Source organism: Vibrio sp. ED004 (genome assembly GCF_023206395.1).
In the GTDB taxonomy this organism is placed as follows: Bacteria; Pseudomonadota; Gammaproteobacteria; order Enterobacterales; family Vibrionaceae; genus Vibrio.
In genome coordinates this window covers 3,344,767-3,575,452 of sequence record NZ_CP066149.1, presented here as the reverse complement: position 1 = coordinate 3,575,452, position 230,686 = coordinate 3,344,767, and the positions used below count along the sequence as shown (strand labels likewise).

168 protein-coding genes, 1 tRNA gene and 72 pseudogenes (2 of these 241 running past the window's edge) are annotated in these 230,686 nt (G+C 43.8%); 69 read left to right on the top strand and 172 right to left on the bottom strand.

Going from position 1 to position 230,686, the window contains the following annotated elements; translation table 11 throughout:
- The 4 genes from ITG10_RS16290 to ITG10_RS16275 all read right to left on the bottom strand — a co-directional run.
- Window positions 1–1,004: the 5' portion of an efflux transporter outer membrane subunit gene (locus ITG10_RS16290; RefSeq protein WP_017631868.1), read on the bottom strand. The gene continues 490 nt to the left of window position 1, outside the view; the window shows 1,004 of its 1,494 coding nt (coding positions 1–1,004); it begins with the start codon at window positions 1,002–1,004; its stop codon lies beyond the left edge, outside the window.
- 2 nt (window positions 1,005–1,006) lie between these two features.
- On the bottom strand, window positions 1,007–4,126 hold the full coding sequence (locus ITG10_RS16285) for an efflux RND transporter permease subunit (RefSeq protein WP_248386533.1): 3,120 nt from the start codon (window positions 4,124–4,126) through the stop codon (window positions 1,007–1,009).
- A 9-nt stretch (window positions 4,127–4,135) separates the two neighbouring features.
- Window positions 4,136–5,245: an efflux RND transporter periplasmic adaptor subunit gene (locus ITG10_RS16280; RefSeq protein ID WP_017631866.1), complete on the bottom strand. Its 1,110-nt coding sequence runs from the start codon at window positions 5,243–5,245 to the stop codon at window positions 4,136–4,138.
- A gap of 99 nt (window positions 5,246–5,344) precedes the next feature.
- Window positions 5,345–6,223, bottom strand: a complete 879-nt coding sequence (locus ITG10_RS16275; protein WP_213865072.1) for a LysR family transcriptional regulator — start codon at window positions 6,221–6,223, stop codon at window positions 5,345–5,347.
- 563 nt (window positions 6,224–6,786) lie between these two features.
- Between ITG10_RS16275 and ITG10_RS16270 the strand changes: the two genes are divergently transcribed.
- The 7 genes and pseudogenes from ITG10_RS16270 (at window position 6,787) to ITG10_RS16245 (ending at window position 14,508) form a co-directional block, all read left to right on the top strand.
- Window positions 6,787–7,224 (top strand): curli assembly protein CsgF, encoded by a 438-nt coding sequence (locus ITG10_RS16270; RefSeq protein WP_248371457.1) that lies wholly within the window; start codon window positions 6,787–6,789, stop codon window positions 7,222–7,224.
- A gap of 2 nt (window positions 7,225–7,226) precedes the next feature.
- Window positions 7,227–7,973, top strand: a complete 747-nt coding sequence (locus ITG10_RS16265) for a CsgG/HfaB family protein (RefSeq protein WP_248386532.1) — start codon at window positions 7,227–7,229, stop codon at window positions 7,971–7,973.
- A gap of 117 nt (window positions 7,974–8,090) precedes the next feature.
- Window positions 8,091–8,680, top strand: a pseudogene (locus tag ITG10_RS16260) (substrate binding domain-containing protein); the annotation flags it as partial.
- 99 nt (window positions 8,681–8,779) lie between these two features.
- Window positions 8,780–9,889 (top strand): annotated as a pseudogene (locus ITG10_RS16255) (efflux RND transporter periplasmic adaptor subunit).
- Between the two features lie 9 nt (window positions 9,890–9,898).
- Window positions 9,899–10,405, top strand: a complete 507-nt coding sequence (locus tag ITG10_RS26505) for an efflux RND transporter permease subunit (RefSeq protein ID WP_348983558.1) — start codon at window positions 9,899–9,901, stop codon at window positions 10,403–10,405.
- A gap of 103 nt (window positions 10,406–10,508) precedes the next feature.
- Window positions 10,509–13,015, top strand: a pseudogene (locus ITG10_RS16250) (efflux RND transporter permease subunit).
- 2 nt (window positions 13,016–13,017) lie between these two features.
- Window positions 13,018–14,508: pseudogene (locus tag ITG10_RS16245) on the top strand (efflux transporter outer membrane subunit).
- 124 nt (window positions 14,509–14,632) lie between these two features.
- On the opposite strand, the gene ITG10_RS16240 reads toward ITG10_RS16245, so the two are convergent.
- The 9 genes and pseudogenes from ITG10_RS16240 to ITG10_RS16200 all read right to left on the bottom strand — a co-directional run bounded on the left by ITG10_RS16240 (window position 14,633) and on the right by ITG10_RS16200 (window position 18,416).
- Entirely contained in the window at window positions 14,633–14,848 is a 216-nt protein-coding gene (locus tag ITG10_RS16240) for a DUF6434 domain-containing protein (protein WP_017631869.1), read from the bottom strand.
- A 34-nt stretch (window positions 14,849–14,882) separates the two neighbouring features.
- Window positions 14,883–15,213 (bottom strand): annotated as a pseudogene (locus ITG10_RS16235) (YnfA family protein).
- A gap of 144 nt (window positions 15,214–15,357) precedes the next feature.
- A complete protein-coding gene (locus tag ITG10_RS16230) occupies window positions 15,358–15,789 on the bottom strand; it encodes a DUF3291 domain-containing protein (protein WP_017631870.1) in 432 nt (143 codons plus the stop codon).
- Between the two features lie 70 nt (window positions 15,790–15,859).
- Window positions 15,860–16,133 (bottom strand): annotated as a pseudogene (locus tag ITG10_RS16225) (hypothetical protein); the annotation flags it as partial.
- Window positions 16,134–16,192: 59 nt separating this feature from the next.
- Window positions 16,193–16,524, bottom strand: a pseudogene (locus tag ITG10_RS16220) (hypothetical protein).
- 120 nt (window positions 16,525–16,644) lie between these two features.
- Window positions 16,645–17,085 carry a hypothetical protein gene (locus tag ITG10_RS16215; RefSeq protein WP_248386840.1) on the bottom strand — a complete coding sequence of 147 codons (441 nt, stop codon included), beginning with the start codon at window positions 17,083–17,085 and terminating at the stop codon, window positions 16,645–16,647.
- A gap of 16 nt (window positions 17,086–17,101) precedes the next feature.
- The gene (locus ITG10_RS16210; protein WP_017631874.1) at window positions 17,102–17,524 is read right to left on the bottom strand and encodes a hypothetical protein; all 423 of its coding nucleotides are present in this window, start codon (window positions 17,522–17,524) and stop codon (window positions 17,102–17,104) included.
- A 208-nt stretch (window positions 17,525–17,732) separates the two neighbouring features.
- Window positions 17,733–18,214: pseudogene (locus ITG10_RS16205) on the bottom strand (ATP-binding protein).
- Window positions 18,211–18,416: pseudogene (locus tag ITG10_RS16200) on the bottom strand (hypothetical protein). The pseudogenes ITG10_RS16205 and ITG10_RS16200 overlap by 4 nt, the downstream one beginning before the upstream one ends.
- Before the next feature lie 66 nt (window positions 18,417–18,482).
- On the opposite strand from ITG10_RS16200, the pseudogene ITG10_RS16195 reads away from it, so the two are divergent.
- Window positions 18,483–18,672, top strand: a pseudogene (locus ITG10_RS16195) (IS110 family transposase); the annotation flags it as partial.
- Between the two features lie 207 nt (window positions 18,673–18,879).
- On the opposite strand, the gene ITG10_RS16190 reads toward ITG10_RS16195, so the two are convergent.
- Window positions 18,880–19,125, bottom strand: a complete 246-nt coding sequence (locus ITG10_RS16190; protein WP_248386530.1) for a hypothetical protein — start codon at window positions 19,123–19,125, stop codon at window positions 18,880–18,882.
- A 399-nt stretch (window positions 19,126–19,524) separates the two neighbouring features.
- On the opposite strand from ITG10_RS16190, the pseudogene ITG10_RS16185 reads away from it, so the two are divergent.
- A pseudogene (locus ITG10_RS16185) lies at window positions 19,525–20,549 on the top strand (IS110 family transposase).
- 592 nt (window positions 20,550–21,141) lie between these two features.
- Here the strand turns inward: ITG10_RS16185 and ITG10_RS16180 are convergent.
- The 5 genes and pseudogenes from ITG10_RS16180 to artP all read right to left on the bottom strand — a co-directional run bounded on the left by ITG10_RS16180 (window position 21,142) and on the right by artP (window position 24,941).
- Window positions 21,142–21,690 carry a hypothetical protein gene (locus tag ITG10_RS16180; protein ID WP_248386528.1) on the bottom strand — a complete coding sequence of 183 codons (549 nt, stop codon included), beginning with the start codon at window positions 21,688–21,690 and terminating at the stop codon, window positions 21,142–21,144.
- A gap of 319 nt (window positions 21,691–22,009) precedes the next feature.
- A pseudogene (gene artM / locus ITG10_RS16175) lies at window positions 22,010–22,677 on the bottom strand (arginine ABC transporter permease ArtM).
- Window positions 22,674–23,359: pseudogene (artQ, locus tag ITG10_RS16170) on the bottom strand (arginine ABC transporter permease ArtQ). Before artQ ends, artM begins: the two co-directional pseudogenes overlap by 4 nt.
- A gap of 3 nt (window positions 23,360–23,362) precedes the next feature.
- Window positions 23,363–24,093 (bottom strand): annotated as a pseudogene (locus tag ITG10_RS16165) (lysine/arginine/ornithine ABC transporter substrate-binding protein).
- Window positions 24,094–24,212: 119 nt separating this feature from the next.
- Window positions 24,213–24,941 (bottom strand): arginine ABC transporter ATP-binding protein ArtP, encoded by a 729-nt coding sequence (gene artP, locus ITG10_RS16160; protein WP_128644398.1) that lies wholly within the window; start codon window positions 24,939–24,941, stop codon window positions 24,213–24,215.
- 548 nt (window positions 24,942–25,489) lie between these two features.
- Here artP and ITG10_RS16155 point away from each other — a divergent pair.
- Window positions 25,490–27,313: an ABC transporter ATP-binding protein/permease gene (locus tag ITG10_RS16155; RefSeq protein ID WP_017631884.1), complete on the top strand. Its 1,824-nt coding sequence runs from the start codon at window positions 25,490–25,492 to the stop codon at window positions 27,311–27,313.
- Between the two features lie 161 nt (window positions 27,314–27,474).
- Window positions 27,475–27,938 (top strand): annotated as a pseudogene (locus ITG10_RS16150) (acyl-CoA thioesterase).
- 147 nt (window positions 27,939–28,085) lie between these two features.
- On the opposite strand, the pseudogene ITG10_RS16145 reads toward ITG10_RS16150, so the two are convergent.
- Window positions 28,086–30,343, bottom strand: a pseudogene (locus ITG10_RS16145) (peptidase U32 family protein).
- Window positions 30,344–30,515: 172 nt separating this feature from the next.
- Here ITG10_RS16145 and ITG10_RS16140 point away from each other — a divergent pair.
- A pseudogene (locus tag ITG10_RS16140) lies at window positions 30,516–31,109 on the top strand (glutathione S-transferase).
- A 158-nt stretch (window positions 31,110–31,267) separates the two neighbouring features.
- On the opposite strand, the gene ITG10_RS16135 reads toward ITG10_RS16140, so the two are convergent.
- The 3 genes and pseudogenes from ITG10_RS16135 to ITG10_RS16125 form a co-directional block, all read right to left on the bottom strand.
- Window positions 31,268–31,717, bottom strand: coding sequence for a GyrI-like domain-containing protein (locus tag ITG10_RS16135; RefSeq protein ID WP_017631887.1), 450 nt, complete (start codon window positions 31,715–31,717; stop codon window positions 31,268–31,270).
- 47 nt (window positions 31,718–31,764) lie between these two features.
- A pseudogene (locus tag ITG10_RS16130) lies at window positions 31,765–32,000 on the bottom strand (hypothetical protein).
- 8 nt (window positions 32,001–32,008) lie between these two features.
- Window positions 32,009–32,260 (bottom strand): Rho-binding antiterminator, encoded by a 252-nt coding sequence (locus tag ITG10_RS16125; RefSeq protein WP_017631889.1) that lies wholly within the window; start codon window positions 32,258–32,260, stop codon window positions 32,009–32,011.
- A gap of 212 nt (window positions 32,261–32,472) precedes the next feature.
- Between ITG10_RS16125 and ITG10_RS16120 the strand changes: the two genes are divergently transcribed.
- Complete coding sequence (locus ITG10_RS16120; protein WP_017631890.1) at window positions 32,473–32,838, top strand: cytochrome c; 366 nt, start codon at window positions 32,473–32,475, stop codon at window positions 32,836–32,838.
- Window positions 32,839–32,956: 118 nt separating this feature from the next.
- Window positions 32,957–34,135 (top strand): annotated as a pseudogene (locus tag ITG10_RS16115) (BamA/TamA family outer membrane protein).
- A 34-nt stretch (window positions 34,136–34,169) separates the two neighbouring features.
- Here ITG10_RS16115 and catB read toward each other — a convergent pair.
- From catB to ITG10_RS16095, 4 genes and pseudogenes are all read right to left on the bottom strand, one after another.
- Window positions 34,170–34,768: pseudogene (gene catB, locus ITG10_RS16110) on the bottom strand (type B chloramphenicol O-acetyltransferase).
- Between the two features lie 120 nt (window positions 34,769–34,888).
- Window positions 34,889–35,621, bottom strand: a pseudogene (locus ITG10_RS16105) (SDR family oxidoreductase).
- Window positions 35,622–35,724: 103 nt separating this feature from the next.
- Window positions 35,725–36,078, bottom strand: a complete 354-nt coding sequence (locus ITG10_RS16100) for a nuclear transport factor 2 family protein (protein WP_248386527.1) — start codon at window positions 36,076–36,078, stop codon at window positions 35,725–35,727.
- 74 nt (window positions 36,079–36,152) lie between these two features.
- The gene (locus ITG10_RS16095; protein WP_017631894.1) at window positions 36,153–36,869 is read right to left on the bottom strand and encodes an HAD family hydrolase; all 717 of its coding nucleotides are present in this window, start codon (window positions 36,867–36,869) and stop codon (window positions 36,153–36,155) included.
- Between the two features lie 266 nt (window positions 36,870–37,135).
- Between ITG10_RS16095 and ITG10_RS16090 the strand changes: the two genes are divergently transcribed.
- Entirely contained in the window at window positions 37,136–37,468 is a 333-nt protein-coding gene (locus tag ITG10_RS16090) for a PBPRA1643 family SWIM/SEC-C metal-binding motif protein (protein WP_017631895.1), read from the top strand.
- A gap of 92 nt (window positions 37,469–37,560) precedes the next feature.
- Here ITG10_RS16090 and ITG10_RS16085 read toward each other — a convergent pair whose 3' ends face one another.
- From ITG10_RS16085 to ITG10_RS16055, 8 genes and pseudogenes are all read right to left on the bottom strand, one after another.
- Window positions 37,561–38,112: a DUF1349 domain-containing protein gene (locus ITG10_RS16085; RefSeq protein WP_017631896.1), complete on the bottom strand. Its 552-nt coding sequence runs from the start codon at window positions 38,110–38,112 to the stop codon at window positions 37,561–37,563.
- A 17-nt stretch (window positions 38,113–38,129) separates the two neighbouring features.
- Complete coding sequence (locus ITG10_RS16080; protein ID WP_248386525.1) at window positions 38,130–38,465, bottom strand: hypothetical protein; 336 nt, start codon at window positions 38,463–38,465, stop codon at window positions 38,130–38,132.
- Window positions 38,441–38,692: a hypothetical protein gene (locus ITG10_RS16075; RefSeq protein ID WP_248386523.1), complete on the bottom strand. Its 252-nt coding sequence runs from the start codon at window positions 38,690–38,692 to the stop codon at window positions 38,441–38,443. The genes ITG10_RS16080 and ITG10_RS16075 overlap by 25 nt, the downstream gene beginning before the upstream one ends.
- A complete protein-coding gene (locus tag ITG10_RS16070) occupies window positions 38,689–39,156 on the bottom strand; it encodes a radical SAM protein (RefSeq protein ID WP_248386522.1) in 468 nt (155 codons plus the stop codon). Before ITG10_RS16070 ends, ITG10_RS16075 begins: the two co-directional genes overlap by 4 nt.
- Window positions 39,157–39,325: 169 nt before the next feature.
- A pseudogene (locus tag ITG10_RS26500) lies at window positions 39,326–39,551 on the bottom strand (hypothetical protein).
- A gap of 128 nt (window positions 39,552–39,679) precedes the next feature.
- On the bottom strand, window positions 39,680–40,198 hold the full coding sequence (locus ITG10_RS16065) for an adenylate kinase (RefSeq protein WP_017631898.1): 519 nt from the start codon (window positions 40,196–40,198) through the stop codon (window positions 39,680–39,682).
- Window positions 40,199–40,396: 198 nt separating this feature from the next.
- Complete coding sequence (locus ITG10_RS16060) at window positions 40,397–40,819, bottom strand: nuclear transport factor 2 family protein (RefSeq protein WP_248386521.1); 423 nt, start codon at window positions 40,817–40,819, stop codon at window positions 40,397–40,399.
- Window positions 40,820–41,013: 194 nt separating this feature from the next.
- Window positions 41,014–41,922 (bottom strand): LysR family transcriptional regulator, encoded by a 909-nt coding sequence (locus ITG10_RS16055; protein WP_017631900.1) that lies wholly within the window; start codon window positions 41,920–41,922, stop codon window positions 41,014–41,016.
- A 190-nt stretch (window positions 41,923–42,112) separates the two neighbouring features.
- Between ITG10_RS16055 and ITG10_RS16050 the strand changes: the two genes are divergently transcribed.
- Window positions 42,113–42,439: an NAD(P)H-dependent oxidoreductase gene (locus tag ITG10_RS16050; protein WP_248386520.1), complete on the top strand. Its 327-nt coding sequence runs from the start codon at window positions 42,113–42,115 to the stop codon at window positions 42,437–42,439.
- Window positions 42,440–42,459: 20 nt separating this feature from the next.
- Window positions 42,460–43,071, top strand: a pseudogene (locus ITG10_RS16045) (flavodoxin family protein); the annotation flags it as partial.
- Window positions 43,072–43,184: 113 nt separating this feature from the next.
- On the opposite strand, the gene ITG10_RS16040 reads toward ITG10_RS16045, so the two are convergent.
- The 29 genes and pseudogenes from ITG10_RS16040 to ITG10_RS15895 form a co-directional block, all read right to left on the bottom strand.
- Window positions 43,185–43,595: a DUF6653 family protein gene (locus tag ITG10_RS16040; RefSeq protein WP_348983557.1), complete on the bottom strand. Its 411-nt coding sequence runs from the start codon at window positions 43,593–43,595 to the stop codon at window positions 43,185–43,187.
- Between the two features lie 114 nt (window positions 43,596–43,709).
- On the bottom strand, window positions 43,710–44,165 hold the full coding sequence (locus ITG10_RS16035; RefSeq protein WP_248386518.1) for a DUF302 domain-containing protein: 456 nt from the start codon (window positions 44,163–44,165) through the stop codon (window positions 43,710–43,712).
- Between the two features lie 192 nt (window positions 44,166–44,357).
- Window positions 44,358–45,361: pseudogene (locus tag ITG10_RS16030) on the bottom strand (S66 peptidase family protein).
- 89 nt (window positions 45,362–45,450) lie between these two features.
- A complete protein-coding gene (locus ITG10_RS16025; protein ID WP_017629719.1) occupies window positions 45,451–45,897 on the bottom strand; it encodes a GNAT family N-acetyltransferase in 447 nt (148 codons plus the stop codon).
- 117 nt (window positions 45,898–46,014) lie between these two features.
- The gene (locus ITG10_RS16020; RefSeq protein ID WP_017629718.1) at window positions 46,015–46,272 is read right to left on the bottom strand and encodes a hypothetical protein; all 258 of its coding nucleotides are present in this window, start codon (window positions 46,270–46,272) and stop codon (window positions 46,015–46,017) included.
- A 208-nt stretch (window positions 46,273–46,480) separates the two neighbouring features.
- A complete protein-coding gene (locus ITG10_RS16015; RefSeq protein ID WP_248386517.1) occupies window positions 46,481–46,867 on the bottom strand; it encodes an OsmC family protein in 387 nt (128 codons plus the stop codon).
- A gap of 22 nt (window positions 46,868–46,889) precedes the next feature.
- Window positions 46,890–47,304, bottom strand: a pseudogene (locus ITG10_RS16010) (GNAT family N-acetyltransferase).
- A gap of 162 nt (window positions 47,305–47,466) precedes the next feature.
- Entirely contained in the window at window positions 47,467–48,045 is a 579-nt protein-coding gene (locus tag ITG10_RS16005) for an HD domain-containing protein (RefSeq protein WP_248386516.1), read from the bottom strand.
- Between the two features lie 68 nt (window positions 48,046–48,113).
- A pseudogene (locus ITG10_RS16000) lies at window positions 48,114–48,522 on the bottom strand (GNAT family N-acetyltransferase).
- A 35-nt stretch (window positions 48,523–48,557) separates the two neighbouring features.
- Window positions 48,558–48,987, bottom strand: a pseudogene (locus ITG10_RS15995) (GNAT family N-acetyltransferase).
- Window positions 48,988–49,045: 58 nt separating this feature from the next.
- The gene (locus ITG10_RS15990; protein ID WP_017629712.1) at window positions 49,046–49,390 is read right to left on the bottom strand and encodes a hypothetical protein; all 345 of its coding nucleotides are present in this window, start codon (window positions 49,388–49,390) and stop codon (window positions 49,046–49,048) included.
- Between the two features lie 38 nt (window positions 49,391–49,428).
- A pseudogene (locus ITG10_RS15985) lies at window positions 49,429–49,906 on the bottom strand (GNAT family N-acetyltransferase).
- A 36-nt stretch (window positions 49,907–49,942) separates the two neighbouring features.
- Window positions 49,943–50,307: pseudogene (locus ITG10_RS15980) on the bottom strand (VOC family protein).
- 150 nt (window positions 50,308–50,457) lie between these two features.
- Window positions 50,458–50,718 (bottom strand): hypothetical protein, encoded by a 261-nt coding sequence (locus tag ITG10_RS15975; RefSeq protein ID WP_248386515.1) that lies wholly within the window; start codon window positions 50,716–50,718, stop codon window positions 50,458–50,460.
- A 181-nt stretch (window positions 50,719–50,899) separates the two neighbouring features.
- Window positions 50,900–51,256, bottom strand: a complete 357-nt coding sequence (locus tag ITG10_RS15970; RefSeq protein ID WP_017629708.1) for a hypothetical protein — start codon at window positions 51,254–51,256, stop codon at window positions 50,900–50,902.
- Between the two features lie 67 nt (window positions 51,257–51,323).
- Window positions 51,324–51,659 (bottom strand): 5-carboxymethyl-2-hydroxymuconate Delta-isomerase, encoded by a 336-nt coding sequence (locus ITG10_RS15965; protein ID WP_017629707.1) that lies wholly within the window; start codon window positions 51,657–51,659, stop codon window positions 51,324–51,326.
- Window positions 51,660–51,719: 60 nt separating this feature from the next.
- A complete protein-coding gene (locus tag ITG10_RS15960) occupies window positions 51,720–52,154 on the bottom strand; it encodes a GNAT family N-acetyltransferase (RefSeq protein WP_017629706.1) in 435 nt (144 codons plus the stop codon).
- Window positions 52,155–52,247: 93 nt separating this feature from the next.
- Window positions 52,248–52,664: a GNAT family N-acetyltransferase gene (locus ITG10_RS15955; protein ID WP_017629705.1), complete on the bottom strand. Its 417-nt coding sequence runs from the start codon at window positions 52,662–52,664 to the stop codon at window positions 52,248–52,250.
- Window positions 52,665–52,709: 45 nt separating this feature from the next.
- A pseudogene (locus ITG10_RS15950) lies at window positions 52,710–53,141 on the bottom strand (DUF2000 domain-containing protein).
- Between the two features lie 74 nt (window positions 53,142–53,215).
- A complete protein-coding gene (locus ITG10_RS15945) occupies window positions 53,216–53,665 on the bottom strand; it encodes a DUF3291 domain-containing protein (RefSeq protein ID WP_248386514.1) in 450 nt (149 codons plus the stop codon).
- Window positions 53,666–53,750: 85 nt separating this feature from the next.
- Complete coding sequence (locus tag ITG10_RS15940) at window positions 53,751–54,209, bottom strand: GNAT family N-acetyltransferase (protein WP_017629703.1); 459 nt, start codon at window positions 54,207–54,209, stop codon at window positions 53,751–53,753.
- 109 nt (window positions 54,210–54,318) lie between these two features.
- Entirely contained in the window at window positions 54,319–54,672 is a 354-nt protein-coding gene (locus tag ITG10_RS15935) for a tRNA-binding protein (protein WP_017629702.1), read from the bottom strand.
- A 166-nt stretch (window positions 54,673–54,838) separates the two neighbouring features.
- Window positions 54,839–55,243, bottom strand: a complete 405-nt coding sequence (locus ITG10_RS15930; protein WP_017629701.1) for a DUF1801 domain-containing protein — start codon at window positions 55,241–55,243, stop codon at window positions 54,839–54,841.
- Between the two features lie 76 nt (window positions 55,244–55,319).
- Complete coding sequence (locus ITG10_RS15925) at window positions 55,320–55,808, bottom strand: ATP-binding protein (RefSeq protein WP_017629700.1); 489 nt, start codon at window positions 55,806–55,808, stop codon at window positions 55,320–55,322.
- Window positions 55,809–55,873: 65 nt separating this feature from the next.
- Entirely contained in the window at window positions 55,874–56,407 is a 534-nt protein-coding gene (locus ITG10_RS15920; RefSeq protein WP_248386513.1) for an HD domain-containing protein, read from the bottom strand.
- A gap of 72 nt (window positions 56,408–56,479) precedes the next feature.
- Window positions 56,480–56,817: pseudogene (locus ITG10_RS15915) on the bottom strand (GNAT family N-acetyltransferase).
- Window positions 56,818–56,957: 140 nt separating this feature from the next.
- Window positions 56,958–57,296, bottom strand: a pseudogene (locus ITG10_RS15910) (aldehyde-activating protein).
- 187 nt (window positions 57,297–57,483) lie between these two features.
- Window positions 57,484–57,699 carry a hypothetical protein gene (locus ITG10_RS15900; RefSeq protein WP_248386511.1) on the bottom strand — a complete coding sequence of 72 codons (216 nt, stop codon included), beginning with the start codon at window positions 57,697–57,699 and terminating at the stop codon, window positions 57,484–57,486.
- Window positions 57,692–58,132, bottom strand: a complete 441-nt coding sequence (locus ITG10_RS15895; protein WP_248386510.1) for a hypothetical protein — start codon at window positions 58,130–58,132, stop codon at window positions 57,692–57,694. Before ITG10_RS15895 ends, ITG10_RS15900 begins: the two co-directional genes overlap by 8 nt.
- A 199-nt stretch (window positions 58,133–58,331) precedes the next feature.
- Here ITG10_RS15895 and ITG10_RS26345 point away from each other — a divergent pair.
- Window positions 58,332–59,215, top strand: a pseudogene (locus ITG10_RS26345) (site-specific integrase).
- A pseudogene (locus ITG10_RS15875) lies at window positions 59,212–60,263 on the top strand (transposase). Before ITG10_RS26345 ends, ITG10_RS15875 begins: the two co-directional pseudogenes overlap by 4 nt.
- Before the next feature lie 260 nt (window positions 60,264–60,523).
- Here ITG10_RS15875 and ITG10_RS15870 read toward each other — a convergent pair.
- The 9 genes and pseudogenes from ITG10_RS15870 to ITG10_RS15830 form a co-directional block, all read right to left on the bottom strand.
- Window positions 60,524–61,249 (bottom strand): hypothetical protein, encoded by a 726-nt coding sequence (locus ITG10_RS15870; protein WP_248386507.1) that lies wholly within the window; start codon window positions 61,247–61,249, stop codon window positions 60,524–60,526.
- A 59-nt stretch (window positions 61,250–61,308) separates the two neighbouring features.
- On the bottom strand, window positions 61,309–61,458 hold the full coding sequence (locus ITG10_RS15865) for a hypothetical protein (protein WP_248386506.1): 150 nt from the start codon (window positions 61,456–61,458) through the stop codon (window positions 61,309–61,311).
- Window positions 61,459–62,019: 561 nt separating this feature from the next.
- A complete protein-coding gene (locus tag ITG10_RS15860; protein WP_248386505.1) occupies window positions 62,020–63,042 on the bottom strand; it encodes a transposase in 1,023 nt (340 codons plus the stop codon).
- Entirely contained in the window at window positions 63,039–63,755 is a 717-nt protein-coding gene (locus ITG10_RS15855) for a tyrosine-type recombinase/integrase (RefSeq protein WP_248386838.1), read from the bottom strand. The genes ITG10_RS15860 and ITG10_RS15855 overlap by 4 nt, the downstream gene beginning before the upstream one ends.
- Complete coding sequence (locus ITG10_RS15850) at window positions 63,713–63,898, bottom strand: hypothetical protein (protein ID WP_248386504.1); 186 nt, start codon at window positions 63,896–63,898, stop codon at window positions 63,713–63,715. The genes ITG10_RS15855 and ITG10_RS15850 overlap by 43 nt, the downstream gene beginning before the upstream one ends.
- 284 nt (window positions 63,899–64,182) lie before the next feature.
- Window positions 64,183–64,789, bottom strand: a pseudogene (locus ITG10_RS15845) (sugar O-acetyltransferase).
- A gap of 95 nt (window positions 64,790–64,884) precedes the next feature.
- Complete coding sequence (locus ITG10_RS15840) at window positions 64,885–65,259, bottom strand: VOC family protein (RefSeq protein WP_017630822.1); 375 nt, start codon at window positions 65,257–65,259, stop codon at window positions 64,885–64,887.
- Window positions 65,260–65,326: 67 nt separating this feature from the next.
- Window positions 65,327–66,033: pseudogene (locus tag ITG10_RS15835) on the bottom strand (pseudouridine synthase).
- A complete protein-coding gene (locus ITG10_RS15830; protein WP_008224207.1) occupies window positions 66,015–66,176 on the bottom strand; it encodes a hypothetical protein in 162 nt (53 codons plus the stop codon). Before ITG10_RS15830 ends, ITG10_RS15835 begins: the two are co-directional and overlap by 19 nt.
- 185 nt (window positions 66,177–66,361) lie before the next feature.
- Between ITG10_RS15830 and ITG10_RS15825 the strand changes: the two are divergent.
- Window positions 66,362–66,774, top strand: a pseudogene (locus tag ITG10_RS15825) (YkgJ family cysteine cluster protein).
- Window positions 66,775–66,804: 30 nt separating this feature from the next.
- Here the strand turns inward: ITG10_RS15825 and ITG10_RS15820 are convergent.
- From ITG10_RS15820 to ITG10_RS15670, 29 genes and pseudogenes are all read right to left on the bottom strand, one after another.
- Window positions 66,805–67,207, bottom strand: a pseudogene (locus ITG10_RS15820) (NUDIX domain-containing protein).
- A 191-nt stretch (window positions 67,208–67,398) separates the two neighbouring features.
- A complete protein-coding gene (locus tag ITG10_RS15815) occupies window positions 67,399–67,779 on the bottom strand; it encodes an STAS/SEC14 domain-containing protein (RefSeq protein ID WP_017630826.1) in 381 nt (126 codons plus the stop codon).
- A gap of 105 nt (window positions 67,780–67,884) precedes the next feature.
- A pseudogene (locus ITG10_RS15810) lies at window positions 67,885–68,440 on the bottom strand (class I SAM-dependent methyltransferase).
- 40 nt (window positions 68,441–68,480) lie between these two features.
- Entirely contained in the window at window positions 68,481–69,002 is a 522-nt protein-coding gene (locus ITG10_RS15805; RefSeq protein WP_248386503.1) for an HAD family hydrolase, read from the bottom strand.
- A 42-nt stretch (window positions 69,003–69,044) separates the two neighbouring features.
- Window positions 69,045–69,546 (bottom strand): annotated as a pseudogene (locus tag ITG10_RS15800) (GNAT family N-acetyltransferase).
- A gap of 31 nt (window positions 69,547–69,577) precedes the next feature.
- A pseudogene (locus ITG10_RS15795) lies at window positions 69,578–70,529 on the bottom strand (D-2-hydroxyacid dehydrogenase family protein).
- Between the two features lie 96 nt (window positions 70,530–70,625).
- On the bottom strand, window positions 70,626–71,090 hold the full coding sequence (locus tag ITG10_RS15790; protein ID WP_017632919.1) for an ASCH domain-containing protein: 465 nt from the start codon (window positions 71,088–71,090) through the stop codon (window positions 70,626–70,628).
- Between the two features lie 218 nt (window positions 71,091–71,308).
- Window positions 71,309–72,364 carry a glycerophosphodiester phosphodiesterase gene (gene glpQ, locus ITG10_RS15785; protein ID WP_017632920.1) on the bottom strand — a complete coding sequence of 352 codons (1,056 nt, stop codon included), beginning with the start codon at window positions 72,362–72,364 and terminating at the stop codon, window positions 71,309–71,311.
- Between the two features lie 108 nt (window positions 72,365–72,472).
- Window positions 72,473–73,840 (bottom strand): annotated as a pseudogene (gene glpT, locus ITG10_RS15775) (glycerol-3-phosphate transporter).
- Window positions 73,841–74,309: 469 nt separating this feature from the next.
- Window positions 74,310–74,591: pseudogene (locus ITG10_RS15770) on the bottom strand (DUF3297 family protein).
- A 348-nt stretch (window positions 74,592–74,939) separates the two neighbouring features.
- Window positions 74,940–76,228: pseudogene (locus ITG10_RS15765) on the bottom strand (lysine N(6)-hydroxylase/L-ornithine N(5)-oxygenase family protein).
- A 73-nt stretch (window positions 76,229–76,301) separates the two neighbouring features.
- The gene (locus ITG10_RS15760) at window positions 76,302–77,279 is read right to left on the bottom strand and encodes a GNAT family N-acetyltransferase (protein ID WP_017632923.1); all 978 of its coding nucleotides are present in this window, start codon (window positions 77,277–77,279) and stop codon (window positions 76,302–76,304) included.
- Window positions 77,269–79,448 (bottom strand): annotated as a pseudogene (locus tag ITG10_RS15755) (TonB-dependent siderophore receptor). Before ITG10_RS15755 ends, ITG10_RS15760 begins: the two are co-directional and overlap by 11 nt.
- 160 nt (window positions 79,449–79,608) lie before the next feature.
- Window positions 79,609–85,185: pseudogene (locus ITG10_RS15750) on the bottom strand (amino acid adenylation domain-containing protein).
- A 94-nt stretch (window positions 85,186–85,279) separates the two neighbouring features.
- Window positions 85,280–85,558, bottom strand: coding sequence for a phosphopantetheine-binding protein (locus ITG10_RS15745; protein WP_248386501.1), 279 nt, complete (start codon window positions 85,556–85,558; stop codon window positions 85,280–85,282).
- Between the two features lie 65 nt (window positions 85,559–85,623).
- Window positions 85,624–86,924 (bottom strand): annotated as a pseudogene (locus ITG10_RS15740) (amino acid adenylation domain-containing protein).
- Window positions 86,819–87,430 (bottom strand): condensation domain-containing protein, encoded by a 612-nt coding sequence (locus tag ITG10_RS26340; RefSeq protein ID WP_282575740.1) that lies wholly within the window; start codon window positions 87,428–87,430, stop codon window positions 86,819–86,821. Before ITG10_RS26340 ends, ITG10_RS15740 begins: the two are co-directional and overlap by 106 nt.
- Complete coding sequence (locus ITG10_RS15735) at window positions 87,381–90,224, bottom strand: amino acid adenylation domain-containing protein (protein WP_282575739.1); 2,844 nt, start codon at window positions 90,222–90,224, stop codon at window positions 87,381–87,383. Before ITG10_RS15735 ends, ITG10_RS26340 begins: the two co-directional genes overlap by 50 nt.
- Window positions 90,221–90,433: a hypothetical protein gene (locus tag ITG10_RS15730; protein WP_248386500.1), complete on the bottom strand. Its 213-nt coding sequence runs from the start codon at window positions 90,431–90,433 to the stop codon at window positions 90,221–90,223. The genes ITG10_RS15735 and ITG10_RS15730 overlap by 4 nt, the downstream gene beginning before the upstream one ends.
- Before the next feature lie 71 nt (window positions 90,434–90,504).
- Window positions 90,505–91,662, bottom strand: a pseudogene (locus ITG10_RS15725) (condensation domain-containing protein).
- Between the two features lie 26 nt (window positions 91,663–91,688).
- Window positions 91,689–92,312: a hypothetical protein gene (locus ITG10_RS15720; protein WP_248386499.1), complete on the bottom strand. Its 624-nt coding sequence runs from the start codon at window positions 92,310–92,312 to the stop codon at window positions 91,689–91,691.
- Window positions 92,275–93,348 (bottom strand): condensation domain-containing protein, encoded by a 1,074-nt coding sequence (locus ITG10_RS15715; RefSeq protein ID WP_248386498.1) that lies wholly within the window; start codon window positions 93,346–93,348, stop codon window positions 92,275–92,277. Before ITG10_RS15715 ends, ITG10_RS15720 begins: the two co-directional genes overlap by 38 nt.
- 81 nt (window positions 93,349–93,429) lie before the next feature.
- Window positions 93,430–94,824 (bottom strand): annotated as a pseudogene (locus tag ITG10_RS26495) (amino acid adenylation domain-containing protein); the annotation flags it as partial.
- 98 nt (window positions 94,825–94,922) lie between these two features.
- A complete protein-coding gene (locus ITG10_RS15695; protein ID WP_248386494.1) occupies window positions 94,923–96,167 on the bottom strand; it encodes a condensation domain-containing protein in 1,245 nt (414 codons plus the stop codon).
- 92 nt (window positions 96,168–96,259) lie between these two features.
- A complete protein-coding gene (locus ITG10_RS15690; RefSeq protein WP_017632929.1) occupies window positions 96,260–96,472 on the bottom strand; it encodes an MbtH family NRPS accessory protein in 213 nt (70 codons plus the stop codon).
- A gap of 59 nt (window positions 96,473–96,531) precedes the next feature.
- Window positions 96,532–98,186 (bottom strand): annotated as a pseudogene (locus tag ITG10_RS15685) (multidrug ABC transporter permease/ATP-binding protein).
- A 168-nt stretch (window positions 98,187–98,354) separates the two neighbouring features.
- On the bottom strand, window positions 98,355–100,331 hold the full coding sequence (gene fhuB / locus ITG10_RS15680) for a Fe(3+)-hydroxamate ABC transporter permease FhuB (RefSeq protein ID WP_248386493.1): 1,977 nt from the start codon (window positions 100,329–100,331) through the stop codon (window positions 98,355–98,357).
- Window positions 100,328–101,264: pseudogene (locus ITG10_RS15675) on the bottom strand (ABC transporter substrate-binding protein). The gene fhuB and the pseudogene ITG10_RS15675 overlap by 4 nt, the downstream one beginning before the upstream one ends.
- Complete coding sequence (locus tag ITG10_RS15670; protein WP_026084455.1) at window positions 101,261–102,040, bottom strand: ATP-binding cassette domain-containing protein; 780 nt, start codon at window positions 102,038–102,040, stop codon at window positions 101,261–101,263. Before ITG10_RS15670 ends, ITG10_RS15675 begins: the two are co-directional and overlap by 4 nt.
- Before the next feature lie 468 nt (window positions 102,041–102,508).
- Between ITG10_RS15670 and ITG10_RS15665 the strand changes: the two genes are divergently transcribed.
- On the top strand, window positions 102,509–103,063 hold the full coding sequence (locus ITG10_RS15665) for a 4'-phosphopantetheinyl transferase superfamily protein (RefSeq protein WP_248386492.1): 555 nt from the start codon (window positions 102,509–102,511) through the stop codon (window positions 103,061–103,063).
- A gap of 21 nt (window positions 103,064–103,084) precedes the next feature.
- Here the strand turns inward: ITG10_RS15665 and ITG10_RS15660 are convergent.
- The 3 genes and pseudogenes from ITG10_RS15660 to ITG10_RS15650 form a co-directional block, all read right to left on the bottom strand.
- A pseudogene (locus ITG10_RS15660) lies at window positions 103,085–103,551 on the bottom strand (GNAT family N-acetyltransferase).
- 78 nt (window positions 103,552–103,629) lie between these two features.
- Window positions 103,630–103,767, bottom strand: a complete 138-nt coding sequence (locus ITG10_RS15655; RefSeq protein WP_017632936.1) for a hypothetical protein — start codon at window positions 103,765–103,767, stop codon at window positions 103,630–103,632.
- A 31-nt stretch (window positions 103,768–103,798) separates the two neighbouring features.
- Window positions 103,799–104,938: pseudogene (locus ITG10_RS15650) on the bottom strand (PcfJ domain-containing protein).
- Between the two features lie 235 nt (window positions 104,939–105,173).
- Between ITG10_RS15650 and ITG10_RS15645 the strand changes: the two are divergent.
- The 4 pseudogenes from ITG10_RS15645 (at window position 105,174) to ITG10_RS15630 (ending at window position 109,439) form a co-directional block, all read left to right on the top strand.
- A pseudogene (locus tag ITG10_RS15645) lies at window positions 105,174–105,595 on the top strand (universal stress protein).
- 192 nt (window positions 105,596–105,787) lie between these two features.
- Window positions 105,788–107,147, top strand: a pseudogene (locus ITG10_RS15640) (DASH family cryptochrome).
- Window positions 107,144–108,702, top strand: a pseudogene (locus tag ITG10_RS15635) (cryptochrome/photolyase family protein). Before ITG10_RS15640 ends, ITG10_RS15635 begins: the two co-directional pseudogenes overlap by 4 nt.
- Window positions 108,702–109,439: pseudogene (locus tag ITG10_RS15630) on the top strand (SDR family oxidoreductase). The pseudogenes ITG10_RS15635 and ITG10_RS15630 overlap by 1 nt, the downstream one beginning before the upstream one ends.
- A gap of 93 nt (window positions 109,440–109,532) precedes the next feature.
- Here ITG10_RS15630 and ITG10_RS15625 read toward each other — a convergent pair.
- Window positions 109,533–110,418 (bottom strand): annotated as a pseudogene (locus ITG10_RS15625) (PA4780 family RIO1-like protein kinase).
- 148 nt (window positions 110,419–110,566) lie between these two features.
- Window positions 110,567–110,709, bottom strand: a pseudogene (locus ITG10_RS15620) (DUF2256 domain-containing protein).
- 202 nt (window positions 110,710–110,911) lie between these two features.
- Here ITG10_RS15620 and ITG10_RS15615 point away from each other — a divergent pair.
- The 3 genes from ITG10_RS15615 (at window position 110,912) to ITG10_RS15605 (ending at window position 111,934) form a co-directional block, all read left to right on the top strand.
- Window positions 110,912–111,067 carry a hypothetical protein gene (locus ITG10_RS15615; protein WP_248386491.1) on the top strand — a complete coding sequence of 52 codons (156 nt, stop codon included), beginning with the start codon at window positions 110,912–110,914 and terminating at the stop codon, window positions 111,065–111,067.
- A 202-nt stretch (window positions 111,068–111,269) separates the two neighbouring features.
- Window positions 111,270–111,608, top strand: coding sequence for a hypothetical protein (locus ITG10_RS15610; protein WP_248386490.1), 339 nt, complete (start codon window positions 111,270–111,272; stop codon window positions 111,606–111,608).
- Entirely contained in the window at window positions 111,542–111,934 is a 393-nt protein-coding gene (locus ITG10_RS15605; protein ID WP_348983555.1) for a transposase, read from the top strand. Before ITG10_RS15610 ends, ITG10_RS15605 begins: the two co-directional genes overlap by 67 nt.
- A gap of 662 nt (window positions 111,935–112,596) precedes the next feature.
- Here the strand turns inward: ITG10_RS15605 and ITG10_RS15600 are convergent.
- From ITG10_RS15600 to ITG10_RS15575, 6 genes and pseudogenes are all read right to left on the bottom strand, one after another.
- A pseudogene (locus ITG10_RS15600) lies at window positions 112,597–116,311 on the bottom strand (AAA family ATPase).
- Window positions 116,312–116,316: 5 nt separating this feature from the next.
- Window positions 116,317–117,568: pseudogene (gene sbcD / locus ITG10_RS15595) on the bottom strand (exonuclease subunit SbcD).
- 195 nt (window positions 117,569–117,763) lie between these two features.
- The gene (locus tag ITG10_RS15590) at window positions 117,764–118,177 is read right to left on the bottom strand and encodes a VOC family protein (RefSeq protein WP_017629818.1); all 414 of its coding nucleotides are present in this window, start codon (window positions 118,175–118,177) and stop codon (window positions 117,764–117,766) included.
- A gap of 155 nt (window positions 118,178–118,332) precedes the next feature.
- Window positions 118,333–118,905 (bottom strand): porin family protein, encoded by a 573-nt coding sequence (locus tag ITG10_RS15585; RefSeq protein ID WP_017629819.1) that lies wholly within the window; start codon window positions 118,903–118,905, stop codon window positions 118,333–118,335.
- A gap of 485 nt (window positions 118,906–119,390) precedes the next feature.
- Window positions 119,391–120,044, bottom strand: a pseudogene (locus ITG10_RS15580) (glutathione S-transferase family protein).
- Window positions 120,045–120,174: 130 nt separating this feature from the next.
- Window positions 120,175–120,771 (bottom strand): annotated as a pseudogene (locus ITG10_RS15575) (LysE/ArgO family amino acid transporter).
- A gap of 515 nt (window positions 120,772–121,286) precedes the next feature.
- Here ITG10_RS15575 and ITG10_RS15570 point away from each other — a divergent pair.
- Window positions 121,287–123,004, top strand: a pseudogene (locus ITG10_RS15570) (S8 family peptidase).
- A gap of 86 nt (window positions 123,005–123,090) precedes the next feature.
- Here the strand turns inward: ITG10_RS15570 and ITG10_RS15565 are convergent.
- Window positions 123,091–123,549, bottom strand: a complete 459-nt coding sequence (locus ITG10_RS15565; RefSeq protein ID WP_248386489.1) for a GNAT family N-acetyltransferase — start codon at window positions 123,547–123,549, stop codon at window positions 123,091–123,093.
- A gap of 226 nt (window positions 123,550–123,775) precedes the next feature.
- Between ITG10_RS15565 and ITG10_RS15560 the strand changes: the two genes are divergently transcribed.
- The 4 genes and pseudogenes from ITG10_RS15560 to ITG10_RS15545 form a co-directional block, all read left to right on the top strand.
- Window positions 123,776–124,570: a PAS domain-containing protein gene (locus ITG10_RS15560; RefSeq protein WP_248386488.1), complete on the top strand. Its 795-nt coding sequence runs from the start codon at window positions 123,776–123,778 to the stop codon at window positions 124,568–124,570.
- The gene (locus ITG10_RS15555; RefSeq protein ID WP_248386487.1) at window positions 124,543–124,713 is read left to right on the top strand and encodes a diguanylate cyclase; all 171 of its coding nucleotides are present in this window, start codon (window positions 124,543–124,545) and stop codon (window positions 124,711–124,713) included. The genes ITG10_RS15560 and ITG10_RS15555 overlap by 28 nt, the downstream gene beginning before the upstream one ends.
- Window positions 124,674–125,015: a diguanylate cyclase gene (locus ITG10_RS15550; protein WP_348983571.1), complete on the top strand. Its 342-nt coding sequence runs from the start codon at window positions 124,674–124,676 to the stop codon at window positions 125,013–125,015. The genes ITG10_RS15555 and ITG10_RS15550 overlap by 40 nt, the downstream gene beginning before the upstream one ends.
- A gap of 207 nt (window positions 125,016–125,222) precedes the next feature.
- Window positions 125,223–125,960 (top strand): annotated as a pseudogene (locus ITG10_RS15545) (class I SAM-dependent methyltransferase); the annotation flags it as partial.
- A gap of 122 nt (window positions 125,961–126,082) precedes the next feature.
- Here the strand turns inward: ITG10_RS15545 and ITG10_RS15540 are convergent.
- The 4 pseudogenes from ITG10_RS15540 to ITG10_RS15525 all read right to left on the bottom strand — a co-directional run bounded on the left by ITG10_RS15540 (window position 126,083) and on the right by ITG10_RS15525 (window position 133,145).
- Window positions 126,083–128,111: pseudogene (locus ITG10_RS15540) on the bottom strand (TonB-dependent receptor).
- A 186-nt stretch (window positions 128,112–128,297) separates the two neighbouring features.
- Window positions 128,298–129,218 (bottom strand): annotated as a pseudogene (locus ITG10_RS15535) (LysR family transcriptional regulator).
- A 255-nt stretch (window positions 129,219–129,473) separates the two neighbouring features.
- Window positions 129,474–131,661: pseudogene (locus tag ITG10_RS15530) on the bottom strand (immunoglobulin-like domain-containing protein).
- A gap of 491 nt (window positions 131,662–132,152) precedes the next feature.
- Window positions 132,153–133,145, bottom strand: a pseudogene (locus ITG10_RS15525) (DHH family phosphoesterase).
- 240 nt (window positions 133,146–133,385) lie between these two features.
- Between ITG10_RS15525 and ITG10_RS15520 the strand changes: the two are divergent.
- A complete protein-coding gene (locus ITG10_RS15520) occupies window positions 133,386–133,625 on the top strand; it encodes a PAS factor family protein (protein ID WP_004733935.1) in 240 nt (79 codons plus the stop codon).
- A 141-nt stretch (window positions 133,626–133,766) separates the two neighbouring features.
- Here the strand turns inward: ITG10_RS15520 and ITG10_RS26335 are convergent.
- The 3 genes and pseudogenes from ITG10_RS26335 to dmeF form a co-directional block, all read right to left on the bottom strand.
- Window positions 133,767–135,492 (bottom strand): annotated as a pseudogene (locus tag ITG10_RS26335) (methyl-accepting chemotaxis protein).
- Window positions 135,493–136,106: 614 nt separating this feature from the next.
- Window positions 136,107–136,523 carry a MarR family transcriptional regulator gene (locus tag ITG10_RS15495; RefSeq protein ID WP_017629832.1) on the bottom strand — a complete coding sequence of 139 codons (417 nt, stop codon included), beginning with the start codon at window positions 136,521–136,523 and terminating at the stop codon, window positions 136,107–136,109.
- A complete protein-coding gene (gene dmeF / locus ITG10_RS15490; protein ID WP_017629833.1) occupies window positions 136,501–137,436 on the bottom strand; it encodes a CDF family Co(II)/Ni(II) efflux transporter DmeF in 936 nt (311 codons plus the stop codon). Before dmeF ends, ITG10_RS15495 begins: the two co-directional genes overlap by 23 nt.
- A 681-nt stretch (window positions 137,437–138,117) precedes the next feature.
- On the opposite strand from dmeF, the gene ITG10_RS15485 reads away from it, so the two are divergent.
- Window positions 138,118–139,377 carry an adenylosuccinate synthase gene (locus ITG10_RS15485; protein ID WP_017629834.1) on the top strand — a complete coding sequence of 420 codons (1,260 nt, stop codon included), beginning with the start codon at window positions 138,118–138,120 and terminating at the stop codon, window positions 139,375–139,377.
- A gap of 130 nt (window positions 139,378–139,507) precedes the next feature.
- Here the strand turns inward: ITG10_RS15485 and ITG10_RS15480 are convergent, their stop codons facing one another.
- Genes ITG10_RS15480 through ITG10_RS15465 form a run of 4 tightly spaced genes read right to left on the bottom strand, consistent with a single transcriptional unit; the run spans window position 139,508 to window position 145,196 of the window.
- Window positions 139,508–140,071, bottom strand: coding sequence for a hypothetical protein (locus ITG10_RS15480; protein ID WP_017629835.1), 564 nt, complete (start codon window positions 140,069–140,071; stop codon window positions 139,508–139,510).
- Window positions 140,068–141,480: a hypothetical protein gene (locus tag ITG10_RS15475; RefSeq protein ID WP_248386483.1), complete on the bottom strand. Its 1,413-nt coding sequence runs from the start codon at window positions 141,478–141,480 to the stop codon at window positions 140,068–140,070. Before ITG10_RS15475 ends, ITG10_RS15480 begins: the two co-directional genes overlap by 4 nt.
- Window positions 141,473–144,412: a hypothetical protein gene (locus ITG10_RS15470; protein ID WP_248386482.1), complete on the bottom strand. Its 2,940-nt coding sequence runs from the start codon at window positions 144,410–144,412 to the stop codon at window positions 141,473–141,475. The genes ITG10_RS15475 and ITG10_RS15470 overlap by 8 nt, the downstream gene beginning before the upstream one ends.
- Window positions 144,405–145,196 carry a hypothetical protein gene (locus ITG10_RS15465; protein ID WP_248386481.1) on the bottom strand — a complete coding sequence of 264 codons (792 nt, stop codon included), beginning with the start codon at window positions 145,194–145,196 and terminating at the stop codon, window positions 144,405–144,407. The genes ITG10_RS15470 and ITG10_RS15465 overlap by 8 nt, the downstream gene beginning before the upstream one ends.
- Window positions 145,197–145,316: 120 nt before the next feature.
- Here ITG10_RS15465 and ITG10_RS15460 point away from each other — a divergent pair, with 120 nt between their 5' ends.
- Window positions 145,317–146,177: a WYL domain-containing protein gene (locus tag ITG10_RS15460; RefSeq protein WP_017631166.1), complete on the top strand. Its 861-nt coding sequence runs from the start codon at window positions 145,317–145,319 to the stop codon at window positions 146,175–146,177.
- A 649-nt stretch (window positions 146,178–146,826) separates the two neighbouring features.
- On the opposite strand, the gene ITG10_RS15455 is transcribed toward ITG10_RS15460, so the two are convergent.
- The 3 genes from ITG10_RS15455 to ITG10_RS15445 all read right to left on the bottom strand — a co-directional run bounded on the left by ITG10_RS15455 (window position 146,827) and on the right by ITG10_RS15445 (window position 149,259).
- Window positions 146,827–147,801 (bottom strand): hypothetical protein, encoded by a 975-nt coding sequence (locus ITG10_RS15455; protein WP_128815190.1) that lies wholly within the window; start codon window positions 147,799–147,801, stop codon window positions 146,827–146,829.
- A gap of 447 nt (window positions 147,802–148,248) precedes the next feature.
- Window positions 148,249–148,325 (bottom strand) — tRNA-Val (locus tag ITG10_RS15450).
- Window positions 148,326–148,590: 265 nt separating this feature from the next.
- A complete protein-coding gene (locus ITG10_RS15445) occupies window positions 148,591–149,259 on the bottom strand; it encodes a DUF2726 domain-containing protein (protein WP_017630504.1) in 669 nt (222 codons plus the stop codon).
- 273 nt (window positions 149,260–149,532) lie between these two features.
- On the opposite strand from ITG10_RS15445, the gene ITG10_RS15440 reads away from it, so the two are divergent.
- Window positions 149,533–149,718, top strand: a complete 186-nt coding sequence (locus tag ITG10_RS15440; protein ID WP_017059179.1) for a hypothetical protein — start codon at window positions 149,533–149,535, stop codon at window positions 149,716–149,718.
- A 135-nt stretch (window positions 149,719–149,853) separates the two neighbouring features.
- On the opposite strand, the gene ITG10_RS15435 is transcribed toward ITG10_RS15440, so the two are convergent.
- Window positions 149,854–151,812 (bottom strand): GGDEF domain-containing protein, encoded by a 1,959-nt coding sequence (locus ITG10_RS15435; RefSeq protein ID WP_248386480.1) that lies wholly within the window; start codon window positions 151,810–151,812, stop codon window positions 149,854–149,856.
- A gap of 259 nt (window positions 151,813–152,071) precedes the next feature.
- Here ITG10_RS15435 and ITG10_RS15430 point away from each other — a divergent pair, with 259 nt between their 5' ends.
- Window positions 152,072–153,178 (top strand): M20/M25/M40 family metallo-hydrolase, encoded by a 1,107-nt coding sequence (locus ITG10_RS15430; RefSeq protein ID WP_016788721.1) that lies wholly within the window; start codon window positions 152,072–152,074, stop codon window positions 153,176–153,178.
- A gap of 105 nt (window positions 153,179–153,283) precedes the next feature.
- On the opposite strand, the gene ITG10_RS15425 is transcribed toward ITG10_RS15430, so the two are convergent.
- Entirely contained in the window at window positions 153,284–153,706 is a 423-nt protein-coding gene (locus ITG10_RS15425; protein ID WP_016788722.1) for a DUF3859 domain-containing protein, read from the bottom strand.
- Between the two features lie 74 nt (window positions 153,707–153,780).
- Window positions 153,781–154,149 carry an ATP-binding protein gene (locus ITG10_RS15420; RefSeq protein WP_017630505.1) on the bottom strand — a complete coding sequence of 123 codons (369 nt, stop codon included), beginning with the start codon at window positions 154,147–154,149 and terminating at the stop codon, window positions 153,781–153,783.
- Between the two features lie 275 nt (window positions 154,150–154,424).
- Between ITG10_RS15420 and metA the strand changes: the two genes are divergently transcribed.
- Together metA and pilW are read left to right on the top strand one after the other, a co-directional pair.
- On the top strand, window positions 154,425–155,366 hold the full coding sequence (gene metA, locus ITG10_RS15415; protein WP_016798585.1) for a homoserine O-succinyltransferase: 942 nt from the start codon (window positions 154,425–154,427) through the stop codon (window positions 155,364–155,366).
- 169 nt (window positions 155,367–155,535) lie between these two features.
- The gene (gene pilW, locus ITG10_RS15410; RefSeq protein ID WP_017630506.1) at window positions 155,536–156,303 is read left to right on the top strand and encodes a type IV pilus biogenesis/stability protein PilW; all 768 of its coding nucleotides are present in this window, start codon (window positions 155,536–155,538) and stop codon (window positions 156,301–156,303) included.
- An 88-nt stretch (window positions 156,304–156,391) separates the two neighbouring features.
- On the opposite strand, the gene rlmF is transcribed toward pilW, so the two are convergent.
- Complete coding sequence (rlmF, locus tag ITG10_RS15405; protein WP_017630507.1) at window positions 156,392–157,714, bottom strand: 23S rRNA (adenine(1618)-N(6))-methyltransferase RlmF; 1,323 nt, start codon at window positions 157,712–157,714, stop codon at window positions 156,392–156,394.
- Window positions 157,715–157,718: 4 nt separating this feature from the next.
- Window positions 157,719–158,216, bottom strand: coding sequence for a M48 family metallopeptidase (locus ITG10_RS15400; RefSeq protein ID WP_248386479.1), 498 nt, complete (start codon window positions 158,214–158,216; stop codon window positions 157,719–157,721).
- Window positions 158,217–158,369: 153 nt separating this feature from the next.
- Here ITG10_RS15400 and ITG10_RS15395 point away from each other — a divergent pair, with 153 nt between their 5' ends.
- Window positions 158,370–158,606 (top strand): glutaredoxin family protein, encoded by a 237-nt coding sequence (locus ITG10_RS15395; protein ID WP_016786183.1) that lies wholly within the window; start codon window positions 158,370–158,372, stop codon window positions 158,604–158,606.
- 809 nt (window positions 158,607–159,415) lie between these two features.
- Here ITG10_RS15395 and ITG10_RS15390 read toward each other — a convergent pair.
- Window positions 159,416–160,288 carry a LysR substrate-binding domain-containing protein gene (locus tag ITG10_RS15390; protein WP_016798589.1) on the bottom strand — a complete coding sequence of 291 codons (873 nt, stop codon included), beginning with the start codon at window positions 160,286–160,288 and terminating at the stop codon, window positions 159,416–159,418.
- Between the two features lie 110 nt (window positions 160,289–160,398).
- Here ITG10_RS15390 and ITG10_RS15385 point away from each other — a divergent pair, with 110 nt between their 5' ends.
- Window positions 160,399–161,598, top strand: coding sequence for an MFS transporter (locus ITG10_RS15385; RefSeq protein WP_017630508.1), 1,200 nt, complete (start codon window positions 160,399–160,401; stop codon window positions 161,596–161,598).
- 85 nt (window positions 161,599–161,683) lie between these two features.
- On the top strand, window positions 161,684–162,250 hold the full coding sequence (locus ITG10_RS15380) for a DUF1415 domain-containing protein (protein WP_017630509.1): 567 nt from the start codon (window positions 161,684–161,686) through the stop codon (window positions 162,248–162,250).
- A gap of 16 nt (window positions 162,251–162,266) precedes the next feature.
- Here the strand turns inward: ITG10_RS15380 and ITG10_RS15375 are convergent, their stop codons facing one another.
- Window positions 162,267–163,337, bottom strand: a complete 1,071-nt coding sequence (locus tag ITG10_RS15375) for a diguanylate cyclase (RefSeq protein ID WP_017630510.1) — start codon at window positions 163,335–163,337, stop codon at window positions 162,267–162,269.
- 213 nt (window positions 163,338–163,550) lie between these two features.
- Here ITG10_RS15375 and ITG10_RS15370 point away from each other — a divergent pair, with 213 nt between their 5' ends.
- Window positions 163,551–164,126 (top strand): nucleoside triphosphate pyrophosphohydrolase family protein, encoded by a 576-nt coding sequence (locus ITG10_RS15370; RefSeq protein ID WP_017059167.1) that lies wholly within the window; start codon window positions 163,551–163,553, stop codon window positions 164,124–164,126.
- A 189-nt stretch (window positions 164,127–164,315) separates the two neighbouring features.
- Here the strand turns inward: ITG10_RS15370 and ITG10_RS15365 are convergent, their stop codons facing one another.
- From ITG10_RS15365 to ITG10_RS15275, 19 genes and pseudogenes are all read right to left on the bottom strand, one after another.
- Entirely contained in the window at window positions 164,316–164,804 is a 489-nt protein-coding gene (locus ITG10_RS15365) for a GNAT family N-acetyltransferase (protein ID WP_017630511.1), read from the bottom strand.
- A 249-nt stretch (window positions 164,805–165,053) separates the two neighbouring features.
- Window positions 165,054–165,605, bottom strand: a complete 552-nt coding sequence (locus ITG10_RS15360) for an MAPEG family protein (RefSeq protein ID WP_017630512.1) — start codon at window positions 165,603–165,605, stop codon at window positions 165,054–165,056.
- A gap of 180 nt (window positions 165,606–165,785) precedes the next feature.
- On the bottom strand, window positions 165,786–167,258 hold the full coding sequence (locus ITG10_RS15355; RefSeq protein ID WP_206598103.1) for a lytic polysaccharide monooxygenase: 1,473 nt from the start codon (window positions 167,256–167,258) through the stop codon (window positions 165,786–165,788).
- A 488-nt stretch (window positions 167,259–167,746) separates the two neighbouring features.
- Window positions 167,747–168,529, bottom strand: coding sequence for a dipeptide/oligopeptide/nickel ABC transporter ATP-binding protein (locus ITG10_RS15350; protein WP_017630514.1), 783 nt, complete (start codon window positions 168,527–168,529; stop codon window positions 167,747–167,749).
- A complete protein-coding gene (locus ITG10_RS15345) occupies window positions 168,529–169,335 on the bottom strand; it encodes an ABC transporter ATP-binding protein (protein WP_017630515.1) in 807 nt (268 codons plus the stop codon). The genes ITG10_RS15350 and ITG10_RS15345 overlap by 1 nt, the downstream gene beginning before the upstream one ends.
- 2 nt (window positions 169,336–169,337) lie before the next feature.
- Complete coding sequence (gene opp1C, locus ITG10_RS15340; protein ID WP_017630516.1) at window positions 169,338–170,117, bottom strand: nickel/cobalt ABC transporter permease; 780 nt, start codon at window positions 170,115–170,117, stop codon at window positions 169,338–169,340.
- Window positions 170,118–170,151: 34 nt separating this feature from the next.
- Window positions 170,152–171,096 (bottom strand): nickel/cobalt ABC transporter permease, encoded by a 945-nt coding sequence (gene opp1B / locus ITG10_RS15335; RefSeq protein ID WP_017630517.1) that lies wholly within the window; start codon window positions 171,094–171,096, stop codon window positions 170,152–170,154.
- A gap of 110 nt (window positions 171,097–171,206) precedes the next feature.
- Window positions 171,207–172,547, bottom strand: a pseudogene (gene nikA / locus ITG10_RS15330) (nickel ABC transporter substrate-binding protein); the annotation flags it as partial.
- 15 nt (window positions 172,548–172,562) lie between these two features.
- Window positions 172,563–172,793 carry a hypothetical protein gene (locus ITG10_RS15325; RefSeq protein WP_206598102.1) on the bottom strand — a complete coding sequence of 77 codons (231 nt, stop codon included), beginning with the start codon at window positions 172,791–172,793 and terminating at the stop codon, window positions 172,563–172,565.
- A gap of 306 nt (window positions 172,794–173,099) precedes the next feature.
- Window positions 173,100–173,387 carry a DUF2607 family protein gene (locus ITG10_RS15320; protein WP_277619146.1) on the bottom strand — a complete coding sequence of 96 codons (288 nt, stop codon included), beginning with the start codon at window positions 173,385–173,387 and terminating at the stop codon, window positions 173,100–173,102.
- Between the two features lie 211 nt (window positions 173,388–173,598).
- Window positions 173,599–174,357: a vitamin B12 ABC transporter ATP-binding protein BtuD gene (gene btuD / locus ITG10_RS15315; protein ID WP_026084208.1), complete on the bottom strand. Its 759-nt coding sequence runs from the start codon at window positions 174,355–174,357 to the stop codon at window positions 173,599–173,601.
- Entirely contained in the window at window positions 174,344–175,339 is a 996-nt protein-coding gene (gene btuC / locus ITG10_RS15310) for a vitamin B12 ABC transporter permease BtuC (RefSeq protein ID WP_248386478.1), read from the bottom strand. Before btuC ends, btuD begins: the two co-directional genes overlap by 14 nt.
- A gap of 133 nt (window positions 175,340–175,472) precedes the next feature.
- Window positions 175,473–176,501: a succinylglutamate desuccinylase gene (locus ITG10_RS15305; protein ID WP_017059157.1), complete on the bottom strand. Its 1,029-nt coding sequence runs from the start codon at window positions 176,499–176,501 to the stop codon at window positions 175,473–175,475.
- 277 nt (window positions 176,502–176,778) lie between these two features.
- Window positions 176,779–178,575 carry a M3 family oligoendopeptidase gene (locus ITG10_RS15300; protein WP_017630519.1) on the bottom strand — a complete coding sequence of 599 codons (1,797 nt, stop codon included), beginning with the start codon at window positions 178,573–178,575 and terminating at the stop codon, window positions 176,779–176,781.
- A 133-nt stretch (window positions 178,576–178,708) separates the two neighbouring features.
- Window positions 178,709–179,326: an alpha-ribazole phosphatase family protein gene (gene cobC, locus ITG10_RS15295; RefSeq protein WP_017630520.1), complete on the bottom strand. Its 618-nt coding sequence runs from the start codon at window positions 179,324–179,326 to the stop codon at window positions 178,709–178,711.
- Between the two features lie 9 nt (window positions 179,327–179,335).
- The gene (cobU, locus tag ITG10_RS15290) at window positions 179,336–179,929 is read right to left on the bottom strand and encodes a bifunctional adenosylcobinamide kinase/adenosylcobinamide-phosphate guanylyltransferase (RefSeq protein ID WP_017630521.1); all 594 of its coding nucleotides are present in this window, start codon (window positions 179,927–179,929) and stop codon (window positions 179,336–179,338) included.
- 26 nt (window positions 179,930–179,955) lie between these two features.
- A complete protein-coding gene (locus ITG10_RS15285; protein WP_017630522.1) occupies window positions 179,956–180,762 on the bottom strand; it encodes an adenosylcobinamide-GDP ribazoletransferase in 807 nt (268 codons plus the stop codon).
- Entirely contained in the window at window positions 180,762–181,790 is a 1,029-nt protein-coding gene (gene cobT / locus ITG10_RS15280; RefSeq protein ID WP_017630523.1) for a nicotinate-nucleotide--dimethylbenzimidazole phosphoribosyltransferase, read from the bottom strand. Before cobT ends, ITG10_RS15285 begins: the two co-directional genes overlap by 1 nt.
- A gap of 70 nt (window positions 181,791–181,860) precedes the next feature.
- Complete coding sequence (locus ITG10_RS15275; protein ID WP_017630524.1) at window positions 181,861–182,472, bottom strand: flavin reductase family protein; 612 nt, start codon at window positions 182,470–182,472, stop codon at window positions 181,861–181,863.
- 686 nt (window positions 182,473–183,158) lie between these two features.
- On the opposite strand from ITG10_RS15275, the gene ITG10_RS15270 reads away from it, so the two are divergent.
- Together ITG10_RS15270 and ITG10_RS15265 are read left to right on the top strand one after the other, a co-directional pair.
- On the top strand, window positions 183,159–183,854 hold the full coding sequence (locus tag ITG10_RS15270; RefSeq protein WP_017630525.1) for an NAD-dependent epimerase/dehydratase family protein: 696 nt from the start codon (window positions 183,159–183,161) through the stop codon (window positions 183,852–183,854).
- A gap of 185 nt (window positions 183,855–184,039) precedes the next feature.
- Window positions 184,040–185,413: an L-cystine transporter gene (locus tag ITG10_RS15265; protein WP_248386477.1), complete on the top strand. Its 1,374-nt coding sequence runs from the start codon at window positions 184,040–184,042 to the stop codon at window positions 185,411–185,413.
- Between the two features lie 97 nt (window positions 185,414–185,510).
- Here ITG10_RS15265 and ITG10_RS15260 read toward each other — a convergent pair whose 3' ends face one another.
- Complete coding sequence (locus ITG10_RS15260) at window positions 185,511–185,903, bottom strand: heme-binding protein (protein WP_017629759.1); 393 nt, start codon at window positions 185,901–185,903, stop codon at window positions 185,511–185,513.
- A gap of 9 nt (window positions 185,904–185,912) precedes the next feature.
- Window positions 185,913–186,923: an aldo/keto reductase gene (locus ITG10_RS15255; RefSeq protein WP_017629758.1), complete on the bottom strand. Its 1,011-nt coding sequence runs from the start codon at window positions 186,921–186,923 to the stop codon at window positions 185,913–185,915.
- 142 nt (window positions 186,924–187,065) lie between these two features.
- Between ITG10_RS15255 and ITG10_RS15250 the strand changes: the two genes are divergently transcribed.
- The 4 genes from ITG10_RS15250 to ITG10_RS15235 all read left to right on the top strand — a co-directional run bounded on the left by ITG10_RS15250 (window position 187,066) and on the right by ITG10_RS15235 (window position 191,302).
- Window positions 187,066–187,950 (top strand): LysR family transcriptional regulator, encoded by an 885-nt coding sequence (locus ITG10_RS15250; RefSeq protein WP_017629757.1) that lies wholly within the window; start codon window positions 187,066–187,068, stop codon window positions 187,948–187,950.
- 287 nt (window positions 187,951–188,237) lie between these two features.
- Entirely contained in the window at window positions 188,238–188,999 is a 762-nt protein-coding gene (locus ITG10_RS15245) for a YdcF family protein (protein WP_026084129.1), read from the top strand.
- A 482-nt stretch (window positions 189,000–189,481) separates the two neighbouring features.
- Window positions 189,482–190,954, top strand: coding sequence for an aerolysin family beta-barrel pore-forming toxin (locus ITG10_RS15240; RefSeq protein WP_017629755.1), 1,473 nt, complete (start codon window positions 189,482–189,484; stop codon window positions 190,952–190,954).
- A 165-nt stretch (window positions 190,955–191,119) separates the two neighbouring features.
- Entirely contained in the window at window positions 191,120–191,302 is a 183-nt protein-coding gene (locus ITG10_RS15235) for a hypothetical protein (RefSeq protein ID WP_017629754.1), read from the top strand.
- A 162-nt stretch (window positions 191,303–191,464) separates the two neighbouring features.
- On the opposite strand, the gene ITG10_RS15230 is transcribed toward ITG10_RS15235, so the two are convergent.
- Entirely contained in the window at window positions 191,465–191,986 is a 522-nt protein-coding gene (locus tag ITG10_RS15230) for a DUF2058 domain-containing protein (RefSeq protein WP_017629753.1), read from the bottom strand.
- A gap of 401 nt (window positions 191,987–192,387) precedes the next feature.
- Here ITG10_RS15230 and ITG10_RS15225 point away from each other — a divergent pair, with 401 nt between their 5' ends.
- Both ITG10_RS15225 and ITG10_RS15220 read left to right on the top strand, forming a co-directional pair.
- A complete protein-coding gene (locus tag ITG10_RS15225; protein WP_017629752.1) occupies window positions 192,388–193,722 on the top strand; it encodes a sphingomyelin phosphodiesterase in 1,335 nt (444 codons plus the stop codon).
- 39 nt (window positions 193,723–193,761) lie between these two features.
- Window positions 193,762–194,709 (top strand): hypothetical protein, encoded by a 948-nt coding sequence (locus tag ITG10_RS15220; protein ID WP_026084128.1) that lies wholly within the window; start codon window positions 193,762–193,764, stop codon window positions 194,707–194,709.
- Window positions 194,710–194,729: 20 nt separating this feature from the next.
- On the opposite strand, the gene ITG10_RS15215 is transcribed toward ITG10_RS15220, so the two are convergent.
- Window positions 194,730–195,764, bottom strand: coding sequence for an AraC family transcriptional regulator (locus ITG10_RS15215; RefSeq protein WP_017629750.1), 1,035 nt, complete (start codon window positions 195,762–195,764; stop codon window positions 194,730–194,732).
- 170 nt (window positions 195,765–195,934) lie between these two features.
- Between ITG10_RS15215 and ITG10_RS15210 the strand changes: the two genes are divergently transcribed.
- Window positions 195,935–196,948, top strand: a complete 1,014-nt coding sequence (locus ITG10_RS15210; protein WP_017629749.1) for a DUF2804 domain-containing protein — start codon at window positions 195,935–195,937, stop codon at window positions 196,946–196,948.
- Between the two features lie 102 nt (window positions 196,949–197,050).
- Window positions 197,051–197,899, top strand: coding sequence for a sterol desaturase family protein (locus ITG10_RS15205; protein WP_017629748.1), 849 nt, complete (start codon window positions 197,051–197,053; stop codon window positions 197,897–197,899).
- A gap of 29 nt (window positions 197,900–197,928) precedes the next feature.
- Here ITG10_RS15205 and ITG10_RS15200 read toward each other — a convergent pair whose 3' ends face one another.
- Genes ITG10_RS15200 through ITG10_RS15185 form a run of 4 tightly spaced genes read right to left on the bottom strand, consistent with a single transcriptional unit; the run spans window position 197,929 to window position 202,053 of the window.
- Window positions 197,929–200,379: a carboxypeptidase-like regulatory domain-containing protein gene (locus ITG10_RS15200; protein ID WP_017629747.1), complete on the bottom strand. Its 2,451-nt coding sequence runs from the start codon at window positions 200,377–200,379 to the stop codon at window positions 197,929–197,931.
- Window positions 200,380–200,421: 42 nt separating this feature from the next.
- Entirely contained in the window at window positions 200,422–201,132 is a 711-nt protein-coding gene (locus tag ITG10_RS15195) for a molecular chaperone (protein ID WP_017629746.1), read from the bottom strand.
- The gene (locus ITG10_RS15190; RefSeq protein ID WP_017629745.1) at window positions 201,129–201,566 is read right to left on the bottom strand and encodes a DUF4402 domain-containing protein; all 438 of its coding nucleotides are present in this window, start codon (window positions 201,564–201,566) and stop codon (window positions 201,129–201,131) included. The genes ITG10_RS15195 and ITG10_RS15190 overlap by 4 nt, the downstream gene beginning before the upstream one ends.
- Before the next feature lie 52 nt (window positions 201,567–201,618).
- The gene (locus ITG10_RS15185) at window positions 201,619–202,053 is read right to left on the bottom strand and encodes a DUF4402 domain-containing protein (protein ID WP_017629744.1); all 435 of its coding nucleotides are present in this window, start codon (window positions 202,051–202,053) and stop codon (window positions 201,619–201,621) included.
- Between the two features lie 899 nt (window positions 202,054–202,952).
- Here ITG10_RS15185 and sbcB point away from each other — a divergent pair.
- The 5 genes from sbcB (at window position 202,953) to purT (ending at window position 207,970) form a co-directional block, all read left to right on the top strand.
- Window positions 202,953–204,377: an exodeoxyribonuclease I gene (gene sbcB, locus ITG10_RS15180; RefSeq protein ID WP_017629974.1), complete on the top strand. Its 1,425-nt coding sequence runs from the start codon at window positions 202,953–202,955 to the stop codon at window positions 204,375–204,377.
- A gap of 24 nt (window positions 204,378–204,401) precedes the next feature.
- Complete coding sequence (locus tag ITG10_RS15175) at window positions 204,402–204,773, top strand: CidA/LrgA family protein (RefSeq protein WP_017080643.1); 372 nt, start codon at window positions 204,402–204,404, stop codon at window positions 204,771–204,773.
- Window positions 204,774–204,775: 2 nt separating this feature from the next.
- Complete coding sequence (locus tag ITG10_RS15170) at window positions 204,776–205,453, top strand: LrgB family protein (protein ID WP_017629975.1); 678 nt, start codon at window positions 204,776–204,778, stop codon at window positions 205,451–205,453.
- Window positions 205,454–205,739: 286 nt separating this feature from the next.
- The gene (cdd, locus tag ITG10_RS15165; protein ID WP_017629976.1) at window positions 205,740–206,627 is read left to right on the top strand and encodes a cytidine deaminase; all 888 of its coding nucleotides are present in this window, start codon (window positions 205,740–205,742) and stop codon (window positions 206,625–206,627) included.
- A gap of 167 nt (window positions 206,628–206,794) precedes the next feature.
- A complete protein-coding gene (purT, locus tag ITG10_RS15160) occupies window positions 206,795–207,970 on the top strand; it encodes a formate-dependent phosphoribosylglycinamide formyltransferase (protein ID WP_248386476.1) in 1,176 nt (391 codons plus the stop codon).
- Between the two features lie 130 nt (window positions 207,971–208,100).
- Here the strand turns inward: purT and ITG10_RS15155 are convergent, their stop codons facing one another.
- Complete coding sequence (locus ITG10_RS15155) at window positions 208,101–208,754, bottom strand: thiopurine S-methyltransferase (protein WP_017629977.1); 654 nt, start codon at window positions 208,752–208,754, stop codon at window positions 208,101–208,103.
- A 324-nt stretch (window positions 208,755–209,078) separates the two neighbouring features.
- Between ITG10_RS15155 and ITG10_RS15150 the strand changes: the two genes are divergently transcribed.
- On the top strand, window positions 209,079–209,855 hold the full coding sequence (locus ITG10_RS15150) for a RelA/SpoT domain-containing protein (protein ID WP_010441238.1): 777 nt from the start codon (window positions 209,079–209,081) through the stop codon (window positions 209,853–209,855).
- Window positions 209,856–210,008: 153 nt separating this feature from the next.
- On the opposite strand, the gene tnpA is transcribed toward ITG10_RS15150, so the two are convergent.
- Window positions 210,009–210,443, bottom strand: coding sequence for an IS200/IS605 family transposase (gene tnpA, locus ITG10_RS15145; protein WP_017633274.1), 435 nt, complete (start codon window positions 210,441–210,443; stop codon window positions 210,009–210,011).
- Window positions 210,444–210,627: 184 nt separating this feature from the next.
- Here tnpA and ITG10_RS15140 point away from each other — a divergent pair.
- Window positions 210,628–211,794: pseudogene (locus ITG10_RS15140) on the top strand (ISL3 family transposase); the annotation flags it as partial.
- Window positions 211,795–211,943: 149 nt separating this feature from the next.
- Here the strand turns inward: ITG10_RS15140 and ihfA are convergent.
- Complete coding sequence (gene ihfA, locus ITG10_RS15135; protein ID WP_004734853.1) at window positions 211,944–212,240, bottom strand: integration host factor subunit alpha; 297 nt, start codon at window positions 212,238–212,240, stop codon at window positions 211,944–211,946.
- Window positions 212,241–212,902: 662 nt separating this feature from the next.
- Here ihfA and ITG10_RS15130 point away from each other — a divergent pair.
- The 4 genes from ITG10_RS15130 (at window position 212,903) to ITG10_RS15115 (ending at window position 216,410) form a co-directional block, all read left to right on the top strand.
- Window positions 212,903–213,358 carry a transcriptional repressor gene (locus ITG10_RS15130; RefSeq protein ID WP_017630357.1) on the top strand — a complete coding sequence of 152 codons (456 nt, stop codon included), beginning with the start codon at window positions 212,903–212,905 and terminating at the stop codon, window positions 213,356–213,358.
- Between the two features lie 84 nt (window positions 213,359–213,442).
- On the top strand, window positions 213,443–214,825 hold the full coding sequence (locus tag ITG10_RS15125) for a dihydroorotase (protein ID WP_017630358.1): 1,383 nt from the start codon (window positions 213,443–213,445) through the stop codon (window positions 214,823–214,825).
- 36 nt (window positions 214,826–214,861) lie between these two features.
- Window positions 214,862–215,422 carry a carbonate dehydratase gene (locus tag ITG10_RS15120; RefSeq protein ID WP_017630359.1) on the top strand — a complete coding sequence of 187 codons (561 nt, stop codon included), beginning with the start codon at window positions 214,862–214,864 and terminating at the stop codon, window positions 215,420–215,422.
- Window positions 215,412–216,410 (top strand): GTP-binding protein, encoded by a 999-nt coding sequence (locus ITG10_RS15115; RefSeq protein ID WP_017630360.1) that lies wholly within the window; start codon window positions 215,412–215,414, stop codon window positions 216,408–216,410. Before ITG10_RS15120 ends, ITG10_RS15115 begins: the two co-directional genes overlap by 11 nt.
- Window positions 216,411–216,506: 96 nt before the next feature.
- Here the strand turns inward: ITG10_RS15115 and ITG10_RS15110 are convergent, their stop codons facing one another.
- The gene (locus ITG10_RS15110; protein WP_017630361.1) at window positions 216,507–217,379 is read right to left on the bottom strand and encodes an aspartoacylase; all 873 of its coding nucleotides are present in this window, start codon (window positions 217,377–217,379) and stop codon (window positions 216,507–216,509) included.
- Window positions 217,380–217,645: 266 nt separating this feature from the next.
- Window positions 217,646–218,560: an EamA family transporter gene (locus tag ITG10_RS15105; RefSeq protein ID WP_017630362.1), complete on the bottom strand. Its 915-nt coding sequence runs from the start codon at window positions 218,558–218,560 to the stop codon at window positions 217,646–217,648.
- A gap of 103 nt (window positions 218,561–218,663) precedes the next feature.
- Here ITG10_RS15105 and ITG10_RS15100 point away from each other — a divergent pair, with 103 nt between their 5' ends.
- Together ITG10_RS15100 and cqsA are read left to right on the top strand one after the other, a co-directional pair.
- On the top strand, window positions 218,664–220,052 hold the full coding sequence (locus ITG10_RS15100) for a PLP-dependent aminotransferase family protein (protein WP_017630363.1): 1,389 nt from the start codon (window positions 218,664–218,666) through the stop codon (window positions 220,050–220,052).
- A gap of 258 nt (window positions 220,053–220,310) precedes the next feature.
- Entirely contained in the window at window positions 220,311–221,492 is a 1,182-nt protein-coding gene (gene cqsA, locus ITG10_RS15095) for an alpha-hydroxyketone-type quorum-sensing autoinducer synthase (RefSeq protein WP_017630364.1), read from the top strand.
- Window positions 221,493–221,643: 151 nt separating this feature from the next.
- Here cqsA and ITG10_RS15090 read toward each other — a convergent pair whose 3' ends face one another.
- From ITG10_RS15090 to ITG10_RS15070, 5 genes are all read right to left on the bottom strand, one after another.
- Window positions 221,644–223,692, bottom strand: a complete 2,049-nt coding sequence (locus ITG10_RS15090; RefSeq protein ID WP_248386475.1) for a hybrid sensor histidine kinase/response regulator — start codon at window positions 223,690–223,692, stop codon at window positions 221,644–221,646.
- Window positions 223,693–223,935: 243 nt separating this feature from the next.
- Window positions 223,936–224,799, bottom strand: a complete 864-nt coding sequence (locus ITG10_RS15085; protein ID WP_017630365.1) for an AraC family transcriptional regulator — start codon at window positions 224,797–224,799, stop codon at window positions 223,936–223,938.
- Window positions 224,800–225,091: 292 nt separating this feature from the next.
- Window positions 225,092–226,858 carry an ABC-F family ATP-binding cassette domain-containing protein gene (locus ITG10_RS15080; RefSeq protein WP_248386474.1) on the bottom strand — a complete coding sequence of 589 codons (1,767 nt, stop codon included), beginning with the start codon at window positions 226,856–226,858 and terminating at the stop codon, window positions 225,092–225,094.
- A gap of 323 nt (window positions 226,859–227,181) precedes the next feature.
- On the bottom strand, window positions 227,182–227,997 hold the full coding sequence (locus ITG10_RS15075) for a TauD/TfdA family dioxygenase (RefSeq protein WP_026084448.1): 816 nt from the start codon (window positions 227,995–227,997) through the stop codon (window positions 227,182–227,184).
- Window positions 227,998–228,278: 281 nt separating this feature from the next.
- Window positions 228,279–229,181: a Vmh family MBL fold metallo-hydrolase gene (locus ITG10_RS15070; protein WP_017632863.1), complete on the bottom strand. Its 903-nt coding sequence runs from the start codon at window positions 229,179–229,181 to the stop codon at window positions 228,279–228,281.
- 177 nt (window positions 229,182–229,358) lie between these two features.
- On the opposite strand from ITG10_RS15070, the gene ITG10_RS15065 reads away from it, so the two are divergent.
- Both ITG10_RS15065 and ITG10_RS15060 read left to right on the top strand, forming a co-directional pair.
- On the top strand, window positions 229,359–230,252 hold the full coding sequence (locus ITG10_RS15065; RefSeq protein ID WP_017632864.1) for a LysR family transcriptional regulator: 894 nt from the start codon (window positions 229,359–229,361) through the stop codon (window positions 230,250–230,252).
- A 132-nt stretch (window positions 230,253–230,384) separates the two neighbouring features.
- Window positions 230,385–230,686 carry the 5' portion of an ACT domain-containing protein gene (locus ITG10_RS15060; protein ID WP_017632865.1) on the top strand. It continues 100 nt past the right edge of the window, so only the first 302 of its 402 coding nucleotides appear in the window; its start codon is at window positions 230,385–230,387; its stop codon lies beyond the right edge, outside the window.

The window sequence follows — 230,686 nt, the reverse complement described above, 5'->3', positions numbered from 1 at the left end:
GTTAGGAAGAACTTTGGATAGCGATTGGCAATGCTTGCGCCGAGTTCTTCGTTAATGGCTGCCATTTCTCGTTCTGCAATACGGATGTCTGGGCGTTGTTCTAACAAGTCAGAAGGTAAGCCTGTCGGAATAACATCGTTCATTCGCGGCAAGGTAAATTCACCTGCTAAACGTTGGTTCACGCTCGTAAGTGATTCGCCTAACAACACTGCCATGCGATTTTTGTGTACTTGCTCTGCGATTTCAAGTTGAGGAACAATGGATTCAGTCGCAGCAAGCATGGCTTTGGCTTGAGCAAGATCTAACTCCGAGCCATAGCCGCTGCGAACCACTTTGGTGACCAGTTCTAAAGTCTGCTTTTGGTCGGAAATGTTCTCTAGTGCGATCGCTTTTCGCTCTTGAGCGCCACGATATTGCAGGTAGTTGTGAATGACATCGGCAGTGATCAAGGTATTCAAACCCGATTGGAATATCTCGGCTTGTTCAACTCGAATCGTCGCCGCGTTGGATTGCTTATCGATACGTCCAAACAAGTCCATTTCCCATGCGATGCTTGCACCTAAGAACCCGCCATCGTGTTGCGCTTCCAGCAACGACATGCCCGTTGCTGATTCAACTGCATCAGAGGCGCCAAATACCGGGCCGAGTAGGGAGTCGTTCTCACTCAGCTGGTAGTTGTAATAACCACCACCAACATTCACAGTCGGGACTTTGAATGATTCGACTACGCTTTTGTACGAGTTGGCCATGGTGATACGCTCGGCGGCCAATTTAAGTGGGATGTTCTGGCTTTGGACATCGGCCACTAACTGATTGAGCGTTGGATCACTGAACTGTGTCCACCAATGATTGTGCTGTTGGTTTTGGCTCACACCGTCTTGACTATATAGAAACGTTTCAGCCATGGTCGTTTGTGGTTCTACGTAATCAGGGCCAACCGCACAACCTGTCAACAACAAGGCGAGAGCAATAGGAGCCACTTTAAACTTTGTTAATGGATACATGTTTATTGCTCCTTGTTGAATGAGGTTGTAGTGCCGCTGTTTGTAGATTGAGGCGTTGCATCAAGCACGATCACTGCGTCTTTGATGGCTTCCTCTACTGTCTTTTTTTCTTCAGTTCGATAGAAAAGCTTGTACAGCGCAGGCATTACAAACAGAGACAACACGGTTGCCGCAGCCAAACCACCGATAATGGTTGCTGCCATCTGGTCAAACAGTAGATCGCTTAGCAATGGGATCATACCAAGTGCCGTGGTGAGTGCGCCCATTGAGATCGCCATCGTACGGTTCACTGTCGCTTCTTTGATTGCGTCAGACAGTGAGCGACCGTTCTTACGTTCGAGCTCGATTTGGTCCATCAACACGATGCCGTTCTTGATGATCATACCTGTTAATGTTACAGCGCCAATCAGAGCCATGAAGCCGAATGGTTTATCCAACAACAATAAACTGAATGTTGCACCCGTCGCCGCAAGCGGTAGGGTGGTGAAGATGATCACTGGCTGTTTGAAGCCGTTAAACATCGCCACTAAGATAATTACCATCAACAACATTGCTTTAGGCAGTTGCTTAAGAATATCGCTGACCGCTTTATGCTCGTCGTAATATTCGCCACCCCATTCCAAGTGGTAACCATCTGGAAGGTGGATTGATTCAATTTGCTCTTTAACGGAGTTTCTTACTGCTGCGGGTGTGGTGTAACGACCAACGCCAGCTTGTGCAGTGATGGTTTTCACTCGGTCACGACGCCAAATCATGGTCTCTTCACTGGTTAGCTCAAACCCATCGATGACTTGGCCGAGTGGAACGCTGTGTATGCCCAATAGAGAGCGAACCGGCAGAGTTTCAAGTGATTGAATTGAGCTTTCTGTCCCGCGAAGTTGAATCGTGACCAACTCATCGTTCAACTTCATACGACCCAACGGCATACCTTCTGACGCGCGCTTTATCGCGAATGCAATGTCTGCGCGGTTAATACCTGCAAGGCGCATCTTGTCTTGGTTAATGATAGGTTCTAACACTTTGGTCTTTTGACGCCAGTCGTCACGAACGTATTTGGTGTCTGGATGTTGAGCAAATATAGCTTTCGCTTGCTTTGATAGTCCGTGAAGCACCTCGACATCCGGGCCGGAGAAACGCGCTTCAACACTGAATTTATCTGAGGTCGCCAGTTTTAAACCTCGGAATCGCGGATCAGCGTCAGGAAACTCTTTTGCTAGCCACTTGTCACCACGAGCAATTAGTGTGTTGAGTGATGGATAATCAACAGCGTTAATCAAGATCTGGCCATAAGCAGGATCGAACGGTTCAGGCTCAATGGTTACTGAGAAACGCGGTGCGCCAGCGCCCACATAGGTTGAAATATTGGTCACTTCTGGCTGTTCAAGTAACCATGCTTCAATGCGTTCCATGTCTTGTGAGGTTTGCTCTATCTTCGCACCATTCGGAAGCCAGTAATCAACGAACAAGATAGGGCGATCCGCTTGCGGGATAAAGTTAATCGCTATGTTCGGAATTGCCAACGCGGTGACCAAAATAAGCGGGACGAGGGCAGTCAACGCTTTGATTGGATTATCGACCGTCCAGTTGACGCTTTTACGGTATAAGCTCACTTTAGTGTCGGTTTTTTGTTTGGTTGGTTTGATGAACATCCAGCACATTAGAGCGGTGAAGGTCATTGCTACGAACCAAGACAACAGTAGCGAAGACGCAATGATTAAGAATACTGAACTGGCAAATTCAGCGGCATCGGTCTTAGAGAAGATAACCGGACTCGCACCCATAATCGCAATCACTGTTGCACCAAACAAGGGTGTCGCGGTCTCTTTAACAGAATCAACTGCTGCTGCAGTTCGGTCGATACCTTTGTTGATCTTCACGATCATCATATCGGTAATTACAATCGCATTATCAACTAACATGCCAAGCGCAAGGATAAACGTACCCAAAGACACACGGTGCAAATCGATCGCCGCAATGTTCATGTAGATAAGCGTGAGTAGAATCGTCAATAGCAAGCTTGAACCAACAATCGTTGCACTCTTTAAGCCCATGAAGATCGACAGTACAACAAACACAATCGCGACACTTTCAAGCAGGTTGCTTACAAAGTTATCTATCGATTTCTGAACTTCTTCAGGCTGGTTTGCAACGGTTGCGACTTCAACACCCAAGGGCAGTGATGCTTGGAACTCGTCAACCACTCGATTGATATCGTCACCCAGAGATACCACGTTCACGCCAGAGACAGGGCTCATTGCAAGAGTGACGGCTGGTACGCCGTTGTAACGGTTTTCCGTCATCATTGGTTCTTGGTAACCCATGGTCACATCAGCAATGTCACCAAGTCGAATTAGCCCTGTCCCAAAATCACTGACACCACCTTTGATCATCAGGTTGTTAATATCAGCGAGTGAGGTGAACTGGCTAGATTGCTGAACACGAATGCGCTCACCGCCTGCCGCAAATTTACCCGCATCAAACGTCGCGTTTTGTGTGTTGAGCTGACTCCAAACCTGAGCCATCGATAAACCATACTGCGCTAAACGTTCGTCTGGAATATCAATATGTACTACGCGAGGTTGAACGCCATGCAGTTCTACTTTTTTTATACCGTCTACGGTTTTAATGCGACGTTGTAACTCTTCTGCATAAGTACGTAGTTCTGAAGGAGAAGCGTCTTCACCGTACACAGAGAAAAGCATGCCATACACTTCAGAAAACTCGTCTTGCACAATGCTGATCTGTGCTGTGCTCGGCAGCAGCATTTTCATGTCTGATACTTTACGACGCAGTAAATCCCAATCTTGTGGCAGTTCTTTTGAATTCAAAGACTCTTTCAAATCGACAAATACCATCGACATGCCCGGACGAGACAAAGAGCGCAGGCGGTTTAAGTTCGCCATCTCTTGAAGCTTTGTTTCTACCGTATCTGTTACCTGTTGTTCCACTTCTTCGGCTGAGGCTCCGGGGTAGAGCGTAACAACAACGGCCGTTTTGACTGTGAAGCTAGGGTCTTCGAGCTTACCGAGGTCAAAATAGGAGTACAGGCCAGCGATGACACTCAACACAGTGAAGAATAGGACGAAGGTTCGTTGCTTTATAGCAAAGTCAGCTAAGTTCATGGTGCGTACCTACAGATCTTTTACTTGGATTGATGAGAAATGTTGACCTTCTTGCACGTACTGCGCGCCACTCACTACCACATAGTCGCCATTGTGAAGTTCTGATTCGACACACGCGGTATTCTTACCGAATGACGCCACATTGACAGGCACAGAGATGGCTTGCGAGTTTTTGATGGTGAATACCTGTTCGTTGCCTGACTGGTTAACGATGGATGAATAAGGCAGGCAGAAATTGTCGCTGCTTTCACCCAGTTGCGTGGTGAGGGTAACCGCTTTACCTGGTAACAAACTGAGTGTGTCACCATGTTCTAAATCGTCTAGACGGTAGGTGACCGAATAGGTTTGTTTGATAGGGTGAGGGAGTGTAGAAATCTCAGTCGCATGACCAGTAATAGACTTCTTTGCGTGATACCAACTGATGGTGGCTTGTTGTTCGGCTTTGAATTGATGAATCAGGTTTTCAGGCACATCAATGGTCACCTCAAGCTGCTCTGGCTTGTGGATAGTGAAAACCGAAACACCTGGTAGCACTTGTTCGTATTGGTCGAAATTAGAAGAGGCAACCACACCATCGAATGGGGCAAGCAGGCGAGTGTAGCGAATCGAGTCTTTTGCTCGGCGTATGTTTTGTTCAACCACTTTTACGGCGGCTTCGCTGCGTTCATAGCCGCTGATCGCTCGGTCTAAGTTCACGTCCGCAATTGCATTGTCATCAATCGCTTGTTTTACGCGAGCTAATTCGGCTTTTGCGAGTTTATGTGCTGATTTGGCTTCTAGCGCGCGAGCTTGTAATTCTTCTAACGCCACTTGGTAATCGTGTGGATCTAACTGAGCAATCGCTTGACCCTTTCTCACGCTATCGCCAGTTTTGACTAACAATTCTTGAATGGTGCCGGGAACACGAAAAGCCACACCTGCCGTTTCAACCGATTGAAGTTTGCCTGTGAAGGTTTTGCTGGCTTGTTGAGGTTTCGATTCAAGTTGTACAACTTGAATTGGACGCTCTTCCGTTACTTTGGCTGAATCGGCAGCTGATTCTGTAGAAACAGACTGATTGCAACCGATAAGAGGGAGAAGAGTGGCTGCGAGTAGAGAGTAGCGATAGATGGACATCATGAATTGCTCCTAAATATTGATGGAGCAATTCTATCGAGATGAAGTCTAGAGATAATCAGTGCTAACGGTATAACACTGTCACACTATTCATGACAATAATTAGAGATTTGGTAATTCTTGTAATAAGAAATCAATCAATAATTGGCTGGCGTGGCTGAGTGCTTTGCGTTGTGGATACAACAACCAAGCTTCTTCTTGTTGCATGGTGTGATCAGGGAAAAGATTGATCAGTGAGCCTTCTTTAAGTTCTTGTCTCACCATCAATTGAGGCAATAACGCGATACCTCGATGACGGGCAGACGCACCTTTCACAAAACCGATACTGTCACTAACAATCGACGGTTCTACCTTTACAACTTGGCCTGATATTTCCCATTCCTTATCAACATCACCACTTGGCCAACGGAAACAGACAAACGGAAATTTAGACAGCTCTTCAAGCGTTGTAGGTTTACCTGATTTAGCAATGTATTCAGGGCTAGCAACGAAAATACGCTGCAAATCCATTACCTTACGCGCGACAACATTAGAGTCACTCAGACGACCGCCATGCATTGCAAGGTCTAACCCTTGTCGATACATGTCGATAAAACCGTTACTGATGCTGCGAATATCAAGTTCAATCTCTGGGTAAAGGTCTTGGAATTTGAATAGGGTAGCTTGAACGATGTCACCGGTTTCAGGTAGCAAACCTATCTTGACTCGACCATGTGGTACTTCCAACAAGTTAGAAGCCATGTGATTGGCCTTTTCAAGTGCACTTAAGGCTTTCAATAGCTCGTTGTAATAGAGTTCCCCCGATTTAGTGACTGACAAACTGCGTGTAGTACGAAAGAACAGTTGAATGTTTAAAGACTTCTCTAAGTCATTGATACGGCGACTAACGTTCGCTCTTGGCAGGTCTAATGCATTCGCAGCAGCGGTAAAGCTACCCAGCTCAACCACGGTGGTGAACAATTTAAGATCTTCGATTTTCATAACAACAGCATTGAATCGTTTTTAGAACAGTATGTTGGGCATCGTATACCAATTGGTATACAAAACCTAAATATTCATCTGAATAAATAACTTTTTTGAAGGCGGTTCTTTTGATAAAAATTACAACTCGTAATGATTGTATTTAACGAAACCCTATGGTGTAAATACAAATGCAGACTAAAAAATAATTTCTATATATGGTGCTATGAACGCTGATTTATAATTAAGCCGACACTACTAGTAGATATACAAAGTGATATAAATCTCTGTAAGTAAGTTTACTATTATGTTCGGAGTGTATTCTGGAACACAGTTTCTTCCCGTATTTTATAACATATCATCAAATAATCACTATTAATCACCTATTGTAATAACCTAACAATGTCATTTCATGATGATTTTTATCAAATAAATTCTCAATTTGAGAATTTATTTGATAAAAATCATAAGGGTAGCAACTTAATTGTAAAGATTTGTTTAAAAACAACAACTTAAAAATATATAATAGTTGGCATTACGTTTGCTAGTGTTAATTACCTGATTTTATTGTTAATGGATTAAAAATGAAATTACCATATATAATACTAATTTTTTCTTTTGGCGTTAACTCAGCACAAGTTACTTACAGCCTCACAAACCCAGTCTTTGGCGGTTACAACCCTGGTTTTGTAAACGCATCAAAAGAAAGAATATCAATTGTTGAAAAAAACAAATCACAAAAAGAAAGAATATTGAAAGAGATAGCAAGACAAGAAGCCAGCGAAGACAGAAATAGCCCTTCTAAACAATTAGAACGAACTCTTGTTAACTATATTAATTCTCAAGTTTCAGAAAAAATAGCACGTTCAATTTTCGATGATAACCAAGATAGCGGTAGTATAAATGTGTCAGATGGCTTAAACCTAGATTATGAAAAAAATGGTGATATTTTAACAATAAACATATCGGGTGAGAATGGAGACCAAAACATTGAACTATCAGTTCCAGGGATTGGAGATTAAAAATGAGAATTATAATTATTATTTTATCTTTTGTTTTAAATATAGGGTGCTCTTCCATAGAAAAAAACATAGTCGAAAAACCATATACGGAAAATAATGTTAAATTTGATAGTGAAATTATCTATCCAGAACATTCTAAACCCATGAATGTAACTGTCTATCGTTTTTCCGACTTTTCAGGACAAAGAAAACAAGGCTTATTATATCAAGAAGCTTCTACTGCTGTTCCTCAAGGTCTTGATTCTATGTTAATGCACTCGCTTTCTGGGTTAAATGATGGGAAGCTTTATAAAGTTATTGACAGAACGTTTCTTGCCCAAATGTTAGATGAAAGACAATTAGCTTCGGTATCGGTCAGCCCAAAGAGTTTAGGAGTTTTGAAAGTACCAAGTATTGTATTCACTGGGGGAGTAATAGCTTATGACCACAATAACAAACAGGCTGCTGGTGGTTTTTTCTTTAATGATTTTTCGCTGTCTAGCGAGTATTCGGTAGACACCGTGACCGTATCTTTAAGAGCTGTATCAGTTAAAACAGGCGAGATATTACTCAGTAGTATCTCTAAGAAAACAATAATATCCATGTCTGCGGGAATAAACTCATACAAAATTTTCGATGACAATTTAATGCAATTAGAGATGGGAGGGTCATATAACGAACCAGTAAGTGTTGCAACTCGACTAGCAATCGAACAGTCTATTCTAGATATAACGGAGAAAGCGTTAGAACTAGGGTGGTGGAATATATGAAGAAGGAATTTAATATGAAAAGTTATATTTATACAACGACTACTTTAGCTGTAATGGTATCACTAAATGTCAATGCAAATGAAGTTAGAATTCAGCAATCTGATAATGGTGAACTATTTGCTACCTGAAACCGGTGACATCGTTCAAGCTACCTATTCAAATTCCAAGACCTTTTACCCAGAGATTGAACTTGATATTCGCAGCATCAGTAACGGTTTTATCGACATGTATCGACAAGGGTTAGACCTTGCAATGCATGGCGGTCGTCTGAGTGACTCTAATGTTGTCGCGCGTAAGGTAATGGATTTGCAGCGTATTTTCGTTGCTAGCCCTGAATACATTGCTAAATCAGGTAAACCTACAACGCTTGAAGAGCTGTCTAAATTTCCGTTTGTCTGTTTCCGTTGGCCAAGTGGTGATGTTGATAAGGAATGGGAAATATCAGGCCAAGTTGTAAAGGTAGAACCGTCGATTGTTAGTGACAGTATCGGTTTTGTGAAAGGTGCGTCTGCCCGTCATCGAGGTATCGCGTTATTGCCTCAATTGATGGTGAGACAAGAACTTAAAGAAGGCTCACTGATCAATCTTTCCCTGATCACACCATGCAACAAGAAGAAGCTTGGTTGTTGTATCCACAACGCAAAGCACTCAGCCACGCCAGCCAATTATTGATTGATTTCTTATTACAAGAATTACCAAATCTCTAATTATTGTCATGAATAGTGTGACAGTGTTATACCGTTAGCACTGATTATCTCTAGACTTCATCTCGATAGAATTGCTCCATCAATATTTAGGAGCAATTCATGATGTCCATCTATCGCTACTCTCTACTCGCAGCCACTCTTCTCCCTCTTATCGGTTGCAATCAGTCTGTTTCTACAGAATCAGCTGCCGATTCAGCCAAAGTAACGGAAGAGCGTCCAATTCAAGTTGTACAACTTGAATCGAAACCTCAACAAGCCAGCAAAACCTTCACAGGCAAACTTCAATCGGTTGAAACGGCAGGTGTGGCTTTTTCGTGTTCCCGGCACCATTCAAGAATTGTTAGTCAAAACTGGCGATAGCGTGAGAAAGGGTCAAGCGATTGCTCAGTTAGATCCACACGATTACCAAGTGGCGTTAGAAGAATTACAAGCTCGCGCGCTAGAAGCCAAATCAGCACATAAACTCGCAAAAGCCGAATTAGCTCGCGTAAAACAAGCGATTGATGACAATGCAATTGCGGACGTGAACTTAGACCGAGCGATCAGCGGCTATGAACGCAGCGAAGCCGCCGTAAAAGTGGTTGAACAAAACATACGCCGAGCAAAAGACTCGATTCGCTACACTCGCCTGCTTGCCCCATTCGATGGTGTGGTTGCCTCTTCTAATTTCGACCAATACGAACAAGTGCTACCAGGTGTTTCGGTTTCACTATCCACAAGCCAGAGCAGCTTGAGGTGACCATTGATGTGCCTGAAAACCTGATTCATCAATTCAAAGCCGAACAACAAGCCACCATCAGTTGGTATCACGCAAAGAAGTCTATTACTGGTCATGCGACTGAGATTTCTACACTCCCTCACCCTATCAAACAAACCTATTCGGTCACCTACCGTCTAGACGATTTAGAACATGGTGACACACTCAGTTTGTTACCAGGTAAAGCGGTTACCCTCACCACGCAACTGGGTGAAAGCAGCGACAATTTCTGCCTGCCTTATTCATCCATCGTTAACCAGTCAGGCAACGAACAGGTATTCACCATCAAAAACTCGCAAGCCATCTCTGTGCCTGTCAATGTGGCGTCATTCGGTAAGAATACCGCGTGTGTCGAATCAGAACTTCACAATGGCGACTATGTGGTAGTGAGTGGCGCGCAGTACGTGCAAGAAGGTCAACATTTCTCATCAATCCAAGTAAAAGATCTGTAGGTACGCACCATGAACTTAGCTGACTTTGCTATAAAGCAACGAACCTTCGTCCTATTCTTCACTGTGTTGAGTGTCATCGCTGGCCTGTACTCCTATTTTGACCTCGGTAAGCTCGAAGACCCTAGCTTCACAGTCAAAACGGCCGTTGTTGTTACGCTCTACCCCGGAGCCTCAGCCGAAGAAGTGGAACAACAGGTAACAGATACGGTAGAAACAAAGCTTCAAGAGATGGCGAACTTAAACCGCCTGCGCTCTTTGTCTCGTCCGGGCATGTCGATGGTATTTGTCGATTTGAAAGAGTCTTTGAATTCAAAAGAACTGCCACAAGATTGGGATTTACTGCGTCGTAAAGTATCAGACATGAAAATGCTGCTGCGAGCACAGCACAGATCAGCATTGTGCAAGACGAGTTTTCTGAAGTGTATGGCATGCTTTTCTCTGTGTACGGTGAAGACGCTTCTCCTTCAGAACTACGTACTTATGCAGAAGAGTTACAACGTCGCATTAAAACCGTAGACGGTATAAAAAAAGTAGAACTGCATGGCGTTCAACCTCGCGTAGTACATATTGATATTCCAGACGAACGTTTAGCGCAGTATGGTTTATCGATGGCTCAGGTTTGAGTCAGCTCAACACACAAAACGCGACGTTTGATGCGGGTAAATTTGCGGCAGGCGGTGAGCGCATTCGTGTTCAGCAATCTAGCCAGTTCACCTCACTCGCTGATATTAACAACCTGATGATCAAAGGTGGTGTCAGTGATTTTGGGACAGGGCTAATTCGACTTGGTGACATTGCTGATGTGACCATGGGTTACCAAGAACCAATGATGACGGAAAACCGTTACAACGGCGTACCAGCCGTCACTCTTGCAATGAGCCCTGTCTCTGGCGTGAACGTGGTATCTCTGGGTGACGATATCAATCGAGTGGTTGACGAGTTCCAAGCATCACTGCCCTTGGGTGTTGAAGTCGCAACCGTTGCAAACCAGCCTGAAGAAGTTCAGAAATCGATAGATAACTTTGTAAGCAACCTGCTTGAAAGTGTCGCGATTGTGTTTGTTGTACTGTCGATCTTCATGGGCTTAAAGAGTGCAACGATTGTTGGTTCAAGCTTGCTATTGACGATTCTACTCACGCTTATCTACATGAACATTGCGGCGATCGATTTGCACCGTGTGTCTTTGGGTACGTTTATCCTTGCGCTTGGCATGTTAGTTGATAATGCGATTGTAATTACCGATATGATGATCGTGAAGATCAACAAAGGTATCGACCGAACTGCAGCAGCAGTTGATTCTGTTAAAGAGACCGCGACACCCTTGTTTGGTGCAACAGTGATTGCGATTATGGGTGCGAGTCCGGTTATCTTCTCTAAGACCGATGCCGCTGAATTTGCCAGTTCAGTATTCTTAATCATTGCGTCTTCGCTACTGTTGTCTTGGTTCGTAGCAATGACCTTCACCGCTCTAATGTGCTGGATGTTCATCAAACCAACCAAACAAAAACCGACACTAAAGTGAGCTTATACCGTAAAAGCGTCAACTGGACGGTCGATAATCCAATCAAAGCGTTGACTGCCCTCGTCCCGCTTATTTTGGTCACCGCGTTGGCAATTCCGAACATAGCGATTAACTTTATCCCGCAAGCGGATCGCCCTATCTTGTTCGTTGATTACTGGCTTCCGAATGGTGCGAAGATAGAGCAAACCTCACAAGACATGGAACGCATTGAAGCATGGTTACTTGAACAGCCAGAAGTGACCAATATTTCAACCTATGTGGGCGCTGGCGCACCGCGTTTCTCAGTAACCATTGAGCCTGAACCGTTCGATCCTGCTTATGGCCAGATCTTGATTAACGCTGTTGATTATCCATCACTCAACACACTAATTGCTCGTGGTGACAAGTGGCTAGCAAAAGAGTTTCCTGACGCTGATCCGCGATTCCGAGGTTTAAAACTGGCGACCTCAGATAAATTCAGTGTTGAAGCGCGTTTCTCCGGCCCGGATGTCGAGGTGCTTCACGGACTATCAAAGCAAGCGAAAGCTATATTTGCTCAACATCCAGACACCAAATACGTTCGTGACGACTGGCGTCAAAAGACCAAAGTGTTAGAACCTATCATTAACCAAGACAAGATGCGCCTTGCAGGTATTAACCGCGCAGACATTGCATTCGCGATAAAGCGCGCGTCAGAAGGTATGCCGTTGGGTCGTATGAAGTTGAACGATGAGTTGGTCACGATTCAACTTCGCGGGACAGAAAGCTCAATTCAATCACTTGAAACTCTGCCGGTTCGCTCTCTATTGGGCATACACAGCGTTCCACTCGGCCAAGTCATCGATGGGTTTGAGCTAACCAGTGAAGAGACCATGATTTGGCGTCGTGACCGAGTGAAAACCATCACTGCACAAGCTGGCGTTGGTCGTTACACCACACCCGCAGCAGTAAGAAACTCCGTTAAAGAGCAAATTGAATCAATCCACCTTCCAGATGGTTACCACTTGGAATGGGGTGGCGAATATTACGACGAGCATAAAGCGGTCAGCGATATTCTTAAGCAACTGCCTAAAGCAATGTTGTTGATGGTAATTATCTTAGTGGCGATGTTTAACGGCTTCAAACAGCCAGTGATCATCTTCACCACCCTACCGCTTGCGGCGACGGGTGCAACATTCAGTTTATTGTTGTTGGATAAACCATTCGGCTTCATGGCTCTGATTGGCGCTGTAACATTAACAGGTATGATCATCAAGAACGGCATCGTGTTGATGGACCAAATCGAGCTCGAACGTAAGAACGGTCGCTCACTGTCTGACGCAATCAAAGAAGCGACAGTGAACCGTACGATGGCGATCTCAATGGGCGCACTCACCACGGCACTTGGTATGATCCCATTGCTAAGCGATCTACTGTTTGACCAGATGGCAGCAACCATTATCGGTGGTTTGGCTGCGGCAACCGTGTTGTCTCTGTTTGTAATGCCTGCGCTGTACAAGCTTTTCTATCGAACTGAAGAAAAAAAGACAGTAGAGGAAGCCATCAAAGACGCAGTGATCGTGCTTGATGCAACGCCTCAATCTACAAACAGCGGCACTACAACCTCATTCAACAAGGAGCAATAAACATGTATCCATTAACAAAGTTTAAAGTGGCTCCTATTGCTCTCGCCTTGTTGTTGACAGGTTGTGCGGTTGGCCCTGATTACGTAGAACCACAAACGACCATGGCTGAAACGTTTCTATATAGTCAAGACGGTGTGAGCCAAAACCAACAGCACAATCATTGGTGGACACAGTTCAGTGATCCAACGCTCAATCAGTTAGTGGCCGATGTCCAAAGCCAGAACATCCCACTTAAATTGGCCGCCGAGCGTATCACCATGGCCAACTCGTACAAAAGCGTAGTCGAATCATTCAAAGTCCCGACTGTGAATGTTGGTGGTGGTTATTACAACTACCAGCTGAGTGAGAACGACTCCCTACTCGGCCCGGTATTTGGCGCCTCTGATGCAGTTGAATCAGCAACGGGCATGTCGTTGCTGGAAGCGCAACACGATGGCGGGTTCTTAGGTGCAAGCATCGCATGGGAAATGGACTTGTTTGGACGTATCGATAAGCAATCCAACGCGGCGACGATTCGAGTTGAACAAGCCGAGATATTCCAATCGGGTTTGAATACCTTGATCACTGCCGATGTCATTCACAACTACCTGCAATATCGTGGCGCTCAAGAGCGAAAAGCGATCGCACTAGAGAACATTTCCGACCAAAAGCAGACTTTAGAACTGGTCACCAAAGTGGTTCGCAGCGGCTATGGCTCGGAGTTAGATCTTGCTCAAGCCAAAGCCATGCTTGCTGCGACTGAATCCATTGTTCCTCAACTTGAAATCGCAGAGCAAGTACACAAAAATCGCATGGCAGTGTTGTTAGGCGAATCACTTACGAGCGTGAACCAACGTTTAGCAGGTGAATTTACCTTGCCGCGAATGAACGATGTTATTCCGACAGGCTTACCTTCTGACTTGTTAGAACAACGCCCAGACATCCGTATTGCAGAACGAGAAATGGCAGCCATTAACGAAGAACTCGGCGCAAGCATTGCCAATCGCTATCCAAAGTTCTTCCTAACGGGTACGCCAGGTGTGACGGCTGGAAGTTTTGATGACCTATTCAGTAGCGACTCATTTGGCTGGGCGGCATCTGCCGGTATCAGTTGGAATGTGTTCGATGGTGGCCGCGGCGAAGCCATGGTGGAAATGAACGAAGCAAGGTTCCGTTTCTGCAGCGCTTAACTACCAACATTCAGTAGACAGCGCCTTTGCAGAAGTCGATTCAAGCTTGTTTGCCTATGGCCGTAGCCAAGAAAACCAAAAGCGCATCGATGAAGCCACCCGCCGTCGATAACGCTGTAAGCAAAGCAAAGTCGCTCTATAAAGCAGGCCTAGTCGATTACTTGTCGGTGTTAGACGCACAAAGACAACAAAAGCGATGCAAGATCGACAAGTGGCCGCCAAGCTTCAAACAGCCAACACCACGATTGCAGTATACAAAGCTTTAGGTGGCGATTGAAAGTAGCGAGTGAAACGCAGACTGTTGAATTAGCCCGCGTAAACTAGGCTAACTGCTCTTCGTTATCTACTGAATAATGCGATAAGCGTAATAAAAAATACCGCCGTTGATTACGGCGGTATTTTTGTGAACTGGTTAGCTGGTAAATAAGTTTACCAACAAGATAATCCATTAATTTATATCGTTACGCTTCGCCCACTCTTGTAAGGCATCACCCATAGTCAATCCTGTCGCATTGTTCATCCACTGCATAAAATCACGGTCAAATTTAAACTCTTCGCCAAGCTTGGACTTAAAATATCGACGCACGTTTTGAGTCGTTTTGTAGCTGTCCGTTATGACGGTACTGTCATCAATCTGATTCTTGTGCCAATCAACCTTTTCCATGGTTTATTCTCTTCCTGTCATCTCAATGCATGCACTACGCGTTGCGAGGGCCAAACATAATAATCGCCATACCGAGTAGTGCTACTGAGCCACCGACCAAATCCCACGTTGTCGGCTTTTCGCCATCAACAAGCCACAACCATATTAGGGCAACAGAAATATACACACCGCCATAGGCTGCATAAACACGCCCTGTCGCGGTAGGATGAAGCGTCAATAACCAAGCAACAACGCAAGGCTTATCGCAGCAGGAATCAATAACCAAATACTCTTGTCTTCTCTCAACCAAAGATAAGGCAGATAACACCTACAATCTCGGCGACCGCCGTAAGTACAAAAAGACCGACCGTTTTAAATTCAATCACAACTTACCTTTATCAATTTAAATGCAGAAAACACTATCGATGATCCATCCAACATCAACAACTCCCCACACACCACAGATGACCCTATTTTAATTTCAATGGAACATAACGCTGATTGGACGAACGCTATTTTGGCGCTTCTGACTATGTAAAATTGGTTTTAAAAGTGAAGGCATACGGTGTATCACCGATTTCTCTGAGGTGTTCAAGTCGCTCTATCGCTTCTTCGAGTGTAGGAATATGGTCCTCTTCGATCCACCAAAGAACATAAGTATCTTCAGGTAAACGCTGAAACCAGTCCCCCTTTCGGCGCATGAAATCACGGTGATGTGTGCAGAACATGAAGTTCTTTAACGAATCCACAGAATCCCACACCGACATGTTCACAATCATATTAGGATCATCAAAAGCTTGGATGTTGGTGGCGTCACCAGATTCATCTTTCAGACGCCAAACGAACCCTTCACTGCTTTCTGCGATTCCGTTAACCAGCTCTAAGTTATCGACAAACTCTTTGATTTCCGGCGCATCTAACGGGTATTTAGCCAGAGCGATATTTAACTGAGCTAATTTCATAATGTTCCTTCCTTGATAAATTATGAGTAAAAATTTCAAACGCACCGACTGATACTAAGACAACTAAAGAAACCGTCACGCCTTCAACTTCAATCACTGAGTTAACATTAGCGCGCTCGATTATCTTGAGTAACGTCGTTTGGATTAGCTCATTATCTCGGATTTCGGTTTCACAAGAAAACGCTCTTCTTGAACACCATCGCCCTCACCCAGCATAAATTGAACTGCGACTTCCGTTGCGAGATCTTTGGTCGATCCGTAATACGCTAACGTGATTTTTGGGTATCCGTTGTCGCCTTTTTAACCTGCTTTGCGATGCGTTTTTTAGCTTTATCTAAATTCATACAACTTCCTTTTAAGGCTGAAACTAAAATGAACAAACGTCCGATATTTCTTAGCTTTACTATAAAGCATTACCACATTCACTACATGATTTAATGGATGACAATCCGCTTTTCTTACGTTAGTTTTTCCACAAGAACCACAAAATTTCAGAGAGTGGATATTGTAGATAGAAATTAAAATAACAAGCGGAATCCAGACCAACAATTTTGGCCCATCACCACCAGACCAATAGATAAAGCCAACGAAGAAGATACCAAAAACAACAGCTTGCAAAGTCCACAATGTTTGTTTGCACTTTGCATCTTTGATAATAAAAAACGTAAACAAGCAGATAAAACTACTGATAACCCCATAAACCGCAAACCCTATAAAGGCTTCTTGTTGATTCATAACTTCCCTGTCAACATAATACTTTACGGTTTGAGCAACACCACTGACCCAAAACCATATCACCTGAACATTAGCCAAACCTTAAACGAAAAATGCCAAGCCTCGTAAATCACTTTTGAGTTATTTTTCGTTAGCGGTTTTCAAGGCCAGCTTTAAACCATCCGTATCTTTACAACCAATGTAAACATGCTTTCCAGTGCTTAAGCTTAACTTCAGCGCTGAACCTATCGATGCATTATACAACCAGCCATCGCTCAGCATTCGGATGCCTATACCTTGATACCACTTGCTTTGATAGAACGATGTCTCTGCAATGTCTGACACCTCGACATTCTTACGCCAAAAGCCAAAGCCGAAATACCAGCTTAGTACATTGTCTTTGACTTCAATTGTCATGGAGAAAAAGAGCAAAGCAATTAAGCCGTTGATGGCGTGAGCGATTAATGTCTCAGGGTTGTTATCAGAGGTAATGACAATGAAAGCACTTATTGAAATAAGGATTAGCAGCAATCCCTTGTTGAATTCCTTACTATAAAACACGGTGACAATTCCTATAGGCAACGAACTAGCCAAACAGCTATCTTGCTGCGGCCTTTCTAAATAAACGTGGTAAGTAATGAAGGCATAACCCTACAGCCAAGCCGAGTAGCATCGTTTTGACGCTACCAACCCAAAGTATCAAACCGGTATAGCCTTGTGCTGGCCCTAAATCATCTTTGTTAATCACATCCGCCAACATAAAGCCGTTCCACAATACATGGAGCATCACTGTAAATAAGTGCCCGCAAATTGCGATTGTTCCAAGTAGCGCATATCTATCAGAAACGTTATCTCGGCAAAATAAGAAAACAAGTACAAACGTAAAAATCAAAGGTGCAGACAATACCAACGACACCGTTATAACTTCGATGTGGCTTTGGCTTCCATAGATAAAAGTACGAAATATCATTGCCGTTGATAGTAATAACGGAGCCAGCGCGACCCATGTCATTCTGTTCATTTCAGTTCCCTGTCTTAATAGTTGGTTTGATGAAAGATTCGATAATCGACAGGGAATGTTAATTACCAAAAATGGCGTAACTGGAGTGCAATTATCGCTCTACTACTCGATGGACAACTCAGACTTTCATAAACCCGATGTAACCTAAGGCTTAGAACACAAGCTAGATAACAAAAAGGCCACTCACCTTCACGCCTAGTCGCATATTTTATTGAGCTTCCAGCTGAACCCAAACAACATCTTCATTTGAAGTTGGAACCTCAAACCAAGACCAAAACAGATCTAACATTTCCGGTGTCATTTCATAAGACTTACCATTCAATTCCGAGTTCCGGCTAAATGCCCTCTGCTTGCAAGTCTCAAACGGAACATCAAGGTAGTGAACTTCGCTGTCCACACCTAGTTTTGATGCCCAGCTTGTAAAAGAATCTCGGTCAGACTTACGCCAAAAACCAAAGTCAAAAATCACAGGAACACCCAAGGAAAAAGCTGCATTGCAGACTCCTTGAATAACCCTTGTAGCGTAGCCAACCGGCGATCAAAAACTTCACGCTCCATATGTTCGCCATACAAAGGAATCATCCACTCATCGATCGAGAAACGAAAAGCCCCATGCTTTTCTGCAAGCGATTTAGAGTAAGTCGTCTTACCCGAGCCGATAAAGCCACACACCAAATAGATTTTAGTCATGATGCCCCTTTAGTCTCCTTGTTACGCATGATTCTATCTTTCAGAAGTGTACCAATACTGCTAACGACAAACGTAAAAGCAAACGCCACAATTGGTCGATAGAAATCAAACGCACTATCCGTGATAAAAAGTACTGATGAATGGCGACACCCAAACCAACACCTAATGCCAGCTTCAGATTCTTGAAAATCCCTTGATTCATGTTCAATCCCTCTTAGAAAGCAAAACTATGTATAGGTGTAAGTGACGTTACGACCAGACCTTAAACCAAGGCGGTCGAGCGTAAGTACGCACAGTGTTATATATGGCAATGATGTCGGCTATGCAACCCCGTATTCAAGGCAACTTATGTTCTACTTTTAGCTGCCAGGAAGCCTAAGAAAGTCGCAATAATCGCGTGTGTACGAAAGATGGTTGTGACCCTTAATTCTATGTTGAGAGGTGACGCCATGTGGGATGAAAATACAGCCAAAAAACTAATCATTGACGCCATAGTCGTTTGTTATGTTAAATATCCCCGTTTAGCGTTGCCAATGATACTATTCGGGTTTGAAGTATTTTTAAGTCATTTAATGAAAAGCTACCCAGTTCATTGTTTATAAAGTCCACTAGCTTAGGGATATCACCATCTTCAGGTACAAAAATATATTTTATATCGGATGGCGCTATTTCCAACTTTCGTTTTCTAACTTTTTATTTTCTTCTTGCAATTCTTCCGTTGAATTTTGAGTAAAAAGAAACTTTATCTCCCAGTCTGGAATATATCGCCACTCGTTCTCTATATGAAACTCTTTAGTGACAACTTCATTACCCAAAACCATTTTACCTTCCACTGGTTTATGCAGAGCTAAAAGCTTATAGAGGTGATTATGAGCCTCATCACTGCATTCATCATCAAAATCATGCTGCATAAAAACTTAAGTGATTTTTGAGTCAAACCATCTTCAGAGCTATAGATTACAGGGTTTAGGTTATTCTTTCTTCCCCACTCTTTACTCAAACCTAAACCAAATCGACCGTAAAAGCTTGTGTGCTCAGAAATCCTCGACAGTGGAATGTCACAAAAACACGACATTGGGTAAGCTACATAGTCGTTATTACCACCCATCCACTCTATATCTTCCATACAATAACGAGGGAATATGCCATTCTTTAGAATGGACTTTAGAACGTCTAAAGATCTTGTAAAGTGGAACAAACTATCAGATTTTGGTTTCATACTTTCCTCATTATTAACATAACGAATGACATGGATTCCCCTACCGAGGATCTACCACACTTATGTGGTACTTAATTGCACCGGAGGCACCATGTCTAATTATTCTTATTTCTGCGGTATCGACCTAGCCAAAAACCACTTTAGTCTTCATGCCGTAGACCAAAACGGTAAGTCATACTTCATAAGTCAGTAACTCGCTCTAAACTGCTGACTACAATAGCAAATATGCCAGTCATGCGTATAGGCGTTGAAGCGTGTGGTGGTGCACATTATTGGGCAAGAACACTCAATAAACTGGGTCACGACGCACGTATTATGGCCGTTAAATACGTAGTTCCTTATCGAACTAAGGGAAAGAACGACCTTAATGATGCTGTTGCCATATGCGAAGCTGTTCAGCGCCCATCAACTCGCTTTGTGCCCGTAAAATCCCCCGAGCAACAAGCCATCCTATCGGTACATAGAATGAGAGAACATTGGGTTCGTGAACGCACCGCGCTTATGAATCGCATGCGTGCCCTGCTTTCTGAATTCGGATTAATCATTCCTGTTGGTCGCTCTTCATTGATGAAACAGGTTCCCTTAATGCTCGAAGATGCAGAAAATGAACTGCCACACCTCGCAAGAACGGTGATAGCCGATGCTTATCATCACCTTGACGAACTCAATCAACGTATCGCCGATACTGAACAAGTCTTCGATTCTTTTGCTAAGGTCAGCGCTAATGTTCAACGGGTGATGAAGGTTCGAGGTATCGGGCCGCAAACTGCTACTGCGATACTTGCTTCGATAGGCAATGGTTCTCAATTTGATAAAAGCCGTGATTTCTCTGCTTGGCTAGGACTAGTACCAAAGCAATATTCCACAGGAGGGAAACCTCGCTTAGGTCGGATAACCAAACACGGCGACAAATACTTACGAACACTATTAGTTCACGGAGCAAGGACCTTGATTGCCAACCTTGGCGACAAGCAAGATAAGTTAAGTCAGTGGTGTCGAGGCGTTCTAGAGCGCAGAGGAATGAATCGAGCGATAGTGGCACTTGCCGCGAAGAACGCACGAATTATATGGTCGCTTTTACACAATCAAACAGAATATGAAAACTATGCTGCTTAAGTAGACACTTAAGCAGCATAAAGAGTTAAACCCACTGGGTCATTGCAGACGCTAATGATGGAGATAGGTTAAGACCACTTGCGGAGAGCCTGTTAATGCGGCGGACACACTAGATGTCATCTAACGAATAAGGCACCGCAGTCGCGCAAGTCATCAGGCCACGACGTATGCGAATCGTCGATAAGTAGGCCGAATGTAGAGCGGCAGTCCAAAACCCATCAACATAAGTTTAGCGGATGTTTGACAACCGGGGGAATCCATGTAGCCGCATTAAGGTGTGAGCAACGCTACCACGAAACTTAACTATACCACCGTAAACACGACACCCAACGATGGAATGAAAAATGCCAAGCGTTGGGAATCACTCTTAAATGCTTTGTTAGCTAAATAACTTCCACGGTCTATGGTTCGCGCCAAAAACGCATAAAACTACCATATTGCAATCTGAAGTCTTCGCGTCTAGACCATTGCAAATAGTAAGCTGGTATAGAGACCACAAGCGTCATTGTTAAAAAGAACATCATCGTAAATAGTGCAAACGAAGCACTTCCAAATGCTTGTGTGATAGGATCACGCTCTCTGACTCTCGTTTTTACTGACCAATCTTTTTACGAGGAACAAAGTTCCAACTCACATCGACATCTTCCAATTCTGAGTATGCTGAGTAACTAAACTGTATAGATTCCCCAGGATTCAGCAATGATACTCTCCAATGATGATTTGTTTCGTTACTTGACTCCTCTTTAACGACACGCACACCATCGATAATATAATTGGGGTCTGTTGTAATTTCAGGTTGTTCAATAAGCTTAGCTTTTTCGGTATCTATAGCTATTGATATTTCTAAGTTATCCACTCCCTCATTACTAACATTTTCAACAACAAAAGTTTTACTTAGTAGGGAGCGAATCTCTGTTTGATTCTCGTCTTTTAGCGTATATCGTGAGCTTATTTGCAAACCAGGGCTTTTAACAGCTTCTATAATATTCAGCTCTGACTTTGATGTAATTATTAACTCTTTACTAACCTTACTTTCAAATGCTTTGTTGATTACGATACCAACAACACTAACAAGCACTGTCGTAATCAACGTTAAAATGACATACTTCATACTAAATGAAGGTTTAACTTCTGGTTCCACTTTTTCTCCAAATTTTAATTATTTAGCTAACAGTTCTTAGACAGAAAAATTCTGCATTTAAATACAGAATTATTCTATCTAGTTTCATATAATCGGAACTCTACCACAATTAATCACAGTATTTCAGTGACTTAAAACATAGATAGGCTCATTGAATGACAAAATGCAGAATATTTCCATATAGTATGAATTCCGTAAAAACCCCGTCCAACTGGATATAAAAACAGTACCTATGCGCATACCCCAAACACAAAGCCTGCCATCTATGCAAACATAAATGGCAGGCTTTACACGTTAGTTAAGCTTGTGAGTAGCTAGCTTATACCGCTTCGAATGCGAGGGCTTTCTTCTCTACTTGGCGGAAGATCAGCGTTAATACACCGTTCACTGCTAAGTAGAATGCGCCAGCAATACCGAACACGGTGAGCGTGTCGTAGGTTTGGCCGTTGATTCGCTGAGCGTAGCCCATCAAATCCATGATGGTGATGGTGCTTGCCAGTGACGTGCCTTTAAAGACGAGAATCACTTCGTTCGAGTAAGCAGGAACGGCGCGGCGCAGTGCGTATGGCAACAACACTTTCAACGTTCCGATTTTGTCCATGCCGAGTGCACGACACGCTTCCCACTGCCCTGCTGGAATGGCGTTGAATGCGCCTCTGAACAGTAGCGTGCTGTATGCTGCGGTGTTCAGTGCGAGTGCTAACATTGCACAGAACCAAGGTTGGCTTAACCAAGTCCAAAGGAAGCTTTCACGAATCAATCGAATTGACCCGGACCGTAATACACCAAGAAGATCTGTACCAATAACGGCGTGCCCGTGAACAGCGTAATAAGTCCACGAGTGAACCAATGTATTACTGGTAATCTTAGGATCAGCGTTACGGTCATCAACAGTGACAAGATACAACCGACAAGCAATGAAGCGCCTGTGAGTTGAAGACTGGTCACTAAGCCTTCAAGCATTTGAGAGAGGTATTGTTGATTCATGCCATTGCCCCTTTGTTACCCAAACCTTGAATAGAGAACTTACCATCAATCACTTTTACCAATCTTTGTGTGATTAAAGTGATGACCAAGTAAATTGCAGCTGCTGTCGCGTACCAAGTAAATGCTTCGTGCGTTGCTGCTGATGTTAGTTGTGCTTGTTTCAGCAAATCCGTTACGCCAATCAGCGAAACTAGCGCGGTGTCTTTTAGTAACACTAACCATTGGTTGGTTAACCCTGGTAGTGCGTGTCTTACCGCTTGAGGTAACACGATACGAAAGAATGCACGCGACTGAGAAATACCAAGCGCGCCTGCTGCTTCTCTCTGCCCTTGCTTACTGCTTTTAATGCACCACGCAAGGTTTGCGAAGCGTAAGAAGCAAAGATAAGTGACAGTGCAACAACACCAGATAAGAACGGGCTCACTTCTATGAAGTCGCCAGTGATCATGAACAGAACTTGTGTCGAACCAAAGTAGATAAACAGTACGACCAGAATTTCTGGTAAACCACGAACAATCGTCACAAATGCAGTCGTTGGCCATTTGATTGCAATACGACGAGACATCTCACCACTTGCAAACAAAACTGCTAGAACCAATCCAACCAATAGGCTTACGAACGCAAGCTGAACAGTCATCCAGCTTGCTTCGACGAGCCCTAAAGAGTAACCCGTTAATTCCATAAATTACTTACCGAAGTACTTGTTGAAGATCTTGTCGTATTCGCCGTTCGCTTTCACTGCTGCAAGTGCAACGTTAAGCTGGTCTACAAGTTCTTGGTTGCTCTTGTTTACTGCGATGCCAAAGCCGTTACCGAAGTACTCTTGGTTTGTTACTTGGTCACCGACGTACGTTAGGTTGTCTTCTTTCTTGAACCATTCAGCTACAACGGCTGTGTCACCGAATACAGAATCGATACGACCGTTTTTCATGTCGATGAATGCATCTTGGTAGCTTGAGTAAGGTACCGCTGTTACGCCAGTCATTTGCTCAAGTAAGAAGCTCTGGTGAGTAGAACCGTTTTGAACACCAACACGCTTACCTTCTAGTGCTGCTTGGTCTGCTACTTTGCCTTCAAAAGAGATGAATGCTGCAGAGTTGTCGTAGTAAGCATCAGAGAAGTTAACTTGTTGAAGACGCGCTTCAGTGATATCCATTGCTGAGATAGCTGCATCGTAACGTTTGAATTTAAGAGCTGGGATCAGGCTATCGAACGCTTGGTTGTGGAAAGTACATGTCGCTTTCATCTCTTCACAAAGTGCGTTTGCTAGGTCTACGTCAAAACCTTGATTTGGTTGTTCTCATCCATGTATTCAAATGGTGCGTAAGTTGCTTCCATTGCGAATTTGATTTCTTCTTGAGCTGCTGCGTTAAAAGAAGCAAGACCGATAAGTGAAGCTAGTAGAATCTTTTTCATTTTGTTACTCCGAATACTTGTAATAGTGGCCTGCGGCCATTCTTATAATTTGATTGTTTTAATTGATGTTGTGTTTAACTAAATCTAGTGAGTCAACTTTCTTTTAATAAATGACTTACTTAATGAGTCAAATATTCAGCAAACTCTGGAGTCTGCGGATTAATAAATGAATCGCTGGTGCCGTGTTCAACGATGTACCCTTTCTCTAGGTACAGAACGTGGCTAGCAATCTTCTTCGCGAAATCGACTTCGTGCGTCACGACCACTTGGGTAATGCCCGTTCCGCTCAATTCTTTAATGATGCTCACGACTTGGTTGGTGATCTCAGGATCAAGCGCCGCTGTTGGTTCATCAAACAACAACACATCCGGTTTCATCATCAACGCACGTGCAATCGCAACACGCTGTTGTTGACCGCCAGACAATTGAAGTGGCCAAGCGTCTGCTTTGTCGGCAAGTTGAAGTGTCTTTAGTACTTCTTGAGCTTGCTTGATCGCTTCTTGCTTATCCAAGCCTGCAACTTTGGTTGGTGCTTCAATCAAGTTTTCCATTACCGTCATGTGTGGCCATAAGTTGTATTGCTGGAACACCATGCCGACTTTACGACGAAGTTTAAGCCCCTGCTTTTCTTGGATTTGGCTTGAAAAATCGAATTGCTCGTTCGCAATGTCTAATTCGCCGTTGTCCGCGATTTCTAGCAGGTTCAATACACGCAGTAATGAACTCTTGCCCGCGCCGCTTGGGCCAAGCAATACCAAAGTTTCACCACTCTCACAGTCGAAACTGATATCGTGAAGAACTTGGGTATCACCGTATGATTTGTTGATGCTCTTTACTTGAATACTCATGCCACAATACTGCATTAATTGTCATGTGTTGGTTATTCTATTCAATCCGAGGTTTTATGCAAGAAAAATGTATAAAAACTACTTTGTTGAATTTTTTGTAACAAATATTGCACAAAAACAGTCGCTATAACTGGTCTTACAACCAAATCTTTCAAGTCATTGATAAGGTTAATATCGAGACAAAAAAGCAAACGTTTTGCTATCAATTTACAAATCATCGCTCGATTGCAAACTTATGAGTGCACTCTCCTATTAACGCCAATTTACTTGCATAAAAATCAGGGTTAATTAGCTTAGTTTGCTATCGAACTGATTGGTTCAGAATGCTTAACTTTCCTTTAAGGTCGTTTCGAATTATTCACTTAGGAGTGATGAAATATTGGAAATTGAGTTTCCTAGGGAGCGTCACAGCGCAATAAATGCTTTAATGGGTCCTATTCTCAACAACAACTACTTCCCAGCGAACAACGCGCAGTACAGGCAATAAGCCATAACCAATAAGTAACAAGTCATCTATTTTCAAAGCGACAACACATTAAGGCAGTCATATGCAAAACGATGTCTCTTCTACGCTCGACTCAACTCAGCGAACGACCCAACAAACGCCAGAACCCAAACCTGAGAAAAAAAGCCTCAGTATTTTGTTTGAGCTGAGTAAATTCATTCAGCCTTATAAAGGTCGTGTTATTGCTGCGTTGATCGCGTTGATCTTCACTGCGAGCTTAACCCTTTCGGTCGGACACGGAATTCGTCTTCTTATCGACCAAGGCTTCAGCCAACAATCGTTATCAGACTTAGGCAGCGCGATTCAATTCATTATGGTGGTGGTCGTGTTGATCTCGATTGGCACCTTCTTTCGCTTCTATTTAGTCTCTTCTGTCGGGGAGCGCGTAAGTGCGGATATTCGACTGTCGGTTTTCAATCATGTCGTGACGCTGCATCCAAGTTACTTCGAGACCAATGGCAGTGGTGACATCATGTCGCGCATCACCACGGATACTACTCTGCTTCAAAGCATCATTGGTTCATCGTTCTCTATGGCAATGCGCAGCGCATTGATGTGTATTGGTGCAATCATCATGCTGTTTGCGACCAATATTAAGCTGACGCTGATTGTTTTGGCCTCGGTGCCGTTTATCTTGATTCCTATTCTTGTCTACGGGCGTCGTGTAAGAGCCCTCTCTCGCCAAAGCCAAGATTCGATGTCTGATGTCGGCTCTTATGCAGGTGAAGCGATTGAGCACATTAAAACCGTGCAAAGCTACAGCCGAGAAGCGCAAGAGAAAGCGTCATTCGCCGTAGAAGTAGAAAAGGCTTACGAGATTGGTCGCCAACGCGTTAAACAGCGTGCGATTCTTATCTCTGGTGTGATTGTTATCGTGTTTAGTGCGATTGCAGGCATGCTTTGGGTTGGCGGCAGTGACGTTATCAACGGCACTATGTCGGCGGGTGATCTGGCTGCATTTGTTTTCTATGCGATCATGGTCGCTTCGTCATTAGGTACGATTTCAGAAGTAATGGGCGAACTGCAACGCGCGGCAGGTGCGACAGAACGTTTGATCGAGATTCTACAAGTTGAAAGCCACATTGTTGCGCCTGTAGAAAACCCAACATCACTGGATAACGTAACACCAGAAGTTGCGTTTAATGATGTGGCCTTCTGTTACCCATCAAGACCGGACCAGCCCGCAACAAGCAAACTCACGCTAACGGCCCATGCAGGTAAAGTATTGGCATTGGTTGGCCCGTCTGGCGCAGGTAAAACCACCCTATTCGAACTTCTGCAACGTTTCTATGACCCACAAGTGGGTAAAGTGACACTAGGCGGTGTTGAACTGAATCAGTTTGATCCGAATGAACTAAGAAAGCAGATGGCGTTGGTTCCTCAGCAACCCGCTCTGTTCAGTAACGATGTGTTCCATAACATTCGCTATGGCAATCCAGATGCGACCGACGAACAAGTTATCGAAGCGGCTAAGAAAGCGCACGCACACGAGTTCATTCAAAATCTACCAGACGGTTATCATAGCTTTCTTGGTGAACGTGGTGTGAGGTTATCTGGCGGCCAACGTCAGCGTATTGCGATTGCTCGTGCCATCTTGAAAGACCCAAATATTCTGTTATTGGATGAAGCAACCAGTGCGCTAGACAGTGAAAGTGAGCATCATGTTCAGCAGGCATTGGAAGAATTAATGCACGGCAGAACGACGATCATTATCGCCCACCGTTTATCAACAATTAAACACGCCGACCAAATTGCGGTACTCGATAAAGGACAGCTGGTAGACATCGGCGACCACCAGTCGCTCATCAATAGCTGTGAATTGTACCAACGCTTAGTTGAGCTGCAATTCAAACACCTTAATACCTAACCATTGCGTACATGTGTAACTAAGTGACTGACATTGTGTGATTTCGAGCTTCAAAAACTTGAATCACACGTGTTGCAGTTTTGTTAATTTGGCGGTAGGGTTTTATTCCAATAACAACTTATTCCGATGAAGGATAAGTAAATAACAATAAGAGAGTTCGCATGGAAGCACTATTATCTGACTACCCGGTAGTAACAGAAATCCCTGTCGCTTGGGGAGAAATGGACGCACTTAATCACGTTAACAACGCGGTGTATTTTCGTTATTTCGAAACGGCTCGCTTAGACTTTTTAAGCATGTCGAATTGATGGAAGAGATGGCTATCACCAAAGTTGGCCCTGTTCTTGGTGACACTTATTGTAAATATTTCCGACCTGTTACCTACCCTGATACTTTGATGGTGGGTTCACGAGTCACCGACATTCAAGACGATCGTTTTACTATGGAATACGCGATCGTCAGTAAAGCTCAACAGAAGCTGACAACGGTTGGCACAGCAACCATCGTGATGTTTGATTTTGCTTCAAACCAAAAAGCACTGCTCTCACTGCGCTTAACAAACGAAATCGAAAAGATGAACACGTTGAAAAGCCCATGCTTTAAACAAGAAGCTGTGACTGAATAACGTATTCACAGACTAGAAACGACTCACAAAGTTTCAGACACTAAAAAGCCACTCGATTGAGTGGCTTATTGGTTTAGAGTGCTTATAAGCGGTTAAGGCTTATAGACCATGAACGCTCTTTGTCTTAAAAGCTATAGGCCTTGAACCCTATAAACCTTGAACGTACTGCGCGTTAGTGCGAATCTCGACCATCTGCTCTAGGTTCTGTTGTGAACCTTCAACGCCGTTCAGTAGCGCTTCGAAGTGCTTGATAAGCTCTACTTTGTCTTGTACTTCTTTCGAACCCGCACCAATGTTGGTTAGGGTCAATGAAGAACTCGTCGAACAAGCCTGAGAAATCCGTTACAGCATCATGGTTCAGGAACTGCTCGTGGTTGTAAATGCTTGGGTAGCCACCCTTCTGTTTGTCAACCGCGAAAGAGATGCCTTTCACGTTAGTAATCGTGGTCAGCTTTCTCACACTTCAACATACAACCCGCTTCAATGCTTGGCTTGTTACAACCTACCGTTTCTTTGGAAGAAACACTGACGGCTAGTCATCATCAAAATTGGGTGGTAGATGCTGTAGAACAGTTTGAAGTTCTCTGGGCGGCGAATATGACGAATCTGACCTTTGTTGATCTCGTTCGAAATGAATGCACCTGCACAGTTAAGCTCTTCTTTAAGTGTCACTAATGCGTGAGAGTTGGTCGTGTTCATGAATGGACCAGCAACCCACTCGATACCCATTTCGTAAGCCTTGTACGCAATACCCGTGTTGTTAGTCACGATGCGCGCAGGTTTGATCTCCTCAAGGATACGAACCGCTTCGTCGTAATCTTTACCAATCAATACTGCTGGGAACCAAGGAATCAAACGTGGGTTTGCGGCCAAGATGTCGATGTACTTGTTACAACTCTTCTTGAAGCTTTCAGGCAGTTTGAAGTAAACATCAGCATCAGTGACGTCACACAGGTGCAAGTCTTCCACATCAGCAATCAGCATCGACATGGTTGGCTTTTCATTTACTTTAGGGTGTTGTGGCAGTGCTGGCACTTCAACATGCTTAATCACTTCCACAGAGCCGTTCAGAATGAAGTCGATCTCGTCTTTAAGGTCAGACACTTCTTTCAATGGAATCACAAGGCCAGCGTCAACTTCGCTGAAGTCGTGGCTTTCTAGTGTGTGAACCGCACTCTTGACGTTCTTGAAACGCTTCTCAAGCAACTCTTGAGTGATCGCCTTCTCTTCAACCGCCACAAGTAGTGATTTAGATTGAAGGGTGAAGTTCTCTTTTGATGTGTTCACAGTTACCGTAAATGGCTGACCTTCTTTCGCGCTGAAAGACAGAGCAACTGGCGTTTTACGAATATCAAGGAACTCAATCTTTTCCACGCATCTCGTTGCCAAGAACGTCTTTCGCTTGGTGAAGTTCGTTCGTCACTTCTTGAATCTGTACTACCGAGATTTCGTTGTTCTGCTCCGTCGCTTTCAACAGCGTAGTTCATACTGTTGTCGCGTGGGTTATCAATGAACATGTCTTTCGTCAGGTTGCCCTTTAGGAAAGAGTTGGTGAAATCACGGTTGAATACCTTGTGCAGGTTCGAATCGTCTTCGATCAACAAACCACTCTCTACAAAGCTATCAATCTGTTTACGCCACGTGTCTACCACAGTGTAAACATAGTGTGCGCCTTTAATACGCCCTTCTACCTTCAATGAGTCAACTTTCGCGTCAACCAGTTCAGGTAGGTCGTAGTAAGCTGAGTTATCTTTTAAGTTGAGTGGGAACTTGTTGCCCGCGTTGGTGATTTCGTATTCATCACGACACGCTTGGCTACAACGGCCACGGTTACCCGAGTTACCAACACTTACAGAGCTTGAGTAACATTGACCAGAGAATGCGATACACAACGCGCCATGTACGAAGACTTCTGTCAGTACATCGTGGTCGTGCGCCACTTCTGTTAGCATCTTAATTTCTGGAAGGTTTAGCTCACGTGACAAGTTAACGCGAGTTGCGCCAATCTTAGACAAGAACTTAATCTGGCCTTCGTTGTGGGTTGTTAACTGAGTTGATGCGTGAACGTCCAGTGATGGGAAGTGCTTCTTCACCAGGTTGAACAAACCCAAGTCTTGGACGATGATGCCATCGACTTTGGTGTTCACTAGTTGGTTTAGTAGCTTAGTGATGCTCTTCGTTTCGTGCTCAAGCAGTACAACGTTAAGAGTCAGGAACACTTCACAGCCGTATTCATGAGCAAGGCGAATTACACCGTTCAATTCATCTAACGATAGGTTAGAAGCTCTGTTACGAGCATTGAAGGTGTCTAAACCACAATAGACCGCATTGGCACCAGCTACGATGGCTGCTTTTATCGCTTCTACATCGCCACCTGGGGCTAATAACTCAATTTTTCTGCTCATTTTGAAGTCGCTCACTTACTTATAATTTTTAAGCCGCGTATTCTACCCACATCACGATCTCTTTACCACCGTACAACACTTTTCAAACTAAATGACCTCAATAATGCCGAACGAAACCGACCTACCTATCCTCTACTCTTTGCGCCGCTGCCCTTATGCAATGCGCGGAAGAATGGGCATCGCACTATCACAGCAAAAGTGCTACTTCGAGAAATCGTTACCAAAGACAAGCCTAGCGAACTCTTGGCCAGCTCGCCAAAAGGCACTGTACCGATACTGGTTTTGCCACAAGGTACGATTATAGAACAAAGCATAGAAGTGATGATTTGGGCATTGGAACAAAACGATCCTCAAGATCTGATGCGTTCAAGTGAGCCTGAACTAAACCAAGAGATTCTTGAATTGATTGCTCGTAACGACAATGAATTTATTGGTCATTTAGAAAAGTATCGTGCGTCTGTTCGTTACCGAAACGTTGACACTGAACAACGCAGAAAAGCATGCGAAGGATTTATCTCAGAAACTGGAAAGTAAACTCGCTCACCACGAGTACCTGTTTGGCGATACACCTAGCCTCGCCGACTTCGCGGTAATGCCGTTTGTCAGCCAGTTTGTAAGAGTCGAAAAGAAATGGTTTGTGCAATCTGAATATCAAAACGTGGGACGTTGGTTAAGAGCCCACCTAGATAGCAAGCTCTACACCCAAGTAATGAAGCAATACCCCTTGTGGAATGAAATTAAGCAAGATTGTATTTTTGGTGGATAAGGGTAATTCAAGGCTAGAGGAAGCATGTGGTAATCAAGGTAGTTACGTGACACTGTCTCTTCTTTATAATTAACTGGTATTCAAAGGCTTAACCCCTTAACCCATCTATTAGTTAGACAGCATAGCCTAAGTTAAGCCTTTTCTTCATTTTAAACCAATCACTCAATCGCTATCGAAATCTCGACTGCCGTTTCACCTTTGTAAAACTCGAAATCAGTTGTGTAAGTTCGCGTATGTGGACAATCTGGAGCGTTGAAATAAGCCCACACTTCTCCCCATAAATCGATAACCGCTTGTGGTAGTTCACCTTCAGCTGAGAATGTTAGGTACTTACCTGCTTCGATATTGGCTTCGACTAGGTTATCTAAATTGTTATCGGTAAGCGCATTGGTACACGCGATAACATCAAACTCACCCGTAAAGTCTGACTCGTAGTTGGCGTAGACGCCATATACCTTTGAATCAGGTGTCAGCTTGGGAAAAGCTTGATCGAAAAACCCTTGCCATAATTGGCCTATCTTTGCCTTTGCCGAGTCCACTTCATCAGTGTTAGTGGTTCTTACAGAAAAACCGTACGCCTTTACGGCTTCAATCGTTTCTACTTTCATTTGTTTAATTCCTTAACCAATACCGCTGTCATCGCCTTGAAGCAATTCTAATCTTGTATCTCTTTATGACCACACTTTTCACACACAAGGTGGCGTGAAAACTCATCCATTGACGCGATAAATGGACCAAGAAACCAGCCTTTTTACGACACCCGCCCAGAAACTCACGTCGTTTTTGGTTCGGTTCATCTGCAAACGCACTTTCCTTGCGTACCAATATAACGACGTGTTGTGTCTCTTCACGGCATTCAGTGCAGTAGCATTGCTCGGTTGTGTGGTTCATATAGGCACCTATGACTTTTTAAAGGAGATATGTTGAAAGTGAGGATTATCAACACAAACTTCGAGTTCTGAAATTTCAGTTAACACGACAAGTTCTTCTCGACCTTCCACACTGACCTTAATGCACTCTTCTTTTGCATCGTTGCGTTTTGTATCTAAGGCGGCACACGTCAACTGCTCACCAGATTTCATTGTGAGTTTGATTGGGTACCGGTGCATACACACAATCTCAATATAATCGTAATCATTGCAACTAATCATAATAACCCTCCCATTCATCCATTACGCTAATGCGAGATGCTGTACTATGCAAACTGTTTATAATCAATCATTTACTCTAATCACATTGATGACATTTTCTTAAGATAACCCCACTTTTAATCTTCAGCTTAAACGCACTTTATCCATTCACGTTTCTTCTACGAGTACCTACTTATTCTTTAGCTGTTGGATAACAATAAGAGAATAGAACAATGAAAAATATGAACCATTTACACTTGTTAGCTGCCTTGGGTTTAATCGCTTCGATGATGACATTCAGCGCAAACTCAGCGTCACTTGAGGATGCAAGCCACTTTGCGAATGGCAAAGCCAAGTATCAGACGCTTTGTATAGTATGTCATGGTGATAAGGGATTAGGTGACGGACCGACTGCGGCCTCTTTACCACACAAGCCTGCCAACATTCCGAATAAACTTGGACAGCTATTCACGACTAAAAACTCGTTGGTTGATGACATTTTAAAGGGCGATATAGAAGAAGGAATGCCTGCATGGCAAGGCGTTATCACAAGGCAAGATGCACTCGACATTTTGACTTATATAGAGTCCATTCAATAGTAAACGCTGTCCCATTCACCTTTTGAGCAGAGATCTTACTTAATCGCGTTCGTTTTATTGCGCTATCTATTTCATTGATTACACTGAATTTAATGGATAGTGAATAATATGGAATGTTATGACTCTCAAACCTTTAGCGGCAAGCGCCCTTATGCTTGTTTCTACTACCACACACGCTGTTAGCTTTATCGATCAAATCGATGGCCACTTAGATATGGGCGAATACCTCGCTGAAAATGCCTATGGATTTTTGCCCGTTCCAATACTGATAACAGAGCCTGCAGTGGGATACGGTGGCGGCTTCACAGGTATCTTTCTTCATGAATCTGAAGAGCAAAAAACACACGTAAAGAGCTGGCCGAAAAATCAATTGATGGTGGTGCTCAACTAGTGACGCCTGCGATTACTGCTGTGGGTGGCTTTGCAACAGAAAACGGCACTTGAATGGCGTTTGTTGGCCATAAACGTAGTTGGAAAGAAGACTCTATTCGTTACCTGGGTGGCTTAGGTTATGGCGATATTAACATGACCTTCTATCGTCAGAGTTCTTCCGACGCTCTGGCGCCTCTCGACCCGAAACGAAGGGATTGAATTAGGTTTGAAAGGTATGGGTGGAATCCAAAAGATCCAGTTCAGAGTCCCAGATACACATTGGTTATTGGGTTTCTCTCAACAGTTCATTGCACCAACTCTTTCCGTGAACAATCATCCTAAAGCACAAGAGATTCTAAGTAATATTGGTAACTCGTCACCGACCTCTTCCGGCTTGGGTTTGATCGCTGAATACGACAGCAAAAACAGCTTCCTTAATCCAACTCAAGGCTACAACTACGTTGCTGAATACCTTTGGTTTGGTGACGCTATTGGTAGTGATTACACCTATCAAACGTTTAATCTTGAAGGGCTCAACTATTGGGAATTAAACAAAGAGTGGAATCTCGCGTTGCGCGGACAATACAAATCCTTGTCGACTAACGAGCGTGTACTTTCTCCGCAATATTACCCAGACATTGACCTTAGAGGTATCGCCCGAAATCGCTATCAAGGTGAGCATACCTTTGCTGCCGAAGTACAGGTGACAAAACAATGGACACCACGTTGGTCAACGGGCGTATTTACTGGCATTGGTTATGCGGGAGACAGTGATAACGACATGTTCGACCAAAACTCACACTCTGCATACGGCGTTGGTTTCCGTTATCTCATCGCAAGGCGCTATGGTCTGATTTCAGGTATTGATCTCGCGTTCAGCGAAGAAGATACCGCACTCTACTTCCAAGTCGGAGCCGGTATCTAGCTAAATCACGATTCAATGTACCGAGCAGAAAGTATTAGGCGAAAGTCTTCCAGTACTGGTACAAGCCTTCTATATCTGAAGAGCACATCAAGGTCATAGCACCTTTGATTTGCTCTTCGCTCCATTCCCACCACTTCATTTCTAATAGCTGTGTAATTTCAGCTTCGCTAAAGCGGTATCGGATGTGGCGTGCTGGGTTCGAACCGACAATCGAATATGGTGCCACATCTTTGGTCACAACCGCTCGACTCGCGATAATGGCTCCGTCACCGACCTTAACACCACTCATGATCATCGCTTCTGTGCCAATCCACACGTCGTTACCAATAACGGTATCACCAGAGCGCTCAAAGCCGTCGATTGCACCTTCAAACTTCTCATCGTCTTGATAGAAAAACGGAAGGTACTCACCCACTGGTTTTGATGTCCTTGGTTACCCGCCATCATGAACACGGCACCAGAGCCAATCGAGCAATAACTGCCGATGATTAACTTATCGATGTCCGTTCTATCAGGCAAAAGGTAACGCGCACAATCATCAAAGCTGTGGTTGTGGTAATAACCTGAGTAATAGCTGTGTTCGCCCACAATGATGTTTGGGTTAGTCACTTGTTCTTTGAGTGATTTGCCCACAAATGGGCTTTCAAAATAGTTTTCATGTTTGTACTCTTAGTTTCGTTCTTTTAGTTAGGTACTTTTGTTGCGTGTTTATGATTTTAACGGGTTTGTCTTTAGTGTGAAAACTAACTTGTCCTATCGCCCGCCAGCAATATCAATAAACGAACCAGTCACATATGAAGCTTCGTCTGACAATAACCAAGCAATCGAGTTAGCCACTTCTTCTGGTGTGCCCCCTCGTTGTAGTGGCAATTGCGACGCTAATCTATCAACTCTATCTGGCTCTCCGCCATCGGCGTGCATCTCCGTGTAGATACAGCCTGGTCTAACACCGTTAACGCGAATATTGCGTGCAGCTAATTCTAGCGATAATCCTTTGGTCAGTGAATCCATCGCGCCCTTAGACGCAGCGTAATCTACATACTCAAACGGCGCACCCAGTTCGTGAAGCTGCGGAAGAGACATTCACAATCGAGCCCGCACCATCAGCTTGTTTGATAAAGGCTTTACTGCATAAGAAGCAGCTCGAGACATTCGATTTCATGACCTTTTCAAAGCGGTCAATTTCGATGTCTTCTAGTGCAGATTGGGTAAACAAGATCCCAGCGTTATTGACCAAGTGGGTAATTGGCCCAAGCTTATGACGAGCAATCTCGAACAGGGATTTTACATCCGACTCTACCGACACATCGGCACGCACACAGATAGCCGTTCCGCCCTGCTCACGTATCTCATTCACCAGTTCATCAGCTCTTGATTCGTTGTGTATGAAGTTGACACACACTGCATAGCCTCGTTTTGCTAATAGCTTCGATGTGGCGGCACCAATGCCTCGGCTTCCGCCTGTAACGATTACGACCTTGTTCATGAAATCTCCTAACTCGCTGACTTTTACTTATCTCATTGTTGTTATGCATATACTCTATTGTGAGCTTCGTGTTATTTTATTTGGTGTTCTGCATTTGGCCTTGTTACTTGAGTGACTCAGGGCTCACTATCTGAACCCACTTTGCACGCCACGCTTGTGCAGCAAAGCCATCAGGCCAAAACTCGGTTTGCTTTTGGATTAAACCATCAACAACCGTGTGAAAGGTAATCACGCGATCATTTAATACACTATCCGTCACTGATACATCAGTCACTACAGTATCACCTTCGCAAACAATCGAGTTCAGCTCAAACTTCCAAACACCATTCGCTGGGTATTCAGAATTGATAGCTGTGAAGTTATTACGCCCTATCGTCAATTCAGACGACTGGGGCCAATAACCTTGAAAGTCTTCCGCTAGCCATTCGGCCGCTTTGGCGAAGTCGTTGGTGCGCATTGCATCCCAAAACCTAATACCACGTCTTTTGATGTCATCATTCTTCCTTAAATTATCGAGCTCATTAAAAGCGATTAAGCATATTTACCAATGATCGTTAAAAGATCATCGATATTATTAGCAATGTAATCGGGTTTGGTTTGCCAGTTTTCGGGTTCAGAACGGCTATAACCCGCTGCTACCGCAATAACCTTTGCTTTATCGCCAAGTGCAGCTTCGATATTGCGTGCAAACTGTGTGTCCGCTTCATGATCGCCGATATACATCAAACAGAGTTCATCGTTTTGCGCTTCACCAAAGATGCTTTCAACACACTTGATACCACCGAATGGATGCGGTTTTTGGTTCCCATTTGATACGTCGTCATAACCGACAACCGATTTAAACAAATCACCAATGCCATAACTGTCGAGTACACCACGAATATTCAATTGAGAGTTTTGAGAACAAATACCATGAGGAAGATGAGCGAACTGGCTAATCACTGCTTCCATGCCATCAAACAGTGCAACAGGTGTCTGGTTTTTCTCTTGATGCTCGGCCCACATTCCACCAGCGACCAACATTTCATCATGTGACATTCCGTAGTAATCGACATAAAGGGCTTGCCAATTTTTAGCACCGTGATTGGCTTCGTGATAAAGCGCCTCGCTCAACAAATATTTCGGCAAATTATCTCCCGACAAATGTGGCGCAACCACTGAGATAATGTCTTTGGTTATTGCGATATTCTTTGGAACGGAATTAACTAAGGTTCCATCGTAATCCCACAGGATGGCATCTAACTTCATACACTATCTCTTTGTTTAAATTGACGATTTGAATTTATCACTCAAAACCCTGTTGAGGGAAACCTTATTGTCTCCAAATTCAAATTTAATCCAAACTCAACCCAAAATAGACACGTCATCGAACAACACACCAGTTGGACACAAAAGCCAAACAGGCTTTGCTCACATCACTGCTTTATCAATTGGAATATATGCGTATAATCCCCGCTTCATTGCGCTATCTACGTTAAAAATAGCGCCATTCAACATTTTTAATGAGTACCCCAATGTCGAAACTATTTTTCAAAGGCCGTATCGAAACAAGACACAACCACGTTCTTGCTGGCTACAATGTAAACCGCGATGTAAAAGCGGGTACTGAAGAATCTCCAATCGCTGCAATGGTTCAAACTGAAGCTCGTAAAGCAGAAGTTGAAGCACTGGCTGCTGAACACGCTATCTTCGTTAACGTAACGGTAGATGCAGAGAAAGAAGAGAACACGATTGAGCTTGATACTGTACTAAACAAGCCAAAAACAGTGACGTTTGAAAAAACGCCTAACCGTAACGACCCATGTTCTTGTGGTAGCGGTAAGAAATACAAGAAGTGCTGCGCATAAACGCTTTGAACTGAAAGATTTAAAAACGGACTGGTAGCAATATCGGTCCGTTTTTTATACGCTAAGAAAGCTATTCAGCGTAAGACAATCTATTAAGTGTCAGACAAACTAAAGTCACTAAACTTGGCAAAATTAGGCGTCGCCTTACTGCCACTGAACGTATAAAGCATCACACCCTGCTCACTGCCTACTAACGAATCAAACGTGATCACTTCCTGCCATTGCTCTTTTTCTAACGGGCGGAAATGGGCGCTGACTTTCCCCTCTTTCTTAACGAGCTTTACCGACACACTAGATTCGCTAAACAACAGACGTTCTTTAATTTGTGGCTGGCCATTTTGCTCTACAACAAACACTAATGAGCGCTCGCCCATGAACATCTCTTTGCTCACTTTAATGTAGTTGTCGTTATCCCAGTAAATACCTAAGCCAGCTTGTTCAAATGCACGATTTGGATCTAATTGAACTGTTACTTCTGTGCTGTAATCCGAGCTAGATACTGGATGAACGAAGATGTTATCAACATCAGCTGAACCTGCACCAAAGATATTCCCTTCTTGCACTTGCATCGTCAGTGCGTCATTTTCCAAAGACCAATGTTCAGGATTTTCATTTCTGATTTGCCAGTTAACGAGGTTATTCATGTTATTAGTCCTTGCTGCTAGATCATGCGTTGACGGAGTTGATAAAACACGTTGTCGAGCTCATCGGCGTTTTGCTTTTGAATGCGATTAAGCTCTCTTTGCACAGAATCGTACATAAGTTGGTTATCCATGTCTTTCAATGTCGCGTAATAATGAATACGACGTCCCAAGATAAAGTTATTCTGGTCATTCTCACTCATCATATTGAAACGGTCGATTGTCGCTAAGAACTTCGCTTTATCCTGTGGCAACTGTCCGTTCAGCTCCATCAACAAATTAATACCGTGATAGTTACCATAGTTGCCCGTCACGCCGTTGAGTTTGCTGATCAGTTGATATTGTTCTTCAAGCATTTCACGTTCGCTAAGTGGCGTGAACTCTGCACTTTGCACCAGTTCATCAATTCGGTTCCAGGCTTCACAGCAAGCGACAAAATACGTATTTCATCTGGGTTGATTTGGTTGAGTAACGCCGCCGTTTCTTCTACATGCTGCGCTGAATACTCTTTACCACCCAAGCCAAGGATAATGAAGGTCATCATCTTCATACCCGCTTGTTTCGCGTACTCGGTCGATTTCAAAATAGACTTTGGCGTAATGCCCTTTTCATCAGTTTCAGAACATCAATAGAGCCCGATTCCATACCGCAATAAAGCATGTTGAGTCCTGCATCACAGATGGCTTTCATCTCTTCAGGCGACTTCTTAGTCATGCTTTGTGCTCGTCCATAAGAGCTGATTTGCTTTAACTCTGGGAAAGCTTGTTTGAGTGTATTCAAAACATCCAGCAAGTCTTCAGTATCCATAGTGAATGAATCACCGTCTTGTAGGAAACACGTTTCAAACTTACGGTTCTTGTAGAACGCTTTTGCAGCCCAAATGTCTTTCTTAATATCTTCAACGGGACGAATGGCAAACTCCATCCCCTCAAACAGCGTACAGAATTTACACTTGTTCCAAGGACAACCTTGGGTGGTACGAATCAATAAGCTACCCGCTTCTGAAGGTGGACGAATTGGCCCTTGTTGGAACTGATACTGTGTCATTTGAATGCCCAATAATTAACTATTCGCATAGGCTACTGGAAAGCGATTCAATGAAAAACACGGTGCAATTTGAATTATTATCAAATAAAAGCGGATAATTGAATTAGAAGAATGTTGAAGTGTTAAAGTGTTGAAGTGTTGAAGTGTTGAAGTGTTGAATAGATTAAGGCTAATCGAGGTTATCTGGTGTACTTAAATTGGTTCCACACTTTATACATTTATAGTCACCGTTTCCGCCACTTGAAGATAGAGACGATAAAATCATTCCAAGCAACCCTGGCTTCTTTTCATGCTGTGGCGCTTTTTCGGCTTGGTTACTGAACATAGTGTACTTATGCAATGTCAGTTCCCTACAGTTACAACAGAAACGCTCTTGTTTGTTCGCTTCCATACATAATATCTATCGCCTTTACCAATCACAAAATTCAACGCATGGCAAATATGCCACACGTCGAACTAAATCGATACACTTTATAAAGTCATTTTCAAATCAAAATGTCCTTGTGTGGTCTTGGTTTTCTACTTATGAACCAACATGTTGGCGCACAAAGTTATTCAACTCAGTCACGCTTGTGATGATGTGTACCTCTTTATCTTTGGCTCGTAATTCTAAGCGTGCTCTGAAGTCGTCATTCCAAAATTTAGGGCACAGTTTTAGTGTCTTGTAACTTTGTATTGTCCCTTTCACAACTGAACTGCCTTCAGGCCAGCCTTCTGGTTTCACAAACAAACCTTTCAACATGCGTTTGGTCACAAACCAATAGTTCAGCGGATAAGGAAGGTCGATATAAACCAAGGTATCTGCCGCGTCTAAGCGCTTGTTAAACGAGTCTAGCGGGCCAAAGCCATCGATGATCCAACTGTCAGAACTCAGTATGCTTTCGTGTGCTTGTTCAAACTCAGCACTATCAACGAACTCGCCATTCGCCTTGTAAACGATGGAGTCTAACTGGTGAAGCTCTACGCCAGTTGCGGCTGCGAGTGCTTTACTGACAGTAGATTTGCCACTACCAGGCTTACCAAATACCGCTATTTTCTTCATGTAACTTCCTTCTTTGAGATAAAACCCATAAGGCAGATACGAAAAACCCACCTCATGGGTGGGTTCGATAAATAAAGCGCATCAAAAATCCCACCATTCCTAAGGAATGATGATAATTCGTTGGTTAAGTTGCGCTAAATTCATTTTCATAAGATTACTTTTATATATCGTCGTGTTGTTGTCAAACTGACAAACAAATTAATCGACCGGGTAAAATTCTGACTGACCGCCTTTATTGTTGAGACTTGGCAATAATGTCATGGCCGTACGAGTTATCGATTGAGCATAACCAAATACCATCTTCACCCTTATTAAACACATAAGTCGCTTTACGGACAAACTCAGGTGATTCGGCGCAGACAGTACCGTGTTTGCCAATACCAGTGCAGTATCTCCTGTTTCAAGGATTTCCATACCGTCTTGTTTTACTTGCAGACCGTTCTTGAAATAAACAGCAATCGCCTCGAAAGCAGTACGAATCGCCGCTTTACCTTCGGCATTTTTGCCAGGCTCAACAACCAAAATCGCATCATCGGTATAAATACCAAGTAGTGTGTCAAAGTCTTCTGCCACGATGGCATTGTCAGCTTTTCTGATTTGTTCGATTATCGGGTGAGTCATAACTTCTCCATCTTTATTAAGGCATATGAATATGTAAACAACATTAATTAACATACTCCATCCTGTTGGAGATACAAAGTCAGAGTTGAGTCAGAAAGTAATAATGACTTGAAGTGAGTCTCTCGTCTTTTCTACTTTCAATGGTCGTACTACCGGTTGATAACGACCGAAGAAGAAATAGATAGCGACATTAATTAAACGGACTTTCCTAATAGCTTTTCGTATAAGAAATCGATAAGAACCCGAACTCGACGCGCTTTTTGCGTGTTGCGATGAAAATATAAATAGAGACCGACATTGTCACTCCAACAGTGTTCTAGTATCGGTACCAACTCACCAGACTTAAGCTCGTTTTCCACCATGGGTTCGAGCAAACGGCCAATACCAAGCCCTTTCTTGGCTGCGTCGATCATTATATCGGTATCATTTACCGTCATCGCGGTCTCAACATTTACGTGCACCGTATTTTCATTATCCATGAGTGGCAATAACGCGAGCTTATTCGACGTGATAAACCGATATTGAATCAACTTATGCTGTGATAAGCCCTCGATGCTTTCAGGCATTCCGTGCTTTTCTAGGTAACTTGGCGATGCAAACAAGGCTTCTTTTAACCTTGGTGTGATAGGTTTCGCTATCATTCCCTCTTCGACTTTATCTCCAAACCGAATACCTAAATCAATCCCGTTTTTTAGGATATCGACAGTCGCATCAGAAATTGAAATCTCCAACTGAATGCCTGGATAAAGGAGACAGAATTCAGCGTAGATAGGCTCTATCCACTGCTTATAAGCAAAGCGCGGAAGCGTAATGGATACATGCCCTGAAGCATTACGACTAAGATCTGCGACGCTCTCCATGGCAACATTCAAGTCGCTTATTGCATCGACGGTTCTTGTATATAAGGTTCTACCCGCTTCGGTAAGTTCCACTCTTCTGGTCGTGCGAATAAACAGAGGCAAACCAAGCTGTTGTTCGAGTGCTTTTAAAGATTGGCTCACCGATGCAGGCGCCACCTCAAGTTGGCGTGCGGCCCCAGAAATAGAACCCTCACTGACAATGGCATGGAACATCGTCAGTTGGTTGTATGTCGCTCCCTTCATCGTTTATTACCTACCGTTTTATTTAGTCGACGCTCGTTATTCAATAGACGTCACTTCGTTCAATATAGCTAACTTACCACAACCCATTATTAAGTGTAGCCTAAGAGTTATTTAGCTATTCATCATCTAAAACTTACAACCAAACACGCTTATGATTGCTTCATCAATTACGAACAATGAGACAGTCACCATGAGCAAAACACTTGTTATTTCAGGCCACTCTAACCTAGCTGAGTCATACACTAATACGTTAATCATCGATACGTTAGAAACAGAGATGAACGATGTGTCTGTTCGACGTTTAGACACGCTTTACCCAGATTACAAAATTGACGTTGAAGCCGAGCAAGCTGCGTTAATTGAAGCTGACGTGGTTGTGCTGCAGTTCCCGTTCTACTGGTACTCGGTGCCTGCATTATTAAAGAAATGGTTAGACGATGTGATGACCTTTAACTTTGCGTTTGGCCCAGAAGGAAACAAGCTAAAGGTAAAGACTTCTTCCTCTCTTTCACGGTAGGTGGTCCCAAAGAGTCTTATGACCCTTTAAGCTATAACCACTTTACGATTGAACAGTTCATGTTCCCATTACAACAAACCGCGTACCTTGCGAACATGAACTATCACGCTCCGGTTTACACGCATCGTATGGTGTACATCCCTAACGTGTATAACAAACTCGAAGAGGTTCAAGCACGCGCGAAAGACCATGCATCTCGTCTAATGGAGCAAATCCGCAGTGTTACTCAATCGGGCGAGCAACTGGTTCGCAAGTTTGTATCAGGTTGGTTTGAGCAGTTAGACACACTACCAGAGCAAGACGCGCAGTTTATTCCGTCACTCGCATCTGATGTCGTGTTCAACATGCCAGAAGGCAAATTTGTTGGTCACGCAGGATTTAAAGATTGGTATTCAATCGTGCGTTCGACCTTCAAACCAAACTGTTCTCATGAAATTGAACAATTAGAGATCAAGCCATTGGGTTCGCAGTATAAAGTGAGCCTGCATGTAAGACTTAAAGCAGACACATACCCAGACTCGCCAATGAAAGGTGAAGCCGTGGAGCTTGTGGTGAACGAAACTTGGTTGGTCTCTGTTGATGAAAACAACAGCGTGAAGATTCACGAATATGAAGTGGTCGCGTTAGCTTAGATCTTGAAACAAAGAATAATCTAGCGGTCAATGAATACAGTCGGACAGCAGTGAGTGATATCTGCTGTCCCTGTTACCATTATTTTGAGTCACGCATTGAATCACGTAGCCCGTTAATATTCCCAGGCCTTAAATTGAGCGTTCGACGCCTTCATATCATCAAACAGCCACACCATTCGATCTAAGAACCACAACTTAAGTACCAAGACCCAGAAGTTGCCAAACGCGATAAGCCACAGGTCATTGAGGTACAAACCATAGAACAAGATTGGCAAGCCCGGTGCCATCGACGTGCTGATGACGCGAACCGCCGTTAAATGATGTTGTGGGATATCGAGCTGTGCTTTGTCTAAGTATATCCGTTCACCAAATACCGCTTTGGATGCCCAGTTGCTTGTGCTTTTGGGCACACCAAACGCTCTTGGGTTATACCAAATCAAAACAAAGCCAAGCCGATGAAAAATATGGAGTAGAAACCAATGTATTCTCTCGACCAAATGGCTAGCGAGAGCAGAGATAAGCAAGGAACGCGAGTATATACACTGAGTGGATTCGAATGACGAGCCCAGCTATCTTCACTCATCACCATCATCTTTTCAAAAACTTCATCACAGCACTCGCGCTTTACATTCACTTGGTTACTTTTTTGCAATCGTAGCTTCGGACAGTTTACTTAGAACGCTAGATATTTTCTTAATCACTTCATCACAACCGTTAATTGCGTGGCGGTTTAGTAAGTAATTAGGATCGTTGTAAGATAGCCACACTTTCTTGTTCGCGTCTTCACTTACCAACACCTTCTGCGGCAAATCAATAGCGACCTCTTGAGCACATTGCATTAATGGCGTGCCGACTTTTGGATTACCGAAAATAATGACCTCGGTTGGTCTGAGTTCAAGATCAACGTTACTCGCATTTTTCTGATGGTCGATTCTCGCAAACAATGTCAGGCCTTTGCTTTTTGCTATCTCTTCAAAGCGGTCGGCTGTCTCTTTCACTGAATAATTACTTTGGTACTTTATCAAACCGTCAGAAGCGGCGACTGAAAAGGATGCCGAAAGCAAAATGGCGCATAGGGGTAGTAGTTTTTTCATTGTTACCTCTGAGATTTAACCTAATTAAACATACGTTTATCGCGCCATCTTAACGTCGTGGCGTAACCTTCCTCAGTATAGACTTGTTTCAAACCTCAGTTTGCCGAGAGGATCACCTTTCTAATGCGTCTTATTATCATGCAATTGCTTGTACCTAATAGTTGTACCTAACTGTTCTAATACTTTGAGATGTTAAGAGTCAGAGACCCAAGGTCCGTGCAGCTCAAAGGTATGCTCATCAAAATCAATCACACCTTGAACACCAATCGGTGTCACGAGCATTGGATGAGTGTGACAACTGTCAAATCCATACAGTATCGGAATGTCTTTCCATTTAGAACTTCAAGAAGTACGTCGAGTGGTGTGCGTCCTGTCCCTTTGTTATCAAACAACTCGTGCTTTCCGAGAACGATAGCGCCCACCTTATCGAATATGCTACATGCTAATAAGTGAGCAAATGAACGCTCAATCGTCTCAATACCTTTTAATGAGTCTTCAATTAAGAGAATATCGCCATCGCGAATTTCCGGCATGTATTGACTACCCCATATCCCAGCCATCGTGCTCAGATTACCACCAATCACGCGACCACTTACCTTACCATTACCGATGAAATACCATTCGTTTTCATAGACGGGTTTGGCTGAGTTTTGTGTCTCCCAATCGTGTTTGATGTCCGTCCATACCTTGGGCATGGTGTATTGATGTTGGCTCGTGCCTGAGCACAAAAAGCCACTAAATGATTGGAAGGTTTCGTCGACTAACGGCGGGAATTCACCAAATGATGCGACCAGTGCTGGGCCATAAAAAGTCACTAACCCCGTTTTGGCATAAATCGCCAATAACAATGCGGTGACGTCTGAGTATCCGATGATGATCTTCGGATTCTTTCTTAGCGCCTCGTAATCAATATACGGAAGTAAAGAATTACTATTATTGCCACCAATCGTCGACATGATGCAGCGAACTTCAGGATCACGAATCAGTTGGTTTAACTCTTCGGCTCTTGCTTGAATTGAACCAGAACGATAACAGTCAGACTTCCCAGTTAATGAACCTTCAACCAAGGTGAAGCCTTTCGCTTCAAGATAATCTTTAGCTCGATCGAACCTATTAGGAGCGAACACAGTCGCAGGAGAAGACGGTGAGAAAAATCCAATTTTGTCACCTATGTTTAAAACCTTTGGGTATATCACTTCCTTTGTCCTCCATAACAATAAGGAACCGCTATTTTAATCTTTTCAGACTCGTCATTTTTAATGCTAGAACTTATGTGTAGACGTTCTTAGAGTTCGATATAGAGCCTCAACATATCTTGATGTTGAATGCCATTTTCGAAGATCGGTTCTGGATAATGATCGATGAAATGATTCATGATGACTGAATCGACTCGAAAGCCTGCTCGTTGATAGTAAGTAAGCTGATAACCAAAGGTACCCGTCCCTAATTCAACGCGCTTAACGTCATGTCGAGCGAGCTGCTTCAATGCGAAGGCCAACACCTTTGAGCCAATACCTTGTTGTTGATGAGCAGGGCTGACTGACACGTTGAAAATTTCCGCGACATTTTCACCAATGAGTTTAACAACGCAGACACCAAGAATTTGATTGTCTTGCTTGGCAGCGTAACACCATGACTCATCTAGGTATGACTCAATACTGTCTTCTGATGGATCAGCTTCAAGTAACAATGCCATTGGGATTTCGCGTGGCTCAAGTTCTACATATTCCATTTCAACCTCTAAACGCCTGAACACTCACATAGTCAGGTTACTGTAATCTAAGAATCTGATTACTAACAGGTTTAAATCTCAAAAAAACGCTCTGTGATAAGACAAGCTTAATACTTATCAATGCCACGACTTAGTGCCGCACTTCTCGCATTGGTATTGTGCTTCCTGATCAATAAAGAAACTTGAAGCGTGCTTGTCATCTTTAAAAAACAGCGTCATCAAATATTCTATCAAGATTCCTATCTTCCACTGCCTGGCTTCTGATTCAGCTTCCGCTTTTGTTTCAGAATCTAAACGACTGGCAGGCACGTGCGGAGTCAATGAATGACAGGTTTCACAATGGTATGGGTGCTTAATGTATTTATTATCAATCATTTATATGTGCCAACTAACATCTATAAAGTTGATCGCATGGTAACAAGTAATCGTAGGAGACTCTAACTTATTATTTGAAAAGGAATTTTTATCAGAAGGTTAAATTGAAGGAGCAGACACAGGGTAATAATACCATGTGTCATGAATCTATTACTGTTACGGTTAATCGAATTGATGAGCCTAGGTGAGTCAGCGTTAAGCTGCAACTTCAACAGAACAAGTGATCTCGATTGTAGGTTGAAGCATCAAACAAACATGACAATGCTTGGCAACGGCTTCTTGAGCGGCTGAAAGGACATCGCTTTCTGACACACCCTTCGCCTTCACAGTAAAATGCAAATTCGCCGTTTTGTATAAACGAGGTTTCGTCGTCGGTTAATGTATGTGTCACCGAGTTTTCTAAAGCCTCGACTTCGAATCCTTTTTCCTGCAACAGTAAAACGACATCTGTCGCACTGCACCCGCCAAGCGCTGACAGTAACACTTCAGTTGGACACGGAGCGGTATTGCTAGTGGCATCGATATCAAAGCTGAACCCACCTTCTGTTGTGACTTTAAACTGACACTCACGATTCCACTGAACTTTGATACTCATACGTTATTACTCGCTTATTAATTTACGCAATATTGGCTTGGAACTTCTTTGTCATTCCTTGGCAAGCCGGTGAGACAAGCTTATAACCCAACTTCTCGTAAAACGCTGGCTCGTCTGCAATCATTGAAACATACGAACCTTCTAGCGCAACAGAAGAAAAGGTAACGATCGATGTATTCCATTACTTTTCTGCCTAAGCCCTGCCCTTGATATACAGGGTCTACTGCTACATCGACAATCTCGAAGTTACATGCACCATCACCGACAACACGTCCCATTGCGATGAGCTTATTACCATCTCGAATGGAAACGCCATACAAGCTATTAGGCAACGCAATCTTGGCGGCTTTAAGTGATTTAGGTGAAAGCTTGGCTTTAACTCGCATCTCACAAAACTCGCTTGGGCTAGGGACTTTTTCTTCGAATTTAATGGTCATTTATCTACCCTTATGTCGGAAATAGAGAATACACACCACAGCTGTATAAATAAACAGTATCGCGATATTTTGAACAGAATGTCACATTCTAGAAAGCGAGCGGCGATAATTTGATTAAGTCAGTAAGAGACACTTGTAGCCCAAGGTACATTCGAACCTACTTCAGTAACCCTTGTTTTCTGCTGCCATTTCGAGCTGCACCTCGAGTTCACTCCATAGCGCCTTACTGCCCTTAGAAATGCGCTCACTGTTAAAAGTCATTACCTTATCTTTGGATATGTTGTGCTTCTTCCAGCTATGACCACCACCATGAATGTTATGAAGTAAAGGGGGCACTCTATCAATCGCTTTTACCAAATCTCGCTTCCGGTGACTCTCCGCTTCGAATTCAAGCCATAGTTCTAAATACTCGGTTCTTAAAGTGCTAGGTAATGACTTAAGTAGGCGCTCGACACAGTTCCTCTCTTTGAGTTTGTTTTCTTCGGTCTCACTAGCGTAGATGATCGTGTCGCCTGCGTCGATTTCTCCTAGGTCATGAATCAGAAGCATCTTCATCACTCGCGTAATATCAATATCTTCGTTGGCATAGTCTTTCAACATAAGCGCGCTTAAACAGACGTGCCAACTGTGCTCAGCCGAATTCTCATATCGATCCAATCCAACCGGTTTTGTTTGTCGATGAACATCCTTTAGCTTTTCGATTTCAGCCATGAATTGAAGAATGCCTTTAATGTCTTCCACGATGGTCTTCCTTAAGTTGAGTTGATGAGTTTAGATAGGTAAACGGTTAGCGCAATCAGCGAGAGTCATTAACCCCAATGGACAGCCATTTTGTAATAAGAGACACCCGATTTTTCGAATTCACTTCCCTCAACTGCCATCCCGAACCTTTGATAAAAACCTAAAGCAGAGGCTCGAGCGTCACACCAAAAGTAACTTACATTGAACGCTTGCAGGTCTTTGATGGCATGTGCGATCACTTTAGATCCCACACCCTGCCCTTGAAATTCGGGCAATGTAGCGAACTTTACGCAGCCTTGCTTCCTTGCTTTGGACATAAACGGATGCAACACAAACTAATTGCTCACCGACAAACGCACCATAATGCGTGGCATGTTCATCACCTGGCACCATACAAAACGACATTGGTTTATCAGGCCATAAAACCTGGTGCCTAACCGGAAGCACCTCTGTCGCTGAAATCTTTCTAATTTCCATATTCGCTCTTTAAACTTCCGACTTGATTACTTTGGTTACGATATCTGAGGTTGGTACGTCATTAAGTGATAACGCTCTAAACCCTCTCCCTTAGTGGACGAGATTACAAAACCTTGCGAGTGATAAAAGCCAATGGCGTTTTCATTTGAAGTTAAACACTTCAGTTTCAGAACTGAGTAACGTTGCTTGCGGGTATTGAGTAAAGCAGAGCCCGCACCAGAACCGTAGCGCTTGAGGGCAAACATAGAGGTGATGGATGAAGCTCTCAGGTTCCCAAACGGAAACAAAACCTAAAACCTTTTCGCCAGAAACAGCCATCCACATTTGCTCACCCTCTGTATCTTGGTCAAAATCAGACAATTTAAAATCGTTAGCATCTACCCAATGAAAGGTGTTCTGTCTTGATTCTAGATAGAGTACCCGTAAAGCAGCTAAATACTTGGGTTGATATTTTCTGACTTCCATGTAGTTCCTACAAATACGTATTAATAGGATTAAGGTTAAAGCTTACACACCCTTCCATTTACAGTTGCCAAGAACCAAGTTCAACGCCACTTTGAATGACAATCGCACACATCCCGTGACGTGGTAACTCCATTGGAGGTACTGCAACAACAGCTCCGAGCTTTTCTGCTGCATTCACCGCTGATTGAATATCTTCAACTAACGTGTAATGACGTACAACAGGCTCTTCGGTTTCACGAAGTGGCCCTCTGATACCAATAACTCCACCGTTAGACAATTTGGCAGTGCGAGCGCCTCCAAGGTTCATATCGGCATCACTGAACTTGACGTTATAGATTTGAAAATATGTAGCGCAAACGGTATCTACATCAGGGGTTACAATCTCAAGGTATTGAACTTTCATCGATTTTCCTTCTAATTCTCTATGTTATTCCGCTTTAGTTAGCTCTCTTTAATTGCACCACGCATTATGGATTGTGGACCAGCAGCCCCACCCAAATACTGAGCATTCGTATCTTCAAAGCCACCTTTTTTTATAGCAGTCAAATGCTGCGGGATTCTTGCAATTGACCGTTAAGTAAACCCAGTCATACTTTGCGTAATTTGCTTTAAGATACGGAAACAGAGCTCTTACTGTTCCAGTGCCGAGCCCCTTACCTTGTTGGTTTTTATCAAGGACAAATGCTCTCAACCCAAGGCTTCCCTCTGGACAGAATTCATAGTGAGTAGAGTAAGCGATATCGAGTTTAAAGAAACCAACAACGTTATTATCAGACTTGATGACATGTAAATGTGTCGTGTCGCTGCCATCTAGCAAAAACTCGGCGGCTGTTCCCGCAAATTTCACTTGGTCATCCGCCAACTGAATATCGCGAACTGACGCTACATGAGAGTCGTTAAGCCTTTCGATAGTTATCATTATTATTCCTTTTTTTATCTATCTGATTGTCCATGATTAAGAAACGGTGTTAGCGCTAATACCCCGTAATCCAATTAAGTTACCAAAAGGGTCTTCTACTTGGCACATAATGAGTCCGTCTTCGATCTCCATTGGCCCTCGATATAATTTCGCTCCAATGGATTGAAAACGCATAAGCGCTTTATCAAAGTTATCTACTGACCAATACAGCACCGTTCCCTTTTGCCAAACCCGACTTTCTTATCTGCCTGTACAATTTCAATCGAGAAACCATTTATGTCTAGAACCGTAAAGTCGGAGTCTGGATGATAAATGGCAACAGCATCTGGAAAAGCCTTTTTGTACCAACATAACCCTTGCTCAACGCTAGGGACATGGATCAGGATTGCTATCGGGTTCAAGATCTTCTCCCAACTTACGTTACCAAAAATTAATTCCAACAAATGCGATTAGTAACCTACTCTTGAGTGCTCAAAGTGTACGTCACATGTCCTTTATCGGTTAGCGTGAAAGTCCATTCGTTGCTTCCTTCGACATAACGATACTGGTCTTCACTCTGCGTTGGTTCGACCATAGTAAGAAAACCATCTATCGCGGCACTCCCTAGAACGAATTGGCCATTCGAAACTGTTGTTATCCAGGTCATTGGTAACCTCGATACTCGTTGTCGATTCTGGAAGAATATCTGGCAACCACGCTCTATCAAACAGGTTGTCGCTTTTCGCTTCTGCATAAGTTGAATATTCATTCGTCACTTGATCGGAACAGCCGACCAACACCATTAAAGCTGATGTTAATAATATTGATTTCATATTTTTCATTTATTCGTTTTTATAATGCGGTAATTGATTCTGCGCTAGCCATAGCAACGAGAGCAGTATTCTGAATGGATAGTTCGAAGCATATGACCATGCTTCGATAGAAAAGTGCCATGCGTAAATGGTCTATTCGAAATTTTGAATTGATTGATAAGCCAACATCTAACTGGCGAGATTAAAACTCATCACGTGTATCGCGAGAGCTATTGTCAGGAAAATTAAACTTGAGGACGTTATTGTCTTCCAGTGTAAACAGCACACGCCCATTTTCCACATCGGTTTCATTCCTATCTGAACAACCTAGAAAAAGCTCCCAATCAAATGAATACTCAAGTCGATATTGATTCTCGCTCACATGGACCACGTTTTTGATATTAATGCCGTTAACGACATGTGCCATTTCATCGATGTACGACAAATCCGGAACAAGTTTACTTTCAAATTCACTCGCAATTTCGGTTAAGAAATCGATCAGCTCAGAGCATAATTCAGCGCCATCAACTGAAGGCTCAGATTTTCGGTCAAACAGCATTCCCATGCTCCTATGGCTAAATTTTAGTGTGAGTACAATGCCCAGTGAGTCCAAGCGATTATCAGAGCTATACAATAACCTTGCTGTAGCTGCTTCGATCCATATCGACCACTTCTATCGTAATGGAGGCATCCACCAATGACAAAGACTCTAACTGCGTCATGACTGTGTTTGATAAAGTGGCTTTATTTGCATCGCTACGACCGGACAATATACGCAGTGTAACGTGAATAAAATCTTCTTTGGTTGTACCTGTTTGGTAGTGCTCATAAGCAACACTTCGAACTTTAATGTCTCGTCCGTCAGCCTCAAATAAGCCGGAGTTCAATGCTCCTAAAAATACTTTGTTGTTCAGCTGATCCGGTTTGATCGTAGAGGAATGTTCGATAATACAATGAGGCAAAACTAAATCCTTAAATACATACAATGTGAAGTGCCACCAGCACTTAGCGACACCAATTAATTAAACGTTATTGTTACTCGAGCTATTGTAGGAATACATGCGAACTTCATCTCTGGGAAACCATCCCAACTTTTCATAGAATTGTTGCGCATTAATATTGTCGTTATATACGAACAAGTGTGTTTTGGGGATACCTAGCCCAGTAAGCGCATTAACCGCTTCCGATACGAGCTGACAGCCAAGTTTCTGCCCTCTGAAATTGGTATCCACAGCGAGGTGTTGTAGATAGCCTCTACGACCATCAGTACCCACTAATACAGCACCAACAATCGTTTCATTAGATTCCGCGACAAAACTCAACCCCGCGTTACGTTCTAGATAGCTTGCAATGCTCTCTTTTGAATCAGCATCGCGAATGCTCATACCTTCAGTTTGACACCATAGGTTGATGACAGACTCATAGTCTTCGATGTGCATCTCTCGAATCTTAACCACTCCACTCTCCTTGTTTCGAGCAATATTTATTAGCAGTAATTAATAACGCGCGACTTACTCTTTAACCTGTTACTGAGCAAATTGGTAAGTAAGCTACCCGTTGAGCGTCTTAGTAAGAAACGACAGTGATGAGTCTACTGGGTAATTCTCCAACACCATTTGGCATTCATAGCCATGTTTTTCATAGAAAGGCTTGGCTTGAAAGCTTAAAGTGTCGACAAGTGACGATGTACAGCCTTGGGTTTGCGCGTACTCTTCAATGAGTTGTAGAAGCTTTCCTCCCACTTGTTTCCCTCTCATCGAGTCGTCTACCCAAAGAAACTTAATCAACAACCAATTTCCCCAAAGATCAGCGATAATGCCACCGACTTTATTATCACCTTCCAAGGCATAGTAACCCACTTGAGATTTGGGTATACCTTCCAGAAATGGCGTGTTGTGCTTAATTAAACCACTTCGGACTTCGTTGATGTCCTTGTCTGATGGCTCAATATCGAGTTTGTATTCCATGTTTTTACTAATCCGGGATAAACGTTTGACGGTGTGAACCAAAATTTACTTATAAAGGCTAAACTTCTTGGTAAATTCGCGGAGGGTTTCAGTGTCACCAAATAGGCATACACCTAAATATTCTAGATCCGCCTCTTTGGTTTCTTTCGGTTCTCTGTTGTTGCTCGACAGAACCACCTTCGATCATCGTGCTCGTGAAATCAGTGAATTTGATACCGCGGCTAATGGCCTCTTCACGTACTTTTCGAAGCTTGTTCGAATTGTCGGCTTTCAAAACAATGAAAGGATAATGAGACAAATTAGGGTGAGTGCCGTCATCCATATCTTGATAGTCAACGTAACAGGTTTCACCTCATTCAATTGATTCGACAAGCCAACACTCAAATGCCCTAGTACATTCAGCGTTCTTCCCAAATCCATCTTCTTACTTAAAACAGCAATAAATCGTTTCTGGTTTTCATCTGGCAAAGTGCTCACTGCGTTCCCTTAATTGTTGGCGGCAATACATTAGCTTTATAACGTATTACCGAGGTGTAGACATTGCAAGTGCTTCATCTAGGAGCTTCTGACTCTGTAAAATTGGTTTTGAATGTAAACGCATAAGGCGAATCACCCATTTCTCTTAGGTGCTCTAACCGCTCAATCGCTTCATCAAGACTTGGAATGTGTGCATCTTCAACCCACCAAAGCACATAGGTGTCTTCCGCTAAGCGATGAAACCACTCACCTTTTCTTCGCATGAAGTCACGATGATGAGTTCTAAACATAAAGTTCTTTAAAGAGTCCACAGAATCCCAAACCGACATATTGACGATCATATTCGGATCATCAAAAGCTTTAATGTTGGTCGCATCACCAGATTCGTCTTTGAGACGCCAAACAAAGCCTTCACTGCTTTCAGCTATAGCATTTACCTTATCCAGATTGTCGACAAAGTCTTTGATTTCTGGTGCATCTAAAGCGTACTTCGCTAGAGCAATATTTAATTGAGCTAATTTCACAATGCTTCTTCCTTGAATGATTATGATAAAAATAGAGAACGTTTTATGGTGTGTGTGACTAAAATATCATGTTTGATAATGGAATCTAGAAGTAGTCTGGCATTGAGCCTTTGAACTCGGCGTCATCACTCGCAATATACATACAATCAGAACCTTCAACACTGACAAATCCAAGTCGTTTATAAAACTGTTGGTCGATATCACTATGCAGGTATAAAACCTCACAATTTTGATGAGCGAATAACTCAGCTTTTACTAAGTTAACTAACTTGGAACCATAACCTTTGCGTCTTAGGGTTGGAGGAGTCGCCACAGAACCTAAACCGAAACTACCTTCTTGAAGACCGAACGTGCCGCTGTAAACAATGAGAGCAGAGACAACTTGTTCCTTTTCGACCAGTACATACCATGTTCCCCTGAAATATTTACCACTGTTACGACAACAAGATAAATATTCATCTAAAGAAAGGCCATCACCCCATACATCGAAGCCCATTAGATAAACGATATCGAGCTCATAAGGTTCAGCTAATCTTAAGTACATGATAGTTAATTTCCCTATTTAACCAATACATAAAATATCTCTCAAGCAATAGACACCCAATCTTAAACAGAAGTACGTATGGAATATTCCGCTTCAATGCTCTGGTTCGTTAACCCGCTCTAGCACCATTGGGCATTTCGTTTTCAGGGCAAGCCAAGCACGGTTGCAGTTTGTCTTCGTAGCCGATGTCGAACAACATTCCTTGAGACACTTCACCTGCCATCTTTCTTTCTGGCAAGTTCACGACAAACAACGCTTGCTTGCCTTCAATTTCCTTCGGGTTTTCTCGCTCTTGCTTTATACCCGCCAAGATTGAACGTTGATGATCGCCAAAATCTACTGTCAGCTTCATTAACTTATCGGATTTAGCGACTTCAGAAACCTCGGTGATTAAACCCACACGAATGTCGATTTTCGCGAAATCATCAAATGTGATTTCATCTTTGATTGGAGCGTGTTCCATGTTTCTATCCTCATGAAGACTTAAGCAGAAAATACCAAGCGTTAAGAGTCCATCATAAATTCTTTATTATCTTTTGGCACTCGTAGTGCTGAACAATTAGTCTTTAACGAGACGCCGAACAACTTTCTCGATTGGTGAGATAAAGCAGATACTTCGTGATAAAACATCACGAGCCCAGAAGCGGTAGGTGTTTTCGTTGGTGATAAGTTAAGGCAAGTTCTAGGCAATGTTTAATTTCGGGCTCTGGCAGCGGATCGGATAAGCGCAATTCAATTGCCCTATCTCCTTGAAACCGCAATACATCACCATGCAACTCTCGAAAGGTGTCTACCAACTTGGTTTGGCAGTGAAAATACAGATAATAGTTATTCGGTGATTTCAATTTCCAGTCGATTCGAACTGGGCTACCTGTCTTTACGCTGTAGCTGGGTTCTCCCCACTTCAACGACTCTTCGACTTCGCCCAACTGCAAATCGGATGATAGTTTGAAGATAAGTTCTCGTAACTCTGCAAGCCGAATTCGAGCATTTACTGGATACTCTTCGAAACGATCTTTGACTGCCTTGTCCATTGAAACCTCCTAGTCCAGTAACCTTAAATCCGAGCTCAATACCACACATTATAAATCAGCTTTACATGCTTAGTTATTACTTCAATTGGCCGTCACGCTGAACCCGAACAACGTCTTCGTTTGGTGCTGGGATCTCGAACCACGACCAAAACAATTCGAGCATCTCCGGCGTCATTTCGTATGACTTGCCATGCAACTCGGAATTACGTGCAACTGCTCTCTGTTTACAAGTATCAAACGGAACATCAAGGTAATGAACCTCACTTTCAACACCCAACTTTTCAGCCCAATTTGTAAAGTTTTCTCGATCGACTTTACGCCAAAAACCGAAGTCAAAAATAACAGGAACGCCAAGAGTAAATAGTTGCTGCGCCGATTCTTTGAATAAATCTTGAAGCGTAGCTAAACGTTGATCAAATACCTCACGCTCCATATGCTCGCCATACAAATGAATCATCCACTCATCAATTGAAAAACGAAAAGCGCCATATTTATCTGCAAGCTGCTTGGAATAAGTCGTTTTTCCTGACCCAATAAAGCCACACACGAAATAGATTTTAGTCATGGTTTCTCGTTACCCTTGTCTTTAAAGCGTGTTATTTGCTGATGCTAAAGATTCTGTGTCTTTGTCTATGATGGCACGTACCGAAGCTGTAAGTTCATCGCTGTCAGTGTACTTTCTGCCATAATACAGATTGAAACCATAATCAAAGTTATCTGGGTTTTCCCTTGTGTATGTTGTAGCAAGGTTTCGATTTTATCGAGAGCTTTAGCTAACTTTGCTTCTTCTGATGACGCGTTTTCGTATTCATCCCAAAGCACAAGAATATCTTGTTGCAACTTATCAGGGAGAGGCGCAATCAAGGTAATCAGGTCCAGCCTTTCTTGCTCTCCTTTATTCGAACCTTCTACTTGTTCAATGGCAGCAATATCACCACCAATGGCCTCACCCAAGTCGTGAATGATGCACATCTTGATTAATTTAAGTGAATCAAGATGTGGGTACTGCTCTGAGAACATCATCACCATTAAACATAAACGCCAAGTGTGTTCAGCGGTACTTTCATGTCGACCATTTGAAGTACGAGCTGTTCGCAATGTGTTCTTAAGCTGCTCTGCACCTCTTAAAAACTCCAAGACGCCTTCAATTTCTATATTTTTCATCACATTATTTCCGGTGAATTCATAGTGCACTTGGTGCCAAGTGTGAGAACCTCATTTAACACCAACAGTTGGCTAGAAGAACTTTTTGGACATGTTGTAGAACCTATCATCAGAGCTATCAACTACAAAGCCCACTCTTTCATAAAGTCGGAATGCTGGGCTAATTTTAAAGACTCGTAACTTCAGTCGATTTACACCTAATTCAACCGCTAAACGTTCACATTCAGCAAAGGCAAGCGCACCAACGATTTCGCCATTGAGCAAAATATCAAAGTTGGTCAAATCGCGAATTTGCTCTTCGATCTTAACGCAATCCCATTCGACCGAGTATTGCTCATAGTAAGAACGCATATTTAAAAAGTAATCTTCGCCGAAGCTGATAGATCTTTTGTTTGCTGGTACGAAATCATGAATCCCCGAACACTCAATTTACGTGTTTACTCTGCTGACAGCTTACCCAAATAAGAGTGGTATAAACAACTGCGCTAAAAGCCGATTCAGCCCCAAATTGCCGAACATTGAAAATCTGTTCCATTTTATTGTTTGGGACTTAATACGATGCGCCATTGATCTTACGAACAGGAATACGCGAGATAACTTCGTTTTCAGCCATTCTCATATTTACTGCTAAAATATCTTCGGAGCATTTCTGCGTTGTTACATAATGCGTTAGGCAGCCACATGAATTGCAGCGGTGAAACTCTACTTCTTTGTCTCCCCAACAGTAAAAATCAGTTTGTTCAATCATATTGATTTGAACTTACTCGGGAGAAAAGTAAGCCCAAGCCGCGGCATAACGACGACAAATAGAACAGTTACACTCGCCAACTTCTTTAGGGAGCGAACTTAATATCAAACTTACGTTTCCACAGTGACACTTTAATTCCATCCAAAAAATCCCTGTATTCACATCAAGCCAAGTAAAGGCGTTAGTAATGCTGCCACGAAACTTCCTGCGCAGCTAACGCAGCTGTTAAAGGGTGAGCAATGCAATAACCGCCGCAAATCACCTTAAATACTAAAACCAACGTATAGTGAAAATGCCAAGCGTTACAAATCACTCTTAAACAGTTAGTTTAATAGTTGTGCTCTTGCGTACAGTGATAAAAGTCAGAAGATAAGTTCACTCGTTTGAAAAGATCGCTAGACGTAATAAGCTCGAGTAAAGTATGCATTGCGACTCCATACTCGCTTAACTTTTGATCATCGTCACTCAATTCATAATGCTCATCATATGCCGCTTCATCATAGCCAGACATGCCATAAAGTGCGATAGCATAACGGTTACTCAATCTCCGATATTTTCCTCACTCGTTCACGGGTCTCTTCGGACCTATATGTGTCCTCTAACCTATTTATCTCGCGCTCAGCGTTAATCAACCTCAACAACTCAACTTTATGCGTACCGGTCAAATCAGATTCATCTGCCTTAACTTTCTCTTGAATTTGTGTATCTATAATTCCGTCCAAATCAGACCAAGTATCTAACTTATCCTCTTCGTATTCTTCAAGCTCTTCCCAACTGTCTAAGGGTTTGTTTGCTTGATCCCACCAATCAATGTACTCATTGAGAGTTTTGTTGAAACCAGCTTCTGTATGGATGTAAACAACGCCTTCAGAAATAACTAACGCGTAAATACTTTCACTTTCATAGTTATCAATTAATACTCTTAGCTTAGGCTCAAGCGCCTGAAAAATTGAATCTGCGTTTAGACGCCTTCTCATAAAGTTTCCCTATTAAACTAACGCCCGCTTAAGTGGCGAATGGACGTGTGCCAGAATTGAAGCGAAGCGAAAATGGCACGCGTTTATGAGTCTGTCTTAAACGCTTTGTTGAACGAAGCCGCTACGCGGCAGAGTAAAACGAGTGCAAACCATACTCTTGTAACACCATCACCTGATGGTCGTTCACAGGAGTAACCCCATGAAACCCGATGACTTAAAACGCTACAACACCCTTTATGAACAACACCTTACCAACCTAAAGCTGCAAGGTAAACGACCCGCGACCATTGATGCCTATTCCCGTGCGGTTCGTCGGATCACCGCTCATTTCGACCGAGCCCTGATACATTAACGACCTCTGACCTCAAACACTTCTTCGCGTCTCTTATTCAAACCCACTCGTGGAGCACCATAAAACTCGATCGTAATGGCTTGCAGTTTTCTATCGTTACACGCTCGATAAACAGTGGGAATGGCTCAATATCGTCAAGCCGCCACAAGTAAAACGACTGCCCGACATACTGACACCGCAACAAGTCAGCTCGCTGATTAGCCACACTCGACAGACACGTTATCAAGTGTTTTTCTTACTCTGTACAGCATGGGGTTGCGCCTTGGTGAAGGATTGAACCTCACGGTTCACGATATCGACAGCCAAACAATGCGCGTTCACATACGCGAAGGAAAAGGCGGAAAAGACCGAATGGTGCCGCTTCCGCTGCGAACGCTTAAAGCTCTTCGCGTGCATTGGCTTACCCATAAGCACCCTTATTACTTATTTCCTGGCCTTGGTACATGTCGCGACACCCCCATGGATCGTGGCGGTATTCAAAAAACCATGAAACTTGTACTCAAAGAGTGCGGAATCAAAAACACGCCAGCCCCCACTCACTTAGACATTGCTTCGCTACGCACTTACTTGAGCAAGGGGTAGACCTGCGTTCACTACAAACGCTACTGGGTCATGCAAGCCTTAATACCACTGCTCGTTACACCCGAATGACTACGCTAAAACAACACGATGCTGCGATGGCCATCAATCATTTAACTGATGCTCTAGACTTAACGTGGAGCATTACATGAGTACCTTTATTGAACTGCTTCGCCAACATCACTCTGCGCTTAAACGTCACTATTATGCGCAGATGAATGGCGATATGCATCGAGCCATTGGGGCGATGCTCCGTTGTAAAACAGAACAACAAGGTCGCTCACAATGGTTCTGCAGTCACTGTCATCACAATGACCGATTACCGCTTTCTTGTGGTCATCGTCATTGCCCTCAGTGCCAACAACGTACCACCACTGATTGGCTTCAACGTCAGCAGCAAAAGCGGTTACCTGTTCACTATTTCATGGTGACCTTCACTTTGCCGTATCAACTAAGGGTCTTAGCAAGACATCAACCTAAAGCGATATATAGCGGTATGTTTAAGGTGGCATCAGGGGTATTAAAGGATTTTGCCAACAGGCAGCAGCAAGGTGAAATGGGATTCACTGCCGTGTTGCATACTCACAGCCGACAACGAAACTTACACCCACATCTGCACATTATCGTGGCGGCAGGCCAATACGACGCATCAAGGCAAACGTGGCACAAAGGCAACAAGCATTACCTCTTCAACGCGTTTGCTTTGGCCAAAGTATGGCGAGCAAGAATGCTAGAGACCATTAATCAACACCCAACGCTGTGGCTGCCGAGTGGCATACCCAAACAATGGGTGGTCGATTGCAGACAAGTGGGATACGGTCAGGCTGCACTCAACTATTTGGCTCGCTACCTCTATCGCGGCGTGCTGCCTGATGAAGACATCATCAGTATCACCGATGATACTGTCACCTTCCGCTATAAAGAGAGCCAGACCAATGCATGGCGAACGCGCACCTTGCCCACTCTGAAGTTCTTACTGCTCATTTTGCAGCACGCGCTGCCCAAAGGGTTGCAGCGAGTACGAGATTACGGTTTTTACGTGGTCAAGCACACGCCTTAAGAGCCCGCATTCAACTGTTGTTATTGAACTTGCTCTATATAATGCCGCCGCTAACCGCACCGATAAGAACCAAAGCAATACGAGTATGCCCTTGCTGTCAGCATCAGATGGCGTGTGTTGGAGTAAGTCGACCCATCTAGCCGAAAGGCATTTGATAATAAGGATAATGGCATCAACGAAAACAAAGGAGATGTAACGACGAAAGAAACGAAAAATAGCTAACTGGTTGATATGATTGCTATCGCAACCTTATCTTGGCCTCGCTCGCCTTGAGAAAAGCCTCAAAGCGATTTGCCCTTCATACTCATCGTACAATTTACTTAATAAAGTGGCTTCGGGCTTGTTCAACACTCGGGATTTAGTGTTGGCTGCGCAACACCTTAATCCTTATTTGTTAGCTTTATTGTTCTATAGCCTCATTCAACCAATTTAAAAGAACCCCATGAGAAAACTCAAAGAAGGTGTTAGCGGAGATTGGTAAGTCCTTTGATGACCAAGTTGCTCCTAAAGAGTGACTTGCTAGCCCCAAGAGCCCCTTTTCTGCAGGTGGCATATCCTTTTCAGTTTGGGAGGGAGCCCTACACAATGGGGCTGGGAATGGCACGCCACCATGCAATGCGTTTGAACGATAACCGTAAAGCATAGTTAAAATGCTTCTAAAGTTGGTTTTTGACCATTTAATTCGAGCCCAATCTCTAGGTCTTTTTCTAGGTTCTGCCGGCATGTAATTCAGACAGAACTTAACAAACTTATTAGTCGCCCCTAAAGACTTTTCGATATGCAGAGCAACCAAGTTACAAAGTTCTTCACCACCTTGAGACTCCAGCGCCATGTATAACTCTGGTTTACTCGCCTTTAATTTTTCCGATGGAAGATAATTCGACTTATCCCAAAAGTTAGCAGCCGTTTCTAATGCTGAGATCAGCATTAACCATGCTAGTTCAGGCTCACTTTCTACCATCCACAATGCATCTTGATACATTCTTGCACAACGGATTAAAGCAACATAATGATCTTCACTAAGTTTATGTAAAGTGCCAAAAGGAAAGGCATCAGTAATATTTACAGATTTGATAGCTGATGGGATTATCGGCTTAACAATTCTAGACGGGAAATTAGGAGCCACTCTATCAGCAGAGCGTGGTGTACCAAGCGGGTCTGAATTAAAACCACCGTACTCTCTTACTACCCCTCAGCTTTGACTCGAATGCCTAATATCAATGACATCAAAGCTGCGATTTCATCTGGAGCCCAGCCACCATGATATGATGAGCTATCGGTATCTAAGTCATAGCTGCGCTCAGTGGTGAGAAACCACTCAACCCTTAACATCATTGCTTCTGCAATTTCGCCGCTATTTCTGTACCATGGAATTAAGTTTAAAACATCATATGGCACAGACTCTTCTCTGAATTCACCTGTAATATAACTATCGGTAAATAAAGGAACCTCAAAATGGAATATGGTTTTACACCGCTTTCACGGCTTAAACTCAAATTCCAATACGATTGAATACCACCTGTTTTATTCAATTCTGACTCCGATATTGATAAATAAAGCTAACGCTTAAGTATTTATCCGTTGTCGTAGCACAATGGATAAATACCTGTTGAACAGGCCGCTTCTATCTATGGAATTTGCTTTTTAGGACTGACTTGCGTTCTACTCTTATCATTAAGACCGGTACCCCGTCAGCCGTCCATTTTCCACTTCTAGCCGCCAATTTATCTACAGCGACTATACCCGTTGCATAATCTTTTTAAAAGCGAACAATGCCCCTCTCTCGCAATAACACAACGATAATTTTATTCATTATAATCAGACAACTAGGTCAGTCGGTGCTCTGAAACGACTATCCTAGGTCTAATATTGATGCACACGAGTACCATGCTGTTGCTATGGCAGTTTCGGACAACAAGGTTTCTCTTTCAGCACTTCCGATTTCTCTGCGGGTCGCTTTCGTAAGCTTTGCCTAATTTCCGCTATCGCTTTTACCCGTACAGCATTAGCTAAAAAGCCATAGTAGCGTATTCGCATTAGCCCTTTAGGCAACACATGTAAAAGTAAGCGTCGAAGTAACTCGCCCGCATTACAACACATTCTTTGCGTCCCATTGGTTCGGTAGTCTTTGTAACTCATCGTGATACGGCCATCCACGTTATAACTTAATTGGTTGGGATTTAATCCGATACGATTGCAATACCGAGATAGATAACCCACTACCGCTGTAGGCTCGTGGAGTACAGGTTTACTGTACACAACCCATCTCTTACTAGCGGCTTCCTCTAATAAATTACTGTGCGTTGCTATCAACTCGCTTACTCGACATAACATCTCTTTCTTAAAGCGAACGGATAAGGCTTTAACCGGAAGCAGGTAACTCTCTTTTCTTGTCGGTTGCCATTGCCGATCTTTTGTAAGCACCCCACTCGGTAACAGGCAATGAATATGAGTATGTTGACTCAGATTTCTTCCCCAAGTGTGAAGAACCATCAATGCACCAAGTTGACCAACAAGATGATGCCGCTCATTAGCAAACGCGCATAACGTTGCCCACACTGAGTGAAACAAGCATTGATAAACCACCTTAGAATGCGCTTTAACCAAAGCATTGAACTCGTGAGGTAAGGTAAAAACCATATGATGGTAGGCCACAGGTAAAATATCTTGGCTTCGCTTTGTTAGCCATTGCTGTCTCATCTGCTCTTGGCAATTGGGGCAATGACGGTCTCGACAAGAGCTGTACCAACGCGTTTCATGACCACATTGCTGACAACGCCAGTCGTAGCTGCCCATACGCTCGGTCCGGCAGTCTCTTAAATGGTTAAGCACCTGCCACTGTCTCGGTGTGACTTTGCTTTTATCAAGCTCTTCTAAGCCTTGTGTTAATACGGCTTGGTAAGGAGATAATGCGTTCATTCGCTCTCCTCCCATAGTTGAGCAACTAAGTCGAACTTACTTCCGTCCGAGCTTTCGTTGTGATGACCTATCCAATGGGTGTACCTCAATGTCGTTTTGATATTCGAATGTCCGAGGTAACGCTGCAGAACATTCAAAGGCATGCCCGATTCAAGCTGATGTGTCGCATAAGCGTGCCTCAAGGCGTGTATTCCTCCTAATTTTCTGACGTTTGCCTCAACTTTTGCTGCTTTGAAGCACTTCTGCAAAGAACTAATACCCAATGGCTTTTTGGGCTCTAGGCTGGGAAACAGCACTACGGTTGGGTGATAATGACGCCAGTAATTTCGAAGATGATTCAGTTGGCTATCACCCAGTGGAACAAAGCGATCTTTTTTACCTTTACCACAATGAATGTGCAGTCGTTTCGCCGTACCATCGATGTCTTTCACGTACAAGCCTACGACCTCACTGACACGTCGGCCACACCCGTAACACATTTCAAGTGCGGTCTGATATTTAAGACTTCGACAATGACTAATGATACTTCTTACTTCCTCGCGATTAAGCAGCTCCGGTATTTTACTGGCACGTTTAATCGGGGGAACCAGTCGCTCTTCAAATTCTCTATTCAAAACGGCACGATAAAAGAACAAGATGGCATTCAAAGCTTGAGCACAAGTACTACTACTTAAGCTCCGCTCTGTGGTGAGCGTACGTAAATACGCACCAATCTGTTCATCGGTGAGTAAATCAGGGGACAGGTTCGTAAGTAGTAGATAGAATCTTTAACCCAACGTAAATAGCTTGCATGGGTTTTCGGAGAAAAACGGCGAACCGCCATTTCATCGATAAGTTGTTGTCTTAATGGGCTCATGATGTATTCCTTAATCTATGGATACATCATAAGTTTCGTCTATCGGGTAAGTGAGAGGAAAGTCCTCCGCGAAGCGGCTTAGTTCAACAGCTCTATTAGACAGAAAAATTCTGTACTTAAATACAGATTAATTCTGTCTAGTTTCGACTGCACATACTTCATATGCAATCTAGCCATTATATAACAATGACTTATATCACAGCTAGCATCGGGGTTAGAGAAAATGCAGAATCTTTCTGTCTAGTATGACCAAACTCCCACATTAAGGATCTGGTCAGGATAGTTTACTTAAGCTCGTCTGGAATCCGGCGATCTTTGTGGTAGTACTCACGGTCGCGTTCATTGATTTCTCTTACCACTTTGCAAGGGTTACCTACGGCAACTACGTTAGCCGGGATGTCTTTGGTGACTATGCTGCCCGCTCCAATAACCGAGTTTTCACCTATGGTGACACCCGGTAAAACAACGGTGTGCGCCAAGCCATACATTGTTACCGATACGGACAGGAACATTGAATTGCGCGGCTTTGAGCCTAAGTTTCTGGGCTGATGGGATGTGTGCCTGTCGCGATGGTTACGTTAGGTGCAATCATCACGTTATCACCGATGAATACGTCGGTGTCGTCAACAAGCGTTAGGTTGAAGTTTACGTATACGTTATTGCCTAGGTGAGTGTGACGCCCCAGTTGGCGTGCAATGGCGGCTCTATGTAGCAACCCTCGCCAACTTCTGCGAACAGTTGCTTCATAATTTGTTGGCGTTTGTCACCTTCACTCGGGCGAGTGTGGTTGAAATCGTAAAGCACTTCTAAGCATTGTGTTTGCTCGGCGACCAGATCAACGTCATCACAGTAATAAACGTCTTGGTTGTGCATTTTAGCCTTTATATCCATGTTTTAACCTATTTGATAATTACCGAGAGCGGTATAAATTCAGCGACATATGGATAATTTGAAGCGTTTCACAGGCCTTAAAACAAGTTTACCGGCTAACGTGGCCTGATGTTCTCGGCAACACGCCATAGCACGCCACTTGGGTCAGTGATACAAAACTCAATCATTCCCCAAGGCAGCTCTACAACCTCAGTAACGGTTACTTCAAATTCCGTCATTACATTAGAGTTTTGCACGTGTTGATACCAACTTTTTACGTCTTCCACCAGCAAGTGCATCATGTAATTGTGACAGTGCGCAGGTTCGTAAAAATCTTGTAAAAGGAATGCATAATCGCCGTGACGAAAATAAGCGATATCATGGAACTCCGACATGATTTGAAAGCCTAGAGTTTGATAAAAACGCTTTGATAAATCGAAGTTTTTAGCAGGCACAAACGACTTTATTTCCGTGACTTTTAGATTTTCCATGATCAACAATTCCTTCTGTTTTAAAGCCCAGAAGTATCGCTAGGCTTTATGCTTAATTTGTTTTAAGTTACTGGCTGAAAGAGCTAACTTCATCTTCGGTGAGGTAGCGCCACTGGCCTTCTTCGACATCTAAACTGACATCGCCTATTTGCTCTCTGTGTAGCCCTACCACTCGGTTTCCAACGGCAGCAAACATTCGCTTAACCTGATGAAACTTGCCTTCTGTGATGGTCAGTAGCACTTCTTTTGGGCTTATCACTTCTAGTTCTGCGGGGCGCGTGGGATTCTTCTCACCTTGCAGCTGAACCCCCACTTTGAACTTATGTGCGACATCGTCTTTGATATCACGTGACAATGTCACACGATACACCTTTTACACGACTTAGTTGGCAGTGTGATATTGAAAGACCAACGTCCATCATCGGTTATCAATACTAAGCCTGTAGTATCGGCGTCTAATCGCCCTGCGATGTGCAAAGCAGAGGCATTATCCACCTCCAGATAATTGAAAAGCGATGGGTACACTTCATCGATATTGGAACAGATAGTACCTGCTGGCTTGTGCATTAAGATGTATCGAAATGCGCGTAGCGTTAATACGTCACCGCTAAGCAAGATGGTGTTACTTTCATGAACCTGAGTGGATTCATCAAGCACGACTTCACCGTTTACACTTAACTCACCATTATGAATTCTTTCAATCGCTTCTGGCTTAGTGAGGTCTGTGCTTTTACAAAGGTATTTATCAAGGCGCATTAATCGTCGGCACCACATTTAGCACAAGGCTTGTAAGTGCGCTCACCTTGTTCAATCACCACATAATCACGCACGCAGTTTTCACATAACGCCAGTTTTGGATAAGCGTCTTTCTGTTTCTTTGCGTTGATGTCGCCTTCAGTGGTGTAGATCGTTCTCATTTTGGAGCCTTTGTATTAATAACTTACGAGGAGAAATTGTATCACTGTTTACTGTGCTTCGGCGGTTCACTTTGCAAATGATTGTTTGCTCCTCGCCCTCTTTTTTAAGCTCTGAGCAACAAAATCAACGTGCCGCATCGTATCAGTGATAACATTACAAGAGTAAGTTAACTAAGAAGCCACGAATGAAAGATTGTAATCAATGCGGAAAATGCTGTATCAAATATGGCGATGGCGACCTAGCCGCAACTCAAGAAGAGATTGATTTGTGGGAGCTGTTCAACCCAGACATCTTTGAATATGTTCGTGGGAGTGAAATTTGGTTTGATCCTGAATCTGGCGAACGCCTAACTCGTTGCCCATTTCTAGAGCTCGTTCCGAATAAAGACGCGAATGTCCAAACCCAAGCCCAAGCCAAATACACATGCAGTATTTACTTAGACCGACCGGAAGATTGCCGACACTACCCTAGCCTAATCAATGAGATGGTGAGGGATGAGTGCGAAATGATTGAGGTCGTGGATCTGCAAGATACGAAAAAGCTCAAAGAAAACTCGACCTTCTAATGAAAGATAGCCGTCCTTCAAGCTTTTCATAATAGGGATCTTTTGAGGATCGTGCTCTGCCGTTAAGCTAAGTACTGGTTCTCTTCTAACCAATCTAACGCAACCAATGCTGCTAATGAACATACTGCTCTGTCGATGCCATCAACAAATTTGAGCTCTTCGATTTCAGCATCTGGAGACAGTTCACCTGTGTAATCTGCAGCGTAACAAGTCAATTGCACAGATACGCCTTCCGCTTTGCCATCGGCTTGTCCAGTAAATGTCTCAACGTATTTGATTGAATCAGGTACCAAATCGACTGAAGTCTCTTCTTTGATTTCACGAACCAGTGCTTGCTCGTCACTTTCGCCGGCTTCACGCTTGCCGCCCGGTAAGTAAAACAGTTTCTTTGCCTTTTGATCTCACCATCAATAGCTTGCCATCTTTAATAAATACCCAAGCGAGCTTATCAATTACCTTATTCATGTTCTTAGACCTTGTTATATTGCTTATTCTTCTAGTTAGCGCGATCGTATCGCTGTAAGCGCATGTTACATGCAGAGATAAACATATTCTATTGAATTACTTAGGGAATGGCCTTGAGAACAGATAGACGACAGCCTTCAAGGCGGTTCCTTCAGCTTACCACCAGCGACAACAACTGAACTGCAAATACATTAGTCAATCAACCACTCAATGGCAGAGTCGTATTCTTCAAATGACTTAATATCGCCAGACACAAACCAGCTACCGACTTTTGATGCGAGTTCTTGCCAGCTTTTATCGCCGTAAATCGCAATCTTGTCTATCTTAGAGTTGAGTTCTAGTCCGAGTTTGAAATCGTCCCATGCGGCGCGCAGCTCCCAACCAGTTAATGTTGAGATGTCGACCAGAATCTTCAATGCGGAAGAGTCGAGCTCTTCTATTGTTGTTTTGAAGATTGGTATCATTGCTTGATAATCGTCGTGCGTCAGCTTTCCTTTCGCTTTAAACACGATGATGGTTTCGCAGCTAACACGTTCAATTCCAACCGATATTCCATGACGTTCAACACTCATAACCTAGCCCTTCTATTCGAAATCTAGGCTTAGCTTAGAGCATTCAACAGATAACAAATGAGAGGTTGGCTTCAAAACCAACGCGCGGCTAGTTTTAGGTCGAAATTACGGTGTCGAACTTCGCTTAATGGCAATAACAGAATAAGTGTGCCAGTGCTTCATCTTACCTAATGAGGTTAGCGCTTGGTTCGTCGCGCTCATGAAAACGTATAACCTCGAAGTCATCAAACAAGCTCAACACTTTTGCTTTGATGAGTGGCATTGTGGAGGTGCGATAACCATGAGCCCAGCTATCATCGACACCCATGAAATCGCCTGCGAATACACCACCGATTTCAATGCTATTGATGATTCGTTGCCACGTTTCATCAAACTGAGTTGGCTCTGCAAAAATAGGCTCGAGTTGGCAATAACAAGCCCAGCTTTTGGGTAATCATAATCTTCAAATGCACTTTGAGATATCTCGACCAAAGGCTTACCGCCAAACCTGTCTCGACATATTGATATCGAGTCAGGATTAACGTCAAACCCGTACACTTGGTAACCTTGCTGCTCTAAAAAGTCGATATCACTACCCGTACCACAGCCGCAATCAATCGCGACGTTTAAGCGCGACTCGTTAAGCTTTGTAGCGAATTCTGTTCTTTTGAATGGGGTTTATCTAAGGCTTTTGATAATACTGACGCCAGATTTCAGAATGCTCATTCATTGATAAACCCCAGTAATTGGGTCAGGTTTTGAATCTCAACAATAGGTAACTTCGAATCTGCGGTCGCCTCTTCCGTGTTCAGCCATACCACTTGCAAGCCCGCTTCTAACGCAGGATAAATGTCTTTTTCTAGAGCATCGCCAATCATGGTGACATCTTGGGGTTCGATATCGAGTTTGCCAATAATGGCAGGATAGAAACCAGAATCGTATTTGGATAAGCCAATACTCGCCTTACAGAAGTAGCCATCAATGTATTGGGACAATCCGACACGTTCAAATGCACGGATGATGTCACCTTTGCTGGAATCGGCTGCATTCGTCGCAATGTATATGTTGTGATGCTTCGACAATTGAGCGAGCAAGGCTTGTGCCCCACTCACTTCTTCTACGGTTTCCCAGTCACACATTTTCCCTTGTGCGTCTGGGAAGTCGATCATTAAGGTGTTGCCCCAATCAAATAAGACGGTTTTAGTCAGCTTAGTTGAAACCGTTGATTTTGTAGCTTTGTTCATCATGCCTCCTGCATCGATGATGTAGCGAATGTTTCGCCGTACTTATAAGAACTTCTCGATAAGAATCTCATCATAGTACTGGCCGCCAATCTTAGCGTGTTTCTTTGCTATCCCGACAGTTTCAAAACCCTGTTTGAGATAAGCCGCTAATGCGCGTTCGTTACCAGCTAAAACATAGGCAAAAAAGCTTTTCGTAGCCTTTGGCTTTTGCGACTTCGAATGTATGTTCAAATAACTGTTTTGCAACGCCTTGCCCACGGCTGTTTGCATCTACATAAGTTCCAATAATACCCACATGATCAAAAGCTTTTGTATAAGAGGCAAACGGCTCTACGTTTTGAAAACCAAGTAATTGATTAGTCGTTTGGTTAACAGCAACACTGAACACACCACGTTCGGGAAACGACTCAATAAAACCTTTCTCTTCATCCAACGTAAACGTCTGATCTAAGATGGTATAACGCCCTTCGATGATGATTGGGTTTAATACATCGATAATACCCTGAGCATCATCTACGGTGACTTGTCTGATTGTTAAGCTCATACTTTCTCTACCTTTTTTCTTTGGGCAGATTCTAGCTTGATATGCCATCCATTTGATAGGACAGAATGTTGTCAAAAGCGATATCAAAGTAGAGTTCGTAGCTATTTTGTTCAACGTAGCCTAAATGCGGTGTCGCTGTGACGTTTGGCAAGGCTAACAGAGGTTCACTCTCTGACGTTGCGGGCTCAATTTCAAAAACATCAATCGCCGCTCGTTTGCTGGCTACCTTGGTGAGTTCATTAAACAAGGCTTTTGGCTCGACCAACTCCGCTCGGCTGATATTCACAAACAGTGAGTCTGGCTTCATTAAGCCAAGATCTTCAGCAGTAACGCAGCCTCTAGTGGCGTCATTCAAGCGTAGGTGCAAAGAAAGTACATCGACATTACTGAAAAACGCGTGTTTGTTTTCTGCCGCTTCAAATCCGTCGGCCTGTGCTTGGTCTCTTGAGGTTTGGCTTCCCCACACAAGCACATTCATACCGAATGCTTTGGCGTATTGCGCGATGCAACTCCCGATTTTTCCATAGCCCCAAATACCGAGCTTTAAGCCCTTTAATGTTCTGCCTAAACCAAGTGAGCCTGAATCTTGCCATTGGTTCTGTTTGAGGTTTGAAGCGTAAGTAGGAATATGACGAGATGCCGCCATGATCAACGCCCAACACAGCTCAGAAGGTGCAACTGGTGAACCGCGCCCTTCCAGCACTTTCACACCGAGGCGTTCACACAGTTGCGGGTCGATATGGTTACTGACTTTACCTGTTTGGCTGATTAACTTGAGATTGGGTAGCTTGGATAGTAACGACTCGGTGATTTCAGTACGGTTCTCGGATGAGCACGAGTGCTTCAAAGTCGTGTAACTTCTGCGCAAGTTCGTCTTCACGGTACGTTTCTGTGAATACCTTAACCTCGTGTTGTTCTAACTTGTTGTAGCACGCAAGGCTTTTTACTACGTTCTGATAATCATCCAATATTGCAATTTTCACTACACACTCCTTGTTGTATTGCTTGACTGCTTTTCGAGATCAAAGTGCCATGGCTTAAGATTCAATCAAGCCAATGGGCACTTTTTAATCTTACTCTTATTGATGAACCACTTTGAAACGCTCAAGTACCAACATCATGCCTTCACTTGGTGTGATCTTGAGTTCTTCACATTCACGAGAGAAAAAGTTCCAATGCGCTTTTCTCCACCATGCTAGAGTTTTGTCACCCTCACCTTCTGCGGCAGCAAATTCAGCGGTCACTTGATTGTATGGACACAAGGAAACAGACGTGATTTCAACAATACAGATAGGCTTACCTTCCCAATCGGTAACAACTTGTAAGTGGCCGACAACAGGCATCACTTCATCTTCATGGCTGTACCAATATTCAAGGCTGCAAGACGCCTGCTTTTCGCCTTTCAATATCAGTTGTGCGCACAAATTCGCGTTGTATTCGTCTCCACAGAAATAGTCTGCACTGAATGAGGTGTGCTTCTTGGCCATTTCTTCCGGCAGTGAGTTTAGGTAGCTATCGAGATAAGCTTGGCTTCTTTCTTCCATGATGGTTCCAATTTCAATATAAGGTTCAGTGAATACCAGCCTTTAGGCAAGCGACTGACTGTGATGTTGGTAACCTATCAAGGTGCGAGATCGGTGTAAACCTGAGGAATGTCAAAATGGGGATTTGAATGGACACGAGGCTTATAAGGAAGAGCTAAAAGCGGCTTTGAACTTTGCTTTTAGCTCTTCATAGTTCGTGTTTTGAAACTGTAAATAACTTAACGGTTAAGGAACTCTACCGCTTTATCTGGGAAGTCAGTAAACACGCCGTCTACTTTCACTTGGTTGTAGAACACATCCAACATGCCATCGAAATTATCGGCATAGCCCGGAATTCGACCTGGGTCAGCACGGAACGTATATGGGTGAACGTCTAAGCCAGCCTCTTTGGCAGATTTCATCAACGGTTTAATGATGATGTTCTCTTTGGTCGATGCGTCGTCCACCAGCATAGGTTTCCACGGGCCAATGCCATCTGCATAGGTCGCAACCTTTGCCATCCCGCCTTTCTCAAACATCCAATCGTAACTGTAAGGTGTCGCCTTATCTCCCTTATAAGTCATGGTTTCGTTCCAATCGGTGTAAGCCATGAGCTGAACGAGTTTCAAGTCCATTTCCATCGCTGGCATAAGTTCATCGTTGATGCGTTGCAATTCGTTAGCGTCAAAACACTGCAAATAGACCTTATCGTCTTTTGTTAAGTAACCGTATTGATGCAAGGTCGCCAGTACCGCTTTAGAGATGTCTTTGCCTTCATGGAGATGGAACCAAGGCGCTTTGATTTCTGGGTAGATACCTACGTCGTAACCAAGTGTCTTATTCAATCCTTGGATCATTTCAATTTCTTCTGCAAACGTTGGTACGCGGAAATCAGACTGCCACATTGGGAAGCGAGTTGGATACCCTGCCACTCTGTTGCCTTGCTCATCAAGGTTAAAACCTTCTGTCACCTTTAATGATTTGATCTCAGCAAGCGTGAAATCTATCGCGTAGTAGCGACCATCGTCACGTGCACGATCTGGAAAGCGGTTTGCAACATCAGTAACGCGATCTAGATAATGGTCGTGAAGTACCACCAGTTGGTCGTCTTTGGTCATCACGACATCTTGTTCGATGTAGTCAGGTTTCATCGCATACGCGAGCGCTTTTGCTGGCAATGTGTGCTCTGGTAAGTAACCCGATGCACCTCGGTGAGCAATAACTAAAGGATCAGCAAGTGCATTGGCCGATAAGCTCAGTGCCAATAAAGTTAGGGACAGTGACGTTGTTTTCATTGTTATATTCCTTGATAACAAAGAGGCAGGTTATCCCTGCCTCTGTCATTTATTAGTATGGTTGTGTTTGTTAAAACTCACTTAACAAACGATCAAGTTAACGAGTGATTAAGCTATGGCTTCTTTCTCGCGCTCAAGGCTTTTCTCTTTATGGTGCTTACGTTCACCAATAAACGCGTACACCAGACAGATGATTGAAGCGATACAAGCGCCAACCAAGATTGTGAAACCACCATCAGCCGTAATGGTCAACCATGAAGCCTAATACTGCGTTTGCAGCAACCGCACCGCCTAAGTAACCAAACAAACCGGTTAAGCCAGCCGCTGTACCCGCGGCTTTTTTAGGGGCAAGCTCAAGTGCGTATAGGCCGATTAGCATTACAGGACCGTAAATTAGGAAGCCAATCGCAATTAGAGCCAACATATCAACCGTTGGGTTACCCGCAGGGTTAAACCAGTAAACCAATACTGCGATAGTCACTAGCACCATGAACAAGATACCAGCAGGCGCACGGCGACCTTTGAATAACTTATCTGAGATCCAACCACACAGTAGCGTGCCCGGAATACCTGCCCACTCGTATAAGAAGTAAGCCCAAGACGATTTATCTACAGAGAAGTCTTTCGCTTCTTTTAGATAAACAGGCGCCCAATCAAGTACACCATAACGAATCAGGTAAACGAACGCGTTCGCGATAGCGATTGACCACAACAGTTTGTTATTAAAGACATACTTAAAGAAGATCTCTTTGCTGTCATCTCTGTTTCGTGAGACTTGTCGTAATCATCTGGGTAGTCGTTTTTGTGTTCTTCAATTGGAGGTAGACCACAAGACTGAGGCGTATCTCTTACGGTAAACCAAACAAAGACAGCAACGAGAGTGGCAAAAATGCAGGAACATAAAAAGCGGTTCGCCAATCGTCGTTAAAAGCCCACAGCCCCAACAAGAACATTGGACCAATCAAACCGCCGCCAACATTGTGCGCGACGTTCCATACCGACACTATCTCGCCGCGTTCTTTGCGTGACCACCAGTGAACCATGGTTCGTCCACACGCTGGCCAGCCCATACCTTGGAACCAACCATTCAAAAACAGAAGGATAAACATCGCGGTAATGCTGCCTGTTGCCCATGGCATAAAGCCAAAAGCAGAACATCACCAGTGCCGACATTAACAAACCACCGCTGAGGAAGTAACGAGGATTAGAACGGTCAGAAACACTGCCCATTAAGAACTTAGATAAGCCGTAAGCGATAGATACCGCCGCTAATGCAATCCCTAGTTCTCCGCGGCTAAAGCCTTGCTCAATGAGATAAGGCATCGCCAAACTAAAGTTTTTACGGACTAAGTAGTAACCCGCATAGCCAACGAAGATGCCAAGAAACAGCTGCCATCGTAGTCGTGTGTAGGTGCTATCGACTTTATCTGATGATAAGCGATCGATATGCGCCATAGGTTTGAATATTCCAAACATAGGAACCTCATATTATTGGGCGAAGGAAGAATAAAATGCTCGAACGAAAAATATAGCGCTCATTCGAAATTAAGGGAATTGTATGTGCTTCAGGATTAATTTCTGTGACAGAGATAGCTATTAACAATTAATTACTTTAAATACAGCAAATTAGTTTCATTTAATTAGACTACGCTTCATGTTCCTGTGGGGTTTTGTCTAATTAAACATCAGAAATTTCGAATGTAAATGCACAAGAAAAGAGCGAGCGAACATAGATCAACCAACAGCAACTTTGTTATTACTGCGAATGCATAGTGAATAACGACAATTTTGGTTAAATCTGTCGAGTTATGAAGGTGGTTTGGGCTATTGGTTAAAGAAGTTCGCCAAAATCAATGCAAACAAAAAGGGTCTAGATTTCTCTAGACCCTTTTAGGTGATAACGCTTGGTGGCTTTATGTTGGCTAATTAGACAAACATTAACTAATTACTTTGTATTAGCTAGCCACACGAAGTGATTATGCGTCGATGTAAAAGCTTCTACAGTGCCTTTTAGAGTAATAAGCATTGGCTGACCAAAACGATCTAGCGCTTTTGGAGAAGGATCTTAACCCAACCTTCGCTGATGCAGTATTCTTCAACATCAGTACGCTCTTTACCATTTAGACGAATGCCGATTGGGTATTCGAAACACTCAGCAACGTGGTGTGGGCTGCGGGTTGCCTGCAAGATGATCTGGTAAAGCTGGTCTTGAATTAGTATCGCTCATGTTCATTACCTGTATGTACGTAAATAAAAAAGTGCGTCATTCTAGTCAATATAGGCTTTGTGCTCAACAACTGCTGTAATAAATCGTATTGATAGTTTTAATCAGCGTCTAGTTGTTTGATTTATCGGCGATAGTTGCTCTGTTTGAACCCAAGATAAACCCAGCAGTAACAGAATTCAGTGTTGAGCTCAGAATAACGATGACTGAAGTAAAAATATTATTGGTAGGAATAAGCGAAAGGTAGCGAAACAAGTATAAAAATAGGCGAGCGAGCTATGTATCTAGAAAATATGTCTCTAGAAAAATTAGCGCCAAACTCAAGGGCTCGGCGCTAAGTAGCTATGTTGATTACGCTTTTTCAGTCTCAACCGTTTGGTTAGAACTAGAAAGAAGCTCATCCACAATTTCTTTAGAACGAACAGCCAACACTGAAAGAAGCGTGTCACTCAGGCCATGAGAAGATTCACAACAACCCTGTAGGAAGATTTTGACGTCACAGCTTGGCTTCATGTCTAATTGGTATGAACGCCCTACCGATTTACTATCAATCAAAGGTTCAATTGAGCTCAGCATTTGGTTGAACTCATCGTATCGATAACCAGTAGCAAGAATGATGGCATCGTATTCATTCCATGTCTGTATTTTGTTGATCGTGTCATTCAAGCGCAATGCGACTTTGTCATCTTTCTGCGCGACCTCTTGAATGTCATGACAACGTAGATGTTGATGGTTACCTTCACCCGTTACTTTCTGCAAGTAAAGCAGCTCATAAATCGCGTTGAGCTCTTCTGTATCGACTACCGAGTAATTGGTAGCACTAAAACGAGAAAGAATATGATCGCGCTGCTCTTGCGTGCTTTCATACATGTGGTCAGTGAAATCAGGATCGAACACTTCATTAACGAACGGACTGTCATCGGCAGGGTGTAATGCGAAGCGACGGTTGACCATATGAATCTCGCCATCTGCATAACGGTTTGTTAGATCAACGAATATTTCGGCAGCGCTCTGCCCAGCTCCGACTATCGCGATTTTAGGCTCTGAATTTCCTTTAAAGGTCTCGCGCCATACTTTGTATTTAGAAGAATGGATAATTTTTTCATTATCATGGCCTTCGAACTGTTTCGGTAGCTTCGGCATTCCTCCCATACCAACAATAAGGTTCTTAGCGATTCGAACCGTCTGATTGCCGTGTATATCGGTAGAGGTAACTTTTACTTTTGAGCTATGACCGTTTTCTTCAATCGCTTCAATATCAATAACTCGTTGGCCGTAATTTACGCGCTCTGAGAATTGATTAGCAACCCAAGTCAGGTAGTCGTTAAACTCAACACGGGAAGGGTTCATGCTACCAAGGTTGATGAAAGCGTTGAGTCTGTCTTTGGTGTGCAAATAGTTTACGAACGAGTATGGGCTTGTTGGGTTTCGTAACGTCACCAGATCTTTCAAACAAGATATTTGCATTCTTGTTCCATCAAGCAACATACCGCCGTGCCATTCAAAATGAGGTTTTTGCTCCAAGAAGCAATAACTTAAGCCTTTATCTTTAGCTTGCTCTTCTAACGCAATGGCTATCGATAAATTAGCAGGGCCAAACCCTACCTGAGAACATCATATTCCTTAATTTGTTTCGTCATGTATAACCTCATGATAATTGTTGGGTACAAGGCCCCTATTCCGACTCCTTTACCAGTACTTACCGCTTCATTATTAGAACTCGTTACTGAAAAAGCTGTCTTTCAACTGACACATTAAAGCCGCACGTTTGTGCGGAAATTCAAATTCTTTTACTTTGGCAAATCCATATTTCTGCAGATATCCGATCATCTTGTCGTTATCGGCTCTTGGCTCGCTAACAATCTTTTCTGTACGGGGATCTGATAGATAGATGAAGTGGCAAACGGAAGGCAGCCAAGCCGCTACTTTATGTGCACCACGGTGGGATTCTTCACCGACCAGCATATGAATACCCCGGTCATAATCCCCTGCCGCGTAATAAGGTGCGATTCGGTCTTCTTTGGTCCAGTACACTTCGACGTAGGCGAAAGGCTGATTGTCTAAACACACAATAAGAAGCTGATTTTTGGTGTTTTTAAGTGATTCTTCTAAGTACTGTTTGTGTTCTTCCAGTGAGCCAGTTTGCTCCCAGAAATTCGCAACACGTTGGCTATTTTGCCACTTATTGAAGAGGGTTAAGTGCTTGTCGACATCTAAGCCTTCGAGAGTGAGAACAGCGTTAAGATCGGGAATATAACGGCGATACAACTCACCCAATAAGGGCTTGGGTCTCGCCGGATGATACCCTGCTGCGTCGAGGATTTGCTTATGCGGGTAAAGGTTATGATTCTGGTTTTTTAGCCAAAGATCAGGTGTTTGCATAACGGCTTCACGCCATAACACCTTTAAACCTTCAGCAGTTTCAAAACACAAAGAATCCAACACTTCGCTTTTAAACTGTCCGAGTTCAATCGTTCGAATCTCAGGGTTAGCAGAGAACAGAATGGCAAATGCAGAAAGTTGCTCCGTATTGAGCGCTGTCATTTGAGTTAAACGCCAAAACTGATTTGTTTCACGCACCACTTCAACCACACCGGAACTTACTTCCACGCAGTAACTGTCTTGTGCCTCACTTAGAGAAACACTCTGCCCATCGGGCAGAGTGTTCAAAGGCTGGCGGTTACCAGTCATAGGTTACGCTCGCAATTACGTTACGGCGATCACCGTAGAAGCAGTAGAAATCACACGTAGCCACGTACTCTTTGTCTGCTAAGTTCTTCGCTGCAACTTGGAACTTGTAATCTTCAATACGGTAGCTTAATGTTGCGTCAAATAATGTGTATGAAGGAACAACGTTCGTTTCTGTATTATCGGCGTATGAATCACCAACGTAACGAGCACCTGCACCAATCGTTAAGCCATCAAGAGGACCATTTAGGAAGCGGTAATTTGCCCAAGCTGAAGCAAGTTGGTCAGCAATTTGTGATGGCGTGTTACCTACATTACTGCTTGTCGAATCTGCTGTTATTTCAGAATCAATGAATGACACGTTACCAATTAACGTTAGCTCTTCTGTTACGTTAGCCACGGCTTCTAGTTCAATACCACGGTTACGAACTTCACCAATTTGCGTTAACTGGCTATTAACAGTGCGTGCTAGGTTTTCTTTCGAGACTTCAAATGCCGCTATGTTGAAGTAGCCTTCAAAGCTACGCGGTTGGTATTTCAAACCCACTTCATACTGTTCGCCGCGTTCTGGTTTAGCCGGGTCGCCATTTACGTCAAGTTGAATAATAGGATTGAACGACTGTGCGTAACTAACGTATGGCGTAAAGCCATTATCCATTAGGTAAGCAACACCTAAGTTGGTTGTCCATTCTTCGTTATCAACCTTAGTTTTCTTGCCTGTCGTGGTGTTGTGAGTCTTGTTTTGGGAATCGTCGTAACGAACACCGATTTGTACTGCCCACTTATCCGCAATCATCATTTGATTTTGTAAATACAAACCTAATTGATTGTTTTTGGTTTTCGTCGTTTCACGATCTGCTTCTGTATAGATCTGGTTATTAGTTGGGTTGAACAGCGAAATGTTTGTACCGTAGCTTGGATTGAATATGTTGAACAATGGGTTGCCGTCAGACAGGACAACAGGGTCCCCTGTTAAACTGTTTAGGGGTAGTCTTTATTTTCAATATCAATGGTTTGATAGTCAATACCTGCTAAAAGAGTATGGTCTACAGCACCTGTAGTGAACTTATGAACTACACGATTATCAATGTTAAATGCATCAGATGTACCTTCTTCTGTCGTTGCACCACGAACAACAGAAGTATTAGTTGGATCTAACGGGCCATAACCCAAATCTTTCGCGTAACCAATCGTGTACATTTGACGGAGGTTAATGTCCATCTTACTGTAACGTGTGTTCTGCATGAAGTAGGTACTGTCATTGAAATGGTGTTCAAATTCATAACCTAATGACAGTTGTTCACGCTCGAACGTTTCCCAATCTGTATTACCTACTGCTGTGCTATCACTGATTTTGCCATTTGGATTCGAGGTTAACGTTCCTTCCATTGGTAAAAACTGTAGGTACGGGTCGGAATCATCTTTCTGGTAGCTAGTTAGCAGTGTGATTTTTGTGTCGTCTGTGAATTTATAAGCCAGAGAAGGAGCGATAAAAATGCGTTCAGCTTCTACACCATCGACACGACTGCCATTTTTACGACCAAGTGCTTGCAGGCGAAACGCCATTTTATCGTTAACTTCAGAGTTCACATCTAAGCTAATTTGCTTGCGATCATCAGTACCGTATTCGATAGCAAACTGACCCGAACCACCATCAAACTGTGGGCGCTTGCTGATTACGTTAATAACACCACCAGGAGGGGTTTGGCCGTACAACGCTGATCCTGGACCACGTAAGATTTCTACACGCTCCAAACCAAACGGGTCGATTTGCCAACTGTAGAAACCGGATGAATACAAACGCGTTCCGTCTTGATACAAGCCACTGTTTGCTTGCTGAAAACCACGGATAACAAACCAATCTTGCTTGTTGTCTTCACCAAAATAATTCGCTTGGATACTCGGTGTGTATTGCAATGCATCGGCAATACTGATTGACGCTCGGTCGTCCATCTGCTCACGAGTAACAATAGAAATTGCACGTGGCGTCTCGCCTATCGCAACGTCTGTTTTGGTTGCCGTGCGACTGCTTAATCCCACGTAACTAAAATCTGGACCGACTGAACTGTCTTCTAGCTGCTGACCAATAACAACAACGGTTTCATCTTCGTTGGCCTGAACCATTCCTGACGTTATAACTAAAGCGACCGCAAGTGCTGTTGGGGTGCGCATAAAGTGCCGATTCATATATTTCTCCTTCAATACGGCTATGAACCAATTGCAATAAAAACACAAACAATAACGATAATAGTTATCATTGCGATTAATAATTTAACGGAGTGTACCACGTAATTTTCAAAATAAAACATCTCAGCAATAGATATTTATAAAATTATTCACAATACAAATGTCTGTATAAGTCTTTGATTACTTGATTATTCTGAACGATACCTAAATGATCCGTGTCTATAACAGCGGAATATTGGAGGTTGTTATGCTTATTCAACCCTTTTGATAACAGCTCTGAGCGACCATTTGGCTGTCCTGCCCACCAACAATGCAATTGGGTTTTTATGCTCGGTAATTGATACCCGCGACACAAAGCACGCATGTGTTGTTCAACAGCCCAGCTATAGAGCATTTGTTTTGCGTTGTCCGCCATGTAGCGGTCGAAGTTATTTTCCGCCAACCATGTATTAAAGACTTCTGGCCACCTTTGAGGAGGTACTGAATCGAGCAACTCTAAACATCTCTGCCCCTGCGCTTTCGTAATTGAACCAAGCAGCAATGAAATATGTTCCATGAGTTTGGTTTTTGAGGTTGGTGAGTCCCATTGGTCTTCAGCAATTTCAGTGCCTGGCACATAGCAATCGAGTAACCCAACAAACGCTATATCGTCGCCATTCCTCTCTAAACGTAATGAGATTTCCTGAGCAAGTGCCCCACCTAATGACCATCCGACTAATCGATAAGGACCATGAGGCTGGATCTGTTTGATCGTTTGGTAGTACGTCTCGGCCATATCATTAAACGAGGAATCAAATACGCTCTCTGATACAAAGCTCTGTGACTTTATGCCAAATACACTTCTATCTCCTTCGAGTGCTTGTGCGAGTCTCTGGTAACCCGTCACACGCCCTGTCACAGGGTGAATACAGAAAACAGGTTCATTCTCGCACGTTGTATTATTGAGTTTTTCTACCAGTCGCAGATTGGCTAAGCTCTGATTACTATTTGTTACTTTCGCTTCTTGTTTCATAGCACTGACAAGCGCCGTTAAACGCTCAACATACTGCTCTGCTATTTGCTCGATGCCCGCTAATGAATAGTGCGTTTTCGAAAACTCCCATGACAGGCTTAACTGCCCAGACACAACCTGAGAGTTAACAACAAGTGGCGTCAACATCTGATTTAGTCCGGATTGAGGTAGGCTTCCGTCTTCGATAGGTGTACACCAGTGTGCGAAGCCGTCACTTGAGTACTGGCCGAGATAGTTAAACGTTGCGCTTGCTCGAAAACTATCGGTCGTGTCTTTGTTTAAATACCTTACGCCATAGCCGATACCGCCATCTTTCTTAACGCTTTCTTGATAGCTTTGGGTTTGGTTGAGCACATCAAGAATATCAGGTTGGAAATGCCCAATCATTGGGTACAAACTGGTCGTCCAACCCACCATTCTTGATAGATCAACGCCTGAGAAAACAGAATCTTCTCGACCATGTCCCTCTAAATACAGAGGAATCTCAGATTGCGCTTCACTTGTTAATACTGACACTAATGCAGCAATCAACACGCTTTGGATATCTCCGTGATTGGTGTTTGAAACACGCAATAACGTTTGAGTGAAGTCATTCGATAGTTCAGTTTTGTAAACCTGTTTATTTTGATAAAGCGCAGGAGGAAGCTCTTGCTTATTCTTGACTGAATTTGACGATTTCTGGACCAACTTATGCCAAGCGTATTGCATCAACTTTCCTTGCTCAGTAGTCGACCAGTGTTCAACTTGACGGACGGTTTCATTGATTTCACTCGAATTCGGCATTAACTGGATAGCTTGCCCCGCAACTTGTTGTTGATACACCTTCCAAAGGTCATCTAACAGAATTCGCCAAGACACACCATCCACAGCTAAGTGGTGAATAGCTATCATCAAGCGATTTGGGGATTCTGAACATTGCACGTAACCGGCCTGAATTAATCGACCAGTATCGATATCCATGCTTTGATGAATCTCTTGTGCAAATGCTGAAAATGCATCTTCAGAGCTCACTGAGCTTATCCAAAGGTATTGGCGTTCTTGATAAGGTTGATACTGTTGTTTCCAACGACCTTGATGCTGTTTAAATGCGAGCCTCAAACTTGGGTGTTGTTTAACCAACGCCTGAATCGCCAATTCCAGATAGTCGGTATTCATGTCTTGCTTAAGCTCAACACAGATATGCTGATTCCAATGATCAGGCTCAGGAAACTCTTGAGCAAAGAAATGAGCCTGGATCGGCATTAAGCCAAACACTTCTTCGGTCAAAACACGCTCTGTTGCTGCCTTATGGATATCCAAGGCTTCGGCTAGGTCAGTTAACGTTTTGCCTTCAAAGACTTGCTGTGGTGTTAAGTTGTAGCCCGCAACGCGTACTTTACTCACCATTTGCAAGCAAAGTATCGAATCACCTCCCAATGCAAAGAAGTTATCCGCACAACTCACTTGATCTATGCCGAGTAGCTGCTGCCATATATCTACGAGCAACGCCTCTTGTTCGGTTTCAGGTAACACAACTGTCGCGATCGATTGAACGTTCTCATCCATAGCGGGAGCGAGGCTCTATCAACTTTACCAGCAGGTGTTAAAGGCAATTTATCCAAGAGCATTAATTGGTTTGGGACCATGTAATCGGGTAACTCTCGTGAAAGCGCTTCGAGAATCTCATCAAGATCAAAACGGTCAGGCTCGCTACTCTGCAAATAACCAAACAACTGTTTTTGTTGGCCGGCCTCTTTCACTGCAACAACGCAATGCTCAACCTTAGATAGTGCTTGAAGGCGGCTTTCAATTTCTCCTAACTCAACTCGAAACCCTCTGATTTTAACCTGCTGATCCACGCGCCCTATATATTCCATCACGCCACTTTGATTCCAACGAACCAAATCACCAGTGCGATACATACGTTGGCCTGCTCGTTTGTAAGAGCTATCTCGACTAGTCGTATCATCTGTATTGAAAGGATCAGGTATGAACCGCTCAGAAGTTAAACCGGTTGGTCTAAATATCCACGAGCCAACCCGACTTCACCGCCGATGTATAATTCCCCAACGGCGCCAAGTGCGACCTTATTGAGTTGCGAATCCAATATGTACAAACGACGTTCGCCGACAGGCTGACCAATCGGAGCATACGCACTGTCCAATTTATCCTGAGGGTATGCACGCCAAATCATCGGTGTGACTACGGTTTCTGTTGGACCATAACCATTGATAATACGCGAAGGGTTCACGACCTTTTGCAAACGTTGATAGGTTTCAGCGGTAAAGGCTTCGCCACCAAGTGTCCAGGAGCGGACATTGATAGATGGTTTTGATATTCAATCCAATCAAGCAACGGACCCACGTAACTCGGCGGGAAACAGGCAATGGTAATCTTTTCATTGCACAGCACCTCGCAAGTTTTCTCAACACTCCACAACTCTTGATCTCGGATGACAAGCTTGCTACCAAAAGCTAACGGCACTGTCCAACGCTCAACGGCACCATCAAAGCTAATCGAAGCGAAGTGCAGCTCAACGTCTTCTGGTGTCATACCATATTGCTTGCCAATAGTTTGAACGTGCATAGACAAACCATTGTGGTTGACTGCCACGCCTTTCGGTTTACCTGTCGAAACCGGAGGTATAAATGATGTATGCCAATTGTTCAGGGAGTATCGTTGGCATTAATTCAGTTGGTAAACATTGTCCGTTACCTAAAGATTGAGTTAAGTCTTGCTGGCGATAAATGAAAGAACTTACTTTTGGTAATGAAACGTCAAACTCAGATTGAATGTTTTGCCAACGGAGCTCTAGGCCTTGCTGGGTAATCACAAACCCCGCCTTAGAATCTTGAACCATATATGCAAGACGCTCAGTTGGATAATCAGGGTCTAGTGGTAGAAATGCCCCGCCCGCCTTCATGACTGCAACCATAGAGACAATCATTTCGACGCCTCTCTCGAACAACACACCGATCGCTTGATCTCGAACTACGCCTTTAGCGACAAGTTTGGACGCCAATTCTGATGATGCCGAATCCAATTGCGTGTAGCTCAACTCAAAGTCTTGATGCTTTAGTGCGATGGCATCAGGTCGTGCTTTGGCTTGAACTCCAATAAGTTCAACAATTGACTGAAACTCCCACTCACCTTCTGGTTGCGATAGTTTTTCTAAAACAGATGCATCGTGTCGTGTGAGGTGATTGATTCGGGCCAGGTTGTTATCTACATGCGACTCCAGACTGCCGATGAGATGTTCAAGTACAGCATTCAACTCAACCATCACATCAGAATCGATTCGATCCTTTGAATACGTGAGCACGACACCTATTTTTCGCTCTGTCTCACGGATATCCAGTGCAATATCGAATAACGCAAATTCCCCGTTTTGTTGCTCAGCCTTCAATGTAAGTTGGCTATCTAATTGAATCTCATCAGCCAACGAACTTTGATGGTTAAAAGCACTTGAAACAAGGGAGTTTGTCCTGCTTTTCGTTCGTAATTCTTTGGCTCACCGTCGTTTTGCTCAGCCGTGAAAGCACTGACTAACTGATCGAATGGCAATAGTTGATGTTCTTGCGCCTCAAGTACTTTGTTGTGGGCTCCTTCAATCACATCAGATAAAGAGCTGTTAGGCGTTATGGATTGCTGAATAACCATAGTATTCACAAAAAAGCCTATCAGATTAGACACTTCGTGGCGGGTACGATTCGCCATCGGTACACCGACTGATATATCTGTGCGATACGTTACCTTGGCTAAAGCAGCCTGCCATATCCCTAACCATAAGCTCGAAGTCGTTACCGACAACTGACGCGCAATCTGTTTTAGTTTGTCAGATTGCGACTCATTGAGTTCATAGCTGATCGAACCAGCAATGCGTCTTTGATTTGGTGTAACGTCACTATGCCAAGGGAACAGTGGGCTTTGATCTGTTTGTAAAAGCTCACGCTTCCAAAACTCAATATGTTGCTGCCCTTTCCCCGCATCCAATAACGCGCTTTGCCAATGAGAATAATCACGATATTGAATCGCTAACTCTGGCAATTTACCTTGTTGATAAAGCGTAACGAGTTCATTTAAAAATACGCCAATCGACCAACCATCAGAAACGATGTGATGCATGACAAGCTGTAGCTTCCACGAATGATCACCGGTTCGTAAACATTGCATACGAATTGGCAGTTCAGTCTCAAGCTCAAACGCTTTGCCAATAAACTCCTGCTCGGCGTCTTGAATTTGCTCTTGATTCCAACTTTGAGCATCAACACCAACCGGATGCATCACCGCCGCTTTGTCGACAAACTGAATAACCTGCTCTGTGGCACTGGTAATAAAGCGTGTTCTCAACACATCATGGCGTTCTAAGACTTGGTTGACGAGCTGGGTTAATCGGTCAATATCCAAATCACCATTAACTTTGAACGTCCCCGACATATGGTAGGCACTGTTGCCTTTGTCTAGACGATAAATATCCCACAAACGTTGTTGTGCCGGAGACAGCGAGACTTTCTGCTCAGAACCAACCGCAACAATAGGTAGTTTTTCGAAATCTAAACCTTTGTTACTCAGCGGTTCGATAAACTTGATTTGCTCTGGTTTTCCCAGTTGTAGAAAACGTTTTGCTAACGCGTGTCTATCGATTTGTCCTTGGTTAGTCGCCTTGGGTTGAGTCGTCGCTTTTGACTGACTCTTTGTTTGTAGATTGTTCTTGTCTATTGGGTCGTTCATAGCAGCTCCAGTTCGTCCATCAATGCTGCCATGGCATCGAATTCGTCTTGTTGATGTTCATTTTGTGTTTGATATTGAGCTTGCAAGCTATCCGTTAACGCCTGCAGGTTATTGGCCTCGAAAAGTCTTTCAGTACCACCTCTAAACCAAGCTCTTGATGTGCCTTAGCGACCACTCGAGTTGCTAATAGTGAATGACCACCCAGAGCAAAGAAGTTGTCGTCTAAGCCCACTTGAGGGACTTCTAGAACCTCTTCCCAATTACTCGCAAACCACAATTCCAACTCCGTTTCGGGAGCGCGGTATTCGATTGACTGCCATTCCGGAGCCGGCAGAGCCTTTCTGTCACGCTTACCGTTTGGAGAAAGTGGCATCTCACTCAACCCAACCAATATACTTGGCACCATGTAGTCAGGGAGATGTTCAGAAAGGTGTTTGTTTACAAGATCTGGTTTGTCTTGATCCCAATTGAGTCGATGACATAGCCAACCAATTGGTCGCCAGTTTGATGCTTAAACGCAATCACAGCAGACTCTTCTACCCATTCGAGTTGATTGATCACATTTTCGATTTCTTCTAACTCAATGCGCAAACCGCGAATTTTGACTTGGTTATCCAAACGACCCAAATATTCCAATCGACCATCAGCAAGTTGAATAACTTGATCACCCGTTCGGTACATTCGGCTTCCTGATGCGCCAAACGGATTGGGTACGAATCGGTCTGCGGTAAGGTCCGGGCGAGCTAGATATTCACGCGCTAATCCAATACCCGCTAAATACAATTCACCAGGAACACCAATCGGCACAGGGTTCCAGTTGTCATCAAGTACATGTAGCTGAGTATTACTGATCGCATAACCTATCGGGATACGCTTAGACACGGGTAACTCACACGGCCAATACGTCACATCGATAGCCGCTTCTGTAGGCCCGTATAGGTTATGTAATTCAACTGGAGCGTTATTAAGCACTTGATCAACAAGGTCGGCAGGTAGTGCTTCACCACTACAGATAATGCGTTTTAAAGAGACACAGTCTGATATGTCTGTTTCTACCGAGAATGCGTTCAACATCGATGGCACAAAATGAAGTGTTGTCACCTGTTCTTGTTGAATGACTTCGGATAGGACACTTGATTGGCGATGAGCTTCAGGCGGCGCGATCGCTAAGCGTGCACCAGTCATCAATGGCCAGAAGAACTCCCATACCGAAACATCAAAGCTAAATGGCGTTTTCTGCAACACACAATCGGATTCATTGAGTGCATATTCTTGTTGCATCCAATTCAAACGGTTTTGTAATGCGGCTTGGGTGTTCACCACTCCTTTGGCAGGCCCGTTGAACCAGAAGTAAAGATCACATACAACGCCTGCTCTGGATGCCAGTGAACTAATGGTGGCATTGATGACTGCGCTGACGTATCTAGCTGGCTTAAATCGAGATATTCGCAGCCCTCACTTTCTGGCCACAAGTGCATTGAGCTTGAATCCGTAAGCAGCAAGTCTATATTCGCCGACTGCAATATATACTGAAGTCGTTCTGCCGGATAACTTGGATCCAATGGCACATAAGCACCACCGGCACGAGTGATAGCATGCAAACCAACCACTAAGTCAAACGAACGTTCAAGTCCTAAACCAACACGCGTTTCATTAGTAACCCCTCTCTCACGCAGCCAGTTAGCGAGTTGGTTGACACGATCATCAAATTGTTTGTATGTAAGGGTATTACCTTGCATAGATAAGGCGACGGCATCTGGTGTTTTTCAGCTTGCTGTTGAATCGCTTGTGACGGCGTCACGAACGTACCCCAATCAAGGGAGGTGTTATTGAACGCTCGACTTTGTTGTGTTGCATTCTCATCGATCAAATGAAGTTGGCTAACTAACTTATCACTATTTGTAGCTATCCTATCTAAAAGTAATAGCCAATGCTCAAGCAACGCTTGTGCGAAATCTTGCGTGAAAATCGGAGACACATAGCTTACGAAACCAAGCCACTTACTTTCGGACATCTGTTGGATATCCATACCGATTTCGAGCTGAGCATTCACAACACCCGGATCAAATGGCTCGACATCGAGTCCTTGCCAATCGAACAAGGATTGCTCATCAAAGCTCTGGAAGTTGAAACTGGTTTGGAACACTGGGTGGTAGCGCAGATTTCCGGTAATCCCCAGTGATTCAACCAACATTTCAAATGGGAAGCCTTGTCGCTGTAGTGCCTGTTCGGTGAATGACTTCACTTGATTCAGTAAACCAGAGAAAGACGGTTTCTCCACTAAATTGAGCCGGAATAACCAAACTGTTAATGAAGCAGCCTTGCATCGTCTGTGTTTCAATCTGCGTTCGACCCGCAACTGGCACACCAACACGTACTTGCTCTTGGCCGGAATACTTGTGCATCAGCAAGTGCCACAACGTCAGCATGACATTAAAAGGAGTCGTGTTATGCGATACAGCTAATGCAGTGATATTGGAAACTTGCTCACTTGTCAGTTCAAAGTGGAGTCGGTTACCTCGCGTATCCGCTTGTTCTCTCGACAAGTCACTGTGCAATACCAGTGGTTCAATGTCATATTTCAGCGCATTCAACCACCATGCTTTTTGTTCGGATGCTTCTTCAGATTCAAGCCACTGCTTTTGCCAATTCGCATAGTCTGCGTACTGAAAATCATTCGTAATTTCAGGTGTTCGTAGCCCCTGTCGTTTCGTTTTCTCTTCACTTCTGATCATGGACACATAGCAATCAGCCAATTCTGAAAGCAGTTGCTGCATGGCGATTCCATCACAAATAATATGGTGCGCGACAATAAGCAATTCGCCCTGTTTAACATTCGCTGATGTCTCAGGTTTACCGATTATCCAATCAAATCGAATCAGCGAACCTTCAGAAAAATCAAACGGTTTAGCAATCAGATCTTGGTACGCAGACAACCTGTGTTCATCGGATGCAAAGTGAGCATGGAGACCAAGAGGAACTTCTCGCTCAGCATGAATAGATTGCATCAGCTCACCTTCAACCTGGCTAAAGTTCGTCCTCAAGATTTCATGACGAGCAATCAGAATATTGATTGCTCGCTCAAGAACCGTGACGTTCACATCCCCATTAAATTTAAGTCCTAAAGGCATGTGGTAAGCGGCACTGATTGGTAGCAGTTGTTGAACGAACCACAATCGTTTCTGTACAGCAGAAGCCGGCATGTATGGCAGTCGTGACACGCGCTCGATGACAGCCATTTCTCTTCGACTTTGAGGGTCTAACACCACACATTGAGCAGCAAGGTCTTTAAGCAATGGCGTATCAAATACCGCCTGTAACGGCAGCCTGATGTTGTCTTGTTGGTTCAGCCTTCCTACAAGTTGGGTCGCCAATAGCGATTGACCGCCCAAAGCAAAGAAGTCATCCTCACGGCTTATCTTCTCTTTGCTAAATAGCACTTGCCATTGATTTGCTAACGCTAACTCCATCTCCCCAATTGGCGCTATATACTCTGAGCTAGCTTCCTCTTGCCAGTTTGGCATCGGTAGGCGCTTTTTATCGACTTTACTTGCTGGAGTTAAAGGAATCTTATCCATTTTGACAACTTGGCTAGGCACCATGTAATCAGGAAGATCTCTGGCAAGATCTTTCAGAGCCTTATCATTAGATAGCTCGTTATCGCTTTGTATATATGCCACCAGCTGTTTACCTGATGGGCTGTCACAAGCAATGACCGCACACTGCTCCGAACCGGTGATCTTTTGTAGGCGAGATTCTATTTCACCAAGCTCAACTCTAAACCCTCGCATCTTAACCTGTTCGTCGCTACGACCGAGATACTCCATAACGCCATCTGAACGCCATTTCACCACATCTCCAGTTCGATACATTCGCTCACCATTACTTGAGAATGGATCAGGAATAAAACGTTCAGATGTTAGATCAGGACGTTCAAAGTAACCTCTTGCGAGCCCAACTTCTTCCCCTATATAGAGCTCTCCTGAAACACCTGCAGGAACACGGTTTAATGCCGAATCCAGCACGTATAAAGTTCGATTTCCGACGGCTTTCCCGATAGGTGCGTAAGCACTTTCTAATTCGGTTTCTGGATACGCCTCCCAAATCATTGGCGTGACAACGGTTTCGGTTGGCCCGTAACCATTAATGATTCGCTTAGGTTTTAGAACGCGTTGCAATTGGAAATAGGTATCACGAGTGAAGGCTTCGCCACCTAATGTCCACGAACCCACATAGAGTTCGGGGTTACAGCCCTCAATCCACTCTAACAGCGGCAGCACATAACTTGGTGGGAAACACGCAATAGTGATCTGTTCACGTGTTAATACATCGCAGGTTTGTTGAGCGCTCCACAATGATTGGTCTCGAATAACCAAGCGTGAACCGAATGCCAATGGCACAGTCCAACGTTCAATGGCGCCATCAAAGCTGATTGACGCAAAATGTAGCTCTACATCGTTTGCTGTCATGCCGTATCGCTGTCCGATAGTTTGGACATGCATGCTCAACCCTTGTTGCGACACACAAACCCCTTTCGGCTTGCCAGTCGAACCCGATGTGTAGATCATGTAAGCCAGTTGGTCAGGTAATATCGCAGGCTTTTGGCTGAGGGTTTCAGTTAAATCAAACGAGCTATAGCCGATAGTTTTAGCTTGGTTCTTAATACGATTCGCTAACGATTCACTTAATAAATCATGAACCAAAACACGCGCTCCGCTATCTTTGACCATAAAGTCTAAGCGCTCTTGGGGGTATGAAGGATCTAGTGGCAAGAAAGCCGCGCCTGCTTTCATGACACCCATCATTACCACCAGCATATTGCAGTCACGCTCAAAGAGCACACCAACAATATCATCGCGTTCAACACCTTCAGTAATGAGCCTTGAAGCTATCGCCTCACTCTGTTCAACCACCTGCTGATAAGTTAAATGCTGTCTTTGTTGTCCATTATTAACCTCAACGTTCGATACTAGCGCTTCATTATCAGGACGCAGTAACATCTGCTTTGCTACTAAGTCGGTAAACGGTTCAAACGTCAAGCCTCTGGTTCACGGTCAAATGACCCAAGCTCACTCACCTGCTCTGGAGCCAATTCTGGCAGTCGTCCTAAGTCTGCCGTTAAGTGTTGGACAAGTTGAGTTAGATAGTGTCGATTAGTCGCACACAGGGCTTCTATTTGCTGGGGTGTAAACTTGCCCTCGTCGTAAGCAAAAACAATGCGAAGCGACTCGCTCGGCAAAATAGCCAAGGTTAACGGGTAATGGGTAAACTCATAACTTTCTGGCTCACCAATGCTAAATTCACCGTTCCCTTCACTATTTAGAAGTGCTTCATCAATGGGTAGTTTTCAAAAACCACTAAGGTGTCGAATAGATTCTCACCAGACCACCCAGTTTGTGCTTGGATATCAGACAGAGAAGAATAACTGAACTCACGCTGATCACTGGATGATGTTTGAATCTCTAACATCCATTCAGATACTGATTTAGAAAGATCAATTCGATGTGAGATAGGCAACGTATTAATAAACAAACCCACCATCGAATCACTATGAGCCAGTTCTGTCGGACGCCCCGCTACCGTATTACCAAAAACTGGGCTCTCTTGCCCGGTGAAGCGATTCAATGTCAGTAGCCAAGCTGCTTGAGTTAACGTGTTAAGCGTCACACCCGCTTGTTTTAGCTTAGGTAACCATTCGCTGATGGTCTCAGATGAATAGTCGTCATTGTAACGATGGAATCTGGATACGTTAGACTCAGTGACCTCGGCATTCGGTTTTCCAAAAGATTCAACCAAACGTGTTGGTGATTCCATGTTTTGAAGGTAGCGCTGCCAATACTGATTAGACTGCTGACTATCTTGGTTCTGTATCCAAGACAAATAGTCTGAAAACTCACCTTTGACTGGTGCAACAGTATGGCCTTGATACAAGGCAAACAAATCGCTGAGTAGTACGCCCGTACTCCATCCATCCATTAGAATGTGGTGGATCGTAAATATACATTGCACTTGATCATCATGGGTTTGAACGAAATCGACGCGCCACAAAGGTTTTACTTTTGCATGGTCAACAAACTGCTCTAACTCAAAGCCTTGCTCAATCGTTTTCTGTTTGTAGGAATCAAGGTCAAATTGGCTACGCTTTCGAACATCAATATCGTGTAATCCAGACTAAGCTCTGGCCATTCGGCAAGGTAAGCCCCACCATCAAATGAGAACAATGTAGAAACGCAGCATTTGGTGTCTATTCATTACACCTTGCCAAGCATCAATCATCTTTGTCACATCAACGTTGTTTAAAGGCAACGTTATCTGATTGACGTACGTACTATTACTTTCAGAGAGCTTCGCGTGGAAATAGAGACCTTGTTGTAAGGTTGATAACGGTAAAATTGTTCGAGGTAATGAGCTTGATGCAACTGATGGACTTGATAAACTTGCACCAGCACAAAGTTGATTTAATTGGGTTTGGGTCAATTCAACCAATGGTACATCGCTGGTGGTCAATACCGGATTGGCTTCAATAAACAGTTCATGTAAACGTTCGATGCTGCTATCAAATGCCGCATGTAGTGCCTCAACTTCAACTTGTTTGAAACTGTGGCTATCAACTCAACATCCCATGTTAAGTGCTCAGTGTGCACAGAAGCATTGATAACGATCGCCGCATCTGCAGCGTTTGATTCATCACGCCATAAGCCCGTATTTGTTACCTCAACCGCGTCATTCATCTGTTGAGTGAGATTGCCTAGATAGTTAAACAGCACATCCATATCACCAACATGAGGCCAAAGATTTTGCATTACGCCAGCATGAAACGTGACGCCGCCAAACTCGTCTGCATTACAATTATCTTTGAGGGATTTAACCCACTCTTCCAACGAATCAAGAGCAGGAACGGCTTGCGGATATAATGATGTGTACCACCCGACAGTTCGACTTAAATCAACCCCGGAGTTTTCGGTATAGCGACCGTGAGATTCACGATGAATGGTTAACGCCTTTCCTTGGTTTAACGAACCGACCGTTAAAGCACTCACAATGAATGCAATTTGTTCCGGAGTGAGGCGAGCAAATTCTTGGCCAGCTTTATTTAGAGCATTGATTTTTGATAAAGGGTATGCCATTGCATCGCAATTGGCTTTCCACGTTTTGTAGGATAAAGCGGTGATTTCGTTTGCTCTGTCCAGTACATTTTTGATCTTCAGATATCGTCAATGTACTTAAGGTATGGCCCCAGTTACCTTGATGATGAGTCTTTTGACCCAATAAGAGTTCAGGTGATGCTTTTTGGGACGAATCTTGAGTGTCATAAGCTTCTTGATATGCATTATAAAGCTTAGCAAGATCTTCAATAATCACAGGCCACGAAAGTGCGTCTACAACGAGATGGTGAATCGCAATTAAAATTTCGCTTTGCTGACCAAGTTCTCCCTGTTTGTTCAGGCTGCGAGTTCCGACAGCACCAATGACACCGTGAGTTAGATCTATGCTCGCCTGAACTTGTGTAAGGTTTATCTCGTCTTCAAATGAATGAATAGCAAACTCGGCATTGTCTTGATAATTTGCCGTCGCTTTTAATGAAGAGTCCGACGAATGAGCAAAGTGCAGTCTCAATGCGTCGTGGTGTTCAACAAGACCTTTGAATGAAGCAGTCAATCGTTCAACATCTACTGGGTAGTGCCAATTAAACTGGATAAATTGATTACAACGACTCAGTTTAAAATGATCAATGTATCTTTGCTGAATGGGTAGCAGTGCGACTTCCCCTTGGAGCTTATTCTGCTCAGCTTTGACCAGCTTGGTTTCTGTCAGATTGTCCGCCATATCACTTAACTTCGGAAAATCGAAAACTTGTTTTGGCGATAACATCAAACCTTGTTGACGCAACTTTCCGACTAGTTGAAGAGCCATAATCGAGTCACCACCTAGCGCAAAGAATTGGCTATTCGCTCCAACACTCTTAACCTTAAGTAGATCACACCAAATATCAGCCAGAAGTTGTTGTTGTTCGTTCTCAACTTTACCTTGTTCGGTGTGAAGCTCAGACCAATCAGGCGCAAGCAATTGCTTTCTATCAACCTTACCTGCAGGTGTCAGTGGCAACTTGTTTTGCACAGTAATACAGGCAGGTACCATGTAATCAGGCAGCGTTTGTCCCAATTGTTCAATCCATCGCGCTTCTTCATTTCTATGAGTACTTCGCGATAAAACATCGTTTAGTTCGACCTCATTTGCTTGAGTCTCGCTTTGTTGCCCTTCACTTAGCTGAACATAACCGACAAGCTTTTACCCGTAGGAGATTCGTGATCAACAACAGCACAGAACTCCGCACCTGAAAGCGCCTGAAGTTGGGATTCGATCTCCCCTAGTTCGACACGGAACCCACGAATTTTAACCTGTTGGTCTACCCGACCTAGGTACTCCATGATGCCATCATCGCGCCACTGAACGAGGTCACCCGTTCGATACATCCTCTCGCCATTATTAGAAAATGGATCAGGAACAAAACGTTCAGCAGTTAAATTAGGCTTTTTCAAATAACCTTCAGCTAAACCCACTTCAGAACCAATGTACAACTCACCACTGCAGCCAAATGGCACTTGGCTTAACTCAGAATCAAGTACATACAGCTTTCTGTCACCGACTGGAGTTCAATCGGCGCGTATGCGCTCTCCATTGAATCTTGTGCATACGCTTCCCAAATCATCGGCGTGATAACCGTTTCTGTTGGACCATAACCGTTAATGATTCGTGGGGGCGCTAACACGTCTTGGATTCGTTCAAAGGTCTCTCAGTGAACGCTTCACCACCCAAAGTAATAGACCGCAGTGCCAATGGCGGTTTTGTCGCTTCAATCCAGTCGAGTAACGGACCGACATAGCTTGGAGGAAAACAAGCGATGGTCACTTTTTCTTGTTGCAGTACATCGCAGGTCTTTTCCGCAGTCCATAACTCTTGATCGCGAATCACCAAGCGAGAACCAAAGGCTAAAGGCACAGTCCAACGTTCAACCGCACCATCAAAACTAATCGATGCAAAGTGCAGTTCAACGTCATCTTCACTCATGCCATATCGCTGACCAATCGTTTGAACGTGCATGCTCAAACCTTCATGAGATATGGTGACGCCTTTTGGCTTTCCCGTTGAACCAGAGGTATAGATGATATAGGCCAGCTCTTCGGCCAACGGACGTTTAAAAGAATTATCTGAAGGCAAACCTGAAAGCTCTGCACTCTCAACACAGAACTGAGTAACACCATCACTACTGTTTAATGCATCGGTGCATCTAGACCTAGATTTAGAATGAGTCAGGAGTAGTTCTGCCCCACTATCTTCCAACATAAAATTCAATCGTTCGGTTGGGTAATCTGGGTCTAAGGGTAAGAAAGGCGCGCCCGCTTTCAGAACGGCGATCATTGACACGATCATATCGACGCCACGCTCCATCATCACACCAATCGGTGATTTTGACGTGGTCTTTTGAGACAAAATCGAATGCGCCAACTGGTTTGAACGAGTCTCCAACTCTAGATAGCTCATTGACTCATTTTGGTGTTTTAACGCAATACTATTCGGGCACTTAACGGCTTGCTCCGTCACTAAATCAGTAAACGGACGATAGTGCCAAGAATGATCACCCGAACCATATTGGTCTATTAACCTCATGTCCTTGCTTGAGATTGCATTTACCGACGCTACAGCTGCATCTGGTGATTGAACAATGGTCGTTAAGTTTACTTTAAAGCTCTCGATGAATTTGGTGATAAACGGACGAGTGAACTTCTCTTTGCATAGACAAACCGCAGTGGAGCGTCGCCTTTATTAATAACGTCCAACACCAATTCAAATGGAGTTTCTAGTACTGGGAATTCTTCAAACTCGGCCGAAACTCCGTTGGTGTTCAGCGAGAATTTACCACCATGATTCCGGAAGTTCAGTGCCGTTGTAGGAAGTGGTAAGTCGCAGGTTAGCGCTTCTAATGGTGTACTTTCGTAGGCTAGCGACGCTTTCATTGAAGCCTGAGTGTTGTTGACCAATTGAGACAGCGTCATTTCTGCGTCAATGCGATAGCCCATCACCGCACTATTCACATAAAAGCCAACCGTTCTGCGATTCTTAGCATTACGGTTTAGCGCAGGGACACAAATAGAAGGATGAACATTAGAAGAATACTGGCGTAGCGTGAGCATCATTGCAGACGCTAACACCTCAAACTTGGTCGCGCCTAACTCACTGCTTAACTTTTTGATTGATTCATTGGTTTCGTTAGACAAGCTAACAAGCTCATGTCTCGCCCCGTAAGTATCTCGCGATTGGTCGCTAAGATTTGAGATCGAGAGCGACTCTTCACCGATAAACTGATTCTCGACCCATGCTGCTTTCTGTTGCTTATAGAGATCAGACGTTTCTGCACTGGTCTGCTCTGCTGCGTAGTCAAGATAACTTTGAACCTCTTTCCCATTGTAGATTTTACCTGCAACCGAATTCACCAGCATCTTAATTTTGATTTGAAATGACCAAGCATCAGTGACGATGTGATGTGTCGCAAGCAACACAGCAAAGCGATGCTCAGCGACTTGATAAATACAGCAGCGTGCTAGGTTGCTTTCCACCAAGTTGAAAGTCTGTTGCCAACGTTGGCGAGCATCCTGATTGATAAACTCGACGGTATTCGAATCACCCCGCATGTCGATATAATCATGTTCAACAGGACTAAAAGGCATCACTCGTTGAACGGCTTTTCCCTCAACTTCAGCAAACTGACTACGTAACGAAGGAAATGCCGATACCATTTCGTTTAATGAATGTTGAAGCTTTTCAACAGTAACACCGTTACCTTCAAACCAAAGTAAGCCACCCAAGTTATAGGCTAGGCTCATCGGTTGTAATTGCTGAAATAACCACAAGCGTTGTTGAGAGTATGAGAGCGGATTCCAAGGTGTTACGGAATCCAAAATTTGTTCATCATCCACTGACATTTTATTACCTAAGCATGAAATTTGGTTGCAGAAACCCTCTCTTCGCCCACGACAGGCGAAAAGTACAGGTATTGGCTAAAAGCTAAATGGGTTTAGTTTTCTAGGGCAGCTATCGCGTCGCGTAAACTTTTCGGGCGCATATCGGTCCAAACTTCACGGATGTGTTCAAGACAATGTTCTTTGTTGCCTTTTACTCCAACCTCAATCCAACCGTTTGGCACTAAGTGATAAGTTGGCCAAATGCTGTATTGTTCTTGCGCGTTTATAACAACGGTAAATTCTGTATTTGGGCTATCAATACTCATTCTTTCCTCAACTAACTTTGTTTTATTGTGTTTTTGAGCCTAACTTGGCTCTTAAAAACTCAAGCGACAACACTTTCTAGTGCTTGGTGCGCTTGAGCTAAATTCCCTTTACTCAACTCAATGAGGTTGCCGGTATCCATTTTGAAAATTCGGTCTGCGGCATCAAAATAAGCGTCATCATGAGTAATCGCGATAACAGTCACACCACGCTGTTTAAGTAGCGGAAGTAGCTGGCGGTAAAAGAGTTTTCTGAATCTTGGGTCCTGATCAGCGGCCCATTCATCAAGTAGAATGCATCCACGTTTTTCGAGTACTGACATCATCAATGCCAGTCGTTTCCGCTGACCTTGCGAATATCTCACGTCGCTCAACTTACCTTGCTGATGTTCGACCTTGTGCGCCATTTCAAGTCGTATCATCCACTCATCAATATCTTGGTTTTCGATGTCTTGGCCTTCACCATCGACGATTTGATGAAACAGATGAAAGTCACTGAACACTGCTGAGAATTGATGGCGATAGTCTTGCCAATGTTCTTGAGTTACTTCGTTACCATCGACATAAACCTGGCCAGAATGCGGTCGGTAAAGCCCTGTTAGAAGGCGAGCAAAGGTCGATTTTCCACTACCATTCCCACCAATAATAAAGATGTGTTCACCACGTTCGATCTTGATGTCAATCGGACCGACACCAAAAGAGTCACCATCAGAATCTGAACGATATCGATAGCTGGTACCTACGAGTTCAAGTGAATTGAAGACTTTGGTTTGCGCGAGCTTCGGGTTGAGGCTTAGTTCGGTGCTCAAGTCTAACGACGACAATTTCTTCATCGAAATGTTGGCGGTGATCAATGTTGGAATTGAGCCGACTGCCGACATCAATGGCGTTCTCATGAACAGCACAACTAAGGCGAACGTAGAAGCGACTTCCAGTGATGCCCACCCCAAACCCGTCGCAAGGTAAAAATTCAAACCGATTAACGCCAATACAACGGTGTTCGCCATGTTGGCTGCAAAACCATTTAAGATGTCTGCTTGTGTCACTTCTTTTCGATAGCCTTCCGCATTCGCCGAAAAAGTTTCATCAAAGTAACGTTTGGCCCTGAATGGATTTAACGAGAGCTCTTTACGACCATCAATCAAAGACTGGTAATCGTGATACAGTTTGTCGTCATATTCACGAACCTGTTTAACGTGCTTGATGATGCGTGTAACGAGTATATAGCCAACAACACCCGTTAAAGAGAGCATTAATAAGCTGATACCAAACAATGGCATAGACAAAAAAGCCAAGTAGGCCAAAGCCACCGCTGTTAGCACTAAGCCATAAATCAACTCTGGTAAATGTACGAATGCGATAGTGATATTTCGAATATCGGTATTCAGTGAAGCAAGCACCCCTGCACTTCCTACTTTTTCAACTTGTTCGATATCGGTATTCAAGAGTTGAGAAACCAATTCACAACGTTTGTTGTAAACGAACTTATGACCCAATTTATGAAGTGCGACCTGTGCGAAAGTGGCTGTCACCAACAAACCAATCAACAACAAGGTGAACTGGAGCAAAGTGTTAGAAAGTGGCTCACTACTCTCGAGCAACTTGTGCTGAATAAACGCAATTACCCCTACACTAAGAAACGCGCTCGCAATACTTAACAAGATCACAAGGGACAATGACTTTTCTGTTTTTCAGCCAGTAATAGGATTAATCCCATCTCACATACCATTTAATTAATTATTATTGTGATTATCATTATCGATAAATTGATAAGGTAATCCCGTTTAAGCCTAACCAAGTGACTTTGTTGTTTTGTTTCTGCGTTGTTTACACCACCGAGCAATTAGCAATTAGCAATCAGAATGGTGTCATCAACATCATTCCACTAAAGCCTTCTCAGCCCCCACATCAGGTACATGCCTCCGATAATCGAAGCCACTAAACCTGCTGGAATTTCTTGTGGGTAAAGCCATTGCCTACCAAGCCAATCTGAGAACAACATCAATGCCATACCGATTAGCGAAGAGCAGATAAGGTGTTCTTTGGCACGGCTATATCCGAAAAGCTTAGCCATGTGCGGCGCCATCAACCCAATGAAGCTCAACGGGCCAACCACCAGTGTTGCACTCACGGTTAAGCACGCGACCAGCACCAACAACAGAATTCGAGATTTTGATACGTTGATGCCTAGAGATTGCGCGCTCGCCTGCCCTAGCGGCAATACATCCAACCATCGCGCACAGAGAAAACCTAACGAGATAAATACAACCGACGATATCAATAACGGAACAAGCGTTGCTTCGGTGACGTAATACGTTGAACCTGCCAACCAAGCCAAAACTTGATAACTTCTTGGATCGCCGCCCGCTAAAACAAAGCTCTGTACTGCATTCATTAATGCCGTTATCGCGACACCTGTCAGCAAAACTCTTTCAGGCTGGAAACCAGACTTCTGATTGAGCAATACAATGATGCCCAAAGTACATACCGCACCAATGAATCCACCAACATATAAACCAATAACGCTACTTCCAAGCCCGGCAAAGATCGCGATGATCAACCCTAACGCCGTACCCGAACCGATACCGATAACTTCAGGACTCGCCATTGGATTACCACTCAAGCGTTGAGCGATCGTGCCAGCGACCGCCAACATGCCACCCGCCAATGCAGCTGCGGCTAACCTAGGTAAACGCCATTCAAGCATCGCCCAATCTTGAGTTTGAAATAACCAGCGCCAACCTTCTGTCTGTACTGAAAATAAACTGAACACCACCAGCGACAAAGCAATAGCTAGGCTCGCCAACACCACGGCATGTTTGTTTAAACGTGATGCCACTTCCTTATGACGCGTTAAGACAGTCTGGGTTTGTGACTGGCTTTTCATTGATAACTTAGGCAATAGCCACAACAACAGTGGCGCACCCAACGCTGCGGTTGCTGCACCTGTTGGGATAAACATCGACATAATGCCCGGCAGCTGTTGAATCAAGAGATCAGTAAGGCTCAATAACAAACCACCAAGTACCATCGAAACCAATAACTTAGGCACTAAACGGTGCACACCCATTAAACGTGCTAATGCTGGCGCAGCTAAACCGACAAACCCGATAACACCCACAGCGCTAACAACCCAAGCTGTAAGTAATACTGCTAATCCAAGACAAGCGACTCTCAATTTAGGTAATGAAACACCTAAGCTCTTAGCACCCTGCTCTGATAACTGGAGCAAACTTAGTGGCTTTGCAAACAGAAACGCGGCAAGACTTGCGATAACCAAGCGCGGAGCTAAGTACTGGACATCTTCCCACCCGCTTTGTACGAGTGAACCTGCGCCCCAAATCATCAAACCGTTGAGCTTATCTTGGTTCATCATCAACAAGACGGTGCTGACAGCACCAAAATAGAGGTTGACCACTAAGCCAGAAACAATGACCACGGTTGGAGATAAGGCACGTCGCCACGACAATGCGAACACCAAACCAATCGTAGAAATGCCACCAATAAGGGCGACCAACGAATACGACCACTCTAAAAGCCAAGGGGCATACAAGGTTGCCAACATAAGGGCAAAGCTTGAACCGCTCGCAACACCTAAAGTCGAAGGCGATGCCAATGGGTTTCTAAGCACTTGCTGCATCAACACACCCGCAACGGCTAGCGCAGCACCTGACAACAGTGTGGAAAACAGCCTTGGCCACCACGCCAAATGCAGTTTCACTGAATCAGGAGAAGAAAAGTCTGCACTCCACAAACTCGATAGCCGACTCAGTCCAAACTGAGAAACAGATAAGTGTTGGCCGATGAGTGCCAACGTAGACACCATTAACAGTGTCAAAACACCAAACGAGAGAGCTCTCATTTCACTTCTCCCTGATTCAGTTCAGACACAATAAAACGAGCAAAGCGTGTGGCGGAAGGAATAGCCCCAAAACTCCAAACAGCGGAACTTGTAACGCCGGATATCCCGACTCCTTCACTATGTATTGCCAAAACTGATTTTGTTTCAGGCTCTCTTCTGTTCCAGCAGGCATTGGAGAGATAATAACAATTTGCCCATCAACACCGATCAGCTGGTCGACCCCGACTAAACTGTATCCCCAAGCGTTTGTCTGTCCTTTCCACGCGGATTCAAGACCAATCTTGTTGACTGACGCTTTGTAAAGACTGTTGTTCCCAAAGACGCGGACGTGGTTAGTGTCCATGAACTGCACCATCAACATAGCGGGCGCGTTATTTGGTAGCTGCGTGCCTAAACGACCCATTTCTGCATTTGCCTGTGCAATCAAAGTTTCAGCTTGGGGCTCTTTTTCAGATACCTCAGCTAATTGTCGCGTGACGCGCTCTAACGCTGACCAATCCACATCACCACTTCGGTACAAACCAATCGTCGTGACAGGCGCAATTTTGCTTAGTTGAGTTTCCAACGTAGAAAACATCGGCGAGAGCAATATTTTATCTGGCTTAAGCTCATGAATACGTTCAAGGTTCGGCTGCGTTCGCAAGCCAACATCCGCAACGGTTTGAGGAATCTCTGGGGATTTCACCCATGAGTTATAATCGGGTATTTGAGCAACGGCGACTGGCGTTACACCCAATGCCAAAAGCGTTTCGGTATGAGTCCAATCAATCGAAACTAAGCGCGGGCTTGGAGCTGCGCTAACATCAAGCATGTCTTTTCAGTAGCGGAAACGGGAATAACAGCCAATAAGCTCGCACAAACAAGACTCGAAACAACGGAGTGCCTAATGTTCATACGAACAAAGCTAGGTTGAAGATAACGGCTAAACATCATGCTGTCTCCAAATCACCAGGCATTGCGACTGGGTAACCCGCCGAGTGCTGAGTAATGTGCATAGGTACACCATAGATGTCTTTCAATATCGACTCTTTGAACACTTCATCAACCACGCCTTCGACCAATAGCTCCCCGCTATGAAGGGCAATGATATGATCGCAAAAGCGCGCTGCCATGTTGATATCGTGTATCACGATGATCACACCGATCTCTAACGTTTCACTCAATTGCTTAATCAATGTCAGCATTTCAATCTGATGACCAATATCGAGCGCTGCTAGTGGTTCATCGAGCAATAGGTATTTGGTGCGCTGAGCCAACAGCATCGCAAGCCACACACGCTGGCGTTCACCACCCGACAAAGTATCGACTAAACGATCAGCGTATTGGATAGTGTCGGTGAGTTGCATCGCCTCTTGAACGTATTGCTTATCTTTACTTGAGAGTCGGCCTAATAAGCCATGCCAAGGGTAACGACCAAAGCTCACAAGATCTTTGCCTGATAGACTATCGGTTGCGGGTAAATGTTGTGGTAAGTAGGCAATTTGCTGAGCGAAATCTTTATCTGACCACTTAGCTACAGGTTTATCTTTAAGAAAAATATCACCTGAAGTGGCGTGCTGTTGCTTAGCGAGCAACTTTAATAAGGTCGACTTCCCGGAGCCGTTGTGCCCAACTAAAGCGTAAATTTTTCCTTGCTCAAACGACACATCAAATGTCTTGAGCAATTGTTTATCCCCTACGCTAAAACCGAGTCCCTTTGCTTCGAGCATATCTTCAACCTTAAAACACATCATTCACTAAAAATTAATGAAATACGAACATATTCATAAAATCATTAACAGACACGCTTTTATACACTTGCAAAAATTCAAATGCAAACGATTTTCATTTAGATTAAACTATATGCCATACGAGCTTTTTCCCTATAATTTAAAGGGTTAGCGTTCTTACGATGAATCACATACGCTTGTTACGGATTATTCACCTTGTTGCAAAATGGTTAAGCCAATGAAGAACAGCACCTTTCACCCATTACCACTGGATCATCCGTTTATGGTCGATGAATTCTGTTTTACAACAGGCTTGGGCTTCAATGATAAAAGATTGATATCCATATCGCGCAGTTTGATAAACGGCACTTCAATGACAAGCTATTTGATATAACTAACGTGTACTGCCCCATCGCAATTACTCATTCGGTCGACAAAAGGAAGGCCGAATACTTTGCAGGGCGTTATTTGGTCGCAAAGGAGTTACAACAACTGGGCTTCGCGCATCAGAGGCTTGAGCCAAACATTGCCCGAAGCCCAACGTTGCCTTCAGGTGTTGCGGGTTCAATTTCCCACAGTGAAGACTTGGCTTGTATCGCGGTTTTACCTTCTCGCAATTCAAACAGAGAAAGCATCGGGATTGATATTCAACACTCAATAACAAATGACGTATGTCGTGATATCGGAAACATGGTGGCAAACGTTGATGAGATAGAGCTTATGCTGAAGTTTGGGATGACTTATTCAGAAGCTGTGACATTACTATTTTCGGCTAAGGAAGCCATCTATAAAGCGTTGGGTCGATTTGTGACTAACAGCTTGGATTTTGGCTCTGCAACACTGATCGCGATAGACAAAGTCGGTGTTAAATTTGCATTATCACAACAAGTCATTTTGCAAACTCACGACATCATAAGTGACAGTGTAGCAAGAAGTGATTTAAGGGCAATAACCTGCCAGTACAGGTACTTAGAACAACAGCAAGCGTATTTAACCGTGTGTTATTGCCAACTTGATAAATAACGATTGCGCTGATTAACCAACTTAAATAGGAATGCTCATCACATGATGGTCGGGATCGGTTTCTATATCGACGGTTGACCAACCAAGGGAGAGATACAAAGACGGAATATTAGTGTAGGCGTAAAGATCAGACGTTGAATCTTGCGACGCTGCAGACTGATAGAAGCCTGGCATTTGCTCGACCGCACGCTTGATCAACTCACTCGCAATGCCTTGACCGCGCCATTCCTCATCCACATAAACGGCATTGATCCATACTACATCCCTCACTTTATGAGGTTCTTGAAAATGGGAATACGCCAAACCGCCAATCACGACATTTTCGCGAAGCACTACGAGTACTGGTGGCAATTGAATATTGTCGGGGTTGATTGCTCTGGATAGGCCGTTTTAAACTCAAAGTCCGCCCATTCGCTTTGAAAAAGACGTTCGAGCTGTCGCCAGTGTGGTGAGTGTTGGTCACATTGTCTGAAGACGACTTTCTGCATTCAAAATTCCTTTTCAAATACTGGATAAATAGGGCTGTAGATCATGACTTTTGATGTAGGGATAGAAGACGAATATCACTACTCTTCTTCCTCATAATGTTCATCGTCTGGTTCTTGATTAATCTCTTCTCCACAGCCTAAGCATTCGGTTTGTAAGTCAGTTGGCATAACAATAATCAAACCACAATGAGGACATAAATCGCCTTGCTGATACATACTGATTTTCCTTCAACTTCACGACGATAACTTATTCACGACGATACTTCGGATACTTTTGCTTGCTCGTTTCTAACCAATCATGGATAACTTGCAGAGCAGATTCAGACGGCGGTGCATTCCTTTGCCACAGATTTGGTCAATTTCAAACGGAAATACTTTGCTAGGAACACGGCGCAAGCCTATGGTCAAACGCTGAGGTTTCAACACTCTAAACACCACATAGCGATCACTCATGATTCTATTATGGTACACGCCTATACAGTGTTTTTGCTCGATACCCTCTTTCTCGAGGTCGTAGTAATCGGTAATTGGGTGGATGTTGTCATTACCAAGTAGAGGCACAGGATAAGGAATATCCATGTCTAATGGGCGACTGCCTTCTAGACGACGCAGTTGACGCTGTTCCGTCCATCTATCATGAAGCTGTTCAAACATCGCGAATGAGTTTTGGCTGGTAATCGAGCGCAGAGGATCATCAATTTCTAAATCCTGCCCTAACAAAATTGCATCTTGGAACATCGCCATCTTCGATGGAGCATTGAGCCTGCCCTCTTCAACCATCGCAATACCGAGTCGACTGCCTGTCAAAAATGGATGTACTTGGTCCAAACGCAGTGCTGTGTAGCCGACCTTTGAGTAGTGCTTAAACTTAAGAAACGCGCCTTTGTAATGGCTCAAGGATTCGAACGATGTGGTCGAGCTCGTCACCAACGTTGTAGTGCAGCTCTAGCTTATCGATAAATTTCAGCGTCGCTTTGCTGCTGTCTAAACCCAACTTGGCTAAGATCTTCTTTTGTCCTAAACGGCTCAGCTCTAATGCTTTCTGATTATCGACACTGTATTTCATGCAAATCATCGCCAAGATAACGGGCCTTAATTCAAGCAGTTGTGCCGCTTCATAGGTGTTCGCAGCCAACCATAGCATTTGATACTGATACTCTGGAAAGTCATCTGTGATTTCACGATAACGAGCTGGCAAGGATTCTAACCAGCGACCATTAACATCAAACTGCTCCACAAGATTGAGACTTAACCCAATGCCACCATCAAGCGGGCGTCTACCATCTTCGAACACATGAAAGCCCACGAGCTTTTGCGACCAATCACTGATCTCAATATCGTAATCAAAGCCAAGTGTTCGAGTGGGAATGGTAAGTAATGCTGTCATTGATGCCTCTTCGTTAATGGCGCGTTGGACTGTCGAGCCTATCTACTAGCATAAGCTAACGCTCGAACCACTATAACAACCTTTTGTAAATTTCTTATCAATCAAAGCGATATAGATACGAGGGTACTTAGAAGATCTTTGAATGATGATTTTGCGCAATATGAGACCTCTTCGATATCATTTGCGCCAACAAAAACTATGCTTGATACATAACCCACAATAAAAGGCTTAAATTATGGAATACCGACATATTCTAGTCGCCGTTGAACTATCTGAAGACACCAAAGTACTTATTGATAGAGCGGCTTTCTTCGCCGATAAACTCGATGCGGGTATTTCGTTTGTTTATATCGACGGTACCCATGGTGAAATTTATCCTGAACTCGTTGATATTCAAGGGAACGACGGTGATTTACCCATCAATGAAGATGCAGTTAATCACCTGAAAGAGTTTGAGGCTTATGCAAAGCACCTATCAAGCATATTTTCGTGGGTACGGGCGATTTGAACGATAAACTCAAAAATACCATCGAAGCAAACAACGTCGACCTATTGATGTGTGGTCACCACCATGATTTTTGGCATAAACTTATTTCCCATTCGAAACAGATCATCGACACCTCTCCTATCGATATTCTAGTCGGTTCTATGGAATAGAGGCTTTAACGCCCTCCTAGAAATATCCTGTCTTGCCAACCTCTATCGGTATTATTGGTTGGCTGAGCCTCCCCTATTAAATCACCTTCTTAAACTCAATCTAACTATCATTCACTCGCTGAAATCATTTGTGATCTTGTCAGCCTATCAACTCGTAAGCGTCTAATAATTAAAAAATAACGAGTGTAAGCAATGAAAAAGATTGGCCTCTATCTGTTTACAAATGACTTAAGAATCAAAGACAATCTGTTACTCCATCATGCAGCACAGAGTGTCGATGAACTCATCTGCGTGATCGTCGAACCAAGCCTGTCTCAATTCTCCGCAGACTTCGCCCAAGAGCTTGAATACGGTTCCCATCGTCGTGATTTCATTTCGCAGTCAATAGGCAATCTTGCAGCGAATTTAGAAGGCCTTGGACAAAAATTCATTCGTTTAAGTCAGAATCTACTGGAGCTAAATACAAGCGTTCCAACACTCAGTCATATTATTGCTTCACAAAACGTCACACACTTTTTCGCAAGCGCACATTGTGGTTATGACGAGAAATCTCTCACAAACGAGTTATTAAACAAACACCCAAATTTGATATCGAGTTTGTCGCACCACACTACTTTGTTTGAGCAAGGTGAACTGCCGTTTGAGTTATCAAAGCTTCCACGTTCGTTTACCAAGTTCAGAATGCAAGTTGAGCACACGGATATTGATACTCCTGAAACGGTCATTTCCCAACTTCCACCAACTCCCACATCTCTACTTGACGAGTCTGAGGCCTTAACTGAGAGTCCTCTCTTCGGTATATCTAGGCGGCGAAACAGCCGGTTTGGTTCATTTAAAGCACTACTTTTCACAGAGCTATGCCCGCTCTTACAAACAGACACGGAATGCGTTTGATGGAATCGAAAACTCAACCAAATTCTCGCCTTGGTTGGCACTTGGCTGTGTTTCTCCGAAAACAATCTACCGCCACTTAAAACAGTTTGAAGCACAACACGGAGCGAACGACTCGACTTATTGGATCTACTTTGAGTTGTTATGGCGTGAGTACTTCTATTGGAAAGGCTTATCGCTCGGCTCGTCACTGTTTGGCACAAACAATGAACTCGATAATCAACACGCTTCAACATCATCGAACCTCTGCTTCGCCAAATGGAAAAGTGGCAACACCAACTACCCAATTGTCGATGCCTGTATGCGCCAGCTTAACGCCACAGGTTATATGTCTAATCGAGGAAGACAGCTTGTCGCGAGCTGCTTGATTTATGAATTAGGGATCGATTGGCGACATGGTGCAGCTTACTTCGAGAGCCAGCTCATCGACTATGACGTAGCTTCAAACTGGGGTAACTGGGCGTATATTGCTGGGGCGCTCAACTCTCAAACAAACAGTCAGGCCAACAAGAAAGACGGTGCCAATCAAGCGCAACCTAAATCACGCCATTTCGACTTAGTTAAGCAGACAGAGACGTATGACCCGGAGCATACATTTATAAACAAATGGCACCGTGAAGACGAAGCTTCAGCCACACCTAGATACCAGGACGTAATATGAAATACAAAACCGTGCGCCTTCTCTTGGGTGACCAGCTCAACATTGAGCACTCTTGGTTTGATCATGTTAGCGATGAAGTGATTTACCTCATCGCCGAATTGAAACAAGAAACCGACTACGTAGCGTCACACGTACAGAAAGTCGCTGCGTTCTTCTCTGCTTTGGGCTACTTCGCTGAGGAACCGACACAACGCGGCCATCAAGTATTACACCTAACCTTGGATGACACGGCACAATTCAACAACCTCGATGCATTGCTACAGCATTACACACATGAGTTTGACGCTGAAAAGTTCGAATACCAAAGGCCGACGAATACCGCCTATTACAGCAGTTGAACCAGCTCAAGTTGCCCAAAGCGATCAAAGGTTGCTGCGATTCAGAGCACTTCCTCTTCCCGTTTGACGAAATTGAACAGCAGTTTCCGAAAGACAAACACATCATGATGGAACACTTCTATCGTCGAATGAGAAAGCGTTTCAACATTCTATTAGAAGACGGAAAGCCGGTCGGTGGTAAATGGAACTACGACGCAAATAACCGTAAGAAGCTTAAGAAGCAAGACATTGATAACCTGCCACAGCCTTTGATGTTTGCGAACGATATATCATCTATTTTAGAAAGGATCGAACGCCATCAAGTAGAAACCATAGGGACAGTTGGTAACCAGTTATTATGGCCAGTCAATCGCGCGCAAAGCTTGTCTCTGCTCGCCCACTTCTGCCAAGTCTGTTTGCCGCTGTTTGGACACTTTCAAGACGCGATGACCACAGAACACGACTCTAAATGGAGCTTGTATCACAGCCGTATTTCGTTCTCATTGAACAGCAAACTTCTTAGCCCCAAAGAAGTCATTGATGCGGCACTTTCCGCCTACCAAGCTTCTTCTAAGTCAAACACTCCAACTATCGATATTGCACAGGTCGAAGGTTTCGTACGTCAAGTTCTGGGGTGGCGTGAATACATACGTGCGGTGTATTGGGCGAACATGCCTGCGTACGCCAACAAAAACCACTACGACGCCGATCGTCAATTGCCTCATTACTTCTGGGATGGTCAAACCAAAATGAACTGCATGAAGCACGCGATTGGTCAGTCATTGGAGTTTGCTTACGCGCATCATATTCAAAGGCTCATGGTCACGGGCAACTTCTGCTTAATCACGGGCATCGCACCCGACCAAGTCGACAGTTGGTACCTTGGCATTTACGTTGATGCCATTGAATGGGTCGAAATGCCAAATACGCGAGGTATGGCACTGTTTGCGGATGGCGGGATCGTAGGAACCAAACCATACTCTGCCAGCGGTTCGTACATTAATCGCATGAGTGACTACTGCAAAGGCTGCCATTATCAGATTAAAGAACGTAGTGGTGAACGCTCGTGTCCATTCAATAGCTTGTACTGGCGTTTTATGAATCAACACCGTGAAGCATTAAATCGAAACCCTCGAATGGGGATGCTGTATCGCTCTTGGGACAATATGGACGAACACGATCAGCAAACAATACTTGATACCGCAGAACAACGAATGACTAACTTGGAGGACTTATAATGGTGGAGCAACTCAGATTACACATATTGGTTATAGGTGGTAGCGGCGGCATCGGTTTTGCCGTGGTTAAGCACCTATTGTCTGAGCTGTCTCGCTTTGATTTTCTCGATGTGCATGTCGACGCCACTTATCACTCGCAACAACCTGAACCAGAAGATCACCGTCTACATTGGCACCAAGTCGATGCGACTAGCGAAGTCGATATAAAAGAGCTCAGCACTCAATTCGAAAGATTAGATTGGTTAATTAACTGCGTCGGTATGCTGCATACGCCAGACTTAGGGCCAGAAAAGAATCTGTCGTCTATCGACCCAGAGTTCTTCTTGAAAAACATCTCCGTCAATACCCTACCTAGCTTGATATTGGCTAAGCACTTCACTCAATCCTTAAAGCCAGCGACAATCCAAAATTTGCCGTGGTATCAGCTAAGGTAGGCAGCATTTCAGATAACAGATTAGGCGGTTGGTATAGCTATCGTTCATCCAAAGCCGCGCTTAACATGTTCATCAAAACTATGTCGATTGAATGGCTACGAACACTCAAAAAGGCACGGTGTTAGCACTGCACCTGGCACAACCGATACCGCTCTATCTAAGCCTTTTCAAAATAATGTGCCTCAAGGAAAGCTGTTTGAATCGAGTTATGTCGCCCATCAATTGGTCGATATTATTCGCACTGCGACGCCTGAACAAACCGGACATTTTTACGCATACGATGGTGAACAACTGACTTGGTAAGAACGAATAAAAGAAAACCCAACCGAGTGGATGCTCTGTTGGGTTATTTGGTTTGAGGAAGTGCTGATTTAAAGCAGATAATAATTCAAAGGCTTAAGACTCAGCCCAATTAAACTTACTCTCGTCCACTCCGTCTTTCTCTTCCTTAGCACGTTCACGTCGGTGTTGCTCTTCAATTCTGGCCGCGTCTATCTCATGCATAATCGCATCGATGTCTGCCAAAGCATCACTTTCTGTAAACTCGCCAGTTAACTTGCTGTCTGGCTTAAGGTCGCCTTTTCGTAGAGCGCCCACATTTCCTTGGCATACTCAGTTTTTGCTAATTCAGGTGCAAACTGTGCGTAATAATCACGAATGTTATTGATATCACGAGTCAGCATCCATTCAGCATTGTTATTCGCCGAAGCATCAACTGCTTGTGGTAGATCGATAATCACTGGACCGTATTCGTCAACTAATACGTTGAATTCAGACAAGTCACCATGGATCAAACCGACACACAACATCTTAACCACGTAAGTCATCATCACTGCGTGGTGTTCAATAGCTTGCTCTGGAGACATCACCACATCATTTAGTCTTGGGGCAACGTAACCTTCGTCGTCCGTAACCAATTCCATCAGCAATACGCCGTCAAAGCAGCCATAAGGAACAGGCACACGAACGCCCGCTTCGGCTAGCTTATATAGAGCATCCACTTCAGCGCTTTGCCACACCTTCTCTTGTTGCTCGCGACCAAAACCAGAGCCCTTTTCCATAGCTCGCGCTCGGCGGCTATTACGCACCTTTCGGCCTTCTCGGTATGCTATCGCTTTTTAAAGCTACGCTGGCTAATTTCCTTATATACCTTGGCACAACGGATCGTATCGCCGCAGCGTACAATGTACACCGATGCTTCTTTGCCACTCATAAGTTGGCTTGTCACCTCGTCGACTAAACCATCGTCAACTAAAGGCTGTATTCTTTTAGGTATCTTCATGCCGCCTTTATACATCACTTATCTTACAGATAGAAATATAAACTTAAGAAATGAAGGGATAAGCGATTAAAGACTTATTAAATGAATCAGAAACGAAAGGAGTTCTTCAATTTGGAGTTACGAAAGTAGGATTCTATGTGGAAGGATGTTATGAAGGCTTAGATTTATGACGACGGCAACGTTCAGAGCAATAGATAACTTCATCCCAGCAACGCTGCCACTTTTACGCCACGAGAAAGATTTGTTGCAAACAGGACATGTCTTCGTTGGGAGATGTGGTTTCTTGTGCATGCGCGGCTCCTTCTGTGTAGCGCTCTCATTCAACATGCTAAACAGCGAGATTCCCTATTACGCTCGTCCCTCGCTTTAGGGAATGACGAAAGTAATAACAACAAACATAGATTCTCTACTACACTCAATGGTATGGACTCCCCACCTTAACTGACAGTGTCAGCTAAAGTTACAGGTGCGAACCAAAACAGGAGCCCATACTATGAATAAATTTAACACAATCTCGATTGATTTAGCCAAATCCGTCTTTCAAGTCGCGGTATTTAACCGCCATGGAAAGCGTAAGTTGAACCAAGCTATGTCTAAAAAGAAAATGCTAACGGTCATCAGCCAACACCTGGCGCGACCATTTGCATAGAGGCCTGTGCGGCATCTCATTATTGGGGACGAACGTTTCAAAGCCGTGGTCATACCGTCAAAATGATACCTCCCCAAAAAGTGAAGCCATATCGCTGTGGTAATAAGAACGATGCTAATGATGCTATCGCGATTTACGAAGCTTCCTTACGCTCCGATATTCATGCGGTACCAGTAAAACACCTGAGCAGCAAGATATCGCTATGCTGCTGAGTTTAAGACAAAGCTATATAAAACAACGCACAGCAGTAAGTCTACGGATCCGTGGCTATGCAGCGGAATGTGGAATTACCTTCCCACAAGGAGCCAATAAACTGCGAGAACTGCTCCCTCTCGTTATCGAAGATGCAGAGAATGAATTAACACTGACAACTCGATTCGTTCTCCGAGAATTACATGCTCAGCTACTAAGTCTTGATGAGCCTATCGAGAGAGTTGAATCGCAACTTATAGACTTTGCAAAGCAAATACCCGCTTGCCAGTTATTAATCACTTTACGAGGTGTACGTTGGGTGATTGCAAGTGCCATTTTTCCCGCCTAGGTGACGCTTCGGCCTATAGAAATGGGCGAGGGGCTAGTGCGAGCTTAGGTTTAGTTCCGGCTCATACTGGCAGTGGTGGTAAGAACAAAAACCACGGAATAAGTAAATCAGGTGATAAAACCTTACGCTCTCTTGTCGTTCATGGAGCAAGAGCAGTGGTAGCGAATATACGAGATAAAGAAGATCGCTTAAGTTGCTGGATACGAAACTTGTTAGAAAGAAAGTCGTTTAACCAAGTAGTTGTCGCCCTTGCTAACAAAACGATCAGAATGGCTTGTGCCATGCTGAAGAGCAATCGATCTTATAATGAAACGTTACTCGCTTAACAATTGATTTTATAAGGTTAAGGGGAGACATCAATCCCCATGTAAGCAAGTAAATTATGGTAAAGAGTGAGCATAGCAAGCAAGAGAAACTCTGAGAGGGACGAAGGTGATAATACACCACACGCTCGATAAGAACTTTTGCTGAGTGGATTAAGCCATAGAGGTTCGGGGTAGCTCCCATAAAGAAACCGAATATACGTGCACTTGCGTACCTTTACTCGTTTCCTTGCAATACTAGGGGGAGTCCATATACGTTCCTCACTTTGGGGAATGACTGAAGTAACACGAACAAACCTAGATTCCTATTACGCTCGTTCCTCGCTTTAGGGAATGACGGAAGTAACACGAACAAACCTAGATTCTCTATTACGTGTGTTCCTCACTTTGGGGAATAACGAAAGTAATACGAACAAAGCTCGATTCCCTATTACGCTCGTTCCTCACTTTAGGGAATAGCGGAGGTAATACCAACAAACCTAGATTTCCTATTACGCTCGTTCCTCACTTTATGGAATAACGACAGAGTGATTGATGACAATTCCCGACTCCGTCATCCTCGAGAAGGAGGAACGACTGAGTCGGGGATCTGCTTTTACCACAACTGAATCCATTTCGGTTCAACTGGCTATGCTTCCAATATCAAGCACCAGTCACATGGAAATCTACGCGACAACTTTGTACTGCTTCTCCATCTCACTGACACCAAGGCCAGAGTGCTTTGTCACTTTCAATTGAACTGGCACTCGCTCTTTGAGTGCCTCAACGTGGCTGATCACGCCAATCATCTTGCCTGACGCATTCAGGTTATCGAGCGCATTCAGTGCGATGTCTAATGTCGCTATCAAGCGTACCAAACCCTTCATCCAAGAACAGAGAATCAATACTGGTTTTGTAACTCACAAGATCAGAAAGTGCTAATGCCAACGCCAAACTCACCAAGAAGCTTTCGCCGCCTGACAGAGTTTTGGTATCTCGCATCACATCGCCCTGCCACGTATCCAATACCTGCAGCTCTAAGCCATCGTCGGCTTTACGTTTTAACTCATAACGACCGTGCAAACGCTGAAGTTGCTTGTTCGCCAAATAGACCAAGTTTTCCAGAGTCAGCCCCTGTGCAAACTTACGGAACTTGTCACCATTCTTAGAACCAATTAACGAATTCAGACGAGAGATATCATCAAATTCGACTTGCTGATCAGAAATCTGTTTGAACAAGTCTTGCTGGTTACTGCGATTCTGACGATCCGTTTCAAGGTTGGCAGAAATCGCACCGATCTTCGTCGCATGACTTTGTTGCGCGTTTTGGCATTCCGTCGTTGCTTCTTCTACTTGCTGTTGATCTTGCTCTTGCCATGTTTGCGCATTGTCGTGGTTTTGTAGCTCCACTTGGGCTGCTTTAGCGGTGTTTAACCTTGCTTGCGCACTAACAATTGCCTCGTCTAACGACTTCTTAAGGTTTTGCAGTTGGGTACGAACTTCTTCGTCTAACAATGCGGCTTCAAAATCAACTTCAGCTTCGAATGGGCTCGCTTGTAAAGCTTCGACCCAAGCAGTCGTTGCTTGCGTGTGGCTTGATTGCTTACTCACCAATTCATCAGAGAAACCAGTATGTTTCGTTTGCTCGGTTCGATGTTCCAGTTCACAGCGGTTAACAACCACCTGAGCAGCATCAAATGCAGTGACCGCATCCGCCACTTTCTGCTTCATCGCATTGCTGGCAGTTTGAATGTCTTTCTCACCAAACAATTGCACCCTTTCCGAGCCGATGCGAGCCAATTCCGCCGCTAACGATCCGCTCTCTTTATTTAACGTATCGAGCTCTTTCTGCACACTGCTTAGCTTGTCATCCAACGTTTTTTGCTCTGCACATTGAGTAATCAGTTGCTTCTCTAGTTCGGCGTGTTGTTGTTTTGTTTGCATCCATGTGTTTGATGCTTGGAGCTTTTCAGCGAACCAAGCGTCAATGTGTTCAAGTTCAGGCGCTTCGATAGAGGTTTCAAAATACTCTCTTTTAGCGAGCTCCATTGTTGATCTTTCTGTTGAGCCGTGTGGTTTATCTGTTCGTTTACACTTTGGTTTTGCTTGTTGAGATCCTCTAAGCGTTGCTCGGCCAGTTCTAGGTTTGCTTGCGCTTTGTCTGCCGTCATTCTCGCCGATAAACGCTGTTTCTCAGCTTCAGAAAACAAAGTTTTAGCATCGACGAGTGCTTTCAACTGGAGCAAGGTTTGATTGAGTTGAAGCTCACATTGCTCTGCAAACGTCATCACTGCAGCTTCGTTACCTAAATCGTTAACCGTTAACAATGCCAACTCTGGAGCTGTGTTAGGGAAATCAGACAAACTCTGTTGAAGCTTGCCAATTATGCCTTGCCAGTTCAATTGAGCTTGTTGAATGTCCGCTTGAGCGCGCTGAATATCATCGTTGAGCGCAGTAATCATAGGAGCAAGAGAATCTAGCTTTTGGCGATGCTCTTGACCGTCTTTCTTGATAATTGCTAACTCATGCTTTTCACGCTCTTGTTGGGCAACCAAGTTTGCAATGTCTTGCGATTGTTCTATCGAATGATCTGTTGAGCCACACAATGGGCATTCAGATCCAGATTCTAAAGCTGCTCGGTATTTTGCCAGTTCCCCTTCTTGCGCGATCAACAAGGTTAAGCGTTCAAGCGATGTCTCTTTCTCTTTGTATCGCTCGACTAGCACTTCGCGTTTCTTTCGAAAGCTTATCAGCTTGCTGAGTATTAATTTGATGCGCTTGAGTTTTAGCCCCAAGCTGTTGCTGAGCGTTTAAAAACTACGATTAATGTCCAGTAACGAGTGCGTGTTGCGATTCCAAAACTCCAACAACTCTTTTTGAGTATGTAACACTTGTTCACTGGTATTGCCTTGCAAGTCTTCCCATTGCTGCTTGGTATTGTTTTCTGTCACAACCAATTCAGCTAAGGTTTGATCTTGTGTTGCTTTGGCTTGTTGCGCACTTTTTATAACCGCTTGCTGAGTATCAAGAGCCGATAAAGCTTGCTTAGCCGAGTTCAACTGTTCTGAATGCTGACGCTCTAAAGCGCGAACTTGCTCTACCTTGGCTTGCCACTGGCCTAGGTATTTTTCTAACTGTTGGTCGGCTTGGTGGGCTGTTAAGTAATCAGAGCTGAGCTTTTCTTGCTGTTTCAACTCATCGATCTGCTTCGTTAATACAAGCTGATGATTGCGCTGCTGCGAGTGTTGTTCATTGAGTACATTCGCTGAATTAACTGCAGCAGATTGCTTGTCTTTAAGCACTGCAATTTGGTTATCTAGCGGACGAACCTGCTCAATGATCTTCTCTTGATCTTGTTGTTCAGTTTTTATCTTCTGAACAGCGTCGCTGCTTTGCGTCAGCTTAGCTTGTGCGTCTTGTTTCTCCGCGTCACGAACTGCCAGTAATTTAGTGCTGTTATTTAGGTTAGCTTGAGTGGTACTTACCTCTTGCTCGCAACGCTTTAAATCTTTATGCAGCGGGCGCAGTTTTTCAGCTGGTTCGCTATTTGCCAAGCGTGCCAACGATGCTTGGTTATGTTGCAATTCATCCTGCGCAGTTTTTAAGTCGTGCTCGCTCGTCGCAATAGTGTGTTGCGCTTTGGTCACGTCTTTCCACCAACTCAGGTGGGCTTGCCACTCCTTGAGTTGCTCGGCGAAACGCTTTTGTTCGGCTTCAAGGGTTTCTCGTTCCGTTGTAAGCTCTTGGATTTGCTCTTCAGACAATAAGCTCACACCCTCGGCTTTCGCTTTCAGGTGATTCAGTGCTTCTTCACTCGATTTAAAGTGATCGTAAATACGCTCTGAAATCAGGCTATAAACTTCGGTACCCGTTAGCTCTTCTAACAGCTCGGCACGATCATTTGCATTGGCATTGAGGAATGCAGCAAATTCGCCTTGAGACAACATGATCGATTTAGTAAAGCGTGAAAAGTCCAAACCCGTTACCTGCTCAACCAGCTTGGTCTTCTTGGTTAACATGGTTTCTAAGACTTTATCGGTGTCGGCATCCGCAAATTCACAAGTCGGTGTTTGCAATGCACCATCGTGTTTACCTCGGGCACGTTTTTTGATGGAAGTTAGAACGGTAGGTTTTACCTTGAACTTCGAATTCAAGTTCAGCAAAACATTCGCCAGTACCGCGCGTCATCAGTTCGTTATTCCCTTTCGCAATACTCTTCAAACGCGGCGTTCGGTGGAATAACGCTAAACAGATCGCGTCAAGAATGGTGGTTTTGCCCGCCCCGGTTGGACCTGTAATGGCAAACAGACCATTTTCTGCAAACGGTGATTGGGTAAAGTCGAGCTTCCAACGACCTTTCAAAGAGTTAAGGTTTTCAAATTCTAGGCTTAAAATCTTCATACTCGTTACTCTTCTACTTTGTTTGGTGCTTGAGCGCTTTCAGACACTTCAACCATGACTTGCTTAAACTTCACAGTCATTCGCTCTAAGCGCGCTTTTTCAGAGTCCGTTTCAAACTCTTCTAAGGCAATACGCTTAGTAAACACATCCATAGGGCTCAGCTCAGACAGCGTTTCTGCGGACTCTTGCTCTAAAGCTTGATTTCGACGTTCTCTCGCTCTGCGAAGTTGCAACACTTCTACGTTCAAACCTTCAGTCAAGGCACGCATGGGTTCTTGGAGATCTGAAAGGTAATCTTGCGCTTGAACTTCAATCGACAACCAAACACTCAGTTCCCCATCTGAGCCAATGTATTGGTTCAGTTGAGATTCAATTTCACTCAAGTCGCCTTTGATCTCAGCAAGCGGTTGGAATGTCGGGACAGCCAGTTGAGAAATGGTGCGCTCGCCTTCTACAAATTCGACCACACAGACCTGTTTCTGAGACTTAAGCTCATCAAAGCTGAGTGGAATTGGAGAGCCGGAATAACGAATGTATTCACGCTTCGCCACGACTTGTGGGCGGTGAATATGACCAAGTGCAATGTAATCAGCATCAGGGAAACCATCAGCAGCAAAACCATCGAGGTTACCAACATAAATATCCCGCACGGAATTTGACTGTTGAACCCCATTGCGGTTAGGTGACCGGTCGCGATGATTGGCATGTTTTCGCTGTTTTCAAACGTCGCACGCTTTGCGACAGCCGCATCGTAAACACTTTGATAATGCTGCTTAATGGCATCACCCAACTGTTTTTGGCGCTCAACACCAGACACACCAGCTTGACTGGTCAACACATCGCGAGGACGAATAAATGGAATGGCACACACCAAGGCTTCTACATCACCCGTTTTACCTTTGAGCTCGACAACCTGTGTCGCATGATCTTCGTTGGTATTTGGGATGACATCAGCACCCATGTACTTCAGTAATTGCTGTGTCTCTTTCAACACAGACACCGAGTCATGGTTTCCACCTAATAGCACCAATTGGCAGCCAATCTTATTCGAGTCGACAACAAACTTGTTATACATCTCACGCGCATAACTTGGCGGCGTACTGGTATCGAAAATATCGCCAGCAACAATAATCGCGTCGATGTTGTGCTCAGTAACTTGCTCAAGTAACCATTGTAAAACCGCTCGTGTTCATTCTTACGGCTTTTATTGTAGAAGTTTTGGCCAAGGTGCCAATCGGACGTGTGAAGAATCTTCATTGCTGCTCACTGGAAGTCGGTAATACTCATAATCTACCAAAATAGTTCAGATATTTCCCTTTTATAAGCTTGTGAAAACCAACTAATTTCAGGCTTTATAGGCTCTGTGTTCAACACTTCATTGAACGTTGTTTGTTATATAAAACCGCTCAAAGTTAGAGCGGTTTTGATGTGTAAATCTAGCTAAGTTAAAGCTTAATGGTTTGGGCGATTTAGTTGAAGTAAGTCCCACTTGTTGCCGTAGAGATCTTGGAACACAACCACAGTCCCGTACTCTTCTACTCGTGGTTCTTCATTGAATACAACGCCATTTGTTTTCATCAGCTCATAGTCACGCCAAAAATCATTGGTCTGTAGAAACAGAAAAACGCGACCACCGGTTTGGTTACCCACGGACTGCTTCTGCTCTTCATTACTTGCTTGAGCCAGTAATAAGTTCGTTCCGTTTGAATTCGGAGGAGATACCTGTACCCAACGTTTTCCGCCACCTAGATTGGTGTCTTCGATCAGAGTGAATTGAAGTTTCTTGGTATAGAACTCGATCGCATCATCATAGTTCTCTACGACTAACGCGATATTTCCGATTTGTTGTTGGATTAGTTCAGACATCTGTATTTCTCGACTTTGGCAAAAATAGGATTCTACACATTATGACTATATTTACGAACCTATTGAGTCATAATTTACGAATCTATTACCCGAAAAAAAAGCCCACGTTATCATTCGACAACATGGGCTATATCTATAATTCAAATGCTAAGCAATTAGAAGTTGTATGAAGCACCCAGTGTTACTGTGCTGAACGCAACATCACGACTTTGTAGTCTATTACCCGTTTGCTTATCGAAGAATTCAATGTTTACTGCATCGGCTTGAGAAATCAGACGAAGTGTCAGGTTTTCTACTGGCGTGTATTCAACACCAACACCGAAATGGAAGCCTGCACCAGAGTCATCATCAAAAGCACTAGCGCTGTTTGAGTTTAGATCGACATAGCTCAAGCCCGCCAACACAAACGGACGAATTGAGTTGTCGAAGGTGTAGCCTAGGTTTGCTGCCACAGAAAACGATGTTGGTGAGAATACCTTAGTGCCATATGACTCGTAATCAGCGTAATCTGTATAACCAAGCTCAATACCAACGATACGGTTAAATTGGTAACCACCGTAAAGGCTATATCCCATGCTTTCAGCGTCTAAACTGCCTGCGCCGTCAGTATCTGAATCTTGATATACACCAAGGCCAGCACCAATGTATGGACCACCTTCAATACCAGCAGCAAAAGTAGGAAGTGAAACCAAGCCAACTAGGCCCAATAGAAATGTTGATTTAAGCATGAAAATACCCTTTTTAGTTTGTCCTACAGTAACGTTAACCAATCGCTGGTAGTTATCCGACACTATTCCACCGGTTGCGTTACTGTTTAAAATAAATTAAATAAACAACTCCAAACGAATAATAAAACACTGTTCACTTATAGAGTGAATGAGAAATTATCACAACATTTTGTGTTCATCAAATGAACAAATGGTGATATCTAACAAAGTCTCATTTGTGAGAATTGATAATTTCATTGCAATGAAATGACTGAAATTAAAAATAGACAAGCCGTTATTTGACTTATAAAACCAGCTTAAATCATTAATTTTACTAGCTAATTACGATGTGAGAGAAGTAACTAAAATTAGTTGTTTGGATTGTTTTTCTTACTCATAAAATTAAAAAACTCACACTATATTTAAATAGAGGAGTTTTATTTTTTTGAGGTGATTTATTTAGTACGACCTGCTATTAAAATATATATCAAGTTGTATAAATATTATTAACGAGCTTCTGCTAGGCTTGCCAAGTAGTTGTTCGTTAAATAGAAGCCACTGAATTTCTCAATAAAATCCTCAGAACGGTTTTATCGGTCAATCCAGATTCAATCAAAGCCGCTTGCCACTTCTGTACTTTTGGGAAACCTTCCAACATATCAAAACCAGAACGCTCTTTGATCACCGATGCACGGTGTAATAACGGTAGCCAAGCAATGTCGACGTTAGAGATGTAATCGCCTTTAAAGAATACTGTTTCGCCTAGTTTCTTTTCTGCTTTTAGGAAGGCTTTTGAAGATTTGCCAAACGAGTTTCAAAGGTCTCTTTATCTTTACTACCCATAGTGCCGCATTGAGGCATGTAATGTTTACTCGCTTGATAAGACCAAGCACGGTCTAATGCTTTTGCTCGGCAGTCACCTCTTCAATTGGCGCATATTTATCATCTAGGTATTCAACAATAGCGTCAGACTCAAATAATACCGTGTCGTTTTCAGTCACTAACACAGGCACTTGACCGTTTGGCGAAATATCCAAGAACCACTGTGGTTTGTCGCTTAGTTCAATATATTCAATTTCAAACGGTACATTCTTCATTACAAGCGAACCCATAACACGTTGAACAAATGGGCAATTTTTAAAGCTAATCAATTTAATCATGGTGACTCGAATTAGGTCATTAATTTCTGTTTACCCCCTAAGACGAACACCAAAACCAAAAGACGAAAAATAATTCCATTTTTATGGAAATAGTGAAATACAGAAACTTTGAATCACCAAATCTGGTCGATTAAACGATCAAAGATATTGCAATAGATGCCATGATCACACCGACGATAAATTCTAATACCTTCCATGCTCTTGGGTTCTTAAACATTGGTGCCAAGAATCGAGCGCCATAACCTAGCGAAAAGAAGAACACAAACGAAGCCGTTACCGCCCCTGCGCCAAATAACATTTGATTAGGTTGATATTGAGTCGAAATAGAACCAAGCAGGACTACCGTATCCAAATAGACGTGCGGGTTTAGCCAAGTGAACGCCAAACACATGGCTATCGCTTTGGTTAATGAATCTTTAGTTTCTGCACTTGCTTCCAGAGCGTGGTTTTCAGTGAATGCAGAGCGGAAGCTTAAGAAACGAGTAGACGCCTAAAAGATAGCTCCGCCATAACGAGCAAATTGCTCTATTTGTGGAAACTGTTTAACAATCGCACCAAAGCCCGTTACCCCAAAACTGATCAGCAGCGCATCAGAAATCGCACACACCGCACAAATGGCCAGAACATGTTGGTTCTTGAGACCTTGTTTTAAAACAAACGCGTTTTGAGAACCAATCGCAAGAATCAGCGAAAGACCAAGAGAAAAACCAGCAAAATAAGTCGACATGAGAAAGGTCTTTAAAAGTAGTTACGAGTGTATGGGCGATAATAGTAGCCAAATTATCATATTGTTAACAAGTGGCCTGTCACCATCAGCGCCTCTTATCACATGTATTTGACGATTGGAGAAGCGGAAATAGCAGTACTTAAATGCACACATCCGCTTTTTCTAAGACTGACTCTCACTTTAGTTTTCACGTGCATTTCAAATAATTAACAAACTAATCAATTGATTTTAAACACCTTTATTCTTGTGTCTTTATTTTATAAATATTGTTTTTATTAATAGAATTCAGCTCAAACTTTAAGACTTTAAAATCGATCACAGTGAGATCTTCCTACCATTTCATTGACCGAACGAATGATACAAGTCTGATTGCATATTACCTTTTGACTGCTTTTTTGAGCGGGCTTTTTCCCACTCGTATAACGAACTTAGCAAGTGCTTCTTAAACAACTTTCCTAAGTATCCGTTTTAGGCAAACAACTATTCAGTCTCACAATGATAAGGATGCAACACAGATGAATCACGGACACAGACTTACCACTCTCGCTTTGGCCATTATGGCTTCGGCTCACGTATCTGCCTCGGCTCTTAATGAAAATAGTCCAGAGCTGCAACCTACCAACTCGCCCTTCATTCAGGATGTAAAAGGGACGATAGTTGAGGATTACTCACGAGAAACCATCCAACCCGCATTTTTCTCTATGAGGATGATGAGTAACGCTGACGAACAACGTGGCGATTGGTTTAACCTCTCGGCAAGTTACACCAGACTCAAGGCGTGGGTTTCTGATGTGGTATACGACTACTTAATGCCCCCTCTTCAACCACAACCTGTCATCGTGGCCGTTCTTGATTCGGGCGTTGATGTGGAACACGAAGATCTTAAAAACAAACTATGGACCAACGAAGACGAGATCCCCGACAACGGAATCGATGACGACGGCAATGGCTACATCGATGATGTCCACGGTTGGAACTTTCTTGGTAACTCACTCGGCATTAACGTGGATCAAGATACATTAGAAGTCACCAGAGAATACAAAAATACCTTAAGCTAAAAGAGAAGGGTCATTGGATTCCGCGTAAGAAGCGAGCTTACTTTAAAGCGGTAGAAGCGGATTACTTGTCTTCTTTGAAAGATGACCAAGATGCATTGAATCGCGTAACGACAGCAACTGAGCAAGCCAATGCGTTCAAAGAACAAATTCTTCAATACGTCGATCAGAAAGACTTTTCTACCAACGGTTTAAAAACACTATTAGATAGCGAGAACGCTAGCGTCGTAACCGCTGCTGAAGGACTTTTGAGTGTGTTTGATTCATGGTACTCATTTGAATATCTAGAATCACGTCGCAGTCGCTATCAAGACTCTTTAGATTTCCACCTTAATCTAGATCTTGATACACGTGGTGATATTGTTTGGGACGACATTTCTAACCCTTGGGAAAAAGGATACGGAAACAACGATGTAAAAGGTCCTGTAGGTTCACACGGTACTCACGTGGCCGGAATTATTGCAGCAGAACGTAATAACTTTATCGGTATTGATGGTGTCGCGGATCATGCTCAAATCATGGCAGTACGTATGGTTCCAAACGGCGATGAGCGAGACAAAGACATTGCCAACGCCGTGCGTTACGCAGTCGATAACGGCGCGAAAATCATCAATATGAGTTTCGGTAAAAGTTATTCACCACGTAAGTACATTGTCGACCATGCTTTCCGTTATGCGGCTCGTAAAGGCGTGCTAATTGTTCACTCTGCGGGTAACAGCCGTAACGACAACGACATCAAACCAAGCTTTCCAAACCGCTACGCTAAGCATTACCGCTCGAAGCCTATCTCAACATGGTTAGATGTGGGTGCATCTGCGAAATACGCAGACGAAACCTTAGTCGCAAGCTTCAGTAACTTTGGTCAGAAATCAGTTGATGTGTTTGCTCCGGGCTACCGCATTTTGTCAACCACACCGGGTAACACCTATGGTTCGAAAAGTGGTACGAGCATGGCTGCACCTGTCGTGTCTGGCGTCGCGGCATTAGTTTGGTCTCGCTACCCTGACCTATCCGTCAAAGAGCTCAAGGCAATGTTGATGGGCGAATCGAAAGTCTACCCTGAGCTGCTGGTTAAAAAGCCTTCTAGCCCTGACGATTTGGTTCCGTTCAGCACACTTTCAATCTCAGGAAGCGTTGTCGATGCCGAAGCCATTTTCGCGGAGCTAGAAACTCGCTAACGCTTTAATCATCTGTTATTGATTCAGAGTTAAAAGGTTGCTATCGGCAACCTTTTTGTTTTTGGACATTAGCTTCTGAGCTTGCACTAGCGCAGTTCGATAGTCATAAATTGACTGTGAGGATCGAGCTCGTAATCTGCAAAAGGTTCGCAATAACCAAAGCCAAATTTCTCATACAAGTTACGCGCAGGTTTAAAGTAATCTTCAGAGCCAGTTTCTAAGCTGATTTGTCGATATTGGCGAGCGCTTGCTGTATCCAAAACATGTTGCAGAAGTTGGCTAGCAACACCAGATTTACGTGCAAATTGAGAAGTTCTCATCGACTTAAGTTCAGCATGTTGAGTATCCAGCTCTTTAATCGCGACACAGCCCAGTAACTGGCTGTCTTGCCATGCGCTGAAAAATGTTATCTCTGGTGACTTTAGCCCATCAAGGTCAAGTGCATGAACGCTTTCTGGTGGCGATGTCGCGTACATATCAGCTAAATGTTCTTCAAGTAGCCCAATCACCTCTCCGCCAGACAAGTCATCAATTTTTATTTCCATAAGCCTTTAATTATCCTTAATAAATTTTTAATCCATTTTCGATACAGTAAAATTACGGTACCCTCGAAAGATTACGAATATTATACTTTACTTACATAGTCTCGCGACATTTGTCGTGCTGCGTGTTTAAAGACCTTGCCGATATACAGCAATCAAAATCTATTCACGACACCACCATTCATAAAAAGCACCTGTTTCCGGTGAGAGGATAAGTAGTCAGGTCAATATGAGTATCCAATTAGATTTAACCACAGCCACACGTTGCCAGAATTTCGATTCTGCACAGGGCTACATTACGCTACAAGATCACCGTGTCATCGATGTCGACCAAAACATCGCTAAGATCTTCGGTTACGATACCCGCGAAGCTCTTCTCAACAACGTTGATTTTGTCTACTCGCTAATACCCAAGCATTATCGCGGCTCTGTCCGTGAACGTTACCTTTCTGCGATTAAAGGCAAACTGCAAAACGGTAAGATCTATACAGATGTCCCCGTGAAAGGAAATTTCCTCTCATTGTTCAGCCTCGCTCAATGCATTATGGTCAATAATCGCCCTGCACTTCGCGTCATGCTCATTGATATCACGTCTGTCATCGCCGCAGAGCGACGCCATAAAGAAAAGGATCAGATGTATCGAGCTCTGCTCAATAGCTCTAAACAAGGCGTGCTCGTACATCGAAACTTCAAACCGCTTATGGTCAATCAAGCATGGGTTGAAATGCTAGGCGCCAAATCAATAGAAGAAGTGCTTGCCATGGATTCCATCATTTCAATTATCCCGCCGGACAATCGTACCAACGCCATGAGACGCTGCCAGAGTATTCTTGCCGGTGATACGCCAAGCTTCAGTTCGGTGGTTGAAAACCAATGTTTTGATGGCAGTAAAAAACACTTCAATATCTACGACAACATCATCAACTGGGAAGGCGAGAAAGCCATTCAAGTGGTAGTAGAAGATGTTTCCGATAAGGTGATATTAGAACAAGAACCATGCACCGCGCACTTCACGACGACTTAACGCAGGTGTTCAACCGCAGTGCCATTTACGATTGGTTAAAGAAGCCGTTAAAAGAACAAACTGAGATGTCTTGCCTACTGCTTGATATTGATGACTTCAAAAGATTAACGACCAATTTGGGCACAGTGTTGGCGACGATGTAATTCGCACCCTCGCGAATACCATTAAGAAGCACGTCAAAGCCTTGAACGGCGTGGTTGGACGCTGGGGTGGCGAAGAATTTATCGTCTTCTTTCCAAAAAACAAACGACTCACGCGACCGCCCTCGATACTGCAGATTCTCAAGCACGAGTGGTGGGGAGCGTATTTGCGAAGAGTTTCGAACTCATCAATTCTTGGGGTTCAACCGCACCAAGTTTCAATCAAGCGTCAGTATTGGCATTACCGACAGCTGCATCCTTCGTACCAGCAATTCCCTCAATACATTGATTCGAGTTACAGATGACGCGCTCTATCGTGCTAAATCAAACGGAAAAATAGAGTCTCGGTAAACCACGAAGGCGCATGTGTAGAATGTTGCTCATGAAACAATTGCTAAGCATTAAGAAAAGGTCATTTAAACCAGTAAACTGAACCAAGATTTTCTTGTTATTTTTAAGTTCTAGTTTACTATGCGCCACCCCAATTTTTTCAGCAAATGCTGCAGGCAAACATGTCCGCCAACGCGCTCTATACCGACCTATCTGGTTACTATGATTTAATGTGTGTTGATATTGACTACCAAGCGCAAAGTAACTGCGGTTTCGTAGGCTACATCAGATTTTTGGAAATGAAGGAAAACTCACCTAGACCTTGGTTGTGGTACGGGTCCTCACGTTCGTTACTTTATTGATTACGGCTATCAAAGCAATGGACTTGACCTAAACCAGCCCATGTTAGACATCGCTCAAATACGCTGCCCTGAAGCTAACTTTTCAGTGCAGAACATGAGTAATTTTGAAGTGTCTGAGCCGTTCGACCTTATAACTTGTTTCTTGTATTCCATCCACTACAACGATGGTATTGAGAAGTTAAAAGAGTGCATTGCCAGCGTTCATAAAGCGCTAAAACAAGGCGGTGTGTTCTGCTTCAATGTGGTCGACAAAGACAAGATCTGTAATGATCTTTTGTTCGACACACAACTAACCAAGAGCAGGATGATTTTACTTTCCGTTCGGGTTGGTATTATTCAGGCGAAGGTGACAAACAGGCGTTGAAACTCAGTATAGAGAAGACAACCGCTGGCGAAAGTCAAATATGGAATGATGAACACCCAATGGTGGCCTTCTCGTTCCAAGAGTTGATTGAAATACTCAAAGCCTACTTTGAAGTTCATGTCTTTGAACACGATTACGATAAGTTGTTGCCGTGGGATACCCAATCGGGCAATGCTCTTATTACTTGTGTAAAAGCTAATACTGTTCGACACCTAAGCTCACCAAGTTACGAGCTCCCAAATCAAAGAACCCACACGACGTTAAGTCCTGTGGGTTGTTTGTTTTAAATTTATCTATCGAATCAAACGCAGGTTGATTAGAAGTCTGCAGTCATACCTACGTAGTAAGTACGTGGCTCTTCAACATAACCAATGTACTCTAACTCTTCCGATACTGACTCATCTGTTAGATTTGAGATACCTGCGCGTAGTCGCACTGAATCATTCACATTGTAAACCGTACCGATGTTCAATGTTGTGTAAGCGTCTTGCGTTAGGTCGCCGTCAATCTGACGCTCACCACGGTAACGCGCACTGACGAAGGTACTTAGATCGTAAGTTGGGTTCCAGTTAAGCTTCACAAAGCCTGAATGCTTGTAACGCTCAAGTAGCTCTTCACCTGTCGACTTATCTTCTGTATCTAGGTAAGTGTAGTTACCAGAAACTGCCCACTCGTCAGAGATTTGGTACATACCGCCAAGCTCAACACCTTGAATGATAGCTTCAGACACGTTTTGGTACGTCTTCGCGCCTAAATCTCCCGTTGGTGTACCGTCAGGGTTTTCACATTGAAGAGCACTTTCGTTCCAATCACCACCTTGCGGGCAGTAACCCTGCGTTCTTTCGATTAGGTCATTAATCTCATTACGGAACAATGCTGCTTCTACATTCCAACGTGGTTGTGTGTATACCGTCGCAAGTTCGTAGTTAATACTTGTCTCTGGATTTAGGTCTTCATTACCCACCAACGCACAACCACCCTTACAGCTTGATACTGTGTAGTCAGATTGGTTTTGAGTCAATGTTGGCGCCTTGAATGCCTTGCCTACACCACCTTTGATGATTAGGTCATTCGTTGTTTGGTGAACCAAATACACACGTGGGCTGAACTCTTCGCCGTACAATTCGTGCTTATCCAAACGACCACCGATCGTTGCGGTTAGGCTGTCTGTCATGACCCATTGGTCTTGTACAAACAATGCACCTTGATATGCTTCAGAAGTTCCGCTTGATAGGTTTTCTTTGTTAGTTAATTCACTTAACTGGTAGTCCATACCAAATGTCAGCGTGTGGCTGTCACCAAGGTAAGTAGTAGCAGATGCTTCAACAATTTGAGTTAGCTCTTCGATATCGCTGCTGAAGTTGTTGCCTAGATCGGCGGCATCGTTATCTGTTACGTTTCGCGTGAATAACGAACTTGAGTATCACCCCAGCTCCAGAAACCACTGTGTGTAATTGCTTGGCTGTGACGCACTACACGAGTGTCTGACTCAATAACCGATTTTGCACTTTTTGCCGCTGATTCACGTTCGTCGTCGCTGTAACCAAAATCAAAATCGATGGTTTGATTATCCGTCGCGTGCCATGAAAGGCTTGCTAATAGGCTAAGAGTGTCGCGGCCTTCTAATGCAGTAATATCTTCACGATCATAACCAGAACTGTGTGTACCTGAGTATGGCTGCCATGCATTACGACTGGTTTGGTTTACAGAAACACGTGCGTACAACTCATCTTCAATTAGAGCACCTGATGTGGTTAAGCCAACCGAGTATTCTTGGCCGCCGTTACCATCCATAGGTGAAGAGTTGTCCATGCTTAGTGTAGAGCTCCAATCGTTTTCAGGAGCCTTCGTGATGATGTTAATTGTGCCACCCATACCATCCGAACCGTAAAGTGCAGACATTGGGCCACGGATGATTTCAACACGTTCGATCGAATCAGCAGGGATAGTAGAAAGGTCGAAGTCGTTGCCACGGATGATGGCACTTGCCGAACTTAGACGACGGCCGTTTACCATGATGAGCGTGTAATCAGAATCCATACCACGAATAGAGATCATTTGACGGCCAGCACGTGTGCTATCGAAGTCAGACTCAACACTCGTTGATTCAGCAACGATGTCTGCCAAGGTAATACCTGGGCTGTCTTCGATATCTTGAGCAGTGATAACCGACATTGAAGCTGGTGCTTGTTTTAACGCCATCTCTGTACGAGTTGCCGTAACCACCATTTGCTCATCTATATCCTTCACTTCCTCTTGCGCTAATAGGTTTGGCGAAAGTGAAGTACAAATAACAGCGACTGCGATCGATAAAGGCTTACGAGTAAAAGGGATCTCTCAGACATGATATTCATTCTTATATGTAATTGGTAATGATAATGATAATGGTTTGCATTAAACAACCTACTACCACTCTTATCAATGAAAGTTTCATGTCAAAATCGATTCTCGCTATTCACCTTTCAAATAAGTTAAAAGATCCATATTCACTCCTATAGATACTCAAAGATTACATTCATCACTCGAATGATTCAAGCGTATAGGTCTTTGAATAGCTCTCGCACCCAACGGCACATAGGGTCATTGTGGAAACGTTTATGCCAGTAAAGGTACACATCTTCTGACGGGCTTCTGATCGCTTTCGGCACACGTTTACAAATTAAGTCACGTTGCTTGGCCGCTTGCGTAGCAAACGGTGTAGGAAGGTGGAAGATGATGTCAGTCGTCTCTGCAATATCTGCAGCGATGTTGAAGTTAGACAACTGAATTGGAATCGATAACTGGCGCTGTTTATCAATCAAACCTAGATCTTTAAATCGGTTCTCAATAGAGAGCTTCTTGTCCCCTTGCAATGAGATCTGACCTAATTGACTGTTAAGCAAGTCATCGACTGTGATCTCTTTATCTGCCAACGGATGGTCTTTGCTCATCAATAAACGATAATCACGGCTGATCACGAACATTCGGTACAAGTTCTGCTCTGAGCTTAATGGCTCATGTGTCGACAGTACGAAGTGCGCATCACCAGACAGTAAAGGCTCGAAATGACGCTTCGGAATGGAATCGATATCGACTACCATGTTCGGTGCTTGCTTGCGAATCTCAGAAACGACCTTAGGTAACAAGTGAGAAACCTGTGGAACCAAGCCGAAAAACGAACGGTGCTGTCACTCGTTTGTGGTTCAAAAACATCGCCGTGAACTAGCTTCTCTAAACGTGTCAGTACAGAATTAAGATCTTGTTTAATGGCTTCTGCTTTTGGTGTTAGCTCATAACCGTAAGCCGCTCTCACTAACAAGTCATCGTTAAACACCGTGCGTAGCTTTTGCAACGAACCGACTCACGGTTGGCTGACTCATATCAAGGGCTAGTGCGGTGTTGGATACGTGTTTTTCTTCAAGAAGGTGTTTGAGGATGACTAAGAGGTTAAGATCGACTTGCGCAAGATTCATTATTTAAATATTTACAAAATTGAAAATTCAGTGAGCGCATAGTGCAGTTTTCAGACAAGTAATACAATTGATAATCACTCTTATTTTGATCTAAAGCAAAGTCTCTTGTCGCCCTAGCCGCTATATGTGCCGTCAGTAAAAGTGGTGACATCAATAACACCGAACTCATGAGTGGATTACCCAAATAAAAAGAGAGGCATGATGGCCTCTCTTTGATCTTTTACTTTATGGTGCTTAGTCTACAGAGCTAGTTGATTAAAGCTTTGTCCAAGCATCTTGCCAATATTGGCTATCTCCCGGAGCGTAAGATGCGCTTGCACACCAAGCCGTGTATGGCCAAGGCTTACATTCGTATAAACCATTGTCGCTGCCGACTACAATATCGCCCGCTTCGTAATTCGTTCCGGCTTCATACGGAGGGTAATCACCTGGAGGTGGCGTTGTGCCGCCCTCTTCTTTGATAGCGAATGAATTATCGATCATTACCATTTCGCCGTCTGTTGCTTTACCTACGACTTCAAGCTTGTATTGGCCTTCGGCTACATCGTACAGATCCGTTGTGATTGCACGGCTGTCAGTTAGGTTAACTTTTGTCTGCTCAACGACAGTACCTGCGCTGTCAATTACCATCGCTGTCACATCTAGCGCTTCGTTTGATGTCAGTGTGAACTCTAAACGTACATTGCCGTTATTCAGTACATATTCTGACTTAAGGCCAGATACGTTCAGTTCTGGGTCGTCACCTGGATCAGGGTTGCCACCACATGAGCTGTCTGAAACCTTTCTCCAAACGCCCCACTCACCTGTCGTTCTGGCTCTTCACCGCGAGTATACCAACCCGCTCCCACGTTGCGCCATCGTGTGATACTTGGTCACCTTCAACATAAACGGTGCCGGCATCCCATGCTGCTGCACAGTTAGAACCATCAGTCACAGACACTTTACGCTCTGCAGTGACGGTTTGATGAGCACTGTCTGTCACACTATATACAAGCGTGTAGTTGCCCATTTCATTCACATCGACACTGCCTGTGTGTGTAATCGAACTCGTTAGATCACCATCTTCAGCATCGTTTGCAGTCACACCAGCCATCGGATCAAATGCAGTACCAAGTATTACTGTTGTATCTGATACGCCATCGAAAACGGGTTTTTGGCTATAAACTTCTACTGTTCTTGCTTTGGTTGTTTCATTGTTGTCGCTGTCTTTCACACGGTAAGTCAGAACATAAGTACCGATAACACTGGTTTCAACGTAACCTTCAACATCAATAGATGATGTTAAGTCGCCATCTTCTTTATCTGTTGCGGTTACGCCTTCCATTGGGTCGAAAGCCGTTCCGTGTAAAACGCGCGAGTTCTCAACACCTTTCAGTACAGGTTCACCTTCAACTGGCGGCGGTGTCACTTGACCATGAACAAACGGGCCGTAGTCTTTAATAAATTGTTCGTTGTATTGCTGGCCGTTCTTATTAGTACCCATGTCCCAGTTAATAGACCAAGTCATTACACCGCGCAGAGGCTGACCTTGCGCCGTAAGGCTATCGAACGCGTCATACAAATCTTGTGGCTCTTGAACAAAACCGGTTGCTGCTGCATCGATACTTGAAGGGATACCAAACACAAGTTTGTCGTGTGGGATCTTGTGGAAGCCACGCGTACCGTTGATTAGAGAATCAGAAATGTAGTAGATGAACTCTTCTTTTAGCGCATCATTGTTTTGAGCGATCCAACCAACACCTTCAACCCAGATGCCATCGCCACCTTGGTTGTAAAATTGTGGGTTAATCCAGTCATAGTAACCTTCTAGATTGTCGATGTAAGGTACGTATTTTCCGCCAGTCGTTAGATACGGGAATTCAGGCGCCATAGTAATAAGGAAGTTTTTGCCTTCAGCGCGATAGTGTTCTTTCACTAGCTTTAGTGCATCTGGAATTACAGTTTGGTTGTTTGCTGCGGTTACTGCCGCTTGCTCTAGGTCGATATCAAGACCGTCAAAGCCGTAGCGTTCAGTAAGTCGAATGATCTCATCAGCAAAGGCTCTTTCGTCACCGGTTTCAAGCTCTACGTGTGCATCTGCACCACCCAGCGCTATCAGTACAGAGCGACCTTGCTTGTTGAGTTCAGAGATTTGGTCAATAAACTGTTCTTCTGAAAGCCCAATGGTTGGGTCCAGTTTAAAAGTTGGGATTCGACCATCAGCCACGTCGTAAACCTTCATGAATGACACATTCACAATGTTGTACATCGGGTTCACTTCGTCCAGTGTCACACATGGCGCATTACCGCCTTGGTAACCACCACCCTCACACCAGTTGTGCCAATACCCCACCACGACACCAGAATCTGGATTTGTCATGTCTGAACCATTCGCATAAACAGCACCAGACATTGCCGCCATGCCGACCGATACTGCTAATTGTAGAGCTTTACGTTTCAACATTAGTCCCACTTCCTTACTCAACAGCTGTGCCAATCACAACCGAACCAATTCATTTTAGCCATGAATATTTATAGATAAGTAATGGAATTTATAGGAAAAGATGACCTTTGATTTAACTTGTGATTTTAAGTCACAGATTGAATATTAGAATCAATATGACTTTGACTTTTCATTCAAATTAGAATGCTAAAAATAGATATTTATCGCTCAAACTATTTATCAGAAAAATAAATTAAGCCACTTAATTCACCGAGGTAATTAAGTAACTTCTAAAATAATCCAATCGGTAAAAAATGTTGAGTTGAAAAATGAAAACCAACCTTCGCAGACCCCGCTAGCACTGGCGACAGGAAGTTTTACATTGCGAGTGACATCACTAAAATCAATGAGCACCAATAGCTTGAAATATGCTAGAGGTTTAGGTCAGGAATTGAAGTTCAAAGTAATAAAGCATACTTTTGGGCGGTTTAAATCTTAAACTTTCAGGTCATTCATTCGCCAACAGATGAATAATAAGTCTCAATTTTGGAAATAAAATTCATCTTATTATTTTCATTAAGCTGATTAATACCAGCTGCGGCTTTTCTCCCACCACCCGTATCAAAACTAGAGCAAATTTCATCAGCACCCATTCTATTAGATAACGGCGCTCGCAAACTCACAGTATAAGATTCGCCATCTTGGTTTTGGGTTAATACGGCTTGCGCTCGATCTGGATCTTGATTAACGATTTCATTCCCAAAGACTCCACTAATACGCCTTGCCCAAGTTTCCCCTGGCAACTCAAACACTCGCGCGACGTCACTCTCGTAGATTGGGGTTAGGTTTGATAATTGTTGGTTGTCAGTTTGATAAGCGGCACGAAGTTGAAAAATACGGAGTCTTTATCATCCAAGAGATCAAACGGGTTCGAATATTGATAAAGAGCTTGGTAAAGCTCAGTTGGCGTGAAGTGTAAATCACTCAACGACGAGCCATAGCCGTTATAATTAATGAGCGTACCCAGTTCTTCTAAAAAGTCAGTTTGGGATTGGTCAAAGTCACTAGCTGTTGCTAGTAGTGTCGCTACCGCTTTTAAGTTATCACCAAATGCCGCCGCAATTGCCCATGCAACATACTCACCCTTTAGCTTTTGGTTGATTAATAAACTGGTGCAACATTCCGGAGCTGTGTTAATCAGCGTATCAAGGTACTTAGATTGAGGAATATCTCCCGTGCGGTGATGATCGCAATAAAACACCTTTATATCGTTATCGAGCAACGACTGTAATGCAGGTGTTCTTCTCCATCGACACATCCAACACAGTGACAGAGTCTACGCTCGCGTGATCGTCCTGCTCTGCGATTTGGGACACGGCTTGAGAAACCAACTTAATATCACGCTTTACGCCAGTAATGAGCACGCTCTCTTTTGGCTCACTTAATCGCAGCTGTAACAACGCGATTATGCCATCTGCGTCTCCGTTGAATACGTCGTAGTGCATGTTGTTCCTCTTCCTATAGCTTTAACCGTTTGCCAGAAACGCGCCAATACGTTCGTCTATTCGATAGTTTGTCATTATTTTAGTTATATTTCACAGATACTTAAGTCTATTTTGGAATGCCTTATTCTCATTAGATTCAAAAGATAAAAACATTAATAATATTGTATGACATATATCACAGTAAAAGAACATGAAAAAGATTATAAAATAAGCGCATCCCACTTAATGATAAAGAGACCAATGAACACTACCACCACTCTTGTTTATGACACTTTGAAAAGCCTTGCTGCTCATGCTCCTGAGCAACATGCCGAGATTCGCCAGCGTTTATATGAGCAGTTGAGCCTGCCATTTAACAAGCAGCTCTCGTTATACGCTAATGTGCTTGGTCCTATCAGCTCAGGTAAGTTAGCGGGATGCGATAATATTGATAAAGCGGTTGAACTGGCACTGGATGTGCTGGAAGGCCGAAATAAGTAATTATCCTTATTAAGGTGTAATATCACGGCCCAGATCTTCCCCCAGATCGGGCCGTTTTTATTGTCGTCATTTAACTAGTTGAATCTCAGCCACAAAAAGGCGCAGATGATCCACGCCTTTGGTTTAGTTTGCTCTGAATGTTTACGAAGTCTTAAACTGTGCGACCGCTTGGTCCATGTCGTTGGCTTGTTCTGCGACCTTATCCACTTCAACCAAACAGTGCTGCGCCGAAGCATTGTTGTCGTTTGAAATGGTATTCAGCTCGGTGATTGAGTCGCTCACTTGCGCCATTACTGCACCCTGCTCTTCAATCGCAGAGGCAATTCGCTCTGAGTTACCTTGGATGTTCTCCATATCGCTCAAGATAAGTTGCAAGCTCGCATCGAGCTCTTCAGAATCTTTCAGAGTCAGTTGGCCTTGTTGGTTACATTCTCAATCTCGGTCATCGAAGCGTTCATTTGGCTTTGAATTGCCGTCACAACGCTGGTGATTTCAGTGGTTGATTGGTGCGTTCTGCTAGCCAGTGCTCTTACTTCATCGGCAACAACGGCAAAACCACGACCTTGTTCACCCGCACGCGCTGCTTCAATGGCTGCGTTCAATGCCAATAAGTTGGTTTGTTCTGCAATGCCTTGAATGATGTTGACTGCATCGCCAATTTGATCAACATGATGGTTTAACGAGCTGATCGAATCTTGGCTGCTTGAAAGGCGTTCAGACAACTGAGTAATATTGCTGATGGTGTCGACAACCACTTCGCGGCCTTTGTCGGCATTAACTTTCGCTTGATGTACACCTTCAGCCGCAACCGATGTGCTTTCTGAAATCTCACCAATCGTGAGTACCATTTCTTGCACTGAGGTTGTCATGGTAGAGGTATGGTTAGCTTGCACTTCAAACTGTTTGATTACTGATTCTAACTCGTCATGCATGTTCGATGTGCTTTGTGTCAGTTGCAGTGATTTAGACTGAGATGCTGCGATAAGCCCTTCCAGTTGGTCAAGCAATTGGTTGAATTATTGACCTAGCGTGCTGAGTTCGTCTTTACCATCGAGGTGTGAGCGAATAGACACATCGTTTGAATCAACGATATTGCGGATCACCGAGAGTAACGACTCTATCTTGCCGATAATAGAACGGACAATTAACCAGCTGAACAGAATGATCGAGACAAGTAACGTGACGCAAAGGATGTTGTTAATCAGCGACAGTTTGTCCATCTCTTGCTGCGTTTGTTGGTCTAGCACCGCAGAGAACTCTTTAAACTGAGTCTCGATAACGTGTGAACCAGAGCGCGCTTCACCTAACAATCCTTCGTTATGCTGTAAACCTATCACTCTTTTCTGTTCAACCACTTGGCGAGCAGCGTCTATCAAAGCTGCCGAAAACTACTCATGTTAGAAGTGATAGAAAGTACGCTCGGATCGAAGTTACCTTTTTCAATTAAGTCATTGAACAAGTAAAGCTCGATTTTTTGTTCAGCGCTGGCCGTCGCACTGATGTTATCGAGCAAAACATGAAACTCGCCTAGCAAGCCTTTGTCACGCGCTAGCCCATAGACTTCGCTCGCTTTAACTAAGTTAACAAAACTAGTGTGGTAAGTTTCGATGTCTTCACGTAGATGTGTGCTGTTGGCTAAACCTAGCTCACTGAGCACAGCATCTAGCTCAGATTCAGACGCTAAGAATTTGTTGTAGTTTACGTCGAACTTGTCGAGGTATTTCATATCGCTACGCAGTAAGAAATCTTTCTCGTTACGGCGAAGGTTGAGCAATCGCACTTCGAGATCTTTGGTGATTTGTTTGGCTTCACTCATTTGAGCTGTGGTGTCTGCAAATTGCGATGTGGTAAACAGCAATGAAATCATGCCGAAGATGGAGAACATCCCCAGCGAATAGAGCTTTTTCTTTATGTTCATATACGTGGCTCGTCTTTACTAAATTAACTATGAGTATCTAAATGAATCGCATCGAAGAATGGATACCCAACTCGTGCGAATTGATTATTGTTATGGCTTTTACCGATAATGAGCGTCTAAAACTGTGGCTTCTGAGTCCACTAGCTATAACGTTCTCAATTGCATTTAAACAACGAATGAGACTACTCACTAAAGTTAAATTTATCAATAACACAAATAAGTTACATATACATTAGTTGAATGATAAAAGTGAGAGACAGCTATTTGACGGGGTGTGAAGGCCTGAATGCACTGCTATGTAAGGCTCTGAATTAAAACGCCTTGGTCAATTATTGACCTACCAGTTATAGGTGACACTTTTTGGCTCATCAGATGAGCACGAGCGAAGAGCAATATTGGAGATTTCGACTTGATTTTCAAACGGTGAACCCATCGAGTGGTGATTGTATAGTCGAGCGGAAACGGCAATAAAAATGGACCTACTCAATTCGAGTCAGGTCCATTTTTAGATTTCTAGTCAATCGCCTTATAGCGAATCAGCGAGTGTTTGAACTTAAGGCTGACTAAAACGCTTTCACCATCTTGGTTAGGCACTTCAACAACACCGCTCTTTCGTCTTCTTCGATGTCTTGCGTCAGCTCATTAACCAAATTCAAGTGGAGTTGGTTATGGTGAACGTGGATCTTCTGACCTTCATCGGTCAATGCCACCACAATTGCACGACGGTCCGTTGGGTGTTCATGGCGCTCAATCAATTCAGCTTTAACCAACTTTTCGATTTGAACAGTAAGCGTACCCGTGGTGATACCCAACTTTTCAGCGAGCTCTTTCATTCTTAACGCGCCATGCATACCAAGTACTTCAATGGTGTGTACTTGAGCCAAAGAGTAACCTGTCTCTTTGACAACAGACTGCTCCCACGAAGACATTTTATCGTAGAACTCGGTCAGTATTTGGTTAAGCTGTTCTATATTTCGCATGGTCGTTTGAATGCACTTCAAGAGTAAGATGATTAATCTTATCAAACTTGGCGAGCATTTGTTTATATTCAGAGACGGTTTTATCACTGTTTGATTCAAGAGTAATCGCTGCTGAATAGTGATGCCCACTCACCTTCCACATATGGAAATCAGTGACCGACGCATAAGGCGTTAAGGTTTCAGTCACTGAGTCGCGATAATGTTGGTCGATATTCTCATCCAGCAGGATTGGACTTGTCTGTTTCATTAGGTTCATCGTCCACTTAGCAATCACGAATGCGCCAACCATTCCCATTGCTGCATCTAACCAGTTCCAACCGTAAAACTTACCAAATAGCAGTGCGACGATCGCAAGCAGCGAAGTTAGAGTATCCGCCAACACATGCATGTAGGCTGCGCGTAAATTGTGGTCATGATGGTGTCCGTGGTGCTCACCATGTTTATGACCATGCTCACTATCGTGATCATGATGGTGATCGCCAAGTAAAAACATACTCACCACATTTACAGTTAAACCAATACAAGCAACGATGATCGCTTCATTGAACTGAATCGCTTGTGGGTTAAATAAGCGATGCACCGATTCCACCAGCATCAACAATGCCACAATCCCCAATGCAATCGCGCTGGTGTAGCCCCCTAACACACTGACTTTACCGGTACCAAAAGAGAAGCGTTCGCTCTCGGAATGTTTCTTCGCATAACGGTATGCAAATAGGGTAATGCCAAACGCCGCAGCGTGCGTCCCCATGTGCCAACCATCAGCAAGCAATGCCATGGAGCCATAAATAGTACCCGCAACGATTTCGACAACCATGGTAACGACGGTCAATAACAAAACATAGAACGTGCGTTTCTCACCTTGGCTGTTATGTGAAGAAAAGTTGTGTTGATGACGTATTGGAAAACTCAAAATAGCGTCCTTAACTGGTGTTTGTGGTTAGATGAGCGTTGTTAATAAAGCCCTTTGATTTGCAAGTAATTTGATAATCAAAGCAATTAATTGAAATTTAGTTTGATTGTCAAACTTTGTCAATGCCGAATTTTGAACCACTGATTTGCGGAACAAATAGTTGATGGTCAGCGCTAGGTCGTTTCAGATCTTATTCATGCAGTAAAATCTGGGCTTTGCAGGCACAAAAAAGCCCACGCGAGGTGGGCTAGTTGAAACAAACTCAATGATGGTATTTATTTGTTTTGCAATGAAGTGATCTCATCATTCCCTACAGTGAAGGACGACCCCACCCCGTCATTCCCTACAGTGAGGTACGAACGTGATAGGGAATCTTGCTTATGATTTGAGATTCCTGATACCTCGTTCCTCGGTTCTGGAATGACGGCTATTCTAAAGTTTCTATCCTAGTTATCGTTATTCCACAAAGTGAGGGATGACCCCACCCCGACATTCCTCCTGTAAGGAATAACCGTTCCGCGTCATTCCCTACAGTGAGGGACGAACGTGATAGGGAATCTCGCTTGTGGGGTAAGACGTTAAAAAACATATGGGATCCTTATCAAGATCATAAAGATAATTAATTTCTCTTATCCACCTTGTAGGCCTAACATAATTTCTCAATCAGTTAGGAGAAAAATTATGCCATCTATCGTTGTTGTGGGCGCAAACTGGGGTGATGAAGGCAAAGGCCGCATCGTCGATTTTTTAGCAGACCAAGCTTCTGCTAGCATTCGTTTCCAAGGCGGAAACAATGCAGGTCATACTGTGGTAAATGACTTCGGTACATTCAAACTGCACCAACTACCTAGTGGTATTTTTAATCCTGATTGTACTGCGGTTCTAGGCCCTGGCATGGTGATCAGCCCTGCTGCGCTAACTGAAGAGATTGCAGAAGTACAAGCGGCTGGCATCAAAGTGAAAATGGCGATTTCAGATCGTGCGACACTGTGTCTGCCTCTGCACGCTCTTGAAGATACGCTTGAAGAAGAGCGTTTAGGCGATGGCGCTTATGGTTCGACACATCAAGGCATTGCGCCAGCGTACGGCGATCGTGTGATGAAGAAAGGCATTCTTGTGGGTTGGTTAAATCAGCCTGAGATTTTAGAGCAGCGTATTCAATTCCTGCTTGATTGGAAAATGCCTCAGCTCAAAGCGCTATACCCTCAATGTGACTTCTCTCAGACCGCTTCTGAAATGACAGAATGGCTACTTGAAGTAACTAAAGCGTGGCGCCCATTCATCTGCAACGTGACTGAGCCACTTAAAGCACTGCAATCACAAGACGCAAACCTACTGTTTGAAGCTCAATTAGGTGCAGGCCGTGACCTTGTCTACGGTGAATACCCTTGGACGACGTCTTCCAATGTTACTGCCGCTTACGCAGGTATTGGTAGTGGTCTACCTGCCCTTCGTCCTGAACGTGTAATTGCAGTTGCTAAATCTTTCAGCTCGTCTGTTGGTACCGGCACGTTAGTAACTGCAATGGAAGAGCAAGACAGCTTCCGAGAAAGCTCTAACGAATACGGTGCAACAACCGGTCGCCCACGTGATATGGGTTACTTCGACGCGGTGGCAACTCGCAACGGTGTTGACCTGCAAGCCGCGACTGAAATCGCACTGACTAAGATTGATTGCCTGTCTGGCTTGTCTGAACTTAAGATTTGTACGGCTTACTCAGGTGAACACACTGAGAACCCAATTTGGCCACAAACGGCTGAACTAAAACCTGTTTATGAAGATATGGCGGGGTGGGATGAAGACATCACGGGTTGCCGCACGTTTGAGAGCCTTCCTCAAGCCGCACAAGATTACGTAACTCGTATCGAAGAGTTGATGGGTGTGCCAATTGTAATGGTATCGGTAGGTCCTGAGCGCGAGCAAATGATCATTCGAGGTTAGTTTAGAAGACGGTACAACATCTACATCAAAGCCCACATTTAGTGGGCTTTGGGTTGTTAATAAAGAGTTGATTCACAAACACCTGGTAGATGATTAGAAATAAAACCACTCGAGCTTTTAATTGACACTCTTACTGATCTTCTGAGTATTTCTCAACATGTAAGTTCAAAAAATACATTCCGGCTGAACTTAGAACGTAATGCTTATCACCGCAAGGGTAGAGAAAGTTTCGATCTGCAAGATAGTTTATGGCCTTTTCCCAAGTTTCGATTCCAAGCGCCTGTCGAATATCGTCATAGATGGTTTGCTCTGCAATCTCTTCTAGTGCCGTACGCCCGAGCCCAAGAACCGGCGTAGTTAGATCGTCGAGGTCAAAACCTTTATCTACCCAGTAGCGGGCAATAATTAATAACATAGCCTGAATTTTGGTGGCATTGGTGTCTGCGTCTTCTTCTACCTCACTACGACTGATATAGAAAAACTCCCCTTCTACATTGAAATTGAGCGTGAAACCAATGTGTAGGTAAAGCTGTATAAAGTGCTCTAGGTTATTATAAAGTTCGGTATAAAGCGGACTCTCAATAAAACGTTGCTGGTAAAGGTCATAAGCTTGCTTAGTGATAACCTTACCATTGACGAATGTAGTGTATATCTGCTGGCTTTTCACCATGCTTATTTGAGAAAATGGAGTCATGGATTAGTTACTCGCTCTGTTCGAATTTTACGGTATAGATAAATAGTGTCGCTTTGGGTAATGCGTTGGCGGAAATTAGTCATTTTAAGTATGTGTCCATCAAGCATCGCTTCACTGCGTAATAGGAAGTTAAGCCCTTCCAGTAGGTCAACAAAATGATAGTCAACCAGATGTTCTTTGAGGCGCCTATGAAGTGAGAGCGTGAGATCTTGATATTCGGCCATTTTCATCTGTTTCACCAATTCAAAGATCTGCTCTGCGCGAACGAGCCTTCGTTCCGTGGAATCATCTTTAGTGCTGACTAACTCAACATAACGGCCCTGATCTAGCAGGCCTTTATCCGCAACTCGCGCATCTATATCACTCACTACATTGTTGAGGTAGGCTTCTGAACTACTGATACGAAGCACTTTGGGTCTTGCTTGCTGCATTAACCCCATAAAGGTGCCGTTATCACGAGCAAATTGCCCACCTATCTGGCTGCGTTTTAGGTTGTGCTTTGTCGCATCGAGCTCTTTGACTAAATCACCAAATGCCGTTTCAATGGCATTAAACTGTTGAAGACGCTTTTTGGAACGGGCCAAAAACTGGTCTACTGAATGCGATACTTTGCTGATCTGTTTGTGAAAACTGTTAAAGCTCACCTCATATCTCAACATCGCGTTCGCCCGTGGGTGATCTTGATGGCGCTCAAATTGACTGCGTAAACTTTGCAGACACTCAAACAAGTTCGGCCCATCTTTCAACCGACTTTTCTCATCCAAAAATTGTCGCGTGGGCAGTATGTGCCTCGATAGCAAGAGCGATATTTTTTCTATCGACTCTTGTTGGAGGAGTGAGAACACTTGTGGGTTCTCCGATTTGGCGGCAAGTTCACTCGCATCACTGAGCTCCTGATTGATCGTTTGCATTTTTACCAAGTTCAAACGAATGCTGTTTAGAAGCTCACTTAATTGATGAAACAACTCATCAATTAGCTCCTTAAAATCTAAGTTGCCATCGCTATACAGCATTGAGCCCGACTGAAGCTTTTCTAAAAGTAGGCGTATGCCTCCTAACTGGACTTTGAGCGCTACGTCTGTCAGGTCTTGAAACAAGCTACGATCAAAGAGACGAAACACCCCGATCACGGCTCGATCAAAGATCAGGCGACTTTCACCACCAAACTCATCTTTGTCGACTAAGATATGGGTCGCTAACAAGTTATCGGTAGAAAAGGCAGTACGTAATTGTTTCTGTTTATCTTTGCTTTGCCCTTGTATGTATCGGTGCAACCTAGAGATGAAGGTCGCTTCTCTTACATAAGGCTCACCCCCCTCATCCATTGTCCGGATCACATCCCTCATTATGGTATGATGTTCAAGCATAATGGCAAACGTGGGGATGGTCAGAAGTCTTTTATCACTCATCTGCCTCTCCAAACATATCGAGTTGCTCTCTATCCAGCGCACTTCCTTTTATCACAAAGCTTTCTGGTATGCCTGTATAAGCGATGGTCCGAGCTTCATCGTAGGGTTTTGAAGTGCGCATCGAATCCAAACGAAAATGTTGACCAAACTTAAAGATGATCTCACTGGATGCCGAGTTAGTAGAAGCACTTAAAACTCGAAAGCCTGCTTTTTTCATATTTGGCAACAGCCAATCAAATTGTGAACTATCCACCGAAGCACCTTCATCTATCACTAGTGGAAATTGGGTTGCACAAGCGCTATTTCTTAATCGGCTCAACAAAATTTCCACCAGCTTGATATTGATCAGCATGATAGTAGAGGTGGACTGTGACTTGCTCTCCCAACCATTTTGACCACGCTTTTTAACTCTATAGCTAATGCCAGAGACGATCTGCTCCATGGTCAGCAGCGCGGCTTTGCCTTCTGGGAAAAACTTCTTGCTAAAAGCTTTGAGGCGTTCAATAAACTGCTCCGAGGCTTTTTGATCTGAGTGCGTATCAAAAAACTCGATTTCCCTCACTAGGTCATCAAATCGCGCCTCAACCTTGATTTTGGCTTCAACCTGTGACAAGTCATTGATCTCTAACCCTTCAAACGCACGGTTAATACTCTGTTCAAACTGGAAAACTAATTCTCGATTATTTTTTAATTCATTGATGATGGCGTGAACAGTGTGCTTATGTTCAATAAAGTTTTTACGCAGAATATCAAACTCATCATCTAAGCCTTGATAGCGAGTTTGGAGTTGGTGAAATGCGTGTTCTAGAAGCTCGTCATCTAGGTGCGAGAGCATCAACTTATCGTCATTTTCTAGCACTTGTGCTCTGACAAAACCTTGGATTTTTTCGGTAATTTCGGTCTTTGCTTGACGCTTTTTGTGTAGAGCATCAATTCGATCTCGTAGTGTTTCTTCCGAAAGGTCGAGGGTTTGATCGGGTAAAACTGAGAAATCACTGACTGGCAGATGATGCGCCTGAAGTTCCGCTTTGACCCTAATGCTGCGTCCAGTTAATTTTTCTACTTGTTCTTTTTTCTCGGTTAATTTGTGAGTTTGTGCGTCAAACGAGTGCTTCTCTTGTACCCACAGATCATTTTGTACATCGAACTGTTTTTGTAACGACTCACGCGCTTCTTCGGCTTCCGCTAGTTCTTTATTAGTCTCTTGAAGCTGATCTGCATTATTTGTGTATGCTTTTAGCAAGTTGATTTCAGTTTCAGTACGTTTGATTTCCGTTTTAAGCGCCGTAATTTCTTTAATTCGCTCAATGCGGGATTGATTACCCATTGCACTGAGTTCTGCGACTCGCTTGCGTTTTTGTTCTAAGGCCTCTTGTACTTTAGATAACCGAATTTGGTCAGACTCTCGATTTATGCTTGGGATGGACTCTAACGTTAAGTCCCAAAGTGCGTAGTGCTGCTGTTTTTCTTCTAATAAATCGGTAAATGACTCAATTGCCTGCCTCTCAGATGAGGATAACACTCTTGCGGGGTTAGAGTCCGCCAACTCCTCATTAACCGCTGCTAACTTCATCCAAGCACTTTCAGGTAACTGGTTAAACAGCTTGAATTGTTGAGCATTGACCGACGCTTGATAGCGAGCTTCACTCTCGCTAAGGTTAGAAACTTCTTGCTTGAGGGTTTCTAATTCAGTTTGTAGAGCCTCTGCATCTTCCTTTAATCTTAACGCTTCTTTTCTATCATCTAGGTGTTCACGGTGGCCTGATATAATGTCGTCTATCGTCTCACTTTTATCGTAGATGTTAAGGATAAGATCCGTCTCTTGCACAATCTCATCGAGTTTCTTCTGCTGACGAACGAGTACTTTAACCCCACCTTTCAGTGTCTTTTGTTTATCGACCGTGTCATCACACGCTTTTTTGGCCGACCGTACTTTTCCTTTCTGTAACGTTAACTGTGTCTCTTCTTGCTCAAGAGTTTGGTTTTCTTGATTGATTCGGCTGTCAATCATCATAGCGTACTGCATCAACGCATCTTCAGCATTTTTATTGCTTACTAATTGCTGATGACTGATGGCAAGCTTTTCGTACTCAGGTCTTAGGCTTTCAATTTTTTTGAGTATTAGCTCGCGACGTGACAACATGTCGTTATGATTAATAAAAGCATCAATATCAAAATTGAGCTCGTCTTTGCGCTCCTTCTTTCTCGATTCAATGATATTGGCCACAGCCAAACGAACCGCATCTGATCCTGTTTTCATATCAAATAGCAAGCGAACGAGTGCGCGAAAAGCATCAACATCTGCATCTTTGGTTGAGTTGAGGGGAAATAAACAAAAACGCATCGCATCAATATCGAGTAGTTGATTCGCATAGATCACTTCCTTAATCGCGGAAGCGCGTACTAATGATTTAAAGTGCTTATCTTCACGCTTTAGAAAAGCCTGCACTTTGCTGGGTGATAAATCATCCACCCGGCCACCAATGCCATCATCCCCAACGTTGTCATCCCAAAAAAGATGACGTATTTGCGCATACCGAAGTGATGTGAACATACGACGATAATCGAGTTTATCAGAGTTACCACGATAGAGTATCTGACAATGGGGCATTGGCCCGCCGAGGTAGTTGTCACATTCCAAAATCAGGAAGCTGGTGCTGCTTGGGAAGTAATGCTCAAAACACTCATCATTGGAGTAAAAGTTGCCTTCTTTATCTGAAAAGCCAAATTTATTTTTTGAATCTTTAAAGTTCTCTTCTGGCAGCAAAAAGAGTCGAATGGCGTTCAGAATGGAAGTTTTACCGATGTTCCCTCCACCGATAAGAATCCCTCCTTCACGCAGGTCAATTTCTGCAATTGCAACGCCGGCACTATCTACTGCAACCAAGCGCGATATACTGATTAGAAGATTATCTATTGGATTGTTAAACATCGGTGGAATCCTGTCGTATTTCGGGTAATAGAGCCTCTTGCTCTAGGAATAAGCGAGTTTTGTTCATAAGATCGGCTTCTGAGTCTAAGCCAAGATTTCGAGCCAGTTCTATCGCTTTAGCTAAGTGATCTGCACTTTTGGGTTTGAGTTTGAATTTGTTTTGAAATACGTCCCAATCTACTGGAGCAAGCCATTCACATTGAGGAAGTGACTTTTTGAGAGTTCCGTACACAGTCAGCCCCCCCAATTCAACGTCTTGAGCACAATAGATTTCATCATAAGTAGATAAAAATGGTCGGTTCAAATAGTGGCATATTTGGTTGCCTGCACCAAAAATGATGTCTGAATTTTCAGCTAATGATGGATGACCAATTAGCTCTAGGAACTCTCGATATCGATAGAAATTCTCAATATTCTCTATAAGGACTGCTCGTTTGCCCATGAGGCTACCGTGGGTTTTGAAACCATCAATATCGGATACAGTAACAAACGGAACCAGTGATTTAGTGGTGCTGTTCAAAACCAAAACGTGAGCAAAGTTACTAGGGAAATCATGCGAGCGCCCCAAGTTAGATGCTGCAACTCTATCGCATACCTCTGGCTCATAAAGTGCGAGATGCCGCTCTTCATCGAGTATCTCCAATTGATGACCACTCTTGAGACGAGTTGCACGATAAATTTTCCGCCATTCATTGATGTCTGAGAATGGCAAAGACTTGAGGAAGTACTCTAAGTTGATCGAATCTCCCTGTGAGATTTTATTGAGATATCGATTAAGTTTCATTTCAGCATGTCCAAATCCTTGCATTGACTTAACTACAGCAGACCCAATAATATGACGCTAATAACGACAGGTAAATACTGATTACATACACACGTCGCATAACTAGACAGGAATTTGATAATGAGCAAATGGCCAATTCGGTGGGATCTACTATTTCGCTACAGAATGATAGAAATCATCGCGCTGTGGGAGGGGCGGTTAACAACCAATCACCTGATTAAGAGCTTTGGTATTGGTAGGCAGCAAGCATCTAAAGACATCAACACCTACCTAACCGATTTAGCGCCAGGCAACCTTGTCTACGATAAGCAGTTGAAAGGATATAAGCCCAATGATTGCTTTGCTCCACGCCTAACAAGCGGCCATGCTGATGAATATTTGCACATTCTTTCGAGAAGTGAAGATATGACCATCACATTTAAAGAACTTGATATGGGCTTTGAAAATACAACAATGGTCCGCCCGGTGACACGTAACATCGCACCTGAAATTTTACGCCCACTGGTTCAAGCTATAAGAGAGAAGAAACGTGTCGATTTAAGCTACACGTCGTTGAAAAATGGTGAAGAAATAGAACGGATTATCTCTCCACATACACTCGTTTGTACACCACTACGCTGGCATGTTCGAGCTTATTGTGAACACTCAGAAGGTTATCGAGATTTCGTGCTGAGCCGAATTCGAGGTATTCCAACTCTCGAGACAAAAAAAATAAAAGGGAAAGAACAAGATGAGTTTTGGAATACTCATCTATCTATTAAGTTAATCCCCGACTCAAGATTGACCGAAGCCCAGGCCAAAGTGATTGCACACGACTACGGTATGGAAAAAGGCACCCTGACAATACCGACGAACGCAGCATTGGTTCGCTATGTTCTGGATGCTTATAACATCGATATTAATGTGTTGAATTCGAACCCCAAAGGCCAACAAATCATCTTAGGGAATTTTGATGAGCTGAGGCCGTATTTGGCTTTCTGATGGGGCTTTTGCTTTACGCTCCAATTAGCCGAAGTGTTGACTACAAAAGCACACGGTGCTGCCGCAATGGCAGCATCATATTAAACAATCGCATACCTTGCACAAGGTCTAGAAAACATTTGATAGCCGAATTCAACGGCATTTGCCTGATCACTAACATAGCCATCTCGAATTCATCGGACTTTAAGACCGATGTAGTATGCCCAAGCAACCGCTTTATTAAACTCTCTCCGTTTACCGTTTTTTGCACAACTCTCAATATATTGATTAACCAACGCATAATGGGACTGACCTACCGAATATCTCGCACTTTCATAAGCAGATTTGTAGAATGGATAAGCTAAATCGTCTTGTTCGAACCTGTAGTACCATGTCGCATAGCACCAATCAACAAGCCAACCCAAGTATGGAGCTAACACCGTGCCGCTTATCTTTGCCGCGTAAATGGCTATGTCTTTTTCGAATTTATTCGCTTTTTAAGCTTGAACCCGGCTTCCATCATTTCAAAAAAGTTATCCGGAGGTACATTTTTATTTGTCTCTCTGGTAGCTTGAATTTCAGAGAAAGTTACAAAAGGAGTTATTTTATTGCACGATGCTCTGATCCATTCATTCGTACTAAATTGTTGACCATATTGTCGGTGCATTGACTATAGCTCCCCAACACCACAATTGACCCATGAAGCCCGGCAACGCCAAAAAAAGTCCGTCTCATTCTTCCACACCCAGTCTTGACTGGCAGCTTCAATTACCTTTTGTTCAAAAATCTGTTTTTGCACATTCTTAACAAAATAACTTAGTTCTTCTCTAAGACGTCGATTCTGCCCATAAAGGTGTTTAGACAAAGCTTTTGAGAACTCAATATCATACGCTTCGTTAATCTGCCTAAACGCCGCTGTGGATAACCTTGCGATCATCAAGACCAATAGAAACGACTCTCGTTCCACTTTCGAAACATGTATACCAGACACTAATCTGTGCACCTCTATAGATTGTTCTAGGTTTGTGACCAAACTTGATAAGCTAGGTAACGCTTTACTAGATATCCAGCGTTGTGCGTTTTCTAAATTTTGCTTCCGTCTATGAGAGTGAAGCTTGGAAGGTAATCTCGCCTCCTCAGTTGGAGACAAGCTAGGATCATGGAATTTCGTTTGAGATAAGCCAAATTTATGATAAATCCAATTCCATACTTTAGTCAGAGAGTTCTCATTTGAACTTGGCAACCACCAAGCCCCTCTTGGTAAGTTCAGACCCAAAGAAGATACGTTGTAAAAATGGCTATATCGATAATATGAATATACAAAAATATCAATAAATCTAGCTTGAATAAGCCACCTAATCGTTTCCTTTTTACTCAGATAGGTTCCTTCAGTTGCTTGAATTCGCCGATATTCTCCAACCAGTTCCTCAAAACAAAGCATTATGCTATCAATGACTTTCGACTCTTTAAGATATAACTCTAAATATTCTCGCCCAAGTTCAAAAATTGCGTTTAAGTTGTTGTTTAGATCACCTTCTTCTTTAGCCAACCTGGATAACATTTTCTTCTGGGTCTTTTTATTACCACCGTTTTCATCTTCCAAATCTCCGACAATCATCCCTGAACAATCAAGTATGACCTTCACTACCTCACCTATTGAAGGAAAGCTTGGCCTCATTAGTCATTCCTCATTATTAATGGGCCATTTTACTGGCCCATGGAATATTACTTTTTGCTTGGTGCAACACCACGATTACGACCTGATTTACCACCAGTGGTCGATGGCCAATTCCCTCCGGGACCAGGATGACTCGATGGACCGCGACTACCTTTACTTGTTGTCATAATGTATCTCCTTTAATTAGCACTGCGCAATTGCAGTACATTTAGAAGACTATCTATTACGACACGGTCGGGATACCTGCTTTTTGGCGACGTGATCTTTGGGCTGCGGCTTATTGAGAGATTACTTTAAACTGTGAATACGACACACTGAGGCTTTTTGGGGGACTAAGAAATGGCTAAGATCCTGATAAAACAAGGAATTCAGGATACAAAAAAGCCCACGCTAGGTGGGCTCTTTCGTATAATTTGGTGCCCGCTACTGGACTCGAACCAGTGACACCTTGCATGTCATGCAAGTACTCTAACCAACTGAGCTAAGCGGGCAATGCTGTGAAACTTATCTAACCGCTTTACTAAGTGGCTAATGCTTCAGAACGAGATGGATAATAGCGAGTGAATGGGTAGCGTGCAAGGATAAATTTGCACAAAACAGTTCGTTTGCTTTTAAAAACAACAATCAGAATAAATTTTAAACACAAAGCAGATCAATGGCTTGAAGTAGATCACATTTCATCTCAACTTCAATGACGACATACATCGACACGCTTTGTGCTATTTACGGCTGTCTTGAGTATTTTGACTCAAGATATTAGTTCGTTTCCTCATCTACATCGAACACGACGTTGTAATTCTCGGTATACGTACAGTTTGGCTGACGGCTACAAGTGAAGAAGCGTCGGCCTTTGTAATCGCCTTGGCTTGCCAGTTTGATGATCATCGGGCTGCCACACTTCTTACAGAAGCGCACTTCTTTTGATGGCTCGATTAAATCAATGTGCGCTGCCAGCAACCTCTTCAAACGACTCACTTGATAGCTGTGTTTAATAGATGCACCAATCAGAGGTAAACCTGCCGATTTACACACGTGAATCAGTAGCTTTTCGCGGTCGACTTTGCCTTTGTTGAGCTCTTTTCCGTTATCAAGTTCGATGATCACGCGGGGTTCTAGCGTTCGCGGATCGCAAACAACAAAGTCGAAGTAACTACGTGAGATCTTGTTGTTGGCGATAAACCAATTCTTCTTATTGTTCGTCTTAGCTGGCACAAGCACGTTCGACATGCTGACTTTAGCAAACACTTCCCCATGGTTGCCCACAGCGGATTTTAGCGCATTATAGAATGTCGCCTGTTGCGCCGACATCAACGCGCCTTTCTTCTGATAAGCATGGTCTTTGGTGTCATCGTGTTTCACCACATACTTTTGAATAAAGTAAAAGAACACAACCAGAACAATTACAACGATAAAGATATTAGTCATTTTCCAACACAATCAAGTCTGTATAGGGATTAAGAGAGTGGCTAGCGTATGTAGAAAAGCATCAACTGGCAAGAAAAAGAGCGATAGTTGCCAACCAGAATCACGACCTTTGAGCGCAGTGCTCAGCGAGAGGTAGCTCCTTCGCTAGACACACCTCTCCTATTTTGATAATCAAATCATCAATTACACTCTAGATTGATTTAGATCAATTTACCTAGATTTGTGATCAACTAGCCTGAAAAACGTTAGGCAAATGTTAATAAGGAAATTGATATGGAACTTAAACAAGACCCAAGATGTTATACCGACGTATGTGTAGATGGTAAATGGTTCCACTATGACCACTGCGGAACCCAAGCCTACATGTTAAAAGGCGGCGCTTCGGCAGTGATTGAACTCGCTAGTGAACCAGCGACAGAAGGCGAATTAGTTGAAATGCTTCAAGGTGTCGCTAAGTAACCCACCAAGCCAAATCACAGTATGAATTAAGCGAATAAGAGTAGATAGCTGTATTAGTTCAGGTAGGCACTCTTATTCGCTTAGTTATTGAAGTTCAGGTTTCTTGATTACAGGGGATCTAGCAAGTTTGAGGGTTCAAGCGATAAGCACTTTATTGCGCCCTGACTGCTTAGCTTGATACAAAGCATCGTCTGCTGATTTCAAGTGTTTCTTATAGGTACGGCTATTCAACTGTTGTTCCGTTAGATGAGTCGTCGCACCAATCGATGTGGTTAAATCTAATAGCCCAGAATGCGTTTCAATCGGTCGGTCAGCGATCGCTTGTCTTATCAGCTCAAGCTCTCTATTAGGATCTTGATTCCCAGCCAGCAATAAAACGAACTCTTCTCCACCCCATCTTGCCACTACATCGTTTTTTGATAAGGTTTGCTCTAAACGCTTAGCGACCTCCACCAGTACTTGGTCACCGACATCATGCCCATAAGTGTCATTAACTTGTTTGAAGCGGTCTAAATCTAAAATAGCGAGTGTATATCCAAACGATGACAAATGATGTGGCATCGGCTGAGTTAACAATTGTTCCAAGTAACGTCTATTGTGTAAGCCTGTGAGTTCGCATCTTGTCGATTGCTTGAGTAACTCTTTATTGGTCTTCTGGATCGAACGTAACCGAATTAAAAGTAACGCTGCGCTGAACATCACCATGATACCCAAGGCGACAACGATTCGATTCCGTAACTGCTGCTTAACTAATGTCACCTCACCCAACTCTTTTTCTGCGTTAAGCAGTTCGTTTTCTTGAGCTAATGATGCCGTAGCGAAATCTTGCTCGAGTAAAAAGATATCGCTCTGGCGCTTATCAAATAGCAGTGCTTTATTTCCTTTGTAATAAAGCTTGAAGTAGCGAAGTGCGTTCTCGCTGTCGTCTCTCGAGTCATAATATTCAGCAAGTGTTCTTAAACCGAGGACTTTCCAACTTCGAGTTCCCACAACATCGAACATTGCAGACGATCGCTTTAGATCAGCAAAGACAAAATTATCTCGGTTTAAACCAATGTTCGCTAAGGCTCTGTTTAAATAACACTGACCTAGCTGAAGTGTATATTTGTCCACGCCCGGGTACCTAAGACACAGGTTTGCGACTTGTCGTGCTGACTCAAAGTTCTTTTCCGCCAACAACACATCACTCTCTGCTTTTAACAGGATGATTTTGTATCGCTCACTCACGTTGTCGCCATTGAGCTTAGCCGCACTCTGATACGCCTCTCGACCTTTGACCAAATCACCACTGCGCAGATAAGCAAAAGACTCATTCACATGCAGCACGCCGATGGTAGACGCTTCGAGTAGTCCACTCTTGTAATAGAGTTTTTTTGCTCTTTTAATCAGCTTGAGCGCTTTTGGCCAGTCTTCCAAATAGATATAAAGCAGTGCCATGTTTGACACTAACTTACTGTTGTAGATGTGTTGAGGGTACTTCTTGCCAAGGTCTAAGCCTTTATGGAAAAAGTATTGAGCTTCCGGAAAGTCATTGCGGATATTGTTGATGACACCCGCCGTGTTATAGGCCTTAATCAACAACTCTTCATAGTGGAGCGATTCTGCGATATCTATCGCGGCTCTGATTTGGATTTCAGACTCCGCCAGCTCACCTTTACTGATATGTTCAATTGCTAATTCAACGAGAGATTGAGCCTTTAGCCACGCCATATGTTCGTGTTGTGCGAGCGCTTTAATCTGTCTGACGTATTCTGAAACGGCTTCGGTATCTAGCTTGTGTTGTGCAAGGTTCGACAAAATCATCAATTCGTAAGCACGGTAGATGGCTTTATTTTGGTCTGGGAGCTTGGCTTGGAGAGTGGCGAGTTGATGAGAGGCTAAATTAGGGTCACCACGGGATACATCGAGAATACCAATCAACGCAGTTCCATATTGAGAGAGTAATAACTCTTTCTCTGGACTATAAACACTCGGGTTTTCAGGGCGAATATGCTTTAAATCATCGTCATAAGTTGGATAAAGCAAATACAGCCCAAGCACAACACTCATCAGCACGACTAAAAGAAATGAACCTAACACATTGTTTCTATTCATTTATCAGTGCCATTATTGATTGCATTCCAATTTCATCGAGATTTTTTAAAAGCGGTTAAACATTATACCCGACAGATATACAGATTAAAATCCTGCTTAATGGTGGATCTGAGTAAGGTTTTTCTTATTATTTGGAATAATCAGGCGACTTTCTTGATTTAACTCAGACAATCATCCTACAAAAAGGCGTTATAGTGATTTTCCTGTTCCTATAGCCGTGACTTCTAAGGAAAGAACGGAAACATAATGAGAATTAACAATGACCCAAATTAATGAACAACGCCTTGTCGACCATTTCTGCGATCTTGTGAAAATCGATAGTGAATCACGTAACGAAAAAGCCATTGCTGAAGCGCTGGCTGAGCAGCTAGGCGAATTAGGCTTTGACGTACATAAACTGGCTGTTCCAGAAGAAGTGTCAAACGGTTTCAACATTTATGCACGTTTAGATGGCACTCTTTCAGGTAGCACGGTATTCAGCTGCCACATGGATACAGTAACACCAGGTATCGGCATTGAGCCAATCATCGAAGACGGCATCATCCGTTCAAAAGGCAACACGATTCTGGGTGGTGACGACAAGTCTGGTATCGCAGCTATCATGGAAGCGGTTCGCGTAATTAAAGCGGAAGGCAAAGAACACAAAACTATTGAGATTGCATTTACTGTATTCGAAGAAGGCGGTCTATTCGGCTCTTTGAACTTCGATATGTCTTACATCCAATCTGAGCACGCTATCGTACTTGATACAGGCGGCCCGATTGGTACCATCGTAAATGCAGCACCTGGCCAGCAGAAGATTGTTGCGAAGATCAAAGGTCGCCCTGCTCACGCTGGTTTAGCGCCAGAAGAAGGCATCAGCGCAATTCAAGTGGCAGCAGACGCAATCACTAAGATGAACCTACTTCGTATCGATGAAGAAACGACAGCAAACGTCGGTATTGTTGAAGGCGGTCAAGCGACTAACATCGTAATGCCAGAGCTTAAAGTCGTAGCAGAAGCGCGTTCTCTAAACGGCGAGAAGCTAACGGCTCAAGTTGAGCACATGATCTCTACATTCCAAGAGAGTGCGAAGCAGTTCGGCGCTGAAGTAGAAATCGAATCTACTCGTGCTTACGATGCATTCGTGATTGCAGACGATCACCCGCATATTCTTTCTATCAAATCAGCGTTTGAGAAGCTTGGCGTAACTGCGAACACTAAACGCACTGGTGGTGGTAGCGATGCAAACAACTTCAACGCGAAAGGCCTAACAACGGTTAACCTTTCTACTGGTATGGCGAAAGTTCACACCACTGAAGAATACATTGCAGTGAAAGACATGGTTGCAATCACTGAGTTTGTAGTGGCTTACGTAACACAATAATCTTAGTTGGTAACTAGGTGGTGAAAGCCATTTAGCCAATATCAAAAAGCCGAGTTCACATGTGACTCGGCTTTTTTGTGCCTGAATTTAGCCAGAAATTCTAGCCTAAAAACCTCTACGCTTCCAAAACTGGCTTTCGTCTTTTGCTACTAGGTCGAATGTCTTGTCGGCGATGATGTTGCCTTTTAGCTCGACCGTCATGCGCCATTTGCCCAGCTTGTTCGAGACAGGCGCCCAGATAGTGTCACCTAAGTAGAAATCCCAATCATTGTTACCGACATACTCTTCGCCGTCGAACGGTTCGAGCACTTCACCTTTGTCTGTAGTGATGTCTGGGTGATAAATGCAATAACGGATCTTCTCACCTTTGGCTTTTTTGATATTCAAGATATAGCCAAATTCTACGTCGATTTCAGCATCAACGGTGGTAGTGAACTCTTGGATTTTTGGAAGATCTTTAGATTTGGAATCCCACGTGGAATAGATACCATAAGAAGTCATGTCGACCACAACAGAGCGCTTTGCCATTTCAATCGTTACCTTGGAGTTGTTCTATTAATTTAATTCTATTTGCCATTCAGCCAAGCTGGATAAGTACGAGGCTATTCTTGCCAGTCTTTTGCCATACGCTTAATCACCGACGGTTCGATGTCGTGAATGCTGCCATATTGCTCTCGGCAAACCTCAATGATCAAATCGGCTTTATATTTACGTGCAAGTTGGCGGTAGGCCTTCATTTCCCAATGCTTAACAAAGGTATTCGAAACAACCACATCAAGCCCTTGCTTTAATCCGTTTTCAGCCGTGTTTTGACACCACTCATGAGCTTGTTGCAGCTGCCTAGGGTCAAAATGGTACTCACCTTGCTCATTCACATAATACATATCGGCTTCAACATGCAATGCATCGTAGGTTTTTGCTTTTGTTGATTTGCCAGAACCGGGCAACCCTCGAATGAGTATTAACTTCATCTGTCACTTTAAAGGCTAATTCGAAAACATGAGTTTATCGTAAATAGTAACGAGTTTCTCTGATAACTGCCTTTGCTCAGTATACGAAAACCAAGTCCTCACACACGACTCCGATAATCACTGAATACAATGAGACTACCCTCGAAGCCCTTGTCTTGCTTCTGATAGAAAACACAAATTATTTACATCTATCCATTTTGCATGTCGACAAGCGTATCAAACTACTATAGATTTAGATGTATAGACGTCTACATATCTAGCTTAGGGAGAAAGCTTTGCCTATTCGCATTCCAGACCAATTGCCAGCATCCGATGTTCTTCGTGAAGAAAACATCTTCGTTATGCCGTTATCAAGAGCATCGACACAGGAAATTCGTCCACTTCGAGTCTTGATCCTCAATCTAATGCCGAAGAAGATTGAAACTGAAACTCAATTTTTACGCCTACTATCAAACAGCCCATTGCAAGTGGATGTAGAGCTGCTGCGCATTGATGACCGACCAAGTAAAAACACACCGACTGAACACCTTGATAACTTCTACCGCCAATTTGAAATGGTCAAAAGCAGAAACTTTGATGGATTGATCATTACTGGTGCACCGCTTGGCTTGGTTCAATTTGAAGATGTAATCTACTGGGACCATCTGAAAACCATCATGGAATGGGCAAACAAGCACGTTACTTCAACTCTATACGTGTGTTGGGCAGCTCAGGCTGGTTTGAAATTACTGTATGATTTACCAAAACGCACTCGAAAAGAGAAGTTGTCTGGTGTTTATAACCACGAGATACATAACCCATACCACCCTATTTTACGTGGCTTCGACGATACATTCTTGGCACCGCACTCTCGCTATGCTGACTTCTCTCAGGAGTACTTAGCGGAGCATACAGATCTAGATGTTCTTGCGACGTCTGATGTTGCGGGCGTATACCTAGCGGCGACCAAAGATAAGCGAAACGTGTTTGTAACGGGTCACCCTGAGTACGACTCCCATACACTTCACAATGAATACATTCGTGATCTGGGTGAAGGCATGGAGCCTGTGATTCCAATCAACTACTACCCGAACAACAACCCAGACAACAAGCCCGTTGCAAGCTGGCGTAGTCACGGACACTTGTTGTTCTCTAACTGGCTAAACTACTGCGTTTACCAACAAACGCCTTACGATCTAGATCATTTCAGCGAAGACAATTTTACCAAAGACGATTAGATTCTTACTTCCGATTCACAAACACATAAAACCGTGTTCAATAGGTTATTGATAAAATGACGAATTGAACGCGGTTTTTTTATGGTGTGTGAGTCGCATTCCATAATAGATTTACCACTTCAATGGGTTTGATTTCATATGATGGGTTGGTGTTCATAAGGAGCTTCACATGCCTGCCAAGCCGTTATTATCTAAACCCTTTTCGTTATCCCGTCCCCTTTCGTTATCAAGTATGGTACTACTCGCTTCGCTTTCATTAGTCGGTTGCGTCTCTGTCACTGAAGGTCCACCAAAGATTGAAAGTGATCCTATCGCGATGTCTGAATCTCGAATTGAATTAGGCTTAGGCTACATGGGACAAGGCAATATGGTCAGAGCGCGTGAAAATCTCGAGCTCGCAATTAGACACGCACCTAGTTACTACCGTGCTAGGCTTTCAATGGCGCATTACTACGAACAAGTGGGCGAAGTAGACGAAGCAAGATCTACTTATCGAAAGGCATTGAGTCTAGATTCTAGAAACGGCAATGTATTGAACAACTACGGTACATTTTTGTGTAAACAGGGTGAATACGAACAAGCCGATAAGTACTTCAATCGCGCCATCGACCAGCCCTACTACTATCTCGTCTCAGCAAGTTATGAAAACGCGGCGTTTTGTGCATTTAAGGCTGGTAATACCGACCAAGCAAAATACTACTTCAGCAGAGCGATTGACCATGACCCAAACCGCGTAAAATCGATACTACAGTTATCAAAAATCGAAGTGAGTGACGCCGATTACAATGACGCTCGACTTCGTTTATTCAAATTCCACCAGCGTTATGGCTATCAAATTCCATCGCTTGAAATCTTGGTCGATCTCGAAAATAAAGCGGGTAATAGTGCTCTAGAGCAGAAGTATCAGAGTAAATTAGATGAATTGCTTTCTGCTTAACGATTATGCAAAACACAAAAAACGGGCTTGTTGCGTTAACAACAAGCCCGTCCATATTTCAGCTTAATGTCTTAACTAAGTGCAGCCGCTATTTAAGCGCAATCCACTCTTGTCTTTGCTCATCGTCCATAAAGGTCCATGCGATAAAGCGACTCACCTTCTGGCCTTGCGACATCTCGACCACTTTCACTTGTTTAGCTCGTAGCTTACCTAGCTCAGAGCGAACCATATCGACGTTGTCTTTCTTAGAAATCAATGTCGTAAACCACAAGACTTGAGTAGCAAAAAGTTGACTCTCTCTCGCCATCTTCATAATGAAAGCGGCTTCACCACCCGGACACCAAAGTTCAGACTTTTGGCCACCAAAGTTTAAGGTTGGTTTCTCTTGCTTAGTTGATTTATCTAACTTAACTGACTTCTTGTTCGTTTCTGGCTTGAACGACTGACCGGCTTTCTTAGCACGGTTTGCCGCTAGGTTATCCAGCTTACGTTGTGAACCCTTTTCCGCTTCTTCTAAAGAGCTATGGAATGGAGGGTTACAAATTGTGACATCGTAACGTTCATTATCTTTAATCACGCCCTTAAAGATAGATTCAGAGTCGGCTTGTAGGCGAGCGCGAATCTTACCTTTTAGATTAGGGTTACTTCCCGCAATGAAGTTCGCTGTTTTGATAGAGACTGAATCGACATCAGTTCCCGTGCAGCGCCACTTATACTCTGTCGCACCAATAATTGGATAAATACAGTTTGCACCAACACCAATATCCAATGCTTTCACAGAAGCATGATTATAAGGTTCACCTTGGCCATCACTATTAAGAATGTCGGCCACTCTGTGAATGTAGTCTGCACGACCAGGAATTGGCGGACACAAGTAACCAGCGGGAATATCCCAATGTTTAACGCCATAATGATGCGCCAACAAAGCTTTGTTGAGTAGCTTAACGGCTAGTGGATCAGAGAAATTAATGGTGTCTTCGCCCATTGGGTTCTTGATCAGGTGCTCTTTTAGCTCAGGCAACGCGGAAACCAATAACTCGAAGTCATAGCGACCAGTGTGCTGATTTCTTGGGTGCAAACCACCTTGAGGTTTTTCAGCCGAACGTCTTTTTTGGGCTGCGTTTTTATTAAAAGCCGTTTTGTTGAAAGACCCCTTATTCGCTGATCCTTTATTCGCACTCTGCTTACCTTGGCTATCTTTTGCAAAAGGTCGCTTTGCTTTGTTATTACCAGCGCCTTTCGGTGCACTGTTATTGCGGCTTTTATCCGATGTGTTCTTGGTAGAAATACGCTTGTCGCTGCTCGGCTTAGCTGTACTTGGCTTAACATCAGCTTGATTGTCTTTTATTTTTGCTGATGAAGTGCTGTTTTTCGACAGGCTTAACGTAGTTCTATTTTGTGATTGGCTCATTGGGCTACTTCTTTAAATCTAAATACATCATGAATAAACGGGCATCCAACTCAAGTTGATGATATTCCGGTTCCATGTGACAGCATAGTTGGTAAAAGGCTTTGTCGTGCTCTTTCTCTTTGATATGCGCCAGTTCATGTACCACCAGCATTCTCAGCAAAGGTTCTGGTGCATTTTTAAAAACACTGGCGATACGAATTTCATTCTTTGATTTGATCTTTCCACCGTGATTCTTCGCAACGTAAGAATGAAGACCCAACGCATTATTGATTAGGTGTATCTTGCCGTCGTAAATCACCTTGCTGATCGGTAGTGTTTTTTTCATGTAGCGATTTTTTATCTCAATCGCATAGTCAAACAGGGCTTTCTCGCTTTTGATTTCATGATTCTTTGGGTAGCGAGCTTCAAACCACGGCACCAATTTACCCGACTCAACAAGTTGAGTCACAGGATCAAGAATGTGCTTAGGATAGCCTTGAATATAGCGTAAAGAAGGATGCATGCTGAAAGACCGTACAAGTTACACCACGACAATACGTTGTGGTCTTGAAAATTGAGCCGCATAGTGTAACTGATCACACTTTTCTAATCACCTAGGATTCGTTACACTTTAGCGAGATTCACCAAGAGCTAGACTCAAAAAGAGATTGTAAAAATGAAACGTGTTGTATTGTACGTCGCAGACAAATGCCCGCACTGTAAAGATGCCCAGCGCTATTTGGACTCTAAGAAAATTGTTTACCGCCTGACGAATGCAAAAATGCAGCGTGGCCGCAAAGAATTACAAGCGATGGGTGCTCGTTCTATCCCCGTGCTTAAGATCGGCGATCAAGTGATGGTCGGTTGGAATCAGAAGAACTTCGATAAGATGTATAACTCAAAGAACACTTAACGTGACTTAAGAGACTTATATTTCTACAAACAAAGCCCGAATGTCCAACCTAGGATCTTCGGGCTTTGTTTTATAGGTATCGAAAATCGATACCTTCTACCCTTTGTCAACACTAACCTTTCACCTTAAGAAAACCGCTGCACGTCGCGCATCTGTATTTCTCTTTTATACCAAGGACTTTGTCGACTGATGTTCTGCGGATTCGAATGAGTCTTCGTTCTTTGCACTTGCACTTCATGGGGCTAGGGTTACCATTTTGATTAACTTAAAGACCATTAATATCTCTTAGTCCCCCCTGGTTAACCATATTGTAGAGCTCACATTTTTCACAGAATAATATAATGATCACTGGCAACTTTGATCAAAAAACAATAACTGCCATTAATTAACTGGTTACGATCCACAGACATTTAAAGTGGAAGCGAAGAAATCAACGTTAGTCTACTCAGAAACGGTTTTGCCAGTTTAACACAGGCCTTATATCTCTATTCCAACCGCATTTTTTCTTAGAGCGCGGTCATTTGCCTCTAATTTTAAAAATCACACCGCAGTTCATACACTGGTATCTTCCCTTTATACCAATGAAACGATCCAACAACGTTCTATGAATCCTAACCAGATTTTGCTCTTTACATTCACATTTCATACTAATGGAACACCATACCAATAACGAGTAGGGATTATTAAATATGCCGTACGATTAGTAAATTACTAACACTTAATACAACCACTACAAACCGTGATACACATCGCATAATAAGATAATAATGAGATATTAGTTCAGATTAATTACTCACATATAAAATTCGCTACACATACCGCTTAACGAAATCAATAAAGGTTCGGTCTGCCTTGGACAGATATCCTTCCTTTCTCCACGCCAAAGATAGGTTCAGCTTCACAGGGTCTTTAAATGGCACGCCTACTACGTCTTCCTCATATTCTGTCACCAAGCTAAGCAGCGCAGTGATGGCAAACTCTCGCTTCACGATAGAAAGAATCATCGGGAGCAAGTTGGTTTCGAATGCGATGGTCATGTCTAGGTTGTATTTTTTACACGTTGCGTCGATAAAGTCACGGTGAAAATAACCCGACTTGAACATGATCAGCTCTTGAGCGAAAAATTCTTCAAAGGTCATCGAAGGCTGCTGTGCTAACGGATGTTCCTTACCGACAACGGCGAGCATCTCAGAACTCAACAAGTGGTCGGTTTCGAAAGCATCAGGGACATTCTCATGGTTGATTACGCCAATATCGAGTTCGCCGTTTAATAGCATCTCCCTAATCGATTCAGTGCCCGCATCAATCAAGGTCAACTTGAGGTTTGGGTATTGGCTTTTAAATGCCATCACAACTTGCGGGAAAAAGTAACTCCCCATCATGCTTGGAGCGCCCAATCGCACCTCGCCTTTTTCCAGTCCCTTTAGCTCATTCATTGCGAGTTGAGCATCATCAAACTGCTGGGATATTCGCTTCGCATGTTCAAACAGTACCTTTCCCTCTTCCGTTAGAGTGACGGATTTATCTCCACGACGGAAGAGAATCAGCTCAAGCGTCTGTTCGAGTTTTTTAATGGAGATACTCAATGCAGGCTGCGCGATATGCAGCGCTTTGGCGGCTTGAGTGAAGTTACCAAACTGCGCAACAGCTAAGAAATGACGAAGTGGTTTTGATTCAAGCATGGCGATATATTAAATATATAGAGGTGATATTTTTAATATATTTCTTTAATCACGCTTGTACTGATAATTTGTTCACAAATAGCTTACTAACTCGCGCAGGCTCAACGTAAATGTTTGATAAAGGCAGTCCTCAATACAAACGCATCACCCAATCATTGGCAATTGGCTCGTTTATCATTTTCTGTAACCTTTACCTCTTCCAGCCAATCTTGCCGCACATGGCGGAGCACTTCCAAGTATCGGAAACTCAGATCAACTGGCTGTTTGCCGCGACAACACTTGGGCTTTCCATCAGCTTGGTGCCTTGGGCAATCGCTTCTGAAACCTTTGGCCGAAAACCCATCATTCTGTTCAGCTTATTTGCTATCCCGCTAATCGGACTGAGCATGGTGTTCACAACTACCCTACTACAGCTTGTTATTGCCAGAGCATTCATGGGAATAGCGGTTGCTGCTTTTGCAGGTGTGGCTGTTGCCTACATGGTCGAAGAGTTATCACCGAAAGCATTCGCAGTCGCGATAGGCGGTTATATTGCGGCTAACTCATTAGGTGGCATCTTCGGGCGTGTATTGGGCGGCTTGATTACGGATTATTTTGACTGGCACGCAACGGTTTTGTTTTTCGTTGTCGGCTCTTTGCTTGGCGCACTCTATATTGCGTATAGCCTGCCTGACCAACAAAACTTCAAACCGCAGAAAGGGCTGTTCTTTCATCATAATCGCTCGGTAGTGACGCACTTAAAAAACCGTACCTTATGGCTCGCGATGTTGATTGGTGGCGCTAACTTCGCCCTGTTCGTTAACCTGTATTCGGTCATGGGCTTTAGGTTGGTCTCTGATCCTCACTCAGTGCCAGTGGGTTTAGCATCGCTTATATTCCTATGTTACTTGGCCGGAACAGTGAGTTCTAAGCTCTCCAACAAATGGACGCTTCGCTTTGATCCGCTAAACGGTATCATGATGGGCGTGTGCATTAGCTTAATCGGTATGTTAGTTTCTGCGGTCGATAAAGTCCCGTTCATGTTGGCAGGCTTGTTATTGATTAGCGGCGGCGCCTTCTTCGCCCACACCCTTGCTTACTCTTGGGTGAGTCAAAAAGCGCCGAGCGCGAAAGCGACAGCAACGGCACTTTACTTAGTCCATTACTATATAGGCGGAAGCTTAGGTGGCTTCTTACTTTTGTATTGCTGGCAACTGTTTGGTTGGAATGGCGTGATTGCAGGCGGCTCTATCTTCTATGTCGCGATATTTGCATGGGTCTACCAGTTGAAACAACTACAAGTATCTACATCCAAACTCGCACAAGCATAACTACGACTGAGTTTGTAACTCAATTATTGCTTTTGATTAACGTCCGTTCTGATATCCTACGCAAAATTTCATTTCGGAACCTGTTATGTCGAACACTCAAAGCACAGATCTTCAAACCATCCACGACCAAGTAAAACAGTGGTTAGACGATGTCGTTATTGGCCTAAACCTGTGTCCATTCGCAGCTAAGCCACAACGTAATAAGCAAATTAAGATCTTTGTGAGCGAAGCAGAAACCGAAGAAGTGTTACTAGAAGACATCATGACGCATTTTGTTGAGTTAGATAACACACCGGTTGCCGAGTTAGAGACAACTTTGGTGGTTGTTCCTAACATGCTGCAAGATTTTTTCGACTACAACATGTTCATTGATTGGATTGAAGCCCTGATCAAACAAGAAGATTGGGAAGGCACTTATCAAGTGGCCACCTTTCATCCAGACTACTGTTTTGGTGGCGCAGACCCAGAAGACGATGAGAACCTAACGAATCGCTCTCCTTATCCGGTTTACCATTTGATTCGTGAAGCAAGTATGGAAAAAGTATTAAAGCACTACCCTAATCCCGAAGCGATTCCTGATACCAACATCGCGAGAGTTGAGTCTTTAACGCCAGAAGAACGCCGTAAACTGTTCCCTTACTTGTTTAGCTAATAGTTCAGTTAATCGCTCATATTCCTGAGCGCTCTTGATGATATGGACGAGAAATGAACTGATCTCGTCCATTCTGTTTCGCAATGTACAGACATTCATCGGCAACTTTGATTAGTTTATCTAACGCCGACATCCTTTCCCCTTTGGTATCACCTGTACTCAACTCAAAATGACACGCACCGATTGATATAGTGACAGGCTTTCTATCAAGCGTGATTTTCTTCATCTCTTGCAAAAGAGTCATGAACTTATCTTCAACACAACTTGGGTTTTTATTTGGATACCAAAGAATGAACTCTTCACCACCAAAACGTGCCACAAACTCACCTTCTTGAGTGTTATTACTCAGCACGTTCGCCACTTTCTTTAATACAACATCACCCATTTGGTGGCCATAAGTGTCGTTGACCTGTTTAAAGAAGTCGATGTCGACAACCGCCAAGGTTCCCTTTCCTAAAGATCCTTTTAACTGTTCCACTTCTGCGTTCAACGTTTTAAACAAGCAACGTCGATTCGGCAGGTGTGTCAAAGGATCGTACATAGCTTGGTACTCTAACTTCTCATTCAGTTCTTTGAGTTTTCGCTCTTGCTGCCTTCTAACCAGTTCCACTTCTATCCATGACGCCATTAGCCTCATCACGTCGACATCGAACTCTTTGAACTCGCGATGGTAAGGTGCCGGGCTTGAAAAATTTAAGGTGCCATAAAGCTCATCATTAACAAAAATGGGTACCCCAATATAAGACTCCAAACCAAAAGACTGGTAAGCAGGATGCTTCGCATACTTATCGTGTTTGCCACAATGCTCTATGCAGATAGGTCCAATCGATTTACAAGTAATTTCACAATAGGTTGAACGATAATCGAAGGTGTCACCGCTATTGAGCTCTACCCCGTCAGGCGTAACACAATGTTCAACAACATAAGCATTACCATCGACTTTCGATAAGATACCAATATCAAGGTTGAAGCGTTCAAGCCCCATAATAAGTAGCTGAGCGATTTGAATATCGAAGCCCTTTCGATAATCATTGGTGATTTGATACAAGCGGCGTATAACAATTTCACTTTCACTAGCTTGATTCATAAATGGAGTCCCACTGCTGCCGAAGTTAATGACAACATTAATATTTGGTATATTAAAAAGAGTAAAGTGTAAAAAAACATAATAATCAATTAGTTTGTATGCAAAATACCTCATTGGTCCAACGAATAAAAGTCGACTTCTTCGACTTTGCGTTAGCACCCTATTCCTAGCTTTGGTAAAATAATCCATTAACGAAACAGAATGGATAGGAAAATGAACCTTTCTCAACTAAGCCAAGAAATCTACGATCACCTTTACCGCGACATTGAAGAGTTCCGCAGTACTTTTGATCTGCCTGTTGCTGCTCCTGAAACAATGGACGAAAAAGGCGATACGCTACATACCTCTCTAGCGATCGAAGAACTGACAGAACTTGCAGAAGCTGACTCTAAAATCGAACAAGCGGACGCTATTGTAGACAGCGTTTATGTTTTGATGGGACGCTTGGTTCACCTTGGTCAAGCTAAGGTAGAAGACAACCTAGCAATCAGCTACCTGATCGACCTACTGTTGAATGTTTCTAAAAACCGTTCAATTGACTTTCTGCCTTGCTGGGATGAAGTACACTCAAGCAACATGAGCAAAGTATGTCGCAACGAAACAGAATACGCTGAAACAGAAGCTTTCTATGCTGAGCAGAACATCAAGCTGATGGCGGTTCAAAAAGGCGAATACATCATCGCTAAGTGTGCGGAAGATTTCGTATCTGAAGGCAAGACTGTTCGCCAAGGTAAAGTACTAAAGTCAGTACACTACCGCCCTGCGAACCTTGAGCCACTAACGGCTTAACTAAGTTTACGACTGAACTAAGGTTATGACAGTAGCTGTTTAAAGCACCAGCGAACTAAAATAGCAAACGCCACGTTTAAATAACGTGGCGTTTTATTATCTGTCAGTTAATTTTAGCTGTGTCTGATGGCAACTGCGTGTAAATTGCAGCCGTGTGTTAATTTTACCTGTTTTAGTTGTAATCGAATGTTATACCAGTCGCGCCATGTGATAAGCCGCCACATATTCGCCATTTCTAAAAGCGAACCCTGCAGACTCTCCTTCAATCACGAAACCGAACTTCTTATACAGGCTAATCGCTCTTTCGTTATCGGTATATACCGTGAGCTCCATTCGCTTGATGTTAATCCAGTTATCACACAAGTCGATCGCGGTCGCGAGCAGTTGACTACCAACGCCTCTACCTAACACATCGTCTTTAACACCCATACCAAATGAAGCGACATGTCGTCTTCTTGGGTTCACACACACTTCCATTCCCAAGTTGCCAACAATCTCATCGTCGATTAACGCTACATACGAGTACACGTTGTCGGGCATATTAGAGATTCGTTTCTGCCAGCTTTCCAGAGATGGATTTGGGAGTTGCAGCGTACCGGTATAAGCATTAGTGCATTCGTAAACTTCTTTGATTCCCTTTGCATCCGACGGTTCAGACCGTCTTACTATAATACTCATCGCAACTCCTACTATTCTCTTCGCTAAATATGAAACACATCCTTAATGTGCACCTAGACACATTATCAAATAGTAAATATTTAACAATAGGTTAGGAAAGATTGTTTTGATTAAATCTGATATAGAGTTGAGATACTGGTGTTCTGAAAAGAATGAAGTTCAATCGATTCGAATTTTACCATTTTGTTCTACGAATAAAGAACTAAACCTTACGCAATTTAGGAATGATAATAAATCAAGCCACTGATTTTAAAGAGATATAACTTGAGTAACCACCAATACTAAGCACAGCACGACCGTTGAATAGAAGGTTAATGCAAAACCAAAAGCCCTTGCCGGTGCTCCATGACTGTAGCCTTTGAAAAAGAAGATACGCCCCATAAAAAACAACACTGAACACACGAGTCCCGCCGATAACCAAGCGTAGGGCATCAACAAACACCACGCCGTATACACACCGACTGCGATAACTAATTGCTCTAAGGTATTTTGAAGCATGCTTTGCAAAATGATGGCTCGCTTTGTGCCGGACGTTAACCCACTGCCATCGATATCTTCTGGGCTGAAGAACCGATACTTGGCTAAACGCCCAATAGAGACGATTAACATCAAGGTCGGCAGTATCAGAGAAAGCCCTAAAACTGTCACCCTATCTTCTAGCATACTGGCTTGGGCGTAATTGAAGGGGTCTAAAACGATCGCTGCCCAGATTGCAACAATGGCGGTTAACATAGCCAACGCCATTCCTTTAAAGACTCCAACTTGCTTACTGGTTAGTTCCATAAAACCCTCGCCACCCATTGAACAGATTTACAATTATTACTTATCGACCAGTTGATGTTTGTGACGCTCTTTTACTATATGGAAGGATAAAACCAACAGAAATCAAACCTATTTCGTTTATTAAGCCTTTCCAATAAGAAAAGACACCACACTCGGAAAAAAGTGTGGTGTCTTGGTTATTACTTTAAAGCTAATTAACTAGTTAACTGGACGCCACACGCCCCATTGGTCGTTTTCGTAGGTCGCTTTAGGGTTTGTACCACCTTGAACCCACCATTGTGCTTTCCATGACTGGTTCGAGTAAGTCACGACTTCACCACCAAGGTAAGTCGCTGATGAATCCCAAGTGCCTGGATCTGGCGTAGGGTCTGGGTCAGGAGTCGGATCAGGATCCGGCGTTGGATCTGGGTCTGGTGTTACGCCACCGTCATCAGCAATCACTTCGAACGTGAAGGTTTCAACACTTTCGCTTTCAATAGAGCTAGCAATGAATGACAAAGTTTCGTTCGCTGTAATCGCAGTGGTATCAACTACGATAGAAGCCGTGCCGTTATTTTGAATGCTAACTGCAGAACCTTGAGTCTGAGTTAGGTTTGCTGCTTCGCTCGTTGCAATCACAACCTTATCGCCAGCATTCACTACGTTGTCACTCTTCACTAATTCGTAGATATCGCCTTTTAGTGGTTCAACACCACCGTCGCCACCATCAATCAGCGTTAACTGACCAGAAGCACGGCTATCCTTTGAGTTGAAGAAGTTTCGTGACGGATCGTTTTGGAAGTACATGTAGTGCTGCATTTCAGCATGCCAGTCACCAATGAAGATAGCACCATCTTTAAACTCTTCATGCCAACCGTTGATTTCTGAAGCCAACAAACGAGCCCAATCGTTAACGTTTGAAGCGTCGATGACGATGTCGAAGCTGCGCGCTACTTCACCATACTTGTTGATGACGTCGTACTTAACTGTGTCGCCAACTTCTGGCGTTCCAAACTGGTCAGATACGAACAAGTCGCCACGTACTAGATCAGGTTGTGGTGTAGGATCTGGCGGAGGGGTTGTACCGCCCGCGATAGTGATGTCTGAACAGTTGTAGAAGCCTTCACCCGCGGCATCGTCACGTTGCCAACGCACATATAGGATTGCATCGCCAGAACGGTCTGAAGGAATAGTCACATTGATACGGTATTTGCCACCGCTTACAGGGACATTACCCACTTCTTGGATAAGATCTAAGTCACCCCACGCTAGGCCTTTACTTAGGTCTGCGTTCGGCTTCGTTAGGTAAAACTCCCAAAATGAAGGGTTGTGTGGCGCAGTCGCGTTGAATACATATTCAAATGTACCAGTGCTTAGCTCGGTACGAGTCCAACCAGTATGAGGCGCACCCATGCCGCGCTTTTGCGAATCGTTGGCATAACATAGCGTGCCGTCAGGAATCGCCGCTTTTACAGCATTGAAATTGTTGAAATCTTGGATATTTTTCGCGTACTCGTTACGTTGAACGAACGGGTAAGAGCCAGAAATATCTTTCGCCTGAGCACATGCTGCATTCGGTGGTGTACCCGACCAAATCCCGCCTTGCTCGTAACACGTGTTCTGACGTGCGCTTGGAAATTCAGACCAACCATGAGCATTTGCCACTGAAGGCACACTCGATAGCATAGCCATACCTACTGCTACTTTTAGAATATTATTATTTATTGTTGTCACTTTCCCACTCTCTATTATTTTACCCTGCGCACTACATCAATTGGTCACTTACCAATCAAAATTGCAGTTCGAGGGTTTATAGTTTTTGTTTGAAGAACAACGAAAAATATATACCTCAATTTTATCAATAACAGCGGGTTTTATATTCATAGGAATCAGCATCACACAACTCAAACAAATGCATTGTAGATAGGTGATGTTGCTTCGAATTATTGGATCTCAGTATTCCGTCTTGATAGAGGAAAAACCATCCGAGATGCATAAAAAAGCGACTTAATGATTAAGCCGCTTTAGGGATATGCACTACACGTCTTGTCGAAATGAACGTTAGTTAAACTGAAGGAAAGGAATCAATAACGGCGGTATCCACAGCACCCAATAAAGGTTGAGTTACGGTAGAAACAATAAATGGGAACGCTATTTTAAAGAATCTTTATGAATCAGTGTCATTGTTGGCCAAACTCAGTTTCAAACGGTATTTCTAGATAACTAGCCGCTTCTAACAAGCTCTTGGTGTAAGGGTCACTTACGTGTTTCAGATTTCGCATATCATCGACTTGCTCGACGATTTGGCCATCTTTGAAAAACATCAAACGGTCACAAAGAAAACTCGCGACAGCAATATCGTGTGTGATAAACAAATACGAAATCTGGCGCTCTTGTTTGAGTTTTTGCAAGAGATCGAGAACTTGTACCTGAACAGAGACATCTAAAGAGCTCACCGCTTCATCAAGCAAGATAAACTTAGGGTTCGGCGCTACCGCTCTTGCGATACACACACGCTGTAATTGTCCACCGCTGAGTTGATGTGGATATCGGTCAAGCATGTCTGCATCTAAGCCCACTTCTTCAAGTAGCAGAACCAAGTGGGATTCTCGTTCTGCCTTACCCACCTTTTCGTTAATCAAAGGCTCGTTGATGATCTCTCGAATCGTCAATCGCGGGTTCACCGAGGTGTTGTAATCTTGAAATACCACACTCATTACTTGGTGCATAGGTAGGTTCGAAATAGCGTTGCCAAGTACCACCTCGCCACTGTCGGCCGCTTCTAGACCAAGTATGACTTTCCCTAGTGTACTTTTGCCACTGCCCGATTCGCCGACCACCCCGACACACTCACCTTCATTAACCGTGATAGACACACCATTGAGTACATTTTGGTAGCTAGGAAAAAACCAACTATCGTCGTTTTTGAATGCCTTGGTGACGTTCTTTACTTCAATCAACATTAACAGCTCTCCATGACAGATTTAAATTGATTTACTAATGCCATACGAGTATCCACTAAGTAACGCGTGTGTTTGCTTTCTGGTTGAGTGAACACCTTGCGAGTAGCGCCGTACTCAACCACTTTGCCTTGATTCATAACCATAACGTTATCTGCAATATGAGAAACCAAACTCAGGTCGTGGCTAACGAAAATTAGACTGGTACCAAACTGCTCTCGTACAAACTGCAGTTCCTTAACCACTTCTCGTTGCGAGATATAATCAATCGCCGTTGTGGGCTCATCGGCAATAATCAGCTTGGGTTTCAGCACCAATGCCAATGCCACCATAATTCGTTGCAGCATACCCCCGCTAAGTTCATGCGGGTACTTCTTAATCAGCTCACGAACCGATTTGAGGTTAACCCGACTCAGCACATCGCAGAACAGATCAATAGCCTCTTTAGTACTCATTGACTGGTGTTGCTTTATGGTTTCGACAGCTTGATTGCCAATCGTGAACAGTGGATTGAAAGCCGTCATTGGGCTTTGCATGATCATCGAGATCTTCTCCCCCCTTAATTGACGACGCTGCTTTTGGGGCATATCAAATAGATTCTCGCCATCAAACAACGCATCACCCGAAATAGAGAAAGAGTCGTTCAACAACCCGTTAATCGCATTGCATGTCAGGCTTTTACCACTACCTGATTCACCCAAGATTCCCAAACATTGGTCTTCTTTGAGCGTAAAGCTCACATCAGAGACCAACTCTATGTGTGTCGGTTTATGTAGCTCGACGCTAAGATTTTTAACTTCTAACATCATCTTTACTCCGTTCTTGGGTCTAATACATCACGTAAAGAGTCACCAAGTAAGTTACAACACGCCACCACAACCATGATTGCGATCCCGGGGATGACCATCTGTTCAGGATTAGAGAAAAGAACTTCTTTGGCATCACTCAACATTGCGCCCCACTCTGCCGTTGGAGGCTGTACACCTAAACCAAGGAAAGACAGTGTTGAGATGCTCAATATAATCCAGCCTAGATCTAGAGTCGCAAGAATGATGACCTCAGCAGCGATGTTCGGTGCTAAGTGCTTACGAAAGATAAAACTTTGAGGTGTCTTAACCGTACGTGAGTACAGGATGTAGTTTTGGTGATTAAACGAAATCACTGAGCTTCGAACAATACGCACATACCATGCAATTTTCGCAATAAAGTTCGCAATAATGATGTTGAAAATACCCGGCCCCATGATGCCCACAATACTCAAAACAATAATTTCATACGGGAATGACAACATGACTTCGCAGCCACGCATGATCAATGAATCGACCTTGCCTCGCATGTAACCAGAAACCACACCAATGAAGCCGCCGACGACTGCCGTAACAACCATGGTTAATAGTGAGTAATACAGCGTGGTACGAATACCAAACAACAAACGAGAATAGATGCATCGACCCAAATGGTCAGTGCCGAGTGGGTACTCCATCGACATAGGCATCATAGAGTTAATCACATCCGCCAAGTTAGGATCGTGCGGCGCAAGGTAAGGCGCAAAAGCCCCATTAAACAGATAGCCGTTAAGATAAACAGGCAAACAACAACGGTCTTATTGGAAAGTAGACGTCTTATCATGAGTTCTTCGCTCCTGACTTGAGACGGGGATCGACCACCGTATGTAAAATATCAATCAGTAAATTAGACACAACAAACAAGCTACCCATCACCAAGATATAAGCTTGGATAATTGGGTAATCACGATTGAAAATCGCAGCCAAAGCGAGTCGTCCTAAGCCAGGTATCGCGAATATGCTTTCGATAACGACGGTACCCGCAATCAAACGAACGATGCCGATGCCTAGTGCTGTCATTGAGGTTTGTAGCGAGTTTTTAAGAAGGTGCTTCCAAACGACACTGTGCTCTGAAATACCACGAGCGCGTGCGTAATTCACATAGTTGTGATTCATTGAATCCAACATAGAGTTACGGATCAGGCGGATGTACGTAGCAACATAAGCCATACACAGAGTTACTGACGGTAAGATGAAATGGCTGAAAGTTGTCGCACCGCTGCTTGGTAACCAATATAGATTGATTGAAAACACCCAAATTAGAATAAAAGCCAACCAGAAGTTGGGCATTGCGGTACTAGCAAAAATAAATACTCGGACGATGCGATCAAACCAATGATCTTTATACACGGCGCTGAGCACACCCATAGGGATACTGACACACACCAACAAGATGAGTGATAACCCTGCAAGTTTCAGCGTGTATGGGAAGCTTCGTGCAAGCTCTTCAGAAACCAGTCGATTGGTATTGGTGTACGAGATACCAAAGTCGCCTTGCACAGACGATACTAGCCAATCGGTATAACGGACTAAAAACGGACGGTCTAACCCAAGCTCTAAGCGAATTTCTTCAATGGCTTCTGGACTTGGCGTGGTGTCATTGACACGCAGTGCCACTTCAGCAGGGTCTGCTGGAATAATATTAACTAAGGCAAACGCGATAAAAGAGACAAAAAACAGTGTCACACTCGCACTCAGTAATCGCTTTAGGGTGTATTTAGCCATTCGGTTACTTTCTTAATATAAACAGTAAGCAAAAAGACTGACACCCCGAAAAGAGCGTCAGTCAATAAGCTAATCAGTGGTAAAGGAAACAGACAAGGATTATCTATTCCTTACTTTACAGACATGCGTTGTAGCGGGATTTCAAATTGAGATGGGTTAAAACCAACACCTTCTACACGCTTGTTGAATACCGCACGGTTTTGCTCGTAGCTGATCGGAATGTAGATCGCTTGTTCGTGCAGTGTTTTCAGTACGTACGTGTAATGCTCTTGACGCTTGGTTTCATCAATAGCTTCCAACGCTTCTAAGATGTGGTTATCAATCTCAGCTTTTTGTGGAATGCCTTGTTGTGCAGCGTAATCGCCATATACCGGTTTACGCATACCACCAAGGAACGATTGAGGGTCGTAAGGCGTACCCCAAGAAATATTGAACGACAAATCAAACTCACCTTGTTTCAGGCGATCGCGGTGTGCTTGTTCTTCTTCACCTACGATGTTCATCTTCAGGCCAACCTTCGACCATTCACTTTGTAAGTACTGTGCGATAGTACGCTCTACGACTTTGTCACTATCGTAAGAAAGCGTGATTTCAAACGGTTTGCCGTCCAACTTACGAGTCTTGCCGTCTTTCTTCCAGCCGGCTTCATCTAACAGTATTTCAGCTTGAGCAACGTCATATTGGTATGGCGTCAGTTCGATATCAGCGTAAGGGACATTCTTCGCAAGCAAAGTGTCCGCTGGCTTTTCTAAGCCCAACATAATGCGTTCTGCGATGATTGATTTGTTGGTAAGGTGGCTCAGTGCCTGACGAACTCGAATATCACTTAGGTTTTCGCTAGTCGAGTTCAAAATCAACATACGTGTCGATACTGGTTCAGAAAGCTCTGTGCCAAAACGCGGATCTTTCTCAAACTGTTTGTATGACTGCGCGCTCACAAGTTGTAGGCCGTAAACCATATCGATTTCGCCACTGCGTAGTGAAAGCAGACGCGATTGATTGTCTGGAATTACCTTTGCCACGATCTTATCGGCTTGTGGTTGTTCACCCCAGTAGTTTTCGTTTCGCTCGAACGTGGCACGTTGGTCAACCACGTTTTCTGTCAACACATAGCTACCAGTGCCTACATAGCAGCTAACGCCATTCTTGGTGGTTCCATCTTTAAAACATTCTGGAGAAAGGAAACGGAATGGACGAGTTACACCAAGCTCAACAAGGAATGGGTAGTATGATTCAGCAAACTCAACCTCAATTGTGTGGCTATCTACCACTCTGACACTCTCTTTGCCTGTCTTCTCAATTTCCACCATCAGGCGGATAGACTCAAGCCATGTATGGCGATTAGCGTTATCCAACAGCGCATCGAAGTTCGCTTTCACAACATTGGCGTCAAACGGCTTGCCATCAGAAAACGTGACATCATCACGTAGTTTAAATGTATAGGTTTTACCATCCTCTGAAGTGCTCTAGCTTTTCGCCAACCAAGGTTCAAGTACACCATTTTCGCCAAGGTGTACTAGTCCTTCAAAGATAAGATTTTGTGCAAAGATCTCACCACCGTAAAGGTGTGGGTTTAGGTCACGGATATCACGATAGTTTGCAAAAGTAAGAGTACTCTCCTCAGCAAACGCATTTTGAACAGGTATAACAGCAGAAGCAGCAACAGCTAAAGTAACGATAAGTTTTTTAAACGGCATAAACAAACCTTAATAGTAATGATAATTATTATGATTTACTAACTGAATAGTACTATAACGATAAATATCATCAAAAGTTAGCGACATATTCATTTTTCTTATTGTTTGTTTCGACAATAAGAATGGTATTGAAAAAATGGTCAGTGAAGATCGTTCAATCGACTAAGCGTGCGTATGACAGTAAGAGGTGCGTTCCTCCCTTCTTTGCCAAAAGCACATTAGTATTCGTTTCCACACAATCATTTAGCCAATTGGTAGCCAATGGACGCGTGAACAAACAGATGAAAAGTTAACGATATTCAGAGGTTAAGAAAGTGGAGGTGAACGTGTACGAGCCAGTTCGAATACGGAAAGTGATACCGCAAAGCGCATTAACTTTTGATAAGTCGGCGCTTGAGTCTTAGTTGTGATGGGGAAACTGCTGCTATAAACGGCACTTTGCACCGCGTCATAAATACCGCAATGATGCTGCGCATGTACCTCTTCTCCCATTTCCAATTCGTGCACGATCGACGATATGTTCAAGCTTAAAGGAAGCATGAATAACGACAAAATCAACAATGTGCGTTTCGCAGTGCGAGAGAAAAGGTTCAGAGTTTAGGCCCTATCGAGGTAATGCTAAGGAGACTACCACCGATAAACATGCCATTTATGTATCTAGATCAAAGTAATATCACTAATCGAAATCATTCTCATCACTATATAAAATGAGAGCAATGACAAACCAAAATCAGCGTAAATGCTTCTAATCATTTATAAATTAGTGATACTAGCTAGAAGAGTATTCGAGCGAATACAGTAGAAGTTACTCGAAGACTAGATAGGTTTGTCCATCTACAGAGATGCTTTTCACTTGTGTGTTAAACACAGACTCAAGTTGCTCTGGAGTCAACACTTGAGCCGCAGCACCAGAAGCTTGTAAAACGCCCTTGTCGAGCAGCAGCACTTGGTCAGCATGTCTTAGGGTTCGGTTAAGATCGTGATTTGCCATGATCACAGCAATGCCCTTCTCTGCCACTCGTTCAATGAGCTTGTAGAGTAAGGCTTCTTGAGCAATATCCAATGGCGCCGCTGGTTCATCGAGAATCAACAACTTCGCGTATGGGTTAAGTGTCGGCCAGATTTGCAAACACATGCCCGCCAAGCGAACACGTTGCCACTCACCACCTGACAAAGCTTGAATAGAACGATGAAGCTTATCCGCAATGTCGAGCATCTGGCTGATTTCTTCCAAAGCAGCATTAATTTCAGTATCAAGACCTTGTGAAGAACTTGGCAGAGACAACGCAAGGTATTGGAACACTTCTAAGTTGAAAGCCGGTCTCGCGCTTTGACACAAATAAGCGCGATGCAGTGACAAGTCTTGCAGCGATAACTCTGATAAGTCTTGTTCATCAAGCCTAATATCGCCCTTGTAACCATCACCAATACCCGAAATAGCCTCAAGTAAGGTACTTTTACCACTGCCATTGGGGCCGATAACGTGAGTCACCTGCCCTTGCTTGAGCTCAAATGAGAGTGGTAATAAACGAGCGCCGACGCTCAGGCTCTTAATTTGAATCATGATTTTTAATTAACATCCAAATGAAGATAGGCGCACCAATACTGGTGGTCATCACACCCAAAGGCAGTTCTGCTGAATCTAGCAAGGTCCGCGCACAGATATCAGCAAACACCAGCAGTGCTGCACCAGCCACGGCGGACAAAGGAAGAAGGTATCGGTTGTCGGTACCAATCGCTAAACGCAATAAGTGTGGTACAACCAAGCCAACAAAGCTGATCACGCCACCTAAGGCAACTGCGCAGCCGACTAAAATAGACACAGCGAAAATTAGACGCCAACGTAATCTAGGAACGTTCACACCCAGTTGCGCGGCATGCGTTTCGCCAATCATTAGTTTGTCTAGCTTGCTACCTTGTAGACACAGCCAAAGAATCACGGGGATCATCACTAACGTAAGCGAGTGTTGATACCAAGTTACGCCACCTAAACTTCCCATCAGCCAATACATCAACAAGCGTAGACTTAAGTCATCACTAAAATAGAACGCCCATGTCACCATCGCGCCAGAAAGAATACCTAACGCGACACCCACCAGCAGTAATTTAGCCGTGGTGAGTCGCATCGTTTTTACCATGCTCACCAGTATCACGGTGAAACAGAGCGACCCTAAAACGGCGGCAATCATGAACAGTTCTGGTGTAGGAGCAAACGGCAAGAAGAACAGCACGATAACCATCGCCAAGCTTGCGCCACCAGAAATGCCGAGCACACCGGGCTCCGCTAATACGTTACCCAATAACACTTGTAAGCTTGCACCAGATACAGCTAACCCAGCCCCGATAGCAATAGCCGCCAATAATCGAGGTAAGCGTAAATCAATCAGTAGTTTTTGTTCTAACGTGGACAATGTGCCCAGAGGGGAAATGAAAAGATCGCCAACCATTAGGTAAATCGCACTCAGCGCGACAAGCAGTGCTGCCATCAGATAAATGGCTCGGGTCCATTTGCGCTGTTTTTGGTGAAGAAGTTGTTGGAAATCCATATCAAGCTACTTTGAAATTGTTCGCGTAACCTTACCTGTATCCCTAAATAAACTCAAGGCTCACACCGTAATGTGAACCTTGATATTTCAACCAGTTGAGCGGTTGTTTTGCTCGCTTTAACCCGGCTCGGTATTAATCGTACACAAGCTGACCGTGGTCGAATCGTGTTTCAACTTCGCACACCATTAAGGCCGCTCGTTGACCGATAGCAACGTTACGATTTGGGAATACCACCGCTTCGTTTTCATTCTTCGCCATTAACGGTTTATCGCCATCATGACCGAATACTTCACCGTGCTTGAACGCGGTAAAGTTCTCTACTGAATCTGAGAACATGAAATCGAAATCATCATGCAAACGAACAATGGTTCGGCTCACACGATAAGTAATGGTTCGCTTAGGTAAATGCTCTGGTTCAACTTCAGCAATCAAGTTACGCATCGCCAAGTCAAAAGCCGTTAGCTTATCAAGTTGGTTCTCACCAATTCTCGCAACCTGCCCTAGCTCCATTGTCAGTGCTTGTGCTTCGAAGTTTTCAGCGCTGTACCAACTGAATGTGCTGGTTGGCGCATTTGACAACAACACTGCTTCAACGTGTGCACTGTTAATGAAATCAAAAAGCTCTTTACTGCGTACTTCGTGGCGAACCTTAGGGCTCACTGCGAACGAGTAATGCTTAGATAAACGGATTGCACAGTGCAGATCTAGATGCCAACGAGTGGCAGGTTCCGTTTCTTTGTAAAACTCAGTCACCAAGAACTTCAAGTTCTTCGCGATATCCACTTCTCGATTGCTCTCGTACTGCTTTTCATCAAACAGACGATTCATGTTCACATCAAGAAAACGAGTATGCGCGTTAGTGGCTTCTGGGTGAGCGATGATAAACAAGCATCTTGCGTTTACTACTTGGAAGCCTGTTTCAATATCCTCAATGAGCTTATCGATCAGCTCCATTGGTGAAGTTTCGTCGCCATGAACACCGGTTGAAAAAATGATGTTCTTGGTTTCAGAATTAAAATCCGCGGGAATCACTTCCAAGACACCGCGTTGATGAAGCTTAATTTGAACACCGTTACTCAGTACGGTCTGTCCTGCAAACACTTCTTGCTCAAGATCTAGGCTGTCAAAAAGAAATGATTGGCGAAAGAGGGTCTTCGTCATGCGCTACTCCTTAATTGCACGGCCGTATGTTAATAAATTGTACATAGAAATTGTGTTGCTAGGATCGCACTTATCAACAGAAACTCCGTTATCACTCACAAATACTACCCATATATTTTTATATTACCTACTGACTTTACTAACCGACATCTGTTCCAAATAACTTTCTCTATTTAAAGAGACTTTTGGTTGTTTCGGCTTTCTCAGGTTATGTCAGCAAGATAAGAGCCACGTAAGCTAACACAGCTCTTACCTGCCATGAACAGATTGAGATCAATTAATCTTCCTGATCGAGCAATCTTTCAAATTCATCGATTTGAACTTTGACCATGTCGATGCTTTGTTGCCAGAAATCAGCCTTAGTCAGATCCATTCCTAAGTGCTTTTGAACCACTTCTTCCGCCATCATGCTGCCCGTATCACGAAGCAATGAAACATAATCACCGTAGAACTGCTCGCCTTTCGCGTCACGCTGAGCGTAAACACCTTTGCTGAACAGGTAGCCGAACAGGTATGGGTAGTTGTAGAAGCTCACCTGCGAAATACTGAAGTGCAATTTGCTCGCCCAGAAGTAAGGATCAGCTTCTGTCATTGCATCGCCGTACCACTCCTTCCAAGTGCTTTCCATCAGGTCACACAATTGTTGAGCCGTCAGTTCACCTTTTTCACGCTGCTCGTAGAACGCCTTTTCAAATTCGAAACGCACAGGGATGTTGACCATCAGAGCCAACGAAGAAGACAACTCTTCCCACAGCATTTCAAGTTTCTCGTTACGTGTTTGGGCTTGCGTTAACAAGTGATCACGAACGATGTTTTCAGCAAAAATAGAAGCCGTTTCTGCAAGCGTCATTGGGTAGCGTGTCTTACACAACGGCATGTCTTTCATTACCCAGTTATGGAATGCGTGGCCCAACTCGTGTGCCAGTGTCATTAAGTCAGAGCGGCTGCCGCTCCAAGTCATGAACACAAGCGGCGTGCGTGTCGCGGCAAACTTAGTGCAGTAAGCACCTAAACGTTTGTTGGCTGCTGGTGCGGCATCAATCCAACCATTCTCAACCATCAAAGCAACGAAGTCAGCCATCTCTGGATTCACTTCAGCGAAGGCAGTTTTGATTACTTCAATCGCTTCATCAAATGGATAAACCTTAGATTCACTGTCACCTAGTGGCGGCATTGCAGCTAAGTGATTCCATGGCTTCATTTCATCTAAGCCGTGAACTCTTGCCATCAATAGACCCGCTTTCTGACCTACTGCGCGATTAGCTTTCGCCACAGACATCATGGTGTCTAGCGTTTCAGGCACAATTCGGCTTCCGTGCAGGCTTGGATCTAAGAAATGCACATCTGCGATTTTCGAACGCTTTTTGTTTTCAGTCAGGCGCCAACCTGCCAGCGCATTTAGGATCGAAGCAAATGACTCTTGGTGTGTCTTCATTGCACCTTGAACCGCGCGCCATGCAGGCTCTTGTTTGTCGAATTCGCTACCGTACAACAAGCTCGCCGCTTGCGAGAAACCAAGCGTTTCTTCTTCACCATCAAGTTTTAGCGACAGTTTCAAAGAGCCAGTTAGGTTGTCGTATAAACGACCCCACGCGTCACGGCCATCCACTTTCATGGCTGCTAAAAGCTGCTCTTCGGCAACACTGAGTCGGCTGCTTGATAACTTACGTGAGCTTTCAATCGCGAAGCGTTGGCCTGCAACATCTGCACTCTCGTGTTCTAAAACCGCATCAATAAACTCTGGTTCAGCATGAATTAGCGTGTCTTCATAAGGGCTAAACGCTTGAGACATTTCAGAGTTCAGCTTTGCAACACGGCCAAGCAGCGCTTTCGCTTCTGTGTGGGTCGCGTCTACCGAAGCGTGACAGTTAGCAAAGGTGTTAATTGTGCTCAGTAGCGTGCCTGCCGCTTCTGAGGTCTGGATTGCGTTTTGCATTGCCAGAATGATGTGACGCTTTTCAACATGCAGGTACAAGAGTTCAATACACTGTTGAATGAGTTCGATGTCTTGTTCGATTTTTGCATCATCAAGATCGCAATAAGCAATGCTTAGATCCCAACTCGGTGTTGTCATGACTAAATTCCTTTCACGTTGGTAGTAGTGCCAATCTGGCACAGCGGTTATCGACACCGCTTTATACTTCTAATAATTTTTCTGCTTACAGTTCTAATTGAATGTTAATTCTTAAAACTGTGTTTTTGAACGCTCAGAGAACAGGCAGCCCTATCGCTTTAACGCTGATAAAGCTCTGTGCAAACTGAGTGACTTGAATATGGGTTATCGATGCATTCTCTATCGATAACTTCGAGTACAAACTCGGATTTTTCCAATCAATATCAAGGCAATGGGCCAATAACATTCGAATTACGCCACCATGAGTAACCAGCAACAGATTGTCACTTGGGTTATTCAAAAGTTGCGACCAAGCTTGAGTTACTCTGCCGTGGAAGCTCTGTAAACTTTCTGCACCAGTCAGTTGATGATTTGCAGGGTCTTGCCAGAAGGTGTCTAGCATCGCCCACTTATCTTCAAGCTCATCAAACGCGATGCCGTCCACTTCACCAAAGTTCATTTCTTGAAATTCTGGTGCAATCGACAAAGGTACCGACACGCGCTCTGAATATAAGTTTGCTAGGTCGCTGCATCGTCTTAATGGCGAGGTAACCACACCATCAAAAGCCACATTATGCTGTACCAAGGCTTCACATATTTGCTGTTGAAGCTCCGGATTGACTAATACGTCAGATACACCATTCAGCGCCGCCTTCCCTTCCACCTTGCCGTGTCTTAGCAAATAGATATTTTTGGTTGTTCCATTGACCATGTATGTGACCTAGCCTTGAGCATCAAACGAATGATTTGAGGGTTTTAAATTCAGTGGTAAGCCTGCCGCTATCAGCGTAACTCGTTCGACAACGCGAGCGAGCGCTTGGTTCATTCGCCCTGCATTGTCTACAAACAAGCGCGAAACTTTACCCAGAGGAACAACGCCTAAACCCACTTCATTAGAGACCATGATGATGTGTGCAGGGCTTTGTTCCACGCTTCTAACCAAAGCTTCAACCACAGCTTCGACTTGCTCATTGGTTGCTTCATCACCCAGTTCAAAGATGATGTTGTTCAGCCAGAGTGTTAAGCAATCAATCAGTACGACATCATCTTGATTAAATGACTGCAATTTCACTGCTAATTCAACAGGCACTTCATGCTCAATCCACTCTTCACCACGACGATCCTTATGATGAGCGATTCGCTCACGCATTTCATCGTCTAGATAAGTGGCAGTCGCTATGTAATGTAAACGCCCATTTGAACATGCTTCAATTGCACATAATGCTTGTTGTTCTGCAAAACTCGACTTACCTGAGCGCGCGCCACCTAAAACAAGATGGCGATGACTCTGATACGCTTGATTATTGGTTGTCATGTGTTGCCTCTAAAGTCCTGAATGAGTTACATAAAGCCGTTATAAAAAGCAGCACCAAACACAACGTAGATCAGTAGTTCCATCAACTGTTGAGCCGCGCCCAAACAGTCACCAGTAAAACCACCAATGCGTGCAATTAACCACTTTTTTAAGCCCACTCTAAACAGGTAAGCAATCACAGCTAAAACACACGTAAACGCCAATCCAAACCACAAGCTTGGTAACAGGCCAATCAACATAAGGAAGACAAGTTCACCCTTGGTTTGTTTATTGGCTAAAGGCTTACTCTTGCTCGTGTCCAAGTCGCTTACATAAGGCATATCATAAATAAGGGATGCCGCAATCGCTCGGCTAAAGGTGTAACTCGTCACGATGACCATAAACAATCCAGCCATGCTAACGAGTTCATTGAGCAGAACCCACTTGCCAAGCAACGCCATGATCAGCGCAGACGCGCCATAAGTACCGATACGGCTATCTTTCATGATGGTTAAGCGGCGTTCCAATGTCATGCCGCCACCAATGCCATCCGCCATATCGGTTAAGCCGTCCTCATGGAAAGCACCAGTAAGCATCAAGCTAAAACTCATCATCAAAAAGATAGCAATCGTACTCGGCAATACCGCATCGAGGAATATGAACAGACCGCCACACAATACGCCAATCAGCAAACCGACCATTGAAAAATAACGACCCGAACGGTTCATTCGCTCCGATGAATAGGGTGTATTCTTCGGCATTGGCAAACGAGAAAAGAAGCCCATCGCTAACGAAAAAAGTTCCCATTGGTATGTGCAGCGATCTTTCAATGATCTTTCTGGTGCATCACTCATTAAACAGTGACTCCAGCACTTTCGAAGCTCGCCATGTTATTATAGAACTCAACTGCCGCTCGGATGATTGGCATAGCTAAAGCTGCGCCCGTGCCCTCGCCTAATCTCAAGCCAAGGTCGAGCAACGGTTCAGCGTCTAGCAACTCTAATAAGATTTTGTGCCCTGACTCTTCAGAGCGATGCGCAAAGATCATGTAGTCACGGCAATTCGGTTCAATTAAGGTCGCGACATACGCTGCGACTGACACGATAAAACCATCGACCAATACAGGAGTTCTGTTTTGATAAGCGCCAAGGAAAGCACCGACCATTTGCACTATTTCGTAACCACCGACTTGAGCTAAAATCGATTTAGGGTCGAGTCCTGTGCAGCGAGCTACGCCCTGCTCAACCACCGCGACTTTTCGTGCTAACTGTTCGTTGTTGATACCAGTGCCTAGGCCAACACATTCAACTGCAGTGCGGTTTGCTAATGCACTTAAAATTGCTGATGCGCTGCTGGTATTACCGATACCCATTTCACCAAACATGATGATCTTGGTACCATTTGAAATCGTTCTAGATACAAGCTCTGCGCCCAATTCAATCCCACGTTCAACCGTTTCTAAACTCATTGCAGCTTCGTTGGCAAAGTTATTGGTTCGTGTACCCAAACGCTGGGAGATCAGCATTGGGTTATCAGATTCGATTGGTAACAATATTCCCGTGTCGACTACTGTAATATCGATGTTGTTCACCGCACAAAAACAGTTAATCGCCGCGCCGCCACTTAAGAAGTTCAATACCATCTGTTGTGTGACAGCACTCGGGGCAATACTCACGCCTTCATCAGCAACACCATGATCACCTGCAAAAATGATGATGCTCGGCTTGTTCAATTCGATATGTTCAACCGCAGACTCTTTACCTTGGCTTTGAATCAGAGCCAGTTGATGGGCAACCTTTTCCAGTAAACCAAGAGCGCCTAACGGCTTAGTTTTTTGGTCAATGCGATGTTGGATGTACTGCGAGTATTTTGTATCTAACATAATATTAGTGGCACTTAGATTGAGGAACGGGGGTTAACGATCTTATTCGCTGGAGCTAAATAGTTAACGCTTACTTAGGACGAGCGACAGAGAACACATTGGACAGCGTGGCGTATTCGCCACCACCCAGCCGAGATAAAGGATCGAGAGCTAGTGCATCAATCTTCAAGCGTTCGCTCTCTTTATCGACCACACCTTCAGAGATATACACCTGCTCAACTTGTGCAAAGATAAGGCTTTGCGGTACTTCACCGACTTCTTTTACCTCATACAATGTGCACCCAAAAGCCACAGCGCACTCCTTCACTCTAGGTAAAGAAAAACCTTCAAACTCAACCAACTCGATATTATTTGCGGTTACTTCAGACTCACCATGATCGAGCGTGGCTGCTGTCGCTGTCATTACTTCGGCTGAACTGGCTGACGCGATATGAATGACCAACTTACCGGTTTCAAGAGCATTACGAGTGGTGTCTTTGATTTCGCCCGATGGCTTCTTCCCGACCGATAACATCAGTAGCGGCGGATTGCTGGAAACAGGCGTGAAATAAGAGAAAGGTGCTAGGTTGTACTCTTGTTCTGAAGATTCCGTCAATGCCCACGCTATAGGGCGAGGAACGACGGTTTGTGTCATCAGGTGATAAATCTGAGTGGGAGCGAGAGTATCAAGCTTGAGGTTCATAGCACGTCCTTGGTCTATGTGAATTACGACTCAGTTTACGTGTTAAGCAAAGCTGTATCTATGCCTAACTAGCAGAAACCGCAGAGAGTGTTCTTAATTTAAACAGTTCCTGACCGTTTTTTCTCAAATTGAGAATCAAAAAGACTACATTGTCTGAGACTAGACACCGCCAAAACGAAAAATCAATCACTTACGTTTTGGCATCGATTATGCTTTATATAATGTAACTGACTAACCTCTCCTTAGTGAGTTAAGCAAAAAGCTTTTCAATCTCTCTCCATTGTTAAGTTAGAAATAAAGTAAGTTCAGTAAGACGTAACACAAAGTGATTGCCATCACTTAGCAACAAATAGTCGACTAATAGTAAGAAAAACGAAAGATTTAGGAGGTGTAATGATTCCAAATTCAAGTAAAAGAAAGCCAAATAAATCCGGTAAGAAAGCTAGCAAAAAGGTAAGGAAAATCCCACTATCATTCACCTAAAAAGTAACAAAGCAAATAACAAGCCCGTCGCCCAGCGGGCTTTGTTATGTTTGAATCTAAATTAATACCGGGCTCAGAACTCTACTTTCTAGCCACACCACTAGCGACAAAGCAATCGCCCCTCATTTATCAAACTTTTATTCGCTTAAAATTCAAACACTGTTTATATTAAACAAGCACTTGCAAACGGGTTAAGGACAGCTATGAGCATTTCTGGAGACAAAACATCAGTTGTAGTGGCTGGTGCTACTGGGCTAATTGGTCGTCATGTGATGAGCCTACTCATCGATGAACCCGCGGTTGATCATATTTATGCCTTATCCCGAAGAGCACTAAATTCGCAGTTTCATTCCGACAAACTCCACACGCTCATTCACAGTGATCTGCAAGTCACCAGTTGGGACGATACCCAAGCCACACCCAATCTCGGGGTGATCTGTTTAGGCACGACCAAGAAAAAGGCAGGTTCGAAAGAAGCGTTGCGTAAAGTCGATGTAGAGTTGGTTAGCCATGTGGCTCAGTCGATGAAGTTTCTTGGGGTTCAACGCGTAGCGGTTGTGTCCAGTTACGGCGCATCCGTCGATTCCTATTCACACTACCTCAAGTGTAAAGGGCAGATGGAGCAGAACTTAAAACGTATTGGCTTCAAGCAACTGTTCATTGCACGTCCCGGGCCACTGGTGGGTGAACGAGAAGAACCAAGAGCCGATGAAAAACTGCTTCAAAGCATCTTTCCTCTGTTGTCGCCATTTATGTTTGGCAAATTCAAAAACCTTCGTCCAATTCAGGCAAAAGACGTTGCACAAGCCATGTTGTTCCGATTGTTCGAAAATAATTTCCAAAATATCGAAATTTACTCGTCAAGCGACATGCTTAATTTATTGGCAAAATACCGCTAAAAAGCTCATCTATTCACCACAATGTTGGATATCCACTCATACCATTCAGTGGATATTACCTATTGTTCTATTTAATTACTTTTCCTTATTTTACGTTTTGTTACAGGTCGCTACTGTAGCTAACAGTATTTGCGCCCATATATCTAAGCGCCCTATCGATTTAAAGAAATTCATAAGGAAAACAAATGTCATTTTCAGCTATCGCTGCCTTGGCGGTATTCACTGGTATCCTCTTCTTTCTCTACGGACAGCAGAAAAAAGAAAACACGTTATCGCGCTTAGTTCTATTAGGTTTAGTTTTCGGTAGTGCTTTTGGTCTAGGCCTTCAGTTGCTATTTGGTGAAGGTAACCCGGTTATTAAAGAAACACTAGACTGGGTAAACATTGTTGGTCGTGGTTACGTTGGCCTACTGAAAATGGTGATCATGCCATTAGTATTGGTTTCAATGATAGCTGCGGTAGTTAAGCTTGAGAAAGGCGGTTCACTGGGCAAAATCTCTGGCATCACGATCTCTGTGTTGTTAGCCACCACAGCGATTTCTGCGATTGTTGGTATTGTAGTAACTCAGGCATTTGGCCTATCTGCTGAAGGTTTGACAGAAGGTGCGCGTGAAACAGCACGTATCGCAACACTAGAAAGCCGCATTGGTACGGTTTCTGACCTAACGATTCCACAAATGCTGGTTAGCTTCATTCCAACCAACCCATTTGCAGACCTAACGGGCGCTCGCTCTACGTCTATCATCGCGGTTGTTATCTTTGGTGTGCTAACGGGTATTGCTGCACGTAAAGTAATGGCAGAGAAAGAAGAGCTAGAATCACCAATTCGTACGTTTGTTGAAGCGGCTCAATCTATCGTTATGCGCTTAGTTAAGATGATCATGGCACTAACGCCATACGGCATCGCAGCGTTAATGGCGAAGGTAGTAGCAACATCAAGCGCTTCTGACATCTTGAGCCTACTCGGTTTCATCGTCGCGTCTTACGTTGCAATTCTACTGATGTTCGTTGTTCACGGTGTGTTGGTATCTTTTGTTGGTGTAAAGCCGAAAGAGTACTTCCAAAAAATCTGGCCTGTTCTAACGTTCGCTTTCACTTCGCGTAGTTCTGCAGCAACGATTCCACTGAACGTTGAAGCTCAAATCACGAAGCTTAACGTGCCACCAGCAATTGCTAACCTATCTGCATCTTTCGGCGCAACAATTGGTCAAAACGGTTGTGCGGGTATCTACCCTGCAATGCTAGCAGTTATGGTTGCACCTACGGTTGGTATCGACCCAATGGACATCAACTTCATTCTGTCTCTGATTGCAATTATCACGGTGAGCTCTTTCGGTATCGCAGGTGTGGGTGGAGGTGCGACGTTCGCAGCACTTATCGTACTTCCAGCTATGGGCCTTCCTGTAACGATTGCAGCACTGCTTATCTCTATCGAGCCACTTATCGATATGGCTCGTACGGCGCTTAACGTATCTGGTGCAATGACAGCCGGTACGATTACAAGCCGACTATTAGATAAGAAAGACAAGCAACAAGATCTGGAACAAGCGAACGCTTAGTTCTGAATCAAACAGCTCGACAAACAAAAAACCGATGCATGTGCATCGGTTTTTTATTGTCTGTCTTATGTCAGACTCACTTTCTAAACAGTAGAACTTAAAGCACTAATCGAATTACTTTCTCAGCTAATGCTTCATCGTCGTCTTCACTCAATCCGCTGATACCAATAGCGCCAATCACCTGCCCTTGATGTTCAATTGGAACACCACCTTTGAAGCCAGTGATCTTTGAATCCGTCCAGTAACTGAGGTCTTTCCCTGTTTCTCTTGCCCAAGCACCTAAGTTACCACTCGGTTGTCTGTCTCTAGCAGAGGTATAAGCCTTATTCTGAGCCAACAAACCCGCTTGTACGCTGACGTTGTCCATTCGGGAGAACGCCAGCAGTTCACCATGTGTATCACATACACTCACAGCGATGGCTTGGTTGTTGTGCCCTGCGATGTCGAGTGCGCTGTACACGAGTTGCTGTACGATTTTTTGATTCAACATATTCATCCCCTATGGCAACGCCTGACCACGTGAGTACACGTATAAGTTGTACCACTCTTCACGAGTGAGATTAATCTGAGTCGCAACTGCAGACGCCTTGATTCGGTCTAGATTAGTGGTGCCGATGACAGGCTGAATACCAGCAGGGTGACGAAGTAAAAACGCCAACACAATCGCTTCACTTTCTACGCCATATTGACTCGCTAACTGCGCGACATAATGCGCGGTCTTTTTCACGTTTTCGTGTTCTGAATACAAGCCTTGCTCAGCAAAACGACCTTGTGCCAAACAGCCCCAAGCTTGCAATTGAATGCCCTTCATTTGGCAATGCTCAAGCGTGCCTGCAGCAAAATCAGATTGATGGTGCCCTTGTGAGTTAATCATCACGCCATCATTAAGCCAATCAAGCTTTGCCAAGCTCATTTCAATTTGATTTGCGACAATGGGCTGACCAAGTGCCGACTGTAGATACTGGATTTGGTGACTGTTCATGTTAGACACACCGAAGAAATCCACCTTTCCCTGAGCTTTCAGATTCTCAAGCGTTCTTGCCAGTTCATCCAACTCCATCAACGGATCAGGACGATGCAAAAGCAACACGTCGAGTTTTTCGGTATTCAGACGATTCAGAATCCCTTCTACTGATTGGCTGACCCAATCTGCCGAGAAGTCATAACGACCAACGTTGCCTTCACCTTCAAAGCGAATACCGCACTTGGATTGAATGAACATCTGATCACGCAGTTCAGGGGCTTGTTGTAACGCTTGACCAAAAGCTTGCTCTGCTTTACTGAAAGTATAAATGTCAGCATGATCAAACAGGTTGATGCCCGACTCCAGTGCGGTGTCGATTACGCTACGTGTTTGCGCTACATCAGACGCCGTTACCGGATTGTCGTTCCAGCCACCTCCAAGCCCCATGCATCCATAGGCGATTTGCCCAACACCCTCTAGATGGTTTGATAGTGGAATGTTCTTTTGATTATCGTTTTTGTTTGTTGAATCAATGCTGTTCGTCATACCTGATCTCGCTTAGAAGGTTTGATGCCAATAAATATGCCTCTATCATATTGTTCTTTTTAAAAAACAGAATATGCTAGTTACGAAATGATTGTTTGGTATAGCGAACAATATAAATGGGCAGCTTTGAAGGAATACGCGAATGAACGAGCACAAAAGAATAGAACGATTGATCCTATTTGTAGAACTTGCTCAACAACTTAACTTTACCAAGGCAGCGGAAAAGCTTGGTATATCCAAGAGCTATCTCTCAGAGCAAATCAAACGACTAGAAAGCGACTTACAGTGCCCACTGCTTGTAAGAACCACGCGCAGCGTTCGATTAACCCAAGAAGGCGAACGCGCACTACAACAAGGCTTAACCATTCGTTCGCAAGTCTTACAACTTGAGCGCAGCGTTTCCGAGCAACACGACATCGTAAAAGGCACGTTACGCCTTACAGCACCCAAGATGTTTACAGAGGTGTTCCTGTTCGATATCTGCCAGCAGTTTAGACAGCAATACCCTGAGGTTCGCTTTGAGATTAACAGCAGTTACACCAACTTTAATCTCAACCAAGATGATATCGATATCGCCTTTCGTGCCACCAATACCCCGCCAGATAACATGATCGCGAAACGATTGATTACTTATCAACACGATTTGGTTGCAACGCCCAGTTATCTTGACAAGTTTGGTCGCCCCACTAGCGTGAGCGATTTAAGCAATCATCAATGCTTAGCGACACTGCATCAAACCGAGTGGCCTTTAAAATCGGCGAATATCGATGTGTCAGGCTGGCTCTCAAGCAATGACAATCACTTACTCAAGCAGCAAGCCATGGTAGGAAGCGGCATTATTCGTATCGCGAGTTATTACGTTGACAAAGAAGTAGAGCATGGTGAGTTAGAGCGAGTATTATCTGACGAGTGCTTACAACAAGGGAACAGTATTTACCTGTTCTATCCGCAAGTCATTTACCCTGCTAAAAAGCATCAAGTGTTTATTAAGTTTGTTCAGAATTACTTTGGAAATTTGAGTCGATAAATGATGGGTTAGTGATTTATGGCAAGCGAAAGCAACTGATTTAAATAACACGAAATAGGGTTTAAACAATTCCCTCGGTTTATATACCTATATTTTAAGAGGGGTTATTGAACAATAATAAAGCGCTTTTAGTCGTGCTCCGGTTCATTATCTTATTGAATCGTAATAAATCGTGCATTTGTTCAATAATACAATGAGTTAACTATGAAGCATCATCATGATTGATATATGATGCAACACCTCAATATGCTGCATCAAATTGACACCAGTTCGGTAACGGGATCACCATGAGCTTTATTATACTTTTACTTCTTCTACTCTTCGTTTTCATAACACGCTTACTTCAATGGCGAGCAACTTCCACTTTTTTGTTTCTTGTTCTTATATTGTCATTTGTGTTGATTGGTTCAGGTTTTATCCCTCGCTATTTATTAGACGACCTACAAGCGAATTACGAAAGTAAACCAGATATCCAATGGTCGGATAATAATGCGATTGTTCTTCTGGGTGCAGGAACGCAGCGAATTAAAAGCACACAAGATTTCGAGCCAGCCTTTTTCTCTTATGGCCGAATCAGTGAAACGGCAAGCCAATATAAAGACTGTGCAAAAACGCAAACTGCATGCAAAGTGATCATCAGTGGTGGTGATGCTCAGAATAACGGTGTCACAGAGGCTGAAATTTACGAGCAACAACTGCTTAGGCTTGGTGTTCCAATCGGCGATCTTATCCAAGAACCGAACAGCGTGAACACTTGGAAAAATGCGCAGCTGACCAGCGACCTGATGAAACATCACCAATTCGACAACATTGTGCTGGTTTCATCTGGCCTGCACATTCGCCGTAGTGAACTTTACTTCAACCACTTTGGACTGAACGTGATTCCGGTAAGAGCCGATTACATGGCAGCTCAAATTTCATGGCTGCCGCTGTGGTATAACTTTGCGGTAACAGACTTTGCTCTGCATGAACAAATCGGGTTTGCTCGATACAACATCTACAACTTTATGGGTTGGAACAGCAAACGCGAAAAGCCTGGGGATGCTTAATCGCGTTCAATTAACTTAACTCGATCGATACATATAAATGCAGCAACAATCGAAAGGTTGTTTGCTGCATTTTTTGATCCTACCTATCACAACATCCTTTCTTATTTAGGCTTACGCCTCCACTCTCCATCCCGTAAACAATAATTCTTTCTAATCAATCTTGCTGACTTAGTTTTCCAAACCCATTTCCTAAATAACAAAGTTACAGAAACACAAACGTTCAACAATTAACCACCCATTAATGGGATGGTTGAAAGTAATTGAAATCAACCTAGATAAGTCTTTATCAAACGACAAGTTGATCAGTACAACCCTCTGATATCTGTAAGTATTTATTTTCAATTCATTTCAGTACTTTTGGCTTTGTTTTATATGACAGAGTACACCCCGCTAGAGACCCTCGGCTGTAAAAATACTCATAAAAACACATATAAATCGCATCTAAAAACAATAGCCAAATAATGGCACCTAGGAATTTATTCATGCTCAACGTCAGTAAAACCATTCTATTTAGCACTGCCCTATCGTTAATACCTTTGACGGCTCATTCAAAAACACATTCAGACCAAATTGTCTTAGACAAACTTGGGGAAGATGTGTGTCGCTCCGACTATCGCCCACTTACTCATACAGAAGCACAAGAACACAAAACAGCGCTTATCTCTCGCATGAACGTGTGGGATATAGCAGGCCTTCAAGATGATTGGGTAATCATGGGCTCAGGCTATCACAGCCTCATTAAACGAGACCAAGACAGCGACGATACATGGTGCTATCCCAACCACCCAGACGCAGGTTTGCCTTACTATCAGGAACAGGCCATTGAAGAGCACAACAACGTTGAGGTTCAACAAGCCTTAGTCAGCGATAATGCGAGCTTTATTCGCCCATTAAGTTACTTAGCACATAACCTTGGTTACGCTTGGGTTGGCGGCGACAACGGACGCTACGTCGGCCAAGATATGGGAATCAAACAACTTAACGATGGCTGGGAGATAAAGGGCAACAGCGATGGTTCATGCTCTGGCGAACGCTGTGACGAAAAAACAACAATCAGGGTGGATAACTTCTCTTACACACTTGATAGCACGGCATTCTCGCACGGTGAGGTTAACGAACCAGAACAAGCGCTGATTAATACAGTGTCGGCTTACGCGATTAATGACGGCGATGAACCAAAGCAGATCATCGTTGACCTTCATTTCGACCAATCCACCCAATGGCGTAAAACCAACAGCTTTGACCTCTCAGAATCAGTAGTGATCAACGAGAACTTTACTTGGCCTCAGGTTGGGAAAACAGATGTAACAGTCGTGCTTGAACAAGACCAACGTTTCTCTGACACCAACAATGGTTCTCACTCTGAATCTACAGAGCGACAAGCGATCATCACTGTGCCTGCTAATTCTGTTTTGCCGTTTAGAGTCGAGTTTTATCGCTCAAGTATCTCTTACCCGTACCGCATCAAAGCGAACGTGAGCTACGACGTCAATTTCACCGGCTTCTTACGCTATAGCGGCAATGCACTAAGTTCACACCCAACAAACCGCCCAACAATCTCACACACCTTCACCATGGGTGCTAACAGCGAAGAACAAGCGAACATTCGCTATCAATGGGATCACCGTTATATTCCTGGTGAAATGAAATGGTGGGATTGGAGTTGGGCGATTAACGCGAATGGCTTAAACAGCATGCAATATGCCGCGGGAGCAAGTGTCCGTCCCTTCTACACACACGTGACGGGTCAGTTCAGTGCGGAGTCTCAATATTCAGGCATGATCGATATTGGAAAACAGCACCCTGTGGATTCATTTGATGCTATAGCAACGCTTGGTAATCACACAACCTACCTCGCAGGTGAGATTGAGGTCGTTACCGACTTCGACGCAGAAGCTTTAGCACAACTTGGGTACCAAGATGCTCAGCTGATGATTAATCCTGTTCAACACTAGTTGGGTCAAGCTTTAGGTTCCTTGTCTGACTCAATAATGGCCAACATGCGTCTAATCATCACGTTCTTGAATTGGTTAACACTGACTTAAAAGTGAAATCACAACGACACAAAAGTTTGAGTTAATGAAGCCGGCTAAAGACAGAGATCCCTAACAGGAGGAGCTATGAAATACTGTCCATGTTGCTCAACAGAGCTCATCTCACGAGATGATGTACACATTTGTCCACGTAACGAAATCGGTGACTGCTATTTTGACGGGTATGAGCAATCTCATATTGAATATCATCAGCTCAAAGACTACCCACAAGATTCAGCGTTCGATATTGCCGAGATTATTGCTGATTAACGCTTAATACGAGAGAAAATTTAAAACACATCTCAATTAAAGAGCGTAAGCACACTGACATGTCGGCTAAAATTAAAAGGCCCTGATGGTAGTACCATCAGGGCCTTTTATGATCTTTCTACGCCATAAAGTACAGCGGATCCAGAAGTAATTAGTTAACCATTACCACATTAGGTCATCTGGGATCACGAAATCTTTGTACGGGTCATCTTCGTCTACTTCATCAGATGTTGCTGCTTGAGTATCAACGATTGACTCTTCATCGCGCATCGCAATCTTGTTCGCTACAGATGTTGGGATAACAACATAGCTCTCGCCTTGACGTGCAATACTTAAGATACCTTTACTTAGTTGCTTTTGAGTCAGCTCTTCTACGTATAGGTATTTCACCAAAGTACCATCGGTGAAATTGTATTTGATGTCGCCATCTTTCGATTCGATTTTGTTCATCTCAATCAGCTGCTTCACTTGAGCTTTGATTTCTTTGCTCAACTGTTGGTCTTTCAGCTGTTGGTTTAACTCTTTATCTTTCGCTTGCTGCGCCAGTTTGGTTTCTTCTGCTGCCGCTTTTGCTTCACGAGCTTGAACGCGAGACTTTTTCGAGCCTTTCTTCGCCTTCTTTAATTTTTTCTCATTTACCAAGCCAGCTTTAAGCATCTGCTCTTGGAGTGTTAACTTTGCCATGACTTTCCCAGTTCAGGATTAAAAACGGCACCATCATACCTGTTTTTGAGGAATCTGTTTACTGAACAATGGCAAAATTTATGTTGATAGAGCTAGCGCGTCAGCGTTATCCCTTGCAGTGAATCGCGGTATCCACCTGAGACCATTTCCCGACCTATGATTTCAGAAAAAACACACCACTAACAACCGACCTAAAGCTTGAAAGTGTTCCTCCTTTGTTTTCGTGCGCGCGTATCACTTATCATTCCGACAAAGCAATATGTTAGTTTTCAATGATTAATCAAATTTATAAAACCTTGGCATATATCTAATATTTGGATAATTCTGATAGAGTTATAACTCCAATGTCATAACTCTTTACTACGTTATTCTTTAAATCAATCAGTAAGGATAACGTGAAAATGAAAACTCAATGGACTTGCCTGAGTGCATTACTTGCATCAGCTTCATTCATTTCAACCTCGGCGATTGCAGATACCGATGTGTACCTGACCAATAACACCAACCAAGTGATGACGATTCAAGCCAACCATAGCGGCACTGATCTACTTCAGCTTGGCGACGAGTGGCAACAACATGTTGAGCAGATTGGCCCGTGGGAAACCAAGAAGCTGATCAGTTTCAATCGTTGGACAGGCGTAAAGTCTGGTAAGACGTACGAATTTGACATCGTGGTATCAAACTCTATTGGCGAAAGCGTCACGCTCAATCAAACCATGAAGGGGCACTGGTACAACTCAACACTGCAACACGGTTTGAGTGCGGCAGACGTGAATTTAACACTGCATGACGATCGCAATATTCATCGTAGCTCGACTAACGCTTTTGATGTGAATACTGAACTCGCGCTTAAAGCCGATTCAACCGCTCGCTACGATGATATTTATTACACCATCACCCCACAGAAAGTGGACGAACAGCCAGAGCCAGACGCCAACACGCTGAAAGTCATGACCTACAATATCTGGGCTCTCCCCGCTATCGCTTCACACATTGGTGATCGTTACGACCTCATCCCTCAATACGTTAAGGGCTACGACGTATTAGCGCTTCAAGAAGTGTTTGCCAATGGACGAGATGAATTCCTGCGAGAACTAGCAAAGGAATATCCTTACCAAACTAAAATGCTCGATAAGGATGGCATCAACATCTATGACGGCGGCGTGATCATTGTGAGCCGTTACCCTATCGTCAACGAAGCGCAATACGTGTTCCCTGATTGTACGGGCACAGATTGTTTTGCTGATAAAGGCGTGAATTACGCTGAGGTCATCAAAAATGGTCAGGCTTACCATGTGTTTGGTACACACACTGCCTCATTCGATACGGACACGGCGCGTGATTATCGTCAGCGTCAATTTAGACAGATGCGTCAGCTCGCTCAATCACTGAACATACCATCCTCTGAAACGGTGATTTACAGCGGCGATTTCAACGTGAACAAGCTTAAGTTCCCAGGTGACTACCAACAGATGTTCGCCAACCTGCAAGCCACAGAGCCTGAGTATTCAGGTTACACTGCTTCCACCTTTGATCCTCGTATCAATAACTTTGCTGGTGAACCTATGTCTGGCGGGGAAAACGTCGAATACTTAGATTACGTGGTGGTGAGCTCGGAATACGCGCAAAAAGCTCACAACAATAACCGTGTTGATATTCCTCGCTCTACCAGCAGTGAATTATGGAAGCACTACAACCTTTCAGACCACTTCCCTGTTAGTGCTGTCATCAAGTAACGCGGTGAACGGATCATGCATCGAGTTATATTAATCCTAATGCTCGTCGCCATGACGAGCATTGTTGGCTATTCATGGTCATCAAGATCGATTGAAACACCGCCATCTCCTGTCCAACACACAGAAGTGGAACAACATGTTTCTATAGCGACTGATGACTATAGTCCCACATCAAACACAACTGGCCTTTCAGACAACTACATTTCGGAAAATAGACAAGCCCAAGCTGAAAACCTGCACGGAAAAGCGTATGCAGAAAACTTAACTGAACTCGAAGGAAAGGCGCTACAAAATCAGCTCGATGAGTTTTGGAGGCTTTGCCGCCAAACAGGAAATTGCACTGAACAACTCGCGCAGTTGAAGTCTGAGTTACCGATGGAGTGGTTTGAACTATTAAGCGATTACCCAAAGCTTTCTGCTGATTGGCAAGTAAGGGAAAGCACAATGCCACTCGAATCTATAGACTCTTTGGAAGCACGGGTTGAGCTGTTTAAGCAGTCTGCACGAGAGGTATGGGGAGAGTTAGCCCACCAGCTATTTGCCGATCAATTTGCGCATTTGGATTTTACGCTTAGCGCAAACACGCTTGAGGAAATCGAACCCACCGAGTTTGTCTTACATTTCCAAGATTTGCTCTCGGAATGGGAAAGTAAATCGGGAACGTTAAACGCAGAAACTCCAGCTCAACAATACGAGCTTGCTGTCTCTTTGCTGCCTAACAGCTATAGCTCTACTGAATTAGCGACCATCAAGGCTGAACTTCAAGATACATATTTGGATGCAGCACAGGCCGATAATATCGCCGCGCGCGAACAACAAGTGGCGCAACAGCAGCAGACTGTGATGACGTATCACGAACAACTGGATCAATTGAAATCGACCTTAGACTCTCAACGTTCAGCAAATCATGCCAATTGGGATGCACAACAATGGAACGACTACTATCAACAACAAATAGCTGAATTTCGTGAGCAGTTCTTTGAATAAGATAGGTTCAGACAGTCAAGCTAAGTTAGACCGTCACGAAACTGCGCGGGCGTTTTACTCAACCAACCTTTAAACGCCCTTCTGAAGTTTGCAGGATCACTATAGCTAAGCCTTTCACCGATGTCATCAATACTCATGCTTGTGCCGAGTAATAGCTCTTTCGCTAACTCAATTCGGACTTCAGTAAGTAAGGCTTGATAACTGGAATTATGAGAGACCAGTTCTCGCCGAAGTGTGCGAGAACTGCAACCAAACTCTACGGCGAGTTGCTCGATAGTCGGGAAGCTACCTGCGGTTTGATAAAAGATCGTTTTGATCTGATTCGTTAATAGATGTTCAGAGTCCAGCGTCTCCACTATCGACTGACAAGAAGTGAGGTAACGTTTAAGCGTTGCAGCATCATGGGTGGCTAATGCTTGTGATAAAACCGAGGCGTCGAAGCGCAGCTCACAGGTTGTATGTCCGAACGTCACCGGACACTGAAAGCGTTCGTCATAGAGCCTGGCATAACTTGGTTCAGCATAAGGGAAAGACAACGCTTTAATTGCCAACGCATCGCCAGTTAACTCTTGGAACAAAGAGAGGATTGAGCTTAAGAAATACTCGTTACAAAACGGAAGCAGCTCTCCAACTTCCAAGGTATTTTCAATTTGAATAACCGCATGTTCAGCATCAACAATCAGCTTAACCGAGAATATAGGCCCGTTTAAACGCAGGTATTTAAAGCCTGATTTAATCGCCTCGCCCACATTCTGACTGGTCGACAGTGCGTAACCCAAAACACCAAAGTGGCTCAAGCTGGCGTGTTCCCCCAACCATAAACCCAAACCATCGTGTGGAAAGCTCTGGTTAGCCGCACTGAAGATGGACAGTTTATCCGCATAAGTCAGCTTCCCATTTGGATTTTGCCAATCTAGGCTTTCTAACCCGGCACCAGCAAGCAGTGCTTCAATATCCACACCTCTTTGCGCCAGTGTATTCAGCAACAATGCGACATCCAATGTGCCTAATTGGTGGCGATGCTCGGTTGGCATGTATTCCGCGATAACTTCCAATTAAATCCCCTTATACTGAGCCTGTTCCCACGCTCATGACTACTCAGCTTCAACAACCCAAGCTAACAAAATCGTGATTGATAACCTGCTCTTGTCCGGTTATGACCTCCCAATTCTACGTTACTCGTCGCACAATGCTGTTAATTGTTAAATTTATGTGAACCATCGCAATGATAAAAACAACCCCTGCTCCACACAGCTTGATTGATTCTAATGGTCAGCCGACGATTGGGCATTTCGATGGCATTCCAAAACATCTCAACATTGAAAAATTCGACTATCGAAACGCCATGGACGCCAAAGCAAACCCGTGGCAAAAGCACTTCCATTACAAGCAGTTTCAGTTTGTCAGCATTGTTACCGAGACTCACATAATCGGTGTGGCCATTGCTGACATTCGCTATTTGAGTTCTGCGTTTTGCTACATCTACGACATCCAGAATAACGAGTTAGAAGAGTGCTCATGGTTACGACCACTGGGGCTTGATAAACAGGTAACGAATTCCCCGTTAGAAGGCATCACACACATCGCAAGGCAAAGCATTGTGTTTGATATTGAGGATGAACAATGGAAAGTGTCAATCAACACGAAACTTATCAAAGCCAAGGTTTGCCTAGAGCCAAAAAGCGACAGCTTACCTATGGCGATGTGCAGCCCAACCGGTTACTCGGGTTGGACCTACACCCAAAAGCATAACGCGTTAAAAGTAACCGGCAGCATTGAGATTAACCAACAACCTATTTCCTTAGACCAAGCTCGTGCTGGGTATGATTTCTCAGCGGGATACATGAGGCGTGAAACCAGTTGGCGCTGGGCAAGCATCAACACAAAATCCAATAATACCGACATTGGCCTCAACCTCGCAGCGGGTGTCAATGAAACCGGAGGATGTGAAAACGTATTGTGGATAAATGGCACCAGACACTTGCTCAATGCGGTGCAGTTTACGTTTAGTCGTCAAGACACGAATCTACCTTGGAAGATAACCTCGCAAGATGGTCGTATTAATCTGACTTTCACCCCTCTCAACAAGCGCAGTGAAAAGCTAAACCTATGGTTGCTGAAGAGTAACTTCCGTCAGTTTGTCGGTCATTTTTCAGGTTCGATTCAAGACAACAGCGGCATAACCCACAAACTGGATCATGTACTTGGTTTGACGGAAGACCACTTTGCTCGTTGGTAATACATTCCAGAGCCAGTTCTCAAAAATAGCTAGTTCGCAAATATAACTGGTTCTCAAATACAGCTGGATCTAAAACACAAATAGTGGAGATAGGAACAAGAAATGAACATCGACGCATTAATCAATCACCCTGAATGGCTGCTGTTGGTATTGGCTCCGTTGTTCATGATCTGTATGTTGGCCGAGTATTTCATTGGTCAGAAGCAAGGTCGATTGCCAGACAATTCAAGTTACAAGCTATCGGAAGTCATGTGTAACTTCACGCTAGCAGGCATGCACCAACTCTCCGATTTATTGACCGGGCTACTGATCGTCCAGCTCTATCTGTGGCTGTTTGGCTGGCGCTTAATGGATATTGAAATGGGTGTGCTGAGTTTCATTGTATTAATGGTTCTACAGGACTTTTTCTACTACTGGTTCCACAGAGCAAGCCACCGAGTTCGCTGGATGTGGGCAGCGCACGTAGCCCACCACAGTTCTGAACGTATGAACTTCAGTACCGCATTTCGCCAAAGCCTAATGTACCCGCTTGCAGGGATGTGGTTATTTTGGGTGCCACTCGTCATCATAGGTTTCGACCCTAAATGGGTGATCTTCGTTGTACTTCTGAATCTGGGTTTACAATTCTTTGTGCATACTCAGTGGGTACGAAGCCTTGGGCCTCTGGAATATCTTTTTAATACCCCATCCCACCATCGTGTTCATCATGGCAGAAACCCGCAATACATAGACAAAAACTACGCTGGCGTTCTTATTATCTGGGACAAGTTATTTGGGACTTTTGAACCTGAAGTCGAAACAGTGCGTTACGGCGTCACCAAGCCTGTAGAGAGTTTCAACCCGATAACGGTGACCTTTCAAGAGTGGAAAGCCATATTCAAAGATCTGCAAAGCCAAAACCTAACCATGAAGCAGAAAGTAAAGTTAATGCTCTCACCACCTTCTGACTAGATAGCCTGCATAAAATAGACCGCTCAAACCTAATACACTTTATGGAAGTCGATAAAATTAAAGGTGAGATCGCTTACCCAAAAGTCCCCGTCCAAGTCGGCACCCTGAACGTATCTTTTGTCACCCACCTCTAAGGTGATAATGTACTTTCCGGCTATCAGCCCTTCTACCATGTAAAAACCGTCACTCTCGATTTCGCTCGAATACTCAGTCCCTTTCTGAATATGTTTAAAGTGCAGATACGCATTGCTCTCGATAGCCCCCTCCACTGCGCCATCGACCCCAAATGACACCACCATTTCGATGTTCGCATGAGTTAATCCAACCTGTTTGGTATTCACAAACACAGGATTTTGAATCGGTGTGAGATTCAGGTCTAGTGCCCCTTCATCAATATAGATAGGTAGATTGCTTCGAGCGGGAACACTCGAAAATTCAAAACGCCCTTTTGCATCACTTACCGCGCGTTGGTCGAGTATCTGCAGGCTCACTCCGGATATCGGTTGCTTGTGGTGATCATAGACAACCCCAGTCAACTTAGAATGGTTGTATCGGTTCCACTCAACAAACTCACCGATGTCCTCATCGAAGTAGGTTTTAGCCCCAAATTCCGTCGTCATTTCCACACCGTATTGGTCTTCTGTCCCTTCTAACTTAAACAGCAGATAAGGATTCACACGTGCCTCTAAAGAGGCAGTAAACGACACATCTTGTTTCTGGTAGCGAGCAGATACGTTGGTGGTGAGCTCTTGGAATACATTAAGAGGATCAAGCACACACTCTTTACAGGCGTTTCTTAAAGAGAGCTCTGTGCGTTCATGATGCCCTGAACCATTAACCGTTCCAGAGATGTTCCACGAGGTATCAGAAAAACCACTTTTGGCAAGCTCGACTGTGTGTAAGTAGGTATCTTCATGGGTGTCCTTTGCGTATTGATAATCGCCCGCATAAGAGAGGAACAGATTGCTCGATACTTTGGCGTTCAGTTTTGGCTCGACACTGAGTTCATCTTCATCGTCTCTTATGGTTAAAAAGGCCGTGAGATTTGCAAGCGACAAATTGTATTTGAATACGTCATATTCCATCGACTCTGAATCCAGTTCATCGGTTTTATTGAGCTCGATTGACGCAGATTGGTCGCCGCCGAGTAAGACATCAAACTCCATTGGAAACCGATTAAACTCGGGTAACCAACCGATATGACCTGCAAACCAATGTGTCGGTAAGTATCGCCCCTGAAAGCCAACTAAGTCTTTGCCATGTTGCCGCCTGAAAGCGCTGCCCACGGTAAAGTAATCAGCAAGTCCATACTCCAAAGACACAGCACCCGCTCTGTCTGCACCTTCATTCCCGACCACCTGAACGCCCCACTCGTTGCGTGGCAAAAAAGCATCTTCTAAACCAGCGACGGTAATCTCTTCTTCCTGCCAGACACCTTTCGATAGGTAGTAGCGAAACTTAATGGTGTCACCGGGTGAGATGTTGTCTTCTTCAACAACAAAGCGTCCAAACTCGTCAGAACGATAGGTCGTTTGATAGATGCCATTAACCAACACATCGATGCTGATATTGGGCTGAGTAGTACGCTCCAGTTGTAAGTTGCCAAACTCTGGCTGACGCTTTCGGTTGGTATAATACAGTCCATCTTCGAGTGTTTGATTGACGGTAAATACGCTGCCATCTAGCAGCACGTGTCCAATTTCAAGTGAACCTTCTCCATCATGTGCCTCAACCGCAATGTTGTAATAGACGATAGGCTGATCTTCTCGCGAATCAATAGACAAGCGAGACAAGGAATGTTCGGTGCTTAAGATGGTGTCGGAAATGGCATAAACATCACCGCCCGTTTCACTGTCGTGGTAAACAGAAGCTGCTACTCTTGTTGCCAAACCCACGGTCGCAAGTGGCTCTATGGCCGGAGTGTTACTGGCTCGCTTCAAGTCTTCTGCTTTTTTACGGGATTCATTTTTGATCTTAGAGATCACCGCTTCCAACTCGGTTAACGAGCTGAACTCAGGAGAGACGGTTAGCCGATAGTCATCAATATCCCATCGGACTTTGGCGGGAATACAGGCTTGTAGGCTATACCAATGGATATAGGTTTCCGAGTCAATCACTTCAAATTTGATTGACTGGATATTGCTGTCATCGCGATAACAAAGCGCTTGCTCAGTATCAACGACATAAGGAGGAGACTCGCGCCCAACATCTTGCGGTAAGTAGATTTCACAATAGCCGTTGTCATCGCATTGCCCATTCATCTCTAACAGCGAAAACGCGGCATTTGATATCGAGATAAACGGCTCTTCGTAATCATCCATCATGACACGATAAAAGCTATCGCCAACTTGCCCGACTCGAACTTCGATATGAGCAGGATAAAGTTCAGTGTCCTCGCTTTCCCCTTCTGACTGCGAATGAGCGACAAATGGAAACAGAGAACAGAGCAAGGCAACTCGACAAACCAAATGTTGGAACATGGATCTTGTCGTCACTCAGTCGAGTGCACAACACAGTTCAAGCTACAGAACACATTCGTACAAAGGCTGGTCGTTCTGCACCAATGAAACCTTCGAGCCCTTTGGTAGCGGTTTGGTTAATTCTGCATTGCGAAGTAACACCACCTTTTCGCTGTGTTCGTCGACATTCAATTTAGCGCTGAATTGGAAATTACCGTCATTCGTGATCTTGAGGCTCTGATCATCACATTGAAACTTCACATCTTGTACCTGCTCACCTTTTTGTACGTAAACCGGTACATAGCTGTTGATATGAAAATTGAGTTGAAACGCCGAACCGTTGTTAGAACGAACCTTTCTGGATAAATCTGGCGGGGAAGCTTCAGCAGCCTTCGCGATCGGCGAAAACCATAGGTAAGCTCGATATTCGCCATCTGGCATGTCGTCTGGCAATGCGTTCATGCGCAAGCGAACGGTGCGTCTTTGGTTGGGTTTCAATTCACGAATGATCGGCGGTGACACTTTAATCCAATCAGCGATATTTTCAGACTCAGCGATGTCTGCGTCGGTACGAACTAAGCCACTGGCCTTTACTGATCGATAGATTGGTTTGATCTCCAATCGAATCGGTTCATCCGAATTGTTCTCCACCACGATTTTTTCCGTCACAGAGGTATCAGCATCTAAGACAAAACGAGTTGGAGCGATTAGGAGTTGAGCAGAGGCTTGTGCCGTGAAAAGTAAGCCGAGAACACATGAGATAAACAACTTCATTTATAATTAACCTCAAAAGGAATTGTACTGGTATAAACGCCAGCGGGATGATTAGCGCCGATTTTCACTCTCGCACCAATGCACAGCAATTTGCTTCTTCCATTGCCTTTGATTTTTGCTCTGCCTCGCTTTGATAAGCCGCAACCAAAATAGAACTTTTTAATACGAAGACGTTTGGATTTACGAGAATGGTTGAGGTACTGCTTAGAGGGGAGCGAAACCACGATCTTTTTACCCGGTTCACCTTCTACATAAAAGCGAACTACGTAAACCTGACTATTAGCCGGATTAGCATCAGCATTTTGACCCGAGCCAGAGATATACATACCCGGAAATTTAACCTCCATATTTTCAGGAATAATTTCCAGAGCATGAAACGGACTTGAATAAAAAGTCAGACCGATATAAATCGCGTATTTGAATAGAAACTTCATCGTAAAAATGGCTGCTCTATAACAGCCATAATATCATACTGGTTTCACTTAATTACTGGTAAGTCACATCTACTGCAACGTTTGCAGTATAAGTACCAGCAACTAATGTTGAACTTGAAGTACGTGCAGTGCCGCCAATATTAAGGTTCGCATTACCACCCGTTAGAGTTATAGCGCTATTAAAGTCGAATTCCGCAGCGATCGTATTTGCACCGTTAACTAAGTTAGTGTGAGAAATACTTACTGTTACTGCATCACCAGACTCTCCAGAAAGCGTAAACGCCGCAGCTCCCGCATCACCTTGAGCGACAACAACATCAGTTGTGTTATCTGAAGTGATGATACCGAAGTCCAAATCACTCGTTTTTGTCATTGTAATTGCTTGTTTTACTTCTAGTGTTGCATCAAAAGTGTCACTCACAGCGAAAACGTTCGCTGAAGAGATAGAAAGTGCAGATACAGCAACAACCTTAAAGACTTTGTTCATTTCTTTAATCCTTTATATAAATTCGGCTTTATTATTAGGGTTACCTAACAGTCAATCAGAGTTAACAATTAAGTAACAACAATCCTATTTAGAAAATATATATATTGACACTTATTTATAAAGAAATGAGGCGCAGTGAGAATAAGATCACGCAAATTGATATAAATAACACTAACAAAAATGGTGGTATTTAGGTGTTTTTATTAATTAGATATAAAACTGGTTTTACACTTAGTCCCTTTAATTTTATACGTCATTATTTTTATAAAAAACGCTTTATTTAAAACATCCGAACAATAAACAAAAGTAATAACAAAGAACTTTATTTAAATGAATCACTATATAGGTCACCGTGTTGCAATATAGTCTCAAAAATGAAACAAACCAGTATTAAAATCAAATTGTAATAAAAGTGAAATGATAGATTTTCGTATTAAGAAGTTTAGACCTAAGTTTTAAACATAGCCTTTAAATAGTATTAAAAATGAGATACATATATCTATCCAACTTAATTCCCCCCTGCAATCATAAATACCCTAAGACTCATCAAAACTAAGTGAATTATATTGCAGAAAGACTACGAATTTGGGGAGAGCATTAGACATGAAGATCTAACAGTTTAAACGGCCGTCTGATATCTTAAACATCTGTACCTTGATAGTGACCCTGATTCTCCACCACCGCCGCTCATGTAAACCGTAAACAGGCAGAACCGTTACGAAAAAACCGCCACAATTCTATTCAAAAGCTTCCCTGTCGACTCGATTGAATAGTAAAGCACCGTTTTCCGGCAATTTATTTGTGATCTGGGTTGCACGCGTACCGCATACTATCAGATACTGAACAAAACTAACCTTCAGCCACAGTAAACGTCGTCCGCTTACTGTTCAGGAAATTCAATGAGTTCAGATAATCAGCCAACCTACTTCTTTTTCGATTACGAAACATGGGGCGTGAGCCCAGCGGAAGATCGTCCGAGTCAATTCGCAGGTGTTCGTACCGACCAAGATTTCAATGTTATCGGAGAACCTTTGGTTATCTACTGCCAACCTCCTGCTGATTATCTTCCTGCACCTGAAGCTGCGCTGATCACTCGCATCACACCACAAAAAGCCATGTCTCAAGGCCTACCTGAGCCTGAGTTTATTGCCAAGATTCATGCAGAGCTTGCAAAGCCAAACACCACAAGCCTTGGCTACAACAGCATTCGATTCGATGACGAAGTAACGCGATACACCTGTTACCGCAACTTCATTGACCCGTACGCATGGAGCTGGCAAAACGGCAACTCACGCTGGGATCTACTCGACGTGATGCGCGCCGTACACGCACTTCGCCCTGAAGGTATAGTTTGGCCAGAGAATGAAGAAGGTTACCCAAGCTTCAAACTGGAACACCTATCTGTGGCAAATGGCATTGAACACGAAAACGCGCACGATGCGATGGCCGATGTTATTGCGACTATTGAATTAGCGAAAAAGCTGAAAGCTGCACAACCTAAGATGTTTGATTACCTCTACAACATGCGCCACAAACGCAAGTTGAATGAATTAGTCGACATCGTAAACATGACACCTTTAATGCACGTGTCAGGTATGTTTGGTCGTGATTGTAATTACACAAGCTGGATTGTGCCGATGGCTTGGCATCCAACCAACCAAAACGCCGTTATCGTGGTGGACTTAGCGAAAGATCCTAGCCCACTGCTTGAGCTAGATACTGATGAGCTAAGAGACAGGCTCTACACCAAACGCAGCGAGCTAAATGAAGATGAGTTGCCAGTCCCAATTAAGCTGGTACAACTCAACAAGTGCCCTATTCTCGCACCAGCAAAAACACTCACGGCTGAAAACGCGGAAACGATCGGCATTGACCGTCAGCAGTGTTTGAAGAACCTTGCACTATTACGTGAACATCCAGAGATTCGTGAAAAGCTGATTGGCTTGTACTCACAAGAACGTGAATACGAAAAAAGCGATGATGTAGACACACACCTTTACGATGGCTTCTTCTCTCCGGCAGATAAGACCGCGATGAACATCATTCGTGAAACTGACCCGAACAACTTGGCCGCTTTGGACATCACTTTCAGCGACGAACGCATTAAACCGTTGTTGTTCCGTTACCGCGCTCGTCATTTCCCATGGACACTTGATGAAGCTGAGCAACTAAAATGGGCGAACCATTGTCGTGAGTTTTACGAGAGTCGCTTAGAAGAGTACATGCTGAATCTAGAAAACCTCGCACATGAAAACGAAAGTGACGAGAAGAAAATGGCTATCTTGAAAGCGGTTTATCAGTACGTAGAAAAGCTAGCTAGTTAATTCATTATCAAGAGATGTGACACTTTGAAAGAAAGATTGATCAAACTCGTTTACTGCTTAATCTCCTTCACCTTAATCATAGGTGCTCTCACTGCAGGTAACGCGTTACAACAATATCTAGAGACCTCAATTCCAGGCAGTATTTTTGGCATGTTGATTCTGTTTACTGCCATGGTGATAGGTATTGTTCCATCACACTGGGTACAACCCGGTGCCAGTCTGATTATTCGTTTGATGATCTTATTGTTCGTCCCAATTAGTGTTGGGTTAATGGATCATTTCGACATGCTTATTGCCAATGCATTGCCAATCATGGCGAGTGCCGTTGGTGGCACGCTCATCGTATTGGTGTCTTTATCATGGTTCTTAGACCGCTTGCTTTCGAGAGGTAAATAATCATGTGGATTCTACTGACCATCGTGGTGTTCCTGTTTGCTCGCTGGGTTAGCCAAAAAGTGAACTCACCACTGTGTAACCCGTTACTGATCAGCATTGGCATCATTATTCCAATTCTGTTGTTCTTCAAAGTGCCTTTCGAGACTTACTACGCAGACAACACTTGGATCACTTACATGCTTCAGCCTGCGGTTGTGGCTCTTGCTTACCCTCTTTACGAGCAATTGCCTCAAATTCGAGCTAACTGGCGCATTATTACCTTTGCCTGCACCTTAGGCAGTGTGATGTCGATGACCACAACAGCAATCATTGCGGTTGCTTTTAAAGCCGACCTTAGCTTAATTGCGAGCCTGTTAGGTAAATCAGTGACGACGCCGATTGCGATGGAAGTATCGAGCCATTTAGGTGGTGAGGCAGCCATTGCCGCAATATTGGTTTTGATCGTAGGTCTGTTCGGTGCGATCTTTGCTTACCCTATCTATAATCTGATTGGTATTAAGAGCCCAATTGCCAGAGGTTTAACCATGGGTACGGTTTCTCATGCTCTGGGGACCGCGACCTGTGCGGAAAAGAACCAAGAAGATGCAGCATTCAGTTCGTTGGCTTTGGTGCTCTGTGGCGTTATCACCTCAATCATTGCACCTAGTGTGTTTTCAGTTGTGATTTGGTTCTATTCTTAACCTAAACGATCACTACGCCGTTCAGCCCAACCAGAATGCTGTTGATTACAGTGTCTGCTTGGGCTTTTTATTCGCATTTATTTAGCAATAGCAGTCAAGTCACGGTCTTTTACGAGCAATAAGTGCGATATCAGCTGTATAAATGGCTCTTGTAATCGATTTCAAGTGTGACCTCACTCTAATTATGCAAACCAATGTAACAGCAACAATTCAATAGTGATCTTTATCACAGAAAATTCCTGAGCATTGCATAAACTTAAAGCCTAAGGTCAATTAAGGATTCAACATGAACAGTCGTATTACCCTGGCGCTGGAAAGTGCTCCATCATCAATGAAAGCGCTTTTGAGTGACATCGTATTAGCAGACAACTTTGACGCGACATTGTCTCCAGAACAGTTCTCTACCCTGCTTCAAGCAAGTGGTTTAGCGGATGACGAACTACGTATTGCACTACTTCCTTTTGCTGCTGCGTATTCATACGCTCCATTATCTGACTTTTACGTTGGTGCAATCGTTCGTGGTTTGTCTGGTACTTTGTACTTTGGCGCAAACCTTGAAATCGCTGGTGCGCAACTTGGCCAAACCGTGCACGCTGAACAATCTGCAATCAGCCATGCATGGATGAAAGGCGAGCAAGGTATCTCAGATATCACCATCAACTTCAGTCCTTGTGGTCACTGTCGTCAGTTTATGAACGAACTGACCACAGCGAAAGAGCTTAAAGTTCAGCTTCCACAACGCGATGAGATGTCACTACAAGAATACCTGCCAGACTCATTCGGCCCTGCCGATCTTGGTATCACAACTGGCTTAATGTCAGAGCTTGACCATAAGTACACGACTGAAGAAACAACTCCTATTGTTGTAGAAGCACTAGCAGCACTTAACCGTAGCCATGCGCCTTACACCAAAAACCTAAGTGGTGTATCACTACAGCTAACAACGGGTGAAATTTTCACTGGTGCTTACGCTGAAAACGCGGCGTTCAACCCGAGCCTGCCACCTCTACAAGTGGCATTAATTCAACTTATGTTAGCTGGCTTCGATTTTGAACAAATTGAAAGTGCAGCTTTGGTTGAAATTGCTGAAGGTAGCATCAGTCACCTAGCGGATACGCAATCTACATTAGAAGCGATTAATCCCGACATTCCAGTGACTTACTTAGCAATCTAAGTACATCTAGTTAACAAAAATTTAAATAAGCAGCTCTATTTAACGGGGCTGCTTTTTTTATGCTTGTAATTAACGCCACAAGTTGCGCAAACGTTTGCTTTTGTCATTTAAATAAGTATGATCACCCCGTTTTCAATCAATCGTTCAAAAGATCGGAAGGAATTTCTATGTTTGGTACTGCTACTCGTGAAAATGCTACTCGTGTACTTCTATTAGGTTCAGGTGAACTAGGAAAAGAAGTTGCTATCGAGTGCCAACGTTTAGGTTTAGAAGTTATTGCTTGTGACCGTTATGCAGACGCACCAGCAATGCAAGTTGCGCACCGTAGCCATGTATTAGACATGTTAGATGGTGATGCGCTTCAAGCTATCATTGAGCTAGAAAAACCAGATTATGTGGTTCCAGAAATCGAAGCTATTGCCACCAGCAAGCTGGTAGAGATGGAAGCGCAAGGCCTAAATGTCGTTCCCACAGCGAACGCGACTAAGTTGACGATGAACCGAGAAGGTATCCGTCGTCTAGCGGCTGAAGAGTTAAAACTGAGCACATCTCCATATCGCTTCGCGGACACATTTGAAGATTTCTCAGCAGCGGTAGAATTCGTAGGTATGCCTTGTGTGGTTAAGCCTGTTATGAGTTCATCAGGCAAAGGCCAAAGCGTTATTAAAACACAAGACGATATTCAAAAGTCTTGGGATTACGCACAAGAAGGTGGTCGCACTGGCGCTGGTCGTGTGATCGTTGAAGGCTTTATCGATTTTGATTACGAAATCACGCTGCTGACTGTTCGTGCTGTTGATGGTGTTCATTTCTGCGCGCCTATCGGTCACCGCCAAGAAGACGGTGATTACCGTGAATCATGGCAACCGCAATTAATGTCAGACAACGCACTAAAAGCGGCGCAATACACTGCAGAGCAAGTCGTTAACGCACTGGGCGGTCACGGTATCTTTGGTGTGGAACTGTTCGTTAAAGGCGACCATGTTATCTTCAACGAAGTATCCCCTCGCCCACACGATACTGGCTTAGTGACTTTAATGTCTCAAGATTCCTCTGAATTCGCGCTACACGTTCGCGCATTTACTGGCATGCCGATTAAGTCAATTACTCAATATGGTCCGTGTGCATCTGCCGTTATCTTAGGCCAAGGCACTTCAAACAACATTCGTTTCGAAGGTCTTACAGAGGCGCTAGACGCACCACAAACGCAAGTTCGTTTGTTTGGTAAGCCTGACATCGATGGTCGCCGTCGTCTAGGTGTGGCGTTGACTCGTCGTAAGAGCACTGAAACAGCGATTGAAGATGCTATTGAGAGTGCTTCAAAAGTAAAAGTGATTTACTAGACAGCTATTTAATTCTCAACAATCACAACTTCAAATCTGAACAATAAAAAAGACGGGCTACTAAGCCCGTCTTTTTGTTGGTATCATTTTTTATATTGAAATAGTTTTTTCACTTGAGAGCTAGTTGAGTTTAAGATTCAGACTCAATCAAATACACTTCTTCACTAAATCGAGATAAGCCTTTCTTGGCAATCTTAGGATGTTCATCGTCTGCGATATCTTGATTCAACAGTGTGATCTTATAACCTGAGAACAACTGTTCGATCTCTAACTTAGGTACGCTAAACGGAGGTCCTGCCATCTCGTTCTGAGCGTAATCTAATGTCACAAGTAAGATCTTGCCGCCCGGCTTTAACCGTTGCTTCAAGCACTCTACATACTGCACACGCATGTCAGCAGGTAAAGCTACCAAAGAGGCACGATCATAGATAATGTCTACAGGCTGAATCGGTGCTGAGAAATAATCACCCGTATAAATATTAAGTTCATCGAATTGATAAAGCTCATGCTGACCACTAATTTGAGTCACAGTCGGCGTGTAAAGATGCTCTGCAAAAAATGCGCGAACCGCAATCTGGCTTAATTCGACACCTTGAACATCTTCATGCTTCGCCGCTAACCAAATCAGATCTTCACTCTTACCACATAGAGGCACGAACACACTCTTCTCGTAGCTAGGTTCCGTCTTTTCCCAAAATTCAATCAGAAGTGGGTTTACATCTTCAAGGTGGAAGCCTATTTGGTTGGCTGCCCATTTATTGTGCCAAAATTCAGGATTATTCATCTTTCGTTCATGTTAAACAGTCATAATGCAAGGGTACAGTATAGAGAGGTAAGAGCAACCTTACCTTGGTTTAAAGTTCATCGTTGGTCTCACTAAAAGTTAAACACTGGCTGAGTTCAAAATTCTTAAAACCGAGGAACAAATGCTTGAATTATTTGTCTATATGTTCACATTTTAAAGCAATATTAAACGTTAGAGTTGGTTTCTGCCTTAGCTAGCCCCATTTAATATGTAGTGAGTTTAGTTAAGCTATTTTTACTCTTATGCGTTACTGGTTACCCCTTTTGACTACCCGTTTTTGTAACCTTGTATTTTGGAGTTTGAATGAGTGTATTTCTCCGTACGACGGCCCTAATGCTTTTAGTATTGAGCCGAGCGCCTGCATTCGCAGCAGCACCTGTTTCAACAAGTTCAACCGATCAAACGCGCACACCTGCGCAAAATCAAGTATCGTCAAACGTATTCCGTCACAGCCTAAGCGGCCTATACGGTATCAAAGCATTCGACTCGCGTCCGACTCAGCCCTACACCGACTTCGACATTCTGTACAGCAAAGCACACCAAGGCCAAGCCGAGCTAGAAACTATTTGTAAAAGTACTGCCCTACTAACGAATTCTGAGGCGCTATTTTCTGGCGTTAAATCTCAAGCTCGTGCGGAAGAGAAAATCGAATTGGAACTGGATGGCGACGTCACAAGAATTACCGACTTAGCTCGTGCCACTATCATCGCAAACGATGTAGAGAGCTTGGTTGAAGTCTACGAAGCGCTAAGCCGTGAAGCAGATGTTGTCAAATTGAAAAACAAATTCAAATCTCCTGCTGATTCTGGCTACCGTGACCTTAACCTATTGGTTCGTCTGCCAAAGACCAACATCATTGCTGAAGTTCAACTTCACCTTAAAGCAATTGCAGATGTGAAAAGCGGTCCTGAACACGAACTGTATGAAATCATTCAAGGTATTGAGCGTCATGCCATTGCAGAAAAACGTCCAATCAACGATATCGAGGCGGCGCAAATTAATAGCCTTAGACGCCAATCTCTAGAGCTTTACCAGCAAGCGTGGCAGCCGTATATTACGACTCATATTAAAGCCGCGTAAACCGTTTAGAACGCCACAGAATATCAACTCAAAGGGCTGCCATTAATTTGCAGCCCTTTCTTTTGGTTCATCGCGGATTAGCGGGAACTAAAGTAAATTACCACCTTCTAAAGAAGGTGGCTTTATGTGAGCCCCCTAAAAGGGGGCCTTTGTTTAGTCCAACGCCAATTGCTGCTGCTCCACGCGCTCTTTTTTCTCTTGATGTCTTACATAGCGTCGAATGATTTCTTCATTAACCCCTACGCTATCGACAAAATAGCCCCTTTGCCAAAAGTGGTTACCCCAGAGTTTGTTTCTCCTTAAATATGGAAATTTACTAAAGAGTTTTAAAGCTATTTTGCCTTTCAATACGCCCATCAACTTGGATATCGATAACTTAGGCGGAACTTTTACTACCAAGTGCACGTGGTCAACTTGAACGTTTAATTCAACGACTTCACATCCAAGTTGATTACAGTAAACGTTTATACATCGATAAACTTCTTTACCTACATTGTTTTTCAAAATCCTAAATCGATACTTTGGTGTCCACACTATGTGATATTGACATCTCCAAAATACGTGGGAAGCTTGATTATATCTGCTCACGTTATTTGTCCTCTTTGACTTCGCTAAAAATCAAGGGAGCATTTAACATGGGTAGAACTACAGGCAAAGCCAAACTGAATGATAACCACCTACTGAAGTAGGTGGTTTAGGGCTGAAAACAAAAACGGTAGTAAGTGATATGGTTTAGTCGCCAAACAAAAATCATACACAAACTACCGTTTTCATGCCGAATCATACTTTCCTATCTTCATTCTGGGAAGGCTTTAAAATAGTAAAATCTCACCAGACAGCATCACTTATTACACTGACTCTTAAACCTAACTCTGAGGCTAAATGCTTTTGTGGTCTTGAAGCAGAGGCTATCCATGAGTATCAATGGCGTCATGTGAAAGAGGCCATGTTATTCAATGTGCCTGTCGAACTTTTAGTTCAAACTCGAAGGATTAAGTGCCGTGACTGCGGCATAAAAGCAGAGTCTCTATCTTGGTTAGAGCCTTATGCTCGTATAACGAAGCGCTTAAAAAGCTATATCGAACAACTACTGCCTCTTCTTCCCATTAAGCATATATCCCAGTTAACGAACGTTCATTGGCACACCATTAAAGAGATAGATAAGTGCCGACTTCTACAAGTGGTACCGTCAGTGAAATGGGAAGGGCTAAGGCAACTCGTCATGGACGAGTTCGCTATCTTTAAAGGGCACCGATACGCCACAGTCATCCCTGATGTTAAGAGTCACCAAGTCATTTGGATAGGGTTAGGTCGTAGCCGCAAGGACATACGACCGTTCTTCGAGCAGTTAGGCAAGCATGGCAACAATATCGAAGCGGTCGTAATGGACATGAATACGGCTTTTGACCTTGAAGTTCAAGCGCACTGCCCGAACGCAAAAATCGTTTACGACTTATTCCATGTTGTTGCTAAGTTCGGTCGTGAGGTGATGGATAGAGTCAGAGTCGACCAAGCCAACAAACTCAAGCAAGATAAAAAAACGAGGCAATGGGTCAAGCGCTCACGCTGGGTATTGTTGAAAAATAGAAGTAACTTAAATCCACGGCAAGATAGCTACCTTACCGAAATATTGAATATCAATAAGGACTTAATGACCACTTATATACTCGGATCACAACTCAAAGAGCTTTGGTATTATGAATCAGAAGCACATGCTAAAGGGCTCTGGGAGGTATGGTGGGCACAAGTGCAAGAGAGTGGAATTAAGCCATTGAAAGAGTTCGCACGAAAACTGAGGCCTTATCTTCACGGTATTATTGCATCGACAAGTTATCCGCTCAACACCTGCACATTGGAAGGGATAAACAACAAAATAAAGCTAATCAAGCGAATGGGATACGGGTATCGAGATACAGACTACTTCTTCTTGAAGATAAAAGTGAATCCATCGGCTCATAGCTCTAGAAAGCTAGACGAGATAGAGATAGAGATAGAGATAGAGATAAGAATAAAGGGAATAGTTTTAACGCAGTTTAAAATTAGACGTCAGATACAAAAAGACCACGCTAGGCGTGGTCTATTGCTTGGCTACTTCTCGATTTTAATATTTTCGACACGGGCCTTTAGTTTTTGTCCCGGTCTAAAAGTAACAACACGTCGAGCAGAAATTGGTATGTCTTCACCAGTTTTCGGGTTACGACCAGGTCGCTCGTTTTTCTCGCGAAGATCAAAATTACCAAAACCAGACAGTTTTACCTGTTCGCCATTTTCGAGCGCTTTACGAACTTCTTCGAAAAACACTTCCACCGTTTCCTTGGCATCCCGCTTGCTGTATCCGAGTGTCTCAAACAGGTTCTCAGCCAAATCGGCCTTCGTGAGTGCCATAAAACTTTCCTCAAAGCTATGTTAAACATTGCTACTATCGCCAGTAGCGCCAAAGCATTTACCCTATTCAATCAATGAGATAAGGTCATTTACAAGGAAAGTGTATGCCAAGCTTCTGATTTTCGCCAACTTTTTTATCCTAACTATTTAATTATTCTTTCAAATCAGAAAGATAACTCACTTAAAATTTCACACATATAGCTAAAAACCATCTAATCCATAGCTACCAAATGGAATTATACTCCACACAAACACCACAATACAGAATTTAAAACTTTAGCGATCTAAATAATAATTTTTGAGACTTTTCTCTGATACCCAATAAAATCAGCCACTTGATTTGATATGAGACTCAACAGAGGTTACTAAATAAGCGTTATTAAATATGAGATTTGTATCATTTCAGAATTTAATTCGAATTCACTTATAATAACCCATGTTCTTTTAGGCTTTTAATCAGTAATTCAATCATTATAGGAAAGCTTCTTTGGCACAACATGCAAATGGTGGGCAATAAATAGCTCATGTTCGTCTATGTGCATCTACGAGGTACGCACCAAAAGAGAGATCCCACCTAAAAGATTCTTGAAGTAAAAGTTCGTTTCTTGAAATTTATTGTTATGTTATAACATATCTATATTATCACTAATTTTGTGGATTGAATGAGAGACATCGAAGCGATCATTGAGCACGTAAAACAAGGCTGTAAAACAAACGGAAAACAGTTTACCGCTAAGAGACTGTTGATACTGCGAGCACTGGTTCATACCGACAAAGCTCTGTCTGCGTATGAAATCGTTGAATATTGTAAGGAACACTTTGATCAACACGTTCAAGCGATGTCGGTTTATCGAGTGTTGGAATTTCTTGAAGAGCGACACTTGGCGCACAAACTGCAAGTCTCGAACAAGTACATACTTTGCGACCATATCCTTTGCGATCATGAGCACGGTATCCCGCAGTTTTTGATTTGCTCTAAGTGCGACAAAATCAGCGAGCAAACCATCGCCCCTTCTATCATTCGCGATCTTCAATCTCACGCAAAACAAGAAGGCTTTACTGTAACAAGCCCTCAGTTAGAGATTAGCTGCGTATGTGATGAATGCGTCGATACATAAGCTCTAAGAACCATCAACCGTAACGCTATTTTCTTAGACACTCCCCCAGCATTAGCACTAATCAAAAAGGAAGAATGAACCGCTATGTCTGCAACACTCATCAAGAATGCCCGTTTGGTCAATGAAGGCATCATTACCGAATCGGATCTATTGATCATTAACCAGCGAATAGAAAGAATAGCCAACAACATCGAACCAAAGCCAGATGATGAGATTATTGACGCTCAAGGTTGCTACCTCCTTCCTGGAATGATTGACGACCAAGTCCATTTTCGCGAACCGGGATTAACACACAAAGGCTCAATCGCCACTGAGTCACGAGCTGCGGTTACAGGCGGTATTACCAGCTATATGGAGATGCCAAACGTAAACCCTGCTACAACGACCATTGAAGCCTTAGAAAGAAAGTTTGATATTGCAGCACAAAGCTCGTTAGCAAATTACTCGTTTTATCTCGGAGCAACCGAAGACAATCTCGAACAAATTAAACGTCTCGACCCAACCAAGCACTGCGGTGTAAAGGTGTTTATGGGCGCTTCAACGGGCAACCTGTTGGTTGAAGATCCTCAAGCACTCAATGCCATATTCCGTGATTCTCCCGTCCTAATTGTCACTCACTGTGAAAGCGGGCCTGTTATCGCGAAAAACCAAGAACAATTAAGAAAAGAGAAAGCGGTTTTCACGATTGAAGATCACCCCATTCTAAGAGATGACAAAGCTTGTTATGCCTCTTCTTCCTATGCGATTGAGCTAGCCAAAAAACACAACAGTCAACTTCATGTGCTGCACATCACGACAGAAAAAGAACTCGCTCAGTTTGAAGCCGGCCCCATTCAGGGAAAACGTATTACCGCAGAAGCTTGTGTCCATCACCTATGGTTTAGCAATAAAGATTACGCAACGCTCGGTAACCAAATTAAGTGCAACCCAGCCGTCAAATACCCTAGTGATAGAGACGCTCTATTAGCAGCATTGAGCACGGGCCAAATCGACATCATCGCGACAGATCACGCGCCACATACATGGGAAGAGAAACAAGTTCCCTATGAACAAGCACCCGCCGGTTTGCCTTTAGTCCAACATGCATTGTTGACCCTATTTGACCATGTGAAGTCTGGAAGAATGACAATAGCTCAGGTTGTAGAGAAAACGGCTCACAACCCAGCACTGCGCTATGCAATACGTGAACGAGGCTTTATTCGCGAAGGTTACTACGCTGATTTAGTACTGGTTGACTCGCAAGCACCTACTTTAGTCAGCAATGACAACAGCTTATATCAATGTGGGTGGTCGCCATTCGCAGGGCACGAATTCTCTGCTCAGATAAAACACACATGGGTCAATGGTGCCAAGGTTTATAGCAATCCAGAATCCCCTGATAACCAAAATACGCATATCGCTGATGCACCAAAAGAAATATCGAGTGACATGGTCACTCCAGCAATGAGGCTGTCATTCGAGCGCTAGTTCAGCAGTTATTACCATCAATAAAAAGAAATCAATATGTTAAGAAGAAATCCAAGCGGTCATATGCCAGAAGTATCGGAGACCGCTTTCATTGACCCGACCGCCATCATCTGCGGCAAGGTCATCATTGAAGACAACGTGTTTATTGGCCCTTACGCTGTGATTCGAGCTGACGAGGTCAACGAACAAGGTGACATGGAAGCCATTGTGATTAAGCGCGACACCAACATTCAAGATGGTGTGGTTATTCACTCTAAAGCTGGCGCTGCCGTCACTATTGGTGAACGCTCATCCATCGCTCACCGATCGATCATTCATGGTCCTTGTCGGGTCTGTGATGACGTATTTATTGGCTTCAACTCAGTCGTCTTTAATGCGGTGATTGGCAAAGGTTGTGTGATTCGCCATAACTGTGTGGTGGACGGACACGACTTACCTGAGAACTTCCATGTACCACCAATGACTAACATCGGTTCAGGGTTTGATTTGAACAATATCTCAAAAGTACCACCCGAGTATTCTGCATTTTCAGAGTCCGTTGTTTCGGCAAACCATACCCTTGTGCAAGGTTATAGGAGAATTGCCAATGAGCTCTGATAAAAAGCCTCTCTTGGGTATTCCAACCAATATCATTACCGGCTTTCTCGGCGTAGGTAAAACGACCGCAATTCTCAATCTAATGAAGAACAAACCCGCAGATGAAAACTGGGCTATTTTGGTGAATGAATTTGGAGAAATTGGCGTTGATGGCAGTTTGCTCCAAGGGAACGACAACAAACAACAAGTATTTATCCGTGAAGTGCCTGGCGGCTGTATGTGTTGCGCGGCTGGTTTGCCGATGCAAATCGCACTGAATCAACTACTGTCTGAGGCGAAACCAGACCGCTTATTGATCGAGCCGACCGGGCTTGGTCATCCTAAGGAAGTGCTAGAGGTCTTGTCTTCAGAACACTACCGTAAGGTGTTGTCACTACAGAAGAACGTGACTTTGGTCGATGCCCGCAAGCTTTCTGACGCACGTTACTTTGAACACGATACCTTCAATCAGCAAATCACCATTGCCGATACTATCGTGGGTAATAAAGTCGATCTCTACCAAAGTGGCGATGAAGAGAAACTGGCTGAATACGTCGCGCAGGTTTGCCACCCAGACACCAAACTCATATTTGCTCATCACGGTAAGATCCCTTTCGGTGAGTTTGATGGAGACACAAACTTTTACCATCATCAAGCTCATGGGCACCATCATCATGAACAAGACAAGCCACTCGCTTCAGAATTACCGATGCCAGAGAGCGGTATGATAAAAGCGAGCAACCAAGGTGAAGGGTTTGAAAGTATTGGTTGGCGATTCGCGGCTGACAAACTGTTCGACCGTCAGCAATTGCTTAAGGTATTAGTTGGACTCAAAGCCGAACGAATGAAAGCGGTGTTCATTACTCAAAGCGGCATCTTTGGTTACAACCTAACTGAAGATGGCCTAACAGAGTGTGAATTAGATGAGTGCAATGAAACCAGAATAGAAGTCATTGGTTATAGCATCGACAACGATCTAGAAAGCCAATTGTTGGCGTGTCAGATTTAACCAGAGCTGGTTAATTCTCCCGCTCCCTAAAATCAAAGCCCTATGAATTGATACATTCATAGGGCTTTTTAACAAATCCGTTATAGGTTCAAAACGCTAGTTCACTGAGACCAAACGCTTATCGGCCAGTGCCATCGCAATGTTGGCTTTAGCATAAGCACTTTCATTAATGAAATGCGGATAGATGTCTTGTTCACGCTCCCAGTAAATATCATAGCCAAAGAAGGTCGCGAGTATCGGCTCCCCCTGCTTCACTGCCTCGAAGTCTCGACCACAGATCGCTGGGTGCACAGTAGCAACACGCATACCGTCTGGGCCAAGCGGAACATTAACCTCTTCAACATAAAAAAAGGCATCGTAGTCTTCTAACGCTTGTACTTGGTTAAGGTTGTGCTTCTCCACGTAATCAAGAACCATCGTCAGCATCTGCTTCATCAATTTAAGTGTATCGAACTTAAGTGAGCCATGCGCCTGAGCGCCAACTTCAATCATCACTCCACACTTCCCGGCAGTACAAAGGTAAGGCTGCTCATCCCAAGGCTTTCTATCTTCAAACAGAATATTAGCTTCTGGCATTCGTTGTTTCACATACGCGCCCATTTTTTGATAGAAAGCATCATTGGAAAGTAAGATTAATGTCGCCCCCATATTGCTGGTCGTGTTGTGCAAATCCACAATCAGTTGTTGCTCTGTGCTCGCGTGTCTATCTATAAACTGTCGCGCCACTGTGTACTCAGCTAAACCGGCAGTGTCGTCGTGGTTAGCATTAGAAAACTGACGGTTTAGATCCGTATCAAGATATCGAACGTTCTGCTCTACCGCTTTAGGGTTTGCGATAACTGAATTCGTAGAGAATGTCGAACGATCGGCGGCATACATACGCTCTTTGATCAGTTTGTTTAGGTAGATTCCAGAAAGCTCGTTACCGTGAGTTCCGGCAACCAGTAAGACTTGATTGATGTTATCCATGTAATTGATTTCCAAGTATCGAAAGTGCAAGTCACCCTTGCATTGTTGTTACGATATAACATAACAACAATATACCTATTTCTCCAGAAGACTTAACGAACAAGCATCAGATAATTCAAAGGAACTATGAGAACGCTAAACCGCAACGATATTTCACCTCGAAACCTACACATGAAAAGGCCCCGCGATTGCGAGGCCTTAGTTCCTTAATCAACACTGTAGCTTCAATGATTAGTTTACATCGCGCTTATTTACCGCGAACGACATCATGATTGCTTAGCGAGTTTTCCTGCTGATTCTTTGTCATCTAATGTTTTGGTGATCGCAGCCTTCGCAGGTTTTACGATTAAGCCAATCCCGACTAAAAACAGCACAGATGCAACCACTTGTGCGACTGATAATACTTCGTCATACATAAAGTAACCGCTGATCAATGCAAAGATTGGCACGAGCAAGGTTAACGGTGCGGTAGTGCTTAACGGATATTGGATTAACAACTTATTCCACACCCAGTAACCAAACAATGTCGTAGGGTAAGCCTGAAACAACACTGCAATCGTTGTGTTCCAATCCCATTGTTCCATCCCCTGCCAGATGATTTGATCACCATGTAACATCACAGCAAACAACACCAACGGCACTGGCGCAAACAGCATTCCCCACACATTGAATGCAAAAGCCTGTTTAGTTTTAGACGCCTTCACAATCACGCCCATTAGCGTCCAACTGCACGCTGCAATCATAATCAAGATAACGCCATTAACGGTGACATTGCCCTCTGCAGCCGAGACTAAGACCGCGAGTGCACACATGGCTAGCATCGCACCCATTAACTTACGAACCGACGCACTTTCTTTGAATACCCATACCCCAACCGCCATACCGATTAATACGTTGGTAGAAAGCAATACCGACGACAACCCTGATGAAAGCCCTGCTGTGATTGACCATGAAGCCATGCCCCAAATACCCACACCAAACACGAAGCCGTAACTCATTAAATATCGCCACGCGACATTTGGTCTTGCGACAAAAAATATCACTGGTATTACCGCTAGCGAGAAACGCGCTGCGGTTGCCAGCAACGGATGCACATTGGTCACACCCATTTTGATCATCGAGAAATTAAATCCCCAAATTGCCATCACGAACACCGCTAACAACAAATCATTTCTTTTCATACTGACCCCTCCTGTGTTTTGAAAGAGTATCCCTTGAACAATAAAACCGGTACAGATACAATTTTAACAATAAAAACCAGTACAGTTAACAACGGTCGTGACCATGAGTATCTACAGAAAACTTGCGAATCAGTTCATTGATGAGATTGAAACCGGGAAAAGACCCGAGGGTGGACGTATGCCTTCACTGCGTCAATTAGCTAAGCAGCAAGCCATCAGCATGTCGACCGTAGTGAGCTGTTACCAAGAGTTAGAATCACAGGGTTGGATTCATTCTCGCCCTCAAGCAGGGTATTTTGTCTCGCCTCATAAGCCTGTTCATTCAACGCCTGAGTGGGCACAGTTTGAGAGTAAGGTTTCCAAAGTCAGACAAACTTCATCGACTCACAACTCAATCCATGGGCCTTTAGGGGTCTCTAGCACCACTAATGATGAACAATCGATTGTTGAGCTAGAACGCAGCTTCCGCCGTTCTATCAAACGTATGGGTGACAGGCTTAATCACTACCCTGATACACAGGGCGAACCGATGTTAAGGCAAGCTTTATCCACCCACTTTGCCAAGCTTGATGTCCATTTTGCACCGGACGAAATGGTGATCACTGCAGGCTGCATGTCGGCGATTAAAGCCGCTCTTGAATCCTGCACCAAGGAAGGTGACACCATTGCCATCAGCTCACCTTGTTTCAACGGTATTCTAGAGTTACTTGGCAAGATGTCACGCCAGATCATTGAGATCCCGTCTTTGGATGACGGTGTCGACCTACAACAACTGGAAGCACATCTGAAAAACAAACGTGTGGATGCCGCTATCTTCTGTACCTCTCATATGAACCCTCAAGGGATCAATATGTCTGCCAGTCAAAAACAGAAACTGGCTGAATTAGCGAATCACTACCGAGTACCCATCATTGAAGACGATGTGTATTTGGAACTCTCATACTCATCACACACGCCACTGCCTGCAAAATACTACGACAAAGGTGGATACGTGTTGTGGTGTGGGTCGGTATCGAAAAGCCTTTCACCCAGTTATCGTTTAGGCTGGTGTTTGCCAGGAAGGTACATAGACGAGTACAAAGCTCACTTTTCTGCAGCGAGCTATGGTGTTGCCCTGCCGACTCAACTTGCGGTTGCTGACTTTATCGAGTCTGGCCAGTACGCCAAACACGTTAGAAGAAGATGCTCTCAAATCCTTTCATTGCGTCAGCAATACCTCAGCTATTTAGCCCAACACCTGCCTCAAGATGTGAAGATCAGTAACCCACAGGGTGGCATGGTGCTTTGGCTACAAATCCCCAATCTAAATCAACAAGCTTTTACTCAAGCGGTCGCCGCACAAAACCTTGATATCAGGCTTGGCCATCTGTTCAGTACTCTTGATCTCTACAGCAACTGTCTACGCATCAATTTTGGTTATTCGCTTGAGGGAGAAGCAAAGCAACAGTTGGATGACTTGATCAAAATCATCCATCAATGTGTCAGTGATTAGACTGTTTTCAGAGCTCTCTCTCACAGCTTTGATTCTTAGTCCCTTCATCGCTATTTGTTATAAAAGAGGCGGTTATTATTCTGATTGGAATTGGGTTAAAGCTCGTTACCGTAAGGAAATCCATTCGCCTCAAAACCCTTAAATACTGAGTTTGCAAGCACCCACAAAATTATGCAACTTGGCTAATGACACATCACTTTTTATCTTCAATATACAGCCGTCAGCGCTGGCGTTATCCTGTATTTGAAGAGAACTATTATGAGTGATAAAACCAAAAACAAACCATTACCTTCCTTTATTGAAGAACGCTTGAGCTTCTATATTCAAGACCTAATTACCCAGAACCAAAGCCAAAAACACTTGGTGTTGGGTAAACGTCCATCGCGCGACTCCGTTGTCATGCAGAGCAATGATTATTTGTCTTTGTCACACAACAAAGCAATCCAACAAGCCCACCAATCGGCGATCAGCGACCACGACGACAATGTGGTGATGTCTGCGATTTTCTTACAAGATGCAGAATCTAAACCTGCGTTTGAAAGCGAACTCGCCAACTATGTTGGAATGGAAAGCTGCCTGCTTTCTCAGTCTGGTTGGGCTGCCAATATTGGGTTGCTTCAAACTGTCTGTCCACCAAATACGCCTGTGTATATCGACTTCTTTGCGCACATGTCGTTATGGGAAGGTATTCGCGCGGCGGGTGCGACAGCTCATCCATTTATGCATAACAATATGAGTCACCTACGTAAGCAACTGGAGCGTCATGGTTCTGGTGTGATTGTTGTCGACTCGGTTTACAGCACCATCGGTACCATTGCCCCGCTCCGCGACATCTACGAAATGGCGCAAGCGTTTGATTGCGCTGTTATCGTCGATGAATCGCACTCATTAGGGACACACGGTGAAAAAGGTGCAGGCTTAGTGCAAGCGCTTGGGCTCACCGACCAAGTCGACTTTATCACCGTCAGCTTAGCTAAAACCTTCGCTTATCGCGCAGGCGCGATCCTTGGGCCTAAGCAGCTCTCTGATACTTTGCCGTTTGTCGCTTATCCCGCCATTTTTAGCTCAACCGTGTTGCCACAAGAAGTGATTCGCTTAGAGAAAACATTGGAGGTGATTAAAGGTGCAGATGACAAACGAGAAGCCCTGTTTAAGCGAGCACAGTCGCTTATTACGGGTCTAAAACGGATCGGCTTTAACATCCGTAGTGAATCTCAAATCGTCTCGCTAGAGTGCGGTAATGAAAGAAATACAGAGCGAGTACGCGATTTCCTCGAAGAGCGAGATGTGTTCGGCGCAGTGTTCTGCCGTCCTGCTACGGGTAAGAATAAGAACATCATCCGATTTTCAGTGAATGCTGACATGACTCCACGAGACATTGACCATGTGCTCACGGTTTGTCATGAGGCATACCGTCACCCAGAGTTAGAGTTCGTATAACTCTGAACACACTAATTCTTTAATTAAAAAACGGCAGGACAGAATGGACGCTACCATGTCGCTAAACAAAAAGAGCCCAGCAATTCGCTGAGCTCTTTCTTGTATTTGAGTCGCCTACAAAATGGTTGTGTAGATCAACCTATGACATTCATTAGATCCAGTGAGCAATCTTATCGAACAGTCGGTTTTTATCTGCGGGTTTGACGATGAAATCAGACATGCCTGATGATTCCATTTTCTCCAAAGTGACGGGCGAACTGTCACCGGTATGGGCAATAATCGGCACCGAAGAGTACGCTTTGTTGGCACTTCGAATTCGGCGAGACGCTTCCACACCATCCATGATTGGCATTTCGATATCCATAAGAATCAAGTCAATATCGTCGCTATCCAACGCATCTAACGCTTGCTGACCATCTTCTTTCTGCACAACATCAAAGCCCTGCTTTTCCAATAACATCGCAGTAAAACGACGCAGAGATTCATTGTCATCCACCACCATAATTGTACGCTTATTCGCAGCCTCTAGTGGTTTTACTGGCACAGAAGGCATCACGTAATTGGAATCGAAAAGTAAGCGGTCGATGGTCGCTTTGGTATTGAGTAGCCAAACCTGCGTTTCCACCCAAATAGGCTCGAAAGAGACGTTACGTACACGCCTAATCGGATGATGCTCATAGAGGTAAATGATTCGAGCTTCGGTAAACGAAAGCAGTGACTCAATTCTCTCCAAACAACTAGCTCGTAGATCCAAGCTCTCCATATCAACGAACACCAGATCAAATTCGAACTGATATTCCTTATTTTTAAGCGCAGAAGCGACATCCATAATAGTGAGGTCAAAGCCCATAAAACGCGACATCTCGGTCATTTTACTGGTCAGAACTTTCTGGTCACTGATCATCACCACACTCTTTAACTTAGTCAGCTCGCTCTTTATCTCTTTGACTGAGTTGGATGCCAGAGATGGGAACGTCATCGTGAATTGCGTCCATTGCTCCACTTCCGACTGACATTTAATTTCGCCACCAAACGAGCGCATGACCTTCTGACAAAATGGTAAACCTAAACCGTAGTTACCCGATTGGCCTGTGGTGTAGAAGTCTTGGAAGATGCGGCGAATCACATCGCTTGATATGCCAGAGCCGTTATCCGTCACCATGATTTGGTTGGTGACTTCATCGCTGCACATCGTGACATGAATATGGAAATCTTCAGGGCTACGATGGTGGAATGCGTTCTTGAACAGGTTATACATCACGTACTTCAACAAGGTATCGCTGCCTAAGAAGTCAAAGTCGCTTTGTACGTCTAAAGAGATTGCCGATTTATCGGCTGCGCGCTTGTAGTTGAAGCTGGCAATCGAATCCTCAACGACCGCTTGCGCCGAATGCTTTTTAAAGGTCGATCGGGATACACGGTTTTCATCAATTGAAGTCAATAACAGATCAATCGTTTCGTTACCTGAGTGGATGATCTCCATCGCTTCATCACCCACTTCTCGTAGCTGGATAACATCTTCATTGCTCAGCGCATATTGCCCTTTATGGTCGCCACTTTTGGGGTTCGGCAGTATCGATTGCATGACATCAATAGACGTTAATAAACCACTTAAAGGGTTTCGCATCTCGTGGGCAATACCGGCGCCAAAAGACTTCGCCAGTGACACCTTATTTTCATGTTCCACCTGATTACGGAAATAGAACAAGTTACCGAACAAGTAGATAAACAAGAAGATGGGCACATGCGTCCAATCCATTGTAATTTCTAGGTAGAAACCTTGTGCCACCCATGCACATAACGTCGCAATTCCAATTCCGGCAAAAGTTTGAGCGAACATGACCTTAGTGACGTGTACCAACAAAATATGCAGGAATATAGCCGACATAAAAGACATGACCCAAACGTTGGACCAATTGTTCATCAGCAGCATGTAAAAGAAGAAACACGGCAAGCAGAGGGTTACCGCAACTTGGTAATAAGCCGGAAGGTATTTACGCCACTCAAATGGGACGCGATTGCGAAAAATAATGCCTAAGAACAGTACCGAACACGCTAGACGCAGCGGTAGGTTTTCATAAGGTTGAGGGAATAAAAACTCCCACACAATGTAGTAAATGGGAAAGCCGACAAAGCCCATCCAACCCACAAGGGTGAGATTAGGTTCTGCGTATTGATAAACTTTGCGAATAGCGTTCATACGAAATACTTTGTTCTCTAAGCCCTAACGTTTACTGGTTCTATGGTTTAATTTTTATTCTTATATTTAGGCGCCGATTATATTACACATCCCCTGTCAGCAGTGAGGTTTCAATCAAATATATATGAAGGTATTTGCTTTTAATCTTAAATTTTGGGGCTTGTGTTTATGCTTATAAAAACAACAAGGCCTCGTGAATACGAAGCCTCCTAATAGATATGCAATGCTAGTTCAGTAACGAGCCTAACGTATCGGTAAATAGATGTGAGTTATCAAATCACATTCGTCCACTTCGTGAACAAGATTCACATAGTGGAAAAAGCATGGAAAATCCCTTAGTTCCTCTCCACTTTCAGGTAACCAATTTCGATACAAGTAGTAAACGGTATCACTGATTAGGTCATGGCTTCCCTTGTGAACAGCAACAGCGCATCGACCGCCAGGAATAACACCAGACTTCACACCAAAGGCATTTTTCGGCACATTGCCTTGGTGGACTCCGCAAATATCAAAACGAAACTCGTCTTCCACGGTATCAGCCGGGTCGGAATAAGGCACCCCATAAGTGTGGCTCGTTTTTACGGGAGAGAGCCCTGTCGATTTTCTCCAATCAATAAACTTGGCTGCCGTGTTGTAGACAAGCTTAGGGCTTCCCTTATGTTCAATTAAAGCGACTTGTGTTTCACAAAACTCTACGACTTTTACGTCCATTACCCTGTCTCCAATTTTCGGTGGGTTAAACTCATACTTTGAATGCCAAGATGGCCAATTTGGCTGTTTTCTAAACTGGGAGGGCGTTTGCCCAAAGTTTCTAGAAAATGCACGAGAAAACCCCTCGAGACTTTCAAAATGCGCTTCAAAGGCAACGTCTGTAACACTGTGTTCTGGCTCAAAAGCTAATCGAAAAGAAGCTCGTTTTAAGCGCGCCAACAGTACATATTGAATGGTGCTAATACCCATGAATGATTTAAAAACACGGTGAAAATGGAATTTAGAGCTCGCGCCAACAGAGCTTAACTCTTCTAAACTCAAAGCTTCATCTAAATGGCCATCGATGAAGTCACATACCTTCCGTATTCTTCGTTCATGGTGCTTCACTACATTCATTTTTCTTGTACCCAGTTAAGAATTCGTAGAAATGATACCCACAGAGAATCGCATTCGCCTGACTGAGATTGCGATATTCGCTAGGTAATGTGCTTTTAACACTATGGATAAGTATATGTTTTTATAAAAACGAATGGAGGCTACGTTGATGTTAAAAGGAAATATCTTCACGATGAGAAATTGAAAATAGGCTCTTTAGCCGATACGGAGCCAAAGAGCCTTACTTTTCATATTTAGCGGTCACAGTCGAGCTGTAGTGCTAGCCAATGTACTTAGCGAATTGAATCAAAAGCTAACTGAGCTCGAGTTTCGCGTTTATGCTAACTATCTCTTTCTGCCATTTCTGTTGCAGATCTGGCTTCTGGTGTTTCGCTTTGCGTGACTGGTCTTGTGTTAGTAACTCTTCCAACTCTAATAGCCGTTCCAACAGCAACTCGTCATCATTTTGAACTAGCTCAGAGTGTTGATTTTCACTCACCATGGATCGTGATAACACAGTGCTCGGAGTTTCCCCTCCCGCCTCTAAGCTATCAACTTGATTACCGACAGACATAGCCTCATAAACCGCGTCTAGGTAAGTCATTTCCACCAGCTGACCGTCATTGATATACCAGAATCGATTACATGAACTCTCGATGAGTTCTCGATCATGGCTAACCAGCAACAGGCCGCCTTCAAAACGAGTTAAACAATCAGCCAGCTCTTCCTTACCTTCAATATCTAGGTGGTTCGTTGGTTCGTCAAGCAACAGGAAGTGATACTTAGCCAAAGATAGCCCGACGAACAATAGCCGGGAACGCTCGCCACCACTCAGTTCAGCGATCTTTTGATCGTGTCTTTCATAAGAAAAGCCAGCGCTGATCAAAGCCATTTTTCTGGCTTCCTGTGAAACCGGATAAAACGGGTACAACGAATCTATCAAAGAATGTTCATCGCACAGTTGGTTCAAGCTTTGGTCGTAATAACCCACTTCAGCTTGAGGATGGAAGTAACCATTATCTTCAAGTTGAGAGGCTTGATAGCTTGCCCACAGCACTTTCAACAATGAAGACTTACCTGCGCCGTTCTTACCTAAGATAGCGACTCGGTCACCACTCTTAACCTGCTGGAACAGAACTTCAAACAGTGGCGCTTGATCTTGCGTAGCTGAGATTGGCACCGAAGCTAGTTCAAGTAAGCGGTTAGCTTTCATCGACTCACCGGATAGGCTTAGTGTCCATGGCTCAATCGTATCCAAACGCGTCATGGTCGTTCGTAAACCTGCGGCACGTTTCTCCATGCTTTTGGCTTTGCGTGCTAGGCCTTCGTTGTCGAAATCCCTGCCCCAAATAGCTAATCGCTGCGCACTCTTTTCAATGCGGTTAATCTCCTTTTGTTCCGCCTCTTGCCTTTCAGCGTCAGCTCGGTCTTTCTCCTCTAAAGCCTTCCTTGCTTGTGTGCAGGTTTGACTAAAGGTTTGCAGTTTTTTATCACGCAGTACCCAAGTACAGTTGGTTACATGATCGAGTAACCTTTGGTCATGTGACACCATCACAAAAGTGCCCTTCCAATCCATCAGAAATTGCTCTAACCAAAGCAAGGTTGGCAAATCTAAGTGGTTGCTCGGTTCATCCAGTAGTAGAACGTCAGGTTCGACAATCAGGGCTCTTGCCACCAGTACTCGTGCGTATTGACCGCCACTTAAGGTGCCAATCGGCTGCTCCCAATAGCTTTCGTCAAAGCCTAAATTAGACAAGATGATTTGAGCACGCCATTGCTCAGTGAGTTGTATCTCTGCTGGCAGGTTATCGACAACGGAATCGAGCATCGACATAGTCAACAGCCGTTTAGGGAGATGTTGCTCAATAAGCGCGACTTCAGCATAAGAGGCGAATGAGACACTGCTAACATAGTCTGGTAAGTCTTTGTTTAATAGACGCAGTAAGGTGCTTTTTCCACACCCATTGCTGCCAATTAGGCCAATGCGGTCACCCTTTTTAATGGTGAAAGAAAGCCCATCAAATAAGCGGCATGATGTTAGATCGTAAGAAATAGATGATGTAGATATTAATGTAGTCATTTGTTTACTCAAGTTTCAAGCGCAAGAAAGCGCTGTCGTCATTCGCTGACAACAACCAAGTAAACTAGAGTGAAGAAACTCTATTGAGGGTTATGTTTAATGCTTCGCTCAAGTTTTGGTTATCGCAGCACGATAGTGTTAAAACTTGAGTTTTGGTCGTACCAAAAAATATGCGCAAAGTTAAATTCACACACTTTCATAAAAATCCTCCTTATATTTGTATTGAGTTGAACATTAGCGCTAAAAATAAATCACATTAATCGATGAGTCAAAGTATTTAGCCGCATTCGGCTTAGCCTGAATTTACCCTAAACTTACGTAAGCTAGGTCACCGTCACTCTGTGCATTTTCCTTGGCGTATCGCCGTAATCTATCACCGCGTAATGCTGCGTTACCCTGTTATCCCAGATCGCCATTGAGCCTTTGTCCCATTTGAAACGAACTTGAAACTCAGGGCGTCGTGCAACTTCAAATAATTGGCAGAGTAAAGCATCACTCTCTTGACGGTCGAGCTCATTGATATAGCGCGTAAACTGTTCATTGATATAGAGTGTTTCTTTACCGGTTTCTGGATGAATTTGAACAACAGAGTGAATCACTGGCGGATTTTCCTGAGCCGTTTTTATTAACGACTTATGCCAATCAAGCTCAATCTGATCCGACTCTATACCCTCAAACGCGACCAGCGAATGGGTCGCCGATAAGCCTCTCAGTTTTGCTTTCATATCTTCATCTAACGATTCAAACACAGCTGTCATCGAACACCAAATCGTGTCCCCTCCCACGCTGGGTACATGCTGAGCATGCAACAGAGAAGCTTTCGATGGCAATTCACGCCATGTTAAATCCGTATGCCAATAGCTTTCCATCGGAGCATTGCCACGCGTTGTTTCTATCACACTGACCTGAGGCACATGTTCGACGCGAGGAAAAAACGGATGTGCTGGTTCAAGTTGTCCAAACCGCTCTGCAATCATCAAATGCTGTTGTGGCGAAAGGGTTTGATCATCGAGAAAAATCACTTGATGAGTTAGAAGCGCCTGATAAACCTCATCAAGTTCAGTCACGCTGCATGTAGCGAGATCGACTCCATGAATACGAGCACCGATGTGAGGGGTAATAGGTTCGATTTTCAAGATAAACTCGCTTATTGATGATGTGACATTTCAGAGTCAATTTAGATACTGACTATTAAACCGGATAATGGCGAGTTTTCTTTCCACACGCTGCTAATACATCAAAAAAAAGAGCCCCTAAATAGGCGCTCTTTTTGTTTTTTGATACTTCCTGTATCCGTAGACAAGTCCAATCTGTAGTACTTTCACCGAAAGCCAGATCATCGATATCTCCAGTTGTGTATCACCAATAAATCTAGCACACAATCTTCAGGCTTTTCTGAGACACAACCGAGATAATCAACTTAGTGCCATTCCATCTCACCGCTTAGCACTTTGGCACCCAGTTCTAGATCGCCTTCCGTCGCCTTAAATTGTGGGTATGCTTTCTTCATGTAATCACTGATATCAACAGACGTTGGCTTACTTGTACTTGCCAGCGCATCTTCGATGTCAGCAACGTAATCCAATGTAAATTGAACGCCATTTGTACCCGTTGGCATCTCACCTAAGTAGTGACCTGGAATCACCACCTCAGGCTCAAGTGCTTTCATGCGTTCTAAAGATTGTGACCACTGGCTACGAATCTCTTTCGATGCGGTATCTGCCATCCATACATGCACGCCACTATAAACCGACACACCACCAAACACAGTTTTCTCAGACGGAATCCATAAGTAAGCTTGGTGTGTATTGATTTCTCTCACCTCGATGGTTTCACCTTCAATACTTAGCGTGGTGTCGTTAAGAACGGTTGGCACAATAACTTTAGACGGTGCGTTGTCTTCTAAAATTGGCCCCCAATATTCGAGCTTGGCATCTTTAGTGCGCTTGATATGTGCAACAACTGCTTCACTGGCAACAACCTCGACGTTTGGAAATGCCGCTACAATCGGTTCTAAGCCAAAGTAAAAATCTGGGTCACCGCTGCTGATATAAACCATCGATAGCTCTTTGCCAGTCGCTTTGATTTGCTCCACCAGCTTTTGCCCGTCTGCGACACTAAATTGTGCATCAAACAGAATCACTTCTTTCTCTCCCGAAACCAGTACAGAGGTTGCTGGGAATATTGCATTTTCGCCCGGATTGTAATGAGTGATGCTTAAATCCGCTGCAGAGACAACACCCGATGCAGCTAGCATAGCGCCTAAACTCATTGTTCCTAAAAGCGCGGTTCTTGATAAAAGGTTTTTAGATAACTTCTTCATAGTTTTATTCCATTATTCGGAGCTGAACGCCTGCCAACTCATTAAGTGTGCAAACATCTTATTTGATTGGATTTAGATGAAATAGACATCAAATTAAATTTCACTGTTGCGGTTTTCGGACATATACTCATTTTCTGGTAGCGATTAGATTCAAAAATCATTTGGGTAATAAGAACAATGGATAAACTCGAGGCAATGAATGTCTTTGTCACCATCGTTGAGCGTGGCAGTTTGAGTGCAGCAGCCGAACACCTAGAGCTTTCTCGAACCAAAGTCACACGCTATTTGGGTGAGCTCGAAAACTGGATGGATACTCGCCTGCTTCATAGAACCACTCGAAGCTTGAGCTTAACCAGTGCGGGGAAAGAGACGCTTGAAGTCGCGAGAGAGCTGCTTGCCCTTGAAGCATCGTTAGCAGGTATCAGAAACCAAAGCCGAGAACACTTGAAGGGCCAACTTCGTATTACCGCGAGTTATTCCATTGTCGACAGTTTCTTAATGGACGTGATCAGCCGCTTCATCGACAAATGGCCCGAGGTTTCGATTGATATCGTCTCTACCGATCAAACAGTCAACCTTGTTGAATCACGCATCGATTTGGCTATTCGCATAACCAACGAGCTAACGCCCAATATTGTCGCGAAGCAGCTTGGTGAATGTCGTTCAGTGATTTGCGCGTCGCCTCAATATCTAAAACAGAAAGGCACACCCAAAGACGCGCAAGATCTAGCGCACCACAACTGTTTGTCATTCAGTTATTTTGGTAAAACCGCATGGACGTTTAATGGCCCAAATGGATTGGAATCAGTGCCGATTAAAGGGAACATCAGTGCGAATACGTCTGAGGTTCTGCTTTCTGCCACACTCAAAGGCAACGGTATCTGCTTACTGCCCTTTCCTTCTGTAGAAGGCTTAATAGAAAACGGACGATTGGTTCCTCTGCTCTCTGAATGGAAACCGAAAACGCTGGGTGTGCACGCAATTTATGGAACGCGTAAACAAGTCACACCGCTGTTAAGGGCCTTTATCGATCACCTATCTAGCGAGATGGAGCAATCGACAAGTTGGTAGGTTAGCCTTGTCATTAACAAAGCTGATGCGGAATAAGGATTATTCATTTTACTTATCTTCCACTCGACTCTATCGTGGTTAGATTATCCAATCCGCATCAACGAGTGCGTTAATACTATTAGGGAAATATTTATGGCTGCCATTACCGATTTAGATGTTCTTCTCAAATCGATGTCGCCTGAGCTCATCGAAGGTAATTATGTTTTCTGTACTGTCGACGGAGCGTTGGCAGACTATATTCAACTCGACCCAATCGCGACCTTTCGTGAAAAAGAAGGCTTAACCTTGGTGCTCGCTGAGGATGCCGCACGCCAAGCTCAACTCGATTTCGATGGTGTGTTTAGCTTGATTACTTTGTCGGTACACTCAAGCCTTGAAGCGGTTGGGTTAACGGCTGCTTTCGCCACAAAGCTTGGCTCCTACGGCATCAGCGC

What these genes read in the sequence shown, in the direction of transcription:
- ITG10_RS16285 (WP_248386533.1), bottom strand. Translation starts at nt 4,126, where the DNA reads ATGAACTTAGCTGACTTTGCTATAAAGCAACGAACCTTCGTCCTATTC.
- ITG10_RS16280 (WP_017631866.1), bottom strand. Translation starts at nt 5,245, where the DNA reads ATGATGTCCATCTATCGCTACTCTCTACTCGCAGCCACTCTTCTCCCT.
- ITG10_RS16275 (WP_213865072.1), bottom strand. Translation starts at nt 6,223, where the DNA reads ATGAAAATCGAAGATCTTAAATTGTTCACCACCGTGGTTGAGCTGGGT.
- ITG10_RS16270 (WP_248371457.1), top strand. Translation starts at nt 6,787, where the DNA reads ATGAAATTACCATATATAATACTAATTTTTTCTTTTGGCGTTAACTCA.
- ITG10_RS16265 (WP_248386532.1), top strand. Translation starts at nt 7,227, where the DNA reads ATGAGAATTATAATTATTATTTTATCTTTTGTTTTAAATATAGGGTGC.
- ITG10_RS26505 (WP_348983558.1), top strand. Translation starts at nt 9,899, where the DNA reads ATGAACTTAGCTGACTTTGCTATAAAGCAACGAACCTTCGTCCTATTC.
- ITG10_RS16240 (WP_017631869.1), bottom strand. Translation starts at nt 14,848, where the DNA reads ATGGAAAAGGTTGATTGGCACAAGAATCAGATTGATGACAGTACCGTC.
- ITG10_RS16230 (WP_017631870.1), bottom strand. Translation starts at nt 15,789, where the DNA reads ATGAAATTAGCTCAGTTAAATATCGCTCTGGCTAAATACCCGTTAGAT.
- ITG10_RS16210 (WP_017631874.1), bottom strand. Translation starts at nt 17,524, where the DNA reads ATGAACAGAATGACATGGGTCGCGCTGGCTCCGTTATTACTATCAACG.
- ITG10_RS16190 (WP_248386530.1), bottom strand. Translation starts at nt 19,125, where the DNA reads ATGCAGCATGATTTTGATGATGAATGCAGTGATGAGGCTCATAATCAC.
- artP (WP_128644398.1), bottom strand. Translation starts at nt 24,941, where the DNA reads ATGAGTATTCAAGTAAAGAGCATCAACAAATCATACGGTGATACCCAA.
- ITG10_RS16155 (WP_017631884.1), top strand. Translation starts at nt 25,490, where the DNA reads ATGCAAAACGATGTCTCTTCTACGCTCGACTCAACTCAGCGAACGACC.
- ITG10_RS16135 (WP_017631887.1), bottom strand. Translation starts at nt 31,717, where the DNA reads ATGAAAGTAGAAACGATTGAAGCCGTAAAGGCGTACGGTTTTTCTGTA.
- ITG10_RS16125 (WP_017631889.1), bottom strand. Translation starts at nt 32,260, where the DNA reads ATGATTAGTTGCAATGATTACGATTATATTGAGATTGTGTGTATGCAC.
- ITG10_RS16120 (WP_017631890.1), top strand. Translation starts at nt 32,473, where the DNA reads ATGAAAAATATGAACCATTTACACTTGTTAGCTGCCTTGGGTTTAATC.
- ITG10_RS16100 (WP_248386527.1), bottom strand. Translation starts at nt 36,078, where the DNA reads ATGCGCACCAACGACTTCGCCAAAGCGGCCGAATGGCTAGCGGAAGAC.
- ITG10_RS16095 (WP_017631894.1), bottom strand. Translation starts at nt 36,869, where the DNA reads ATGAAGTTAGATGCCATCCTGTGGGATTACGATGGAACCTTAGTTAAT.
- ITG10_RS16090 (WP_017631895.1), top strand. Translation starts at nt 37,136, where the DNA reads ATGTCGAAACTATTTTTCAAAGGCCGTATCGAAACAAGACACAACCAC.
- ITG10_RS16085 (WP_017631896.1), bottom strand. Translation starts at nt 38,112, where the DNA reads ATGAATAACCTCGTTAACTGGCAAATCAGAAATGAAAATCCTGAACAT.
- ITG10_RS16080 (WP_248386525.1), bottom strand. Translation starts at nt 38,465, where the DNA reads ATGCTTGAAGAACAATATCAACTGATCAGCAAACTCAACGGCGTGACG.
- ITG10_RS16070 (WP_248386522.1), bottom strand. Translation starts at nt 39,156, where the DNA reads ATGACACAGTATCAGTTCCAACAAGGGCCAATTCGTCCACCTTCAGAA.
- ITG10_RS16065 (WP_017631898.1), bottom strand. Translation starts at nt 40,198, where the DNA reads ATGAAGAAAATAGCGGTATTTGGTAAGCCTGGTAGTGGCAAATCTACT.
- ITG10_RS16060 (WP_248386521.1), bottom strand. Translation starts at nt 40,819, where the DNA reads ATGACTCACCCGATAATCGAACAAATCAGAAAAGCTGACAATGCCATC.
- ITG10_RS16055 (WP_017631900.1), bottom strand. Translation starts at nt 41,922, where the DNA reads ATGAAGGGAGCGACATACAACCAACTGACGATGTTCCATGCCATTGTC.
- ITG10_RS16050 (WP_248386520.1), top strand. Translation starts at nt 42,113, where the DNA reads ATGAGCAAAACACTTGTTATTTCAGGCCACTCTAACCTAGCTGAGTCA.
- ITG10_RS16035 (WP_248386518.1), bottom strand. Translation starts at nt 44,165, where the DNA reads ATGAAAAAACTACTACCCCTATGCGCCATTTTGCTTTCGGCATCCTTT.
- ITG10_RS16025 (WP_017629719.1), bottom strand. Translation starts at nt 45,897, where the DNA reads ATGGAATATGTAGAACTTGAGCCACGCGAAATCCCAATGGCATTGTTA.
- ITG10_RS16020 (WP_017629718.1), bottom strand. Translation starts at nt 46,272, where the DNA reads ATGATTGATAATAAATACATTAAGCACCCATACCATTGTGAAACCTGT.
- ITG10_RS16015 (WP_248386517.1), bottom strand. Translation starts at nt 46,867, where the DNA reads ATGAGTATCAAAGTTCAGTGGAATCGTGAGTGTCAGTTTAAAGTCACA.
- ITG10_RS15990 (WP_017629712.1), bottom strand. Translation starts at nt 49,390, where the DNA reads ATGAAAGTTCAATACCTTGAGATTGTAACCCCTGATGTAGATACCGTT.
- ITG10_RS15975 (WP_248386515.1), bottom strand. Translation starts at nt 50,718, where the DNA reads ATGAAATCAATATTATTAACATCAGCTTTAATGGTGTTGGTCGGCTGT.
- ITG10_RS15970 (WP_017629708.1), bottom strand. Translation starts at nt 51,256, where the DNA reads ATGCTGTTTGACCGAAAATCTGAGCCTTCAGTTGATGGCGCTGAATTA.
- ITG10_RS15955 (WP_017629705.1), bottom strand. Translation starts at nt 52,664, where the DNA reads ATGGAATACAAACTCGATATTGAGCCATCAGACAAGGACATCAACGAA.
- ITG10_RS15940 (WP_017629703.1), bottom strand. Translation starts at nt 54,209, where the DNA reads ATGTACTTAAGATTAGCTGAACCTTATGAGCTCGATATCGTTTATCTA.
- ITG10_RS15935 (WP_017629702.1), bottom strand. Translation starts at nt 54,672, where the DNA reads ATGGAACACGCTCCAATCAAAGATGAAATCACATTTGATGATTTCGCG.
- ITG10_RS15930 (WP_017629701.1), bottom strand. Translation starts at nt 55,243, where the DNA reads ATGGACAAGGCAGTCAAAGATCGTTTCGAAGAGTATCCAGTAAATGCT.
- ITG10_RS15925 (WP_017629700.1), bottom strand. Translation starts at nt 55,808, where the DNA reads ATGACTAAAATCTATTTCGTGTGTGGCTTTATTGGGTCAGGAAAAACG.
- ITG10_RS15920 (WP_248386513.1), bottom strand. Translation starts at nt 56,407, where the DNA reads ATGAAAAATATAGAAATTGAAGGCGTCTTGGAGTTTTTAAGAGGTGCA.
- ITG10_RS15895 (WP_248386510.1), bottom strand. Translation starts at nt 58,132, where the DNA reads ATGAGAAGGCGTCTAAACGCAGATTCAATTTTTCAGGCGCTTGAGCCT.
- ITG10_RS15865 (WP_248386506.1), bottom strand. Translation starts at nt 61,458, where the DNA reads ATGATGTTAAGGGTTGAGTGGTTTCTCACCACTGAGCGCAGCTATGAC.
- ITG10_RS15860 (WP_248386505.1), bottom strand. Translation starts at nt 63,042, where the DNA reads ATGAACGCATTATCTCCTTACCAAGCCGTATTAACACAAGGCTTAGAA.
- ITG10_RS15850 (WP_248386504.1), bottom strand. Translation starts at nt 63,898, where the DNA reads ATGAGCCCATTAAGACAACAACTTATCGATGAAATGGCGGTTCGCCGT.
- ITG10_RS15840 (WP_017630822.1), bottom strand. Translation starts at nt 65,259, where the DNA reads ATGGAAAATCTAAAAGTCACGGAAATAAAGTCGTTTGTGCCTGCTAAA.
- ITG10_RS15830 (WP_008224207.1), bottom strand. Translation starts at nt 66,176, where the DNA reads ATGAGAACGATCTACACCACTGAAGGCGACATCAACGCAAAGAAACAG.
- ITG10_RS15815 (WP_017630826.1), bottom strand. Translation starts at nt 67,779, where the DNA reads ATGAGTGTTGAACGTCATGGAATATCGGTTGGAATTGAACGTGTTAGC.
- ITG10_RS15805 (WP_248386503.1), bottom strand. Translation starts at nt 69,002, where the DNA reads ATGAACAAAGCTACAAAATCAACGGTTTCAACTAAGCTGACTAAAACC.
- ITG10_RS15790 (WP_017632919.1), bottom strand. Translation starts at nt 71,090, where the DNA reads ATGGAAGAAAGAAGCCAAGCTTATCTCGATAGCTACCTAAACTCACTG.
- glpQ (WP_017632920.1), bottom strand. Translation starts at nt 72,364, where the DNA reads ATGAAAACAACGTCACTGTCCCTAACTTTATTGGCACTGAGCTTATCG.
- ITG10_RS15760 (WP_017632923.1), bottom strand. Translation starts at nt 77,279, where the DNA reads ATGACTGGTAACCGCCAGCCTTTGAACACTCTGCCCGATGGGCAGAGT.
- ITG10_RS15745 (WP_248386501.1), bottom strand. Translation starts at nt 85,558, where the DNA reads ATGCCACTTTCTCCAAACGGTAAGCGTGACAGAAAGGCTCTGCCGGCT.
- ITG10_RS15720 (WP_248386499.1), bottom strand. Translation starts at nt 92,312, where the DNA reads ATGGCATACCCTTTATCAAAAATCAATGCTCTAAATAAAGCTGGCCAA.
- ITG10_RS15695 (WP_248386494.1), bottom strand. Translation starts at nt 96,167, where the DNA reads ATGTCAGTGGATGATGAACAAATTTTGGATTCCGTAACACCTTGGAAT.
- ITG10_RS15690 (WP_017632929.1), bottom strand. Translation starts at nt 96,472, where the DNA reads ATGAGTATTGATAGCCCAAATACAGAATTTACCGTTGTTATAAACGCG.
- fhuB (WP_248386493.1), bottom strand. Translation starts at nt 100,331, where the DNA reads ATGAGAGCTCTCTCGTTTGGTGTTTTGACACTGTTAATGGTGTCTACG.
- ITG10_RS15670 (WP_026084455.1), bottom strand. Translation starts at nt 102,040, where the DNA reads ATGCTCGAAGCAAAGGGACTCGGTTTTAGCGTAGGGGATAAACAATTG.
- ITG10_RS15655 (WP_017632936.1), bottom strand. Translation starts at nt 103,767, where the DNA reads ATGTATCAGCAAGGCGATTTATGTCCTCATTGTGGTTTGATTATTGTT.
- ITG10_RS15615 (WP_248386491.1), top strand. Translation starts at nt 110,912, where the DNA reads ATGAATAAATTTAACACAATCTCGATTGATTTAGCCAAATCCGTCTTT.
- ITG10_RS15610 (WP_248386490.1), top strand. Translation starts at nt 111,270, where the DNA reads ATGCTGCTGAGTTTAAGACAAAGCTATATAAAACAACGCACAGCAGTA.
- ITG10_RS15590 (WP_017629818.1), bottom strand. Translation starts at nt 118,177, where the DNA reads ATGTCTGAACTAATCCAACAACAAATCGGAAATATCGCGTTAGTCGTA.
- ITG10_RS15585 (WP_017629819.1), bottom strand. Translation starts at nt 118,905, where the DNA reads ATGCTTAAATCAACATTTCTATTGGGCCTAGTTGGCTTGGTTTCACTT.
- ITG10_RS15565 (WP_248386489.1), bottom strand. Translation starts at nt 123,549, where the DNA reads ATGGAAATAAAAATTGATGACTTGTCTGGCGGAGAGGTGATTGGGCTA.
- ITG10_RS15560 (WP_248386488.1), top strand. Translation starts at nt 123,776, where the DNA reads ATGAGTATCCAATTAGATTTAACCACAGCCACACGTTGCCAGAATTTC.
- ITG10_RS15555 (WP_248386487.1), top strand. Translation starts at nt 124,543, where the DNA reads ATGCACCGCGCACTTCACGACGACTTAACGCAGGTGTTCAACCGCAGT.
- ITG10_RS15520 (WP_004733935.1), top strand. Translation starts at nt 133,386, where the DNA reads ATGAACACTACCACCACTCTTGTTTATGACACTTTGAAAAGCCTTGCT.
- ITG10_RS15495 (WP_017629832.1), bottom strand. Translation starts at nt 136,523, where the DNA reads ATGCGAAATATAGAACAGCTTAACCAAATACTGACCGAGTTCTACGAT.
- ITG10_RS15485 (WP_017629834.1), top strand. Translation starts at nt 138,118, where the DNA reads ATGCCATCTATCGTTGTTGTGGGCGCAAACTGGGGTGATGAAGGCAAA.
- ITG10_RS15480 (WP_017629835.1), bottom strand. Translation starts at nt 140,071, where the DNA reads ATGACTCCATTTTCTCAAATAAGCATGGTGAAAAGCCAGCAGATATAC.
- ITG10_RS15475 (WP_248386483.1), bottom strand. Translation starts at nt 141,480, where the DNA reads ATGAGTGATAAAAGACTTCTGACCATCCCCACGTTTGCCATTATGCTT.
- ITG10_RS15470 (WP_248386482.1), bottom strand. Translation starts at nt 144,412, where the DNA reads ATGTTTAACAATCCAATAGATAATCTTCTAATCAGTATATCGCGCTTG.
- ITG10_RS15465 (WP_248386481.1), bottom strand. Translation starts at nt 145,196, where the DNA reads ATGAAACTTAATCGATATCTCAATAAAATCTCACAGGGAGATTCGATC.
- ITG10_RS15460 (WP_017631166.1), top strand. Translation starts at nt 145,317, where the DNA reads ATGAGCAAATGGCCAATTCGGTGGGATCTACTATTTCGCTACAGAATG.
- ITG10_RS15445 (WP_017630504.1), bottom strand. Translation starts at nt 149,259, where the DNA reads ATGACTAATATCTTTATCGTTGTAATTGTTCTGGTTGTGTTCTTTTAC.
- ITG10_RS15440 (WP_017059179.1), top strand. Translation starts at nt 149,533, where the DNA reads ATGGAACTTAAACAAGACCCAAGATGTTATACCGACGTATGTGTAGAT.
- ITG10_RS15435 (WP_248386480.1), bottom strand. Translation starts at nt 151,812, where the DNA reads ATGAATAGAAACAATGTGTTAGGTTCATTTCTTTTAGTCGTGCTGATG.
- ITG10_RS15430 (WP_016788721.1), top strand. Translation starts at nt 152,072, where the DNA reads ATGACCCAAATTAATGAACAACGCCTTGTCGACCATTTCTGCGATCTT.
- ITG10_RS15425 (WP_016788722.1), bottom strand. Translation starts at nt 153,706, where the DNA reads ATGGCAAAGCGCTCTGTTGTGGTCGACATGACTTCTTATGGTATCTAT.
- ITG10_RS15420 (WP_017630505.1), bottom strand. Translation starts at nt 154,149, where the DNA reads ATGAAGTTAATACTCATTCGAGGGTTGCCCGGTTCTGGCAAATCAACA.
- pilW (WP_017630506.1), top strand. Translation starts at nt 155,536, where the DNA reads ATGCCTGCCAAGCCGTTATTATCTAAACCCTTTTCGTTATCCCGTCCC.
- rlmF (WP_017630507.1), bottom strand. Translation starts at nt 157,714, where the DNA reads ATGAGCCAATCACAAAATAGAACTACGTTAAGCCTGTCGAAAAACAGC.
- ITG10_RS15400 (WP_248386479.1), bottom strand. Translation starts at nt 158,216, where the DNA reads ATGCATCCTTCTTTACGCTATATTCAAGGCTATCCTAAGCACATTCTT.
- ITG10_RS15395 (WP_016786183.1), top strand. Translation starts at nt 158,370, where the DNA reads ATGAAACGTGTTGTATTGTACGTCGCAGACAAATGCCCGCACTGTAAA.
- ITG10_RS15390 (WP_016798589.1), bottom strand. Translation starts at nt 160,288, where the DNA reads ATGCTTGAATCAAAACCACTTCGTCATTTCTTAGCTGTTGCGCAGTTT.
- ITG10_RS15385 (WP_017630508.1), top strand. Translation starts at nt 160,399, where the DNA reads ATGTTTGATAAAGGCAGTCCTCAATACAAACGCATCACCCAATCATTG.
- ITG10_RS15380 (WP_017630509.1), top strand. Translation starts at nt 161,684, where the DNA reads ATGTCGAACACTCAAAGCACAGATCTTCAAACCATCCACGACCAAGTA.
- ITG10_RS15375 (WP_017630510.1), bottom strand. Translation starts at nt 163,337, where the DNA reads ATGAATCAAGCTAGTGAAAGTGAAATTGTTATACGCCGCTTGTATCAA.
- ITG10_RS15370 (WP_017059167.1), top strand. Translation starts at nt 163,551, where the DNA reads ATGAACCTTTCTCAACTAAGCCAAGAAATCTACGATCACCTTTACCGC.
- ITG10_RS15365 (WP_017630511.1), bottom strand. Translation starts at nt 164,804, where the DNA reads ATGAGTATTATAGTAAGACGGTCTGAACCGTCGGATGCAAAGGGAATC.
- ITG10_RS15360 (WP_017630512.1), bottom strand. Translation starts at nt 165,605, where the DNA reads ATGGGTGGCGAGGGTTTTATGGAACTAACCAGTAAGCAAGTTGGAGTC.
- ITG10_RS15355 (WP_206598103.1), bottom strand. Translation starts at nt 167,258, where the DNA reads ATGGCTATGCTATCGAGTGTGCCTTCAGTGGCAAATGCTCATGGTTGG.
- ITG10_RS15350 (WP_017630514.1), bottom strand. Translation starts at nt 168,529, where the DNA reads ATGTTGATTGAAGTAAAGAACGTCACCAAGGCATTCAAAAACGACGAT.
- ITG10_RS15345 (WP_017630515.1), bottom strand. Translation starts at nt 169,335, where the DNA reads ATGATGTTAGAAGTTAAAAATCTTAGCGTCGAGCTACATAAACCGACA.
- opp1B (WP_017630517.1), bottom strand. Translation starts at nt 171,096, where the DNA reads ATGGCTAAATACACCCTAAAGCGATTACTGAGTGCGAGTGTGACACTG.
- ITG10_RS15325 (WP_206598102.1), bottom strand. Translation starts at nt 172,793, where the DNA reads ATGCCGTTTAAAAAACTTATCGTTACTTTAGCTGTTGCTGCTTCTGCT.
- btuD (WP_026084208.1), bottom strand. Translation starts at nt 174,357, where the DNA reads ATGATTCAAATTAAGAGCCTGAGCGTCGGCGCTCGTTTATTACCACTC.
- btuC (WP_248386478.1), bottom strand. Translation starts at nt 175,339, where the DNA reads ATGGATTTCCAACAACTTCTTCACCAAAAACAGCGCAAATGGACCCGA.
- ITG10_RS15305 (WP_017059157.1), bottom strand. Translation starts at nt 176,501, where the DNA reads ATGACGAAGACCCTCTTTCGCCAATCATTTCTTTTTGACAGCCTAGAT.
- ITG10_RS15300 (WP_017630519.1), bottom strand. Translation starts at nt 178,575, where the DNA reads ATGACAACACCGAGTTGGGATCTAAGCATTGCTTATTGCGATCTTGAT.
- cobC (WP_017630520.1), bottom strand. Translation starts at nt 179,326, where the DNA reads ATGGTCAATGGAACAACCAAAAATATCTATTTGCTAAGACACGGCAAG.
- cobU (WP_017630521.1), bottom strand. Translation starts at nt 179,929, where the DNA reads ATGACAACCAATAATCAAGCGTATCAGAGTCATCGCCATCTTGTTTTA.
- ITG10_RS15285 (WP_017630522.1), bottom strand. Translation starts at nt 180,762, where the DNA reads ATGAGTGATGCACCAGAAAGATCATTGAAAGATCGCTGCACATACCAA.
- cobT (WP_017630523.1), bottom strand. Translation starts at nt 181,790, where the DNA reads ATGTTAGATACAAAATACTCGCAGTACATCCAACATCGCATTGACCAA.
- ITG10_RS15275 (WP_017630524.1), bottom strand. Translation starts at nt 182,472, where the DNA reads ATGAACCTCAAGCTTGATACTCTCGCTCCCACTCAGATTTATCACCTG.
- ITG10_RS15270 (WP_017630525.1), top strand. Translation starts at nt 183,159, where the DNA reads ATGAGCATTTCTGGAGACAAAACATCAGTTGTAGTGGCTGGTGCTACT.
- ITG10_RS15265 (WP_248386477.1), top strand. Translation starts at nt 184,040, where the DNA reads ATGTCATTTTCAGCTATCGCTGCCTTGGCGGTATTCACTGGTATCCTC.
- ITG10_RS15260 (WP_017629759.1), bottom strand. Translation starts at nt 185,903, where the DNA reads ATGTTGAATCAAAAAATCGTACAGCAACTCGTGTACAGCGCACTCGAC.
- ITG10_RS15255 (WP_017629758.1), bottom strand. Translation starts at nt 186,923, where the DNA reads ATGACGAACAGCATTGATTCAACAAACAAAAACGATAATCAAAAGAAC.
- ITG10_RS15250 (WP_017629757.1), top strand. Translation starts at nt 187,066, where the DNA reads ATGAACGAGCACAAAAGAATAGAACGATTGATCCTATTTGTAGAACTT.
- ITG10_RS15245 (WP_026084129.1), top strand. Translation starts at nt 188,238, where the DNA reads ATGAGCTTTATTATACTTTTACTTCTTCTACTCTTCGTTTTCATAACA.
- ITG10_RS15240 (WP_017629755.1), top strand. Translation starts at nt 189,482, where the DNA reads ATGCTCAACGTCAGTAAAACCATTCTATTTAGCACTGCCCTATCGTTA.
- ITG10_RS15235 (WP_017629754.1), top strand. Translation starts at nt 191,120, where the DNA reads ATGAAATACTGTCCATGTTGCTCAACAGAGCTCATCTCACGAGATGAT.
- ITG10_RS15230 (WP_017629753.1), bottom strand. Translation starts at nt 191,986, where the DNA reads ATGGCAAAGTTAACACTCCAAGAGCAGATGCTTAAAGCTGGCTTGGTA.
- ITG10_RS15225 (WP_017629752.1), top strand. Translation starts at nt 192,388, where the DNA reads ATGAAAACTCAATGGACTTGCCTGAGTGCATTACTTGCATCAGCTTCA.
- ITG10_RS15220 (WP_026084128.1), top strand. Translation starts at nt 193,762, where the DNA reads ATGCTCGTCGCCATGACGAGCATTGTTGGCTATTCATGGTCATCAAGA.
- ITG10_RS15210 (WP_017629749.1), top strand. Translation starts at nt 195,935, where the DNA reads ATGATAAAAACAACCCCTGCTCCACACAGCTTGATTGATTCTAATGGT.
- ITG10_RS15205 (WP_017629748.1), top strand. Translation starts at nt 197,051, where the DNA reads ATGAACATCGACGCATTAATCAATCACCCTGAATGGCTGCTGTTGGTA.
- ITG10_RS15200 (WP_017629747.1), bottom strand. Translation starts at nt 200,379, where the DNA reads ATGTTCCAACATTTGGTTTGTCGAGTTGCCTTGCTCTGTTCTCTGTTT.
- ITG10_RS15195 (WP_017629746.1), bottom strand. Translation starts at nt 201,132, where the DNA reads ATGAAGTTGTTTATCTCATGTGTTCTCGGCTTACTTTTCACGGCACAA.
- ITG10_RS15190 (WP_017629745.1), bottom strand. Translation starts at nt 201,566, where the DNA reads ATGAAGTTTCTATTCAAATACGCGATTTATATCGGTCTGACTTTTTAT.
- ITG10_RS15185 (WP_017629744.1), bottom strand. Translation starts at nt 202,053, where the DNA reads ATGAACAAAGTCTTTAAGGTTGTTGCTGTATCTGCACTTTCTATCTCT.
- sbcB (WP_017629974.1), top strand. Translation starts at nt 202,953, where the DNA reads ATGAGTTCAGATAATCAGCCAACCTACTTCTTTTTCGATTACGAAACA.
- ITG10_RS15170 (WP_017629975.1), top strand. Translation starts at nt 204,776, where the DNA reads ATGTGGATTCTACTGACCATCGTGGTGTTCCTGTTTGCTCGCTGGGTT.
- cdd (WP_017629976.1), top strand. Translation starts at nt 205,740, where the DNA reads ATGAACAGTCGTATTACCCTGGCGCTGGAAAGTGCTCCATCATCAATG.
- purT (WP_248386476.1), top strand. Translation starts at nt 206,795, where the DNA reads ATGTTTGGTACTGCTACTCGTGAAAATGCTACTCGTGTACTTCTATTA.
- ITG10_RS15155 (WP_017629977.1), bottom strand. Translation starts at nt 208,754, where the DNA reads ATGAATAATCCTGAATTTTGGCACAATAAATGGGCAGCCAACCAAATA.
- ITG10_RS15150 (WP_010441238.1), top strand. Translation starts at nt 209,079, where the DNA reads ATGAGTGTATTTCTCCGTACGACGGCCCTAATGCTTTTAGTATTGAGC.
- ihfA (WP_004734853.1), bottom strand. Translation starts at nt 212,240, where the DNA reads ATGGCACTCACGAAGGCCGATTTGGCTGAGAACCTGTTTGAGACACTC.
- ITG10_RS15130 (WP_017630357.1), top strand. Translation starts at nt 212,903, where the DNA reads ATGAGAGACATCGAAGCGATCATTGAGCACGTAAAACAAGGCTGTAAA.
- ITG10_RS15125 (WP_017630358.1), top strand. Translation starts at nt 213,443, where the DNA reads ATGTCTGCAACACTCATCAAGAATGCCCGTTTGGTCAATGAAGGCATC.
- ITG10_RS15120 (WP_017630359.1), top strand. Translation starts at nt 214,862, where the DNA reads ATGTTAAGAAGAAATCCAAGCGGTCATATGCCAGAAGTATCGGAGACC.
- ITG10_RS15115 (WP_017630360.1), top strand. Translation starts at nt 215,412, where the DNA reads ATGAGCTCTGATAAAAAGCCTCTCTTGGGTATTCCAACCAATATCATT.
- ITG10_RS15110 (WP_017630361.1), bottom strand. Translation starts at nt 217,379, where the DNA reads ATGGATAACATCAATCAAGTCTTACTGGTTGCCGGAACTCACGGTAAC.
- ITG10_RS15105 (WP_017630362.1), bottom strand. Translation starts at nt 218,560, where the DNA reads ATGAAAAGAAATGATTTGTTGTTAGCGGTGTTCGTGATGGCAATTTGG.
- ITG10_RS15100 (WP_017630363.1), top strand. Translation starts at nt 218,664, where the DNA reads ATGAGTATCTACAGAAAACTTGCGAATCAGTTCATTGATGAGATTGAA.
- cqsA (WP_017630364.1), top strand. Translation starts at nt 220,311, where the DNA reads ATGAGTGATAAAACCAAAAACAAACCATTACCTTCCTTTATTGAAGAA.
- ITG10_RS15090 (WP_248386475.1), bottom strand. Translation starts at nt 223,692, where the DNA reads ATGAACGCTATTCGCAAAGTTTATCAATACGCAGAACCTAATCTCACC.
- ITG10_RS15085 (WP_017630365.1), bottom strand. Translation starts at nt 224,799, where the DNA reads ATGAATGTAGTGAAGCACCATGAACGAAGAATACGGAAGGTATGTGAC.
- ITG10_RS15080 (WP_248386474.1), bottom strand. Translation starts at nt 226,858, where the DNA reads ATGACTACATTAATATCTACATCATCTATTTCTTACGATCTAACATCA.
- ITG10_RS15070 (WP_017632863.1), bottom strand. Translation starts at nt 229,181, where the DNA reads ATGAAGAAGTTATCTAAAAACCTTTTATCAAGAACCGCGCTTTTAGGA.
- ITG10_RS15065 (WP_017632864.1), top strand. Translation starts at nt 229,359, where the DNA reads ATGGATAAACTCGAGGCAATGAATGTCTTTGTCACCATCGTTGAGCGT.